This window comes from Sphingomonas sp. 77B (assembly GCF_056497825.1).
Window position 1 is genome coordinate 223,425 of the sequence record NZ_JBWMBY010000001.1, and the last position, 227,752, is coordinate 451,176.

General features: G+C 65.6%; 209 protein-coding genes, 2 tRNA genes and 3 pseudogenes (2 of these 214 only partly in view). 122 read left to right on the plus strand and 92 right to left on the minus strand.

Annotation, left to right across the window (positions count from 1 at the left end; translation table 11 throughout):
- Positions 1-795, plus strand: partial view of a hypothetical protein gene (locus AC1GI4_RS01095; protein WP_479628229.1) — the 3' portion only. The gene continues 69 nt to the left of window position 1, outside the view; only the last 795 of its 864 coding nucleotides appear in the window; its start codon lies beyond the left edge, outside the window; its stop codon occupies positions 793-795.
- A gap of 50 nt (positions 796-845) precedes the next feature.
- Here the strand turns inward: AC1GI4_RS01095 and AC1GI4_RS01100 are convergent, their stop codons facing one another.
- Complete coding sequence (locus tag AC1GI4_RS01100; RefSeq protein WP_479628230.1) at positions 846-1,961, minus strand: glycoside hydrolase family 43 protein; 1,116 nt, start codon at positions 1,959-1,961, stop codon at positions 846-848.
- A gap of 290 nt (positions 1,962-2,251) precedes the next feature.
- On the opposite strand from AC1GI4_RS01100, the gene AC1GI4_RS01105 reads away from it, so the two are divergent.
- Complete coding sequence (locus tag AC1GI4_RS01105; protein ID WP_479628231.1) at positions 2,252-3,397, plus strand: glycosyltransferase; 1,146 nt, start codon at positions 2,252-2,254, stop codon at positions 3,395-3,397.
- A 13-nt stretch (positions 3,398-3,410) separates the two neighbouring features.
- On the opposite strand, the gene AC1GI4_RS01110 is transcribed toward AC1GI4_RS01105, so the two are convergent.
- The 4 genes from AC1GI4_RS01110 to AC1GI4_RS01125 form a co-directional block, all read right to left on the minus strand.
- Positions 3,411-4,781, minus strand: a complete 1,371-nt coding sequence (locus AC1GI4_RS01110) for an O-antigen ligase family protein (RefSeq protein WP_479628232.1) — start codon at positions 4,779-4,781, stop codon at positions 3,411-3,413.
- On the minus strand, positions 4,778-6,814 hold the full coding sequence (locus tag AC1GI4_RS01115; protein ID WP_479628233.1) for an acyltransferase family protein: 2,037 nt from the start codon (positions 6,812-6,814) through the stop codon (positions 4,778-4,780). The genes AC1GI4_RS01110 and AC1GI4_RS01115 overlap by 4 nt, the downstream gene beginning before the upstream one ends.
- A gap of 488 nt (positions 6,815-7,302) precedes the next feature.
- The gene (mgrA, locus tag AC1GI4_RS01120) at positions 7,303-8,385 is read right to left on the minus strand and encodes an L-glyceraldehyde 3-phosphate reductase (RefSeq protein WP_479628234.1); all 1,083 of its coding nucleotides are present in this window, start codon (positions 8,383-8,385) and stop codon (positions 7,303-7,305) included.
- A gap of 66 nt (positions 8,386-8,451) precedes the next feature.
- The gene (locus AC1GI4_RS01125; RefSeq protein ID WP_479628235.1) at positions 8,452-11,631 is read right to left on the minus strand and encodes a helicase-related protein; all 3,180 of its coding nucleotides are present in this window, start codon (positions 11,629-11,631) and stop codon (positions 8,452-8,454) included.
- A 202-nt stretch (positions 11,632-11,833) separates the two neighbouring features.
- On the opposite strand from AC1GI4_RS01125, the gene AC1GI4_RS01130 reads away from it, so the two are divergent.
- Entirely contained in the window at positions 11,834-12,637 is an 804-nt protein-coding gene (locus AC1GI4_RS01130; RefSeq protein ID WP_479628236.1) for an SDR family NAD(P)-dependent oxidoreductase, read from the plus strand.
- A 97-nt stretch (positions 12,638-12,734) separates the two neighbouring features.
- Positions 12,735-13,559 (plus strand): glycoside hydrolase family 16 protein, encoded by an 825-nt coding sequence (locus tag AC1GI4_RS01135; RefSeq protein ID WP_479628237.1) that lies wholly within the window; start codon positions 12,735-12,737, stop codon positions 13,557-13,559.
- A gap of 127 nt (positions 13,560-13,686) precedes the next feature.
- Here the strand turns inward: AC1GI4_RS01135 and mgtE are convergent, their stop codons facing one another.
- Complete coding sequence (gene mgtE, locus AC1GI4_RS01140; RefSeq protein ID WP_479628238.1) at positions 13,687-15,045, minus strand: magnesium transporter; 1,359 nt, start codon at positions 15,043-15,045, stop codon at positions 13,687-13,689.
- A 277-nt stretch (positions 15,046-15,322) separates the two neighbouring features.
- Between mgtE and AC1GI4_RS01145 the strand changes: the two genes are divergently transcribed.
- The 4 genes from AC1GI4_RS01145 to AC1GI4_RS01160 all read left to right on the plus strand — a co-directional run bounded on the left by AC1GI4_RS01145 (position 15,323) and on the right by AC1GI4_RS01160 (position 22,432).
- A complete protein-coding gene (locus AC1GI4_RS01145) occupies positions 15,323-18,472 on the plus strand; it encodes an autotransporter outer membrane beta-barrel domain-containing protein (protein WP_479628239.1) in 3,150 nt (1,049 codons plus the stop codon).
- Positions 18,473-18,612: 140 nt separating this feature from the next.
- A complete protein-coding gene (locus AC1GI4_RS01150) occupies positions 18,613-19,107 on the plus strand; it encodes an RNA polymerase sigma factor (RefSeq protein WP_479628240.1) in 495 nt (164 codons plus the stop codon).
- On the plus strand, positions 19,104-20,039 hold the full coding sequence (locus AC1GI4_RS01155) for a FecR family protein (RefSeq protein ID WP_479628241.1): 936 nt from the start codon (positions 19,104-19,106) through the stop codon (positions 20,037-20,039). The genes AC1GI4_RS01150 and AC1GI4_RS01155 overlap by 4 nt, the downstream gene beginning before the upstream one ends.
- Entirely contained in the window at positions 20,036-22,432 is a 2,397-nt protein-coding gene (locus AC1GI4_RS01160) for a TonB-dependent receptor (RefSeq protein ID WP_479628242.1), read from the plus strand. Before AC1GI4_RS01155 ends, AC1GI4_RS01160 begins: the two co-directional genes overlap by 4 nt.
- On the opposite strand, the gene AC1GI4_RS01165 is transcribed toward AC1GI4_RS01160, so the two are convergent.
- Positions 22,433-23,671: an SGNH/GDSL hydrolase family protein gene (locus tag AC1GI4_RS01165; protein ID WP_479628243.1), complete on the minus strand. Its 1,239-nt coding sequence runs from the start codon at positions 23,669-23,671 to the stop codon at positions 22,433-22,435.
- Positions 23,672-23,787: 116 nt separating this feature from the next.
- Between AC1GI4_RS01165 and AC1GI4_RS01170 the strand changes: the two genes are divergently transcribed.
- Positions 23,788-26,247, plus strand: coding sequence for a glycosyl hydrolase 115 family protein (locus AC1GI4_RS01170; protein WP_479628244.1), 2,460 nt, complete (start codon positions 23,788-23,790; stop codon positions 26,245-26,247).
- On the opposite strand, the gene AC1GI4_RS01175 is transcribed toward AC1GI4_RS01170, so the two are convergent.
- Both AC1GI4_RS01175 and AC1GI4_RS01180 read right to left on the minus strand, forming a co-directional pair.
- Positions 26,244-27,245 (minus strand): cupin-like domain-containing protein, encoded by a 1,002-nt coding sequence (locus AC1GI4_RS01175; RefSeq protein WP_479628245.1) that lies wholly within the window; start codon positions 27,243-27,245, stop codon positions 26,244-26,246. The genes AC1GI4_RS01170 and AC1GI4_RS01175 overlap by 4 nt on opposite strands.
- The gene (locus AC1GI4_RS01180) at positions 27,242-27,931 is read right to left on the minus strand and encodes a SapC family protein (RefSeq protein ID WP_479628246.1); all 690 of its coding nucleotides are present in this window, start codon (positions 27,929-27,931) and stop codon (positions 27,242-27,244) included. The genes AC1GI4_RS01175 and AC1GI4_RS01180 overlap by 4 nt, the downstream gene beginning before the upstream one ends.
- A 239-nt stretch (positions 27,932-28,170) precedes the next feature.
- Here AC1GI4_RS01180 and AC1GI4_RS01185 point away from each other — a divergent pair, with 239 nt between their 5' ends.
- Positions 28,171-31,146 (plus strand): TonB-dependent receptor, encoded by a 2,976-nt coding sequence (locus tag AC1GI4_RS01185; RefSeq protein WP_479628247.1) that lies wholly within the window; start codon positions 28,171-28,173, stop codon positions 31,144-31,146.
- A 71-nt stretch (positions 31,147-31,217) separates the two neighbouring features.
- Positions 31,218-32,765, plus strand: coding sequence for a tryptophan halogenase family protein (locus AC1GI4_RS01190; RefSeq protein ID WP_479628248.1), 1,548 nt, complete (start codon positions 31,218-31,220; stop codon positions 32,763-32,765).
- 105 nt (positions 32,766-32,870) lie between these two features.
- Here AC1GI4_RS01190 and AC1GI4_RS01195 read toward each other — a convergent pair whose 3' ends face one another.
- From AC1GI4_RS01195 to AC1GI4_RS01210, 4 genes are all read right to left on the minus strand, one after another.
- A complete protein-coding gene (locus AC1GI4_RS01195) occupies positions 32,871-34,421 on the minus strand; it encodes a glycoside hydrolase family 43 protein (protein WP_479628249.1) in 1,551 nt (516 codons plus the stop codon).
- Positions 34,418-36,085 carry a glycoside hydrolase family 43 protein gene (locus tag AC1GI4_RS01200; protein ID WP_479628250.1) on the minus strand — a complete coding sequence of 556 codons (1,668 nt, stop codon included), beginning with the start codon at positions 36,083-36,085 and terminating at the stop codon, positions 34,418-34,420. Before AC1GI4_RS01200 ends, AC1GI4_RS01195 begins: the two co-directional genes overlap by 4 nt.
- Positions 36,082-37,143 carry an endo-1,4-beta-xylanase gene (locus AC1GI4_RS01205; protein WP_479628251.1) on the minus strand — a complete coding sequence of 354 codons (1,062 nt, stop codon included), beginning with the start codon at positions 37,141-37,143 and terminating at the stop codon, positions 36,082-36,084. Before AC1GI4_RS01205 ends, AC1GI4_RS01200 begins: the two co-directional genes overlap by 4 nt.
- Positions 37,144-37,295: 152 nt before the next feature.
- Positions 37,296-39,155, minus strand: a complete 1,860-nt coding sequence (locus AC1GI4_RS01210; protein WP_479628252.1) for an NPCBM/NEW2 domain-containing protein — start codon at positions 39,153-39,155, stop codon at positions 37,296-37,298.
- Between the two features lie 210 nt (positions 39,156-39,365).
- Here AC1GI4_RS01210 and AC1GI4_RS01215 point away from each other — a divergent pair, with 210 nt between their 5' ends.
- Positions 39,366-42,026 carry a glycoside hydrolase family 3 C-terminal domain-containing protein gene (locus tag AC1GI4_RS01215; RefSeq protein WP_479628253.1) on the plus strand — a complete coding sequence of 887 codons (2,661 nt, stop codon included), beginning with the start codon at positions 39,366-39,368 and terminating at the stop codon, positions 42,024-42,026.
- A gap of 41 nt (positions 42,027-42,067) precedes the next feature.
- On the opposite strand, the gene AC1GI4_RS01220 is transcribed toward AC1GI4_RS01215, so the two are convergent.
- Positions 42,068-43,147: an alpha/beta hydrolase gene (locus tag AC1GI4_RS01220; protein ID WP_479628254.1), complete on the minus strand. Its 1,080-nt coding sequence runs from the start codon at positions 43,145-43,147 to the stop codon at positions 42,068-42,070.
- A 417-nt stretch (positions 43,148-43,564) separates the two neighbouring features.
- On the opposite strand from AC1GI4_RS01220, the gene AC1GI4_RS01225 reads away from it, so the two are divergent.
- The 3 genes from AC1GI4_RS01225 to xylA are packed head-to-tail and all read left to right on the plus strand — an operon-like array spanning position 43,565 to position 47,392.
- Entirely contained in the window at positions 43,565-44,611 is a 1,047-nt protein-coding gene (locus AC1GI4_RS01225) for a glycoside hydrolase family 43 protein (RefSeq protein ID WP_479630322.1), read from the plus strand.
- A gap of 9 nt (positions 44,612-44,620) precedes the next feature.
- Positions 44,621-46,069, plus strand: coding sequence for a xylulokinase (xylB, locus tag AC1GI4_RS01230; protein WP_479628255.1), 1,449 nt, complete (start codon positions 44,621-44,623; stop codon positions 46,067-46,069).
- Complete coding sequence (gene xylA / locus AC1GI4_RS01235) at positions 46,070-47,392, plus strand: xylose isomerase (protein ID WP_479628256.1); 1,323 nt, start codon at positions 46,070-46,072, stop codon at positions 47,390-47,392.
- 206 nt (positions 47,393-47,598) lie between these two features.
- On the opposite strand, the gene AC1GI4_RS01240 is transcribed toward xylA, so the two are convergent.
- Positions 47,599-48,789, minus strand: coding sequence for an amino acid aminotransferase (locus AC1GI4_RS01240; RefSeq protein WP_479628257.1), 1,191 nt, complete (start codon positions 48,787-48,789; stop codon positions 47,599-47,601).
- A 550-nt stretch (positions 48,790-49,339) separates the two neighbouring features.
- Here AC1GI4_RS01240 and AC1GI4_RS01245 point away from each other — a divergent pair.
- The 5 genes from AC1GI4_RS01245 (at position 49,340) to AC1GI4_RS01265 (ending at position 53,212) form a co-directional block, all read left to right on the plus strand.
- The gene (locus AC1GI4_RS01245; protein WP_479628258.1) at positions 49,340-50,005 is read left to right on the plus strand and encodes a Crp/Fnr family transcriptional regulator; all 666 of its coding nucleotides are present in this window, start codon (positions 49,340-49,342) and stop codon (positions 50,003-50,005) included.
- A 117-nt stretch (positions 50,006-50,122) separates the two neighbouring features.
- Positions 50,123-50,704 (plus strand): SRPBCC family protein, encoded by a 582-nt coding sequence (locus AC1GI4_RS01250; protein ID WP_479628259.1) that lies wholly within the window; start codon positions 50,123-50,125, stop codon positions 50,702-50,704.
- The gene (locus AC1GI4_RS01255) at positions 50,701-51,876 is read left to right on the plus strand and encodes a zinc-dependent alcohol dehydrogenase (RefSeq protein WP_479628260.1); all 1,176 of its coding nucleotides are present in this window, start codon (positions 50,701-50,703) and stop codon (positions 51,874-51,876) included. The genes AC1GI4_RS01250 and AC1GI4_RS01255 overlap by 4 nt, the downstream gene beginning before the upstream one ends.
- 11 nt (positions 51,877-51,887) lie before the next feature.
- Positions 51,888-52,670, plus strand: a complete 783-nt coding sequence (locus AC1GI4_RS01260) for an SDR family NAD(P)-dependent oxidoreductase (protein WP_479628261.1) — start codon at positions 51,888-51,890, stop codon at positions 52,668-52,670.
- A 23-nt stretch (positions 52,671-52,693) separates the two neighbouring features.
- Positions 52,694-53,212, plus strand: coding sequence for a YciE/YciF ferroxidase family protein (locus AC1GI4_RS01265; RefSeq protein ID WP_479628262.1), 519 nt, complete (start codon positions 52,694-52,696; stop codon positions 53,210-53,212).
- 54 nt (positions 53,213-53,266) lie between these two features.
- Here the strand turns inward: AC1GI4_RS01265 and AC1GI4_RS01270 are convergent, their stop codons facing one another.
- The 11 genes from AC1GI4_RS01270 to AC1GI4_RS01320 all read right to left on the minus strand — a co-directional run bounded on the left by AC1GI4_RS01270 (position 53,267) and on the right by AC1GI4_RS01320 (position 63,882).
- Positions 53,267-53,977, minus strand: a complete 711-nt coding sequence (locus tag AC1GI4_RS01270; RefSeq protein WP_479628263.1) for a ZIP family metal transporter — start codon at positions 53,975-53,977, stop codon at positions 53,267-53,269.
- Between the two features lie 111 nt (positions 53,978-54,088).
- Complete coding sequence (locus tag AC1GI4_RS01275) at positions 54,089-54,820, minus strand: 3'(2'),5'-bisphosphate nucleotidase CysQ (protein WP_479628264.1); 732 nt, start codon at positions 54,818-54,820, stop codon at positions 54,089-54,091.
- Complete coding sequence (gene cysN, locus AC1GI4_RS01280) at positions 54,817-56,730, minus strand: sulfate adenylyltransferase subunit CysN (protein WP_479628265.1); 1,914 nt, start codon at positions 56,728-56,730, stop codon at positions 54,817-54,819. The genes AC1GI4_RS01275 and cysN overlap by 4 nt, the downstream gene beginning before the upstream one ends.
- Before the next feature lies 1 nt (position 56,731).
- Positions 56,732-57,631, minus strand: coding sequence for a sulfate adenylyltransferase subunit CysD (gene cysD / locus AC1GI4_RS01285; protein ID WP_479628266.1), 900 nt, complete (start codon positions 57,629-57,631; stop codon positions 56,732-56,734).
- Positions 57,632-57,680: 49 nt separating this feature from the next.
- A complete protein-coding gene (locus AC1GI4_RS01290) occupies positions 57,681-57,899 on the minus strand; it encodes a hypothetical protein (protein WP_042482538.1) in 219 nt (72 codons plus the stop codon).
- Positions 57,900-57,937: 38 nt separating this feature from the next.
- Positions 57,938-59,191 carry an N-succinylarginine dihydrolase gene (locus tag AC1GI4_RS01295; RefSeq protein WP_479628267.1) on the minus strand — a complete coding sequence of 418 codons (1,254 nt, stop codon included), beginning with the start codon at positions 59,189-59,191 and terminating at the stop codon, positions 57,938-57,940.
- 5 nt (positions 59,192-59,196) lie between these two features.
- Positions 59,197-60,216 (minus strand): arginine N-succinyltransferase, encoded by a 1,020-nt coding sequence (locus AC1GI4_RS01300; protein ID WP_479628268.1) that lies wholly within the window; start codon positions 60,214-60,216, stop codon positions 59,197-59,199.
- The gene (locus tag AC1GI4_RS01305; protein ID WP_479628269.1) at positions 60,213-61,415 is read right to left on the minus strand and encodes a hydrolase; all 1,203 of its coding nucleotides are present in this window, start codon (positions 61,413-61,415) and stop codon (positions 60,213-60,215) included. The genes AC1GI4_RS01300 and AC1GI4_RS01305 overlap by 4 nt, the downstream gene beginning before the upstream one ends.
- A gap of 51 nt (positions 61,416-61,466) precedes the next feature.
- A complete protein-coding gene (locus AC1GI4_RS01310) occupies positions 61,467-62,378 on the minus strand; it encodes a DUF481 domain-containing protein (protein WP_433910516.1) in 912 nt (303 codons plus the stop codon).
- Between the two features lie 11 nt (positions 62,379-62,389).
- Entirely contained in the window at positions 62,390-62,905 is a 516-nt protein-coding gene (locus AC1GI4_RS01315) for an RNA pyrophosphohydrolase (protein ID WP_479628270.1), read from the minus strand.
- 2 nt (positions 62,906-62,907) lie between these two features.
- Entirely contained in the window at positions 62,908-63,882 is a 975-nt protein-coding gene (locus AC1GI4_RS01320; protein WP_479628271.1) for an alpha/beta hydrolase, read from the minus strand.
- A gap of 19 nt (positions 63,883-63,901) precedes the next feature.
- Between AC1GI4_RS01320 and AC1GI4_RS01325 the strand changes: the two genes are divergently transcribed.
- Both AC1GI4_RS01325 and AC1GI4_RS01330 read left to right on the plus strand, forming a co-directional pair.
- Complete coding sequence (locus AC1GI4_RS01325; protein WP_479630323.1) at positions 63,902-64,825, plus strand: histone deacetylase family protein; 924 nt, start codon at positions 63,902-63,904, stop codon at positions 64,823-64,825.
- Positions 64,826-64,832: 7 nt separating this feature from the next.
- Complete coding sequence (locus tag AC1GI4_RS01330; protein ID WP_479628272.1) at positions 64,833-66,203, plus strand: cryptochrome/photolyase family protein; 1,371 nt, start codon at positions 64,833-64,835, stop codon at positions 66,201-66,203.
- Between the two features lie 98 nt (positions 66,204-66,301).
- On the opposite strand, the gene AC1GI4_RS01335 is transcribed toward AC1GI4_RS01330, so the two are convergent.
- Genes AC1GI4_RS01335 through AC1GI4_RS01345 form a run of 3 tightly spaced genes read right to left on the minus strand, consistent with a single transcriptional unit; the run spans position 66,302 to position 68,081 of the window.
- Positions 66,302-66,442, minus strand: coding sequence for a DUF2256 domain-containing protein (locus AC1GI4_RS01335; RefSeq protein WP_294274887.1), 141 nt, complete (start codon positions 66,440-66,442; stop codon positions 66,302-66,304).
- On the minus strand, positions 66,442-67,542 hold the full coding sequence (gene aroB / locus AC1GI4_RS01340) for a 3-dehydroquinate synthase (RefSeq protein ID WP_479628273.1): 1,101 nt from the start codon (positions 67,540-67,542) through the stop codon (positions 66,442-66,444). The genes AC1GI4_RS01335 and aroB overlap by 1 nt, the downstream gene beginning before the upstream one ends.
- Complete coding sequence (locus AC1GI4_RS01345; RefSeq protein ID WP_056437338.1) at positions 67,539-68,081, minus strand: shikimate kinase; 543 nt, start codon at positions 68,079-68,081, stop codon at positions 67,539-67,541. Before AC1GI4_RS01345 ends, aroB begins: the two co-directional genes overlap by 4 nt.
- An 81-nt stretch (positions 68,082-68,162) precedes the next feature.
- Here AC1GI4_RS01345 and AC1GI4_RS01350 point away from each other — a divergent pair, with 81 nt between their 5' ends.
- Genes AC1GI4_RS01350 through AC1GI4_RS01365 form a run of 4 tightly spaced genes read left to right on the plus strand, consistent with a single transcriptional unit; the run spans position 68,163 to position 71,977 of the window.
- Positions 68,163-68,297 carry a hypothetical protein gene (locus AC1GI4_RS01350; RefSeq protein WP_294274889.1) on the plus strand — a complete coding sequence of 45 codons (135 nt, stop codon included), beginning with the start codon at positions 68,163-68,165 and terminating at the stop codon, positions 68,295-68,297.
- Complete coding sequence (locus AC1GI4_RS01355) at positions 68,281-70,119, plus strand: hypothetical protein (protein ID WP_479628274.1); 1,839 nt, start codon at positions 68,281-68,283, stop codon at positions 70,117-70,119. The genes AC1GI4_RS01350 and AC1GI4_RS01355 overlap by 17 nt, the downstream gene beginning before the upstream one ends.
- Positions 70,116-71,015: a tyrosine-type recombinase/integrase gene (locus AC1GI4_RS01360; protein ID WP_479628275.1), complete on the plus strand. Its 900-nt coding sequence runs from the start codon at positions 70,116-70,118 to the stop codon at positions 71,013-71,015. The genes AC1GI4_RS01355 and AC1GI4_RS01360 overlap by 4 nt, the downstream gene beginning before the upstream one ends.
- Before the next feature lie 11 nt (positions 71,016-71,026).
- Entirely contained in the window at positions 71,027-71,977 is a 951-nt protein-coding gene (locus tag AC1GI4_RS01365; RefSeq protein ID WP_479628276.1) for an acetyl-CoA carboxylase carboxyltransferase subunit alpha, read from the plus strand.
- A gap of 115 nt (positions 71,978-72,092) precedes the next feature.
- On the opposite strand, the gene AC1GI4_RS01370 is transcribed toward AC1GI4_RS01365, so the two are convergent.
- A complete protein-coding gene (locus AC1GI4_RS01370) occupies positions 72,093-72,263 on the minus strand; it encodes a Flp family type IVb pilin (RefSeq protein WP_294275286.1) in 171 nt (56 codons plus the stop codon).
- Positions 72,264-72,424: 161 nt separating this feature from the next.
- Positions 72,425-72,580, minus strand: a complete 156-nt coding sequence (locus AC1GI4_RS01375) for a Flp family type IVb pilin (protein WP_479628277.1) — start codon at positions 72,578-72,580, stop codon at positions 72,425-72,427.
- Positions 72,581-72,621: 41 nt separating this feature from the next.
- On the opposite strand from AC1GI4_RS01375, the gene AC1GI4_RS01380 reads away from it, so the two are divergent.
- On the plus strand, positions 72,622-73,077 hold the full coding sequence (locus tag AC1GI4_RS01380) for a (deoxy)nucleoside triphosphate pyrophosphohydrolase (RefSeq protein WP_479630324.1): 456 nt from the start codon (positions 72,622-72,624) through the stop codon (positions 73,075-73,077).
- On the opposite strand, the gene AC1GI4_RS01385 is transcribed toward AC1GI4_RS01380, so the two are convergent.
- Positions 73,023-75,773, minus strand: a complete 2,751-nt coding sequence (locus AC1GI4_RS01385; protein ID WP_479628278.1) for a DUF5695 domain-containing protein — start codon at positions 75,771-75,773, stop codon at positions 73,023-73,025. The genes AC1GI4_RS01380 and AC1GI4_RS01385 overlap by 55 nt on opposite strands.
- Positions 75,774-75,875: 102 nt before the next feature.
- On the opposite strand from AC1GI4_RS01385, the gene AC1GI4_RS01390 reads away from it, so the two are divergent.
- The 6 genes from AC1GI4_RS01390 (at position 75,876) to AC1GI4_RS01415 (ending at position 84,194) form a co-directional block, all read left to right on the plus strand.
- Positions 75,876-78,251, plus strand: a complete 2,376-nt coding sequence (locus AC1GI4_RS01390) for a beta-L-arabinofuranosidase domain-containing protein (protein WP_479628279.1) — start codon at positions 75,876-75,878, stop codon at positions 78,249-78,251.
- On the plus strand, positions 78,248-79,258 hold the full coding sequence (locus AC1GI4_RS01395; RefSeq protein ID WP_479628280.1) for an Ldh family oxidoreductase: 1,011 nt from the start codon (positions 78,248-78,250) through the stop codon (positions 79,256-79,258). Before AC1GI4_RS01390 ends, AC1GI4_RS01395 begins: the two co-directional genes overlap by 4 nt.
- 76 nt (positions 79,259-79,334) lie before the next feature.
- Positions 79,335-81,059 (plus strand): DUF885 domain-containing protein, encoded by a 1,725-nt coding sequence (locus AC1GI4_RS01400; protein WP_479630325.1) that lies wholly within the window; start codon positions 79,335-79,337, stop codon positions 81,057-81,059.
- 70 nt (positions 81,060-81,129) lie between these two features.
- Positions 81,130-82,044 (plus strand): dihydrodipicolinate synthase family protein, encoded by a 915-nt coding sequence (locus AC1GI4_RS01405; protein WP_433910529.1) that lies wholly within the window; start codon positions 81,130-81,132, stop codon positions 82,042-82,044.
- Entirely contained in the window at positions 82,044-82,754 is a 711-nt protein-coding gene (locus AC1GI4_RS01410) for a GntR family transcriptional regulator (protein ID WP_294275279.1), read from the plus strand. The genes AC1GI4_RS01405 and AC1GI4_RS01410 overlap by 1 nt, the downstream gene beginning before the upstream one ends.
- A gap of 36 nt (positions 82,755-82,790) precedes the next feature.
- A complete protein-coding gene (locus AC1GI4_RS01415; RefSeq protein WP_294275278.1) occupies positions 82,791-84,194 on the plus strand; it encodes an amino acid permease in 1,404 nt (467 codons plus the stop codon).
- An 81-nt stretch (positions 84,195-84,275) separates the two neighbouring features.
- Here the strand turns inward: AC1GI4_RS01415 and AC1GI4_RS01420 are convergent.
- The 3 genes and pseudogenes from AC1GI4_RS01420 to AC1GI4_RS01430 all read right to left on the minus strand — a co-directional run.
- Positions 84,276-84,611 (minus strand): annotated as a pseudogene (locus tag AC1GI4_RS01420) (EAL domain-containing protein); the annotation flags it as partial.
- The gene (locus AC1GI4_RS01425; RefSeq protein ID WP_479628281.1) at positions 84,596-84,964 is read right to left on the minus strand and encodes an MHYT domain-containing protein; all 369 of its coding nucleotides are present in this window, start codon (positions 84,962-84,964) and stop codon (positions 84,596-84,598) included. The gene AC1GI4_RS01425 and the pseudogene AC1GI4_RS01420, both read right to left, overlap by 16 nt.
- Positions 84,965-85,000: 36 nt before the next feature.
- Positions 85,001-85,961, minus strand: a pseudogene (locus AC1GI4_RS01430) (IS630 family transposase).
- Between the two features lie 286 nt (positions 85,962-86,247).
- Between AC1GI4_RS01430 and AC1GI4_RS01435 the strand changes: the two are divergent.
- The 3 genes from AC1GI4_RS01435 to AC1GI4_RS01445 all read left to right on the plus strand — a co-directional run bounded on the left by AC1GI4_RS01435 (position 86,248) and on the right by AC1GI4_RS01445 (position 88,145).
- Entirely contained in the window at positions 86,248-86,856 is a 609-nt protein-coding gene (locus AC1GI4_RS01435; RefSeq protein WP_294275276.1) for a TetR/AcrR family transcriptional regulator, read from the plus strand.
- Positions 86,857-87,056: 200 nt separating this feature from the next.
- Entirely contained in the window at positions 87,057-87,476 is a 420-nt protein-coding gene (locus AC1GI4_RS01440) for a hypothetical protein (protein WP_294275275.1), read from the plus strand.
- Between the two features lie 78 nt (positions 87,477-87,554).
- Positions 87,555-88,145 (plus strand): alpha/beta hydrolase, encoded by a 591-nt coding sequence (locus AC1GI4_RS01445; protein WP_479628282.1) that lies wholly within the window; start codon positions 87,555-87,557, stop codon positions 88,143-88,145.
- A gap of 116 nt (positions 88,146-88,261) precedes the next feature.
- Here the strand turns inward: AC1GI4_RS01445 and AC1GI4_RS01450 are convergent, their stop codons facing one another.
- Positions 88,262-88,486, minus strand: a complete 225-nt coding sequence (locus AC1GI4_RS01450) for a hypothetical protein (protein WP_479628283.1) — start codon at positions 88,484-88,486, stop codon at positions 88,262-88,264.
- A gap of 135 nt (positions 88,487-88,621) precedes the next feature.
- Here AC1GI4_RS01450 and AC1GI4_RS01455 point away from each other — a divergent pair, with 135 nt between their 5' ends.
- The 3 genes from AC1GI4_RS01455 (at position 88,622) to AC1GI4_RS01465 (ending at position 92,166) form a co-directional block, all read left to right on the plus strand.
- On the plus strand, positions 88,622-89,800 hold the full coding sequence (locus AC1GI4_RS01455) for a chymotrypsin family serine protease (RefSeq protein WP_479628284.1): 1,179 nt from the start codon (positions 88,622-88,624) through the stop codon (positions 89,798-89,800).
- A gap of 63 nt (positions 89,801-89,863) precedes the next feature.
- Positions 89,864-90,868: a zinc-dependent alcohol dehydrogenase family protein gene (locus AC1GI4_RS01460; protein WP_479628285.1), complete on the plus strand. Its 1,005-nt coding sequence runs from the start codon at positions 89,864-89,866 to the stop codon at positions 90,866-90,868.
- Positions 90,868-92,166, plus strand: a complete 1,299-nt coding sequence (locus AC1GI4_RS01465) for an NAD(P)/FAD-dependent oxidoreductase (RefSeq protein ID WP_479628286.1) — start codon at positions 90,868-90,870, stop codon at positions 92,164-92,166. Before AC1GI4_RS01460 ends, AC1GI4_RS01465 begins: the two co-directional genes overlap by 1 nt.
- A 6-nt stretch (positions 92,167-92,172) precedes the next feature.
- Here the strand turns inward: AC1GI4_RS01465 and AC1GI4_RS01470 are convergent, their stop codons facing one another.
- The 3 genes from AC1GI4_RS01470 to AC1GI4_RS01480 all read right to left on the minus strand — a co-directional run bounded on the left by AC1GI4_RS01470 (position 92,173) and on the right by AC1GI4_RS01480 (position 95,404).
- Positions 92,173-92,817, minus strand: a complete 645-nt coding sequence (locus tag AC1GI4_RS01470; RefSeq protein ID WP_294275269.1) for a GntR family transcriptional regulator — start codon at positions 92,815-92,817, stop codon at positions 92,173-92,175.
- Between the two features lie 105 nt (positions 92,818-92,922).
- Positions 92,923-94,977, minus strand: a complete 2,055-nt coding sequence (locus tag AC1GI4_RS01475) for an NAD(+) synthase (RefSeq protein WP_479630326.1) — start codon at positions 94,975-94,977, stop codon at positions 92,923-92,925.
- Between the two features lie 64 nt (positions 94,978-95,041).
- A complete protein-coding gene (locus AC1GI4_RS01480; RefSeq protein WP_479628287.1) occupies positions 95,042-95,404 on the minus strand; it encodes an excalibur calcium-binding domain-containing protein in 363 nt (120 codons plus the stop codon).
- A 55-nt stretch (positions 95,405-95,459) separates the two neighbouring features.
- Here AC1GI4_RS01480 and AC1GI4_RS01485 point away from each other — a divergent pair, with 55 nt between their 5' ends.
- The 5 genes from AC1GI4_RS01485 (at position 95,460) to der (ending at position 100,290) form a co-directional block, all read left to right on the plus strand.
- A complete protein-coding gene (locus tag AC1GI4_RS01485) occupies positions 95,460-95,804 on the plus strand; it encodes an ArsC family reductase (RefSeq protein WP_479628288.1) in 345 nt (114 codons plus the stop codon).
- A gap of 49 nt (positions 95,805-95,853) precedes the next feature.
- Positions 95,854-96,720 carry a 3-methyl-2-oxobutanoate hydroxymethyltransferase gene (gene panB, locus AC1GI4_RS01490; RefSeq protein ID WP_479628289.1) on the plus strand — a complete coding sequence of 289 codons (867 nt, stop codon included), beginning with the start codon at positions 95,854-95,856 and terminating at the stop codon, positions 96,718-96,720.
- Positions 96,721-96,804: 84 nt separating this feature from the next.
- The gene (locus AC1GI4_RS01495; RefSeq protein WP_479628290.1) at positions 96,805-97,506 is read left to right on the plus strand and encodes a tetratricopeptide repeat protein; all 702 of its coding nucleotides are present in this window, start codon (positions 96,805-96,807) and stop codon (positions 97,504-97,506) included.
- Entirely contained in the window at positions 97,503-98,825 is a 1,323-nt protein-coding gene (locus AC1GI4_RS01500) for an outer membrane protein assembly factor BamB family protein (protein WP_433910542.1), read from the plus strand. The genes AC1GI4_RS01495 and AC1GI4_RS01500 overlap by 4 nt, the downstream gene beginning before the upstream one ends.
- A gap of 94 nt (positions 98,826-98,919) precedes the next feature.
- Positions 98,920-100,290, plus strand: a complete 1,371-nt coding sequence (gene der / locus AC1GI4_RS01505; protein ID WP_294275263.1) for a ribosome biogenesis GTPase Der — start codon at positions 98,920-98,922, stop codon at positions 100,288-100,290.
- Positions 100,291-100,487: 197 nt separating this feature from the next.
- On the opposite strand, the gene bfr is transcribed toward der, so the two are convergent.
- On the minus strand, positions 100,488-101,009 hold the full coding sequence (bfr, locus tag AC1GI4_RS01510; RefSeq protein WP_479628291.1) for a bacterioferritin: 522 nt from the start codon (positions 101,007-101,009) through the stop codon (positions 100,488-100,490).
- 160 nt (positions 101,010-101,169) lie between these two features.
- Here bfr and AC1GI4_RS01515 point away from each other — a divergent pair, with 160 nt between their 5' ends.
- Together AC1GI4_RS01515 and AC1GI4_RS01520 are read left to right on the plus strand one after the other, a co-directional pair.
- Positions 101,170-101,784, plus strand: coding sequence for a PAS-domain containing protein (locus AC1GI4_RS01515; protein ID WP_433911314.1), 615 nt, complete (start codon positions 101,170-101,172; stop codon positions 101,782-101,784).
- Between the two features lie 871 nt (positions 101,785-102,655).
- Positions 102,656-102,748: pseudogene (locus tag AC1GI4_RS01520) on the plus strand (IS5 family transposase); the annotation flags it as partial.
- A 66-nt stretch (positions 102,749-102,814) separates the two neighbouring features.
- Here AC1GI4_RS01520 and AC1GI4_RS01525 read toward each other — a convergent pair.
- Positions 102,815-103,228 carry a hypothetical protein gene (locus AC1GI4_RS01525; RefSeq protein ID WP_479628292.1) on the minus strand — a complete coding sequence of 138 codons (414 nt, stop codon included), beginning with the start codon at positions 103,226-103,228 and terminating at the stop codon, positions 102,815-102,817.
- 171 nt (positions 103,229-103,399) lie between these two features.
- On the opposite strand from AC1GI4_RS01525, the gene AC1GI4_RS01530 reads away from it, so the two are divergent.
- A complete protein-coding gene (locus AC1GI4_RS01530; RefSeq protein ID WP_479628293.1) occupies positions 103,400-104,326 on the plus strand; it encodes an IS110 family transposase in 927 nt (308 codons plus the stop codon).
- Positions 104,327-104,508: 182 nt separating this feature from the next.
- Here the strand turns inward: AC1GI4_RS01530 and AC1GI4_RS01535 are convergent, their stop codons facing one another.
- The 4 genes from AC1GI4_RS01535 to AC1GI4_RS01550 form a co-directional block, all read right to left on the minus strand.
- A complete protein-coding gene (locus AC1GI4_RS01535) occupies positions 104,509-104,913 on the minus strand; it encodes a hypothetical protein (RefSeq protein ID WP_479628294.1) in 405 nt (134 codons plus the stop codon).
- Positions 104,914-105,051: 138 nt separating this feature from the next.
- A tRNA-Ile gene (locus AC1GI4_RS01540) sits at positions 105,052-105,127 on the minus strand.
- 160 nt (positions 105,128-105,287) lie between these two features.
- On the minus strand, positions 105,288-105,554 hold the full coding sequence (locus AC1GI4_RS01545) for a hypothetical protein (RefSeq protein ID WP_294275257.1): 267 nt from the start codon (positions 105,552-105,554) through the stop codon (positions 105,288-105,290).
- A 192-nt stretch (positions 105,555-105,746) separates the two neighbouring features.
- Positions 105,747-107,144 carry a M20/M25/M40 family metallo-hydrolase gene (locus AC1GI4_RS01550; protein WP_479628295.1) on the minus strand — a complete coding sequence of 466 codons (1,398 nt, stop codon included), beginning with the start codon at positions 107,142-107,144 and terminating at the stop codon, positions 105,747-105,749.
- Positions 107,145-107,250: 106 nt separating this feature from the next.
- Here AC1GI4_RS01550 and ettA point away from each other — a divergent pair, with 106 nt between their 5' ends.
- Positions 107,251-108,930: an energy-dependent translational throttle protein EttA gene (ettA, locus tag AC1GI4_RS01555; RefSeq protein WP_267432626.1), complete on the plus strand. Its 1,680-nt coding sequence runs from the start codon at positions 107,251-107,253 to the stop codon at positions 108,928-108,930.
- 149 nt (positions 108,931-109,079) lie between these two features.
- Positions 109,080-110,264, plus strand: a complete 1,185-nt coding sequence (locus AC1GI4_RS01560) for a sensor histidine kinase (RefSeq protein ID WP_479628296.1) — start codon at positions 109,080-109,082, stop codon at positions 110,262-110,264.
- Between the two features lie 3 nt (positions 110,265-110,267).
- On the opposite strand, the gene AC1GI4_RS01565 is transcribed toward AC1GI4_RS01560, so the two are convergent.
- The 4 genes from AC1GI4_RS01565 to AC1GI4_RS01580 form a co-directional block, all read right to left on the minus strand.
- Positions 110,268-111,044, minus strand: coding sequence for an NYN domain-containing protein (locus AC1GI4_RS01565; protein ID WP_433910545.1), 777 nt, complete (start codon positions 111,042-111,044; stop codon positions 110,268-110,270).
- Positions 111,045-111,069: 25 nt separating this feature from the next.
- Positions 111,070-111,450, minus strand: a complete 381-nt coding sequence (locus tag AC1GI4_RS01570) for a DoxX family protein (RefSeq protein ID WP_479628297.1) — start codon at positions 111,448-111,450, stop codon at positions 111,070-111,072.
- Between the two features lie 112 nt (positions 111,451-111,562).
- Positions 111,563-112,045: a transcription elongation factor GreB gene (gene greB / locus AC1GI4_RS01575; RefSeq protein WP_479628298.1), complete on the minus strand. Its 483-nt coding sequence runs from the start codon at positions 112,043-112,045 to the stop codon at positions 111,563-111,565.
- A 30-nt stretch (positions 112,046-112,075) separates the two neighbouring features.
- The gene (locus tag AC1GI4_RS01580) at positions 112,076-114,085 is read right to left on the minus strand and encodes a lytic transglycosylase domain-containing protein (protein WP_479628299.1); all 2,010 of its coding nucleotides are present in this window, start codon (positions 114,083-114,085) and stop codon (positions 112,076-112,078) included.
- A gap of 80 nt (positions 114,086-114,165) precedes the next feature.
- Between AC1GI4_RS01580 and dapA the strand changes: the two genes are divergently transcribed.
- The 12 genes from dapA (at position 114,166) to AC1GI4_RS01640 (ending at position 128,496) form a co-directional block, all read left to right on the plus strand.
- Positions 114,166-115,065: a 4-hydroxy-tetrahydrodipicolinate synthase gene (gene dapA, locus AC1GI4_RS01585; RefSeq protein WP_479628300.1), complete on the plus strand. Its 900-nt coding sequence runs from the start codon at positions 114,166-114,168 to the stop codon at positions 115,063-115,065.
- Between the two features lie 87 nt (positions 115,066-115,152).
- Entirely contained in the window at positions 115,153-115,479 is a 327-nt protein-coding gene (locus tag AC1GI4_RS01590) for a hypothetical protein (protein ID WP_479628301.1), read from the plus strand.
- A gap of 79 nt (positions 115,480-115,558) precedes the next feature.
- Entirely contained in the window at positions 115,559-116,038 is a 480-nt protein-coding gene (gene smpB, locus AC1GI4_RS01595; protein ID WP_007403364.1) for an SsrA-binding protein SmpB, read from the plus strand.
- Positions 116,038-116,613, plus strand: a complete 576-nt coding sequence (locus AC1GI4_RS01600; RefSeq protein WP_479628302.1) for a DUF2062 domain-containing protein — start codon at positions 116,038-116,040, stop codon at positions 116,611-116,613. Before smpB ends, AC1GI4_RS01600 begins: the two co-directional genes overlap by 1 nt.
- A gap of 95 nt (positions 116,614-116,708) precedes the next feature.
- On the plus strand, positions 116,709-118,766 hold the full coding sequence (locus AC1GI4_RS01605) for a M13 family metallopeptidase (protein ID WP_479628303.1): 2,058 nt from the start codon (positions 116,709-116,711) through the stop codon (positions 118,764-118,766).
- A gap of 61 nt (positions 118,767-118,827) precedes the next feature.
- Positions 118,828-120,855 carry a M13 family metallopeptidase gene (locus tag AC1GI4_RS01610; RefSeq protein ID WP_479628304.1) on the plus strand — a complete coding sequence of 676 codons (2,028 nt, stop codon included), beginning with the start codon at positions 118,828-118,830 and terminating at the stop codon, positions 120,853-120,855.
- Between the two features lie 67 nt (positions 120,856-120,922).
- A complete protein-coding gene (locus AC1GI4_RS01615) occupies positions 120,923-123,343 on the plus strand; it encodes a hybrid sensor histidine kinase/response regulator (protein WP_479628305.1) in 2,421 nt (806 codons plus the stop codon).
- Between the two features lie 39 nt (positions 123,344-123,382).
- Positions 123,383-123,733 (plus strand): response regulator, encoded by a 351-nt coding sequence (locus AC1GI4_RS01620; RefSeq protein ID WP_479628306.1) that lies wholly within the window; start codon positions 123,383-123,385, stop codon positions 123,731-123,733.
- Positions 123,734-123,821: 88 nt separating this feature from the next.
- On the plus strand, positions 123,822-125,543 hold the full coding sequence (gene ilvD / locus AC1GI4_RS01625) for a dihydroxy-acid dehydratase (RefSeq protein ID WP_479628307.1): 1,722 nt from the start codon (positions 123,822-123,824) through the stop codon (positions 125,541-125,543).
- Entirely contained in the window at positions 125,530-125,916 is a 387-nt protein-coding gene (locus AC1GI4_RS01630) for a hypothetical protein (RefSeq protein ID WP_479628308.1), read from the plus strand. The genes ilvD and AC1GI4_RS01630 overlap by 14 nt, the downstream gene beginning before the upstream one ends.
- On the plus strand, positions 125,913-127,295 hold the full coding sequence (locus AC1GI4_RS01635) for an NAD(P)H-hydrate dehydratase (RefSeq protein ID WP_479628309.1): 1,383 nt from the start codon (positions 125,913-125,915) through the stop codon (positions 127,293-127,295). Before AC1GI4_RS01630 ends, AC1GI4_RS01635 begins: the two co-directional genes overlap by 4 nt.
- Positions 127,296-127,299: 4 nt before the next feature.
- Positions 127,300-128,496, plus strand: coding sequence for a class I SAM-dependent RNA methyltransferase (locus AC1GI4_RS01640; RefSeq protein WP_479628310.1), 1,197 nt, complete (start codon positions 127,300-127,302; stop codon positions 128,494-128,496).
- Here the strand turns inward: AC1GI4_RS01640 and truA are convergent.
- Both truA and fmt read right to left on the minus strand, forming a co-directional pair.
- Positions 128,478-129,227 (minus strand): tRNA pseudouridine(38-40) synthase TruA, encoded by a 750-nt coding sequence (truA, locus tag AC1GI4_RS01645; protein ID WP_479628311.1) that lies wholly within the window; start codon positions 129,225-129,227, stop codon positions 128,478-128,480. The genes AC1GI4_RS01640 and truA overlap by 19 nt on opposite strands.
- Positions 129,224-130,129 carry a methionyl-tRNA formyltransferase gene (gene fmt / locus AC1GI4_RS01650; protein WP_479628312.1) on the minus strand — a complete coding sequence of 302 codons (906 nt, stop codon included), beginning with the start codon at positions 130,127-130,129 and terminating at the stop codon, positions 129,224-129,226. The genes truA and fmt overlap by 4 nt, the downstream gene beginning before the upstream one ends.
- A 54-nt stretch (positions 130,130-130,183) precedes the next feature.
- Here fmt and recR point away from each other — a divergent pair, with 54 nt between their 5' ends.
- The 3 genes from recR (at position 130,184) to AC1GI4_RS01665 (ending at position 132,900) form a co-directional block, all read left to right on the plus strand.
- The gene (recR, locus tag AC1GI4_RS01655) at positions 130,184-130,780 is read left to right on the plus strand and encodes a recombination mediator RecR (protein ID WP_058744229.1); all 597 of its coding nucleotides are present in this window, start codon (positions 130,184-130,186) and stop codon (positions 130,778-130,780) included.
- A 45-nt stretch (positions 130,781-130,825) separates the two neighbouring features.
- The gene (gene def, locus AC1GI4_RS01660; RefSeq protein ID WP_479628313.1) at positions 130,826-131,347 is read left to right on the plus strand and encodes a peptide deformylase; all 522 of its coding nucleotides are present in this window, start codon (positions 130,826-130,828) and stop codon (positions 131,345-131,347) included.
- Between the two features lie 92 nt (positions 131,348-131,439).
- Complete coding sequence (locus AC1GI4_RS01665; RefSeq protein WP_479628314.1) at positions 131,440-132,900, plus strand: DNA recombination protein RmuC; 1,461 nt, start codon at positions 131,440-131,442, stop codon at positions 132,898-132,900.
- 187 nt (positions 132,901-133,087) lie between these two features.
- Here AC1GI4_RS01665 and AC1GI4_RS01670 read toward each other — a convergent pair whose 3' ends face one another.
- Positions 133,088-134,695, minus strand: a complete 1,608-nt coding sequence (locus tag AC1GI4_RS01670; RefSeq protein ID WP_479628315.1) for a phosphoenolpyruvate carboxykinase — start codon at positions 134,693-134,695, stop codon at positions 133,088-133,090.
- A 222-nt stretch (positions 134,696-134,917) separates the two neighbouring features.
- Here AC1GI4_RS01670 and AC1GI4_RS01675 point away from each other — a divergent pair, with 222 nt between their 5' ends.
- From AC1GI4_RS01675 to AC1GI4_RS01705, 7 genes are read left to right on the plus strand one after another with little or no spacing between them, the layout of a single operon-like run.
- Entirely contained in the window at positions 134,918-135,625 is a 708-nt protein-coding gene (locus AC1GI4_RS01675; protein ID WP_058744233.1) for a response regulator transcription factor, read from the plus strand.
- Positions 135,594-137,159 (plus strand): sensor histidine kinase, encoded by a 1,566-nt coding sequence (locus AC1GI4_RS01680; protein WP_479628316.1) that lies wholly within the window; start codon positions 135,594-135,596, stop codon positions 137,157-137,159. Before AC1GI4_RS01675 ends, AC1GI4_RS01680 begins: the two co-directional genes overlap by 32 nt.
- A complete protein-coding gene (locus AC1GI4_RS01685) occupies positions 137,156-137,587 on the plus strand; it encodes an HPr kinase/phosphorylase (RefSeq protein ID WP_294271398.1) in 432 nt (143 codons plus the stop codon). Before AC1GI4_RS01680 ends, AC1GI4_RS01685 begins: the two co-directional genes overlap by 4 nt.
- Positions 137,587-138,498, plus strand: coding sequence for an RNase adapter RapZ (gene rapZ, locus AC1GI4_RS01690; protein WP_294271396.1), 912 nt, complete (start codon positions 137,587-137,589; stop codon positions 138,496-138,498). The genes AC1GI4_RS01685 and rapZ overlap by 1 nt, the downstream gene beginning before the upstream one ends.
- Before the next feature lie 18 nt (positions 138,499-138,516).
- Positions 138,517-138,924, plus strand: coding sequence for a PTS sugar transporter subunit IIA (locus AC1GI4_RS01695; RefSeq protein ID WP_479630327.1), 408 nt, complete (start codon positions 138,517-138,519; stop codon positions 138,922-138,924).
- Positions 138,921-139,193 carry an HPr family phosphocarrier protein gene (locus AC1GI4_RS01700; protein WP_479628317.1) on the plus strand — a complete coding sequence of 91 codons (273 nt, stop codon included), beginning with the start codon at positions 138,921-138,923 and terminating at the stop codon, positions 139,191-139,193. Before AC1GI4_RS01695 ends, AC1GI4_RS01700 begins: the two co-directional genes overlap by 4 nt.
- Positions 139,193-139,993 carry a TrmH family RNA methyltransferase gene (locus AC1GI4_RS01705; RefSeq protein ID WP_479628318.1) on the plus strand — a complete coding sequence of 267 codons (801 nt, stop codon included), beginning with the start codon at positions 139,193-139,195 and terminating at the stop codon, positions 139,991-139,993. The genes AC1GI4_RS01700 and AC1GI4_RS01705 overlap by 1 nt, the downstream gene beginning before the upstream one ends.
- Here the strand turns inward: AC1GI4_RS01705 and AC1GI4_RS01710 are convergent.
- Complete coding sequence (locus tag AC1GI4_RS01710) at positions 139,990-140,451, minus strand: NfeD family protein (RefSeq protein WP_479628319.1); 462 nt, start codon at positions 140,449-140,451, stop codon at positions 139,990-139,992. The two genes, AC1GI4_RS01705 and AC1GI4_RS01710, sit on opposite strands and share 4 nt — an antisense overlap.
- Entirely contained in the window at positions 140,448-141,422 is a 975-nt protein-coding gene (locus tag AC1GI4_RS01715) for an SPFH domain-containing protein (RefSeq protein WP_294272609.1), read from the minus strand. The genes AC1GI4_RS01710 and AC1GI4_RS01715 overlap by 4 nt, the downstream gene beginning before the upstream one ends.
- A 125-nt stretch (positions 141,423-141,547) precedes the next feature.
- Here AC1GI4_RS01715 and guaB point away from each other — a divergent pair, with 125 nt between their 5' ends.
- The 3 genes from guaB to AC1GI4_RS01730 are packed head-to-tail and all read left to right on the plus strand — an operon-like array spanning position 141,548 to position 144,747.
- The gene (guaB, locus tag AC1GI4_RS01720; protein WP_479628320.1) at positions 141,548-143,005 is read left to right on the plus strand and encodes an IMP dehydrogenase; all 1,458 of its coding nucleotides are present in this window, start codon (positions 141,548-141,550) and stop codon (positions 143,003-143,005) included.
- Positions 143,006-143,023: 18 nt separating this feature from the next.
- Complete coding sequence (locus AC1GI4_RS01725) at positions 143,024-144,211, plus strand: RsmB/NOP family class I SAM-dependent RNA methyltransferase (protein WP_433910568.1); 1,188 nt, start codon at positions 143,024-143,026, stop codon at positions 144,209-144,211.
- A gap of 32 nt (positions 144,212-144,243) precedes the next feature.
- The gene (locus tag AC1GI4_RS01730; RefSeq protein ID WP_294272283.1) at positions 144,244-144,747 is read left to right on the plus strand and encodes a tetratricopeptide repeat protein; all 504 of its coding nucleotides are present in this window, start codon (positions 144,244-144,246) and stop codon (positions 144,745-144,747) included.
- 135 nt (positions 144,748-144,882) lie between these two features.
- On the opposite strand, the gene rsmA is transcribed toward AC1GI4_RS01730, so the two are convergent.
- From rsmA to AC1GI4_RS01750, 4 genes are read right to left on the minus strand one after another with little or no spacing between them, the layout of a single operon-like run.
- Complete coding sequence (gene rsmA / locus AC1GI4_RS01735) at positions 144,883-145,707, minus strand: 16S rRNA (adenine(1518)-N(6)/adenine(1519)-N(6))-dimethyltransferase RsmA (RefSeq protein WP_294272287.1); 825 nt, start codon at positions 145,705-145,707, stop codon at positions 144,883-144,885.
- 1 nt (position 145,708) lies between these two features.
- Positions 145,709-146,704, minus strand: a complete 996-nt coding sequence (pdxA, locus tag AC1GI4_RS01740) for a 4-hydroxythreonine-4-phosphate dehydrogenase PdxA (protein ID WP_479628321.1) — start codon at positions 146,702-146,704, stop codon at positions 145,709-145,711.
- A gap of 1 nt (position 146,705) precedes the next feature.
- Positions 146,706-148,088 (minus strand): peptidylprolyl isomerase, encoded by a 1,383-nt coding sequence (locus tag AC1GI4_RS01745; RefSeq protein ID WP_433910571.1) that lies wholly within the window; start codon positions 148,086-148,088, stop codon positions 146,706-146,708.
- Positions 148,089-148,145: 57 nt separating this feature from the next.
- Complete coding sequence (locus AC1GI4_RS01750) at positions 148,146-150,374, minus strand: LPS-assembly protein LptD (RefSeq protein ID WP_479628322.1); 2,229 nt, start codon at positions 150,372-150,374, stop codon at positions 148,146-148,148.
- A gap of 181 nt (positions 150,375-150,555) precedes the next feature.
- Between AC1GI4_RS01750 and AC1GI4_RS01755 the strand changes: the two genes are divergently transcribed.
- The 4 genes from AC1GI4_RS01755 (at position 150,556) to AC1GI4_RS01770 (ending at position 153,644) form a co-directional block, all read left to right on the plus strand.
- A complete protein-coding gene (locus AC1GI4_RS01755) occupies positions 150,556-152,022 on the plus strand; it encodes a leucyl aminopeptidase (RefSeq protein ID WP_479628323.1) in 1,467 nt (488 codons plus the stop codon).
- Between the two features lie 16 nt (positions 152,023-152,038).
- Positions 152,039-152,479, plus strand: a complete 441-nt coding sequence (locus AC1GI4_RS01760; protein WP_479628324.1) for a DNA polymerase III subunit chi — start codon at positions 152,039-152,041, stop codon at positions 152,477-152,479.
- 224 nt (positions 152,480-152,703) lie between these two features.
- Entirely contained in the window at positions 152,704-153,126 is a 423-nt protein-coding gene (gene ndk / locus AC1GI4_RS01765) for a nucleoside-diphosphate kinase (protein WP_007403624.1), read from the plus strand.
- Positions 153,126-153,644 carry a GNAT family N-acetyltransferase gene (locus AC1GI4_RS01770; RefSeq protein ID WP_479628325.1) on the plus strand — a complete coding sequence of 173 codons (519 nt, stop codon included), beginning with the start codon at positions 153,126-153,128 and terminating at the stop codon, positions 153,642-153,644. The genes ndk and AC1GI4_RS01770 overlap by 1 nt, the downstream gene beginning before the upstream one ends.
- Here the strand turns inward: AC1GI4_RS01770 and AC1GI4_RS01775 are convergent.
- From AC1GI4_RS01775 to purM, 4 genes are read right to left on the minus strand one after another with little or no spacing between them, the layout of a single operon-like run.
- On the minus strand, positions 153,641-154,240 hold the full coding sequence (locus AC1GI4_RS01775) for a hypothetical protein (protein ID WP_479628326.1): 600 nt from the start codon (positions 154,238-154,240) through the stop codon (positions 153,641-153,643). The two genes, AC1GI4_RS01770 and AC1GI4_RS01775, sit on opposite strands and share 4 nt — an antisense overlap.
- Entirely contained in the window at positions 154,237-154,524 is a 288-nt protein-coding gene (locus AC1GI4_RS01780; protein ID WP_479628327.1) for an MmcQ/YjbR family DNA-binding protein, read from the minus strand. The genes AC1GI4_RS01775 and AC1GI4_RS01780 overlap by 4 nt, the downstream gene beginning before the upstream one ends.
- Positions 154,521-155,099, minus strand: coding sequence for a phosphoribosylglycinamide formyltransferase (purN, locus tag AC1GI4_RS01785; protein ID WP_479628328.1), 579 nt, complete (start codon positions 155,097-155,099; stop codon positions 154,521-154,523). The genes AC1GI4_RS01780 and purN overlap by 4 nt, the downstream gene beginning before the upstream one ends.
- Positions 155,089-156,222 carry a phosphoribosylformylglycinamidine cyclo-ligase gene (purM, locus tag AC1GI4_RS01790; RefSeq protein ID WP_479628329.1) on the minus strand — a complete coding sequence of 378 codons (1,134 nt, stop codon included), beginning with the start codon at positions 156,220-156,222 and terminating at the stop codon, positions 155,089-155,091. The genes purN and purM overlap by 11 nt, the downstream gene beginning before the upstream one ends.
- Positions 156,223-156,281: 59 nt before the next feature.
- Between purM and AC1GI4_RS01795 the strand changes: the two genes are divergently transcribed.
- Genes AC1GI4_RS01795 through AC1GI4_RS01810 form a run of 4 tightly spaced genes read left to right on the plus strand, consistent with a single transcriptional unit; the run spans position 156,282 to position 161,819 of the window.
- On the plus strand, positions 156,282-157,541 hold the full coding sequence (locus AC1GI4_RS01795) for a heavy-metal-associated domain-containing protein (protein WP_479628330.1): 1,260 nt from the start codon (positions 156,282-156,284) through the stop codon (positions 157,539-157,541).
- The gene (locus AC1GI4_RS01800) at positions 157,538-158,146 is read left to right on the plus strand and encodes an HdaA/DnaA family protein (RefSeq protein WP_042482335.1); all 609 of its coding nucleotides are present in this window, start codon (positions 157,538-157,540) and stop codon (positions 158,144-158,146) included. Before AC1GI4_RS01795 ends, AC1GI4_RS01800 begins: the two co-directional genes overlap by 4 nt.
- A gap of 17 nt (positions 158,147-158,163) precedes the next feature.
- Positions 158,164-160,329, plus strand: coding sequence for an RNA degradosome polyphosphate kinase (locus AC1GI4_RS01805; protein ID WP_433910580.1), 2,166 nt, complete (start codon positions 158,164-158,166; stop codon positions 160,327-160,329).
- Between the two features lie 17 nt (positions 160,330-160,346).
- The gene (locus AC1GI4_RS01810; RefSeq protein WP_479628331.1) at positions 160,347-161,819 is read left to right on the plus strand and encodes a Ppx/GppA phosphatase family protein; all 1,473 of its coding nucleotides are present in this window, start codon (positions 160,347-160,349) and stop codon (positions 161,817-161,819) included.
- On the opposite strand, the gene AC1GI4_RS01815 is transcribed toward AC1GI4_RS01810, so the two are convergent.
- Both AC1GI4_RS01815 and rnd read right to left on the minus strand, forming a co-directional pair.
- Complete coding sequence (locus AC1GI4_RS01815) at positions 161,806-162,093, minus strand: I78 family peptidase inhibitor (RefSeq protein WP_479628332.1); 288 nt, start codon at positions 162,091-162,093, stop codon at positions 161,806-161,808. The two genes, AC1GI4_RS01810 and AC1GI4_RS01815, sit on opposite strands and share 14 nt — an antisense overlap.
- Positions 162,090-163,268 carry a ribonuclease D gene (gene rnd, locus AC1GI4_RS01820; protein ID WP_479628333.1) on the minus strand — a complete coding sequence of 393 codons (1,179 nt, stop codon included), beginning with the start codon at positions 163,266-163,268 and terminating at the stop codon, positions 162,090-162,092. Before rnd ends, AC1GI4_RS01815 begins: the two co-directional genes overlap by 4 nt.
- Before the next feature lie 149 nt (positions 163,269-163,417).
- Between rnd and aspS the strand changes: the two genes are divergently transcribed.
- Positions 163,418-165,232 (plus strand): aspartate--tRNA ligase, encoded by a 1,815-nt coding sequence (gene aspS, locus AC1GI4_RS01825; protein ID WP_479628334.1) that lies wholly within the window; start codon positions 163,418-163,420, stop codon positions 165,230-165,232.
- Positions 165,233-165,325: 93 nt separating this feature from the next.
- Here aspS and AC1GI4_RS01830 read toward each other — a convergent pair whose 3' ends face one another.
- A complete protein-coding gene (locus AC1GI4_RS01830; protein WP_294272589.1) occupies positions 165,326-165,982 on the minus strand; it encodes a carbonic anhydrase in 657 nt (218 codons plus the stop codon).
- A gap of 165 nt (positions 165,983-166,147) precedes the next feature.
- On the opposite strand from AC1GI4_RS01830, the gene lipA reads away from it, so the two are divergent.
- Both lipA and AC1GI4_RS01840 read left to right on the plus strand, forming a co-directional pair.
- Positions 166,148-167,071 (plus strand): lipoyl synthase, encoded by a 924-nt coding sequence (lipA, locus tag AC1GI4_RS01835; protein WP_294272585.1) that lies wholly within the window; start codon positions 166,148-166,150, stop codon positions 167,069-167,071.
- A complete protein-coding gene (locus AC1GI4_RS01840; RefSeq protein ID WP_479628335.1) occupies positions 167,071-167,529 on the plus strand; it encodes a type II toxin-antitoxin system RatA family toxin in 459 nt (152 codons plus the stop codon). Before lipA ends, AC1GI4_RS01840 begins: the two co-directional genes overlap by 1 nt.
- On the opposite strand, the gene AC1GI4_RS01845 is transcribed toward AC1GI4_RS01840, so the two are convergent.
- The 3 genes from AC1GI4_RS01845 to AC1GI4_RS01855 are packed head-to-tail and all read right to left on the minus strand — an operon-like array spanning position 167,490 to position 169,673.
- On the minus strand, positions 167,490-167,990 hold the full coding sequence (locus AC1GI4_RS01845) for a CinA family protein (protein ID WP_294272579.1): 501 nt from the start codon (positions 167,988-167,990) through the stop codon (positions 167,490-167,492). The two genes, AC1GI4_RS01840 and AC1GI4_RS01845, sit on opposite strands and share 40 nt — an antisense overlap.
- Position 167,991: 1 nt before the next feature.
- Positions 167,992-168,516, minus strand: coding sequence for a hypothetical protein (locus AC1GI4_RS01850; RefSeq protein ID WP_294272576.1), 525 nt, complete (start codon positions 168,514-168,516; stop codon positions 167,992-167,994).
- Positions 168,513-169,673 (minus strand): bifunctional 2-C-methyl-D-erythritol 4-phosphate cytidylyltransferase/2-C-methyl-D-erythritol 2,4-cyclodiphosphate synthase, encoded by a 1,161-nt coding sequence (locus tag AC1GI4_RS01855; protein ID WP_479628336.1) that lies wholly within the window; start codon positions 169,671-169,673, stop codon positions 168,513-168,515. The genes AC1GI4_RS01850 and AC1GI4_RS01855 overlap by 4 nt, the downstream gene beginning before the upstream one ends.
- A 92-nt stretch (positions 169,674-169,765) precedes the next feature.
- Between AC1GI4_RS01855 and dusB the strand changes: the two genes are divergently transcribed.
- From dusB to hflX, 7 genes are read left to right on the plus strand one after another with little or no spacing between them, the layout of a single operon-like run.
- Entirely contained in the window at positions 169,766-170,767 is a 1,002-nt protein-coding gene (dusB, locus tag AC1GI4_RS01860; protein WP_479628337.1) for a tRNA dihydrouridine synthase DusB, read from the plus strand.
- Positions 170,751-171,818 carry a two-component system sensor histidine kinase NtrB gene (locus AC1GI4_RS01865; RefSeq protein WP_294272567.1) on the plus strand — a complete coding sequence of 356 codons (1,068 nt, stop codon included), beginning with the start codon at positions 170,751-170,753 and terminating at the stop codon, positions 171,816-171,818. Before dusB ends, AC1GI4_RS01865 begins: the two co-directional genes overlap by 17 nt.
- Entirely contained in the window at positions 171,815-173,269 is a 1,455-nt protein-coding gene (gene ntrC, locus AC1GI4_RS01870) for a nitrogen regulation protein NR(I) (protein WP_479628338.1), read from the plus strand. The genes AC1GI4_RS01865 and ntrC overlap by 4 nt, the downstream gene beginning before the upstream one ends.
- A 52-nt stretch (positions 173,270-173,321) precedes the next feature.
- Positions 173,322-175,568 (plus strand): sensor histidine kinase NtrY-like, encoded by a 2,247-nt coding sequence (locus AC1GI4_RS01875; protein WP_479628339.1) that lies wholly within the window; start codon positions 173,322-173,324, stop codon positions 175,566-175,568.
- 7 nt (positions 175,569-175,575) lie between these two features.
- The gene (gene ntrX / locus AC1GI4_RS01880) at positions 175,576-176,952 is read left to right on the plus strand and encodes a nitrogen assimilation response regulator NtrX (RefSeq protein ID WP_294272559.1); all 1,377 of its coding nucleotides are present in this window, start codon (positions 175,576-175,578) and stop codon (positions 176,950-176,952) included.
- A gap of 28 nt (positions 176,953-176,980) precedes the next feature.
- Complete coding sequence (gene hfq, locus AC1GI4_RS01885) at positions 176,981-177,583, plus strand: RNA chaperone Hfq (RefSeq protein ID WP_479630328.1); 603 nt, start codon at positions 176,981-176,983, stop codon at positions 177,581-177,583.
- A complete protein-coding gene (hflX, locus tag AC1GI4_RS01890) occupies positions 177,580-178,872 on the plus strand; it encodes a GTPase HflX (protein WP_479628340.1) in 1,293 nt (430 codons plus the stop codon). The genes hfq and hflX overlap by 4 nt, the downstream gene beginning before the upstream one ends.
- Here hflX and mazG read toward each other — a convergent pair.
- Positions 178,853-179,590, minus strand: a complete 738-nt coding sequence (gene mazG, locus AC1GI4_RS01895) for a nucleoside triphosphate pyrophosphohydrolase (RefSeq protein WP_479628341.1) — start codon at positions 179,588-179,590, stop codon at positions 178,853-178,855. The two genes, hflX and mazG, sit on opposite strands and share 20 nt — an antisense overlap.
- Positions 179,591-180,012: 422 nt before the next feature.
- On the opposite strand from mazG, the gene AC1GI4_RS01900 reads away from it, so the two are divergent.
- Entirely contained in the window at positions 180,013-180,474 is a 462-nt protein-coding gene (locus AC1GI4_RS01900) for a YkgB family protein (RefSeq protein ID WP_066760141.1), read from the plus strand.
- Between the two features lie 9 nt (positions 180,475-180,483).
- Here AC1GI4_RS01900 and AC1GI4_RS01905 read toward each other — a convergent pair whose 3' ends face one another.
- Together AC1GI4_RS01905 and AC1GI4_RS01910 are read right to left on the minus strand one after the other, a co-directional pair.
- A complete protein-coding gene (locus AC1GI4_RS01905) occupies positions 180,484-181,134 on the minus strand; it encodes a DUF1109 domain-containing protein (RefSeq protein ID WP_066760187.1) in 651 nt (216 codons plus the stop codon).
- Between the two features lie 5 nt (positions 181,135-181,139).
- Positions 181,140-181,667: a sigma-70 family RNA polymerase sigma factor gene (locus AC1GI4_RS01910; protein WP_066760140.1), complete on the minus strand. Its 528-nt coding sequence runs from the start codon at positions 181,665-181,667 to the stop codon at positions 181,140-181,142.
- A gap of 265 nt (positions 181,668-181,932) precedes the next feature.
- Between AC1GI4_RS01910 and AC1GI4_RS01915 the strand changes: the two genes are divergently transcribed.
- From AC1GI4_RS01915 to AC1GI4_RS01935, 5 genes are all read left to right on the plus strand, one after another.
- Positions 181,933-182,328, plus strand: a complete 396-nt coding sequence (locus tag AC1GI4_RS01915) for a thioredoxin family protein (protein ID WP_082731213.1) — start codon at positions 181,933-181,935, stop codon at positions 182,326-182,328.
- A 7-nt stretch (positions 182,329-182,335) separates the two neighbouring features.
- Positions 182,336-183,064 (plus strand): cytochrome c biogenesis CcdA family protein, encoded by a 729-nt coding sequence (locus AC1GI4_RS01920; RefSeq protein WP_066760139.1) that lies wholly within the window; start codon positions 182,336-182,338, stop codon positions 183,062-183,064.
- 30 nt (positions 183,065-183,094) lie between these two features.
- A complete protein-coding gene (locus AC1GI4_RS01925; protein WP_066760138.1) occupies positions 183,095-183,826 on the plus strand; it encodes a DUF1223 domain-containing protein in 732 nt (243 codons plus the stop codon).
- Positions 183,827-184,085: 259 nt separating this feature from the next.
- Positions 184,086-184,877, plus strand: coding sequence for a cytochrome b/b6 domain-containing protein (locus tag AC1GI4_RS01930; protein WP_066760136.1), 792 nt, complete (start codon positions 184,086-184,088; stop codon positions 184,875-184,877).
- Positions 184,874-185,638 (plus strand): molybdopterin-dependent oxidoreductase, encoded by a 765-nt coding sequence (locus AC1GI4_RS01935; protein ID WP_066760134.1) that lies wholly within the window; start codon positions 184,874-184,876, stop codon positions 185,636-185,638. The genes AC1GI4_RS01930 and AC1GI4_RS01935 overlap by 4 nt, the downstream gene beginning before the upstream one ends.
- 133 nt (positions 185,639-185,771) lie before the next feature.
- Here AC1GI4_RS01935 and AC1GI4_RS01940 read toward each other — a convergent pair whose 3' ends face one another.
- From AC1GI4_RS01940 to radA, 10 genes are all read right to left on the minus strand, one after another.
- On the minus strand, positions 185,772-187,202 hold the full coding sequence (locus tag AC1GI4_RS01940) for an ISNCY family transposase (protein WP_066760133.1): 1,431 nt from the start codon (positions 187,200-187,202) through the stop codon (positions 185,772-185,774).
- Positions 187,203-187,352: 150 nt separating this feature from the next.
- Entirely contained in the window at positions 187,353-187,910 is a 558-nt protein-coding gene (locus tag AC1GI4_RS01945; protein WP_479628343.1) for a retropepsin-like aspartic protease family protein, read from the minus strand.
- Positions 187,911-187,924: 14 nt separating this feature from the next.
- Positions 187,925-188,689: an MBL fold metallo-hydrolase gene (locus AC1GI4_RS01950; protein ID WP_479628344.1), complete on the minus strand. Its 765-nt coding sequence runs from the start codon at positions 188,687-188,689 to the stop codon at positions 187,925-187,927.
- Entirely contained in the window at positions 188,686-189,462 is a 777-nt protein-coding gene (locus AC1GI4_RS01955; protein WP_479628345.1) for a TatD family hydrolase, read from the minus strand. Before AC1GI4_RS01955 ends, AC1GI4_RS01950 begins: the two co-directional genes overlap by 4 nt.
- Entirely contained in the window at positions 189,462-191,018 is a 1,557-nt protein-coding gene (gene metG, locus AC1GI4_RS01960) for a methionine--tRNA ligase (protein WP_479628346.1), read from the minus strand. The genes AC1GI4_RS01955 and metG overlap by 1 nt, the downstream gene beginning before the upstream one ends.
- Positions 191,019-191,068: 50 nt before the next feature.
- Positions 191,069-191,398 carry a DUF423 domain-containing protein gene (locus AC1GI4_RS01965; protein WP_294272535.1) on the minus strand — a complete coding sequence of 110 codons (330 nt, stop codon included), beginning with the start codon at positions 191,396-191,398 and terminating at the stop codon, positions 191,069-191,071.
- A gap of 4 nt (positions 191,399-191,402) precedes the next feature.
- Positions 191,403-193,151 carry a cation:proton antiporter domain-containing protein gene (locus AC1GI4_RS01970; RefSeq protein ID WP_479628347.1) on the minus strand — a complete coding sequence of 583 codons (1,749 nt, stop codon included), beginning with the start codon at positions 193,149-193,151 and terminating at the stop codon, positions 191,403-191,405.
- Positions 193,151-193,588, minus strand: a complete 438-nt coding sequence (locus tag AC1GI4_RS01975; RefSeq protein ID WP_479630329.1) for an iron-sulfur cluster assembly scaffold protein — start codon at positions 193,586-193,588, stop codon at positions 193,151-193,153. The genes AC1GI4_RS01970 and AC1GI4_RS01975 overlap by 1 nt, the downstream gene beginning before the upstream one ends.
- Complete coding sequence (locus AC1GI4_RS01980) at positions 193,588-194,091, minus strand: CvpA family protein (RefSeq protein ID WP_479630330.1); 504 nt, start codon at positions 194,089-194,091, stop codon at positions 193,588-193,590. The genes AC1GI4_RS01975 and AC1GI4_RS01980 overlap by 1 nt, the downstream gene beginning before the upstream one ends.
- A gap of 132 nt (positions 194,092-194,223) precedes the next feature.
- Positions 194,224-195,597: a DNA repair protein RadA gene (gene radA / locus AC1GI4_RS01985; RefSeq protein ID WP_433910593.1), complete on the minus strand. Its 1,374-nt coding sequence runs from the start codon at positions 195,595-195,597 to the stop codon at positions 194,224-194,226.
- 96 nt (positions 195,598-195,693) lie between these two features.
- On the opposite strand from radA, the gene AC1GI4_RS01990 reads away from it, so the two are divergent.
- A complete protein-coding gene (locus AC1GI4_RS01990; protein WP_479628348.1) occupies positions 195,694-196,830 on the plus strand; it encodes a glycosyltransferase family 4 protein in 1,137 nt (378 codons plus the stop codon).
- Here AC1GI4_RS01990 and AC1GI4_RS01995 read toward each other — a convergent pair.
- Both AC1GI4_RS01995 and AC1GI4_RS02000 read right to left on the minus strand, forming a co-directional pair.
- The gene (locus AC1GI4_RS01995) at positions 196,827-197,117 is read right to left on the minus strand and encodes a DUF2218 domain-containing protein (RefSeq protein WP_479628349.1); all 291 of its coding nucleotides are present in this window, start codon (positions 197,115-197,117) and stop codon (positions 196,827-196,829) included. The genes AC1GI4_RS01990 and AC1GI4_RS01995 overlap by 4 nt on opposite strands.
- Positions 197,114-197,731 (minus strand): PadR family transcriptional regulator, encoded by a 618-nt coding sequence (locus AC1GI4_RS02000; RefSeq protein WP_479628350.1) that lies wholly within the window; start codon positions 197,729-197,731, stop codon positions 197,114-197,116. The genes AC1GI4_RS01995 and AC1GI4_RS02000 overlap by 4 nt, the downstream gene beginning before the upstream one ends.
- A 125-nt stretch (positions 197,732-197,856) precedes the next feature.
- Between AC1GI4_RS02000 and AC1GI4_RS02005 the strand changes: the two genes are divergently transcribed.
- The 13 genes from AC1GI4_RS02005 to AC1GI4_RS02065 all read left to right on the plus strand — a co-directional run bounded on the left by AC1GI4_RS02005 (position 197,857) and on the right by AC1GI4_RS02065 (position 209,779).
- Positions 197,857-199,197, plus strand: a complete 1,341-nt coding sequence (locus AC1GI4_RS02005) for a replication-associated recombination protein A (protein ID WP_479628351.1) — start codon at positions 197,857-197,859, stop codon at positions 199,195-199,197.
- Positions 199,178-200,041 (plus strand): hypothetical protein, encoded by an 864-nt coding sequence (locus AC1GI4_RS02010; RefSeq protein WP_479628352.1) that lies wholly within the window; start codon positions 199,178-199,180, stop codon positions 200,039-200,041. Before AC1GI4_RS02005 ends, AC1GI4_RS02010 begins: the two co-directional genes overlap by 20 nt.
- 18 nt (positions 200,042-200,059) lie before the next feature.
- Positions 200,060-200,134 (plus strand) — tRNA-Thr (locus tag AC1GI4_RS02015).
- A gap of 56 nt (positions 200,135-200,190) precedes the next feature.
- Complete coding sequence (locus tag AC1GI4_RS02020; RefSeq protein ID WP_294272508.1) at positions 200,191-200,886, plus strand: endonuclease/exonuclease/phosphatase family protein; 696 nt, start codon at positions 200,191-200,193, stop codon at positions 200,884-200,886.
- Positions 200,886-203,168: a patatin-like protein gene (locus AC1GI4_RS02025; RefSeq protein WP_479628353.1), complete on the plus strand. Its 2,283-nt coding sequence runs from the start codon at positions 200,886-200,888 to the stop codon at positions 203,166-203,168. The genes AC1GI4_RS02020 and AC1GI4_RS02025 overlap by 1 nt, the downstream gene beginning before the upstream one ends.
- Positions 203,169-203,234: 66 nt before the next feature.
- The gene (locus tag AC1GI4_RS02030) at positions 203,235-203,549 is read left to right on the plus strand and encodes a hypothetical protein (RefSeq protein ID WP_479628354.1); all 315 of its coding nucleotides are present in this window, start codon (positions 203,235-203,237) and stop codon (positions 203,547-203,549) included.
- 7 nt (positions 203,550-203,556) lie between these two features.
- Complete coding sequence (gene pyrF, locus AC1GI4_RS02035) at positions 203,557-204,231, plus strand: orotidine-5'-phosphate decarboxylase (protein WP_433910600.1); 675 nt, start codon at positions 203,557-203,559, stop codon at positions 204,229-204,231.
- Positions 204,232-204,267: 36 nt separating this feature from the next.
- Positions 204,268-204,909, plus strand: a complete 642-nt coding sequence (locus tag AC1GI4_RS02040) for a phosphoribosylanthranilate isomerase (protein WP_294272503.1) — start codon at positions 204,268-204,270, stop codon at positions 204,907-204,909.
- A gap of 47 nt (positions 204,910-204,956) precedes the next feature.
- On the plus strand, positions 204,957-206,189 hold the full coding sequence (trpB, locus tag AC1GI4_RS02045; protein ID WP_479628355.1) for a tryptophan synthase subunit beta: 1,233 nt from the start codon (positions 204,957-204,959) through the stop codon (positions 206,187-206,189).
- Complete coding sequence (gene trpA, locus AC1GI4_RS02050; protein WP_479628356.1) at positions 206,186-206,998, plus strand: tryptophan synthase subunit alpha; 813 nt, start codon at positions 206,186-206,188, stop codon at positions 206,996-206,998. The genes trpB and trpA overlap by 4 nt, the downstream gene beginning before the upstream one ends.
- Positions 206,995-207,849, plus strand: a complete 855-nt coding sequence (accD, locus tag AC1GI4_RS02055; protein ID WP_294273707.1) for an acetyl-CoA carboxylase, carboxyltransferase subunit beta — start codon at positions 206,995-206,997, stop codon at positions 207,847-207,849. The genes trpA and accD overlap by 4 nt, the downstream gene beginning before the upstream one ends.
- 88 nt (positions 207,850-207,937) lie before the next feature.
- The gene (locus tag AC1GI4_RS02060) at positions 207,938-209,257 is read left to right on the plus strand and encodes a bifunctional folylpolyglutamate synthase/dihydrofolate synthase (protein ID WP_294273710.1); all 1,320 of its coding nucleotides are present in this window, start codon (positions 207,938-207,940) and stop codon (positions 209,255-209,257) included.
- A gap of 93 nt (positions 209,258-209,350) precedes the next feature.
- Entirely contained in the window at positions 209,351-209,779 is a 429-nt protein-coding gene (locus AC1GI4_RS02065) for a DUF6628 family protein (RefSeq protein ID WP_294273713.1), read from the plus strand.
- Here AC1GI4_RS02065 and AC1GI4_RS02070 read toward each other — a convergent pair.
- Together AC1GI4_RS02070 and AC1GI4_RS02075 are read right to left on the minus strand one after the other, a co-directional pair.
- A complete protein-coding gene (locus AC1GI4_RS02070; protein ID WP_479630331.1) occupies positions 209,769-211,097 on the minus strand; it encodes an AmpG family muropeptide MFS transporter in 1,329 nt (442 codons plus the stop codon). The genes AC1GI4_RS02065 and AC1GI4_RS02070 overlap by 11 nt on opposite strands.
- A gap of 74 nt (positions 211,098-211,171) precedes the next feature.
- A complete protein-coding gene (locus AC1GI4_RS02075) occupies positions 211,172-211,603 on the minus strand; it encodes a response regulator (RefSeq protein ID WP_294273718.1) in 432 nt (143 codons plus the stop codon).
- Positions 211,604-211,711: 108 nt separating this feature from the next.
- On the opposite strand from AC1GI4_RS02075, the gene AC1GI4_RS02080 reads away from it, so the two are divergent.
- Together AC1GI4_RS02080 and rsmD are read left to right on the plus strand one after the other, a co-directional pair.
- Positions 211,712-213,226 (plus strand): pseudouridine synthase, encoded by a 1,515-nt coding sequence (locus AC1GI4_RS02080; protein WP_479628357.1) that lies wholly within the window; start codon positions 211,712-211,714, stop codon positions 213,224-213,226.
- Positions 213,226-213,762: a 16S rRNA (guanine(966)-N(2))-methyltransferase RsmD gene (gene rsmD / locus AC1GI4_RS02085; protein WP_479628358.1), complete on the plus strand. Its 537-nt coding sequence runs from the start codon at positions 213,226-213,228 to the stop codon at positions 213,760-213,762. Before AC1GI4_RS02080 ends, rsmD begins: the two co-directional genes overlap by 1 nt.
- Here the strand turns inward: rsmD and AC1GI4_RS02090 are convergent.
- The 3 genes from AC1GI4_RS02090 to AC1GI4_RS02100 form a co-directional block, all read right to left on the minus strand.
- Positions 213,753-215,027, minus strand: a complete 1,275-nt coding sequence (locus tag AC1GI4_RS02090; RefSeq protein ID WP_479628359.1) for an MFS transporter — start codon at positions 215,025-215,027, stop codon at positions 213,753-213,755. The two genes, rsmD and AC1GI4_RS02090, sit on opposite strands and share 10 nt — an antisense overlap.
- A gap of 46 nt (positions 215,028-215,073) precedes the next feature.
- Positions 215,074-216,714: an inorganic phosphate transporter gene (locus AC1GI4_RS02095; RefSeq protein WP_479628360.1), complete on the minus strand. Its 1,641-nt coding sequence runs from the start codon at positions 216,712-216,714 to the stop codon at positions 215,074-215,076.
- Between the two features lie 119 nt (positions 216,715-216,833).
- Positions 216,834-217,139 carry a UrcA family protein gene (locus AC1GI4_RS02100; protein WP_479628361.1) on the minus strand — a complete coding sequence of 102 codons (306 nt, stop codon included), beginning with the start codon at positions 217,137-217,139 and terminating at the stop codon, positions 216,834-216,836.
- A 213-nt stretch (positions 217,140-217,352) separates the two neighbouring features.
- Between AC1GI4_RS02100 and AC1GI4_RS02105 the strand changes: the two genes are divergently transcribed.
- Complete coding sequence (locus tag AC1GI4_RS02105) at positions 217,353-219,644, plus strand: ATP-dependent helicase (protein WP_479628362.1); 2,292 nt, start codon at positions 217,353-217,355, stop codon at positions 219,642-219,644.
- Positions 219,645-219,728: 84 nt separating this feature from the next.
- Positions 219,729-220,301 carry a glycine zipper 2TM domain-containing protein gene (locus AC1GI4_RS02110; RefSeq protein WP_479628363.1) on the plus strand — a complete coding sequence of 191 codons (573 nt, stop codon included), beginning with the start codon at positions 219,729-219,731 and terminating at the stop codon, positions 220,299-220,301.
- Between the two features lie 57 nt (positions 220,302-220,358).
- Here the strand turns inward: AC1GI4_RS02110 and AC1GI4_RS02115 are convergent, their stop codons facing one another.
- A complete protein-coding gene (locus AC1GI4_RS02115) occupies positions 220,359-220,718 on the minus strand; it encodes a hypothetical protein (protein WP_479628364.1) in 360 nt (119 codons plus the stop codon).
- A gap of 89 nt (positions 220,719-220,807) precedes the next feature.
- Entirely contained in the window at positions 220,808-222,925 is a 2,118-nt protein-coding gene (locus AC1GI4_RS02120; RefSeq protein ID WP_479628365.1) for a prolyl oligopeptidase family serine peptidase, read from the minus strand.
- Positions 222,926-223,144: 219 nt separating this feature from the next.
- Here AC1GI4_RS02120 and AC1GI4_RS02125 point away from each other — a divergent pair, with 219 nt between their 5' ends.
- Positions 223,145-223,969 carry an alpha/beta fold hydrolase gene (locus tag AC1GI4_RS02125; RefSeq protein WP_479628366.1) on the plus strand — a complete coding sequence of 275 codons (825 nt, stop codon included), beginning with the start codon at positions 223,145-223,147 and terminating at the stop codon, positions 223,967-223,969.
- A gap of 34 nt (positions 223,970-224,003) precedes the next feature.
- On the opposite strand, the gene AC1GI4_RS02130 is transcribed toward AC1GI4_RS02125, so the two are convergent.
- Entirely contained in the window at positions 224,004-224,285 is a 282-nt protein-coding gene (locus tag AC1GI4_RS02130; RefSeq protein WP_089413591.1) for an FtsB family cell division protein, read from the minus strand.
- Positions 224,286-224,350: 65 nt separating this feature from the next.
- A complete protein-coding gene (eno, locus tag AC1GI4_RS02135) occupies positions 224,351-225,631 on the minus strand; it encodes a phosphopyruvate hydratase (protein ID WP_058750979.1) in 1,281 nt (426 codons plus the stop codon).
- Between the two features lie 158 nt (positions 225,632-225,789).
- Between eno and AC1GI4_RS02140 the strand changes: the two genes are divergently transcribed.
- The 5 genes from AC1GI4_RS02140 to AC1GI4_RS02160 all read left to right on the plus strand — a co-directional run.
- Positions 225,790-226,323 carry a hypothetical protein gene (locus AC1GI4_RS02140; protein ID WP_294273750.1) on the plus strand — a complete coding sequence of 178 codons (534 nt, stop codon included), beginning with the start codon at positions 225,790-225,792 and terminating at the stop codon, positions 226,321-226,323.
- Positions 226,320-226,676, plus strand: a complete 357-nt coding sequence (locus AC1GI4_RS02145) for a phage holin family protein (protein ID WP_479628367.1) — start codon at positions 226,320-226,322, stop codon at positions 226,674-226,676. The genes AC1GI4_RS02140 and AC1GI4_RS02145 overlap by 4 nt, the downstream gene beginning before the upstream one ends.
- Positions 226,673-226,924 carry a DUF3618 domain-containing protein gene (locus tag AC1GI4_RS02150; protein WP_479628368.1) on the plus strand — a complete coding sequence of 84 codons (252 nt, stop codon included), beginning with the start codon at positions 226,673-226,675 and terminating at the stop codon, positions 226,922-226,924. The genes AC1GI4_RS02145 and AC1GI4_RS02150 overlap by 4 nt, the downstream gene beginning before the upstream one ends.
- Before the next feature lie 52 nt (positions 226,925-226,976).
- A complete protein-coding gene (locus AC1GI4_RS02155; protein ID WP_479628369.1) occupies positions 226,977-227,450 on the plus strand; it encodes a hypothetical protein in 474 nt (157 codons plus the stop codon).
- 85 nt (positions 227,451-227,535) lie between these two features.
- Positions 227,536-227,752 carry the 5' portion of a DUF885 domain-containing protein gene (locus tag AC1GI4_RS02160; protein ID WP_479628370.1) on the plus strand. It continues 1,673 nt past the right edge of the window, so the window shows 217 of its 1,890 coding nt (coding positions 1-217); the start codon lies at positions 227,536-227,538; the stop codon falls past the right edge of the window.

Sequence of the window (227,752 nt, forward strand, 5' to 3'; positions counted from 1 at the left end):
CTGCTTGGCGGTGGTGGCCTGGTCGGTGGTGGTGGCCTGGGCGGTCAGCTCGGCGGTGTCACCGGCGGCCTGACCGGCGGTGCGAATGGAGCGTTTAACGGCGCGACCCAGAGCGGACGTGCTGCCACGGAAGCCACCGCGCGGACCCGTGGCTTGGTGCGCGGCGACCGGGCTGTCGACCTGCGCCGTGGACGGGTGGCGGCTTCGGGCGAAGCCTCCGGCGGCTCCATGCTGGACAGCGCGACGCGTGCGGGCAGCCAGTCGGGCGGCGCTAATGGTTCGGCCTCCGGTACGGTCGGCGGTGGCGTGGATGCCCAGCTGGTCGGCACCGATGCGGTACGCGACGTGGCGGGCCGAGGCGTGAACACGGTCGGGAACGTCGCCGGGCGGGTTCGCGATACGGCCGGAGCAGCTGGCAACCGGGTACGGGGCGCGGCCTCGAACCTGACCGAACGGGCCGCCAATGCGGGTGGCAATGTCGCTGGCTCGGGTTCGGGCACCGCATTGGCGGCGGGCGGCAACGGTTCGCTCACGGGCAATCTGGCGCTGGCCGGTAGCGGCGCGGCGCAGGGCGGCGCCTTCCCGGTCGATACCGGCATGGTCGTCCGCGACGTGCAGGGCCGGGCGATCGGCGCGGTGCAGTCGGTTCGCACCAATGCCCGGGGCGCCGTCGAGCGGGTCCTCGTGAAGGTGGGGGACAAGGTCGCCAACCTGCCTGCCGCCAACTTCTCCGGCAAGGGCAACGTCCTGGTCTCGGCCATGGGGCAGGGCGATGTGAGCAGCGCCGCGAAATAAGCGCACTGCGGGATGCGCCCGCCCTGGGAGAGGCGGGCGCATCTTTTCGTTCATCGACTGGCGAAATACCGTTCCAGCCGGGTGGCTTCCGCCGGGCTGATCGCGACGACCGCGCCGTGCTTCGGCCGGGTGAAGTTCGTCGCCTTCATTGGCGATCCGGCCTCGTTGAACCGCCCGATATTCCGATAGGTCACGAAGTCGGTGGTCTCAGCAAAACCCATATTGTTCGGTTTGATGCCGAACACATCGTACATCAGGACATAGGTATTGGTGCCGTTCCGCCGCCACAGGGTCGGCGCCTCCGACGAAGCGGTTTCGGGATCGACCTTGCGCAGATCCTTCGTCCAGCCGCTATTGATCCGCGACGATTCCGAATGGCGGATATTGCCCGGCGCCTGGTGCGCGACATAGAACATGTGGTATTTGTCGCCGACCTTGGTGATGTCGGCATCGATCACGTTCACTTTCGGATCGGGATATTCGAACAGCTTCTTGGGCTCTTCGGTCAGCGTGCTGAAGTCCTTGTCCGCATAAGAATAGACCAGATAATTCGGCCCGTTGCCGTCGCGAGTGGTGAAATAGACCATCAGCGCCTTTCGCTGAGGATCATAGATCGTCTCGGGCGCCCACATATTGCCAGCGTCCCGGTAGCGCGGGAACAGCGCCGAGGGCGTAACCCGCGCCTGCGTCCAGTGGATCAGGTCGTAGGACTTCATGAATATCATGTTGCGGTTGTTGCCCCAGCCATATTGGGCATCGGGCCGCTCCCACTGGGTATCGCGCAGCCCCTCGCGCTGGGCGAAGATGTGCAGGTCGGTCATCGACATATAGAAGCCGCCATCGGGGCCGCGCATGATGTGGGGATCGCGAATGCCCTTTTGCTCGGCCACGTCCCGCCCGGCCATGACCGGCTGCCCGCCGTTGACGTCGGTAAAGCTGTAGCCGTCGCGCGAGGTCGCGAAGTGCAGCGAATGATCCTCATCGGTGAAGAAGGTCATGAGATAGGCCGTCCGCGCATCGCGCGGGGCGGGCGGCTTGGGCAGGCTGCCCTTCGCCACGATCGCCAGGCGGCGCGGTGCGGTGGCGGGTGCCTGTCCGCTGGCGTGGATCGCGGTGGTCGCCAGCAGCGCGCTGATGGCGGCACATGTACGGATCAATGTCTTCACGAGCTTCTCCCCTTTTTCGGGAGAGGCTATATCAACTGTCTGACAAATGCCAGCCGGACAGGCATGCTGCCTCGCAAACCGGGTAGCTTCATGATTGGTAGTGGTGGCTTCGCCGCTTAGCACGCAGTCCAACGGTATCCTGGAGGGCTTCCGATACGGCTACCCCTTCGGAGCATCGTTCAAGGACTGCCCCATTCGTTCGCCCGCTTGGCGATGTCTGGCGAGGCGGCGGCGGATCAGGTGGATGTGAACCATAAGGGGACAGGTAATGCTGCGATAGGGCAATCTCCGTGCTCCTCGTGTTGAGCGCATGCTTTCCGATGGATAGACGTTTTCCCATGACGGCGCGTGTCGCGCGCCTGGACGAGCATTCCGGGGGGCTTTGCATGACGGCGACGGATCAGGGGCGTGTGGCGTCCTCGCTATGGAGCGATGAAGCGGTTTGGCGTGACGTCCATCTGATCGATCGTCGCGGCATCGGTCTGCTGGCCTATCTGCGCGCCGTCCATGGGCAGAGCCGTGACCAGGACGTGGTCATTCTCAACGGGGCGCTGGGTTTTGCGCACCGCTATTGCGATATCCTGGCCGCACTGGTTCTCAAATGGGGGCGTCGGCCCTGGGTGGTGCTGGTGGACTGTACGTGGGAGCAGAAGAGCCGTTCGCTGGAGAAGCGGGCGCGGTGGCTGTCCTGGGTGATGCCAGCCGTGTCCAAGGCGATGGTGCGCATGATCGATCACGACAAGCTGGTCTATTGCGTGCTTTCGTCTTCCGAGCGGGAAGAATTCGCCGATCGGTGGAAGGTCGATGCCGATCGCGTGGTCTTCACGCCGTTCTGCCATACGATGTACGAGAATCGACACCCCAATTCCCATGGGAACTACGTCTTCGCAGGTGGAAATTCGCTGCGTGACTATCCCCTGGTCACGAAGGCGTTTCGCGATCTCGACATCGATCTGCGGATGGCCACGTCCTATCGCGAGGACAATCTTCCGGCCCATATCCAATGCCGGTCGCTCCCGCACGAAGCCTATATGGACGAGCTGCGCGGGGCGCGCCATGTCGTCGTGCCGCTCGAACAGTCCACCCGGAGTGCGGGGCAACAGACCTACTTGAATGCCATGCTCCTCGAGAAGCTGGTCATCGTCAACGACGTGCGCGGCGTGCGGGACTATATTGATGATGGCGAGACGGGTTTGATCGTCGACAGCACGCCCGATGCCTTTGCCGCCGCGATCCGCTGGGCGGAGGCTCCTGAGAACAGTGGGGCGGTGGATATCATTCGCCAGCGGGCGGCCGCATTGGTCGGGCGCCGCCACAGCCTGGCGGCCTATCTTTCGCAAGTGCGGGCCGTGGCGTCGCATTTGATACGCCGTGGCACGACGGACTTGCGTGCGCTGGACGGTTATCCGGCCGAGGTGCACGGCCACTCTGCCTGAGGGGCCGTGACGTTCAACGGCCGATCCGGAGCCCGTGAACAGCAGCCCTCGGGGCCGGTGCCTTCATCAGGAGGCCCAGCGTTATGCCCAGCGCGAACCAGATGTAAATCTGGTCGATAAGATAGTAGAGCATGTTATCGCTCAGTCCCGCCACGTTGAAGCTGAGATTGAGCATGATGATGAATGTGGCAAGACCGGGATCATGCCGGAATCGCACGATAGCGAGAACGCAGATTCCGAAGATCAGCCACAGATAAGCGGCCAGGCCGACAAAACCCTGTTCAAAGGTGATCTGCACGAAAATATTGTGCGCACCCGAACCGGCAGAAGCATTCAGCGGAAAGAACTGCTGCGAGCTTGGCAGGAAGGAGTAGGCGCCGTGACCCAGCACGGGTGCCTCCTTTATGATCGGCCATGACGCTTTCCAAAGAAAGACACGCCACGTCCCCGAGTCCGCTTCGACCGGCCCTTCGGCATCGGTGTCGCCGCGGGCCGTCGCGATGAAATACTCATAGCTGACGGTCGGCTTGGAATGGAAGACCTCCGTGACGCGCTCGTTCACGCTCGGGATGGCGAGCGCAAGGAACGGGGCGGGAAGGATCATCAGCAGCCAGATCGGGCGGCGCAGCGTCGATACGAGAAGAAAAGAGAACATCGCGACGAAGGCCGAGCGGGTGCCGGTCAGCAACAATTCGAGCGTCGCCAGGGCGCAAAAGACGATGGCGACGTTACGCAGGGCTTTGCTCTTGATCCAGCCCCAGACCAGGCCGTGATAGCAGAAGCTGATATAAAAGAAGAGGAAGAAGGCCAGCATATTGGGGTGGCCGGCCGCGCCTCTCAGGCGTTCGTGGAAACCATCAATGGCGTAATAGAGAATGGAAATGAGGATCGGGAAGATACCCGCCAGGATGATGATCGCGGATATGCGGACGATCGAAAAATAGCGACTATAATGATAGCCGATCGCAAAAAGGCAGAAGAACGTCAGGACGTTCCAGAAGAACTTGACCCCGTCCACCGGGTAGGCGGTGTAGAGGACAGATCCGAACAGCGAGATCAGGAACGGCAGCCAGAGCGCGAGGGGAACCGCAGCGTCGGATTGCATCGCACGATGGGAAAACAGCGTGTAGCCGAGGAGGCAGAACGCGATGAACACGAACGCGAAGTTGAACAGGATGCCAAGCGTGAAGTTTGCGGAGCCCATCGAAATGGTGGTGTCCATCAGCACGCGATCCAGCCCGAAGCGGATCGTCAGCAATAGGAAGACTATACCCGAAAAGGGTGCGGCCATCCAACCGTTGCCACCCTTTGGCGAAGGTGCCCGCCCGCTTTGCCGCGCGCCGGGATGACCGATGCCGGTCAGGGGCGGAGCAGGGAAGGTCATCGCGTCACCCGCGCAGGGCGAAGCGCCGTGTCGAAGGTCGGTCCCATGGCATCGGCGAACGCAATCGTGACATGGCCGTGATCCGCAAACACGCTATTCCCGCCCTGAATAAACTGGCAACTGTCCTGGCGGCAGATGAATTTCCGCACGTCGATCAGTGAGAGCTTTCCTTGCTGGGACAGGGCGTTCTCCGTGTTGAGGACATTGGCGAAATCCTCATCAAATGCGGCAGTGCTCACGCCGATCGGATGCCGAGGTCTACCGTGGAAGGCGAGATCGCGGGATACCACGCTTGGCAGCTCATATTCGGGATTGGGGATAGCCGTGACGGCATAGACGGTCTTGCCCGCGGCCCGAAGGGCATCGACGGTTTCGGCAAAGCGGCGGGCCGCAGGCAGGAAACGTCGGTTCGCCGATTTGGCACCACCCGCGCTAGCGCCAGCCTCCTTGCGATATTGCGGCCAGTTTTGGGCCAGGATCACGATCTTGGCCGGAAGCTTTGCTATCAGGCGAAAGTTTTCGTTCTGGATTCGCGCGCAATCCGCGTCCTGCCCGCCGCGCACCGTCGGCGCGCAGCCATAGGCGTTGACCAGCACGGCCGAACGGCCATGCAAAGCGCGCTTCAACGCAGGCACGTACATCTGGGCATGGCTGTCGCCCCACAGGATGATATCCGCCTTGCGAGGGTCGCGTGAGGGAAGGTCTATGCCGCAGGCATAATAGGAGCCCAACGGGACGAAGGACGACGGGCCACACCGCCAGCTGTCGTCCTGATCGGCGTTCAGCGCGACGATCGATGGTGAAAAGCGCTGCGGAAAGCCGCCGCTGAGGATAAGCGCCAGGCTGAGCAAGGCCATGACGGCACCGGCGACGGCCGACCATCCCCAGATCTTCGACCGCGAACTCACATGGCGGAACGGGCGTTCGACATAACGCCAGGACAGATAGGCCGCAGCGACCGATGCCACGACCGCCAAGGTCGCCAGCGCAGGGGTGATGGGGTCGATATGCACATAGCGGACAAAGGCCAAGATGGGCCAATGCCACAGGTATAGCGAATAGGAGATCAGCCCGATGAACCGCAGCGGCGCCGACCCCAGAATTGGCGACAGGCTGTGCTCGCCCTTTTGTCCCGCCCAGATGATTAATGCGGACCCCAGCACCGGCGGAATCGCGCTGACGCCTGGAAAGGGTGTCGCTGCGCTATAGGTCAGGACCGAAAACACGATCATGGCGACGCCCGCGGCGGCGGCGACAGCGCCGACCATGCGGTGGCGCACACCCGGTATCAACCCCGTCGCCAGCAGCGACCCCGTCAGCAATTCCCAGGCGCGCGACGGCATGAGGTAGAAGGCCATCACCCCCTTCATATTCCCGACGAGAAACTGGGCTGCCCAGAAGGACACCGCCATCATCGACACGATGGCGACCGGCAAAATTCGGCGCCGCCAGCGCCCCAGCACGAGGATGCACAGGGGAAAGAAGATATAGAACTGCTCTTCGACACCCAGCGACCAGGTGTGGAGCAGGGGCCATGTCTCGGTAATGGTGGCGAAATAGCCCGATTGACGCCAGAAATAGACATTGGAGCCAAACAGAAGGGCCGAGCCCATGCTTTTACCGAAGGCCAACAGGTCGCCGGGCAGCAGGATGAAGAAGGCCGCGATGGCCGACGTCACCATCATCGCCGTGAGCGCAGGCAAAATGCGGCGGAGGCGTCGTTCATAGAAGCGGGTGATCGACGAGTCCTGAAGCAGTCCCGTCGTGATGAGGAAGCCAGAGATGACGAAGAACACGTCGACGCCGACGAAGCCACCGAGGAAAATCTCGACCCCGGCATGGAAGAGCACGACTGGCACGACCGCCAGCGCGCGGAGACCATCAATGTCGGCGCGATAGGCGATCTTGCTGGGCTGAAGCGTCTCGGCAGGCTTATCCTCCGCAGCGGCCGAGCGCTGGTTGCTGCCCTCCGGCATCGACGGTCGAACAAAGGGATCGGCTATGCCGCCGGCGTGAGAGGTGACGGGCATCATGATCGGCCGCCCATCTTACGCCCGTGGCGGCGCGGTGTGCGCCTGCGCTGCATCATACGCGTCGTCCGATCGCGCGGTGTCAAAACCCATGATTATGCCAGCCCCCTTTGATCGGTTGGCTTAGATGGGCGGTTTGTACCACGCAACGCGGATGGCGTGGCGCAAGGGCGAGGGGCGGTTCATGCCGGATCACACGTCTTCCGGGACCTTCGTCAAAGAAAAGCGCTGCGCGATCCGGTGTTCGAAATCATCAGGTGGAAAGAAAAATGGAGCATTATCAAGACGTAATATGCGTCTTCGGTGAAATGCCCGGGCGCCATCCCGACCGGGTCGCTTCGCCGGTCAGGATGAACATGGCCCCGTGGAACGAAATGACGCCGCGCGAGTTGTGCGTCTTTGGGACGAATCTGTCACATCCAGTGCAAATCGACCGTCGCCCATCGCGCCTCTATGAATGTCGCGCAGATCGACGGTCGTTCGTCGCCACGTCAACTTGCGTTCGATACGCCTTGCGCCTTGGGCAGCTCTGCAATGTCGGAGGATTCGGCCCATAGATTGATCCCGCCATCCTGTGTCGCCTGATCGATGGCGGCGAGTTCCTCGGCTGCGAAGTCCAGCCGCGCGACGGCATCCAGGGAATCGTCCAGTTGCTCCACTGTCCGCGCACCGATCAACGCAGAGGTGATGCGGGGATCGCGCAAGACCCAGGCAATCGCCATCTGCGCCAGGGTCTGTCCGCGTGCCTGGGCAATCTCGTTCAGCCGCCCGATCGCCGTCAGATTTTGCTTGGTCAGCAGCGACTGCGACAGAGATCCGCCCCGGCTGGCCCGTGCTTCCTGCGGCACCCCGTTCAGATATTTGCTGGTCAGCATACCCTGGGCCAGTGGCGAAAAGGCGATGCATCCCGTGCCCAGGTCCTCCAATGTTGCGAGGAGATCGCGCTCGATCCAGCGGTTGAGGATCGAATAGCTCGGCTGATGGATGAACAGAGGCACCTTTTCCGCGGCCAGGATCGCCGCTGCGCGCCGGGTCAGCCCCGCGTCATAGGAGGAAATCCCGACGTAAAGCGCCTTGCCCTGTCGGTGCAGCTGGACCAGCGCGCCCATCGTCTCCTCCAGCGGCGTTTCCGGATCGACGCGGTGCGAATAGAAGATATCGACATAATCGATACCCATCCGCTTCAGGCTCTGGTCGCAGCTCGCGATGAGATATTTCCTGGACGATCCGATATCGCCATAGGGCCCCGGCCACATGTCCCAGCCCGCCTTGGTCGACAGGATCAGCTCGTCGCGGTGGCCAGCGAAGTCGGTCGCCATCACCCGCCCGAAATTTTCCTCGGCCGAGCCATAGGGCGGGCCGTAATTGTTCGCGAGGTCGAAATGGGTGACGCCCCGGTCGAAGGCGCGGCGCAGGATCGCCCGGCCCGTCTCGAACACATCGGACCCACCGAAATTCTGCCACAGCCCCAGGCTGATCGCGGGCAGCTTCAGCCCGCTGCGCCCCGTGCGGCGATAGGGCATCCGGCCGTCATAGCGCGCCGGGTCGGCGGTATAAGGATCGGGAAAAGCCATGACAAAATCCTCTATAGTCGATGCGCGGACCCAGCGCCGGGCGGGCGTCGCCGTCAATCACCTGGCTCAGGCCAGCACCTCGTTCAGCCTTGCCAGCCGATCGGCGGGGCTGTCGAGCCGTTCCTTCAGCAGATAGCGGCCGTCCTTCTGCTCCATCCCCTCGATCGCGCCAAGGGGGGAGTCGCGGCCATGCGGCGTCAGCGCGATGGCGGCAGGCCCCGCATCGATCCGGGCGATCCCCATGGCGCGCATCCGTTCCCGCACGCGGGCAAGGGTCAGCAGCGTGGCGACGTCTTCGGGCAATTCGCCGAACCGATCCTCCAGTTCCGCCTCGAACGCATCGATCGCGGCATCGTCGCGCAGTCGTCCCAGCCGGGCATAGAGCGAGATGCGCAGGTCTTCGTCGGGAATCCAGGCTTCGGGCAGGCGCCCCTCGACACCGATGCGCAGCTCGGGCGTCCAGCGCTCGACCGTCTCGCCCCGCGCGGTGCGTAGCGCGTCTTCCAGCAATTGCTGGTACAGCTCTACCCCGATCAACCGCATGTGCCCGGCCTGGGTATCGCCCAGCAGGTCGCCCGCGCCGCGCATGTCCAGATCGCGCGCGCTGATCGCGAACCCCGCACCCAGCCGGTCGAATGCCTCCAGCGTGCGCAGCCGTTTCAGGGTGCGCGGCGCGATGGCGTCCTCGCCCTTGGCGAACAGCAGCACCTGTCCACGCCGATGTCCGCGCCCGACGCGTCCGCGCAACTGGTGAAGCTGCGCCAGGCCGAAGCGGTCGGCGTGGACGATCGCCATGGTGTTGGCGCGCGGCACGTCCAGCCCCGCCTCGATGATGTTGGTCGCCAGAAGGACATCGCCTTCGCCCCGGCCGAAGCGGACCATGACGTCGTCGATTTCGGCGGCGGGCAGCTTGCCATGCGCCTGCATCACCTCCAGTTCGGGCACGACCCGGGCGAGCTTTTCGGCGAGCGGCGCCATGTCGGCGATGCGCGGGACGACGACGAAACTCTGCCCCCCGCGCGACCGCTCGCGCAGCAGGGCGGCACGCAGCGTTTCAGGTGAGAAGGTGGACACGGCGGTGCGGATCGGCTGGCGCCGGGCGGGCGGGGTGGCGATGATCGACAATTGGCGCAAGCCCACCAGCGCGGCCTGCAGCGTGCGCGGGATGGGCGTGGCGGATAGGGTCAGGACATGGCCCGACGATAGCGCCTGAAGCCGGGCCTTGTCGGCGGCACCGAAACGCTGTTCCTCGTCGACGATGACCAGCGCCAGATCGTTATAGGTCACGCCCTTGGCCGCCACCGCGCCGGTGCCGATCACGATGCGGATGCTGCCATCGGCGAGCCCGGCCTTGACCTTGCGCTTCTCGGCGGCGGTGGACAGGCGGGATAGCCCTGCAACCGCGATGCCCGCTTCCTCGAACCGCGCGGCAAAGCTGTCGAGATGCTGGCGGGCCAGCACGGTGGTCGGCGCGGCCACCACCACCTGTTTTCCGGCAAGCGCCGCGATGGCGGCGGCACGCAGCGCGACCTCGGTCTTGCCGAAGCCGACATCGCCGACGACCAGCCGGTCCATTGGGCGCCCCGAAGCCAGGTCGGCGCGCACCGCCTCGATCGCGGTCAACTGGTCGGGGGTCTCGCTATAGGGGAAGCCTGCGGCGAACCGCTCATATTCGGCGACCGGGGGATCGAGAACGGGAGCGTGCCGCTCGGCGCGTTCGGCGGCCATCTCGGTCAACTGGCGTGCGGTCTGGGCAATCGCCTCATCGATGCCGCGTCGCCGCTCATGCCAGCTCTTGCCGTCCAACGTATCGAGGCGAACCGCGTCGTCCTCGCCGCCATAGCGCCACAATCGGTCGGCCTCGGCTACCGGAACCAGCCGGGTGGCGTCGCGGGCATATTCCAGCTTGATCGCGTCGCCGGAGATGCCGTCCTGTCCATCGATCGTCTCCAGCCCGATGACCGTGGCGATACCGTGATCTTCGTGGATGACGGTGTCGCCGACTCGGATTTCAGCGGTCTGCATCAGCGACAGGTCGATATGCGGCGCTCCCCCGTCCTCGCGTTCGGCCCGGCTGCCGAGCAGGTCGGCGGCGCTGATCGCCAGGATGCCGTCACGCGCAAAACCGCGTTCGGCGGGGGCCACTAGCGTCAGGAGCGCTCCAGATTTGGCCGTCGCGACTTCGTGCCAGCTTGTCCCACGTTTGGCGGTCTTGCGAAGGACGTTGTCGACGCGTTTGCCCAGGAATCGCAGGTCGCGCTCGCTGCCCATCAGCACAACTCGGATGCCGTTCTTCATCGCGGCACGCGCGGTGGCGGCGAAGTCGCGCAAGGGCGAGCGGCTTTCCACGAAGCGCGGCGGCGGCTCTGCGATGCGGAAGATGGCGGCCGTTTCGCGCTTGTCGAACGCTTTCCGCCAGGCGCTGTCGGCGATCATGTCGCGTACCGCCCGCTTCGACCCGCGCTTGGCGACATCGGCGCTCAGCAGCAACAGGCGGCGGCGACGCTCGTCGGCGGCGGGTTCGATGATGACGCAGGCATCCGGTAGATGGTCGAGCAGGCTTGTCCGTGTCTCGCCGAGCGGTGGTTCGGCCACCCGGCCAAGCTCGCGGCGCTGGATTTCGCCGATGCTGCGCTGGTCGGCGGGATCATAGGACCGGATCGCGATGATCCGGCCTTCCGCCACTTCGATACGCAACGGCTGTTCGGCGTCGGCGGGGAATATGTCGAGGACATGGCCGCGAAGCGCCACCTCGCCCGGCTCATCCACGCGTTCGTCGGCGACATAGCCCAGGTCGAGCAGCATCGCGTGAAGCTGGCCCAGATCGCACGCGTCATCGATCGCGACGCAGGGCGGCTCGGCAGCATAGGTTTCGGGCGGCGGAAGGGCGCGAGCGAGCGCTTCGCCCGAGGTGACGAGGGCGATACGACTCCGATCCTTTGCCGCCAATGCCATTTGGGCACGGTGCAGCGCCGATACGCGCTGCCCGACATTGGCGGGTGAGGCAGGCGCGTCGTCGCCCGGCAGGGCGTCGGAACCGGGGCAGAACAATATGGTCGCATCGGGCGCCATCGCCTCCAGCATCCGCGCAACGCCAGCTGCGCGGGTCTCATCCGTGACGGCGAGGATGATGTCCGACCGGCCGAGGATTTCCGCAGCACCCGCCGCCAGCTCGGCAATACCCGGCAGCGGCACGGGACCGTCTCCTGCGGGGGGCATGGTGGCAATCTCGGCTTCGGACAACATGCGCAACGACCGGCACTCCAGCAGACATGGCAAGGCTTTTCGAACGGGTGGGCACGTCGGCCGTTCCGCCGAAGATCAAAGACTTATCCCCGGCGGTTGGTGGAACCCTTTCGGACCTTGGCACTTCAACGCCGGGACGGGTCGATCCGTACGATGATCGCCATCAAGGCGCCGCAGGCCGCACTGTCCAAGGAGAATGACGATGGATCTGGGTATCAAGGGGCGCATCGCGCTCATCAGCGGCGCGGACTCCGGCATGGGTAAGGAAACCGCGCGCCTGTTGCTGGAGGCGGGTGTGCGTGTCGCGCTAACCGACAAGCCGGACGGCACGTTGGACGACGCCATTGAGGAACTGTCGCCACTGGGCGAGGTGATCGCGGTCACCGGCGACGTCACCCGGGTCGAAGAGGTGCGGTCCATCTGGGCAGAGGTTCGCGAACGGCTGGGCGATCCCGATATCTATGTGAACGCAGCGGGCGTCACCGGGGCGACGGGCGACTTTCTAGAGATCGACGACAAGGGCTGGCAGGAGACGATCGACATCGACCTGATGGGCGCGGTTCGCATGTGCCGCGAGGCGATTCCAGCGATGCGCCAGCAGAACTGGGGGCGGATCGTCCTGTTCGCGTCCGAGGATGCGGTGCAGCCCTATATCGATGAACTGCCCTATTGCGCGGCGAAAGCCGGTATCCTCAGCCTCGCCAAGGGGCTGTCCAAGGCGTACGGCCCCGACAATGTGCTGGTGAACACCGTCTCGCCCGCCTTCATCGCGACCCCGATGACCGACAAGATGATGAAGAAGCGCGCCGAGGAGAAAGGTGTCAGCTTCGACGAGGCGATCGAGACATTCCTGGATGAGGAACGCCCCGGCATGGTGCTGAAGCGGCGCGGTCGCCCCGAAGAGGTCGCTGCCGCCGTCGCCTTTCTGGTGTCGGAGCGGGCGAGCTTTATCAACGGCGCTGGCATCCGGGTCGACTCCGGGTCGGTCTTTACCATCGCGGGTTGACCCGGCGCGGCTTGGCGTCAGCTCGTCGATCGGCCTATACCCTCTCAGAAGCGGAGAGAGGATGGCAATGAAAAGAACGGCTTGGTGGCTGGCTGGCATGACCTTGCTGGCCACCGGGGCTGACGCCCAACAGGTCGAGGCTCCGTCGCTCGGTGCGACCAACTATGCCTATGACGGCGCGATGGCGGCACCGGCCAAGCGGCCGAGTTTCGGCGACGAGTTCAACGGGGCGATCGACACGCGGCGCTGGCGTTGGGACACGGGCCAGAACAAGACGGGCTGGCCCAATCACGAACTGCAATATTATGCGGGGCCCGACCGGACCAACGCCCGCATCGAGAAGGGCGCGCTGGTGATCGAGGCGCGGGCGGAGTCGCTGCGCAACGAGCCCGATTGGGGCGGCCAGCGCTACAGCTCGGCCAAGTTGGTGACCAAGCAGACGCTGGGCTACGGCTTCTATGAAGTGCGTGCGCAACTGCCGTGCGGGCGGGGCATGTGGCCCGCCATCTGGCTGTTGCCGATGGACGGATCGCGCTGGCCCGATGGCGGCGAGATCGACATCATGGAGATGGTCGGCTTCGACGCGGACGTGATCCACGCGACCGTCCACTCCGCCGCCTTCAACCACCGCCTGAAGACCCAGCGTGGTGCCCAGCTGCGCGTGGCGGGGGCGTGCACGGATTATCACCGCTATCAGCTGAATTGGACGCCGGAGACGATCACGATCGGCGTCGACGGGCGCGCCTATATGCGGGTGAAGAACGACCAGCCGGGCGGCGCGGCGGCCTGGCCGTTCACGCGGCCCTATTCGCTGATCCTGAACCTGGCGGTCGGGGGTGACTGGGGCGGGCAGAAGGGCGTGGATGATGCCGCGTTGCCCCAGGTGATGAGGGTCGATTACGTACGCTATTGGAAGCGCTGAACCTATTCCTCCCCTGTAAGGGGAGGGGGACCGCCGCGAAGCGGTGGTGGAGGGGTGTCCCGCTATCGAGAGGGTGACACCTCTCCGTCAGGCCTTCGGCCTGCCACCTCCCCTTACAGGGGAGGATTTAGAGCAATGTCCCCGACAGGATCGCCAGCGCGATGGAGAAATAGATCACAAGCCCGGTCACATCGACCAGCGTCGCGACGAACGGCGCGGAGGCGCTGGCCGGATCGAAGCCCATGCGTTGCAGGACGAAGGGCAGCATCGACCCCGCCAGCGAGCCGAAGGTCACGATGCCGACAAGCCCGGTGCCGACCGTGGTCGCGACCAGCACCCAGTGCGGCCCGTAATCGTAAAAGCCGAGTGTCTGCCACAGCGCGATCCGCGCCATGCCGAGCAGACCCAGGATCGCCCCAAGCGCCATCCCCGCCGGAAGTTCGCGCAGAGCCACCCGCCACCAGTCGCGCAGGCGGACCTGCCCCAGGGCGAGGGCGCGGATGATGAGCGAGGTCGCCTGGCTGCCGCTATTGCCGCCCGAGCTCATGATGAGCGGGATGAATAGCGTCAGCACGACAGCGCGCTCCAGCTCGCTCTCGAAATGCTGCATCGCGCTGGCGGTCAGCATTTCCGAGAAGAACAGGATGCTCAGCCACCCGGCGCGCTTGCGGATCATCGCGAGGAAGCCCGTCTCCAGATAGGGGCCGTCCAGCGCCTCAACGCCGCCGAATTTCTGCGTGTCCTCGGTATGCGCGGCGACCAGCGCGTCGAGCACGTCGTCGACCGTCACGATGCCCATCGGGCGGCCCTGTTCGTCGACGACGGGCAGCGCCAGCAGGTCGTGGCGGCGGATCAGATGCGCGACTTCCTCGCGGTCGGTGCTCGGCGCGACGGTGATCGGATCATGCCCGCGCGCCAGGTCGATCGCGCGCGAGTCCGGCTCGGCGGCGATCAGCTGGCGGAGCGAGACGGTGGCGACCAGCCGTCCCTGCGGCTCCAGCAGGAAGACCGAATAGACGGTTTCACGGCTGCGCTCGACGGTGCGGATATGCGCCAGCACGTCGCCGACCGACGCTTCGGCCGGGCAGGCGACATATTCCGTCGTCATCATGCCGCCCGCGCTGTCGGGCGGCCAGCGCAGCAGCGTCTCGATCGAGGCCCGGATGGTGGCGGGGAGCCCGGCGCGCAGGGCGGCGGCGTCCTCTTCCTCCATGTCGGACAACACGTCGGCGGCGCGGTCCTCGGACATCTGGGCAAGGAGCGCGACCGCGCGGGCGGGCGCCAGCCGCGACAGGATATCGGCGGCCGAGCGCAGTTCGGGGCTGTCCAGCACGGCGACGGCACGGGCGTCGGGCATCTGGGTCAGCGCGTCGGCGGCTTCCTCGACGGGAAGCGACTGCAACGTATCGACGAGATCGGCGATGGACAGGCCGCGCCGGGAAGAACGGAAACCGGCGGCGACACCGGCAATCAGATCGTTGACCATTTCAAACCTTTCGTCCGCACGACCCGGGGCGGACGAAAGCCAGTTACGAAAACTAGCGGACGACCCCGAGGCGTGCGGCGCTACTGGAACTGTCGCTGGACATGTTCTCGCTTTCTGGAACGGCGCGGGGGCTCCCACGCCTGAGCCGCCCTCTGATCTCGCGCGCTGCAATCGTCAACACCCGTAGGCCACCTGACAAATTTTTAATGTGGGGATCAAGGTTTTTGCCGGTCGGCTCCGTCTGGAGAGGCAAAGGCACATAAAGGGGACCTTATTCGTGCATCGCCTGCTCTTCGCCTCGACCGCCACGCTCGCGCTGGCGGCAGGGACGGCCGCCTCGGCCCAGACCGTCATCGACACCAAGCGGACCACGCCCGTCCGTTCCGCGACCGTCAATAACGGCGCGGCCGCCGATATCGGCATCGTCGCGGCGGGCAGCGTGGTGACGACCGGCAGTGGCACCGCCGTCACGCTCGACAGCAACAACAAGCTGAGCAACGCCGGGACGATCCAGACGACCGACGCCAATGATGCGGTCGGCATCGGTGCGGCGGCGGGCGTGACGGGTGAGATCACGAACACCGGCAAGATCATCATCGATGAGACCTATACCCCGGTCGATATCGACAAGGACGGCGATCTGGACGGGCCCTTCGCGCAAGGGGCACGCCGTACCGGCATCCGCACGGCGGGCGCCTTCACCGGCACCATCACCAACAGCGGCGAGATCACCGTTGAGGGCAACGACTCCGCCGCGATCTATCTGAACGGGCCGCTGACCGGCAATCTGGTCCAGTCGGGCAAGATCAACGTGCTGGGCGATCGGTCGGTCGGCGTGCGGACTGGCGCGGTGACGGGCAATGTCACGATCGGCGGATCGATCGTCGCGATCGGCGAAGGCGCGGTCGGCGCGCGGGTTGATGGCGATATCGGCGGGGCGCTGAACATCGAGGGGGGGATCGGCTCGACCGGCTATCGCTACACCACGTCGCCCGCCGACGTGTCGAAGCTCGATCCCGACGATCTGCTCCAGGGTGGATCGGCTCTGGTCGTCGGCGGCAATGTCGCGGGCGGGATCACGCTGGGCAATGCGACCGGCAAGGCGGCGGACCTCGTCACCAATGGCGCGGCCCCGACGATGCAGATCGGATCGGCCACCCGCGCCGTCGTGATCGGCGCGACCGGCGGCGCGACGCCCGCGCCGGGGCTGGTCGTCAACGGCCGGATCACCTCGGCCGGGGTCTATAGCGGCGTGCGCGCGACCGCGCTGGCGATCGGCGGGCTGGGCGGAAACGTCCAGATTGCGCAAGGCGTCGCGATCGGCGGTACCGTGCAGGCGACCGCCAATGGCGCCGAGGCGACCGCGATTCGCTTCGGAGCGGGCGCCTCGACACCCGAGCTGCGCAACGGCGGCACCATCGCGGCGATCGGCGGCGGCGCGCCCGGCGTGCTGACCACCGCCGTGTTGGTCGAGACGGGCGCTTCGGTGCCGACCATCCGCAATACCGGATCGATCCGGGCGGCGTCCGCGTCGGCCAATGCGACCGCGATCCTAGACCGCACCGGCGGCCTGACGCTGGTCGAGAATGCCGGCATTATCGCGGGCGCGGGCGCGGACAGCTCACGCAGCGTCGCGATCGACCTGTCGGCCAACACCAGCGGCGCGGTCGTGCGCCAGATCGCCCCTGCTACCGGCGCCGCCGCGCCCAGCATCACCGGCGCGATCCGCTTCGGCAGCGGCGACGACCGGCTTCAGATCGGCGCGGGCGCGGTCAGCGGCGATGTCAGCTTCGGCACCGGCACCAACCGGCTGGAGATGAGCGGCACGGGCACCTATGCGGGCACCGCGACCTTCGGGACCGGCGCGGATACGCTGACCATCGGCGACACCGCGCGCTTCGACGGCGTGGCGGATTTCGCGGGGCAGGGGCAGGACCTGCTGGCGATCACCGGCAAGGGCATCTTCGCCGGGCGGCTCGCCAACGCATCGCACGTCGCGGTGACGGTCGCCAATGGCGGCGGGACGTTCGCGGCCAATGGCGTGACCAACATCGCCTCGCTCAGCCTGGGCGATCAGTCGATCTTGAGCGTCGCGCTCGACAAGGCGAACCCGACCGGCAATCTGATCCAGGTCGGCGGCGCGACGACGATCGGCGCGAACAGCCAACTGGCGCTCCGTGTCTCGGGCGGGACCGACGTGACCGGGCGTTATGTCGTCCTGCGCTCAGGCAGCTTGACCGGCGCGAACAACCTGACGCTCGCCCCCTCGGCCATGCCCTTCCTCTACAAGGGGGCGATCGTCGCGGCCCAGCCCAACGAGATCGCGGTCGAGGTCAGCCGCAAGGCCAAGACCGAGCTGGGCCTGAGCAATGCCGGGGTCAGCGCCTTCGACGCGATCGACGCGGCGATCGGCCGCGTCGCCAAGCTGTCCGACGCGATCCGGGGTATCTATGACGGCGCGGCCTTCCGGGGCGCGGTGGAGCAGATGCTGCCGAACTATACCGGCAGCGTGTTCGAGGGCGTGACCCTGGCCTCGCGCGCAGCGGCGGCGCAGCTTCGCGAACCGGCGGGTGAGTTCAGCGAGGAAGGCAAATGGGGCTATTGGCTGACCCCGCTCGGCTGGGATGCGTCCAAGGGAACGCGTTCGACCCGCAGCTATGACGTGCGCGGCTGGGGTGTCAGCGGCGGTATCGAGCACAAGACCGATGCTGGCAATTTCGGCGCCTCGCTGTCGTACATGAATGGTCGCGACAATGAAGGATCGGCGGTCAACCGCGTCAACCACAGCCAATATGAACTGGCTGGCTTCTGGCGTGCCCGCTGGGGCGCGTTGGCGGCGCAGGCGCGCGGCTCGGCGGCGTTTCTGTCCTTCGACTCGCAGCGCCAGTTCGACGGCGTGGTAGGCACCGAGGCGGTGCAGCGGCGCGCGACCGCAGACTGGAAGGGTATGCTCTATTCCGGCTCGGGCTCGGTATCCTGGGAGCATTGGGTCGGCCAGTTCAACGTGCGGCCGATTCTGGCGGTCGACTATTACCGGCTGAACGAGGACGGTTATCGCGAGGCGGGTGGCGGCACCGGCTATGACCTGACGGTGCGCAAACGAACCAGCGACGAACTGGCGCTGACCGCCAGCGTCGCGGCGGGCATCAATTTCGGTGGCAATGACCGCTATTCGCAGTGGAGCCGGTTGGAGGTCGAGGGCGGTCGGCGCGAGCGGATCGCCGGAACCTTGGGTAACACGGTCGCCAGCTTCGGCGACGGCACGCCCTTCATCCTTCGTCCCGAGGCCCGCGACGGCGGCTGGGTCGGGCGGGTGCGCGCGATCACCGGGACGAGCGAAATCCGCCTGAGCGGTGAGGTCAACGCCGAACAGCGGCTGGGCAATGTCGCCTTGTCGGCACGCGCTGCGCTGCAATTCGCCTTTTGACGGGGTTCGTCCGCGTGCATCCCCCCTGTAGCGTGCGCGGGCGACGGGAGCCCCACCTTGCGTCCCGGTGGGGCTCCTTTTCACGGGAGCCTGCTTCGTCTACACGACGGCACTCCCATTTCAGCTTGCCGGTTTCCACCATGCCGCCCACCGGGCTCGAGGCCGTTTTCCTTGCCAATCGCGACAAGCTCGTCCGTTTCCTCACGGCGCGTGGGGCGGGCGATGCGGCAGAGGATCTGGTGCAGGATCTGTGGGTGAAAGTGGCAGGCCGGATGGACGGGCCGATCGCCAATCCACTGGCCTATCTCTACCGCGCGGCCGACATGTTGATGATCGATCGTTATCGATCGCGGCGGCAGGCGGCGTTGCGCGAACAGGATTGGGTGGACGGTCAGGGAGCCGATCCGCCGCCGGGCACCGAACGCGCCGTGGAGGCACGCCAGACCGCCGAGCAGGTTGCGGCGACCTTGGCGAGCCTGGGCGAACGACCCGCCACTGTCTTTCGCCGCGTCCGGGTCGACGGCATCGCCCAACGCCAGGTGGCGGCCGAATTTGGGGTCAGTATCAGCACCGTCGAGAGCGATCTCCGTATGGCGGCCTATGCGCTTGCCGCGCTGAAGGAACGGATCGGATGAGCCAGGACCGTATTTCCCCCATGCATGGCATCGATACGGTCGCGCTAGACTGGGCGTTGCGCATGGCCGATCCGGCGCGGGCCGACTGGGACGCGTTTACCGACTGGCTGGAGGCCGATCCTGGTCATGCCGAGCGGTACGACCGGGCGGCTGCGACTTTGCTGGATGCCGAAGAGGCGCTGGCGGCGCATCCCGAGGTCGAGACCCCGGTGGAGCCGGAGCCCGTCCGGCGGTCGCCCCTGCGCTGGATCGGCGGCGCGGTGGCCGCCGCCCTGGTCGGGGTGATCGGCGTGACGGCCTGGCAGGATCGACCCCAGCCTTATGCGGTCGAGACGGCGGCGGGGGAAACCCGCCAAGTCCCGCTGTCGGATGGCAGCACCGTCACGCTGGCGGGGCTGAGCCGGATCGAGCTGGACCGCGCCGAACCGCGCCGGGCGGTGCTGTCCCGTGGCGAGGCGCTGTTCCAGGTTCGGCATGACGCCGAATACCCCTTTACCGTGCAGGCGGGATCGCTGGCGTTGGTCGATCTGGGCACTGTGTTCGATGTGCGCCTGGGCCAGCAGACCCATGTCGCGGTCGCCGAAGGCGCGGTGATGGTCGATCCCAAGGGCGCCGCTCTTCGCCTCGAAGCGGGGCAGGCGGTGACGGTGGACGGCCACCGGCTGCTCCGCGCCGACGTGCCGCCTGACGAGGTCGGCGGCTGGCGCGAGGGCAGGCTGGCCTTTGACGGCGCGCCGCTGGGCATGGTGGCGCAGGACATGTCGCGATTCCTGCCCCAGCCGGTGACGGTTGCCCCCGCCATCGCGGCGCGTCCCTTCCGGGGGACGATCGATCTGGACGCGGTTCGGCGCGATCCGGCCGTCCTGGGGCCGCTGATGGATGTCAGGGTACGGCGGGCGGCGTCCGGCTGGATGCTGGAACCGCGCGAGTGAGATCCATCGGGGGCGGGATCGGATGTCTGGTGGCGGTGGCGGCGGCGATACCCGCGACCGCCGCCGATCGTGTTTCATTCGACCTTCCCGCCGGAACCGTGGGGGCGCAGGTGATGGCGCTCGGCCGCATGGCCCGCGCCAATATCGTGGTCCCCGATGCCGGGCTGTGGCGGCGGCCGGTGCCGCGCCTGCGGGGCGTCCTGTCGGTCGAGCAGGCGTTGGCCGCCATCGCGCGGGGCAGCGGGGCAAGGGTCGAGGCGTTGGGGCCGGGCAGCTGGCGGCTGACACCGCGCCTTCGCCCATCCGTGCCGAAGTCGAAGCCGTACGCGCGGCCCCCGGCGGACGTCCGGGGCGGGGAGGTCGTCGTCACCGCCAGCAAGCGCGAGACGACCCGCGATCATTTTGCGGGGCAGGTGGTACAGGTGGCGGGTACCGATCTGGAACTGGGCGGCGCGGGCGGCACCTCGAAGCTGGCCGACCGGATGACCGCGATCGCCTCCACCTATCTGGGTGCGGGGCGCAACAAGCTGTTCATTCGGGGCATTGCCGATTCCAGCTTCACCGGCCCGACCCAGGCGACGGTCGGGCAGTATTTCGGCGATTTGCGCCTCAGCTACAATGCGCCCGATCCCGATCTGCGGCTCGCCGATCTGGCGGCGGTCGAGGTGCTGGAGGGGCCGCAGGGTACGCTCTATGGCGCGGGTTCGCTGGGTGGGTTGATCCGGCTGGTGCCCAACGCCCCCGACCCGACGCGCTTCGGGGGCTCGGCGATGCTCGGTGGCTCGGCCACCACCAGCGGCGCGCCGGGCGCGGATGCGCAGGCGGTGCTCAACCTGCCGGTGATCGCCGACCGGCTGGCGATCCGGCTGGTCGCCGACAGCGCCAGTGAGGGCGGCTATATCGACAAGCCGCTGCTCGGGCGTACCGACGTCAATCGCACCCGGATAGCGGGTGGCCGTGCGGCGATGAAGGCCGATCTGGGCGGCGGCTGGAGCGTCGAGGCGGTCGGCATCGGCCAGCGCATTCGCGGCGCCGACAGCCAATATGCGGATCGCGACGGCCCGCCGCTGACCCGCTCCGCGCCCGTGACCGAAGGCTTCTCCGCCGATTTCGGACAGGCCCAGCTAATCCTGTCCGGCGGGGTCGGGCAGGTCCGTTTCCGCTCCAGCAGCGGGATCACCGCGCACGACCTGATGGAGCGCTATGACGCCACCCCGCCGGGCGGCCCGGTCCAGCTCTTCGCCCAGGCCAATGCGACGCGGATGCAGGCCAACGAAACCCGCGCCTGGCACAGCGCGTCGGACGGATCGGGCTGGCTGGCGGGGTTCAGCTATGTCCATAATCGCACCCGCCTGACCCGGTTGTTCGGTGAGCCGGGCGAATTGCGGCCGCGCACCGGCGTCGTCAACACGGTGGAGGAAGCGACGCTGTACGGGGAGGCGAGCCTGAGGCTGCTGCCGGGCCTTCTGACCACCGGGGGGCTGCGCGTGACCCGGTCGGTCCTGGACGGGGCGGGCGAGGACCTGCCGCTCGCCTTGTCGGTTCAGGCGCTGGCGCGACTGCAGGAAGTGACGGCGCGGCGGGCCCAGACGATTTTGCTGCCTTCCGCATCCGCGCTGATCGACCTGACGCCCGGCGCACAATTGTTCCTGCGCTATCAACAGGGATTCCGGCCTGGCGGGCTGACCATCGAGGGGCCGTTGGTGCGACGTTTCCGCAACGACCGGGTCGCGACGATCGAGGCGGGTTTGCGAACCGGACGACCGGGCCGCGACCGCTTCGACGGATCGCTGACGCTGGCGCATACCTCTTGGCGCGACATCCAGGCCGACTTCATCGACGCGACCGGCTTGCCCAGCACCGCCAATATCGGCGACGGCCAGCTCTGGACGATCGAGGCGCTGGCGGGGTTCCGCTTGGCCGATGGGCTGAGGGTAGAGGGCGCGGTGTCCTATAATGACAGCCGCATCGACGAACCGTCGAGCGCGCAGGCCTTCGCGCTGATGGACGGGCAGGCGGCTGACCGGGCGACGATCCTCGCGAGGCTCAGCCAGATACCCAATATCGCGCGCTTCACCGGCCGGGTGGGCGCGGCCTATCGCCGCGTGCTGGCGGGCGGGCGGGACCTGCGCCTCGATGGCTGGCTGCGCTATGTCGGTTCGTCGCGGCTCGGCGTCGGGCCGATCCTGGGCGAGCGGCAAGGCAGTTATCTCAACAGCGGCGTTACCGCGCGACTGGGGCTGGGCCGATATGGCGTGACGGCGGGGATCACCAATTTGGCCGATGTGCGCGGCAACCGCTTCGCCTTGGGCACGCCCTTCACGACGGGACGTGACCAGGTGACGCCGCTGCGGCCGCGCACCCTTCGCATCGGGCTTGATGCCGCCTTCTGATTATCGGCTCTTGAACAGCGCCAAGGGAATGGCATCCGCCATGATGCGATAGCCCGCCATGCTGGGATGCAGGTGATCGCCCGAGTCATAAGCGGGCAGCAGATGATCGGGCTTCGCCGGATCGCGCACCGCCTGGTCGAAATCGACTACCCCGTCGAATATGCCCGCGGTGCGGATGAAGCGGTTGATCGCCTGTCGATCCGCTTCGGTCTCTGGGCCAGGATGGTAATAGTCATTGCCCTGGAACGGCGTGATCGTGCCGACGATCAGCTTGATGCCATGTTCATGCGCGCGTTCGGCCAGCTGGCGATAGGCCTGGGTTATGCGGCATACCATCGCCTGATGCGTCGCGGCGTCGACCGGCTGCTCGCGGGTCAGCACCCCCAGATCGTTGACGCCCTCCAGCAGGATCGCATGGGTCACGCCAGGCCGTGCGATCACGTCGCGGTCGAAGCGCGCCATCAGGTTGGGACCCAGCCCGTCAAGCAGTATACGGTTGCCGCCGATCCCGGCGTTGACGACCGAGAAGTTACGCGTGGCGGGCGAGGCCGCCAGCCGTCGCGCCAGATCGTCGGGCCAGCGGGTGTTGCTGTCGTCGGTGATACCATAGCCATCGGTGATCGAGTCGCCGATCGTCACGACCGTCTGCTTTTGGGTGGCGTCGCGCACCTCGATATCCGACAGGGTCCACCAGCCGCCGATCACCTGCGCGTCGGGCAATGCGGTCTGCGCGGTGGCGTCGCCTGCCGTCAGGAAGGTCTTGGAGCGCGCACCCGAATGGCCGGTCGGGGTGGTGACGGTTTTGGGGAAATAGAGGCTGACCGCGACGTCGCGCCCGGCCTCGACCGGCAGGGGGATAGGATCGGAATAGAGTTCGGCCCCCGGCGGCAGGATCACGTCCGGAGTGCCGTCGAAGCGCACCGGCAGGATCGCGGCCACGTCCGAGCGGCCCGGCGTCGCCAGGCCGATGGTGGCCGCGCCGATCTTCAGCGGGGTGGTGCCCGCGACATTGGACAGGCGCAGGCGCAGCGTCTTGCCGCTGGCGGTCAGGTGGACGATCTGGCGGATGGTGGCAGGACCAGCTTTGGCGAGCTTGTCGGCATTGGGGCCGTCGATTCGCATCTGCGACGATCCCCAGGCCGGGGTCCAGCGGGCGCCTTGCATCGGCGCGGCCGCGGTCATCGCGGTGGCGATCGCGATCAGTCCTGCGGCCCGGTAAAACTGGCTGAACGGCGTCATGCCTATCCTCTTCCCTCGTCTATCCGCGCTTGCGGCTTGAAAGAATGGTAGCGATAACGGACGGCAAATCCAATGAAGAACACCCCGCTTCTGCACGACGGGGCCGGAGAGAGATGATGCGCGACCTGTTCCTGCCCGCTGCGCTGACGGCGCTGATCCCCGGCATCGCCTGGGCCTCGCCGGATTGCAGCGGTCCTGTGGCGGCTTGCGAGCGCGCGACCCCGGGCGCGCTGCCGCTGCTGGCGCCGGGCCGGGTGGCGACCGTCGTGATCGATGCGGGCGACGCGCCGGGCGTCGCGCGGGCGGCTGGCGATCTGGTCGCGGACCTGAAGGCGGTCGGCGGTGGGGATGTCCGGCTCGGTCATGACATCTCGGGCGGCGCGACGGTGATCGCGGGGACGCTGGGCCATAGCACGGTCATCGATGCGCTGGTGAAGGCGGGCAAGCTCGACGTGGCGGGGCTGGCCGGTCAGTGGGAAGGCTATGTCGAGCAGGTCGTCGACAACCCTGCGCCGGGTGTCGCCCGTGCGCTCGTCATCGCGGGATCGGATCGGCGCGGCACGATCTTCGGCCTGTACGATATCAGCGCCAAGGCAGGCGTCAGCCCCTGGACCTGGTGGGCCGACGTACCGGCACAGGTGCACCGAACCCTTTTCCTGACGGCGGGGCGTGTCGCGGATCATCCGGTCGTCAAATATCGCGGCATCTTCATCAATGATGAGGAGCCGAGTTTTGGCGGCTGGGCGCGGGCCAGGTTCGGCGGGGTCAATCACCTGGCCTATGAGAAGGTGTTCAACCTGCTGCTGCGGTCCAAGGCCAATTTCCTCTGGCCCGCGATGTGGGGCAAGTCGCTGTGGGAGGACGATCCCGCCTCGGCGCCGCTCGCGCAGGAGATGGGGGTGCTGCTCGGCACCTCGCACCACGAACCCATGCAGCGCGCGCAGGCCGACTGGAAGCGCGAGGGTAGCGGGCCGTGGGACTATACGAAGAACGCCGCCACGCTCCAGGCATTCTGGCGCAAGGGCATCGAGCGGCGCGGCAAGGCCGAGGACCCGGTGACGATCGGCATGCGTGGCGACGGCGACGAACCGATGACGGAGGGCACCGCGACCGACCTGCTGGAGCGGATCGTCCGCGACCAGCGCCGGATCATCGGCGACGTGACCAAGCGTCCGGCGGCCGAGACGCCGCAGGTCTGGGCGCTCTACAAGGAGGTGCAGGATTATTACGACAAGGGGATGCAGGTTCCCGACGACGTGACCCTGCTGTTCGCCGACGACAATTGGGGCAATATCCGCCGCCTGCCCCCGATCGGCGAGCATCGCACGGGCGGGGCGGGGGTCTATTACCACTTCGATTATGTCGGTGGCCCGCGCAACTATAAGTGGCTCGACACGAATGCGATCCCGCGCGTGTGGCAGCAGATGCGGATGGCCGACGACTATGGCGCGGATCGGCTGTGGATCGTCAATGTCGGCGATCTGAAGCCGATGGAATATCCGATCAGCTTCTTCCTCGACATGGCGTGGAACCCCAAACGCATGAATCTCGCCGCGATGCAGGCCTATCCGGCGAAATGGGCGGCGGGGCAGTTCGGTGCGGCGCATGGGGCAGCGATCGGTGCGCTCCTGACCCGCTATGGTCAGCTGGCCAGCCGTCGCAAGCCCGAGCTGATCGATGCGACGACTTACGGCTTTGCCGATGGCGAATGGGCGCGGGTGCTGGGGGAGTGGACTGCGCTCGATGCGCAAGCACGCCGGGTCGGGGCGATGATCCCCGCCGATCTGCGCGATGCCTATTACGAGCTGGTTCTTCACCGGATCGAGGCGATGACCAATCTCCATCGGTTGTACGAGGCGGTCGCGGCCAACCGTGCGGCGGCGCAGGCGGGGGATGCGGGGAAGGCCAAGCGGTTCGCCGATGCGGCGCGCGGCTATTTCGCGCAGGACGCGGCGATCCGCCACCGCTACGAAGTCGACACGGCGGGCGGCAAATGGACCAGCATGATGGCCCAGACCCATATCGGCTATACCGGCTGGCAACAGCCCGACACGGACGTGATGCCCGCGCTGGCGACGGTCGAAAAGCCGTTGCCCCTACCGCCGCTCACGCCCAAACCATCGCTGCTGATCGCGGCCGACACCGGTCGAGCCGTTGACGGTCGCGGCATCCGCTGGCAGCGCGTGGCGGGCTTCACCGCCGAGGGCGCGGCGATGGTCGCGACGCCGACCACCGCGCGCGTCATCGAGCAGCCGGGGGGCGATAGCCCGCATATCGTCTATGACGTGAACCGGACGAAGGGCGGCCCGGTCACGCTAGGCATTGTCGCAGCACCGGGACTTGACGTGCGCGGCGGCGGCCAGCACCGGATCGCCGTGTCGGTCGACGACGGCGCGCCGGTCATCCTAAACCTGATGGCAGGCGAGACGGAAGAAAGCTGGGGCCGCTCGGTGATCGAGAACCGGCGCGTCGGCTCGACCACGCTGCCCAACCTCTTGGCCGGCAGGCACCGCATCACCCTATGGCTGGTCGATCCCGAGGTGGTGGTCGAAGGCGTGACGCTCAGCCCGCGCTAACCACCCCGCAGCATCCGCATCGCGTGAGCCCGGACCATCCTGGCATGGTCCGGGCCGTCGCTCAGAACGCCGTGGCGCTCCTTGGGGAGATGGGCGAGCGGATGGCCGTCGGGGCGGAAGACATAATGGTCGAACCAGGCTCGCCACGCCGCCCGCTCGGCAGGGGGGCGGCCTGCGATGGCGCTCATCGCCAGCAGCATGGTGGGGAAGGGCTGGTCCGGGCCGACGGGGAAGGCATCCCACCAGTAATTGACCAGGATGTTGAGCGCGCCCGTCGCCTCGACCCGGTGCCACCAGAGCTTGGGCATGTAGAGTGCATCGCCCGCCGCAAGCTCGACGATGATCGCCCGGTCGCGCGCCTGCTCGAACCGGGGATAGCGCGGGTCGCCGGGTTCGGCACCGGCGGCCAGCGCGACCGGCTGGCCCGCCATGGTATGGTCGATCGGCCCGACATAGAGGTCGCCGATCGCGTCGGGCGGATAGAGGGTGAAGGTCCGCCGCCCGGCCACGACGCACGCGATATTGTCCATCATGTCGTAGTGGCAGGCGATGGTCGACGCATGGCCGATCCAGATCAGGGGCGAAACGCCTGGCGGTGCGAAGGGCAGGCGGTTCTCCTCGGCCAGCCCCGGCAGGGCCTGGGCCATCGGCAGTGAGCCGACATAGAGGGTTTCGGTCTCGCTGCCCGCCGTAATCCTGCACACCGCCTCGCCAAGCGGCATTGCCTGTCGCCGGAAGTTGAAGCCTGACAGATCGTCGCTGTAATGATAGCGCCCGGCGATCGCGGCATCGCCGACGAACGCCTCGACCTGCGCCCCGGCATCGAAGCGCGAAAGATATGCGGCAAGCGTACCGTCCTCCGCTGCGATCCTCGCCAGTGGCCAGTCCGCCACCGCGCCGCGAATGACGACCGGGCGGCAGGGTTCGACCGCCAGCCGCCGGAAGGCGTCATGCCCGTCCAGCGCCGCGCGGTCGATCTCGGCCGCCGCCTGGGTCATCGGTCGAGACCGCTCAGCCGCTCGTTGCGCCGTCGCGCCAGTGTCGGGATATGCCGGATCGACCCTGTGAGTGCATAGATGAGTTGCAGGTCCCCCGAGCGGAACAATGCCAGCGCCACGTCATCGGACAGCGCATGCAGCGCGTCGAGGCTGACCGTGTAGAGCGAGTCGAGGCGCAGGCTCTCGCCATTGTCGAACTGGAAGTTCAGGTCGATGGGCTCGACCAGCTTGTGCTCCTCCAGCCGCCGGAGAAATCGTTCGGTTTCGGGCAGGCCGACATGCAGTCGCCGCAATGCCGCCTGAACCCGGCGCAGCGCCGGGGCCGGGCCGCCGTCCGTATCGAACACCGGCGCGCCGTCGATTGCGGCCAGGGCAGGGTGGTGCGCATCGATCGCGATATTCTCGCCGGAGACATAGAAGCCCTGGCGCTCCAGATCGGCAGGGCGATACCCGACCAACGTGCCGTCGCGGCCCAGGCAGAGATTTTCATCCGGCACCAGGCCCATTAGGGCGCCGGGATACAGGTCGCCCGTTTCGGGATGGCGGGCGAGCAGGATCGGATAGTGCAGCGCGGCGGCCAGAAACTCGTCGGCCACCAGCTGGACGAAGTGACGCCCCGCATCGGGGGCGGCGGAGACACGAAGGGTGGTATGCCGCGCGCTGTCGAGCAATTCCATTTCGGCCATGCTGATCCCTTCCTCCATCCCCTCCGGCTCCGCCGCGCATGACGCGAAACGGGCTGATCGTGCCGGAACTGTGATCGCCCCGTGCACCTGTCGTCAAGCCACGGGATAGCCATTTGATAGCGCTATGACAAATGGCTTGTGAGGCATTGATTATAACGCTAACATCAAATCATCGAATGGGTGGTACGGCGGCATAACGCCGGCTGCGCAGGAATATGATAAACAAAGGAGAGGGGAAGATGGTGGCTCGCACAGCTTTTGTGGCCGCATTCGTTTCGCGCCGGACCCTGATGGCGGGCGTCTCGCCGCTGATGGCACTGGCCATGGTGTCGCCGGGAACGGCCTTCGCCCAGACGGCAACCACCGCCCAGCAGGCTGGCACCCCGCAGGATCAGGCAACCGCCCCCAGCGAAGCGAACAACAGCCCTTCCCCGTCCGGTGAAGCGACGACCGCCGACATCGTCGTCACCGGCCTGCGCAGTTCGCTGCAGCGCAACCTTGACATCAAGCGCACCGCGACCGGGGTGGTCGACGCGATCTCTGCCGAAGACATTGGTAAGTTTCCCGATTCCAACGTCGCGGCCTCGCTTCAGCGACTGCCCGGCGTCTCGATCCAGCGCAACGGTTCGCGCGGCGAGCCGACCGGCATCACCGTTCGCGGCTTTGGCGGCGACTTCAACACCACCCTGTATGACGGTCGCCGCATCTCGACCGCGGCGGGTGGTCGCCAGATCGACTTCAGCACCGTCGGATCGGATTTCATCGGCGGCATCAGCGTCCTGAAGACGCCCGACGTCGCGCTGGCGTCCAGCTCGATCGGTGCGACCGTCGACATCCAGTTCCCCAAGCCGTTCGACCATCCGGGCTTCCGCGCCGCGGTCAGCGCTTCGGGGTCGTATCAGGATCATGCCGGTCACGTCGTGCCGACGCTCGGCGCGCTGGTCAGCGATACTTTCGCCGATGACACATTGGGTATCCTGTCGAGCTTTATCTATACCCGGCGTGATACCGATACCAACCGCGTCTTCGTGTCGGGTTGGCCGGGCGGCAACTTCGCTCCTTGCCAGTTGCAGGGCAGCACGGCCGCAACCTGCAACCCGACGACCAACACCACGGCCCCGGCCTCGGATCAGCGCACCCTGACCGGCTGGTTCCCGCAGCAATATGGCGCCGAGCAGCAGCGGACGAAGGACGAGCGCGTCGACGGCCGCGTCGCGCTGCAATGGCATCCGTCCGACGAGCTGATGGTCACGCTGGACAACAATTTCTCGCGCCAGACCATCACCACCAACGTCTTCGGCTTCGGCGTCTGGTTCAACCAGGGCGACCTGCGCAACGTGACGCAGGACGCCAACGGCACGGCGGTCAGCTTCACCCAGTCGGGCACCCCGACCGACTTCACCGCCGCGCTGAACAAGCAGGTGCTGCAGACCAACCAGACCGGCCTGAACGTCAAGTGGGACGTCAGCGACAAGCTGACCGTCGAGGCGGACGGAGCCTATGCCAAGAGCTGGTTGAACCCCGGCGGCGTCGTGGGCAGCAGCAACGGCGATATCGGCTATGGCGGTGCGCTCGGGACCAATCTGGGCTTCAACATCACGGGCGACAGCAACAAGTCGTTCCCGACGATCAGCAATTTCGGTCCCGCCGGGAATGGCGGTCGCTGGGCCGATCCGGCGCTGATCGGGTCGCACGTCACCGTGCTCCAGACCCAGAAGAATACCGACGACCTGAAGCAATTCCGTGCGGTGGCGACCTGGAAGGAAGACAATCTGACGCTGAAGGCGGGCGGTCAGTATGTCGACGACAAATTCTACCAGCAGAATGCCAGCACCTTCACCAACAATTACTGGCAGGCCTATGCCGGTTATGGTTCGCCGTCGGGTCGCAACACCGGCATCGCGCCGCTGCCCTCTAACCTGTATCAGGGGGCGATCAGCCTCAACAACTTCATTCCCGGTTTCCAGGGCAGCCTGCCGCCATCGGTCCTGATCTACAGCCCGCAAGCCTATCAGAATTACCTGACCGGCCTGGGCAATCCGCAGGCGCAGAATGTGCCGGGCTTCAACTATGGCGGCGGGGTCAACGGCTTCACCGGCGCCTTCGATCAGGCGATCGACCCGAACTCGGTTCGTACCATCCAGGAAAAGACCTGGTCGCTGTTCTTCAGCGCGCAGATCGAGGCGCAGGTCGCCAATATGCCGCTGCATATCGCGGTGGGCCTGCGGAACGAGAATACGCACCTGACTTCGGCAGGGCAGGGCCGTCAGCCCATTAGCATTGCCCAAAGCGCAGCGGACCCGACCCTGTTGTCGATCCTGTTCCCCGTCGACACCCAGCAGGTGATCGGCAAGAAAAACTATTCCTACATGCTTCCGACGCTCGACCTGCGTCTGGAAGTGACGGACAAGCTGCAGTTGCGCTTCGACGCCTCGCGCACGCTGACCCGTCCGGGCCTCACCCTGCTCAGCCCGGTGCTGAGCATCGGCAACGGCCAGCGTGTCGGCGCGCTCTCGGGCAGCGGCGGCAATCCGCAGCTGAAGCCCTATCTGGCGGACAATTACGATCTGGCCGCCGAATGGTATTACCAGCGTAACTCGTACCTTTCGGTCGACTTCTTCCTGAAGAATGTCAGCAACTTCATCGTCAACGGCGTGACCCGCCAGACGGTGAACGGCGTGGTCGACCCGACCACCGGCCAGCCTGCCATCTTCTCGATCTCGCAGTCGATCAACGGCCCGGACGCGACGGTGCGCGGCGTCGAAATCGCCTGGCAGCAGGTATTCGGCGACAGTGGCTTCGGCTTCCAGGCCAATGCGACGCTGGTCGATACCAACAAGCCGTATAACGCGCAGGACGTCTCGCAGAGCGGCTTCGCGGTCACGGGCCTGGCGAACTCGGCGAACTTCGTCGGCTTCTATGACAAGAACGGCTTCCAGTTCCGTACGGCGCTCAACTGGCGCGATGCGTATCTGCTGGCGTTCAGCCAGAACCAGAATACGGGTTCCTACGGCGCCGAGCCGACCTTCGTGAACCAGAGCTTCCAGGTCGATTTGACCAGCAGCTATGACGTCACGAAGAACTTCTCGGTCTTTGGCGAGGTGCTGAACCTCAACAACAACAAGCAGAGCACGCATGGCCGGTTCAAGAACCAGCTGCTCGACGTGTTCGATTATGGCCGCCGGGTGACGGTCGGCGCGCGCTACCGCTTCTGATGATGGCGTGACGGCGGGGATGGCGGGCTTCGGCTTGACATCCCCGTCCCTTATCGGACCTTCTTTCGCTTATGGTTCAGCCTGTTCAGAATATCGTGATCGTCGGTGGTGGTACGGCTGGCTGGTTGACGGCTGGCGTCATCGCCGCGCGGCATCAGGGGCGGCGGCCGCACGGCTTTGCGGTTACCTTGGTCGAGTCGCCCAACGTCCCCATCATCGGCGTCGGGGAAGGGACCTGGCCGACGCTGCGCACGACGCTGAAGCGGATGGGGGTGTCGGAGACGGCGTTCTTCCGCGAATGCGATGCGTCGTTCAAACAGGGTGCCCGGTTCAATCGCTGGACGACGGGCGCGGCCGATGACGGCTATTACCATCCGCTGATGCTGCCGCAGAGCTTCGCACAGGTGAACCTCGCCCCGCACTGGCTGACGGCGGAAGGTGACGAGGTCAGCTTCTGTGACGCGGTCACGCCGCAGGGGCGGATCTGTGACGCGGGGCTGGCGCCCAAGACGATCGCGACGCCCGAATATGAGGCGATCGCCAATTACGCCTATCACCTCGACGCGGGAAAATTCGCCGATTTCCTACGTCGCCATTGTTGCGAGCAGTTGGGCGTCCGGCATGTGCTGGCCGATGTCGAAGAGGTCCTGCTGACTGAGAATGGCGACATTCGCAGCGTTCGGACGGCGCAGGCGGGTGAAGTGGCGGGCGACCTGTTCATCGACTGCACCGGCTTTCGCTCGCTGCTGCTTGGCGAGGCCATGGGGGTGCCGTTCAAGCCGCTGAACGACGTGCTGTTCTGCGACACCGCGCTCGCCATCCAGGTGCCCTATGACGATCCCGAGGCGCCGATCGCCTCGCATACCATTTCCACGGCACAGTCGTCGGGCTGGATCTGGGACATCGGCCTGCCGACCCGGCGTGGCGTGGGGCATGTCTTTTCGAGCAGCCATATCGACCGCGACGACGCCGAGCGCGAGCTGCGCGCCTATCTGGGCGAGGCGGGGCAGGATTTGCCGGTGCGCGAATTGAAGATCCGCGCGGGGCATCGCGCCCGTTTCTGGGAGCGCAACTGCGTCGGCGTGGGGCTGGCGGCGGGGTTCCTCGAGCCGCTGGAGGCCTCGGCCATCGTGCTGATCGAGCTGTCGGCCAAGCTGATCGCCGAGCAGATGCCTGCCTGTCGCGAGGTGATGGATACCGTCGCCAAGCGGTTCAATGAGACGACCTTGTACCGCTGGGGGCGGATTGTCGACTTCCTGAAGCTGCACTATTCCCTGACCAAACGAACCGACAGCGACTTCTGGCGGGACAATTGCCGACCGGAGACGATGCCGGATCGATTGCAGGAGCTGATGGAACTGTGGCGCTATCAGGCGCCGTGGATGCATGACGAATTTGACCGGGTGGAGGAGGTCTTTCCCTCCGCCAGCTATCAATATGTGCTCTACGGCATGGGCCAGCGCACCGCCATCGCGCCGGGGAGCCTGATCGCCGAGACGGTCGCGGCCGAACGGGCGCGGCGGGAGAATGACGTGCAGACCGGGCGGTTGCTGTCAGGGTTGCCGAAGCACCGGGATCTGATCCGCAGGATCGTCGAGCGGGGGTTGCCTGCGATTTGAGGGGCGGGGCGTGGCCTTCGACTTCGCTCAGGCTGAACGGAGCGAAGAGTGAAGGCTACCCGTTCCAACATCCGTTCAGCCTGAGCGAAGTCGAAGGCCAAGGGATTACCGCCCCGACAATGTGAAGCTGTCCACGTCCATCCACCCGCCTTTCGTGCCCGGATTGTAGCAGAACAGCGCATATTGCTGCCCCTGGAACGTGCCCGTCCGCCAGTCGAAGGCGAGCGGAAAATCACCGCCCAATGTCTGCCAGTCTCGCCCGTCCATACTATAGGCGACGCTGGCCCGGTCGCTCTTGAAGTCCATGTCCGTGCGCAGGAACAGCCGGTTCGCTGACACCGGCTTGGCATCGACGCGAACGTCGGTCTTTTGCGTCGTGCCCTTGTCCGCCGCGACATCCTCGATCACCCGCATGGTCAGGGTCAGCCGTCCGCCGTCATCCCGGCCGACCGCGATATGGCCGCTATATTTGCCGAAGGTGCCGAAGCCGCACTGGTCGCCGCTGCGGATATGCGTCGTATCGATCGCCACCGTGCCCCGGCTGAACGGCCCTTGCGCCTTTTGCAGAAGCGTGTTGCGCGCGCTCCACAAGGCCGGGGCCCGACCAGCGCGCAGTCGCATCCAACCCGGCCGCTCGGTCAGCGACCAGTCGCTGGCAACGGGATTGTGGTTCCATTGCCATTGCAGCCCCAGCTTGCGCCCCGAAAAATCATCCGAGGCGGGAAGGACGCCGATGGGCTGGCCCTGGATCGGCTTGGTCGCGGTGGCGGGCACGCGCCCGGGGGCATCGGGCGTGCCCCAGACCGGCCAGCCGTCCTTCCAGAACACGGGGCTGATATTGGTCATCCTGCCGACCGCGCCCGCATCGACCATGACGAAGCCGTAATCGCGGCCGTCGGGTAGATCGACGATCGCGCCCTGGTGGCCGCCGGTCTTGTCGTCGATCTGGTCGTGCGTTTCCCACGGCCCAAACAGGCTTTTCGCGCGCGACACGGTCATGCCCAGCCGCCGGGGAATGGCATTGAACATGTAATAATATTCGCCGCGCTTGACGATCTTCGAGCCCTCCGCGCCCTTGTTATAATAGACGACGCGCTTGTCGGTCACGGTGCGCAGGTCGCGGTCCAGGCTGAGCAGCGTGTTGGTGCCGTCCGACCCGACCGAGGTCATGATATAGGCGCGGCCGTCGGTGTCGAAGAACAGGCCCGGATCGAAGGCGGCTTCGCTGATCCGGTTCATTTCCCAGGGCCCGCGAATGTCCTTCGAGCGATAGATGCGCGTCTTCTCGCCGACCGGCGTCACCGCGATATAGAAGACGCCGTCGCGGTAACGCAGGCTGGGCGCGAAGATGCCCTTACGATACGCGCCGCCGTCCGTCAGGTCATATTGCGGTAGCCCCTCCAGCCGGTCGATGACATGGCCGACGAAGCGCCAGTTTACCAGATCGCGCGAGGTCATGATGGTCAGGCCGGGGACGTTCGCGAAGGTCGTGGTGATGAAGTAGAAGTCGCGACCGACCCGGATGATGTCGGGATCGGGATAATCGGCATAGAGCGGCGGATTGGCGTAGGTGCCGTCACCGCGATCCGACTGCCAGACCTGCGCTCCGGCCAAAGCGGGCAAGGCGGCCAGCAGCGCGAGGGGAAGCCACCTCATTTCGGGTTGTACACATAGGGGCCGACCACCGTGCCGACGAACCCGCCTGCCCGCGCGGTGCTCAGGAAACGGGTGTCGAGATCGCTTGTCAGTGTCGCGCGCTTGCCGCCGCTCTCATAGTCGAAACCCATCGTCCCGCCCTTGGCATGAAGCGTCAGCGTCACCGGCCCCTCGGGCGTGAAGGGCGCGGAGGCGATCAGCGTTTCGGGCGCCGTCTCGTCGCGAGTGTTCTTGCCCTCGCGCTTGTAGAGCGCGATGCGGGGCTGGCCGTCGATGCGGGTCAGGCCGAAGAACAGATAGGCATAGTCGTTCTGCATCGCGACCAGACCGGCGCGGGCACCGTCCCTGGTCGGAGTGAAGCGCAGCGTGGTCGAGACATCGGCGATCGCATGCTGCTGCCGCCGTCCAACAAAGCCCGGCACGCCCTGCCGGTCGCCCAGTGGATCGCCACCCTTCATCGTGAGCGTGCCATTCGCGACCGAATAGAATGGTGTCTTCGGCGTCCGCACGCCGATCCATAGCATCGCCAGCCGGTTGCCGTCGAACTCGTCGGTATAGCCGAAATCGCCGCTGTTCGGCAGCTTGGGCGCAGGCGAGGCGGGCAGGTTCGGCACCCTATGGGTCCAGGGCACGGTCTTGCCGTGCTCGAGAATGATCGGCCAGCCGTCCTTCCACGTCACGGGCAGCAGGAAGGTCTCGCGCCCGATATTGTAGAAGTCGTCGGCATAGGGCCGCGTCGCCAGGAAAGTGGCCCACCAGTCGCCATTCTGCGTCTGGACCAGCTCGGCATGGCCTGCCGCGCTGATCGGATGCGGGCGCTTCGGATCGAGGTCGCGTTGGGTCAGGATCGGATTGTTGGCAAAGGGCACATAGGGGCCGCGAAGCTCTTTCGAGCGCAAGACGACCTGCGAATGGTTGACGCTCGTTCCCCCTTCGGCGGCGGTCAGGTAATACCAGCCGTCCTTCTTCAAGATATGCGGCCCCTCGATCCAGACGGGCTTTTTCGACAGGTCGACGCCGCCATTGACCAGCTGCGTGCTCTCGCCGACCATCTTGCCCGCCCGCCAGTCATATTCCTGGATCCAGATGGCGCGGTGGCCGTCGTAACGCGGCGTTTCATCGGGGGCGCGGTTGTTGACGATATAGGCGCGGTCGCCTTCCCAATAGATGGACGGATCGATGCCCTCGAAGGGAAGCCAGATCGGGTCGGACCAGGGCCCCTCCGGCTTCTTCGCGGTGATGACGAAATTGCCCCGGCACTGGACGCAGGTGTTGACGATGTAAAAGGTGCCGTCGTGATAGCTGATGTCGGGCGCGAACACCGCCTCCGACACCGAACGGCCGGTGAAGTCCAGCTGGCCCGGCCGGTCGATCGCATTGCCGATCTGCGTCCAGTGAACGAGGTCGGTCGAGTGGAAGATCGGCAGGCCGGGGAAATGCGCAAAGGACGAGTTGACGAGGTAATAGTCCTTGCCGACCCGCGTCACCGACGGATCGGGATAATAGCCCGAAATGATCGGGTTCAGATACTCGCCCGCCTTGGGCTTCACCTGCTCGATCGAGCGGCCCTGATAGGTGAAGCGGTCGAACGTTGCGGTCTGGGCGGACGCCCCGCCCGCCATGACGAACGACAGGGCAAGGGCAGCGAAGGGCAGGCGGATCATGCGATCGACTTTCGAACGGGGGCGGCGCTGAGCGCGGCGGCGATGGCGGCACGCATCGGCTTGGGCTTGAGCGCCTCGTCATAGGGCAGGGGACGCTGCGGCAGGCCGTCTGCGCGCGGGGCGAAGCCGTTGAGCCAGCTATGCTTGTCCCACAGGCCCCAGCACAGCAGCTGGTCAAGTTGCGGATAGGCCAGCATCATTTCGAGATAGCTCTTGGCGACCGAGGCGACCTGCGCATCGCGCTGGGCGATGTCCTTGGGCATTTCGCGGTCGTTGATGTCGAACTCGGTGATGAGCAGGCGATAACCCATCGCCGTGACCTCATCCAGAAAGTGCTTCCACTCGGCACGCTGGACCTTCGAATGGCTGCCGTCATTGCCCAGATGGCTCTGGATGCCGAGCGCGTCGACGGGGACATTCTCCTTGCGGAACCGCTCGAGCAGGCGAAGCACGCCCGCGCGGTGCGTCTCGTTGCCGACCTCCCACGACATATAGTCGTTATAGACGCGCTGGGCGTGCGGCGCGTGTTCGCGGGCGGCCTCATAGGCGATCTTGAACACGTCGAAGCCCAATGCCTTGTCGAACACCGTGCCCCGGACCTCGCCGGTCTTGGGGTCGATCGTCTCGTTGACCACGTCCCAGCTGTAAATCTGGTCGCCGAAATGCCCCGCGACGGCCGCGATATAGCGGCGCAGCCATGTCTCCGCGCCGGTCTTCGTCACCGTCTCGGCCAATGCGGGCGAGATATATTTCTCGTAATTCCACAAAAGCGTATGCCCGCGCTGCTTCATGCGGTTGTCGCGGGCGAACCCGGCGATCCGGTCGGCGGGAGCGAAGTTCAGGTGGGCCGGGTCGTTGCCTAGCACATAGACCTTCATCTCGTTTTCGGGGACCAGCACGTCGCATTCGCGGGCGACGATCGCGCCGTAACCCGGATCGTTGATCGGCGAACCCCGGCCCGCATTGATCGCGGTGCCGAACAGGATGCCCTTCTGCGCCGCCAGATCACGCAGCGATGGTGCGCCCTGTGCCCGTAACGACGCAGGTAGCGCTCCCATCGCGAGCCCACCTGCGATCCCGGCCAATTGCTGACGCCGTGTCAGCATTGGCCCCTGCCAATTGGGTTTCATCACCCTCTCCCTTGTCCTTTACCCGAACTTTGCATGACCCGCGTCAAACGGCAAGGCCATGAAAGTCGGGGGGAAGTCCGTCACCCCGTCAGGCGAGCATCGACCCAAACGACGGGCAGGGCGGCGTCGGGAGCGCTATCGGCGCGGGCGACCAGCTCGATCAGCTTGCGGCCCCGCACATCCGCCTCGACGGCAACCGGAGCCTCATTGAGCGCGACGGCAGGCGAGCGGGTGAGGAGCTTGCCGTCGCCATAGACCTCGAACACCACCCGCCGTCCGCGTGCCGTCGCGGAGTCGTCGATGCCGACCAGGGCGTTGAAGCGCGCCTGACCGGGATTGCGTACCTCCAGGCGCGAATTGGCGAGCACGCCGATGCCGGTGTCGTACACCTTGCCGCTCAGCCTTAGCGGTCGGCCGAAGGGCGTGCGATCGGCCTGCGCGCCGCCCCAACCGGCATATTGCGGGAAGTCGCCCGGCCCCTTGCTACCGCCCCAGGGGCTGAGTTCGTGATGGATGGTCGGATCGCCCTCCGGCGTGGCGATGCCGTCCTCGGCGGGGTTCACATCGCTGGGGGCCTCGGACAGATAATGGCCATCTGCCAGACGATGCGCGCCGGTCACGCGGTAGATCAGCGTCTGGTGCGGGGCGAGGGTCAGCTTGGTTTCGCCCGAGAAGCTGCTCTTCGCCCCGGTCCACAGATCAGTCATCGCGACATCGCCGCGCAGCTTCAGGTGGTCGGCAGTCAGCACCGGCTGCACCGGTGCGGCAGTGCGGTTCAGGATCGCCACCGCCTTGTCGCCGTTTGCGAGGCTCTTCACGAAAATCTGCACATCGTCGGACAGATAGGCGGGGACCGCCTGGTTGGCGCCCGGATCCTGATTGAGCGCGATAATCGCCCGGTTGCCCAGCAGGGCCAGTTGCTCCGCATTGGCCTTGCGCAGGTCGAACCCGATCAGCAGCGGCGCGTTCATCATCGCCCACATCGCGAAGTGCGAGCGCGCCTCGGTCATGTGGTTCGCGTCGAACTCACCCGAGCCGACGAACAGCATGTCGGGGTCGTTCCACGTATGCGGATGCGCATAGAGCGCACGGCTGGCGCTGGTATCGAGGTTGGTCAGCATCCGTGACCAGTGGGCAGTGATGTCGTCGCTGGTCCGCGAGACATTGCCGATCTGCTTGCCCCAGCTTCGCACATCCGCCGAACCCCATAGGCACAGCGAAAAGAGATAGTCGCCATCGGGATTCTCGCGCTTCAAGGCGGTCGCCACCTGATCGTAAAGCGTGCGCACCGCCGGAATGTTCGTGCGCGCGAGCGAGTTCATGTCGATCAGCGGTGTCAGCTCGCGATAATCGCCCTTGCGGACATGGTCGCTGTCCTTGCCCAGCCCGCGAATGCCGCAGCCGTCGACCTTGATATAATCGAAGCCCCATTCGCGGAAATACAGCGCGATATCCTGATCGATATGGCCGTACAGCCCGACCTCGCGCTCGGCGATCGTGCCTTCGGGCTGGTTGGCGAAATTGGGGGTGTAGACCTGGCCGCAACTGTTGCGGCCGATGTCCGAATAGATCCCCGCCTTGAACCCCATGGCGTGAAGTCGGTCGGTCAGCGGCCGAAAGCTGGTCTGCTGGTTGGGACCAGCGGCGGCGGAGGGAAATTTGTCGGCGCGGATGACCATGCGGCCATCGGGCTGGCGGCGGCGTAGCCACCAGCCGTCATCGATGTTGATATAGCGATAGCCCGCCTCGCGCAGCCCCTTGTCGACGATCAGCTGGGCCGAGGCCATGACCTTTTCCTCGTCGACATCGCTGTTGAACGCGTTCCAGCTGTTCCAGCCCATCGGCGGCAAAGCGGCTTGGCCGTCCTGATTGGCGCTCCATCGCCCTGTCGGCGCCAGCGGGTCGGCCTTGTCCGCTGCGGAGGCCGGGCTGGAGGACATCCAGGCGATAGAGATAGCGCTCGCGAAAACCCTGGCGATGATGGGCCGCATGATGATCCTCCCCGTGATGGTGTTTGCATGATCTTGTCCGACTAAACAGGCGCTGTCCACCGACGGAGCGTTGAAAAGACCCATGAAAATCGAATGCTGGACGAAGTCGGCTTTCGTGATACCGTTACCAAAAATAAGGTTTCAGGGGAGAGAGTTGGCATGAAGGCATGGCGTGCGGCGATCCTTTCGGCTCTGTCGCTATCGACCTCCGGCATGGTCCTGGCGCAGCAGCAGGCGGCGGCCGGGCCCGAACAGGCCGAGGCCCTGGCGGCTCGGCTGGTCGGGCGGATGACCACCGACGAAAAGCTCGGCCAATTGCTCAACACCGCACCCGCCATCCCCCGGCTGGCGGTGCCCGCCTATAACTGGTGGACGGAATCGCTGCATGGCGCGCTGGGCCCGGTGCCGACGACCAACTTCCCCGAGCCGGTCGGGCTGGCGGCGACCTTCGACGATGCGCTGGTCGGGCGCGCGGCGCAGGCGATCAGCGCCGAGGTGCGCGGGCTCCATGCGCTGGCGCGGACGACCGGGCGGATGGGGCGGATCGGCACCGGGCTCGACACCTGGTCGCCCAATATCAACATCTTCCGCGACCCGCGTTGGGGGCGGGGGCAGGAGACCTATGGCGAGGATCCGTTCCTGACCGCCAGGATGGGCGTCGCGTTCGTGCGCGGGATACAGGGCGACGATCCAACCCGGATCGATGTCGTCGCCACACCCAAACATTATGCGGTGCACAGTGGCCCGGAATCGACCCGGCACGAAGCCAATGTCTATGTTTCGCAGCATGATCTGGTCGATACCTATCTGCCCGCCTTTCGCGCCGCGATCGTCGAGGGCGGGGCCGGATCGATTATGTGCGCCTATAACCGGATCGACGGCCAGCCCGCCTGCGCCAGCGACCTGCTGCTGAAGGATTATCTGCGCGGACGCTGGGGTTTTCGCGGCTATGTCGTGTCAGATTGCGATGCGGTGAAGGACATCGCGGCCAACCATCATTATGCCCCCGATGCGGCAAGCGCGGTGGCGGCGGCGATGCGGGCAGGCGTCGATAACGAGTGCAACAACGCCACGCTGACCGACACGGACGGGCTGACCAATCCGTATCGCGAGGCGCTGTCGCGCGGGTTGATCTCGGTCGCGGATATCGACCGTTCGCTGACCCGGCTGTTCGCCGCGCGCTATCGAACCGGCGATCTGCCGGGCCTGCGCCCGCTATCGAGCCAGTCCAACTCGCCTCGCGACATCGACACGCCCGCCCACCGCGCGCTGGCGCTGGAGGTCGCGGAAAAGAGCCTGGTGCTGCTCAAGAACAGGGGCACCCTGCCATTGAAGCCCCATGCCCGGATCGCGGTGATCGGCCCGCTGGGCGACGCGACGCGGGTGTTACGCGGCAACTACTCCTCCTCGCTGTCGGGGCCGCAGGTATCAGTGGTCGAGGGGCTGCGGCAGGCCATGCCGGGCGCGCAGGTGCGCTATGTGCCGTTCGCCGAGACCTATACCGATGGCGATCCGATCCCGACGACCGCGCTCCAGGCTGAGGACGGCAAGCCGGGATTGACCGCGCGCTATTACAATGTCGTCGGCCGCATTCCCGACCGCTTCGCCCCCGGCGCGCTGAACGACTGGTTGAAAACGGCCAGGTTCGAGAATCGGCCGGTCGTCACCCGTGTCGAGGCCAATGCCGCCTCTCGCAGCCTGGACCTGTCATCCGTTCGCGACGTGCATCGCGCGATATGGACAGGCTATCTCATGCCGCCGGAAACCGGGCGTTACCGGCTCGGCATCGCGGGTTTCAACGGCGCGATGACCTTTGACGAACAGCCCTTCGTCGACCTCACCAAGGCATCGTGGAACAGCCTGCCCACGATGCGCACCGTCACACTGGAAAAAGGGCGTCGCTACTCGATCACCGTCACGACTGAGGCGCGTATCCTGACCGGCATCAATCTGGTCTGGAAGCGCGTGTCCGACGATCCAGCGGCCGAACTGCGCGCGGCGGCCAAGGCCAGCGACGCGCTGGTCGCGGTCGTGGGCCTGACCTCCGATCTGGAGGCCGAGGAAGCGCCGATTGCGGTCCCCGGCTTCAAGGGCGGCGACAAGACGACGCTCGACCTGCCCGCCGACCAGCAGGCGCTGCTCGAAGAGGCCAAGGCGACTGGCCGCCCGCTGATCGTCGTACTGATGAACGGCAGCCCGGTGAACCTGGCCTGGGCCAAGGCGAATGCGGACGCCATTGTCGAGGCCTGGTATCCGGGGCAGGCGGGTGGGCTTGCGGTCGGCCATGTCCTGTCGGGCAAGACGAACCCGGCGGGGCGCCTGCCGCTGACCTTCTATCGTTCGGTCGAGGATCTGCCGCCGTTCGGCGACTATGCGATGAAGGGGCGGACCTATCGCTACTTCACCGGCAGGCCCGTGTATCCGTTCGGTTATGGGCTCAGCTACACCAGCTTCGCCTATGCGCCGGTGTCGGTAAAGCCGGGGGCGAACGGCAGCATGACCGTCACGACCGAGGTGCGCAATACCGGCCGTCGCGAGGGCGACGAGGTGGCGCAGCTCTATCTCAATTTTCCAAATCTGGAAGGCACGCCGCGCGTCGCGCTACGCGGCTTCCGGCGATTGCATCTGGCCCCCGGCGAGCGAAAGAGTCTGACCTTCATGCTCAGCCCGCGCGACCTGAGCGCAGTGGATGCCGATGGTCAGCGGCTGGTGATGAAAGGCGACTATCGCGTGTCGGTCGGATCGGGGCAGCCGGAAACCGGCGTGCCGGCGCGCAGCGCGTCCTTCCGGATCGATCAGGCGACGCCGATCGAAGATTGATTGGTAATTTTTTCCTCCCCTGGAAGGGGAGGAAAGGAGACTTACTTCGTCACGAGCACCCGCCCGAAGAAGGGTAGCACCTGTTCTTGAAACCGCACTCCGATCCGGTTCACATGGTCGCCGTCGTAAATCTCGAACTTATGGGCAATGCCATAACGATCGAGCGCTTCGTGCAGGGCTTGTGCATCGGCTTTCAGCCCGTCCTGCGAACCGACATCCAGCCCGATCGCGCGGTAGCTGCGCAGGGGCGTGACATATTGGTCGACAAAGGCGAGCGGCGTGTTGGCCAGCCATTTGGCGACGATGTCGTCGCGGGCCTTGCCGTCCTTGATAGGCAGATCGAGATAGAGCGGCGGGTTCTTCGGATTGGGCGACCAGGCGGCCGAGGCGGCGAGCATGGCGCGCTGGCCCCAGTTGAGCTTGGCTGACTCTGCGGGCGAGGTGAGGCCGGTCAGCAGCTTTTCGTCCGTCCCCTCGGGCCGTGCCATCGTGCGCGGCGACAGGCAGCAGGGGCTCATCATGTAGATCGCCCCGTACATGTCCGCATGCTTCATCCCGATGCGCGCAGTGCCATAGCCGCCCATCGAATGACCGGCCAGGCCTCGCGCGTCGCGACGCGGGATGGTGCGATAGCGCGCGTCGACCGCGGCGATCAGGTCATGGCTGATGAACCGCTCGAAATCACCCACCGTCTGTGACGAGGAATACATCGAGCCGTTGTGCATCGTCTTGCTGTCGGGGAAGACCAGGATCATCGGCGGGACTCCGCGCGCGAACGCACCCTCGACCGAAGCGGGGACGTGGATTTCCTTCGTCCATTGCTCCGCGCCGATCGAATAGCCGTGTAGCGCATAGACCACCGGATAGCGGCGGGTGCGGTTCCTGGCATAGTCGGGCGGCAGGACGACGACGACGTCGCGATCGGCGCTGTTGCCCTCCAGGTTGCCCTCGATCGCGGTGGAATGAAGCTTGATCCGCTCGACCGTGACCGGCTTGGCGCCCGGCACGACGGTGGGTTGCTGGGTCGTCACTTGAGCGGGTGCCGCCGCGATCGGCAGGAGCACGACACCGACGGCGAGCAGCCAGTGAGCGGGCGATAAGCGAAGGGCCAAGCGGGTCATCCTCTGTCCTGAAAGCGCGCCGACCTGAACGTGTCGGTCTTTGTAAGGGCGACCCGCGATGGGAGCGGCGGGGCCGGATATCTTTACCAACTATGCGGGCGTCTATCTTGTCAAGCGGAGGAATCCCTTGGCCTTCGACTTCGCTCAGGCTGACCGAAAGCGAAAAATGTCTCGTGCACCAAACTCCCTTCAGCCCGAGCGAAGTCGAAGGCCACGCCCCAAACCGTCCCATTGCAAAATACCGAACCGGCCTTGCATCCCGTATCCTGATAGCGCTATCGTTCAATCAAAGCTCCAAAGATGGGGCGCTTGGAGAGGAAAGCGATGAAGCGCTTGATGATGGCCAGCCTGGTGCTGGGTCTCGGCACCGCCGCCTGCGGGACGCAGCACACGGCCGATAATGCCGTGGCGGAAAACATGACGACGGCCTCGAACGATGCCAACCCGACGTCGCCCGATGGCCGCCATTACCTGTCTCAGCCGCTGGTGCGCGAGATTTTCACCGCCGACCCTTCCGCGCACGTCTGGCCGGACGGCAAGCTGTACATCTACCCCAGCCATGACGTACCGACCGACACGCCCAACGACGATCTGGGTAACCAGTATGCGATGCGCGACTACCGCGTGCTGCGCATGGATGAACCGGGTGGCAAGGTCACGGTCGGCCCCGTCGCGCTCGACGTGAAGGACGTGCCCTGGGCCTCGCAACAGATGTGGGCACCCGACGCCGCCTATAAGGACGGCACCTATTATCTCTACTTCCCGGCGCGCGATAAGACCAAGGACAAGAACGGTCTGGGCGCCTTCCGCATCGGCGTGGCCACCTCGAAGAACCCGATGGGCCCGTTCAAAGCCGAGCCGGAGGCGATCCCCGGCAGCTTCTCGATGGACCCGGCGGTGTTCCAGGATGCGGACGGAACCGCCTATATGTATTTCGGCGGCATCTGGGGCGGCCAGCTTCAGCGCTGGAAGGACGGCAAGTACGATCCGAACGGCAGCGACACCGATCTGAAGCAGGACGACCGGCCCGCTATCTCGGGCAAGATCGCCAAGATGAACCCGGACATGAAGACCTTCGCGGAGACCCCGCGCGACGTCGTGATCCTCGACGAAAAGGGCAAGCCGGTGCTGGGCGGCGACCATGACAAGCGCTTCTTCGAGGCGTCTTGGGTCTTCAAGCGCGACGGCAAATATTATTACACCTATTCGACCGGCGACACGCATTTCCTGAACTACGCGATCGGCACCAGCCCCTATGGTCCGTTCACCTATAAGGGCCATATCCTGAAGCCGGTGCAGGGCTGGACCACCCACCACTCGATCGTCGAGTGGAAGGGCAAGTGGTGGCTTTTCTACGCGGATACGCAATTGTCGGATAAGAACCACCTGCGTAACGTCAAGATGACCGAGTTGAAGTTCAACCCGGACGGGACGATCCCGACCATCGACCCGTTCGTGAAGTAAGGACGCGGGATGTTCCTTGGCATCGATATCGGCACGTCGGGCGTGAAGGCCGTCGTGCTGGACGAACATGGCGCGGTCGTGGGGCAGGGGACGGCGGCGCTGACCGTGCAGCGTCCCCAACCGCTCTGGTCCGAACAGGACCCGGAGGCCTGGTGGCAGGCGACGACTTCGGCCGTCCGTGCGATCGATCCGGCGGTGCGCCGGGCGGTGCGCGGTATTGGTCTCGCCGGGCAGATGCACGGCGCCACGCTGCTGGGTGCGGACGATCAGGTCCTGCGTCCCGGCATCTTGTGGAATGACGGGCGCAGCCATGCCGAGTGCGCGGAACTGGAGGCCAAGGCCCCCGATCTCCACCGGATCGCGGGCAACCTGGCGATGCCGGGCTTCACGGCACCCAAGCTGCTCTGGATGCAGCATCATGAGCCGGAAACGTTCTCGAAAATCCGTACGGTGTTGCTGCCCAAGGATTATGTCCGGCTGCGCATGACCGGCGAGAAGGCGTCGGACGTGTCGGACGCCGCCGGTACGCTGTGGCTGGACGTTGAGCGCCGCGAATGGAGCGACGACATCCTCGCCGCCACCGGCCTGACCCGCGATCAGATGCCGCAGGCGGTCGAGGGCACGGCACAGACCGGCCGTTTGCGCGCCGACGTCGCAGAGGCCTGGGGTATCGACGAAGTGCCGGTCGCGGGTGGCGGTGGCGACAATGCGGCCGGAGCCGCGGGCGTGGGCGTGGTCAAGGACGGCGACGCGCTATTGTCGCTGGGCACGTCGGGCGTGATCTTCGCCGCGACCAAGGAGTTCCGCCCCAATCCGGCGGGCGCGGTTCATGCCTTCTGCCACTGTCTGCCGAATATGTGGCACCAGATGTCGGTGCATCTGTCGGCGGCCGCCTGCATCGACTGGGTCGCGCGGTTGACGGGTACGCCCGGTGCGGCCGAGCTGTTCGCCCGCGCCGAAAGCGTCGGCCCGGCGAGTGGTCCGGAAATCTTCCTGCCCTATCTGTCCGGCGAGCGCACGCCGCACAACGATGCCGAGGTGCGCGGGGCGTTCCTGGGCCTCGACCATGACACCACGCCCGAGCGTCTGGCGCAGGCGGTGCTGGAGGGCGTGGCCTTCGCGCTGGCCGACGGCCTGTCGGTTCTGCGCGACGCCGGGACCGAGCTGTCGCAGCTGTCGGTCATCGGCGGCGGTGCGCGTTCCTCCTATTGGGGACAGACGCTGGCCGCCGCGCTGAACGTCGAGCTTGTCTATCTCAAGGGCGGCGAGGTCGGCCCGGCGCTGGGGGCGGCCCGTCTCGCCCAGCTGGCGGTCGATGGCGGCTCGCCGGAGCAGGTCTGCGCGCCGCCGCCCGTCAGCCATACCATCGCCCCCGACGCCGCGCTTGCCGAGCGTTTCGCCCCCAAGATCGCGCGCTTCCGCGACAGCTATTCCCGCATCACTCCGAGGAACCGTTAAATGGCTACCGACTTTTTCGCCGACATCCCGACGATCCGTTACGAGGGTCCGGACAGCGACAACGAACTCGCCTACCGCTTCTATGACAAGAACCGCGTCGTGCTGGGCAAGACGATGGAGGAGCATCTCCGCTTCGCCGCCTGCTTCTGGCACACCTTCTGCTGGCCGGGTTCGGACGTGTTCGGCGGCGGCACCTTCAATCGCCCCTGGCACGCAGGCGCAAACGACAGCGCGGCCGCCGCGCAAAAGCGGGAAGTGGCGTTCGACTTCTTCTCGAAGCTCGATGTTCCCTATTACTGCTTCCACGATGTCGACGTGATGGCCGATGCGCAGGGTGTCGCCGAACATCGCCGTTACTTCGCCGAAGCGGTCGATCACCTCGAAAAGCTGCAGGCCTCGTCGGGGCGCAGGCTGCTTTGGGGTACCGCCAATCTATTCAGCCACCCGCGTTTCGCCGCCGGTGGTGCGACCAACCCCGACCCCGAAGTCTATGCCTTTGGCGCAATGCAGGTCCGCGACGCGCTGGAAGCGACGCATCGCCTGGGCGGCGCGAACTATGTGCTGTGGGGTGGTCGCGAGGGTTACGAGACGCTGCTCAACACCAACATGAAGCGCGAGCTGGACAATCTCGGCCGCTTCCTGACCCTGGTCGTCGAGCACAAGCACAAGATCGGCTTCACCGGCACCATCCTGATCGAGCCGAAGCCGCACGAGCCGACCAAGCACCAGTACGACTTTGACACGGCGACGGTGTACGGCTTCCTCAAGGCGTACGGCCTCGAGAACGAAGTGAAGGTTAATATCGAGGCGAACCACGCCACGCTGGCGGGCCACACCTTCGAGCATGAGATCGCGACGGCGGGCGCACTCGGCATCTTCGGGTCGATCGACGCCAATCGCGGCGATCACCAGAATGGCTGGGACACCGATCAATTCCCGAACTCGGTCGAGGAACTGACGCTGGCGGTGCTGGAGATCATCCGGGCGGGCGGCTTCACCACCGGCGGCTTCAACTTCGACGCCAAGGTGCGTCGCCAGTCGATGGACGCGGTCGACCTGTTCCACGGCCATGTCGGCGGGATCGACGTCGTCGCCAAGGGCCTGCTGAACGCCGCCGCGCTGATCGAGGACGGCCGCCTGGATGCGATCAAGTCCGAGCGCTATGCCGGTTGGGATGGTGATTTCGGCCAGCAGATCGGTGGCCTCGACCTCGCGGGGATCGCCGACCTCGCCGAACAAAAGGCGATCGACCCGAAGCCCCGTTCGGGTCGTCAGGAGCGGATCGAGAACCTCGTCAACCGCATCGTCCACTCGGGCAAGTAAGGCGGGGCGGGCCGGGATTTTTCCGGCCCGTTTTCCGTGACGAAAGGGGCGCATCCGTTCGGTCGGATGCGCCCCTTTTTGTTGCTCGGGTACCAACGCTCCGTTCAGTCTGAGCGTAGTCGAAGGCAACGGGAACAGCCTCGCACACTGGCGACTGGATTCCCTTGGCCTTCGACTTCGCTCAGGCCGAACAGGGTTAAGGTTGCTTAGATAACTCCGTGCGCCACCATATCCCGCAACGCCTCATGGAACGTCGCGATCGCCGCCAGATTGAACCCGGCGATGTTGATGCGTCCCGACCCGGCCATGTAGATCGCATGACGATCGCGCAGCCATTCCACTTGGCTGGGCGAAAGCGGCAGCGTGGCGAACATGCCCTTGCCATGCGCCACTGCACCCAGATCGATGGTCCCGATCCGGCCCCCCGCGGCCAGGGCGGCGCGCAGGCTTTCCAGCCGCTGGCGCATCGTCTCCAACTCGTCGCGCCACTCGGCGGTCAGGCCTTCATCCTCCAGGATGATACGGACGATCGCGGCACCATGATCCGGCGGCATCGACCAGTTGGCGCGCGCCAGGGCGAGGAGGTTGGAGAACACCGTCGCACCGCTTTCCCGATCCGGCGCAAGGGCGAACAGCGCGCCCGTGCGCTCGCGATACAGCCCAAAATTCTTGTCGCAGGAATAGGCGAGCAGAGCCTCGGGTACCGCCGCCAGGATCGTGCGGGCACCCTCGGCATCGATATCGAAGCCATCGCCAAGTCCCTGATAGGCGAGGTCGACGACCGGCAACAGACCTCCCTCGGCGACGCGCGACGCAATGGCCTTCCAGCCCGCCGTGTCGGGATCAATCCCGATCGGGTTGTGGCAGCATCCGTGCAAAAGCACAGCATCACCCACCGCCGACTGGTCCAGCCCGGCCAGGAAGCCGTCGAGGTTGAAGCTCTGGCTGTCCAGATCGTAACAGGGGATCATCGCCGGTTCGACGCCAGCCTGACGGAACAGTGGGGCGTGGTTCGCCCAGCTCGGGCTGCCGATCCAGATACGCGGGACACCCGCCCGCGCCAGCAGCTCGGCGGACAGGCGCAGCGCGCCGGTCCCCCCCGGCGTCTGGAGGCCGACGACCCGGTCGGCGGTGACGGCATCATCTAGCACCAACCTGGCCAGCGCCCGGACGAAGCCGATATCACCCTCCGGCCCGAGATAGGATTTGCTCGACTGTTCGGCCAGCAATCGTGTCTCGGCCGCCTTGACCGCGGTCATGACGGGGGTCCGTCCGTCTTCGTCGCGAAACACGCCGACGCCCAGGTCGATCTTTTGGGCGCGCGGGTCGGCGGCGTGTTGGCCGATGATCCGCAGCAAGGGGTCGTCGGGCTGACGGGTGAGAGTGGCGAAACGCATGGCAGGGCCTCTTGGACAGAAAGGCGCGCACCATAGGGTTTCGCACTGAAAAGGGAATGACGGATGCCCTTTGTTCGCATGGGCTGTTCTGTGATGCGGCGATCCATGCCGAACAAGCCTGAACGACCGGGCAAATCGATGGTGACGTAACGCCTATTCGCCACGCCCCGGCTTATTTTTTCGTCCAGCGCACGAAAATCGCCCGATATTGATATGCATTATGGAGCGTGCCGGACGGTTGTTCGTAGACCTTCGGTACGGAACCGTTTCGGCATTGCCCGATCCGTCCGCCATGACCGTGATGGCGGATCGACTCTTCTCTGCATGACCCCGGTGGCGTTCCTCGCGTCATCGACCTTGTCGCGTGGCCAAAGCCGATGCGTGGCAAACTGAGGATATTTGCGATGAACTTATCCCGATCCCTGCCGTACAGCCCGTCGCACGATGACGGCCTTATCGATCATCGATCCGCACGGCTGTCGGCGGAAGGCAAGCCGTGACTATGACGCTTAATCGCGACCCGGCGTCGGTTTCGCCAGCTTTGATCCGTATGTCACGCCTGACCGCGTCGGATGGCGCATCGGTACAGGCCGTAAAGGAAGCGATTGCGCGCCCGCAGCAATTCCGGCCGCGTCGCGACCTGATGGTCGAGGGACGCGACATTGGCGGCCCGCAGCTGATCCTGTCGGGTTGGGCGGCGCGGGTCCGTCTCCTTCTCGACGGGCGACGGCAGTTCCTGAATTTCCTGCTGCCGGGTGATTTCGTCGGACTCTACCATCACCGGCGGCCGATCGCGCCGACGAGCATCATCACCCTGACCGACGTGACGACGTGCGTACCGCCGGAGCTTGGTACGCTGCCCGCGCTCGACGAAGCCTATGCCGTCGCCCAGGCGATGGACGAGGCCTATCTGCTCGCCCAGATCGCGCGGCTGGGCCGGATGAACGCGATGGAGCGGATCGCGGACCTGATGCTCGAGCTGTACGAGCGGCTCGCGATGAGCGACCTGACCCATGGCCGCAGTTTCGACCTGCCGATCACCCAAGAGACGCTGGCCGACGCGCTGGGACTGACGGCGGTGCATGTGAACCGCATGCTCCAAGCGGCAAGGCGTGCCGGCGACCTCATCTGGTCGTCGCGTTCGATGACGATTCCCGATCCTAAGTCGCTGGCCCGCAAGGTCGGCCGTGCGCAGATCCGGGTGACCGGCAATTGACCGGAAAAGTTGGTTGATGTGTATCAAGATGCTGTAAAAACATGACAAAATGAGGAACATCGCGCCTCATCCAAACGCTGTCCGGGCAGGGAATGAGGAGAATGGCTTATGCCGGACATGGCCGACAGACCCCATGACGACGCGCCTGTGTCGACGTCCAAGGATAGCGACGCGGCCGTCAGGATCGCCACTGCCGAGGCGGTGGAGGCGCGCGGCGACAGCTTTGCCGGATGGGCGGTGACGATCAATCGCCCGTCCGCTGAACTCTATGCTTGGTGGCGTGACTTCTCCAACCTGGCGAGGGTGATGGAGAATGTCGAGCGGGTCGATATGCTCGACGACAAGCGATCGCACTGGGTGGTCAAGGCCCCCGGCGGTACCCATGTCGAATGGGATGCGATCGTCACCGAAGAGCGTGAGGGTGCGCTGATCGCCTGGGCCTCGGCGGAAGGGGCGGACATCGCCAATTCGGGCTATGTGACGTTCCAGGACGCAGGAGCGCGCGGGACCGTGGTGACCGCGACCATCCTTTACGATCCGCCCGCAGGCATGATCGGCAAGCTGGTCGCCAAGCTGTTCCAGCGCGAACCCAATATCCAGGTCCGCCGTGACCTCGCCCGCTTCAAGCAGCTGATGGAGACCGGCGAGGTCGCCACCAATGCGATGAACCCCAAACAGCGTGAGGAGCAGGACGCATGAAAGCGCTGACTTGGCATGGCAAGCATGACGTCCGCATCGACAATGTTGACGACCCGGAAATCGTCAATCCCCGCGACGCGATCATCAAGGTGACGGCGACCGCCATCTGCGGCTCCGATCTTCACCTCTATGACGGCTATATCCCGACGATGCAGTCTGGCGACATACTCGGTCATGAGTTCATGGGCGAGGTGGTCGAGACCGGATCGGGCTCCACGCTGAAGAAGGGGCAGAAGGTCGTGGTGCCGTTCACCATCGCCTGTGGTTCCTGCTATCATTGCGGCAAGCATCAATATTCGGGGTGCGAGAATGGCAACCCGGCCGACAATCAGGATATCGCGCGCGAACTGTACGGCCACCCGATGGCGGCGCTGTTCGGCTATAGCCACATGACCGGCGGCTATGCGGGTGGGCAGGCGGAATATGTGCGCGTTCCGTTCAGCGATACCGGGCCGATCGTCATCCCAGACGGGGTTGAGGACGAGAAGGTACTTTTCCTGTCCGACATCCTGCCCACCGGCTGGATGGCGGCGGAGAATGCCGAGATCGAGCCGGGCGACACGGTCGCCGTCTGGGGCTGCGGCCCGGTCGGGCTGTTCGCGGTCCAATCGGCGTTTCTGATGGGGGCCGAGCGGGTGATCGCGATCGATCATTTCCCGCACCGGCTGGAACTGGCGCGCAAGTTCGGCGCAGAGACGATCAATTACGAGCAGACCGCGACCTATGACGCGTTGATGCAGATGACCGGCGGGATCGGTCCCGATGCGGTGATCGACTCGGTCGGGCTGGAAGCGCACGGGCTGTTCGTCGACAACGCGATCGACCAGATCAAGGCGTCGACCTTCCTCGGGACCGATCGCATCCATGCCATCCGACAGGCCATCATCGCCTGTCGCAAGGGCGGCCGCGTGTCGATGCCCGCCGTCTATGGCGGCTTCGTCGACAAGTTCCCGCTGGGCGCGGTGATGCAGAAGGGGCTGACGCTTAAGACCGGGCAGACCCATGTCCAGCATTATCTGCCTGGCCTGCTCGACGCGATCATGGAGGGGAAGATCGATACGACCTTCCTGATCTCGCACCGGATGCCGCTCGAACAGGCGCCCGAGGGCTATCGCATGTTCCACGGCCAGCAGAACGACGTGACCAAGATCGTGCTGAAGCCCGGTCAATAAGGAGCCACGCCATGGCCAATAAATTCGCAATCGTGACGGGTGCCTCGACCGGCATCGGCTATCATCTGGCGGCTTGCGCGGCGCGCGACGGCTATGACCTGCTGATCGTCGCCGACGAACCCGCCATCCACACCGCCGCCAGCAAACTGTCCGCCGAGGGCGCCCAGGTGCGGGCGGTCGAGGCCGACCTGTCGACGTTGGAAGGTGTCGATACGCTGCTCGCCGCCGCCGATGGTCGAACCATCAATGTATTGTGTGCCAATGCGGGCAACAGCAAGGGCGGGGCGTTCCTCGACCAGTCGGTCGACGACTGGCGGCGCTCGGTCGACACCAACGTCACCGGCACCGTCTATCTGCTCCAGCGGGTGCTGACGGCGATGGTCCAGCGCGGTGAAGGCAAGGTGCTGGTGACGGGGTCGATCGTCGGCTTTATCCCCGGCCCGTTCAACGCGATCTATAACGCGACCAAAGCCTTCATCGACAATTTCACCGAGGCGCTGCGCAACGAGCTGAAGGACGAGAAGGGCGTGACCCTGACCACCCTGATGCCGGGCCCGACCGAGACCGAGTTTTTCGCCCGTGCCGACATGCTCGACACCGATGTCGGGCAAAGCGAGAAAGACGATCCCGCCGAGGTCGCCCAAAAGGGCTGGGACGCGATGAAGGCGGGCGAGGGCCACATCACCACCGGCCTGAAGAACAAGCTGCAGGTCGCGGGCTCCGGCATCGTGCCCCAGTCGGTGCTGGCCGAAGCACACCGCAAGATCGCCGAGCCCGGCTCGGCCGACCGCTGAAACCCCAAACGAGGAGACGGATCATGGGCCTGTTTACCAAGGACATCGCGACGCTGAACGACCTGTTCGTCCATCAGCTTCAGGACATCTACTATGCCGAACACCAGATCACCAAGGCGCTGCCCAAGATGATCGAGAAGGCGACCGACCCGCAGCTGAAGGCCGGGTTCGAGCAGCATCTTCGCGAAACCGAGGGACAGATCCGGCGGCTGGAACAGGTGTTCGAGATGCACGGGCAGACACCTAAGGCGGTCACCTGCCCGGCGATCGACGGCATCATCAAGGAAGCGAACGAAGTTGCGGGTGAAGTGGCCGACAAGCGCGTGCTGGACGCAGCCCTGATCGCGGCGGCGCAGGCTGTCGAACATTATGAGATCGCCCGCTACGGCACGCTCGTCGCCTGGGCGCGGCAGCTCGGGCGCAGCGACTGCGCGGCGATCCTCGACGAGACGTTGGCCGAGGAAAAGGCGACCAACGAAAAGCTCACCGGCATGGCCGAAGGCGGAGCGAATGCGGCGGCGGAAGCCGCCCAGCCCGTTTGAGGTCACGGGCATCGTCGTCGGCGCCCTTCCCGACGGCGATGCCCCATTGGGCGGTCAGTGGGCGATATGTGTGACGCCCAGCATCAGTGCGATGCCCGCCAGCGTCGCCAGACTGGTCCGAAGGCGCGGGTCGAGCGACTGGCTGCGCGGCACCAGTTCGCAGGCGCCGATATAGAGGAAGATTCCGGCGAACAGCGCCATCAGCGGCGCCAGCATGCTCGCCGGGATCGACAGGCCGAGGCCGATCAGCACGCCCAGCATCGGCGCGATGCCGTTCAGCACTAGCCAGCGCCGCGCCGCCGCTTCCGTCCGCGCCGCCAGGCTGAGGCTGACCGTATTGACCCCATCCGCGACATCATGGGTCAGCACGGCCAGCGCGATCATCCACCCCGCCGCCGTATCGATCTGAAAGGCGATACCGATGCCGAGCCCGTCCATCAGGCTGTGCAGGCAGAGCATGGCGGGCCCCAGATCGCCACGCCAGGAAGCGGCCGCCGCGCGTGGTATCCGGGCAAGCACCCGGTCGAGCAGCATATAGCCGCCCAGTCCCATGGCACTGAAGGCCATCATCGCGCGGATCGTCCAGCGATCCCCCGCCAGATCCAATGCCTCGGGCAACAGATCGAACAAAGCCACGCCGACCACGATTCCGGCGGTCACGCCCAGCACCAGACCGATGCGATGACGCAGCCGCAGCGCCAGCAACCCGCCCGCCAGCGTGGCGAGCATGGCGGCAAAGCCGAAGGCGAGGGGAACGAGGGTCATGGAAGTGTCCGCACGACAAGAGCGACGGGAAATGGGTGCGGCATCATCGACCCATGAACCAAGCCATGAGACGTTACAAGGTCACATTTATACAACCTGTATCGATCCGCCTCAACCCCGCGCGATCGCCTCCAACACGATCGCCGCCACTTCCTTTCGGCAGATCAGGAGGTCGGGCAGTAGCGGGTTGCGGCAATTATAGACTAGCGGACTGCCGTCGATGCGTGAGGCATGGAGCCCGGCCGCGAGCGCGACGGCGGCGGGGGCGCAATTGTCCCACTCATATTGCCCGCCGTCATGCAGATAGACGTCCGCACGGCCCTCGACCACCGCCATCGCCTTGGCGCCGGCCGAACCCATGGGGATCATGATCGCGCCCAGCCGGTCGCCGACGCAATGTGCGATATCAGGCGCGCGGCTGCGGCTGACGACGACGCGCAATCCCGCCGGGCAGGGGGGATGTGCGGGAGGCAAGTCGTCGGTCGCGAAGACCTGATCGCGATCGGGCACCGACACCGCGCCTAGCGCGGGGCGGCCGTCAACGGCCAGGCCGATATGCACCGCCCACTCGGTCGACCCGCTGGCATATTCGCGAGTGCCGTCCAAAGGATCGACGATCCAGACGCGGCTGGCCGCACAACGAGCGCGATCGTCGACCGACTCCTCCGACAGGATGAAGTCGTTGGGCCGCGCGGCGCGCAGCCGATCGAGGATCAGCGTATTCGCATCCCGATCGCCCATCGCACCCAGGGCCTTGCCCTCCAGCCCGCTCGAGGCGCGGAGGGACTTGAGCAGTTCGCCCGCCTCGATGGCGACCGAGCGAGCCAGTTCGGCGTCGGTCACAGGTCGTAACTCCAGATGCCCAGCACATGCTCGACGATCCGGGAAGCGGCCTGTTCCGCCGTCTCCTTCGTCGTGTCGATCCGAAGCTCGGGCCGCTCAGACGCTTCATAGGGGCTGGAGATGCCGGTGAACTCGGCGATCTCGCCGGCACGCGCCTTGGCGTAGAGGCCCTTCACATCCCGATCCTCGGCGACATCCAGAGGCGTGTCGACGAAGATCTCGACAAATTCGTCTTGCGGAAGCAGCGCGCGGACCATGTCGCGCTCGGCCTTAAAAGGCGAGATGAAGGCGGTCAGCACGATCAGCCCGGCATCGGCCATCAGCTTGGCGACCTCGCCCACGCGGCGGATATTCTCGACGCGGCCCGCCTCCGAGAAGTCGAGATCGCGGTTCAGACCGTGGCGGATATTGTCGCCGTCCAGCAGGAAGCTGTGGCGGCCCATGGCGTGCAGCTTCTGCTCGACCATGTTGGCGATGGTCGACTTGCCCGAACCCGACAGGCCGGTGAACCACAGGACCTTGGGGGACTGGCCCTTTTGCCGGGCATGGGCTTCGCGCGTCACCACGGCGGACTGCCAATGGACGTTCTGGGTGCGACGCAGCGCATGGTCGATCATGCCCGCCGCGACCGTTGCATTCGTCGCGCGGTCGATCAGGATAAAGCCGCCCAGGGCGCTGCCCTTGTCGTAAGCCTCGAACACGATCGGGCGGTCGGCATAGACTTCGGCCAGTCCGATATCGTTGAGCGCCAGCGTTTCGGCCGGGCGTTCCTCCTGGCTGTTGACGTCGATGACATGGCGGGGCGGCTGCACGGTCGCGCCGACCAGTTGCGTGCCCAGCTTCAGCGAATAGCTTCGTCCCTGCACCAGCGGCGCATCGGCCATCCAGACGATCTTGGCGACGAACTGGTCGGCTATCTCGGGCGGGTCCTCTGCTGCCGCAATGACGTCGCCGCGCGAGCAGTCGACCTCTTCGGCCAGCACCAGCGTCACCGCCTCGCCCGCGATCGCCTGGTCCCGGTCGCCGTCATAGGTGACGATCCGCGCGATGCTGGTCGTCTTGCCCGATGGTGCGATCCGCACCCGGTCACCAACCGAGACGCGGCCGCTGGCGATCAGTCCGGTAAAGCCTCGGAAGTCGAGGTCGGGCCGGTTGACCCACTGCACCGGCATGCGGAACGACGCCGCCGCCGCCCGGTCGCCGTCGATCGCGACCGTCTCCAGATGAGGCAGGAGCGCCGGGCCCTCATACCAAGGCATGTCGGGCGAGCGGGTGGTGATGTTCGCGCCGGTCAGACCCGACAGCGGAATGGGTGTGAACCGATCGATCCCGATGGTCTTCGCAAAGGCCGCATAGTCGGCGACGATCGCGTCGAAGACCGACTGGTCATGGCCGACCAGATCCATCTTGTTGACCGCCAGCACGATCTCCTTGATCCCGACCAGATGCGCCAGATAGCTGTGCCGCCGCGTCTGGGTCAGCACGCCTTTTCGCGCGTCGATCAGGATCACCGCCAGATCGGCGGTCGAGGCGCCGGTCACCATGTTGCGGGTGTACTGTTCGTGGCCCGGCGTATCGGCGACGATGAACTTGCGCTTCTCGGTTGCGAAGAAGCGATAGGCGACGTCGATCGTGATGCCCTGCTCGCGTTCGGCGGCAAGGCCATCGACCAGCAGCGCGAAGTCGATATTCTGCCCCTGCGTGCCGACGCGGCGACTGTCTGCCTCCAGCTGGCTCAGCTGGTCCTCGAAGATCGTCTTCGAGTCATACAGCAGCCGTCCGATCAGCGTCGACTTGCCGTCATCGACCGAGCCACAGGTGATGAAGCGCAGCATCGACTTGGCGGCGTGGGTGGCGAGGTAGGCGTCGATATCGGCGGCGATCAGCGCATCGGGTTGATAGGCGGTCATTTCAGAAATACCCCTCGCGCTTCTTCTTCTCCATGCTGGCCGCCTGATCGTGGTCGATCGCGCGTCCCTGCCGCTCGGACGTGGTGGTCAGCAGCATTTCCTGGATCACTTCGGACAGGGTGGCCGCCTCGCTCTCGACCGCGCCCGTCAGCGGGTAGCAGCCGAGCGTGCGGAACCGGATCGAGCGTTCGACCGGCACCTCGCCGGGCTTCAGGCGGAAACGGTCGTCGTCGACCATCAGCAGCATCCCGTCGCGCTCCACCGTCGGGCGGGGGGCGGCGAAATAGAGGGGCACGATCTCGATGCCCTCTTGCAGGATATACTGCCAGATATCGAGTTCGGTCCAGTTGGATAGCGGGAAGACGCGGATGCTCTCCCCCTTGTGGATTCGGCTGTTGTACAGGTTCCACAGCTCGGGCCGCTGTGCCTTGGGGTCCCAGCCATGCGCGGCCGAGCGGAAGGAGAAGACGCGTTCCTTGGCGCGACTCTTCTCCTCGTCACGTCGCGCGCCGCCGAACGCCGCGTCGTATCCGCCTGCGGTCAGCGCCTGTTTCAGCCCCTCGGTCTTCCACATGTCCGTATGACGGCTGCCATGGTCGAACGGGTTGATGCCCAGCCCCTCGGCCTCCGGATTGCGGTGGACGATCAACTCCATCCCCGCCGCCTCGGCCGCACGGTTGCGCAGCTCGTACATGGCCTGGAATTTCCAGGTCGTATCGACATGCAACAGCGGGAAGGGCGGGCGCGCCGGAAAAAACGCCTTCTTGGCCAGATGCAGCATCACGGCCGAATCCTTGCCGACCGAATAGAGCATCACCGGACGCTCGGTCTCGGCGACGACTTCGCGCAGGATATGGATGCTCTCGGCTTCGAGGCGTTGCAGGTGGGTAAGGCCAGTCATCGGATTGTCAGATAATGTCGCCAGCGAACCGTGCGACCAACTTATCCTGTCAATCGCGATAGTCCCGCTCCAGCGAGTCCAGGATGCGCGCGCCCGCCATGAATACCGCGATGGGGCAGGCCGCGAACAGGATCTTGCCCGGAAGTCCTGGATAAGCGGTCAGATAATGCATGCCGCGCTCGACCGCGCCCAGGCCCAGGCCATAGATGACCAGAAATGCCTCGAACTTCGACTTGATCGTGAACAGGGCGACCAGGCGGGACCACATGGGGGCGTTACACCACCGGATGGCCCCGCCGCCAAGGGTCAACCGCTTGCCAAATTGAGACAGTCCAGCTCGCTCAGCAGGGCAGTGCGCGCGGCCTCGATCTTTGCGACCAGGGCAGGATCGCCGATCTCGGTCGGATCGATTGCCTCGGACCAATGCGCCTCGATTACGGCGGCGATGCGGTCGAGCCGGGCATGGTCGATCAGAAAGCGCTGGTCGACGGTCGCGGGATCGGCGACGACGCGCAGGCGCAGGCAGGCGGGGCCGCCGCCATTGGCCATCGATTCGCGGACGTTCACGACCTCCAGCCGCCGGATCGGCCCGTTGCCTGCGACATGCTCCTGAAGCCAGGACCAGACGGCCGCATTGTCGCGCGCCTCCTGCGGCAGGATCAACGTCGACTGGCCGTCGGGCGGTGTCACCAGCTGGGCGTTGAACAGATAGGAGGCGATCGCATCCTCCAGGCTGACCCGGTCGGCGGGCACCTCGACGATCTCGACACCGGGCATGACGCTGTGCAGATCGGCATGGAAGCTGTCGCGGTCGGCAAAGGCCTGCTCATGCGCGAACAGCACACGCTCGTTCGCGACGGCGACGACATCGTTGTGGAATGCACCGGCGGCGATCGCTTCGTCCGACTGGCGGGCGAAGAGCACGCGGTCGGGTGACAGGCGGTGGCTGCGCGCCACCGCCTCGCAGGCTTCGCGATGCTGACGCGCCGGGAAGGGGCCGCCGCCCTCGCCATAGACGAAGACTTCGACGCCGGGATGGTCGTGGCCGCTGCACAGTCGCATGTGATTGGCCGCCCCTTCGTCGCCAAACGGGGCGGGCACCGGCGGGTGCACGACGAAAGCGGGATCGGCGAAAATCGTCCGCAGCTGCACCAGCGTTGCGGGCCACTCATGGCTGCGATGGGGCATGGTCAACAGATTGGCGACGGTCAGGTGGCAGCGTCCGTCGCGTGCATCGGGCGCGGGCGAAACGGTTGCGGCGTTTGCCGCCCACATGGCCGAGGCCGACAGGCTTCGCGCCTTCAGAACCGGCGAGGCGCTCTGATAGTCGGTCGCCAATTGCTTCAGCCAGGGGTGATCCGGTCGGGGATGCGGCAGCAATATGCCCTGCACCAGCCCCAGGTCGAGGTTCGCGCGCATCTTCGCGATCCCTTGAAGCGCGGCGGCGCGGGGGTGCGACGTCTTTCCCGCATTGCGCGTGGCGGCAAGGTTGCCGTGACTGAGCCCGGCATAATTGTGGCTCGGCCCGATGATGCCGTCAAAGTTGATTTCTCTTAGCATGATACTCACCGATCGATGTGCAGGACGGTGTCGTCGATCATCAGGTCGAGCGTCCGTGCCGTTTCCTCGGAAACGATGATCCCGTCATCGCTCTCCCGTATCTCGCCCAGCGCACAGCGGAAGTCGGTCAGCTTCCCTACCGCGACCAAAGCCTCGCGTCCCGGCTGGGCCTCGATGCCCACGACGCGGCTCTCGCGCGCGTCGCGGATGGTGCGGACCTGGTCGGTTCGCGCCGTCATGGTCGGGCCACCGTCGAAGATGTCGATATAATGCTCGAAGGCGAAGCCCTCATTCTCCAGCATCCGCATCGCCGCCCGGCCGGAGGGGTGAGGCAGGCCGATCGCCGCCCGCGCGCCTTCGGTCAGCATGGCGGTGTAGATGGGATGCTTGGGCATCAGGTCGGCGATGAACTGATGGCCGTGGATCGCATTGAACTCGTCGGCTTCCTGGAACGTCATCCCGAAGAAGCGGCCCGCAAGGCCATCCCAGAAAGGTGATCCCCCCGCTTCGTCGATGACACCGCGCAATTCGGCCAGCACGCGGTCGGCGAAGCGCGGGCGGTTGGCGCGCATGAACAGATAGCGGCTGCGGGCGAGCAACAGGCCAAGACCGCCCGCCCGCTCGCCGGGATGCAGGAACAGCCCACCGACCTCGCTCGCGCCCTCCAGGTCGGTCGCCAGCGACAGCATCTCGGCGCGGAAGGTCCGGTCCAGCTCACGACTATGCTGGGTCAGCGTGCCGATGCGATAGCTGTAGAAGGGATGCTTCTGCCCGACATGGGTGAAGATCTGACAGGTGCCACGCACCTCGCCGGTCGCCCCGTTCTCGAGCATCAGGACGAACAGTTCGTCCCTGACCTTGCCGTCGCCTTCGCCCGCAAATGCCGCATGGCTGCGCGCGAGCTTGGCGGTCAGCGCCTTGCGGTCGGGGGGCAGGTTGGTGAAGCCGCCGCCGGTCAGCTTGGCCATTTCATAGAGGTGGCGCAGGTCACTATCGACGGCGGGGCGGATGCGAAAGCTGCTCATGCGGCGCCTATGATGCGCAGGATGGTCAATGCCGACAAGCCCGCGCGCTCGGCCAGACTGTCGATCAGCATATATTCCTCGGCCGAGTGGATCGCGCCGCCTCGCACGCCCATGGTGTCGACGACGGGCACCCCCGCCGCCGCGATGTTGTTGCCGTCGCACACGCCGCCGGTCGCGCGCCAGCCGATGGTGAGGCCCAGATCGGCACCCGCGCACCGCACCGTCTCGAACAGCGCGGCCGCGCCATCGTCGATCGGTTTGGGCGGGCGATTGAAGCTGCCATGGACCTCGACGCTGACGTCATGGTCGGCGGCGATCCGCTCGGCGATGGCCTTCATCGCGGCGCCGGTACGATCAATGGCGGCGAGGGCGCGGGGGCGGAAGTTGACGTGCAGGATCGCCAGGTCGGGGACGACGTTGTTGGGTCCGCCGCCATCGATCCGCGCCGGATTGACGGTGATGTCATCGGCGGCCAACTGCGACAGCTCGAGCGTGATCCGGGCGGCGGCGACGATGGCGTTGCGGCCTTCCTCCGGGTTGCGGCCCGCATGGGCGCTTCGCCCGCGCACGACGATGGTGAAATTGCCCGTGCCGCCTCGTGCGCCTGCCATCGTACCGTCGGGCAATGCGGGTTCATAGGTCAGCGCCGCGACCTTGCCGCTGGCGCATTTCGCGATCAGCGCGGCGGACGAGGCGGAACCCGTTTCCTCGTCCGAGTTGATGAGGACGTCATATCCGAACCCTCCGGCCGCAGGACTGGCCTCGACCGCCTTCAACGCGGCGAGCAGCACCGCCAGCCCGCCCTTCATGTCGGCGACGCCCGGCCCGCCGAGCCGGTTGTCGTCGATCCGCGTCACCGCCTGGAAGGGATGATCGATGGGATAGACGGTATCCATGTGGCCGGTGAACAGCATCCGCCGGGGCGCGTCCGGACGGACGGACAACAGCAGGTGGCGGCCATGGGGCAGCGGGGCGGGCTGGCCATCGCTGCCGATCCGCTCGACCGATTCGGGCTCGACCATGGTCAGGTCACCCGGCAGCGTCCCGAAATGGTCGGCCAGCCGGTCGGCCATCGTCGCCAGTCCGGCGATGTTGCGCGTTCCGCTGTTGATCGCCGCCCAGTCCTCGACCAGCGGCAGCATGGGGTAGGCGGCGGCGGACTCTACGGCGTCTCGCTCGATCGTGTTCAGTCTCTCCATGGCCGACAACCTAGGCCAAGGAAGCGGCAAAGGTGAACCCCGTCGCCGAAATTAGAAGCTGTATACCACCGAGGCGCGGGTGATCGTGTCGGTCGTCCGGCGGCCGATCGGCGGCTCGCTTTCATATTGGACATTGTAGGACAAGGCGGCCGAGAGCGGCCCGAACAGCTTGGCATTCAGCGCCGAGTTGGTGCTGACCGTGCTGTTGAATTTCTGGACATAGGCCGAGGCGTTCTGATTGAACGTCATGGCCGGGGTCAGCTTCCATACGAAGTTCAGATTGCCACGAGCCGCCAACGCGCTTTCGATCCGGCCGTCGGTGAACTCGGTATGCCGGAACGCCGGGCCCAGTTCGACGTCCAGTGTCATGCGTGGCTTGCGGATGGCGCTGTAACCAGCACCGCTCGATGCGGAGAAGCGGTTGAAATAGCCCAGGAACCGATCGCTCTCATACTGGGCCGCGCCGTAGACGTAGTTGTTCGCGTTCAGTTTGAAATTCGGCTCGTAGGACGCGACATAATGTTCGCGGCTGACGACATTTGCGCTTTCCTGATAATCGCCCTGCAGGTGCACCTTGTGCCGCCAGCGCAGCCCCTCGCGCGTGAGGTCGACGATCCCCGTCAGGCCAATATTCTGGCTGTTGCCGGTGGTCGCAAAGCCACCCAGTTCGATCCGGCCATGCCACAGGTCGAAGAAGGTCGCCTCGCGCAGCGTCCGGCTGCGGCTGGCGGTCTTTTCGTCGCGCCAGACATCGGCCATCGCGTCGATCGCGTCGGCGGCCTCGGGCACCGCGTTGCGGGCATAGCGGACGACCGTGGTGATGTCGTTCTCGTTCCCGCTGGCGATCGCGGCCTCCAGCATCGCGCGGATCTGGGGCGGGATCAGTGCGGGGTCGGGATCATTCGGCTCGGCATTGGCAAGCAGGCCCAACGCCATCGGGATCAGGAGCAGCCGCGTCTTCATGGCCCCGAGCCTTAGCCCTTCGCCCCGTCAGCGGAAATGGCACGGTCGCCATGCGGTGCGGCGAAATGCTCCGCGAAGACGACCAGCAGTTCCTCGTACAACGCCTTTTTGAACGGTACGATCATCGCGGGCAGCGTCACCGGCTCGGCCCAGCGCCAGGCGCGGAATTCGGGATGCTCGGTGTCGATGCGGATGTCGCCGTCCCCGCCCAAAAAGCGGTAGAGGAACCAGATCTGTCGCTGGCCGCGCCACTTGCCCTTCCACACCTTGCCGATCATGTCCTCGGGCAGATCGTAGGTGAGTTCGCGCGGTGCACGGGCTATCAGCTCGACCTTGTCGGCGGTGACGCCGGTTTCCTCGAACAGCTCGCGCAGGCCCGCCGCATCGGCGTCCTCGCCGGGATCGATACCGCCCTGGGGCAGCTGCCACGCCTCCAGCGTCGAATCGATCCGCTGGCCGACAAAGACGCGGCCGTCGCGGTTCATCAGGATGACGCCCGCGCAGGGGCGATAGGGAAGGTCGGTCATCATCATTGTCCCATCGGGCTGATGCCCTGCGCCTCCACGATCATGGCCTTCAACGCAAGCAGGAAAGCGGAAAGATCGGCCACGCCGGACGGGATCGCTTTGCGCAGCGTCGCAAAGCCGTGGATCGTGCCGCGCGCTTCGCGGAAGGTCACGGCGACGCCCGCCTTGGCCAGCGCGGCGGCATAGGCACGCCCTTGGTCGCGGATCGGGTCGCATTCGGCGGTCATGATGACGGCGGGCGGCATTCCGGCCAGTTCTCCGCGCATGGGTGCCGCGCGCACATCGCCCAGATCGGCGGCGTAGCAGGCAACGAACCAGTCGAGCATCGCGCGGGTCAGGAAATACCCCTCGGCAAAGTCCCGGAGCGACGGATGCGCGCGCGCCATGTCGGCGGCGGGATAGAGCAGCCCTTGCGCGATCACCGGCACGGCGGCGGGCCGGTCGCGAAGCGCCATGGCGGTGACGGTGGCAAGTGTCCCGCCCGCGCTGTCGCCGGCGACGATCAGTCCGGTGGTGCCCGGTTGCCCGGCCAGCCAGCGTGCCGCCGCTTCGCAATCCTCCGGCGCGGCGGGCCAGGGATGTTCGGGGGCGAGGCGATAGCCGACGGATACGACCGGCAGGTCGAGTGCGCGCGCCATTTCGGCAGCGAGCGGCGCATGGGTGTCGATATCCCCGATCACGAACCCGCCGCCATGAAAGAACAGCATCACCGGTCCGGGCTCGCGCTGCTCCCGTGCGTCGAACCGCCGTGCGGGGATCGGCTCTGCCGGGCCCGCTATCATGAAGCTGTCGTCCGTTCGGAGTGGGCCGATCGGCGGATCGGTCAGGTCGCGGGCGGCGCGCATCATCTGGCGGGCGGCCTGAGGCCCCAATTCCTCCTGAGGCGGGCCGGGAAGGCGATTATAATAGCCGAGGAAGCGCGCGACATCGTCGCGCAAGTGGGGCAGCGGGGCCGTGGCCCTCCTATCGCGGGTCATGGCTTCCTACCTAGGGGCGATGATCCATGTCGTCCATCATCCCGCCTATGTCACCGAGGCATCGGCGCGTTCCACCTATCGCTGGGGCAAGAATGGGGCGATCCGCGATCTGCTGCGGGCAAAGGGCGATGCGGTGGCCTGGACCGAACCGGACTTGGTCCCGCCGCTCTGGCTGGAGGCGGTGCACGACCCGGATTATGTCGCCGAAGTGCTGGAGGCGCGGGTGCCGCCCGACAAGACGCGGCGGATCGGCTTTCCGATCACCGCGCAGGTCGCGCACCGTGCGCGGGCGGTGCCGGGCGGGACATGGACAGCCGCGCTGCTGGCGCTCCGCCACGGCTTTGCCGCCAACACCGCCGGGGGCAGCCATCATGCCTTGGCGACCACGGGCGCAGGCTATTGCGTGTTCAACGATCTGGCGGTGGCGGCGGTGCGGCTGGTCGAGCAGGGCGTCGTCGGACGTGTGGCGATCGTCGATTGCGACGTGCATCAGGGCGACGGAACCGCCGCACTGACCGCCGGGCGGCCTGATATCGTCACCTACTCCATCCATGCCGACAAAAATTTCCCGGCGCGCAAAGCCCGGTCGACGCTGGACGTCGGCTTGCCCGACGGGGTCGACGATACGGGCTATCTGGCCGAGTTGGAGGCGACGCTGGTGCCGTTCCTGGACGAGCATCGCCCGGACCTCATTCTGTATCAGGCGGGCGTCGACCCATTCGTCGAGGATCGGCTGGGAAGGCTGGCGCTGACCCAGGCGGGGCTGGTCGCGCGTGAGACGCTGATCGCTGACCTGGCGCTGACGCGGAGCCTGCCGCTCGCGAGCACGGTCGGTGGCGGCTATGGCGATGACGTGATGGCGATCGCCGAGCGCCATGTGACGGCGATCCTGACTTTGGGTGAAAAACTGTCCCATCGGAACCCCGCGGGGGCCGAAGCGTAGCGGCTGGATGACAGCATCTCCCACGATCCTGTGGTTTCGCCAGGATCTCCGCCTTCACGATCAACCGGCTCTCCTCGCGGCGGCGGAGTCGGGGCCGGTCATTCCGGTCTATATCCTCGATGACGAGACGCCGGGCGACTGGCGCATGGGGGCGGCGCAACGCTGGTGGCTGCATCACAGCCTGACCTCGCTGACGAAAGATCTGAAGGACCTAGGCGGTCGCCTGATCCTGCGGCGCGGCAGGGCGGTCGATACCCTGCGCGCGCTGATGAAGGAGACGGGGGCAACCGAAATTCACGCCATCCGCCATTACGAACCCTGGTGGCGCGAGGCAGAGGAATCGCTCGATGATTGCCTGACCCTGCATGACGGCAATCATCTGGCGCGGCCGGACCTGGTGACGACGGGCAGCGGCAAGCCGTTCCGTATCTATTCCGCATTCTGGAAGGGTTTGCAGGGCCATTTGCCCCCCGAGCACCCGCTCGATCCGCCTGAGACGCTCGATGCACCCGCGCATTGGCCGAAGAGCGAGAAGCTCGCCGACTGGTCGCTGCTGCCGACCAAGCCTGACTGGTCGACGGGCTTCGACCAAGACTGGACGCCCGGCGAGGCGGGGGCGCGTGAGCGGATGGCGAATTTCGGCGCCAAGGCAGTTGCCTACGACACCGCGCGCAACATGCCGTCCGAGGAGGGCAGTTCGCGCCTGTCGCCGCATCTCCATTTCGGCGAGGTGTCGGTGCGCGCCGTATGGCACTCGCTGAACCGGCGGGGCGATACCGAGACGTTTCGCAAGGAACTGGCCTGGCGGGACTTCACCGACGGCGTCGTCATGGCCATGCCTCAATACGCGGATCGCAACGGGCGCGATACGTTCGACTCGATGCCATGGCGCGGCGGTGCGGAGGCCAGGAAGGACCTGACGGCGTGGCAGACGGGCCGCACCGGCTATCCGATCGTCGACGCCGGAATGCGTCAGCTCTGGGCCACGGGATGGATGCACAACCGGGTGCGGATGATCGCCGCCTCCTTCCTTATCAAGCATCTCCTGATCGACTGGCGTGAGGGGGAGCGCTGGTTCTGGGACTGCTTGATCGACGCCGATTACGGAAACAACGCGGTCAACTGGCAATGGGTCGCGGGGACGGGCATCGATTCGAATATGTTCGGCCGGATCATGGCGCCGCTCAGCCAGTCCGAGAAATTCGATGCCGGGGACTATATCCGCCAGTGGGTGCCGGAGTTGAATGACGTCTCCGACGCCGCGATCCATGATCCGGAAGAGGCAGGGTGTCGGCCGAAGAGTTATCCGGCCAAGATCATCGGCCACCGCGAGGGCCGGGAGCGGGCCTTGGCTGCGGCGAAGAAGATGCGGGGATAGCGTATGGCGTACGCTTCGACTTCGCTCGGCGTGAACGGCTGTTTGAATAAATCCCGCCGCCGTTCAGCCTGAGCGAAGTCGAAGGCCACGGGATTCGTTCAACGCTTTTTCCGGCAAGCATCCGAACAGTAAACCACCTGTTCCCAATCCCGCGCCCATTTCTTGCGCCAGCTGAACGGGCGTCCGCAGGCCGGGCAGGTCTTGCTCGGCAGGTTCTCCTTGCGGACGCCGTTGGGCATCAGCGCGGCTCGGCGTCGAGGAAGGCGGCGACGTCCGCCAGGTCGACCGTCTTGTCGAGATAGGTCTGCCCGATCCCGCGCGCGAGCAGGAAGGGCAGGGTGCCCGCCGCCATTTTCTTGTCGTGCTTCATGTGTTCGACCAACGTCGCGGAGGCTGCATCGATCCCGGCGGCGGCGAGGCCATCGGGCAGGCCGATCGCCCGAAGATGCGCGGCGACCCGTTCGGCATCCTGTCGCTCGCAAAGCCCCTTGCGCACCGAATAGCGGAAGGCGAGCGCACAGCCCGCCGCGACGCCCTCACCATGGAGCAGCCGGTCGGAGAAGCCAGCTTCCGCCTCCAGGGCATGGCCGAAGGTGTGGCCCAGATTGAGCAACGCCCGGATGCCGTTCGTCTCATGCTCGTCCGCCGCCACGATCCGCGCCTTGGCCGCCACCGAATGCGCGATGGCATAAACCCGCGCGTCCGCATCGCCCGCCAGCAGGGCCGGCGCATTCGCCTCGCACCATTCGAAAAAGGAGAAGTCGTCGATCAGGCCGTATTTGACCACCTCGGCATAGCCCGCCCGCACCTGGCGCGCAGGCAAAGTGTCGAGCACATCCGGATCGATCAGCACCATGGCGGGCTGATGGAACGCGCCGATCAGGTTCTTGCCTGCCGAGGTGTTGATCGCGGTCTTGCCGCCGACCGACGAATCGACCTGCGACAACAGGGTCGTCGGAATCTGCACGAAGCGGCAGCCGCGCTTGACGATCGAGCAGGCGAAGCCAACCAGATCGCCGATCACCCCGCCGCCGAGCGCAATGACATGATCCGCCCGCTCGACACCGAGTTCGAGCAGTCGGTCGCAGACATGCTCCAGCATCGCCCAGCTCTTGGTCTTCTCACCCGGCGGCAGGATGATCGCCTCGCTGGCGACCCCGGCGGCCTCCAGCGACGCCCGCAGCACCGCCAGATGCTGCCGGACATTCTCGTCCGTGACGATCGCCATACGCCGCCCGCGCGACAGGGGGGCGAGATATTCGGCAGCGCGGGGAAGCAGCCCCGCCTCGATATGGATGGGATAGCTGCGGTCGCCGAGCGACACGGTGACGGTCTTCATCGTCCGATGGCTTTCAGGATGGCGTTGACGGTGGCCTCGTGCGGACCCCGCTTGCTGGAGACATGGATCGGCGCGAGCGCGTAGATCGGGTTGCGCACCGCCGACAGCTCGCGCAGCACCTTCAGCGGATCCTTGCCACGCAGCAGCGGCCGGGTGTCCCGCCGCTTGACTCGCTCGGCCAGCACCTCGGGGCTGGCATTCAGCCAGATGGCGGTCGCCTGTTCCAGGATCAGTGCGCGCGTCTCGTCATTGATGAATGCGCCGCCGCCGGTCGCGATCACCTTGGGGCGGCCATCGACCAGCCGCGCGATCACGCGCCGCTCGCCGTCGCGGAAATAGGGTTCACCATAATGTTCGAAGATTTCGGGGATGCTCATACCGGCGGCCTGCTCGATCGCGGTGTCGGCATCGACGAAGGGCACGCGCAACCGATTCGCCAGACGGCGGCCCACGGTCGACTTGCCCACGCCCATCAGACCGACGAGCACGATGGGCGACCCGTTCCAGCTTGCATCTACAGGGTTGTGGCTTTGCAACATTGCGCTCTGCGCTATACAGCGGGCGGGCGCCCGGCAACACCGGCCGGGCTTTCACGGGTCCATTATAAGGTTTTGCGTTTCATGTCCCGTACGGTCGTTTCGCTCATCGTCCTCCTCGTCATCGTCGTCGGAGGGCTGTTCCTGCTCTCGGGCCGGGCGACCGAACGGCCGACCACCCAGGTCGAAAAGGCGGTCTCGCTTGGCAACCTGCAATAAGCGGGGGGGCGTCTTTCGCCACCTGCCCAGGGCCGTCGCCCTGCTGATGGTCGGGGCCGCAGCCATTGCGGCGGCCCAGGACCGTCCCGAATCACTGCTGCCCCCCGGCTTCGGCCAGCCCGCCGCGCAACCCAGCGTCCGGCCGGGCCCCCGGTCGACGCCGCGTGCCGCGCCCGGTGCCGCTGTCGGCGCTGTGCCCGCCGCGACGCCGACGCCCGCGTCGACCCCGGTGCGTGCCGATCCGGTCGGCGCGCTTATCGAATCGCTGAGCACGCCGATCCCGACGCCTACCCCGTCGCCGACCCCCACCATGGATGCCGCCACGCTGGCCGAATATGAGCTGCCCTCCTCGGCGCGGCGCTCGCTGGCGGTGGTCGGTCCCTCCGGCCCCCGCGAAGGGGCGCTGGACCAGAGCATCTTCGCCGGTGCCGATGGCCGTGTCGCCGAGATACTGATGCGGCGATTGTCGGCACCGCTGCCGTCGCGCTGGACCTCGATCCTGTTACGCCGCGCGCTTGCCACGCACATGATGACGCCGCGCGGGGTGAACGGCGCGGATTTCGCCGCCGAGCGCGCCTGGCTGTTGCTGCGCATGGGCGAGGCGGAGGTGGCGCGCGCCGTCGTCCAGTCGGTCGATCCGCGCAATTATACGCCCAAGCTCTATCAGGTCGCGATGAACGCGCTGCTCGCGTCCAGCGACCCGGCGGGGCTTTGCCCGCTGGCCGATCGCGGCAGCGCGGTGACGGGACTGAACGGCTATCGACTGGCGCAACGCTGGTGTGCGGCGCTGACCGGCGATGGCGCGCGGGCCACGGCGACCGTCCGCCAGATACGTCGCCAAGGGGGCGCCGAGGATTTCGACCTGAAGCTCGCCGAAAAGCTGATGGGAGCAGGCTCCGCGCGCAAGGCGGTGAGCGTCGATTGGAGTGGGGCCGACCGGCTGACCGTCTGGCGTTTCGGTCTCGCCACCGCGACGGGTGTGACGGTGCCGCCGGACTATCTCTCCTATGTCGGGCCGCAGGTGCGTGGATGGCTGGCGACCTCGGCATCCGTACCCGCGACCGAGCGGGCCGGGGTGATCGATCAGGCCGCGAGCATGGGCGTGCTGTCCAACGCCGCGCTGGTCGATTTCTATTCGGCCCTAGCCGACGACGATCAGGCCAGCCGCGCGCAGTCCGCGATCGGCAACGACCTGCGTAACGCCTATGCCGCGGCGGACGAGGGCCAGCGGCTGTCGGCGATCCGTTCGCTTTGGGGCGACGAGGCGCGTACCCCTTATGGGCGACTGATCCTTACCGCTCGTGCAGCGGCGCGGTTGCCGGTGATGAGCGACGGTCGCGAGGCTGACGGGCTGATCGCGTCGATGCTGTCCGCCGGGCTGGACCGCAGTGCGGCGCGCTGGCGTGAGGCGGTGAAGCGGGACAGCGATGCCTGGGCGATGATCGTGCTGAGCGACCCCGACCAGCAGGGCCAGCTGGGTTACGACCAGGTGACGGGCTATAGCGCCGATGCCTTGAAGCAGCGCATGTTCTTCGCCGGACTGGCGGGGCTGGGGCGGCTTTCCCGCGCGGATATCGAAAAGGGTGCCGAAGCCCTCGACGTGCGGGTCGGCCAGCGCAATGCCTGGACCGAAGCGCTGGATCAGGCCGTGGCGGACGAACAGACCGGCATGGTTGTCTTGCTGTGTGCGGTCGGGATGCAGACCGGCGACTGGCGCGGGGTGCCGCCCCAGGCGCTCTATCGCATCGTCGAGGCGCTTCGCTCGGTCGGGCTGGATACCGATGCGCGGATGATCGCGGCGGAGGCGATCGCCCGGACATGAACATGCGCGACGCCGCGCTGGTCGACCGCTTTCTGGAGATGATGGCGGCGGAGGCTGGCGCGGCGGGGAATACGCTGGCCGCCTATCGATCGGACCTGCGCCTCGCCGCCGAGGCGATGGACGGGCTGGCCGATGCCGATGAGGCGGCGCTGCGGGGACTGGCGGAGGGCTGGACGTCGCTCGCCAATGCCACGGTCGCCCGCAAGGCGGCGGCGTTGCGACGTTTCTATGCCTTTCTACTGGAGGAAGGGTTGCGCCGGGATGATCCGGCGTCCGTCCTGCCGCGTCCCGGCCAGCGGCGGGCATTGCCCAAGATCCTCAGCCATGCCGATATCGATCGGCTGTTTGCCGCCATTACCGATCGGACGGGCGCGGCGCAGCCCAGTGCGAACGACCTGCGGCTCGCAGCGCTGGTCGAGCTGCTCTATGGTTCGGGCCTGCGGGCCAGCGAACTGGTCGCGCTACCCCGCAACGCCGTCCATCCCGATCGGCCCTTCCTGATCCTGAAAGGCAAGGGTGGCGTCGAGCGGATGGTGCCGATCTCCGATCGGGCGCGGGTGGCGGTGGCGGCGTGGCGGGTGCACGTCCCGGCCGACAAGATTTGGCTTTTCCCCGGCGGCAAGCGGCATCTGACCCGCATCCGCCTCTATCAGCTTATCAAGGCGCTGGCGGCGGAGGCGGGTATTCCGCCCGACCGGGTCAGTCCGCATGTGTTGCGCCATGCCTTTGCCACGCATCTGCTCGGCGGCGGCGCCGATCTGCGCGCCGTGCAGGCGATGCTCGGCCATGCCGATATCGCCACGACCGAAATTTATACCCATGTCGAGGCCTCCCAGCTGGTCGAACTCGTCAATGCCAAGCACCCGCTCGTTGATTTTCGGGACAAGCGCCCTTAGGCGCTAGGCCCATGTCAACGACCTTCCTCGATTTCGAGAAACCGATCGCCGAGCTTCAGAGCCGGATCGACGAGCTGCGCGACACGACCGCCGAAGGGACTGTCGATATCGGCGCGGAGATCGCCAAGCTCCAGGCCAAGTCCGACAAGCTGCTGCGCGATACCTTCGCCAAGCTGACCCCGTGGCAGAAGACGCAGGTCGCTCGCCATCCGCAGCGGCCGCACTTCAAGCATTATGTCGCGGGGCTGTTCGACGAGTTCTTGCCACTGGCGGGTGACCGCGCATTCGGCGACGATCAGGCGATCATGGGCGGCTTTGCGCAGTTCCGCGGCCAGCGCGTCATGGTGCTGGGCCACGAAAAGGGCGAGGATACCGCTAGCCGCCTTCGCCACAATTTCGGCATGGGCAAACCCGAAGGCTATCGCAAGGCGATCCGCCTGGTCGAGCTGGCCGATCGCTTCGGCCTGCCGATCGTGACGCTGGTCGATACCTCGGGCGCATTCCCCGGCATTCAAGCCGAAGAACGCGGCCAGGCAGAGGCCATCGCGCGGTCGACCGAAGCCTGTCTGGCGGCGGGCGTGCCGGTCGTCTCTGCGATCGTCGGCGAGGGTGGCTCGGGCGGTGCGGTGGCGCTGGCGGCGGGCAACCGGGTGCTGATGTTCGAGCATGCGGTCTATTCGGTCATCAGTCCCGAAGGCTGCGCCTCGATCCTGTGGCGTACCGCCGATAAGGCGGCCGAAGCGGCCGAGGCGATGCGCGTTACGGCGCATGACCTGAAGAGCTTCGGGGTGATTGACACGATCGTGCCCGAGCCGGTCGGTGGTGCTCATCGCGATCCCACGGGCGCGATCGTCAATCTGGGCGATGCGGTCGCGAAGGCGCTCGGCGAGTTGAGCGGCGTTGGCCGGGACGAATTGAAGCGCGGCCGCGCCGCCAAATTCCTGGCGATGGGACGGCTTTAAAACTTAGATTGCTTTGGCTCACGGTGTTACGGGCCGGCCATTCAAGGACCGGCCCGTAGGTCGAAGTATCATTGTCGGCGTTATTCGATGGCGCAGCGGCCAACGCCGAGACTTTTTACTTCGCCGTACCCATCTTCGTGCTGACGCTGGTGAAGGTGGTGTTCAGGTTGGTGCCGAGGGTCTTCATCGCGCCGATGGCTGCGACGGCGATCAGGGCGGCGATCAGGCCGTATTCGATGGCGGTCGCGCCCTTGGTGGTCTTGAGAATCTTGCGGATGGTGGTCATTCCGGTCTCCGTTGCGTCTTGTTTCATTCAATCACCCGGCTGCCCCGGAGTGCCGGTACAGCTTGCGGCTGTTTAGCCGTGTAGTGGTTGAAGAAGGCTTAAAGCGCGGTGGCGGAGCCGTAATTCTAACGGTTTACCGAAATCAGTCGGTCGGCAGCCAGCTAGGTCAGCTTTTGCAGGTTCAGGCCCATTTGAGAAAGACTGGCCAATATGGCCATTATGACGATGGCGACGATCAATCCATATTCCACTGCCGATGCGCCGCGCCTGTCGGCAAGCAAGCGTAGCAGGTCGTTCAGGATCGTCTGCGCTTTCATGACATCCTGATATGGTCGAGTAAGGTTAAGAAAGCATGGATATGTCGCCCTCGCTTCCCCTGTTCCCCGTCGTCGCGGCCGCTCTGATCGACGTAGAAGGGCGCGTGCTGTTGCAGCAGCGGCCGGCGGGCAAGGCGCTGGCGGGGTTGTGGGAGTTCCCGGGCGGCAAGCTGGAAACCGGGGAGACCCCCGAGGCAGCACTTATTCGCGAGTTGCATGAGGAACTTGCCATCACGGTGGCGCCCGATGCGCTGGAACCGGCGGGGTTCGCGACCGAGCCGTTGCCCGGTCGCCACTTGCTTCTGTTGCTCTACGTCGTTCGGTCCTGGTCGGGCACGCCGGTCGCGCTGGAGGCGAACGGGCTGATTTGGTGTCCGCCCAACCGGATGGGCGCGTGGCCCATGCCGCCCGCCGATGAGCCTCTCGTGCGCCAGCTTGTCGCCTATTTGGCGGACAGCACGAGTTCGGAGGTCGCGCCCGACAGCGGCACGGTGTAGCCGCCCCGCTCGAACGTACCGCGCGCGGGGCGATAGGCACGGCCGCCCGCTATCGTCGTCTCGACGAACAGCCGCGCAGCGGGGGTGTCGGCGGTCGCCGGATCCAGGGTCAGGCGCACCGCGCCGGTCGCGGGATCGTAATCGACCCCCTTGATCTTGCCCGCCTCCATCGTCAGCCACAGGCCGACGGGCGCAACGAAGACGCGTGCGCGCGCCCCGTCATGCGGTTCGACATGAACCCGCCCGCCGCTCTGCGACAGATTGCCGCCATAGGACAGCCAGCCCAGCGTCGGATCGTTCACCACATAGGTCGCGGCGGCATAGGCATGACCGAAAAAGCCCATGCCGTAATCGCCGCTATACGGATCCCACCCCATCCGGTCGGGCCAGCTATGGAAGGCGGCGGAGGACGCGCCATTCTGGTCGATGTTGGTGATGCCCCCCAACAGCCCGCCATAGGCGACTCGCAGCAGGTGCATGTCGGAGGGATTGCGGCGGAAGGAATCGAACAGCGGGACAGCGTTCAGTGTCGATCCATAGTGATGGATCTGCCGTTCCAGCCGAGGATATTTGCCGCCGTACAGGAAGTCCCAATAGCGCCGGGCATTGCCGTTATAGCCCCAGTGCGGGATCGATGGGTCATAGCCCAATATGACCTCACGCGTGACATCGGCCTGCGGGCCGTAGCCGAAATAGCGCATCCAGGCATAGACCTCGGCCTGGCCGGTCGAGTCCCATGCCATTTCGCTGCCGAATGGATATTGCAGGGTGCGCCAATGGTCGGCGCGGCCCTTCATCAGCCGCTCGACCTCCGCGGCCTTGGTGCTCCAGCCCTCGCGCTTCAGGTCGGTCAGGATGTCGACGAAGACATCGCCCTCCATCAATCCGAACTGCGCATAATGCGGCGCGTCGCGCATCATTGCGACGATCGTCTGGTACGCATGGTCGAGATACCAGTCCCAGCCATGCACCTTCGTCAGGCCGGGATGGTTGCGGGCAATCCGGTAGAGCGCCCAATGCCCGGCTGCGACATGCGGATAATTGTACGCACGGCCCAGATCGTCGGCCTGGCTCTTCTTCCACGAGGTCCAGCTCTGCCAATCCTTGGCGGGTTTGTAGAGGTGGGGGAAGGCGACCGGGTCGTAATAGAACAGGCTCTTCTTCACGCCGCCCGCATGAGGCCCGTCGGCCACCTGGAGGCGCCCGACGACAGTCTTGTCGACCAGTTCCTCGATGCGAGCGATCTCTGCCGCATTTTGATTGTCGAGTTGTTTCATCACCGCCGCGACCCAGCTTCCTGCGCCGCCCTCGTCGCTCATGCCGGAAATCCAGACGCGGGGATCGGCGGTGACGATCCGGTTAGCCTCGCGGTCATAGGTGAGGATGGCGGGCGTGCGGCCGAACGGATCGCCCTTGCCCTCGAACCACTGTTTCGTCGTCGAGAAGCGACCGAGATCGGCCATGGTCTGCTCCAGCGGCTTGGTGACAAAATACTGGACCGTCTGGACCTGACCATCGGCATAGGTGAGGGTCAGGCGCGCCCGGCCCCATTGCCGCCCGCGCACCGACAGGCGGGTCCAGCCCGGTTTACCCGGCGCTCGGGTGACGTCGAGCGCCCCGGCGGGATAGCTGGCGATGCCGGTGATCGCGGATGGCGAGCGGACGAACAGCGTCGCGTCGAGATCGGTCGGCACGACATAGCCGGGCACGCCGACCACGACGGGTCGCCCCTGCTCGCTCAGCGTTGGCTCGATCGCGCGGATCGTTGGCGCGGTGACGAGGCGCAGGCCGATCGTGCGGCTCTGGCCGGGCGTGAGCGTAAAGCTGGTCGGCTCGTTCCATTGGGCCCCCGCCTTCTTCCAGTCCATCTGGGCATAGGCGGCGCTGGCGATGGTCCAGTCGTAAAAGCCCTCCGAGGTCTGCTCGCGCGGGCTCGCCTCGGCGATCACCGCCTTGCCGCTCGTTTCGCTGACCGTGGGGATCGGGACATAGGCCTCCAGCGGCGTCTTACCTTCGGGCAGGACGAGAAGCGCGGGACCGGCACCGTTCAGCCGCGTGACCTGCACATAGCCCGCATCGCGGCCGATATAGGGATCGGCGAAGCTCGCCTGCGCATGGGCCTGCTCCAGCGTGCGGTCGGTGATGATGTTGTCGAACACCATTGGCAGCCCCAGACCACCGACCTCGATCGGCGTGTTGGAGGTGTTGGTCAGCGTGAAGCGCAGGGCGGGGGTGCCCTTCTCATTCACCCATTCGCGGACGATGCGAAGCGGTAGGCCCGTGCCCATCGAAGCACTGATGTCCGCCGCCGCAAGGATGGAACCCCGCACGGGGAGGGGGCGCACCGGCTGTCGCTCATGCGATGACGAATAGTCCTGCCATGCGCCACCGACTTGGCGCAGCCGCAAATGGATGTCGCCCAGATGGTTGTAACCATTGCCCGCACGTTCCTTGGCGCGACCGATCGGCAGGAAGTCGAAATTCGGCGTGGCGACCGGGGAAAGGCCGCGGGCGGTCTGACTGGCGGGATCGAGGATCAGCCGGAACGCGCCTACCCGAAAGCGCGCGGATGACGCGCCTTTTTGCGAGTCATTGGCGGTCTTCCGCGCGGTCGGACGATCCGCGCAGTGCGCACTGGCCGCGATCGAGAGAAGAGCCAGCGTGACGGGCAAAAGACGGGTAAGGCGTTGGCGCATGACGATAGAATTCCTGACCTTGGGGAGCTCTTCGGTGGACCATCGCAATTGACCCCCTCCCGTTCGGCTTATATTGGTATACAGTATTAGCGGGAGAGCAAGATGCTGCGGTCGAGCAGGCGGGAATGGATGCAGGGAGCGGCCGGTGTCGCATTGATGGGAATGGCGACGCGGGCGGTGGGGGCCGCGCCGTCGATGCTTCCGGCCAAGGCCGAGCCGCTGACGCTCTCGGCGGTACGGCTGCACCCTTCGGTATATGCGACGGCGGTCGAGACGAACCGGCGCTATCTCTATCGCCTCAGTCCCGATCGGCTGCTGCACAATTTCCGGAAATATGCCGGGCTGGAGCCCAGGGCGCCCATCTATGGCGGATGGGAAAGCGACACGATCGCGGGCCATACCCTGGGGCACTATATGTCGGCGCTGGTGCTGACCTGGCAACAGACCGGCGATCCCGAGATGCGCCGCCGCGCCGACTATATCGTGGCCGAACTGGCCGAGGCGCAGGCCAAGCGCGGCACCGGCTATGTCGGCGCGGTGGGCCGCAAGCGGGCCGATGGCAAGGTGGTCGATGGCGAGGAGATCTTTCCCGAGATCATGGCGGGTAAGATCAAGTCCGGCGGGTTCGACCTCAACGGGTCCTGGTCGCCGCTCTACACGGTCCACAAGCTGTTCGCCGGATTGCTCGACATCCATGGCGGCTGGGGCAATGCCCAGGCGCTGGACGTCGCGGTCAAGCTGGGCGGCTATTTCGCCCGCGTCTTCGCCGCGCTCGACGATGCACAGATGCAGACGGTGCTTGGCTGCGAATATGGCGGGCTGAACGAGAGCTTCGCCGAACTGTACCAGCGGACGAACGACCGCCAGTGGCTGGCACTGGCCGAGCGGATCTATGACCGCAAGGTGCTCGATCCCCTGGTGGCGGGCGAGGACAAGCTGGCCAATTTCCACGCCAATACTCAGGTGCCCAAGCTGATCGGGCTGGCGCGCATCCATGAAATCACCGGCAAGCCCGAATTTGCCAGGGGCGCGAGCTTCTTCTGGGAAACCGTCACCGGGTATCACAGCTACGTTATCGGCGGGAACGCCGACCGGGAATATTTCTCCGAGCCCGACACGATCGCGCGGCACATCACCGACCAGACGTGCGAGCATTGCAACACCTACAATATGATGAAGCTGACCCGGCATCTTTACGGGTGGCAACCGGACGGGCGCTATTTCGACTATTATGAGCGTGCCCACCTGAACCATGCGATGGCCGCGCAACATCCGCAAAATGGCGGCTTCACCTATATGACGCCATTGATGAGCGGCGTGGTGCGCGAGTTTTCGAGCGATAAGGACGACGCCTTCTGGTGCTGTGTCGGCTCGGGGATGGAGGCGCATGCCAAGCATGGCGAGTCCATCTTCTGGCAGGGGGGCGACACCTTCTTCGTCAATCTCTACATCCCGGCCGAGGCCCGGTGGGAGAAGCGCGGCGCGATCGTGACGCTCGACACCGCCTATCCGATGGCCGGGCAGGCGACGCTGAGCTTCACGCGCCTCGATCGCGCGGGGCGCTTCCCGCTGGCGCTGCGCGTGCCCGGCTGGGCGAACGGCCAGGCACAGGTCGAGGTCAATGGCCAGGCGGTGACGCCGCGTTTTGAGCGGGGCTATGCGGTCGTCGATCGCCGGTGGAGGGCGGGGGACAAGGTGACGATCCGCCTGCCGCTCGACCTGCGGATCGAAACGACGCCGGGCGACGACACGGTCGTGGCCGTCCTGCGCGGGCCAATGGTGATGGCCGCCGATCTGGGCGGTCGTGACGACAAGTGGGACTCGCCGGACCCGGTGCTGGTGGGCGCCAACCCGCTGGCGGGCTTCGCCGCCGCCGATCCGGCGCGCGCCCGCTACACCACGGCGGGCGTTTTCCGTCCGACGAACCTGGGCTTCGTGCCCTTTTTCAGCCAGTATGACCGGCGCAGCGCCGTCTATTTCAAGCGTTTCACCGATGCGGGATGGAAGGCACAGGAGGCGGCGTTCCTGGCCGATCAGGCCAGGGCGCGCGACATCGCCGCCCGGTCGGTCGATATCATGCACCTGGGCGAGATGCAGCCCGAGCGTGACCATGGCCTGACTTCCGATATTTCCTACCCCGTCTCCTATCGCGGGCGGCAGGGTCGCGACGCGCGCTCGGGTGGCTATTTCGAGTTCACCATGGCGGTGCGCCCCGGCCCGATGATCCTGCAGGGCACCTATTGGGGCGAGGAGCGTGCTCGCGACTTCGACATCCTGGTCGACAATGTGAAGGTCGCGACCCAGCATTTGGAGAATGACAAGCCGGGCGCCTTCTTCGATGTCGAATACCCGCTGCCGACCGCGCTGACGGCGGGCAAGAAGAGTGTGCGCGTGCGGATCGTGCCGCATGACCGCAGCACGGCGGGGCCGATCTTCGGTATGCGGGTGTTCGCGGCCAAGCCGGTGGCGACGGCGTGACCGGGGTGCGGATGACGCTGGACGAGCTGCGGAAGCTGGCGCGTACCAAGCTGCTGGGGGCGGGGCTTGCCCCCGCTCATGCCGAGGCGGTTGCGGAGACGATGGTGGCGGGCGAGCGCGACGGATGTACCTCGCACGGCATCTACCGTCTGCTGGTCGCGGTCTCCAGTATCGAGAAGGGCGTCGTCGTGCCCGACGCTGAGCCGGTGCTGTCCGAACCGGCGCGTGCGCTGGTCCGTGTGGACGGCGGCGGCGGCTTTGCACAGCTGGCGTTCCAGACCGGCAAGCCGATGCTGATCGACAAGGCCAGGGCGAACGGCATCGCCGCGCTGGCGCTCAACAATGTCGTGCATTTCGCAGCGCTCTGGCCCGAGGTGGAGGAACTGGCAGAGGCCGGGTTGGTGGCGCTGGCCTTCACCCCCAGCCACGCCTGGGTCGCGCCGTCGGGCGGAGCGGAGCCGGTGTTCGGCACCAATCCCATCGCCTTTGGCTGGCCGCGTGTCGATGGGCCGCCCTTCGTCTTCGACTTCGCCACCTCGATGGTCGCGCGCGGGGAGATCGAACTCCACCGGCGTAGCGGCAGGAGCGTGCCGGACGACTGGGGTGTCGATGCGACAGGCAAGCCGACCACCGATCCAGCGGCAATCCTGTCGGGCGCGATGCGGACGTTCGGCGGCCATAAGGGATCGGCGCTGGCCGCGATGGTCGAGCTCCTCGCCGGGCCGCTGATCGGCGACATGACCAGCCGCGAATCGATCGACTGGGACGCCGCGCGCGGCGGGTCTCCGCTGGGCGGGGAACTGATCATGGCGATCGATCCCAAGGGGTTCCTGGGCGATCTTCTGCCCGAGCATCAGGAGCGGGCCGAGGCGATGTTCGCGGCCATCACGGGGCAGGGGGCACGGCTGCCCTCCGCCCGGCGCTACGCCGCGCGGACGGTGTCACTGGTCGAGGGGGTCGAGATTTCGGCCGATCTCTACCGCGACGTCATCGCGCTGAAGGGTTGAGCACGGGGGTATGAGCATGACGAACCGGATCGGATGGTTGCTGGCCGGGGCGGCCGTCATGGCAATGCCGCTTGGCATGCCTGAGGCCAAGGGCCGCCCTCAGGTCACCCGCCAAGCCACGACGCCGGACGCCCGGTTCCGCGCGCTGTCGGACGCCGAATATCGGTGGCGGATCAGCCAAAGCGCCGCCGATGAGGACAGCGGCAGTGCGGGCTCGCGGCAACTGCCCGATGTGGGGGCGGCCGCGCAGGCCGCGCGACTGGCGCGCTGGCAAGCGACCGCCCGGGCATTGGATGCGATCGATCCCGCGACGCTCTCGCCCGCTACGCGGACGGACTATATGGTCTATCGCGGACAGATCGATGCGCTGATCGCCGCGCAGCGCTTCCGGGAATATGAAAAGCCGCTCAATTCTGACACCAGCTTCTGGGGCAATCTGGCGGGTTGGGCGCGGGGCAGCTTCACCAAGGAAAGCCAGTATCGCGACTACATAGCGATGTTGCGCCAGATGCCGCGCTATTACGACCAGCAGATCGCGAATATGCGCGCCGGTCTGGCACGTGGGTTCACCGTGCCGCGCGTCACGTTGAAGGGGCGTGACATCGGCGTGGCGCAGGTGGTGGATGCGGGGACCAGTGACGCCCAGCCCTTTTACGAGCCGTTCAAGACCATGCCCGCCGTCATGGCGCCTGCCACCGCGGCTGCGTTGCGTGCCGAGGCGAAGGCGGCGATCCGTGACGACGTGGTGCCCGCGCACCAGCGGCTGCTGAGCTTCCTGCGCAACGACTATATCCCCCATGCGCAGGCCAGCACGGCCGCCTATGACCTGCCCGACGGCAAGGCCTTCTATCGCGCCAAGATCCGGGAATTCGTGACGGCCGACATGACGCCCGAGCAGGTTCACGCGATCGGCCTGTCGGAGATGCAGCGCATCCGCGCGCGAATGGATCAGGTGATGAAGGAGGTGAAGTTCAAGGGAGATTTCCCTGCCTTCCTGACCTTCCTGCGCACCGATCCGCGCTTCTACGCCAAGACGCCGCAGGAGCTGCTCGATAAGGCGGCGTGGATCGCCAAGACGTTCGACGGCGTCGCCTCGGACTGGTTCGGCCACTTGCCGCGCAGCCGCTTCGGGATCAAGCCGGTGCCGGCCGACCAGGCGCCCTTCTATACCTCCGGGCGTGGCGGACCAGGCATCTATCTGGTCAACACCTATGACCTGCCGTCACGACCGCTCTATGCGATGTCTGCGCTGACCCTGCATGAAAGCGCACCCGGACACGCCTTTCAGATGCCGTTGGCGGCCGAGAACCAGACGCTGCCAGCCTTTCGTCGCGATAGCTATCTGTCGGCCTATGGCGAGGGTTGGGCGCTCTATTGCGAGGCGCTGGGCGAGGAAATGGGGTTCTACAAGGACCCCTATGATCGGTTCGGTATGCTGTCCTATCAGGCGTGGCGCGCGGCGCGTCTGGTTGTCGATACCGGAATCCATGCCATGGGGTGGAGCCGTGAAAAGGCGCAGGCCTATCTCCACGACAACACGGCCTTGTCCGATCACGAGATCGAGACGGAAGTAGACCGCTATATCGCATGGCCGGGGCAAGCCTTATCCTACTATATGGGGCAGCTTGCCTTCCAGCGTGCGCGCGCCAAGGCCGAAAAGGCGCTCGGGCCGAAGTTCAACATCCGCGCCTGGCATGATGCGATGCTCCAGCTGGGATATGTTCCACTGCCCGTCATCGATCAACGTACCGATCGTTTCATCGCAGAGGGCGGAAAAGGGCCCTATCCGGATGAGGAATGACATTGACCACACCCTATTTAAACGCTAACAACGGTATACGATATCTAAAACAGTAGCAGGAAGACAGATTGTGAGCATCGGCTGGCGCGGCGTATTTCCCGCAGTGACGACCCAGGTCCGGGAAGATCTTTCGATCGACCTCGCCGATACGCAGCGTGTCGTCGACGATCTGGTCAATGACGGCGTGACCGGCGTCATCGCGCTGGGCACGGTCGGCGAGAACAACTCGCTCGACTATGACGAGAAAGTCACGGTCCTGACCGCGATCGTCGAGGCGGTGGCGGGCCGCGTGCCGGTCATCACCGGCGTGTCGGAATATGACACCCGCCGTGCAGTGCGCTATGCGCAGGCCGCCGAAAAGGCCGGAGCCGATGGTCTGATGCTGCTGCCGCCGATGGTCTATGTGCCCAAGGCGCATGAGCTGGTGAACCACTTCAAGGGCGTGGCGGACCAGACCGGCCTGCCGATCATGCTCTACAACAACCCGCCTGCGTATCGCACGGTCATCGACCAGACGGTGCTGGAAGCGCTGGTCGATGTGAAGAACATCGTGGCGGTCAAGGAATCGGCCCCCGACACGCGCCGCTTCACCGATTTCCGCAATGCGTTCGGCGATCGCTATACCCTGTTCGCGGGGCTCGACGACGTGGCACTCGAAGGTCTGTATCTGGGCGCCCAGGGCTGGGTCTCGGGCCTGACCAACGCTTTCCCCAAGGAGTCGGTCGAGCTGGTTGCGGCATTCGACCGTGGCGATCACGCCAAGGCGATGGAAATCTATCGCTGGTTCATGCCGCTCCTCCATCTCGACGCCGAGCATGACCTCGTCCAGTCGATCAAGCTGGCCGAGCAGGTCATGGGCCGTGGTTCGGAACGCGTGCTGCCGCCGCGCTACGTGCTGGAAGGCGAACGCCGTGCCGAGGTGATCGCGATGGTCGAAAAGGCCGCCGCGACCCGCCCGACGCTGGGCCTGGCCAAGGCCGCCTGATGGCGACGACGCTCTCGCAATTCGACCACGTCCTCAGCGAGGGGCGTCATCGGGGCGAGGGCGTCATCGTCGTTCAGACGCTGGCGGATCGCATCTTCGCGATCGTGCGCGAACGGATCATTGCCGGGGCGATCCCCGCCGATCGACCGATCCGCCAGGATGCGCTGGCCGCCGAACTGGGCGTCAGCAAGATACCGCTGCGCGAAGCGATGGCGCGGCTGGAGCAGGAGGGGCTGCTCCACGGTGTCGCCAACCGCGGCTATATGATCGGTGCGCTGTCCGCCGCGCAGGCCGAGGATATTTACGGCCTGCGCCTGAAGCTGGAGCCGGTGGCGGCGGCGCGGGCCGCCGTCATCGCCGATGACGCGGATCGCGCGGCCCTGATTGCGGCGTTCGAGGCGCTCGACCAGGCGGCGGCCAGCGATCTGGCGCGTGTGGCGATCTGCAATCGGCAATTCCACATGGCGATGGTCCGCCCGACCCGACAGGCGTTGACGATCCAACTGATCCGTCAGCTCGCACTGCTCGCCGAACGCTATGTCGTCGCGCATCTGCAGCCCGCCGGGCGCGATGCGCGGGCGCATCTCGAACATCGTGAACAGCTCGACGCCTTCCTCGCGCGCGACGCCGACCGGGTTAAGGCATTGCTTGATACGCATATCCGGTCCACCCTGATGGACCTGAAAGGCGGGTTCGCACCCGTCGAGTGACAATGAAAAGCCAATAAGGCGGGGGATTTTTCGAGGATGTTCGGACCAAGAAAGTCGCTGGGCAGCGTGACCCAGCATGCGGAGGGGCAGGCGCTGGCCAAGACGCTCAGCTGGCCGCACCTGATCGCACTGGGGGTCGGCGCGATCGTCGGCACCGGCATCTACACGCTGACCGGCGTGGGCGCGGAGCGCGCCGGGCCCGCCGTTATCCTGGCATTCGCGATCGCCGGTGCGGTCTGTGCCTGCGCGGCGCTTGCCTATGCCGAATTGGCCACGCTGATCCCGGCGGCGGGCAGCGCCTATACCTTCAGCTATACCGCGCTGGGTGAGACGCTCGCCTGGATTGTCGGGTGGAGCCTGATCCTCGAATATTCGCTGGCTTGCTCGACCGTGGCGGTCGGCTGGTCGGGCTATCTGGTCGGGTGGATCCAGGCGGCGGGCGTGCATCTGCCGCCCGAGCTTCTGTCCGGCCCGCATGGCGGCGGCATCATCAACCTGCCCGCCGTGCTGGTCGCGCTGTCGGTGATGGGGATGCTGGTCGCCGGTACGCGGGAGAGCGCCACGCTGAACATCATCCTCGTGGTCGTTAAGCTGGTGGCGCTGGGCGTGTTCGTCGCCTTCGCATTACCCGCCTTTAACAACGCGAACCTGCATCCCTTCATGCCCTATGGCTTTGGGGCGACCGAGGTGGATGGGGCCAAGCGCGGCGTCATGGCGGCGGCGGCGATCGTGTTCTTCGCCTTTTACGGGTTCGATGCGGTGGCGACCTCTGCCGAGGAGGCCAAGAATCCCGGCCGCGACCTGACCATCGGCATCGTCGGATCGATGCTGGTCTGCACGCTGATCTATATGGCCGTGGCAGTGACGGCGGTCGGCGCGCTGCCCTTTCAACAGCTCGCCAATTCCCCCGAGCCGCTGGCGCTCGTTCTGCGCTCGCTTGGCCAGCCGACCGCCGCGCATCTGATCGCACTGGCGGCGGTCATCGCGCTGCCGTCGGTCATTCTGGTGATGATGTACGGCCAGAGCCGCATCTTCTTCACCATGGCACGCGACGGCCTCTTGCCGCAGGCGCTGGCCGTGGTCAGCAAGCGGAGCGGCGCGCCGACCCGCATCACGCTCGTCACCGGCGTGTCGATCGCGATCGTCGCGGGTATCTTCCGCCTCGACGAGATTGCTGAGTTGGCGAATGCGGGGACGCTGCTCGCCTTCATCGCGGTCGGTGCCTGCCTGATGGTATTGCGTCGCCGGGCGCCCGAGGCGAAGCGCCTGTTCCGCTGCCCCCAACCCTATCTGGTGGGGACGCTCGCTATCCTGGGCTGCGTCTATTTGTTGTTCAGCCTGCCGAGCGCGACGATCGTGCGCTTCATCATCTGGAATCTGGCGGGCCTGGCCTTCTACTTCGCCTATGGGCGTCGCCGGAGCGCGCTGGCCGCGGGCTGAACCCCCGGCCAGCGGTGGGGCGGGGCGACCGAACAGATAACCTTGGGCCTGGGGGCATCCTTCCTCCAGCACCATGCAATGCTGTTCGGGCGTCTCGACACCCTCGGCGACGACGGGCAGGTTCAGGCTCCGCCCCAGTCCGACAATGGCCCGGACGATCGATCGCGCGGTGGCATCGTCGGTCACGCCCGATATGAAGCTCTTGTCGATCTTGATCTTGTCGAACGGGAAGCATTGCAGGTTGCTGAGCGAGCTATAGCCGGTGCCGAAATCGTCCATGACGATGCGGATACCCATCGCCGTCAACTGGTGAAGCGTCCTGAGCGTCGACTCGCGATCGTGCAGCAGGACATTCTCCGTGATCTCCAGCTCGAGCCGATGCGCGGGGAAGCCGCTCTCGGTCAGCGCCCGCGCCACGATCTCGGGCAGGTTCGGATCTGGGCCGGAACGATCAGCGCGCTCATGCCGATCAGATGCATGGCGCCAACGCCGATCGTGGTCAGGCCCCCGGCGGCCAGACAGCCGAGCAAACCATGCCGCCGCCGGATATTGCGGTGAGCCACCCAGATGGCCAGACAGGGTGCGGCGGCCGAGACCATGGTCAAGGGAAGGTTGAATCCCAGCGGCAACGGGCCGCGATAGGCCAGCATGGCCAGGAAATGGGTGCACCAGATGCTGACGGCACCCGTCAGGGCCGCGAGCACCACCCAGTTACGCCGTCGGGCCTCGGCGCATTCCTGGGACCTGTCATCCAACAGGAACAGCGCCACCAGTCCCAGGACGCAAACGCCTAGAGTCTGATCCATCTAAGCTGAAGCGTAACCGCTATTGCGGAGGTAGTTGGCACATTCGTGAGGTGGGAAGGCGTCGAGTAGCGAGCCGATCTGCTTCCATGTAGCCTCGACCGACCGGGTGTTTGCCTTGCGAAGCAGCGTCTTGAGCTTGGCAAAGACCTGCTCGATGGGATTGAGGTCGGGGGAGTAGGGCGGCAGGAAGAGGAGCCTGGCGCCGACGGAGCGGATGAGCTGGCGAACGGCCTTGCTCTTGTGACTGCCCAGATTGTCCATGACGACGATGTCGCCGCTCGAGAGGGTGGGCAGCAGGAACTGCTCGACATAAGCGGTGAAACTCTCGCCGTTGATGGGGCCATCGAGCACGAGCGGCGCGTCGATACGATCATGCCGGAGCGCGGCCAGAAAGGTGAGCGTGCGCCAATGGCCGTGCGGCACCTTGTCGACCAGCGGCTGACCACGGGCACACCAGCCGCGCAACCGCGTCATGTTGGTCTTGGCCCAGGTTTCGTCGATGAAGACGAGGCGCCGCGGATCGATCCGGCCCTGATACTTGCGCCATTGCGTGCGGCGCCTGGCGATCGCTGGCCGATCCTGCTCGCGGGCCGATCCTGCTCGCGGGCGATCAGCGTCTTTTTTTGAACGTGATCCCCGCCTCGCGCACGATCCGCCACACCGACCCGTAGCTCGTCACCACGCCCCGTTCACCCAACTCCGCCACCAAGCCGCGTAACGTCACGTCCGGCTTGGTCGCCAGTCGCTCCAGCAACCACTCACGCTCGGCGGCCAGCGAACGGGGCTGCTTGCGTCCCAGCGGCCGGGCCGCGGCGCTGCCCGTCGCCCGATGGCGTTGCGACCATTTCACCGCACTCGCCACGCTGACGCCGAACAGTTCCGCGGTTGCCCGGCACGACCGGCCACCCAGAACCGATGCTGCTACTCGCTCACGCAGATCATCCGAATAGGCTCGACCCATAGCTGCCGACCTCCAAACGGCAGACAGCTTGAATCAGAAGCGCACCGCTTTGGGAATCCTCAATCGATTCCGCTCAGATGACTCAGACTCTAGTGCCGAAAGCGTGAGCCCGGGGTCGTGCTGGCCGAGGATGCAACCGACGATATCGAGGATGGCAAGTGCTGTCCCCCCGGCAACAGAAATGGCACGGGGGCGTTGCGAAACGTTTAATGCGAATCACGATGGCGTGTGGAGCAGGTCGCGGGGGGGCTTTTCAAAAGGCCCGCAAAATTATATACCGACCGTTATGGAAAATGCTCCGCCCGCGTGCAAGGGCCGCCCGCGCGAATTTTGCACTGATCAGGCGCTTGCCTCCGCGCTCCGCGTATTCTGGAGCAAGGGCTATGAAGGCGCGTCGATGGCCGACCTGACCGAGGCGATGGGCATCACCAAGCCCAGCCTCTATGCGGCGTTCGGCAACAAGGAAGCGCTGTTTCATAAGGCTCTCGACCTCTACGAGGCAGAGAAGCTCGCCTATATCCGCGATGCGCTTGACCAACCGACGGCCCGCGGCGTGGCCGAGCATCTGCTTCGCGGCGCCCTGAAGGCCATGACGTGCCAGTGGGAGCCCAAGGGATGTCTTGGCGTGATCCACTCGGTGGCGTGCGGCGCGGAAGCCGAGTCGATCAAGGCGGCGGTGGTCGCGCGGCGAAGCTCGTCGCAGGCCGCGATCGTCGCACGGTTCCAGCGTGCCGTGGATGAGGGGGATCTGCCGCCCGGTGTCGATCCGGCGGGTCTGGCCAATCTCATCTTCGCGCTGTTGCAGGGCATGGGGGTCCAGGCGGGCTCGGGTGTTACTTCGGAACAGCTGCAGTCGATGATCGATGCAGCCTTGGCGCTATGGCCATCGCAATAGGCTATATTTTTTCATACCGGCCGGTATGAAAGTCGTTGACGACTGAACCGACTATTAATATACCGGACGGTATGGAAGGTGATCGTCACCTTCGACACGCAAATGGCGAGACAACAGGATGGGCGGCCGGGTGCCGCTTCCTCGGGCGGGCATGTGCTGACCGGGGCGGGATGTCGCGCGTCGGAAAAGGGGTTCGCAGCATGGCCTATGTCGCATTTCAGGAAATCGGTGCCGCACGGATTGCGGTCGGTGCCGCCGTCGCACAACAGGGTGCGGCCGCTATCCGTCCCGACGCGCGCCTGTCCGCGCTAGAGTGGCAGGTGGTGGCATTGGCCCGGCGGGATCGCCTGTCCAGCCTGCGCGAGCCGACCAAGCTGACCCGGGCGATCGGCAGCATATTCGGCGACGCGCGCAACCCGCGCCTGGCCGATCCTTCGCTGGAGTCGCTGCGTCGCATGGCGGTGCTGAGCTGGCACCATGGCTATAGCGTGCCGTCGCACGAGGTCCGGGCATTCCTGGCTGCGGGTTATTCCCCCGACCAGTATGAGCTGATGGTCGACAGCATCTCCACCGCACTCGGCGATTCGCGCCGATCCGCCCGCCCCGTCGCGGCAGAGTGAGGCGAGGGCGCGTCCGTGCCCTATTGCCCTTCTCCCAAACTGACGTACCTTGGACGTCGATAGTGACGGAGAAGATCCATGGCGGCTGGACTGCGTCTGAACGATCCCTTCTCGATCATCACCCTGCCCATGGCGGGCAGGCCGGGCGGCGAACGGGCTACGCCATGGGAAAATCTGTTCGCCTGGCCCCGACAGGGCGATATCCAAGTCCCGTTTGACGCGGCCTCGCGTGAGGCGAGGGATATATGGGCGACCCGGTTGGACCATGCGGTGGCACATGCCGACAAGGCCGTGCTGCTGGTCGCGGAGGGCGCGGCCTGCCTCGCCAGCATCTGGTGGGCCCGGCTGTCGCCCAGCGATTATGTGTCCAAAGTGGCGGGCGCCCTGTTCTTCCAGCCATCGTCGGTCGACGCACTGCACCGACAGAGCGGCGAGCTTTTTGCTTCGCCCGAGGCGCTCTTGCCCTTTCCATCGCTGGTCGTCGACGGTGCCGTGCACGGGCCTGCTTTGGCGACGATCTGCGGCGGGCGCCTAGTGTCCCCGCCGCGCGCTACGCCTCAACCGACGGGGATGTGGCGCCAGGCCCAACGGCTGATCGAGCGTCTTTCGGCCGGGGTCGTCGAGCAGGATCTGCGTGTCCTGCGTACGCTGGGTATCCCCGAGCGGTGACGCAAAAAGGCCCGGCGGAGGTGTGCCGCCGGGCCAGTTGATCGCCACAGGGAGCTTCCTTAGGCGAGGCAGGAGCGGTGACCGGGCCCGAAGGCCCAGCGCCACCGGAGAAAAGTCTAGCTGGCGTTCGTACCCGCCGACGCGGTCTCATTGTCGAGCAGCACGTCATTGCCGAGCGCCACATTGCCGTCAGCGGGCCCTTCGTCATTGGCGAGAATTTCGTCATTCGCCACGCCGCCATTGTCGATGGCTGCGCTGTTTGCAGGCTCCGACTTGGAACAGGCGGCCAGCGGGAGCGCGGATGCGATCAGAAGCAGCGGAAGGGCATGGCGTCGCAACATCAATTCGGTCCCCTTGGTGGTTTTTCCGGTGTATCGCCGCTAATCGGCTCCACATGAGTAATACACACCAAATCGATGGGATATAATCAACGCAAATCTTGTCGACGGGATAGATGGGCTTTCCTGTCACTGGTGATGACCGCGCTGATGCTGATGGCTGGCGGTGCATCGGCGCAGGACAGGCCGCCGCTGTATGGTGGCGCGGCGTTGGCACTGGATGCCGCGCAATATGCGGCGATCTCCGGCCAGACCCCGGTGGCAGCGGGGCGCGAACTGGCGTTGCAGGACGCGTCGGTGCCACTGACCGATGCGCTCAAGGTCGAATTTTCCGGTCGCCTTGCGGGCGTGTCGGTGGGGCACGCGCCCTTCCATATCGATGTCTTGTTGACCGGCGACGAACCTGTCGCCGACCGGGTGGTACAGCTTGCCGGAAGTCCGGTGCTGGTTCGCTTCCGTACCGGGGCCTATGCCACGCACGAGCAACTCGTCACCGCGCTCGCGCTTCACCAGACCGAAATCCGCGCGAGCCTGATCCAGCCGCCGGGTATGGGCGTCGATCCCCGGATCGGGGCGCTCGTCGTCATGGTGGGCCAAGCCGATGCCGCAGCGGAGCCGGGCGATGCCCTGCGCGATCGGATCGCGCGGATCGCGGGTGTGCCGGTGCGGATCGCGACGCTGGACGCGCCCGACATCGATCTGGCCGACCTTCAGGGCGGCGCGCGGCTGACCGGCATCGATCCCGCCAACGGCCGTCGCTATGCCTGCACCAGCGGGTTCGTGGTCCGCCGAAGCGCTGCCAGCGCCGTCGTGACCGCCGCCCATTGCCCGGATAACCTGGTCTGGACCGATCCCGAGCGCCGCGAGCATCCGTTGCCGTTCCTCGGGCAATGGGGATGGGGCTATCAGGATGTGCAGGTGAACGGCAGCCCGGTGACGCTGCCGCCTGCCTTCTGGAGCGATACGGCCAAGACGATCAGCCGAACCGTCACGGGTGCGCGATCCCGCGATCAGACTCGCGCGGGCGACATCGTCTGTCATCGGGGCGAACGCACGGGCTATAGCTGCGCAGAGGTCTGGATACCCGATTTCGCGCCTGCCGGGGATTTGTGCGGCGGCGCCTGTACCCCGACCTGGGTCGCGGTGCGCGGGCCGACCTGTCGCAGCGGCGACAGCGGCGGCCCGGTCTTTCTGGGCGGCACCGCCTACGGCATCGTCAAGGGCGGCAGCTATCGCGGCGGAGACGGCAGTTGTGCCTTTTACTACTATATGTCGCTCGATTTCCTGCCCGACGGGTGGTTGCTGGCGACCGGCTGAGGGATCGCATTGCGCCGCAGCAGCGTTGGTTTTTCATTGGCAGACAGCGATGAAGGCGACGGCATGAAGGCGATGATCCTCGATGCACCCGGCGGGCTGGACCGTTTGAGGATGATCGAACGACCCGATCCCGGTGCGCCGGGACCGGGCATGATCCGGGTCCGGCTCCATGCCACCTCGCTCAACTATCATGACTATGGCGTGGTATCGGGCAGGATGCCGACCGAGGATGGCCGCATCCCCATGGCGGACGGTGCAGGCATCGTCGAGGCGGTGGGCGAAGGCGTGAGCGACTTCGTTGCGGGCGATGCGGTCGCCTCCTGCTTCTTTCCCGACTGGCAGGAAGGTCCGCCGCGCATCGGCGATTTCCTGCGTGTTCCTGGGGACGGGATCGATGGCTATGCCTGCGAACTGGTGATGGCGCCCGCCACCGCCTTCACCCGGGCTCCCAAGGGCTATGACCACGCGGAAGCGGCAACGATCACCACCGCCGGGCTGACAGCCTGGCGAAGCCTGGTCGTCGATGGCGGGTTGAAGGCCGGGGACCGGGTGCTCGTCCTCGGCACGGGTGGCGTGTCGATCTGGGCGCTTCAGATCGCTCGCATGATGGGCGCGCAGGTCATCGTCACCTCTTCCTCCGACGAAAAGCTGGAACGGGCGCGATCGCTGGGGGCCGCGCATACGATGAACTATCGCACCCATTCGGAATGGGGAAAGCTGGTCCATGACTGGGCCGGTGAAGGCGTCGACCATGTGGTGGAGGTCGGTGGGCCGGGAACGCTGGCCCAGTCGATCGACGCGGTTCGCATCGGCGGGCATATCCACCTGATCGGGGTGCTGACCGGCTTTGCGGGCGACGTTCCCACGGCGACCCTCATGAGCAAGCAGGCTCGGTTGCAGGGCCTGATCGTCGGCAGCCGCCGGATGCAGATGGAATTCGTCCGCGCGCTGGATGAGGCGGCGTTCCGACCCGTGATCGACCGCTGCTTTGCGCTGGATCAACTGGCCGATGCCTTTCGCCTTCAGGAAAGGGGCGGGCATTTCGGCAAGATTGCCGTAACCTTCTGATGGCGGGGGAGCGGGATATGGCGGGCGCCGGTATCGACCCCAACTGGCCGCATGTCGTGATCGTTGGCGCTGGCTTTGGCGGGCTGGCGACGGCGCAGCGGCTGGCGCGCGCCCCGGTGCGGGTCACGGTGATCGATCGCAACAACTACCACCTGTTCGTGCCGCTCCTCTATCAGGTGGCGACCGCTGCCCTGTCCCCCGCCGATGTCGCGGAGCCGATCCGTCATGTGCTGGGCCGCTACCCCAATATCCGGGTCGTGTTGGGCGAGGTGGCGCGGGTCGATCCCGAATCGCGGGAACTCGCCTTGGCCACGGGCGAAACGCTTCGCTATGATCGGCTGGTTGTCGCGACGGGCTCGACCAGCAGCTATTTCGGGCATGACGAATGGCGCCGCCATGCCCCTGCCTGCAAGTCGATCGAAGAGGCGCGGGTCATCCGATCGCGCGTGCTGGGGGCGTTCGAGGAAGCGGAGCGCGACGGGGCCGCGGATCGCGAGGCGTTGATGACCTTCATCATCGTCGGCGGCGGCCCGACCGGCGTCGAACTGGCGGGGTCGGTCGCCGAACTCGGACGCCATGCGTTGACCTCCGATTTTCGCAGGATCAGGCCGGAAACCGCAAAGATCATACTGGTCGAGGGCGGGCCCCGTATCCTGTCGGCCTTTCCCGATTCGCTCGCCACCTATGCCGAACGCGCGCTCAAACGGCTGGGCGTCCAAGTGATGACCGATATGCCGGTCGAGTCGATTACCGAGCAAGGATTGACCGCCGGAGGACGGTTCATCCCGGCACGTACCGTGCTCTGGGGCGCGGGCGTCGCGCCGACCGGGGCGGCCAAGCTGCTAGGCGTGCCGCCGGGGCAGGGTGGCCGGGTGGCCGTACGATCCGACCTCAGTGTGGAAGGGCTGGAAAATGTCTATGCACTGGGTGACGTCGCCGCCTGCCTGGACGAAGAGGGCAAGCCTCTGCCCGGTTTGGCGCAGGTCGCCCAGCAACAGGGCAATTATCTGGGCAAGGCACTACGGGCGCAGCTGACCGGCGGTACGGCTACCAAGCCGTTTCGCTTCCGTAATCGCGGCAATGCCGCGATCATCGGGCGTCACGCTGCCATCTTCGATTTCGAGCGTTTCCGGATGAGGGGCTATCCGGCCTGGATGCTATGGGCGATCGTCCACGTCGTGCTGCTGGTCAATTTCGCGCAGCGTATCCGGGTCAGCCTGCAATGGCTGTGGCGCTATCTGACCTATCGGCGGGGTGCCCGGATCATCACCACGCCCCATTCTCGCCCGTCGAGCTGAGCGAGATCAGCGACTGAGTTGCGCGCGAAGATCGATCAGCGTCGCGCCGATATGCTCGCGCAGAAAGCCTGCCACCTGCGCCTCGTCCCGCGCGAGCCAGGCCTCGAGCAGGGCGTGGTGCTCCTCATGCGCACGGTCCTCGCGACCGGCGGGCTTCAGATGCTGGACGACATAGCGTTCGGCCAGAACCTGTAGCCGCTCGATCAGCTGGAAGGTCAGAGCCGCCCCGAGCGGACGGACCAGCGCCAGGTGGAAGGCGCGATTGCGATGGGCGACCTCGTGCAGTGCATCCCGCGCGGCGACATCCAGCGCACTCAGTGCCTCGCGCGCGGCGGCCTGATCGTCGGGCGTGGCGACCCGCGAGGCACGGGCTGCGGCATCGGGCTCCAGGGCCAGGCGGAGTTCATAAATCTCCTCGGCCTCTCCCGCACCTAGCGAGCGGACGAAAAAGCCGCGATTGGCCTGGCTGGTCAGCAGTCCTTCCTGCTCCAGCCGGGCGAGCGCCTCGCGCAAGGGGATCTTGCTAACGCCCAGTTCATTGGCCAGCGCGTCCTGCCGGATCGGCTGCTCTTCGGGCAGATCGCCGCTGATGATCCGCTCGCGAATGATCGTGAAGATCTGCTCCGACAGGGTGCGAACGACAAGGCTCATGATTTCTCTCGTGCCGACAGGCCGGGAGGAGCCTGTATTTAGCGGTAAATGTGACGGTTTAGCGCGGCAACATAGACCCGATCATCGCGGCGTGCCAAGTGTGTATTACATGGGCGGAACAGCTTCGCTAAGTTCTTGCAACCAGGCCGAAGCGGTGCCGTCCGACGGTGCCCGCCAGTCCCCGCGTGGGGAAAGCGCGCCGCCCGCCGATACCTTGGGGCCGTTGGGCAGGGCGGATCGCTTGAACTGGCTGGTCTGAAAGAAGCGGGTCAGGAAACGCTCCAGCCAGTGTCGGATCGTCGGCAGGTCATAGGCGACCCGCGCGTCCTGCGGCAGATCCTCGGGCCAGCCGCCCGCTCCGGCATCATGCCAAGCGTGCCAGGCCAGGAATGCGATCTTCGACGGCTTCAGGCCATAGCGGATGACGTAATGCGCGAAGAAATCGTTGAGCGCGTAGGGGCCGATCATCGCTTCGGTCGACTGCATCGCGCCGCTGGCATCGGCGGGAACCAGTTCGGGCGAGATTTCCTGCGCCAGGATCGCGGCGAGCACCTGATTGGTCGCGTCGTCATATTGGCCGGTGCGGATGCACCAGCGGATCAGGAACTGGATCAGGGTCTTGGGCACGCCCGCATTGACCGCATAATGGCTCATCTGGTCGCCCACGCCATAGGTGCACCAGCCCAGCGCCAGTTCCGACAGGTCGCCCGTACCCAGCACGATGCCGCCGCGCTGGTTGGCCAGGCGGAATAGATAGTCCGTGCGCAGGCCCGCCTGCACATTCTCGAACGTCACGTCATGAACCGGCTCCCCCCGTGCGAAGGGATGCCCCATATCCTCCAGCAACTGGTGCGCGGCGGGCCGGATGTCGATCTCCTCCGCCGAGACGCCCAGCGAGCGCATCAGCGCCCAGGCATGGGCCTTCGTGCCTTCGCTTGTCGCGAAGCCCGGCATGGTGAAGGCCAGGATACGCTCGCGCGGCCAGCCCAGCCGGTCGGTCGCCTTCGCCGCGACGATCAGCGCATGGGTGGAATCGAGCCCGCCCGATACGCCGATGACCAAAGTCTCCGCGCGGCTGGCCTCGAGCCGCTTCGCCAGCGCCTCGACCTGGATGTTATAGGCTTCGTAGCAGTCCGCATCGCGCCGGGCGGGATCATCGGGCACGAAGGGGAAGCGGTGGACGGGGCGGCGCAGGCCATGGTCGCTGACCTCGGCGCCGTGCACGAAGCCGATCCGGCGGAAACGTTGTTCGGGATGGCCCGAAAGGGTGGCGGCATCGTTGAAGGTGCCGAAGCGCATCCGTTCCTGCATGATACGCTCGACATCGATATCGGCGGTGGTGAGCGCGGGTTCGCGCAGGAAGCGGCCGGATTCGGCGATCGTCTCGCCCAGCTCATGGATCAGGCCCTGGCCGTCCCAGGACAGGTCGGTCGTGCTCTCGCCGATCCCGGCGGCCGAATATACATAGGCGCAAGTCGCACGCGCCGATTGAGCGCCGGCCAGCATCGCCCGGTCGCGCGCCTTGCCGATGACGATGTTCGATGCCGACAGATTGCAGCAGATCGTCGCCCCGGCGAGCGCGCCTAGCGTCGAGGGCGGGGTGGGCGCCCAGTAATCCTCGCAAATCTCGGCGTGGATGACGAAGCCCGGCACATCCTCGGCGGCGAAGATCAGGTCGGTGCCGAAGGGCACGCTTTGCCCGTCCAGTTCGATGGTCAGGCCCGTCAGGCCCGCGCCGCTCGCGAACCAGCGCTTTTCGTAATATTCGCGGTAATTGGGCAGGAAGGTCTTGGGCACCACGCCCAGGATCCGCCCCCGCGCGATGACCACCGCGCAATTGTATAGCCGTCCGTTGCGGGGCAGCGCCGCGCCGACCAGCAGGACCGGCGACAGCGCCGCGCTGGCATCCACCATCTCACCCAGCGCCGCCAGCGTGGCCGCGTGCATCGCCCCCTGCAAATGCAGATCGTCGATCGCGTAGGAGGTCAGCGACAATTCGGGAAAGACGATCAGGTCGACTCCGTCATCATCCGCCTTGCGCGCCAGATCGAGCATGGCCTGCGCATTGGCCTGGGCATCCCCCACCGAAGCGGTGGGCGTCGCAGCGGCGACGCGGATCAGGCCATGGGTGTGGAGCGCGTAGAAGGGGTGGTCCTGCATCCTGCCGAAATAGCGGGGCAGGAAGGGAGGCGCTACCCCGCGTGGCCCGCCAGCGGTCGGTATGTCACGCGTCGGGGCGCGGTTCGCAGGCAATTCCGTCGCCATCGCCGTCCATCGTCTCGTCGTAACCAGGCTCGCCCCGGTAGATCGGGGCCGTGCCGACGGCGCGGGCATCGTTACATCCCGCCCAATGGTCTCCGGCCTGCGGTTCGCGGCGGCGCTTGATATGGGCTGCAACGGCCGCATCGGCCAGCATGGCTTGAGATGCGTCGACGACCGCCGCGGTCGTATCTCCAGGCCCTCCATGCTGGGTGGGCGCTGTTCCGAAGCCCACGACCGCGCCGACCATGATCGCCCCGGTGATGGTAAGAATTGTGGACGTCCGCATGGATTGGAGATGCGCGAGATAGATAAACAATTGGTTCACCGTATCCGAACTTCTATCGAAGCGTCGTATGGCAATCGACATCGGAGAATGGCCCATGGCCACCACAATCTACGGCATCCCCAATTGCGACACGATGAAGAAGGCCCGTGTCTGGCTGGACCAGCACGGCGTCGAGTATCGTTTCCACAACTACAAGGCCGACGGCATCGACGAAGCAACGCTTCGCCGCTGGGTCGATCAGGTTGGCTGGGAAAAGCTGCTCAACCGGGCGGGTACGACCTTTCGGAAACTCGATGAGGCTGATCGGCAGGATATCGATGCCGACAAGGCGATCCGCCTGATGCAGGCGCAGCCCTCGCTCATCAAGCGGCCCGTTCTCGACCGCGACGGCACGCTGACGGTCGGGTTCAAGCCCGAGGCTTACGCCGAAATCTTCTGACGGCTCAAAGGGGTGGAGCGTGTAGCTTTGGCGGAGTAGAGGGATGGGCATGTCCACGACCTACACGCTCGACACCGCGACCAGCCGCGCCAATCCCACGCCAGCGCCGATGAAGCGGCTGACCGTGCCCGCCGTCCGTCGCGCCAAGGGCGGGACGCCGCTGGTGATGCTGACCGCCTATACCGTGCGGTCGGCGCAGCTGCTCGACCCGCATTGCGACATGCTGCTGGTCGGCGACAGCCTGGGGCAGGTGATCTATGGCCTGCCCTCAACCGTGCCGGTCACGTTGCAGATGATGGCGGCGCATGGTGCTGCGGTCGTCCGGGGCAGCTATCATGCGGTCGTCGTGATCGACCTGCCCTTCGGCAGCTATGAGGCGAGCCCCGAAAAGGCGTTCGAGAATGCCGCCTGGCTGCTCAAGGAAACCGGCGCGGCGGCGGTCAAGCTGGAGGGTGGCGTCGCGATGGCGCCGACCGTGCGCTTCCTGGTGGAGCGCGGCATCCCCGTCATGGGTCATGTCGGTTTGACGCCGCAGGCCGTGAACGTGCTCGGCGGCTATGGCGCGCGCGGCCGTACGCCCGAAGAGGCGGAGAAGATCATCGCCGATGCGGTCGCTATCGCCGAGGCGGGCGCCTTCTCGGTGGTGATCGAGGGCGTGGTCGAGCCGATCGCTATCGAGATCACCAAGCGGATCGCCTGCCCCACCATCGGGATCGGCGCCTCGGCGGAGTGCGACGGACAGGTGCTGGTGGGCGAAGATATGCTCGGCCTGTTCGACCGCACCGCGCGCTTCGTACGCCGTTACGAGACGATGGGCGATCGGATCGGCGAGGCGGCGCGCACCTATGCCGAGGATGTCCGTACTCGGCGCTTTCCGGGACCGGAGCAGGTCTATGCGCCGCGCGATGGGGGATAAGCCAAGCCCGCTTCCCACGGGGGCCGCTCCTCGCTAAAGGTCGCGGCTTCTATCTTGCCCTGATCCAGAATAGCGGAGCCCGTCTTGGCCCTAACGCCCCAATCCAGCCAGGCCTTTTTGAGCGAGGTCGACGACGAACTGCGTCGCGAAAGGCTGACGACCTTCTGGACCCGCTGGGGCCTTATCGTCGGCGCGGCGGTCGTGATCGCGCTCGCCGTGTTCGGCGGCTATCTTTATTGGCAGCACCGCCAGCATCAGGCGGCGGGCGTCGATGGCGAGCAGTTGCAGGCGGCCTATGACGCGCTGGGTCAGAACGACACCAAGACGGCGGGCGAAAAGCTGAAGGCGCTGTCGACCACCGATGTCGACGCTTACCGCGCGCTCGCCGAGTTCACCCAGGCGGATATCCTGCTCCAGCGCGACGACATGAAGGGCGCCGCGGCGCGCTTTGCCGCCATCGCCAACGACACGTCGCTGGCCCAGCCGTTCCGCGATCTGGCGGTGATCCGCCAGACCATGGCCGAATATGACACGCTGAAGCCTGAGGCGGTCGTCTCGCGATTGAGCGGCATGGCGGTGCCCGGCAACGCCTATTTCGGCAGCGCGGGCGAGATGGTCGCGGTGGCCTATCTGCGGATGAACAAGCGCGATCAGGCAGGCCGTCTGTTCGGCCAGATTGCCAGCGACAAGGATGTGCCCGATACGTTGCGGCAACGTGCGGTTCAGATGGCCGGCGTATTGGGGGTCGACGCGGTCGGCCAGAGTGAGGACACCAAGACCCAATGACGAAGCATTTCCGCACCTCGGCAGCGCTCGCCGCGCTGATGGCGCTGGGCGCCTGCGGGGTATTCAAGAGCGCGCCCAAGAAGACGCCGACCGTCGGTAACCGCGTGCCGATCCTGGTTTCGGAAACGGGGGTCGAGGCGGACAAGACGATCGCCGACGTCCAGGTCCTTCTCCCCGCGCCCGAGACGAACCCGGAATGGTCGCAGCCGGGCGGCAATGCCTCCAAGTCGATGGGGCAGCTCGCTCTGGGTGAGCAGCCCAAGCGGATTTGGGAAGCGTCGATCAACGGCGGCTCGGCCCGCGATCCGCTGGGTGCTCCGCCGGTCGTCGCCGAGGGCAAGCTGTTCGTCGTCGATGTCGAGGGTAATCTCGTCGCGATGAACGCCGACACGGGCGCGCGCCTGTGGTCGACGGCGGTCACCGAGGGCGACCAGAACCGTCTTGCCCGCTTCGGTGGCGGCGCCAGCTATGACAGCGGCACGGTCTTCGCATCCGACGGTCTGGGCGACGTGATCGCGGCCAACGCCGCCGACGGCAAGGTTCTGTGGCGCGCCAAGCCCAGCGGCCCGCTGCGTGGGTCGCCGACCATCGCCAATGGCAATGTCTATGTCCTGACTCAGGACAATCAGCTTTACGCGATCAACCAGGCCGATGGTAAGATCGTCTGGGCCGGGCAGGGAACGCTCGAGACGCAGGGCGTGTACGGCGTTGCGGCTCCGGCCGCCAGCCAGGGCACCGTCGTCGCCGGTTTCTCGAGCGGTGAGCTGAACGCCTATCGCTACGAAAACGGGCGTCTGCTGTGGCAGGACGCGCTGTCGCGGACCAGCATCTCGACCTCGGTGTCGACGCTGTCGGACATCGATGCCGCGCCGGTGATCGACCAGGGCCGCGTCTATGCGCTGGGTCAGGGCGGGCGCATGGTGGCGCTCGAACTGTCGACCGGCCAGCGTCTGTGGGAACAGAATTTCGCCGGTCTCTCGACGCCTTGGATTGCGGGCGAGTGGATTTTCCTGGTCACCGACGACGCGCGTCTGGTCGCGCTGGCCCGCTCGAGCGGCAAGGCGCGCTGGATCGCCCAGCTTCAGCGTTTCCACAAGGAAAAGAAGAAGACCGGCGCGATCACCTGGTTCGGCCCGGTGCTGGCGGGCAATCGCTTGATCCTGACCAATTCCGAAGGCCAGATCGTCTATGCCAATCCGGGGGACGGATCGATCCAGGCGACGGTCGACGGCAAGACGCCGTTCGCGCTGCCTCCGATCGTGGCCAACGGGACGCTCTACGTCCTGGACCAACGGGGGCGGATCGCCGCCTATCGGTAAGCCATTTCGCCCCGTGGGACATTTGTTCCACGGGGCGGCACATTTGTACCGCTATACGCGTGACGAAAGGCTCGCCTTTCGCTAACGGACGGCGATGGCTAATCTCCCTATCGTCGCGATCGTCGGCCGTCCCAATGTCGGCAAGTCGACGCTGTTCAATCGTCTGGTCGGAAAGAAGTTGGCGCTGGTCGACGACCGGCCCGGCGTGACGCGTGACCGGCGCGAAGGCGACGCGCACTTGCTCGGCCTTGATTTCCGTATCATCGATACCGCCGGTTACGAGGATGAAGATCCCGACACGCTCCCCGGCCGCATGCGTCGCCAGACCGAGGCGGCGGTCAGCGAGGCCGATGTCGCGCTGTTCCTAGTCGATGCCCGTGCGGGCGTCATGCCGCTGGACGAGGAAATCGCCCGCTGGCTGCGCAGTTCGGACACCCCGATCGTGCTCGCCGCCAACAAGGCGGAAGGGCGCGCCGCCGAACAGGGCATCCTGGAGGCGCTGGCGCTGGGCTTTGGCGATCCGGTCCAATTGTCCGCCGAACATGGCGAAGGCGTGGGCGACCTGTTCGAGGCGCTGCTCCCCTTCATCGACCGGGAGGTCGAGGAAGAAGAGGAGGTCGATCTCGAAAATCCCTTCGCGCCGTTGAAGCTGGCGATCGTCGGCCGTCCAAATGCGGGCAAGTCGACGCTCATCAACCGTTTCTTGGGGCAGGACCGCCTCATCACCGGGCCGGAAGCCGGGATCACGCGCGATTCGATCGCGATCGACTGGGAATGGCATGACCGCGACGGCGAAGTGCGGCAGGTGCGCCTGATCGACACTGCCGGGATGCGCAAAAAGGCCAAGGTGCAGGATAAGCTGGAAAAGCTGTCGGTGGCCGACGCCCTGCGCGCGGTCGATTTCGCCGAGGTCGTCGTGCTGTTGCTCGATGCGACTCTAGGGCTGGAGTCACAGGATCTGCGCATCGCCGACCGCGTGTTGGAAGAGGGCCGCGCCCTGCTGATCGCGCTCAACAAATGGGACGTGGCGGAAAATCCGTCGTCACTGTTCAACGGCGTGCGCAAGGCGCTGGAAGACGGGCTCAGCCAGGTCAAGGGCGTGCCCTTGCTTGCCGTGTCGGCCGCGACCGGCAAGGGGCTGGATACGTTGATCGAGGCGGCGTTCGAAACCCGGGCTGCCTGGTCGAAGCGCGTGCCCACCGGCGAACTCAATCGCTGGTTCGAGCGGGCGGTCGAGGCCAACCCGCCACCCGCGCCGGGCGGCAAGCGGATCAAGCTGCGCTATGTCACCCAGGTAAAGTCGCGTCCGCCGAGCTTCGTGATCTTCGGGACCCGGGTCGATCAGCTGCCCGCCAGCTATGAACGCTATCTGGTCAATTCGATGCGGCGGGAGCTGGGCTTCGGCGCGGTGCCGGTGCGCCTGACGTTGCGCGCGCCCAAGAATCCGTTCGGCAAGAAGGACTGAGCGGGGCGACCTTACTCCCACGCTCCGTTCAGCCTGAGCGAATTCGAAGGCCAAGGGCAGACAGATTTCAATAGCCTTGATCTGGTTTTAGTCCGTGGCCTTCGACTTCGCTCAGGCTGAACGGGCGTGGGGGCAGACAATGGCACGGGGTCTCCAAAAGGATAGGGGCGGGCCGTCAGACCCGCCCCCCACAAACCTCATCCCTGAAGATGCGGTGCCGCGCCCGACTTCGGCGCATCGTTCTCCGCCATGGCGTTCAGCTGGATATAGTTCTGGATGCCCATGCGCGCGATCATCTCGAACTGGCGTTCCAGCGTGTCGACATGCTCTTCCTCGCTGGCGAGGATGCGCTGGAACAGGTCGCGGCTGACATAGTCGCGGACCTGCTCGCAATAGGCGATGGCTTCCTTGAGTTGCGCGACGGCCTCGACCTCGATGGCGAGATCGCCCTTGAGCACTTCCTCGACCGTCTCGCCGATGCGCAGGCGACCCAGCAGCTGGAAATTGGGCAGGCCGTCCAGGAACAGGATGCGCTCAGCCAGCCAGTCGGCATGGCGCATCTCGTCGATCGACTCGTGATACTCGAACTGGGCCAGCTTGTAGACGCCCCAGTGATCGAGCAGCCGATAGTGCAGGAAATACTGGTTGATGGCGGTCAGCTCGTTCTTGAGCGCCTCATTCAAAAACTCGATGACCTTCGAATCGCCTTTAACTGCCATTATTCTCGTCCTTCATGCACGAATTTTTCGTATCACTTTAGAAGAGCGGAAACAGGCCCGGCAAGGCCGATTTCATAAGTAAAAATGCGAAGCGCTTTCATTTCCGGTAGGTCATGCTATCGGTAACATAGATTATGAGGTTCGGGGGCGATCATTGTCGGTGAATGCAGCGGAGCAGCTGGCGCTGGTCATGGAATATCTGCGTCACGGCATCGTGATCTATGACCGGGATGAGGAAATCGTCCTGATAAACCCGTATGTCAGTCGCATGTTCGGCTTGGCCGATAACGCCGTGATCGTCGGCTGCACGTTGACGGATTATATCGATCGTATCGGTAATATCGTCGGCTGGCCGCAGGACCGCAAAGCGGGCATTCTGCAAAACCATCGGGAATGGGCACGCGAAGGCGTACGGCGGCAATTCGATCATCAGTTCGATGATGGGAAGGTCCTCGAAATCACCTACCATCCGCAGGCCGATCGCGGCGCCGTGCTGACCTTCGTTGACGTGACCCACGAACGAAACCTGAAGCGTGTCAACGAACGGCGTGATGACCTGACCCGTCAGACAGCGGCCATGCTGGAACGCGTCGGTCGTATATCCGCGAACACGCGGCTCGTCGCACTGAATGCCAGTATCGAGGCGGCGAGGCTGGGCGACGAAGGACGCGGATTCGCCGTGGTGGCGGCGGAGGTTCGCGACCTCTCGATCGAAACGTCCGATGTGCTGGTCGAAATCAGCCGGATCAACCACGCTTCGCTACACATCGCGTAAGCGGATCGAACGGTTGGTGGGCCCGGCAGGTGTGAAATAGCTCAATATTTACAGTTATTTAAGTTGTCTAACCCGCCAATCTCACAATGACAGGCCCCTTAGTGCCGGGTAAACGATGTCTAACCTTTTTCGAGTGATAGTCGGCGTCCGGTTCTGGGCGTCAGCGGACTAAGACCCAAATCATCAGTACGATTAAAATGGGGGGAAATAGGAATGCGACACCTCCGCCGAGCCACCCCCATTTCCGATAGGCTACCTCGACAGCGCCTTCCCAAAAACCTTGGAGAATTAGTTCTGCGAGCCAGCCCATATCTCGGGATCGCATAACCGACAGATGTCTGCAATTGGTGGAAAGCGGACCTCAGTTGCCACGCCGAGAAAGGCAGGGCACATTTGATGGTGATGCCGTTCTATCGCTTCATGGTTCATGGGCGCGACCCTGACGCCGCCCCAGACAGTCGCGGCTTTTACACCACTCGCCACGCATTCGCCGCTACAGAAAGCCGAGCAGCTGCCAAGGTGCTGGAACGGCTCCGACGCGAGTTTACTGTCGGAGCTTCCGCGCCTTTCTGGCGAAGCCGCGCTCCGACAATGTCCGTGGAAAGCGCGTGTCGAATTAGCCTTCGAGAGCTTCGATCACTGCCGAATACAGGCAGCACATTCTACGAAGACAACGAAGGCTGAATGCCCGCTATTGGGCGAGAGCGGCCCTAGGAATTTCATCCGATTCACGCCGCATTCGGCGCTGCCACGTGCCAGCCGCTCCTTTTCAGCAGCGCCACCGGCGCCTTCGCCCCCGCCTTTACTTCCAGCGTGATCTCGCGGCCCATCCGTGGACCAACGGGCAGAGCCTGCCCCGGCGAAGGCCGGGAACTGGCGCCGGGTCGCCACCCGCTACGATTGCTGCCCCACTGCCTTCTTCGCCGCCATCGCCCTCGCTGCCACCGTCATCTTCTGGCTCTGATCAACGAGCCCTGACCCTAATCAATCATGAAATCGCAGCAAAGTTTCTAGCTATTCAAATTTCATGTCATTTATGTATTAGGTCTAAGACATCACGCTTACACTCTAAAAGTTTCGGACGTTTCACCACCTTTCCAATTTCTATCGTGCCCAGTGGCTGCGGGAAAATCTTGTCCTGGGGCAATGTTCGCGGAAAAAATACGCCGGATACGGTCATGATATAACTACACCTATATGGTGCTCCTCCATCCTCAAGCAACACATCACGGTAAGCCTTTTCACAATCCCGACACCCTATTTTCCAATCAAGACCCATAAGATCATGAGGGTTCTCTGCGAAATATGCGCTTGTAGGGCCCTCGTCGAATTTTATTGCAATAACTGTCGCATTCTCAAATTTCTCTGGTCCTTTATGGCAGGAGACAAGAGCCACAAATCCAAAAATTAGAGATATTCGCAAAATTGCCAACACGTGATGCATGCCCCCCCCCTGTCTGATGCGACGGTGGTATGAAGATGTTGCGGAAGGGAGCCCGTCCCCCCCGAGGGTCTGGAGCCCGATAGGGAGCAAGGGTCCCTTCCGCGTTGGTCACAACCCTGAACAGTTGCTTGGGACTGCTGATCCCGCACGACATGGACAGGAGCCTATACCATGCCACAAGCCGTTATCGGCTGCGACCTTTCGCGTGCCGTCATCGACATCTGCGAGCTGCCATCGGGCCGGATCGGGCGGATCGCCAATACACCGGATGCCATCGCCGTCTGGCTCGACACGCTCGACCACGACATCCGCCTTGTCTTCGAGGCGACCAGTGGTTGCGACGGTGACCTGATCGCCGCGCTGGCGACACGCGGCCATCCCTTCTCGCGCGTCAATCCGCGTCAGGCCCGCGAGTTCGCCAGAGCCACCGGCACGCTGGCCAAGACTGACCGCGTCGATGCCCGCGTGCTCGCGCAGATGGGCGCAGCGCTGAACCTGCCCGCTACCATCCCGCTCAGCCCTGCCCGTTCACGCCTGGCCGATTTCCTGCGTCGCCGCAGACAGTTGGTCGACATGCGCAAAGCCGAAAAGCTGCATCGCCACAGCGCAGGCCAACCCGAAATCGCACAAGCCATCGAAGCCATGATCGACCTGCTCAGCCAGCAGATCGCCCAGCTCGACCGCCAGATCGCAGGCTTCATCGCCCAGGATCGGGCCCTGTCCGAACAGGCCCAGCTGCTGACGGCTGTTCCCGGCATCGGGCCCACCGTCCTGGCAACCCTGCTCGGTGAACTTCCCGAACTCGGCACGCTGTGCCGTCGAAAGATCGCCTCGCTCGCCGGCCTCGCTCCCCACGCCCGCGAAAGTGGCACATGGCGCGGCGCCAGGCGCATTTGGGGCGGGCGGCGCAAGGTCCGCGAAGCCCTCTACATCGCCGCCCTCAATGCCTCACGGCGCATCCCCGTCCTCACCGCTATGCGCGACAGGATGCGAGCCAAAGGCAAGGCGCCAAAGACCATCCTTATCGCCGTCGCACGCCAACTCCTCGTCATCCTCAACGCCATGATCCGAAAGCGACAGCCTATCGCTCTCTCATGAGCATCACAGTTGCCCCCTTTATGATGAATGCCATTTCTCAATTACACCCGAGGGCCGATTACATCTTTGTTCTGTACCCTCCACTCATTGAACGCGATGTTGCTGCAATGGCGGATGTCCGCAAGTGGGCGGAAGCGGAACATTCGATCCTAAAGGGATAGCAGAGATTCAGTAGTCGGGCATCAAGCGGTTCGATTATTGATTACCTGGATATCGGAAGCGCCAATCGGCTGACGATCACGAGGTTCCCACGTCCAGCCTTGATACACCAACCCCGATGTCTTCGCGGCCTTTAGAATCGCTGGAACGCGGCTGTGAAGCCACGCGATTTGCGGCCTGACTGTCTCCCACGCTTCGAGCCGATCAGGCAAAAAGCCTAACCCCAACGAAGCGAACAGTGGCACAAGATGGCGGTAGGTTGCCTCTTGGCTGACCGCCCTCGGATCGACGGGGTCAACTTCGTAGAAGTGATGGCAGACAGGCTCTGGAGCCTTATGCAGAAGATCAGCTTCGATTTGCATGATCGCGGTTGAGCCAGCGGCGAGGTGTTGAGCCAGCGTCCAGGGCGGAGATTCTACGTCGTCCATCACCCATCCTACCCACTGCATCGAGCGTCCGCTATTGGGCGATAGCTGCCTCAGGCCCACCAGCGCAGTACATCGCGGTCCGGGTTAGACAAATAATTTACAAAAACCTATTAACTGCAATCACTTAACGTGTATTTTTGGTGGGCCCGGCAGGACTCGAACCCGCAACCTAGCCGTTATGAGCGGCCAGCTCTAACCGTTGAGCTACAGGCCCCACCGACATTGTCGTTAGCGTGATGCGGGCGGCCTTCGCAAGCGCCGCCGAGCATGTTTTGCACAGGAAATCGGACAAAGAAAAAGGGCGCTTCCGCGAGGGAGGCGCCCTTTTCCGACATAGCAGTCGGCGCTTCGGACCCGAAGGTCCGAGGCGGCTATTACTGCATGTTGTCCGCCTTGGCGTCGGCAGCGTCACGGACGTTGTCGGCAGCGGCGTTCATGTTGTCGGCAGCGTTCTCGAGGGTCGCGGCAGCAGCGGCGTTCGAGGTGTTGTCGGCAACGGCTTCCATGTTGTCAGCCTGCATTTCCATGTTGTCGGCCAGCATGTCCGCGTTGTTCTCAACAGCGGCAGCTTCAGGCGACTTGTTGCAGGCAGCGACGGACATCAGGCCGGCGGCAGCGAGAACGAAAGCGATCTTCTTCATTCGAATGCTCCCAAGCAAAGCAAAAATCGCGGCCGGCCCGAATGCCGTCGCGAAGCGGCTCAAATAACGTGCGGTTCATCGCGGTCAATCCGCAAAATTCATCGGATCGCAAGGTTCGCGACGAACCGATGGCACGGATCAGGCATTTTCAAGGCGTTGGCGTTACCAAACCGTGAACGGAAAACTGACATCTCAACGCGGTGTGACCGGGCCGATGGCCTCCGGCGCGTTGGCGACGACCGCGAGCATGGTCGTCCATGCCGCGACATTCTGGCGCAAGGCCGCCGGATCGACGCGGTCCAATACGTCGTCGGGCGTGTGATGGGTATCGAAATAATCCCATCCCGACTGGTTCAGATCGATCGCGGCCGTGCCCAGCTTCAGCGTCGGGCCGATATCGGTGCCGTCGCCACCCAGGCCGCTGCCCCGCGTAATGCCCAACGGCGCCAGCGCCGTCTGGAGCCGGTCGGCAACCGGCTTTGCGGTGGCGGGCAGATTGACCTCGAACCGCCAGACGCGATCCGCGCCGAAGTCGCTTTCCGATGCACTGGCATGGCGTTCACCGGCATGCGCCTTGGCATAGGCTTCCCCGCCCATGCCGCCGACTTCCTCGGCCCCGAACCACACGACGCGGATCGTACGGCGCGGCTGGCCCGCATCCATGATCCGCTTGGCGGCCGCGGCGGTGATGGCGATACCGCTGGCGTCGTCGATCGCGCCCGTGCCCAGGTCCCAGCTGTCCAAATGCCCGCCGACCAGTACGATCCCGGCGGAAGGATCGCTGCCCGGCACTTCGGCAATGACGTTGCCCGATTCGCGGGTGCCGACCATGCGCGGGGTCAGGACCAGCTTCATGCGAACCGGCTGGCCACGGCTCGCGATTCGCTCCAACTGCTCGGCATCGGGCACGGAAAGGGCCGCGGCGGGGATGGGCTTCACGCCTTCGGGAAAATTGGTCGTGCCTGTATGGGGAAAACGATGATGGTCGGTGCCGATCGATCGGATGACAATCGCGATCGCCCCGCGCTTCGCCGCAAGGGCAGGGCCGGTAAAACGCGCGGTGCCATAGGCGCCATAGCCCGATCCGTCCTGCGTGCGGGGCATCGCATTGCCGATATAGACGATCTTGCCGCTGATCGCGCTGTCGGGGGCGGACTGGAACGCCGCCATGCTGGGAAACACGGCGACCTCGCCGGTCAGGCCGGTTGCGGGCGTCGCGCCCGAATTGCCGAGCGCGGCCAGTGTCAGCTTCTGCGGGAAAGGCGCGAGGATCTCGGCGCTTTCGGCGCCCCGCTCCCAGACGGGCGTCCGGTACGGCTCGATGCGGACATTCTTGAAGCCCAGCGCGGTCAGCTTGGCCACCGACCAGGCCCGCGCGCGCGCCTCCGCCTCGGTGCCCGCCAACCGCTGGCCGACTTCGGTGGTCAGTCCCTCGACGATGTCCCAGGCCACGGTGTCGTTCAACGCGGCATCGCGCAGGCGATCGACCTCGGGCGCGACCATCGCGGCCGGGGGCGGCGGGGTCCGCTGTGCCAGGGTGGGCGAGGACAGGGCGGAGGCGGTCAAGGCCGCGAGAAGAAAGCGCTTCATGGGGCCAAGTGTTGCGCAGCCGGTCCCGTTTGCCAACCGCCCGCGCACCCACTACATGGGCGGGCAAATATCCCACAGTCGCAAAAGCACGGAGCCCCGCGCCGCCATGGCCGTCCAATATACCTATGTGATGAAGGGTCTGACCAAGACCTTCCCCGGCGCCAACAAGCCTGTCCTGAACAACATCCACCTTCAGTTCCTGCCGAGCGCGAAGATCGCGATCATCGGCCCGAACGGCGCGGGCAAGTCCACGCTGATGAAGGTGATGGCGGGCATGGACACCGACTTCACCGGCGAGGCCTGGGCCGCCGATGGCGTGCGCGTCGGCTATCTGGCGCAGGAGCCGCAGCTCGATCCGTCGAAGGACGTGATGGGCAACGTCAAGGACGGCGTTCGCCCGATCGCCGATCTGGTCGATCGTTTCAACGCCATCTCGGCCGAAATGGGCGACCCGAAGGACGACACCGATTTCGACGCCCTGATGGAAGAGATGGGCGAGCTTCAGGCCAAGATCGACGCGGTCGACGGCTGGTCGCTCGACAGCCAGCTGGAACAGGCGATGGAAGCGCTGCGCTGCCCGCCCGGCGATGCCGACGTCACCCGCCTGTCGGGTGGTGAGAAGCGCCGCGTCGCGCTGTGCAAGCTGCTGCTCGAAAAGCCCGACATCCTGCTGCTCGACGAACCGACCAACCACCTCGACGCCGAGAGCGTGTCGTGGCTTGAGAATTACCTCAAGGAATATACCGGCAACGTCATCCTCGTGACCCACGACCGGTACTTCCTGGATAACGTCGTGAACTGGGTGCTCGAGCTCGATCGCGGTCGTTACTACACCTACGAATCCAACTATTCCGGCTATCTGGAAAAGAAGGCCAAGCGGCTGGAGCAGGAAGAGCGCGACGAGGCGGGCAAGCAGAAGGCGATCGCCGACGAGCTGGCCTGGATGCGTCAGACGCCCAAGGCCCGCCAGACCAAGTCGAAGGCGCGTATCCGTGCGTTCGAGGAGCTGATGGAGAAGCAGGAGAACCGCGTCGCGGGCAAGGCGCAGATCCTGATCCAGATCCCGGAACGTTTGGGCGGCAAGGTGATCGAGGCCAAGGGACTCACCAAGTCCTATGGCGACAAGCTGTTGTTCGAAAATCTCGACTTCATGCTGCCGCCGGGCGGCATCGTCGGCGTGATCGGGCCGAACGGCGCGGGCAAGTCGACGCTGTTCAAGCTCATCACCGGCCAGGAACAGCCCGATGCGGGTACGATCGAGATCGGCTCGACCGTCAAGCTGGGCTATGTCGACCAGAGCCGCGACGAGCTCGATCCCAACAAGAATGTCTGGCAGGAAATCTCCGACGAGCTTGAGGTCTTCCGCTTCGGCAAGCAGGAGCTGGGCACGCGCGCCTATGTAGGTGCGTTCAACTTCCGCGGCCCCGACCAGCAGAAGAAGGTCGGCCAGCTGTCGGGCGGTGAGCGCAACCGCGTTCACATGGCCAAGATGCTGAAGGAGGGCGGCAACGTCCTGCTGCTCGACGAACCGACCAACGACCTCGACGTGGAAACGCTGCGCGCGCTCGAAGAGGCGCTGGAGACGTTCGCGGGCTGCGCCGTGGTCATCAGCCACGATCGCTTCTTCCTCGATCGCCTCTGCACGCATATCCTGGCGTTCGAAGGCGACAGCCATGTCGAGTGGTTCGAGGGCAATTACGAATCCTACGAAGAGGACAAGCGTCGCCGCATGGGTGATGCGGCCGACCGTCCGACCCGTCTGGCCTATAAGAAGCTGACGCGCTGATCCGAGCGTTCCGGCTTCCATGCGACGCCCTTCCCGAGCGATCGGGGAGGGCGTTGTCGTATCCGGTTCGGGCAACGGGTTTAAACCGATGCGGCCAATTCCCATCTTGGTCGTTATAACGACAGGGTAACAAAAGGGCGCGGTTGGGAATGGCGGTAGTGGAGCAGGCGCCGGGCGAGGATCGGGAAGTCGCCAGCGCAGGGCAGTTACATTATCGGCTCCGCCAGCAATCGGTCCTCGCCGCCTTCGGGATCGAGGCGTTGCGCGCCCGCGACCTGGATCCGATGTTGCAGCGCGCGACGGAGCTGTGTGCAGAAGGTATGCGATCTTCCTTCTGTAAGTTCTTAGAATACAAGGCGGATCAGGAAACGCTTCTCGTCCGCACCGGGGTCGGCTGGGGGCCGGGCGTCGTGGGGTCGACCGAGATGCGAACCGATATGGGGTCGCCTGCCGGCTTTGCGCTGCACACCGGACAGCCCGTCATCTCCAACCATCTGGATCAGGAAGAGCGGTTCCGCACGCCACAGTTCATGGCCGATCACAAGATCCGTCGTGCGATCAACGTGCTCGTGGAGGCATCCGGCCAGCGCTATGGCGTGCTCGAGGTCGACAGCCCTGACGAAGGCCGGTTCGAGGAAGCCGATCTGGCGTTCATGCAGGGTTTTGCCAACCTGATCGGCGTGGCGATCGAACGGCAGGAGGCCGAGCGCCGACTGGCCGAGGCGGTCGAGCATCAGCAGCTGCTGACGCGCGAGGCGAGCCATCGGGTGAAGAACAGCCTGGCGCTCGTGTCTGCCATGCTCAATCTCCAGAAGCAGGAGGATGACGATCCCCGCGTCCTCAGGATGCTGAACGATGCCCAGGCGCGGATCGCCGCCATAGCCCAGACCCATGACCGGCTCTGGCGGAACGAACGGGTTGGCATGGTGTCGCTCGACGACCTGGCTTGCGGCATCGCCGACCAGCTGGCCCAGCAGGCCAAGGACCACGAGGTTCACTGCGATATCGAGGCGATCGAAATGAACGCCGATATCGCGATTCCGATCGGGCTGATGCTGACCGAGTTGCTGACCAACGCGATCAAATATGCTTATGGCGAAGAGGGCGGCGTAATCGACGTCGGACTTCGCGCGCGCGACGGTCAGATCATATTGTCGGTGCGCGACCGGGGCAGGGGTTTGCCCGACGATTTCGATATGAAGGTCGCCTCGCGCCGCAGTCTGGGAATGCGGATGATTACCAGCCTTGCACGGCAGCTGCGGGGTGAGGTGCGCTTCGAGGGTGCCGGGCCGGGCACCTGTGCGACGCTAACCATGCCGGACCCAAGGGAATAGTCCCTATCGGACGCGTTTGACGAAGGTTCGTCCATCCTCGCGTCGCTCGGTCTGGAAATTGGGCACCGCTTCGATCAGGTCGGACAGGCGTTTGAACCCGTAATTGCGCGTATCGAAACTCGATCGGTTGCCTGCCAGTTGGCCCATGGCCGACAGGCTGGCAAAGCCGCGTTCGTCGCGCTTGACCGAATTATAGGCGTCGACCAGCAGCTTCAGCAGTTCGTCATCGATGGGGCGGGGGGTACCCGCCGTCCGCTTGGACTGTTCGATCGACGGGGGCAGCGAGTCGGCGAGGGGGACATCGGCGGGTGTCGGCTTGGCGCTGGCAGGTCGCGGCGCTTCGCCGATCAAGGCGCCGACATCGATGAAGCGGCTGCACGCCTGCTTGAAGGCTTCGGGCGTGCGACTGTTCCCGAAGCCGTAGACCGGAAAACCGTCCTGACGGATGCGGGTCGCCAGCGGCATGAAGTCGCTGTCCGAGGACATGATCCCGAACCCGTCGATTCGACCGCGAAACAGAAGGTCCATCGCATCGATGGTCATCTTCATGTCGGTGGCGTTCTTGCCCTTGGTCAGGTCGAACTGCTGCTGCGGTTCGATCCCGTGCTTGACCATGACATCGCGCCAACCCTTGAGGCCGGGCTTGGACCAGTTGCCATAGGCGCGGCGGACATTGACCGTACCCAGCTCGGCCAGGACGGTCAGTACGGGGTCGATGGCCGCCGACTGGGCGTTGTCGGCATCGATGAGCAGCGCGATGTTGCGGGTCAGGGCGTTCATGCCCCCGGTTTAGCAAAGCGGCGGGTCAGCCGCCACGCCGCATTGCATCGACCCCGATCGATCCCCCACCGGCCGCGGCGAGGTATAGGAAGGCAAAGCAATAGAGGATCGCCGCTTCGCCGCCATTGGCCAGTGGCAGGAACCCTTGCGGCGCATGGGCCATGAAATAGGCGACGGCCATCTGCCCCGACAGCACGAAGGCCACCGGCCGGGTGAACAGCCCGATCAGGAGCAGCGCGCCGCCGACCAGCTCCAGCACGCCCGCCGCCGTCAGCAAAGGGTTGAGGGGCATCGGGAAAGGCGGAAGGCCGAAGAACTTCGACACGCCATGCGCCGCGAACATGAGGCCGAACACCACCCGGAACAGCGACAGGAGCGGGGCGGCGAAACGGGCAGGAATGGGCATGGCGGAAACTCGTTGACAGAGGACCGCGACGATCGCCATCCCTCCGCCCTATCCTGCCATCAGGGCGATCCACGGCAAGAACAGGTTCCGAAACGAACCGTTGCGAATGCGATTACGGATTGGGATAGGTGATGGCCATCACCTCATATTCCCGTTCGCCCGCTGGCAGCGTTACACGCCGCAGATCGCCGACTGAGGCCCCGCGCAGCGCCCGGACGAGCGGCGCGTTCCAGCCGACCCGACCCTGACCCGCGTCCGCTTCGTCATCACCGACCAGCGTTAAGACGCGTTCATTGTCGTCTTCGTCGGCAATGGTGACGGTGGCACCGAACCATACTTTGCTGCGGTCTTCCTGACGGGCGGGGTCGATGACCTTGGCGGCCTTCATCCGCTTGGATAGCCAACCCAGCCGCCGGTCGATCTCGCGCAACCGCTTGCGGCCATAGATATAGTCGCCATTCTCCGAGCGATCGCCATTGCCCGCCGCCCAGGCGATGGTGTCGACCAGCTTAGGCCGCTCGACCGCGAACAGCGCCTCATATTCCTGACGAAGCGCGGCATAACCCGCCGGGGTGATATAGTTGGGACGATCCATCGCCCCCCTCTATTCCCTATGCTGCGGCGATCAACCCGGCCGCGACGACTTGCCCAGATACCAGCTGAGCGGCGTCGGTCCCCGGCTGGTCGCGCGCGCTGGGTTCATCAGGTCATAGACGACCGCATTCTCCAGCACCCGCTGCACGTAATTGCGTGTCTCGGAATAGGGGATGGCCTCGATCCAGTCCACGATATCGACCGAGCCGGTACGCGGGTCACCATTGGCGCGCAACCACTTGTTCACATTGCCGCCGCCCGCATTATAGGCGGCAATCGCAAGCGGATAGCTGCCATAATTGTTGCGGATCCTCTCGAAATAGCTGGCACCCAGCTGGATCGAAAGGTTGGGATCGGTGGTCAGTGCGGCGGGCGAATAAGACAGGCCGATCTTGCCCGACTGCTCGGCGGCGGTGGCGGGCATCAACTGCATCAGGCCGCGCGCGCCCGCATGGCTGACGGCGGCACGGTCGAATTGGCTTTCCTGGCGCGCGATGGCGTGGATGATCGTCCAGCTCTGTTCATAGCCCGTAGGCACCGGAACGGTGGGGAAACCGGCGGCCGAATAATCGGTCAGCCCGTTCTGCATCGCGCTGCGTCCGACCATCACGGCCAGGTCGGGGCGGTTGATGCTGCGCGAAAGGTCGGCGGCGAGCAGATGATCGTTCTCGGTCTCCGCATCCGCCGCGATCTGGCGGACGAAGGCGGTCTGGTCCTGCCACTGGCCGATCTGACCCAGGAACTTGGCCGCACGCACCGTTTCGCGCGCGTCGAAGGCGGCACGGACGGTGGGGGCCACGTTGGTCGCGGCGATCGCCGGTGGTGCGACAAGCGGGCGGCCGGTTCGCTCCAACGCCAGTTGGCCGTAGAACTGGTCGCGATATTGCGCGGCCCGGCCATAGAAAGCCGCCGCATCGCTCGAGCGACCCGCCGCCTCCGCCGCGCGGCCCGCCCAGTAAAAGCCCTTGGCGCGCGTCTGCGGCGACTGGCTGCCCCGGCCATAGCGGTCGAACAGCGTCATTGCATCGGCCGGTCGGGCGAGCTTCATCGCGGTCTGCCCGGCCAGCCAGACCAGGCTGGTATAGTCGTCGCGCTCGCCATAAGGCTTGGTCGAGACGTCGGTGCCGACCGGATAGGCGTCGTCGACCTGTCGGGCGATGTCATAGGCGGTCTGAAGCTGGCCATCATTCGCCGCCGCGCGGGCATTGACTAGCAGCGCCTCGTAGAATTTCTCGACATTGCCTGGCCGGGTGGTCAGCTGTCGTGAACGCGCGAGCCAGGACCGCGCGGTCAGGCTGTCGCCGGTATCGCGCAGCCAGCTGGCGCGGTCGGCGACATAGCCCGCATCATTGGCATAGAGCTCGGCGGTCGAGGCTGACAGGCTGGGCGCGTCCGCCGATCTGGTGCGGAAGGCCAGCCGCGCCGCGAAGATCGGCCGCCGTGCGGGGCTGGTATAATTCAGCTGCCGTGCGGCAGCGCTCGTTTGCCCCGACCAAAGCAGCGCATCCATCCGCGCGTCCTGGTCCTCGGGCGTCAGCGCGGAGCCGAAGGTGGACATGACCAGGGCTTCGTCGTTCGGGGAAAGCGCACCGCGCCGCCAGGCGGTTCGCGCCGCCTGCGCGGCGTCCGCCGGTGCCCCGGTCGCCAGCAAGGCGCGGGCATAGGCGACGCCACCTGCCGCCGACTGGGGCGGGAAGCGACGGAAATAGGCGACGATGCTCGACGGCGCGGCGGTGAAGTTGGCGGCCTGCTTCTCGGCGGCGCGACGATTGCCCGTTTCGCCCGGCCAGCCGGGATGCGCCATCAGGAACCCGGCATAGCTTTCGAAGGGCAGCGAATCGGTCTGCTGCAAAGCGCGCCACTGCGCCAGAGCCGCGGCGATCGCGCCATCGGCGGGCGCGGGCATGCCCTGCGTCGCCTGGTTGGGGCTCATATTCGCCATCTGTGTGCGATATCGGTCGAGCTGGTCCTGCCCGCCGGGGGCGACCATCGATCCCGCCAATGTCGCGAGGAGCGCCCCCGCCTTCGTCAATGCCATCATGGTGGACAGAATAGGGACTCTACCCGTACATGTCCTGAACAAATTGTCCCATTCGGCGCAGCAGGAGCGCATTTCCTCTCATGTTTTCAGGGTCCATACCGGCGCTCGTGACGCCGTTCGACGATCAGGGCGGTCATGTCGGCGGAGCGTTCGACGAGGCGAAGTTCCGGGATTTCGTCGAATGGCAAATTTCCGAAGGCTCCACGGCGCTGGTCGCATGCGGCACGACCGGCGAAGCGGCGACCATGCCGAAGGACGAGCATTTCCATGTCGTGCGCGTCTGCGTCGACCAGGCGCGCGGCCGGGTGCCGGTGATCGCGGGCGCGGGGTCGAACGACACGATCGTTGCGATCGAAAACCTGAAGGCGGCGCAGGAAGCGGGCGCCGACGCCGCGCTGATGGTGCCGCCCTATTACAACCGGCCGAGCCAGGAGGGTATCGCACTCCATTTCGCCGAGTTGGCGAAGAACGCGCCGCTGCCGATCGTCCTCTATAACGTACCCGGTCGAACCGTCACCGACATCCAGCCTGCGACGCTGATCCGCGTCGTCAAGGCGGCACCCGAGGTCTTCGTCGGCGTGAAGGATGCCAGCGGCGTGCTCGCCCGCGTGTCGCATCATCGCGGCGCGCTGGGTGCGGACTTCTGTCAGCTGTCGGGCAATGACGACCTTGCGCTCGCCTTCAACGCGATGGGCGGGGTGGGCTGCATCTCGGTGACGGCCAATGTCGCGCCGCGCCTGTGCGCCGAGTTCCAGGCGGCCTGCGCGGCCGGGGACATGGCCCGCGCGCTGGAACTGCACGACCGTCTTTTCCCGCTGCACGAGGCAATGTTCACCGACGCCTCGCCCGGCCCGGTCAAATACGCGCTCAGCCGTATCATGCCGCACTTCCCGCAGGGCGTGCGCCTGCCCATGACCTGGCCGTCCGAGGCTTCCCGTGCGCAGGTCGACGCCGCGCTGGCTCATGCCGGATTGATCTGACCCCGCCATTCTTTTCCGCGCCTTCCTTCGGCCGCAATCCCCGACCACCATCCGCCTTGACGATGGGCGGCATAGGGAGCGCGGCCGATGTGGGCACTGGTGATGATCGCCTTGCAGACGGGTGCAGTGGCCGGGCCCGTCTTGCCGTTGCCCCGGAAAGCGCCCACCGCGCGCCGCTGCCCACCCGACGATAGCGGGGGTGACGTGGTCGTCTGTGGCCGCTCGTCCGACGCAGATCGGATCGGTACCGTTCCCGACTATTCCAGGCCCATGACCCTGCCCAAGGCGCGCACGGAAATAGCCGGCGTCGGCACGCTGTCGGCCGAAACCGAACAGGCCGATGTCGGTGGTAGCCCCAGCAAGCGCGGCATGATCCGGCTGACCATCCCGCTGGGCGGTCGCCGCAAGCCCTGAACGCCTCGTTCCAGAAACAGAACGGCGCGGTCATCTGCGGCTTTTCATGGCGGCCTTCAGCGCCTACATCGGCCCGTCCATGCGCCCGAAACCCCAAACCTTCGACAAGAAGAAGATCGTCGCCGAGAACCGGCGCGCCCGCTTCGATTATGCCATCGAGACGACCTATGAGGCCGGTATCGCCCTGACCGGAACCGAGGTGAAGTCGCTTCGCTTCGGCGAGGGATCGATTGCGGAGTCCTATGCCGAGGTCCGCGGCGAGGAGGTGTGGCTGGTCAATTCAAACGTCCCCGAATTCAGCCACGGCAACCGATTTAACCACGAAGCCAAGCGCCCGCGTAAATTGCTCCTTCATGAGCGCGAAATAAACAAGCTCCACGGCGCGGTGGCGCGCGAAGGTATGACCCTGGTGCCACTGATGATCTATTTCAACTCGCGCGGTCGCGCGAAGGTGGAGCTGGCATTGGCGAAGGGCAAAAAGGCGCACGACAAGCGCGATTCGATCAAGGAACGCGATTGGAAGCGCGAGCAGGGCCGTATCCTGCGCGATCGCGGCTGATGGCCGCGGCCGTGCCCACCATGTGGGGCCGCACGCTGCGATGGGTCCGGCGCAACATGCCGACCCGCGATTCGATGGAAAGCAACCGGCTGCTCCGGCCGGTCGCACACCGGGTGCTCGCGCCCGAGCTATGGCGTTTCACCCGTCGATCGGTGCCGCGCGGCGTCGCGCTGGGCGTGGTGGCCGGGTTCCTGTTCCCGGTCGCCCAGATCGCGATCGCCGCCGTCTTCGCGCTGCCCTTCCGCGCTAATGTGCCAGTCGCGGCGTTGACGACCTTCATCACCAATCCGCTGACCACGCCGATCATCTGGGTCATCGCCTATCGCATCGGCACCTTCCTGCTGCGCAGTGAAACGCCGATCAACACCCAGCCGGTCGCCGAGGCCGCGACGGGTTGGCTGCAATGGGCGTTGAGCGCGTTTCACTGGCTTTGGGAGCAGGGGCCTGCTTTCGGTCTTGGCCTGTGCGTGCTGACTGGCGGATGTGCCGTATTCGGTTACGCCGCCTCGGCGCTTGGGTGGCGCGTCTGGATCGCGCGGAAATGGCGCAACCGGCGGAAAAGCGTGGCAATCTGATAGCGGTATCGCGCTTTGACGTGACTTTCTAACGGTTTGACTGGGCGTATCGGCTCGCTACAACAGCGGCATCCATCTCCTTTTCAGGAATTCAGATGCGCTCTCTGCTGATCGCCGCTCTTCTCACGACCGCCATTTCGCCCGTCATGGCTCAGAACACCAACCCCGTCGACAAGGCCGCCGTCGGCCCGGTCAAGCCCAATGCCAAGAACGGTCCCGAGATCGGCGATTTCGGTTTCGACATGGCGGGTCGCGACACGGCAGTGAAGCCGGGCGACGATTTCTTCGATTATTCCAACGGCACCTGGTACAAGAACACGACGATCCCCGCCGATCGTTCGTCCTATGGCATGTTCCACGTCCTGCAGGACCGCTCGCTGGAACAGACGCGCACCATCCTAGACGAGGCGACCAAGCAGCCGGGTAACAAGGCGGGCGACTTCTACGCCAGCTTCATGGACGAGGCCGCCGTCAACGCCAAGGGTGTGGCCCCGGTCAAGCCGTGGCTGAGCGCCATCAAGGGAACCCAGAGCCGCGACGCGCTGGCCATCGAAATGGCCAAGCTCCAGCGTCAGGGCGTCGGCGCGCCCTTCGGCGTCTATATCGGTCAGGACGACAAGGCGCCCGACACCTATATCCCGAACTTCGGCCAGAGCGGCCTGGGTCTGCCCGACCGCGACTATTATCTGAAGGACGACGCCAAGCTGGCGACGATCCGCACCGCGTACCAGGCCTATCTCGCCCGGATGCTGACCCTGGCGGGCGAGCCCAATGCAGAGGCGCGGGCGGCGGCCGTGTTCAACTTCGAAAAGGGGCTGGCGGGCGTCCATTGGACCCGCATCGAGAGCCGCGACGCGGACAAGACCTATAACAAGTGGATGGCCGCCGACTTTGCCGCCAAGGCACCGGGTTTCCCCTGGGCACAATATATGCAGACGCTGGGCGTCGCAGGCCGTCCCGCCTATCTGGTCGCACAGCCCAGCGCGATCACCGGCGAAGCCAAGCTGTATAGCGAAGCGCCGCTGAACGTCCTTCAGGACTATGCGATGCTGAAGGTCCTGCGCAGCTATGCGGGCTATCTGTCGAGCGACTTCGACAAGACCAACTTCGCCTTCTACGGCACGACCCTGTCGGGCACGCCGCAGCAGCAGGCGCGGTGGAAGCGAGGCGTCGGCCTGGTCTCCGAGGGTCTGGGTGAAGAGGTCGGCAAGCAATATGTCGCCAAATATTTCCCGCCCGAATCGAAGGCCGCCGCCGACGCGCTGGTCAAGAACCTGATCTCGGCGATGGGCGACCGGCTGCGCAACCTGGAATGGATGGCGCCCGAGACCAAGCAGAAGGCGCTGGCCAAGCTCGCCGCGTTCACGCCCAAGATCGGCTATCCCGACAAGTGGAAGGATTACTCCGCGCTGCAGATCCAGCGCGGCGATCTGGTCGGTAACGTCGCACGCGCCAATGCCTTCGAGTTCCAGCGCGACCTCAACAAGCTGGGCCAGCCGATCGATCGCGGCGAATGGTTCATGACGCCGATGACGATCAACGCCTATGCCAACCCGCCGATGAACGAGATCGTGTTCCCGGCGGCGATCCTTCAGCCGCCCTTCTTCGATCCGAAGGCGGACCCGGCGGTGAATTATGGCGGCATCGGCGCGGTGATCGGGCATGAGATCAGCCATCACTTCGACGATCAAGGCCGCAAGTATGACGCCACTGGCAAGCTGACCGACTGGTGGACGCCGCAGGACGTGGCCCGGTTCAAGACCTTCACCGACGCGCTGGTGAAGCAGTATGACGGCTATGAGCCGCTGCCCGGCCAGCATATTCAGGGCGGCCTGACGCTGGGCGAGAATATCGCCGATCTGGCGGGTCTGACCGTCGCGCTCGATGCCTATCACAAGTCGCTGGGCGGCAAGCCCGCGCCGATCATCGACGGCACGACCGGCGATCAGCGTTTCTATTATGGCTGGGCTCAGGTGTGGCGGACCAAGTGGCGTGAACCGGCGCTGCGTCAGGCGCTGTTGTCCGATCCGCACTCGCCGGGTCATGAGCGCGTGCTGACCGTGCGCAACCTCGACCCCTGGTATGCGGCGTTCGGCGTCAAGCCGACCGACAAGATGGCGCTGACGCCGCAGCAGCGCGTCCGCATCTGGTAATCGACCGAATGACAGGCCCTCCGGCACCGACCGGGGGGCCTTTTTTGCTTTGGAGAGAATGATGAAGAGCTTGGCCATCGCCGCGCTGCTCGGCGCGACCGCGATCACGGGAACCGTGGCGCTGAACGCGCAGGATCGCCCCGCCGCCGCCAACGGCCCGACCTATGGGCGTTTCGGCTTCGACGAAAAGGGCATGGACAAGTCCGTGCGCCCCGGCGACGACTTCTATGGCTTTGCCAATGGCGAATGGGCAAAGACCACCGCCATCCCTGCGGACAAGTCCAGCTATGGCGCGTTCGACAAACTCGCCGATCTGTCGCGGGATCGCACCCACACCATCCTGGAACAGGCCAAGGGCCAGGGGAACCAGATCGGTACCGCCTATGCGACCTATCTCGACACCGCCACGATCGAGGCCAAGGGGCTGGCGCCGATCCAGCCCTGGCTGAACCGGATCAAGGGGCTGAACGACAAGTCGGGCTACGCCGCCTTGTTGGCCGAGGCGGATCGCAACGGCGTGGGCATCCCCTTCGGCTCGGGTGTCGGTCAGGATGCGCGCCAGCCCAATCTCTACACCGTCGGCTTGCGTCAGTCCGGCCTGGGGATGCCCGACCGCGACTATTATCTGAGCGACGATCCCAAGCTAGCGGCCGCGCGCGCCGCCTATCAGGCGCATCTGGCCAAGATGCTGACCATGGCAGGCGAAGCGGATGCCGAGGCGCGCGCGCAAGCTGTCGTCGCATTCGAGACGCAGATCGCCAAGGTCCACTGGACCCGGATCGACAGCCGCGACCGGACCAAGACCTATAACAAGATGAGCGTCGCCGATCTGGCGAAGACCGCACCCGGCTTCGACTTCGCGACCTATCTGAAGGGCGTCGGCACGCCGGTCGACACGCTGGTCGTGGCGCAACCGACGGCCGTGACGGGCATCGCCGCGCTGATCCAGTCGACGCCGATCGCGGTACTTAAGGACCAGCTGCTCGCCCGCTCGCTCGACGAGTTCGCCGATGTGCTGCCCGCCAAGTTCGACCAGGAACAGTTCGCCTTTTACGGCACCGTCCTGTCGGGCACGCCGCAGCAGCAGGATCGCTGGAAGCGTGCGGTCGACTTCACCAGCAGCGCGCTCGCCGATGAGGTGAGCAAGGTCTATGTCGCACGCTATTTCCCTCCCGCGACCAAGCTGGCGGCCGACGCGCTGGTGAAGAACGTGCTGGCCGCGATGGGCAAGCGCATCGACCAGCTCGACTGGATGGCGCCCGAAACCAAGGCGAAGGCGCATGTGAAGCTGGCCGCCTTCACCCCAAAGATCGGCTATCCCGATCGCTGGAAGGATTATTCGGGCCTGAAGATCGTCAGCGGCGACGCCTTCGGCAACGCACTGCGTGCCGCGCAGTGGCGGCATGAGGACAATATCGGCCATCTCGGCAAGCCGATCCAGCGCTGGGAATGGGGCATGACGCCGATGACGGTCAACGCCTATGCCAATTTCGGCATGGTCGAGATCGTCTTCCCCGCCGCGATCCTGCAACCGCCGTTCTTCGATCCCAAGGCCGATCCGGCGGTCAATTATGGTGGTATCGGTGCGGTGATCGGTCACGAGCTGAGCCATCATTTCGACGACCAGGGGTCGAAGTTCGACGCCAAGGGCCAGCTGACCGACTGGTGGACGGACGGCGACGTCAAGGCGTTCAAGGAGCGGACGGCGGCCCTGGTGAAGCAGTATGACGCCTATGAGCCGCTACCCGGCCTGCATGTGAAGGGCGCGCTGACCCTGGGTGAGAATGTCGCCGATCTGGCGGGCCTGTCCGTCGCTTATGACGCCTATCACGCGTCTCTGAAGGGCAAGACCGCGCCGGTGATCGACGGTTTCACCGGCGACCAGCGCTTTTATCTGGGTTGGGCACAGGTGTGGCGGCGCAATTACCGCGAGGCGAACCTGCGTAACCGCCTGCTGACCGATCCGCATTCCCCGTCGCAGCAGCGGGCCTGGGTCGTGCGCAACCTAGACCCCTGGTATGCGGCATATAAGCCCAAGCCGGACGAAAAGCTGTATCTGACGCCGGAACAGCGTGTCCGGATCTGGTAAATCTCATTCGTCGCCCGGCACGGATCGCGCTTGACCCGTGCCGGGTGGCCGGATGATGAGTTTTTTCATGGCGACCGCGTCCTTCGAAAGATTTCATCCCACCCGCGTGGCGGCCGCCGTATCGATTGCCAGCGGGGTGGGCGCGGGCGCTCTGCTATTCTTCGCGATCCGTAGCTGGATCGTCGCGGCGGGTTTTCTTGCCACCGCGCTGCTGGCTTTTGGCGTGATCCTGGTCTGGCGGATCTTGACGCCCAAGGCCGAGCAGACCCGGCGAAGCGTCGACTGGGATTTCGCGCGCGTCGTCGCGGACGCCAGCCTGGACGCGATCGCGGTGACGGACAGGGCAGGGCGTCTGGTCTGCGCGAACGACGCCTATGCTTCGCTATTCCCGATGATGCCGACCCCGCCGGGGGTTCCGCTTGACGCGACCTCGGTCGAGGCACTGGCGCAGGCCGGTCGCAATGCCTGGCGCGACGGCCTCGGCCGGGCGGATCGGATCGCGGTGATGGGGACCGAGTTGTCGGTGCTCGTCACGCGCGCCGGTGACGAGGCGGACCTGCTGGTCTGGCGCTTCGCGATCGCCGAGGAACAGGATCTGGCCGAGACGGTCGAGCGGTTGATCGGCGGTATCCATGGCGACCGGCTGGGGGCGGCGGGTATCATGGCTGCCCTGATCGCCCCCGATGGCCGGGTCCGTGCCGCCAACCGCGTGCTGTGTGCCCGCGCGATGGGCGGCGAGATGATCTCGATCGTCGGGCGAGAGTTCGCGACGTTCCTGGCGCATGATCCGGGCGGGCAGGTCCGCTTTTCCTCCGAACTGGCCAAGGGTGACGGCAAGCCGCTGCGTATCCTGCAAATCCCGTTCGTCGAGGGTGAGGGCGCGCCGATGCTGGTCGCCCTGCTCGACGAGGAGGAACAACTGGTCGCGCCCGCAGGCACGAGTGCAGGCAGCCATGTACGCGGCCTCGTATCGCTGATGCCCTTCGGCATTGCGCTGGTCGATCGCGACGGACGCTTTATCCAGATGAACTCGGCCTTCATGCGCGCCGCCGGGGTCAGCGGCACCGCACCGCCGCTCTATCCAGGCGATCTGGTGGTGCGCGAGGACAAGGCGGCGGTCGCCGACGCGATCCGGCGCTTTGCCAGCGGGGCGACCCATTCGGCCGACATGGCGGTGCGGCTGAAGGATCACCCGGAAGAGCCGGTCGCGCTGACCATCGCAGGTGCGCGCGGGCTGGGCGAGGCAGCGGTGCTGCTCAGCCTGAAGGACAATTCCGAGGAGAGCCGCCTGAAGCGCGAAGTCGCGCAGGCGACCAAGATGCAGGCGGTGGGCCAGCTCGCGGGCGGTGTCGCGCACGATTTCAATAACATCCTGACTGCAATCATCGGTCACTGCGACCTGATGCTGATGCGCCACTCGCCCGGCGACAGCGATTATGACGATATCCAGCAGATTCGCACCAACTCCAACCGGGCGGCCAGCCTGACGCGTCAACTGCTCGCCTTTTCCCGCCAGCAGACGCTTCGCCCCCAAATCCTGCAACTGCCCGATGTCGTGTCGGAGGTGTCGAACCTCCTCAAGCGGCTGCTCGGCGAGCGGGTACGACTGGACGTCAGCCATGGCCGCAATCTCGGCCCGGTTCGCGCCGATCCGGGGCAGCTGGAACAGGTGGTCGTCAACTTGGCGGTCAATGCGCGCGATGCGATCCTGGAGAACGAACCGGCGGGCGGCGGCATCCTGACCATTCAGACGCGTGCCGTCTCGATGGCCGATGCGCGCGCGCTCAACAACGATATCCTGCCTGCCGCCGATTACACCGCGCTCATCATGAGCGATAACGGCACCGGCATCCCGCCCGAAATCCTGGGCAAAATCTTCGAGCCCTTCTTCACGACCAAGGAGCTGGGCAAAGGCACGGGGCTGGGCCTGTCGACCGTCTATGGCATCATCAAACAGTCGGGCGGCTATATCTTCGCCGACTCGGCCCCGGGCGGCGGCGCCAAATTCTCCATCTATCTGCCGGTCCATGCCGCGCCCGCTGTGTCCCCCGCCAAGGCGAGCCCGACCAAGCCAGCGGCCAAGGTCTCGACCCCCTGGGGTTCCGGTACGATCTTGCTGGTGGAGGACGAGGATATGGTCCGCGCCGTGGCCGAGCGCGCGCTGTCGCGGCAGGGCTATACCGTGATCTCGGCGGAGAATGGCGAGGCCGCGCTCGAAATGCTGGACAAACATGGCAAGCCCGACCTCCTGATCTCCGACGTGGTCATGCCGACGATGGACGGGCCGACGATGGTCGGACTAGTCCGCAAGCGTTATCCCGACCTCGCCGTGCTGTTCATGTCGGGCTATGCCGAGGAGCAGCTGCGCAAGTCGATCACTTTGCCCAATGTCGGCTTCCTGCCCAAGCCCTTCTCCGTCCAGCAATTGGCCGAGGCGACCCAGGCCGCGCTGACCCAGGGGGGCGGGGCGGCGTCCGATAACAACTAGCGGCTGGCGCGAGGCGCAAAGCATGTTATGGCGATGGGGATGACAGAGCCCGTGCAGATCCTCATCGTCGAGGACGAACCCCTGATCGCCATGATGCTCGAGGACTTCCTGGACGTTCTCGACAAACAGGTCGCGGGCACCGTGGACAGCGTGGACGACGCGCTGGCGCGGGTGGCCGAGGGCGGTATCGATGCCGCCATTCTCGACGTCAACCTGCGTGGCGGCCAGAAGAGCACCCCCGTCGCCGAAGCGTTGGCGGAGCGCGGTGTACCCTTCGTCTTCGCCACTGGCGGCGGGGACGACGCGGTGGATGAGCGGTTCCGCGATCGGCCGCGTCTGCAAAAGCCGTTCACGATGGACGGTGTGGCGAAAGCCTTGGGTTCGCTCTGACCCGCTGACGCTTGATCGGGCTCGGAATTTGGGCCTCTTGCGAAATTTGCTTGCGTCTGGGGCGGGTCTGGCGACATAGGCCTGCGCCATGACACGCCAATTCGATAAGTCTCGCCTGCCGTCCCGCCACGTTTCCGTTGGCCCGGAGCGCGCACCCCATCGCAGCTATTATTACGCGATGGGCATTCAGGAAGAAGATATCGCCAAGCCCTTCGTCGCGCTGGCGAGCGCGGGCAACAACTCGGCGCCTTGCAACACGACGCTCGATGCGCAGGCCGATGCCGCGCAGGCGGGCGTCATTCGCGGCGGTGGCATGCCGCGCCGGTTCAACACCATCACCGTGACCGACGGCATCGCGATGGGCCATCAGGGTATGAAGTCCTCATTGGTGAGCCGCGAGGTCATCGCCGATTCCGTCGAGCTGTCGGTACGTGGCCACTGCTATGACGCGCTGGTCGGCTTTGCCGGTTGCGACAAGTCGCTGCCCGGCATGATGATGTCGATGCTGCGCCTGAATGTGCCGTCGATCTTCGTCTATGGCGGCTCGATCCTGCCCGGCCGTCATCAGGACCGCGACGTGACCGTGGTCGACGTGTTCGAGGCGGTGGGCCAGCATGCGGCGGGCAACTGCCCGCTCCATGATCTGATCGCGCTCGAAAAGGTCGCCTGTCCCGGACACGGCGCGTGCGGCGGCCAGTTCACCGCCAACACGATGGCCTGCGTCGGCGAGGCGATCGGCCTGTCGCTGCCCAACAGCAACATGATGCCCGCCCCCTTCCTCGACCGTCACGGCATCGCCGAGGCGGCGGGCGAGCAGGTCATGGAGCTGATTGCCCGCAACATCCGTCCGCGCGACATCTGCACGCGCGAAGCGTTCGAGAATGCCGCGCGCGTCGTGGCCGCGACCGGCGGCTCGACCAATGCCGGGCTTCACTTGCCCGCCATGGCGAACGAGGCGGGGATCGACTTCGACCTGTTCGACGTGGCCGAAATCTTCAAGACCACGCCCTATATTGCCGATCTCAAGCCCGGCGGTCGTTATGTCGCCAAGGACATGTACGAGTCGGGCGGCGTCTATATGCTGATGAAGACGCTGCTGGCGGGCGGGTTCCTACACGGCGACTGCATCACCGTGACCGGCAAGACGCTGGCCGAGAATATCGACGAGGTCACCTGGAACCCGGACCAGAAGGTCATCTACGACGTGAAGACCCCGCTCAGCCCGACCGGCGGCGTGGTCGGCCTGCGCGGTTCGCTGGCGCCGGAGGGCGCGATCGTGAAGGTCGCGGGCATGAAGCGCCTTCAGTTCGAGGGGGCCGCCAAGGTCTTCGACTGCGAGGAAGAGGCGTTCGCGGCCGTGGAGGCACGCGCCATCACCGAGGGCACGGTCGTCGTCATCCGCTATGAAGGGCCGAAGGGTGGTCCGGGCATGCGCGAGATGTTGTCGACCACGGCGGCGCTTTACGGCCAGGGGTTGGGCGAGAAGGTGGCACTCATCACCGATGGCCGTTTCTCGGGCGGTACGCGCGGCTTCTGCATCGGTCATGTCGGCCCCGAGGCGGCCGATGGTGGCCCGATCGCGCTGGTCGAGAATGGCGACACGATCCGCATCGATGCCGAAGCAGGGACGATCGACCTGCTGGTCGAACCCGCCGTACTGGAAGAGCGCCGTGCTCGTTGGACGCCGCGCGTGAACGATTATCAGGCCGGTGTGTTGTGGCGCTATGCCCAGAATGTCGGCCCCGCGCATCAGGGCGCGGTCACGCACCCCGGCGCCAAGTCCGAGCGCCATGTCTATGCGGATATCTGATCCGTGGTGGCTGGCCGGTGCCTTGGCGCTGGCCGGCTGCTCGGGCGGGCCGGAAGAACGGCAGGCGGCGGCGCAGAACAGTCCCGCCGCTGAGCAGAAGCCCGGCCTGGCGATCGACTGTGCGCTGGCGGAGGCGTCGGCCTTTGCGCGCGACTGTACGGTGGAACAGTCGGGGGCTGGCGATGCGGTGATTCTGACCGTGCGGCATCCTGACGGCGGTTTCCGGCGGCTTCAGGTGACGCAAGACGGACATGGTGTGGCAGCGGCCGACGGGGCCCAGCCTGCTTCGGTAACGATCTCGGGAGACCGGCAGATCGAGGTGGCGATTGATGGCGACCGCTACCGACTACCTGCCACGGTGGGAACGCCGTGATCCCGATCGATGGACTTCCTGTCCTTACCGCTGCCGAGATGCGGGCGGCGGAACGGGCGGCGATGGTCGGGGACGTGAGCGAGGCGACGTTGATGGACTGCGCCGGGGCCGCCATTGCGCAAGCGGTGGCCCGGCTGGCGGCTGGTCGCGAGATACTGGTCTTGTGCGGGCCGGGGAATAATGGCGGAGACGGTTACATCGCGGCGGCGCTCCTCAAGCGGCGCGGCCTGCCCGTGCGGGTGGCGGCCAGCGAAGCCCCGCGCAGCGACGGCGCCCGACGGGCCGCCGCGCTCTGGGGCGGACCTGTCGAAACATTGGATCAGGTCGGCCCGGCGCCAGTCGTGGTCGATGCCATCTTCGGCACCGGCCTTTCACGGCCGCCCGCCACTATGGTGCAGGAAGCGCTGAGCCGACTTAAATCGGCCGCATGGTTGACGGTCGCGGTCGATTTTCCAACGGGCGTAGCGACCGATACGGGTCAGGCGCTGGGCGAGGTGCCGCGATTCGACGTCACCTTGGCCCTGGGTGCGGTGAAACCGTCCCATCTGCTGCAACCGGCGGCCAGCCTGATGGGACAGGTCCGCCTGTTGGACATTGGCGTGGCCGTCGGATCGCAGGTGCAGGTTCTGCAACGACCGAGCCTGCCCGAGCCCGATGCGACATCGCACAAATATAGCCGGGGTATGGTCGCGGTCGTCGCTGGCAGTATGTCCGGGGCATCCGAACTGGCTGCGCTGGCAGCGTTGCGGGCGGGGGCAGGCTATGTGCTCCACCTCGCATCGGGTGGGGCGAACGGCCCCGCCGCGCCGCATGCGATCGTTCGCCGGGACTATACCGCCGAGGCGCTTGCCGAGGATCGCATCGGCGCGGTCGTGATCGGCCCTGGGCTGGGGCGGGATGACGATGCGTTGGCACGGCTCGAAGCGGCGCTCGGCAGCGGACGGCCGCTAGTCATCGATGGTGACGCGCTCCGGCTGGTGAAGGTCGAGGCGCTGGCCGCGCATGACGGTCCCAAGATCCTGACCCCGCATGGCGGGGAGTTTACCCATTTGTTCGGTGAAGTGACGGACGACAAGCTCACCGCCACCCGCCGCGCCGCCGATCGGAGCGGCGCGATTGTCGTGCACAAGGGGGCCGATACCGTCATCGCCGCGCCCGATGGCCGTGCGATCCTCTGCCCGGAAGCCAGCCCGTGGCTCTCCACGGCGGGCACCGGCGATGTGCTGGCCGGAGCGATCGGCGCCATGCTGGCGGCGGGGCTTGAACCGCTGGCGGCTGCGGAGGCGGGTGTCTGGCTTCATGCGCAGGCCGCGCGGGCTTGTGGCAAGGCTTTCATCGCGGACGACTTGGCAGACGCGCTTTCCGCCGTCAGAGGCTGATCGCATGAGTGATACCATCATCCGCGTCGCCGCCCGAGGCGACGGCGTGACCGCGACCGGCCGCCACGCCGCCTTTGCCGCACCCGGCGATACCCTGTCGGCCGACGGCACCGTCACGCCGGGCCCGCACCACCAGAATCCCCCTTGCGGCCACTTCCCGCGCTGCGGCGGATGCCAGCTCCAGCATCTGGACGACGAGAGCTATGCCGGATTCGTTACCGACCGCATCGCCTCCGCACTCGATGCGCAGGGCCTGACCGCGCCGCTGCGCGCCCCGCACTGTTCGCCTTCGCATAGCCGCCGCCGCGCCACGTTGCACGCCGAGGCGAAGGGCGGACGGGTCATGATCGGCTTTTCCGAGGAAAAGAGCCACGCCATCGTCGACATGGCGGAATGCCATATCCTTCATCCGACACTCTTCGCACTGGTCGCGCCGCTTCGTGCGCTGCTCCAGCGGCTTGGGTTCAAGCGGCGTGGCGATGTGCATCTGGCGCTGGCGGATCAGGGGGCGGACGTCCTCGTCACCAGCTTTTCGCCCGACGGGTTGGAAGCGGCCGAAACGATCATCGCATTTTGCCAGCGGCACGGCGTTGCGCGCTTTTCGGTCGATGACGGCTTGGGCGCGGAAACGCGCTGGGAGCCTGAACCCGTGACGATCACCCTGGGCGATGTTGGCGTGCCCCTGCCGCCCGGTGCCTTCCTACAGGCGACGGCGGATGGTGAGGCTGCATTGGTCGCCGCCGTGCGCGAGGCAGTCGGCAATCCCCGCACCACCGCTGACCTCTTCGCCGGGCTCGGCACCTTCGCGCTGGCGCTGCCGGGCAAGGTCTATGCCGCCGAGGGCGCGCGCGACGCGATATTGTCGCTCAAGGGCGCAGCGAATGGCGCAGGGCGCATGGTCTTCGCCGAGCACCGCGACCTCTATCGCCGTCCGCTGACCAAGGCGGAACTGGATCGGTTCGACGCCATCGTCCTCGATCCGCCGCGCGCCGGCGCGCGGGATCAGGCGGATGCGCTGGCCAGCGCCGAAGTGGCGGCCGTGGCCTATGTCTCGTGCAACCCATCCAGCTTTGCACGCGATGCCAAAGCGATGGTCGATCAGGGGTGGCAACTCGATTGGGTGCAGCCGGTCGGCCAGTTCCGCTGGTCGACCCATGTCGAGCTGGCCGCGCGCTTCTCGCGTCAGCCTTCGTCCGGGTAATCCGCCCGGACAAAGAACAGCCCGTCCGACGGCGCGTTCAGCCCCAGCTGCGCGCGGTCGCGGGCATTGAGCGCCGCCTCGACATCGTCGGGCGACCAGCGACCCATGCCGACCAGGGCGAGGCAACCGACCATCGAGCGTACCTGATGATGCAGGAACGAGCGTGCTGCGGCCCGGATGAACAGTCTATCCCCGCTCCGCTCGACCGATAGCAGGTCCAGCGTCCGCACCGGACTGTCGGCCTGGCAATGGACCGAACGGAAGGTCGTAAAGTCGTGCCGCCCGACCAGCCGTGCGGCCGCGTCGGCCATGGCGACATCGTCGAGCATCTGCGGCACCTGCCACGCCAGTCCGGCTTCCTGAGTCAGCGGCGCGCGGCGATTGACGATGCGATACTCATAGGATCGCCGGATGCACGAAAAGCGTGCATGCCAGTCCGGTGCGACCTCGACGCAATCCAGCACCGCGACGGGGGCCGGGCGTACCCGCGCATTGAGCGCCTCCATCAGGCGAAAGGGCGCGATAGGCTTTTCGATATCGACATGGGCGCGCATCGCCAGCCCGTGCACCCCCGCATCGGTTCGGCCCGCCGCATGCACGGCGGTTCGTTCGCCGGTGACGGCGTGGACGGCATCCTCCAGTGCCTGTTGAACGCTGGGGCCGTGCGATTGTCGCTGCCAGCCCATGAAGGGCCGCCCATCGAACTCGACGGTCAGCGCAAATCGCGTCAAAGCCGCGTCCCCACCGGAATGGCGAAGCCGCGCAACAGATCTTCGGCGCTCGATACGCCGCGCCCGGCGCGCTGGACCGTCATCGGGCGCAGCGCGCCTTCACCGCACGCGATCGTCAATTGGTCGTCCAGCACCTCGCCGGGCGAACCCCGACCGTCGGCCAGCGTGGCGGAGAGCAGCTTGATCCGCTCGCCTTGATATTCGAACCACGCACCCGGGGCGGGGTAAAAGGCGCGGACCTGCCGCTCCAGCTCGATAGCGCTTTTGGTGAAATCGAGCCGCGTTTCGGCCTTGTCGATCTTGGCCGCGTAAGTGACACCGTCGGCAGGCTGCGACCGCGCCGGATAGCGTTCCGGGTCGGCCAAGACCTTCACCATCAGCTTGGCGCCCATCGCCGCCAGCTCCTCGGTCAACTCACCCGTCGTCTTGCGGCCGATCGGCGTCGAACCCTCCAGCCGGACGGGCCCGGTATCCAGCCCGGCCTCCATCTGCATGATGCCGACGCCCGTCACGACATCGCCCGCCAGGATCGCGCGCTGGATCGGCGCCGCCCCTCGCCAGCGCGGCAGCAGTGAGCCGTGCACGTTCAGGCATCCGAGACGCGGCGCATCCAGGATCGCCTGCGGCAGGATCAGGCCATAGGCGGCCACGACCGCGACATCGGCGTCGAACCCGGCGAACCGCGCCTGCTCCTCGACCGAGCGCAGCGACACCGGCGTCATCACCGCGATGCCCATTTCTTCCGCCTTCTGCTGCACCGGCGATGGCACCAGTTGCCGTCCCCGCCGCCCGCCGGGACGCGGCGGCTGGCTATAGCTGGCGACAACCTGGTGCCCGGCCTCGACCAGTGCTTGCAGAACCGGGACGGCAAAGTCCGGCGTACCCATGAAGATGATCCGCATGGCAACGCCTCTCTGCGCTGGCGGGACGCCGCGCAACCCCCTATCTGTTCATATATGGCATCCCCCGAGATTGAGGCGCTGACCCAGGCGCTGGCGCGTATTCCTGGCCTTGGCCCCCGTTCGGCGCGCCGCGCGGTCCTGCACCTGCTCAAGAAGCGCGAGGCGGCGCTGGTGCCGTTGCTCACCGCGCTGGGGGCCGTCGAGGAGCGGCTGGAGACCTGCTCTACCTGTGGCAACATCGATACAGCCAACCCTTGCGCCATCTGCGCCGATCCGCGGCGGGATGCGGGCGCGTTGTGCGTCGTGGAGGAGGTTGCCGACCTCTGGGCCCTGGAGCGGTCGCGATTGTTTCCGGGGCGCTTCCATGTGCTGGGCGGGCGGCTCTCGGCGCTGGAGGGGGTGCGGCCCGAGGACCTGACCATCGACGCGCTGGTCCGCCGGATCGAGGGCGGCGGCGTCGACGAGGTCGTCCTCGCCATGAACGCAACGCTGGAGGGGCAGACCACCGCCCATTATATCGCCGAGCGGATCGAGCGGTTTCCGGTACGCGTAACCCAGCTCGCCCATGGCCTGCCGGTCGGGGGCGAGTTGGACTATCTCGACGAAGGCACGCTGGCCCAGGCGCTGCGCGCAAGGCGTCCAGTGGTCTGATCCGCTGTCTTGACGGTTTTCGCTGCTGACCGTAGCGAAAACGCCATGGCCATTCTTCCGATCGTCGAAATTCCCGACCCCCGCCTGCGTCTCGTCTCCAAGCCCGTCGAGACGGTGGACGACAATGTCCGCCAGCTCGTCTCCGACATGATCGAGACGATGTACGATGCGCACGGTATCGGCCTGGCCGCGATCCAGGTCGGCGTCGACCAGCGCATTCTCGTCATCGACCTTCAGGAGGAAGAGGATGAGGAAGGCAAGCCGGTCAAGAACCCGAAGGCCTATATCAACCCCGAAGTCCTGTCGGTCAGCGACGAACTGTCGACCTATAACGAGGGCTGCCTTTCGATCCCCGAGCAATATGCCGAGGTGAAGCGGCCAGCGACCTGCCGCGTGAAGTGGCTGGACGAAAAGGGCGAGGCGCATGACGCCGAACTCGATGGCTTGCTCGCGACCTGTATGCAGCATGAGATCGATCATCTGAACGGCGTGCTGTTCATCGATCATGTCAGCCGGTTGAAGCGTGACATGCTGATGCGCAAGCTGAACAAGATGCGCAAGGGCTGACCTTTCCTGTCGCGGCCGGTCGAATGGCCTTGTTCGACCGGCTTCGTTCGTTCTATGTTCCAACCTGTCCCATTGTTTGACAGGTTGCCCAAATGCCCGAATTGATCGCCGTCGCGCTGCTCGCCCTTCTGTTGGGGGGCGTGGTCGGCTGGATGGTTGCGCGGCGAAAGGCTGATGGCATGGCGGCCGAACTGGCGAGCGCGAAGGCGCGCGCCGTAGAGGTCGAAGCGCTGCGCGCCGCGCGAGACGCCGCCGAACGTGAGCGGAGCGAAGCGCTTCAGGCCCTGGCCGAATTGCGCGGACGCGCCGCCGACCTCGATGTCATTCGCGCGGCACGCGATGCCGTCGAGGCTGAACGCAATGCGGCGCACCGCGAACTGGCCGAGCTGCGGGCACGCGCCCAGGAGCGTGAGACGGCCTATGCCCAGACGCTGGAGGCACTGGGGCAGGCCCGCGAGCAGATCAATGCGCAGTTCGGCGAAGCCGCCGCCCGCGCGCTCGAAGTCGCCCAGCGCCAGTTCCTCGAACGCGCGGAGGCGCGCTTCCGCCAGTCAGAGGAAGCCTCCGGCCAGACGCTCAAGGCGTTGCTCGACCCGGTCCACCAGCGCCTCCAGCGCTACGAGGAAGGGGTCCGCAAGGTCGAGGACGAGCGCCGCGATGCCTTTGGTGAGCTAAAAGGCCAGATCGAGGCGATGCGCATCGGACAGGAACGCGTCTCGGGCGAGGCTGCCAAGCTGGTCAACGCGCTTCGCAATGCGCCCAAGGCGCGCGGCCGCTGGGGCGAGCAGCAGCTTCGCAACGTGCTGGAGAGTTGCGGCCTGTCCGAACATGCCGATTTCCAGACCGAAGTCAGCGTCGATGACGGCGAGGGCGGTCGCCTGCGTCCCGACGCGATCGTGCGCGTGCCGGGCGGCAAGGCGCTGGTGATCGACGCCAAGGTGTCGCTCAACGATTATCAGGATGCCTTCGGCGCGGTCGATGAATCCGAGCGGCAGCTGGGTCTGGCGCGTCACGCCGCTGCGATGCGCGCCCACGTCAATGGCCTGGGCAACAAGAGCTATTGGAACCAGTTCGACGACGCGCCCGACTATGTCATCATGTTCGTGCCCGGCGAGCATTTCCTGTCGGCAGCGCTGGAGAATGACCCGACGCTTTGGGATTTCGCGTTCGACAAGCGCGTCCTCCTCGCGACCCCGACGAACCTGATCGCGATCGCGCGGACGGTCGCGGCGGTCTGGCGGCAGGAAAAGCTGGCGCAGGAAGCGCGGCAGATCGGGATGCTGGGTAAGGAACTCTATGCACGCCTTGCGGTGATGGGGGGGCATGTGTCGAAGCTGGGCAAGAACCTTGATACCGCGATGACGGCCTATAACGCCTTTGTCGGCAGCCTGGAGAGCCAGGTGCTTACCAGTGCCCGGCGTTTCGAGGCGCTCAACATCGACACGGGCGGCAAGAGCATCGATTCACCGCCGATCGGCGAACAGGCGGTGCGCCCGTTGACGAAGTTGATGCCGGTTGTGGATGTAGCAGAGGCCAACGCTAACGCGGAATAGGGGTGGTTTCTCGTGGTCCGGCACCGCTGAGGTCGACTTTGTTCCTACCCTTTAAGCAGGCCGAAAGCCTGACGGAGGGGTGTTGCGCTATCAAGAGCGGTACACCCCTCCATCATGCTGCGCATGGTCCTCCTCCCGTTGCAGGGCAGGAAGTGGGGAGGCGCGTGTCGCTGCGCCCCCCATATCATCAAGCCGCGATCGTGACCTTCGGCGCGGCGGCCCGGACGCCTTCGTCGACATGGTCGGCGAACTGCTTGAAGTTCTCGTTGAACAGATCGACGAGCTTGGTTGCTGTCGCATCATAGGCCGCCTTGTCCGCCCAAGTGTCGCGCGGGGTCAGGATCGCCGCATCGACGCCCGGCACCGAAACCGGAACCTGGAAGCCGAAATTCGGGTCGGTGCGGAACTCGACCTGGTTCAGGCTGCCGTCCAGCGCGGCGTTGAGCAGAGCCCGGGTCGCCTTGATCGGCATACGGTTGCCGACGCCATATTTGCCGCCGGTCCAGCCGGTATTGACCAGCCAGCAGTCGACGCCGCCCTTGGCGATCCGCTCCTTCAGCAAATTGCCATAGATCGAAGGGTGACGCGGCATGAACGGCGCGCCGAAGCAGGTCGAGAAGGTCGCATCCGGCTCGGTCACGCCGATCTCGGTACCCGCCACGCGGGCCGTATAGCCCGACAGGAAATGATACATCGCCTGTTCGGGCGTCAGCTTGGCGATCGGGGGCAGGATACCATAGGCGTCCGCCGTCAGCATCACGATGTTGCGGGGGACGCCCCCCATATTATCCTTCGACGCATTGGGGATGAAGTCGATGGGATAGGCGCCCCGGCTGTTCTCGGCCAGACTGTTGTCATGCAGGTCGAGCTGGCGCGTGACAGGGTCCATGACGACATTCTCCAGCACGGTGCCGAAGCGCTTCGTCGTCGCAAAGATTTCCGGTTCGGCATCGGCCGACAGGCGGATCATCTTGGCGTAGCAGCCGCCTTCGAAATTAAAGACCGCCGTGTCTGACCAGCCATGCTCGTCATCGCCGATCAACGTGCGGCTGGCATCAGCCGACAGCGTCGTCTTGCCGGTGCCCGACAGGCCGAAGAACACGGCTGTCGATCCGTCCGCCCCCATGTTCGCCGAGCAGTGCATCGGCATGACGCCGGTCGTCGGCAGCAGATAGTTGAGCAGGCCGAAGACCGACTTCTTCATCTCACCCGCATAGCGCGTGCCGCCGATCAGGATCAGCTTCTCGGTCATGTTGACCGCGATCACGGTGGAGGAGCGGCAGCCGTGACGCGCCGGGTCGGCGCGGAAGCTGGGCAGGTCGATGATCGTGTATTCAGCGGCGAACTTGCGCAGTTCATGCTCCTCGGGGCGGACGAGCATCGTGCGGATGAACAGATTGTGCCACGCCAGCTCGGTCACGACGCGGACGCGGACGCGGTGTTCGGGCTGGGATCCGCCGTAAAGGTCTTGGACGAACAGGTCTTCCTTCTGGCCGAGAGCGGCGAAGAAATCGGCCTTGAGCGCGGCGAAGTCGTCCGGGCTCATCGGCTTGTTGGTCTTGCCCCACCAGACGGTGTCGCGGGTTTCGTTATCGCGGACCATGAACTTGTCCTGCGCCGAACGGCCGGTGTGCTCGCCCGTCTCGACGACCAACGGACCATCGGCCGACAGCTTGCCTTCGCCGCGCGCGACGGCGGTTTCGATCAGCCGTGCGGTGACGAGGTTCCAATGCAGGGTGGCGCGGGTCTCGATCCCCTGGGCCTGCAGACCGATCTCCGGAATCCGTTCGTTCATAAGAGCTTCCTCGTTCCCCAAGGCGGCGAGTCCCGATGGCCCGCCGCTGTTTCACCGCACGCGAATACGTATGCGTTGGATCGCTCCATACGCGTTTTGTTTAACACGTCAAACACGCTGTTTGGCGAAGATGGTTGAGCCGTGTCTCACTTTGGCCTAACCGAGGGGTATGGCGGTTCCTTCGCATGATTTTCCGCGTGGCTGGGGTCAGGTGGCGGTCGCATGACGGCGACGATCGCGCTGGTCGATGACGACCGGAACATCCTCACCTCGGTATCAATCGCACTCCAGGCAGAAGGCTTCGTCACGCGCGTCTATGCGGATGGCGAGGCGGCGCTGAAGGCGCTGATCGACAATCCGCCCGACCTGGCGATCTTCGACATCAAGATGCCGCGCATGGACGGATTGGAGCTGCTGCGTCGCCTGCGCGAGAAGAGCCAGATCCCGGTCATCTTCCTGACCAGCAAGGATGACGAGCTGGACGAGGCGCTGGGTCTGGCGATGGGCGCGGACGATTACATTGCCAAGCCCTTCTCGCAACGCCTGCTGATCGCCCGTATCCGTGCGATACTTCGGCGGTCGGAATATGTCGGCACGCCGCAGGGTGCGCCCGCCGCCGATGTGCAGGGCCCGCTGACCCGTGGGCAGCTTGCCATGGACCCGGCGCGGCACCGTGTGACGTGGAAGGGTGAGGCGGTCACGCTGACCGTCACGGAGTTCCTGATCCTGGAGACGCTGGCGCAGCGGCCGGGCATCGTGCGCACACGCAACCAGTTGATGGACGCGGCCTATCAAGACGATATCTATGTCGATGACCGCACGATCGACAGCCATATCAAGCGCCTGCGCCGCAAATTTCGTCAGGTAGACCCCGAGTTCGACGCCATCGAGACGCTCTATGGCGCCGGTTACCGATTCTCCGAGGAGTGAAGCCCCCGACCTGGCGTTGCGCTGGTCGGGCCAGATTTCGCTGACCCAGCGGATTCTGGCGCTCAACATCTTTGCGCTGCTGCTGCTGGCGGGTGGGTTCTTCTATCTTGATTCCTACCGCACGCGGCTGCTCGACAATCGCGTCGCGCAGTCTCTGCGGGAGGTGCGGCTGATGGGGGAGGCACTGACCTCGGTACGAAGCGAGGAGCGGGACCCGCTGGTCGTACGGCTGGCGCGTGATACGGGTGCCCGCATCCGGTTGTTCGATGCCCAGGGGCGGGGCGTGGCCGACAGCCGCGACCTCGGTGTCCGCAACGTCGTGCTGCGCGATCCCGACAAGCAGGACTGGGGGCAGGCGATCGCCCGCTTCCTGGATGCCGGGATCGACACCGTCGTCGGTGCCGCCCGTCCGCCGCTTTATCGGGAGCGCCGGGGAGGTGCCGAATGGCCCGATGTCCGCGCGGCCCGCGACGGGCGGGTTTCCGCCTCGGTCTGGCGTGCCCCGGATCGCACGCCGGTCATTACCGCCGCTGCGCCGCTGCCCAGTGGCGGGGCGATCATGGCCACGGAAAATGCGCGCTTCATCACCGAGACGGTGCGTATCGAACGATTCCGACTGAGCGTGCTGCTGGCGCTCGTCGCGCTGATTTCGGTGCTCTTGTCGCTGTTTCTGGCGCGGACCATCGTGCGCCCGTTGCGACGCCTGGCGCGAGCGGCGGTGCGGGTCCGGCTGGGACGCGCGCGGGAAGTGGTGGTGCCGCGCCTTCCCGATCGTCGAGACGAACTGGGGATGCTGGCCCGTGCGCTGTCCGACATGAGCCTGGCACTCCGGGCCAGGATCGACGCGACCGAGGCGTTCGCCGCAGACGTGACGCACGAATTGAAAAACCCGCTCGCCTCGCTTCGTTCCGCCGTCGATACGCTGGAGACGGTTCATGACCCGGACCTGCAGGCGCAATTGCTGGCGATCGTCCGGGACGATGTGCGGCGCCTCGACCGGCTCATCACCGATATCTCGGATGCATCGCGCCTGGATGCGCAGTTGAGCCGCGCGAAGTTCGACCCGGTCGATCTCAATATGCTTCTCAGCGGGCTGATCGCCCAAAGGGAGGCTCGCGGGGTCGAGCGGGGCATCCGCCTCCGTTTCGATTCGACCGAGCCGGGCCCGTCGATGGTGTCCGGCGAAGGTGCGCGGCTGGAGCGTGTGTTTGAGAATTTGATCGATAACGCGCTGTCCTTCTCCCCCGACGAGGCGGTCGTCGCCATCAGCCTGGCGTGCGAACCTTATGATTGGGTGATACGGGTCGAGGATGAGGGGCCGGGTGTACCGGAAGAAGCGCGCGAGGCGATCTTCCGGCGTTTCCATTCGATCCGGCCGAGTTCGGAGAATTTCGGCCGCCATTCGGGGCTGGGTCTGGCTATCGCCCGCACCATTGTCGAGGCGCATCAGGGGCGCATCCATGTCGAGTCGCGCGAGGACCGGATGAGCGGGGCGCGCTTCGTCGTCCGCCTGCCACTGGCAGCGATCGCATGACCGGCGAACTCATCCATGCCACCTGTGTCCTGATCGGCGATGTCGGCGTGATGCTGCGTGGGGCCTCCGGGGCGGGTAAGTCCGATCTGGCGCTTCGGCTGATCGACCGGGGCGCCGTCTTGATCGCGGACGATTATGTCGAAGCGCGGCCGATCGACGACACCCTGCATGTCGCGGTGCCGGAACGGATCGCGGGTCTGATCGAAGTTCGCGGTGTGGGTATCCTGCCTTTTCCGCATCGGTCGGAGGCGATCGTCCGCCTGGTCGTCGACCTTGCCGCCGATCCGGATGTCGAGGAACGCCTGCCTGAACCGCATCAAACGGTGATCGCAGGCGTCACACTTCCTATCTATAGGCTCAACCCCCGTCCGGCATCGGCCCCGATCAAGGTCGAACTGCTGGCGTCGCGCCTTAAGGAATGCCCGTGATGGACCGAAAACGCATATTGCTGGTGACCGGCATGTCGGGAGCCGGGACGTCGACGGCGTTGAAGACGCTGGAGGATTTGGGCTGGGAGGTTGTCGACAACCTGCCGCTATTCCTGCTGAACGGCTTGCTGGAAGCTGCCCCACCCAAGGGCATGGAGGGCAAGAACCGGCCACTGGCGATCAGCATCGGCGTCCGCACCCGCGACTTTGCCCCGGACCAGATCACCCAGAGCATCCGGCGGCTGAACGAGAGCCCCAATCTCGCCATCGAGACGCTGTTCCTGAACTGCGGCGGGGCGGAGCTGAAGCGGCGCTATGCCGAAACGCGCCATCGCCATCCCCTGGCGATGGACCGGGCCGCTGATGACGGCATCGCGCATGAACGCGCGTTGCTGGCGCCGGTTCGGGACATGGCGGATCGGCTGCTCGACACGACCAACATGACCAGCAACGATCTGGGCCATTGGTTGCGTGCCAATTATGCGGTCGATGGTCTGAGCGAGCCGGTGCTGACCGTCATGTCCTTCGGCTTTTCCAAGGGGTTGCCGCGTAACGCCGACCTCGTCTTCGACATGCGCTTCCTGCGCAATCCACACTGGTCGGCCGAGTTGCGCCCCGGCACCGGGCTCGACAAGGGTGTCATCGACTATATCCGGCACGACCCGGCCTATGAGACGGCGGTGAGCCAGATCGAGACGCTGCTCGAGACGCTGGTTCCTCGCTATATCGCCAGCGGGAAATCCTATATCACCATCGCGATCGGCTGTACCGGCGGGAGACATCGGTCGGTCCATGTCGCCGAACGGATCGCGGGACGGTTGCGCCAGAGCGGTTTTTCCCCCACGGTGGTACATCGTGATTTGGGTGCCGTGCCAAAAGACTCACTTGAAGCCAGGCCGGCCAAACAATGATGGATATGCGTGTCTGACATGATCGGTCTGGTTCTGGTGACGCACGGGCGGCTCGCCGATGAGTTCGTGACCGCGATGATACATGTGGTCGGCCCGCAGGAGCGGATCGCGACCATCGCGATCGGACCTGAGGATGACATGGAGGAGCGGCGTGCCGACATCGCTTGCGCCATCGCCACGGTCGATGCCGGGCGCGGTGTCATCGTGCTGACCGACCTGTTCGGCGGCACGCCTTCCAATCTTGCCATCTCGCTGATGGAGCGTGGACGGGTCGAGGTGATCGCGGGTATGAACCTGCCGATGCTGATCCGCCTGGGCTCGGCGCGCAAGTCGATGCAGGTCGTGGACGCCGTCGCCGCCGCGCGAGAGGCGGGACGGAAATATATTTCGGTCGCGTCCGAAGTGCTGGGCGAGGCCGCGGCATGACGGAGCAGGCGCGCACCGTCCTCATCACCAACCGCCGTGGCCTGCATGCGCGCGCCAGTGCCAAGTTCGTGACGCTCGCTTCGACCCAGCCTTGCGAGGTGCGGGTCGCCAAGGACGGCAGCACGGTAACGGGCACCTCGATCATGGGCCTGATGATGCTGGGTGCCGCGATGGGTGATACGATCACGATCAGCGCCGCCGGTGACGGTGCGGGTGAGACCGTCGAGGCCCTGGTCGCGCTGGTGGAAGCGAAGTTCGGCGAAGACTGATGCCCCGCGAAATTACCGCTTATTCCAACCCGCTCATCAAGTGGGCCCGCGATCTGCGCGACAAGCGCCATCGCAAGCAGTCGCGCCAGTTCCTGGCCGAGGGGCTGCGCATCCTGACCGAAGCGCGTGAGACGGGACGGCTGCCGACCCTGCTATTCTATGCCAAGCCCTCGGCGGGCCATCCGCTGGTCCGCGACCTGATCGCGGCGGTCGAGGCGTTCGAAGGCGAGGCGATCGAGACGACACCCGACATTCTTTCGAAGCTGTCGGGCAAGGACAATCCGCAGGCCGTGGTCGGCGTGTTCGAGGAACTGGGCGTCACGCTCGATGAACTCGATCGCAGCACCTCCGGCATCTGGCTGGTCGCCGAGCGTCTTCGCGATCCGGGCAATCTGGGCACCATCCTGCGCACCGCCGACGCGGTCGGGGCAGGGGGGCTGATCCTGGTCGGCGAATGTGTCGATCCCTTCTCGGTCGAGGCGGTGCGCGCGAGCATGGGTGCACTGTTCACGGTGCCGATCGTCCGAACCGAGTGGCAGCCCTTCCTCGACTGGCTGCGGCAGGGGCCCGGCCAGCTGGTCGGGCTCAGCCTCGATACCGATTCGGACTATCGCGCCGCCCGCTATGCCGCGCCGACCTTCCTGCTGACCGGCAACGAGGCGCAAGGCATGCCCGCCGAATATGCGGCGGCCTGCGATACGCTGGTCAAGATCCCGATGCTGGGCAAGGCGGACAGCCTGAACGCGGCGGTGGCGACGGCCGTCATGGCCTATGAGGTGTTGGCGCAGCAGCGCGGCTAAAGGGCCGCGTCGGGTGCGATCGGCTCGACCAACAGCGTCCCGCCATCGACATGCGCGACGCGCAGGCGTGTTCCACCCTCCGCATCAGGCCCGCGCACCGGCCACTCGCCATCGCCCAGCCGGGCGCGGCCTTCGCCCCCGATGATCGGGGTGGTGACGGTAACGATCTGGCCGCGCAGCCGCTTGGCGGGTTCGTTAAGGACAGGAGCGTCGCTCTCGACCGGAAAGTCGCGATACCATCGCCGCCCGATCATCACGCACACCACGCTCCAGACCGCGAAATCGGCCAGTTGCAGTCCGATGGGCAGGTCCGGCAGCGCCCATGTCGTGAGCGCGGTCACACCCGCGGCGATCGCGAGGAAGATCAGGAAGACGCCGGGCACCAGCAACTCGGCGATGCCGAGCGCCAATGCCGCCGCCAGCCAAAGCGCGGCGGGGTCGAGGTCGCCGATCGTCACGACGACGACTGGTCGAACGGCCCCGGCTTGGTGGTGACGCGCGGGGTGGTGGGCTCGCCCTTCTGCGGTGACAGTGCTTCCTTGGCCAGCTCACCGATGCCGCCCAGCGTGCCGATCAACTGGGTCGCCTCAACCGGGAACAGGATCGTCTTGGCATTGGGGCTGGTCGCGAACTTGCCGACCGCTTCGACATATTTCTGCGCGATGAAATAGTTGATCGCCTGCGTGCCGCCCGACTCGATGGCCTCGGACACGACGCGGGTTGCCTTGGCCTCCGCCTCGGCCGCGCGCTCACGGGCTTCGGAGTCGCGATAGGCCGACTCGCGGCGGCCTTCGGCTTCCAGGATACGGGCCTGCTTCTGCCCCTCGGCGCGCAGGATTTCGGACGCGCGCGAACCTTCGGCCTCCAGGATATTGGCGCGCTTCTCGCGCTCCGCCTTCATCTGGCGGGCCATGGCGTTGACGATATCGACCGGCGGGCGGATGTCCTTGATCTCGACACGGGTGATCTTCACACCCCAGGGCGTCGTCGCGTGATCGACCACGTTGAGCAGGCGGGCGTTGATCTCGTCGCGCTTGGACAGGGTTTCGTCGAGATCCATCGAGCCCATGACGGTACGCAAATTGGTCGTCACGAGGTTCAGCAACGCGACATAGAGGTCCGACACCTCATAGGCCGCCTTGGGCGCATCCAGCACCTGAAAGAAGACGACCCCGTCGGTCGAGATCATCGCATTGTCCTTGGTGATGATCTCCTGCCCTGGAATGTCGATCACCTGCTCCATCATGTTCACCTTGCGGCCGACACGATAGAAAAAGGCGGGGTAGAAGTTGAAACCGGGGATGGCCGTGCCGGTGTAGCGGCCGAAATGCTCGATCGTATATTGATAGCCCTGACGGACGATCTTGATCGACATCATCAGATACATCAGCACCAGCAGGACGGCTAGCGCGGCGATAATCAGGCCCATGGATGGCTTCCCCCAAATCGATCCGCCGGTGTTCTAGCATGGCGATGCACCAAGGGCCTAGCGGGAACGGCTTGCTTTGGTTACATGGCCCGCCACTTGTTCCCTCCGCAGGATTTGGCAGCCCCATGGATATCCGCCTCGGCCTCACCTTCGACGACGTGCTCCTCGTGCCCCAGGAGTCCGACGTTCTGCCGAGCACCGCAGACACGCGGACGCAGCTGACCCGCTCGATCGCGCTCAACATTCCCGTCCTGTCGGCGGCGATGGACACCGTGACCGAGGCCGACATGGCGATCGTCATGGCGCAGCTGGGCGGCATGGGCGTGCTCCACCGCAACCTGACCGTCGAGCAGCAGGTCGCGGCCGTGCGCCAGGTCAAGCGGTTCGAGAGCGGCATGGTCGTCAATCCGATCACCATCTCGCCCACCGCCACGCTGGCCGAGGCGCAGGCGCTGATGGCGCGCCACCGGATCAGCGGCATTCCCGTCGTCGAGTTCGACGGTCGCCTGGTCGGCATCCTGACCAACCGCGACGTGCGCTTCGCCGAGAACCCGCAGCAGCCCGTTTCCGAGCTGATGACCCATGAGGATCTGGCGACCGTGAAGGTCGGCGTCGGCCAGGACGAGGCGCGTCGTCTGCTCCATGCCCGTCGGATCGAGAAGCTGCTGGTCGTCGACGACAGCTATCGTTGCGTCGGCCTCATCACGGTCAAGGACATCGAGAAGGCCGTCACCTATCCGTCGGCCACCAAGGATGGCTCGGGTCGCCTGCGTGTCGCGGCTGCTTCGACCGTTGGTGAAAAGGGCTTCGAGCGCACGCGCGCCTTGATCGAGGCCGAAGTCGACTGCGTCATCATCGACACCGCGCACGGCCATAACCGCGACGTCGCGCGCGCGGTCGAGGCGGCGAAGAAGCTGTCCGATACGGTGCAGGTGATCGCGGGCAACGTCGCGACCGCCGCTGCCACCCGTGCGCTGATCGATGCGGGGGCGGATGCGGTGAAGGTCGGTATCGGGCCGGGCTCGATCTGCACCACCCGCGTGGTCGCGGGCGTGGGCGTGCCGCAGCTGACCGCCGTCATGGACTGCGCCGAGGAAGGCTGGAAGTCGGGCGTGCCGGTCATCGCCGATGGTGGCCTGCGCACGTCGGGCGACCTCGCCAAAGCGCTGGCGGCGGGGGCGGGTGCCTGCATGGTCGGCTCGCTGCTCGCGGGAACCGAGGAAGCCCCGGGCGAAACCTTCCTGTATCAGGGGCGCGCCTATAAATCGTATCGCGGCATGGGCTCGGTCGGCGCGATGGGACGCGGTTCGGCGGATCGCTATTTCCAGGGCGACATCAAGGATCAAATGAAGCTGGTGCCCGAGGGTATCGAGGGTCAGGTCGCCTACAAGGGCCCGGCGCGCGACGTCATCCACCAGCTGGTCGGCGGCATCAAGGCTGCGATGGGCTATACCGGCTCGGCCACGCTCGAGGCGCTGCGCGAGCGGGCGCAGTTCGTCCAGATCACCGGCGCGGGGCTGAAGGAAAGCCATGTCCACGACGTGACGATCACGCGGGAGGCTCCCAATTACCCGACTCGCTAAGCTGGTGGAGCGCTTCGCGTGACCCCCGGTGCCCGCACGCAGGCGGCGATCGAGTTGCTGGACCAGATCGTCGCCGCGGCCGCCAGTGCCGGTGCGGCGGCTGACACGCTGATCGCCCGCTATTTCGCCACGCGCCGTTACGCCGGGTCCAAGGACCGGCGCGCGGTGCGGGAGCTGGTCTACGCTGCCATCCGGCATGCGGGGCCGGTCCCCTCGTCCGGGCGGGCGGCGATGCTGGCCGTGGCGGACCAAGACCCGGCCATCGCGGCGACCTTCGACGGATCGGCCCATGGTCCGGCGCCGATCGCCACCGACGAACCGCGCGCCGAGGCAGGCGTTGCGCCGGCGTGGCTGGCCGAGGCGCTGACCGCCTCGGGGTTGGACACGGCCCAGCAGTCGGCACTGGTCGAGCGCGCACCGCTCGATGTCCGGATCAACAGCCTTGCGACGACGCGGGCAGCGGTGTTGGAGCAGTGGCCGAACGCCGATCCCGCGCCCCACGCACCATTGGGCATACGCCTGCCCAACGGCACGCCGGTCGAGCAGTCCGAGCTGTACCGCGCGGGACTGGTCGAGGTGCAGGATGAGGGCAGCCAACTGGTCGGCGACGCCCTGGCGGCCAAACCCGGCGAATGGCTGGTCGATCTCTGCGCCGGGGCAGGCGGCAAGACGCTTCAGCTTGCGGCGGCGATGGAAAATCAGGGCGCGCTGCTTGCTTGCGATATCGATCGGGCGCGGCTGCAACGTCTTGCCCCGCGCGCGGAGCGGGCCGGTGCTACGATCATCGAGAGCCGGTTGCTCAATCCCGGTCAGGAAACCGAAATGCTTTCCGACTGGGCAGCGAAGGCGGACGGAGTCCTCATCGACGCGCCGTGTTCGGGCACCGGCACCTGGCGACGCAATCCCGAGGCGCGCTGGCGTCTGACCCCGGAGCGGCTGACCCGGCTGACCGCGATGCAGGTGCAGGTGCTGGAGATCGGGGCGAGGTTGGTCAAACCCGGCGGTCGGCTGGTCTATATCGTCTGTTCGCTGCTTGATGCGGAAGGGGCGGAGCAGGTGGCAGCTTTCCTGTCACGGCATTCGGGTTGGTCGGTCGAGCCAAGCGGGCCGGCGATCGCTACGCCACACGGCTCGGGCCGCCGACTCGATCCGGCGACCCACGGCACCGACGGCTTTTTTGTCGCCTGCCTCCGGGCGCCATGCTAGCATCGGCCCCAGTGCCACGTCCGGAGTATCTCATGCGTTTGTCGTCCCTGGCCGCCGCCGCCGCACTGGCGGTGGTTTCGCTTTCCACTTCGCTCAGCGGCCAGCGTCCGGACAGCCAGATCGATGCCCGCTCGATGCAGTTGCTGGAACAGGCGCGGGGGCTGAAGGCCGCCGGTAATCTCGACGGCGCAACGGACGTCCTGGAAACCTCGGTCGCGGTCGACCCACGCAACCGGGCGGCCTTTATCCTGCTCGCCGAAGTGGCCGACGCGCGGGGCCTGCCGGGCAAGGCGATCCGCCTGTACCGTGAGGCGCTGTTGCTAGACCCCAATGACACCCGCGCGTTGCGTGGTCAGGGCGAGGCGCTGGTCCAGCGTGGGGCGGTGGCCCGTGCCAAGGACAATCTGGCCAAGATCAAGACGCTCTGCAAAAGCGACTGCGCCGATGCGACCGCACTGGCGGCGCAGATCGCCAAGGGGCCACCCGCGACGGTGACGACGGCGCAGGTCGACAGCAAGGCGGCAGCGAAGCCGTAAAGCTCCTCCCCGGTATGGGGAGGTGGCAGGCCGTAAGGCCTGACGGAGGGGGGCTTCCAAACAGGACTCCCGCATGGGGAAAGCCCCCTCCACCATGCTTCGCATGGTCCCCCTCCCCGTGCCGGGAAGGATTAATCACCCCAATGCGCGGGCGAGCGCGACGAACTCGTCCACCGACAGCGTTTCGGCCCGACGGGCGGGATCGATGCCGATCGCTTCCATCGCCTCGACTGCGCCAGCCACCGGCTTCAGGCTCTGGCGCAGCATCTTGCGACGCTGGCCGAACGCGGCGGCCGTCAGGCGCTCCAGCGTCCGGAAGCTGACCCCTTCGGGGGCGGGCTTGGGCGTGATGTGGACGACCGCCGACATGACCTTTGGCGGCGGGGTGAAGGCTGAGCGATGGACCGGCATCGCGATCCGCGATTCGCTGCGCCACTGGGTCAGCACGGCCAGGCGTCCATAGGAGGACTGATCGGGCGCCGCGACGATCCGTTCCGCCACTTCCTTCTGGAACATCAGCGTGCAGGATTGCCACCAGGGCAACCAGGCGCCGGACAGCCAGCCGACAAGCAGCGGCGTGCCGACATTATAGGGCAGGTTGGAGACGATGTGCGGCTTGGTATCGAACAGCTCGGGCGCGTTGATGCGCAGGGCGTCACCCTCGATGACCTTCAATCGGCCGGGAAAGGCTTCGGCCAGTTCGGCGAGTGCCGGGATACAGCGCCGGTCGCGCTCAATCGCGGTCACGCGCGCCCCCGCCATCAGAAGGGCACGGGTCAGGCCGCCGGGGCCGGGGCCGATTTCCAAAACTTCTTGATCGGTCAGATCGCCGGGGATGGCGGCGATGCGTGCCAGCAGCTGGCCGTCGAACAGGAAATTCTGCCCGAGCGACTTGGCGGCGGACAGGCCGTGGCGCGCAATGACATCGCGCAACGGCGGAAGCGGCGTGACGGGATCCATGTCAGGCGACGGCTTCGGCACGGCGCCGCGCGGCATCGCCCGCCATCGCGATGGCCGCGATCATCGCGCCCGGATGTGCGCAATCCTGCCCCGCCAGACCGAAGGCGGTGCCGTGATCGGGAGAGGTCCGCACGATGGGCAAGCCCAATGTGATGTTCACGCCCTCATCGAAATGCAGCGTCTTGATCGGCACGAGCGCCTGGTCGTGATAGCAGCACAGCGCCGCGTCATAGCGGGCACGCGCGCGCGGGTGGAACAGCGTGTCGGCTGCGAAAGGACCAGACGCGTCGATCCCTTCGGCACGAAGTTGCGCGATAGCGGGCTCGATAAAGTCGATCTCTTCCCGTCCGATCGCGCCGCTTTCGCCTGCATGGGGGTTCAGCCCGGCAAAGACGAGCCGGGGTTCGCGGATGCCGAAATTCTTGCACAGACCGCGCGCAGTGGCTCGGCCCTTGGCGACGATCAGCTCGACCGAAAGCAGGCTCGACACGGCCGCCAGCGGGACATGGGTGGTGATCGGCACGACCCGTAGGGACGGCCCCGCCAGCATCATCACTGCATTCTCGCCCGCCACGCCGCAGCGTTCCGCCACGAACTCAGTCTGGCCGGGATGGGTGAAGCCGATATCGTAGAGCTGGGCCTTGCTGACCGGCCCCGTCACGAGCGCGCTTGCAGCATCCGATCGGACGAGCCCGACGGCCAGCTCCAGTGCGTGGAGCGCGCACCGCGCGCCCTCGACATCGGGCTGGCCGGGGCGGATTTCGCCCGCATCATCGACCGACAGGATCGGCAGCGCCTCGTCGAACGACGCCACGGCCGCCGCCATATCCGATACGCGGACGGTCGGCCCATTCCACACCCGCGCGATCGCACGGGAGTCGCCCACCGCGAGGAAGGGCGGAAGCCCCGCCTCATGGCGAGCGGCCCAGGCCTTGGCGATGATCTCCGGCCCGATCCCGGCCGGGTCGCCCATCGAGATCGCGAGCGGCCGGATCATCTTAACGATATTCGATGACCGCATCGCGACGAAGGTCGCGCATCTTCTGGTTGGCGCGCAGGTTGACCCGCTGCTGTTCGACCTGGTTCTGAATCTGGTCGTTGGTCGGCAGATTGCCCGAACGCGGTTCCTCGCGGTCGCACAGCACCAGCGAGCGGACGCCCTGTTCGGGCGAGCCGAAGGGCGGGGTCGCCTGACCGATCTGCAGCTTCAGCAGGATTTCCTGCAGCGGGGCGGGCAGCTGGCGGATCGTCACCTGATCGTTGTCGACGACATCGGCCTTCATCGCCGTGGCAACACGCTGTACGTCGCCGCAGCCGCGAATGGTCTGGATCTGTTTGGCGAACTCCGCGGCACGGGTGCTGGCCTGCGCCTGCGTCGTGCCCGCCGGGAACTTCACCGTCAGCTGCTTGAGCGATAGCCGCGAGTCGCGCGGATCGGCGGTCAGTACCTGGCGCTTGTCGGTCAGGTACAGGATCGAGAAGCCACCCGGAATCTGGATCGGCCCGGCAACCTGGCCGACCTGCATCTGGCCCACGGCGGCTTGAAGCTCGGGCGGCAGCTGCGCGGCACGCACCCAGCCCAGATCGCCGTTCACCGCGCGGGTCGAGGCCTCTGAGAAGCTGCGGGCGAAATATTCGAAGGGCTGCTGGCCTTTCTGGATTTCGCCGATGATCTGGCGGGCGTTGTTGAATACCTGCTGCCCGGTCGCCTCGTTCGCCGAGAGGAAAATCTCCTTGAGATTATATTCCTCAGTGCCCTTGGCGGCTTCCAGACGAGCGCGGATCGCGTTCACTTCCTCGTCGCCGACATTGACGAAGGGCTCAACCCGCTTGCGCAGATAGCGGCTCCAGGCGATTTCGCCCTCGATCTGGCGACGCATCGACTTTTCGGACGAGCCGACCTGCCGCAGGAAGGTGTTCATCTCGGCGGGCGTCTTGCCGAACTGCTTGGAGAAGCGGGCATAGGCCTGGTTGATCTCGTCCGGCGTGACGGTGACCTCGGCGGTCTTCGCCTCCTGGATCTGCAACGTCTCGTCGATCAGCTGACGCAGGATCTGCATGCGCAGACGGTCGCGATCCTCGGCCGACAGGTTGGTGACGTTGTTCAGCGCCATGGCCAGCGCCATGCGCTGATCGATGTCGGTCTGGGTCAGCACCGTGTCGTTGACGATGGCGGTCGGCTTGCGGACATTGGGGTCCAGCTTGCCGAACAGCTGCATGTTGGACGGGATATTCAGCCCGCCCGTGTCCGGCACGGCCTGATCCGGAACGGTCTGCGCCAGCGCGCCGGTCGCGACTGCGACCAGCATCAGCGTTGCGCCCGCGCGGATGCCGCGGCCCTTGGTACGAATGTCGTGCTTCACCGTGTCTGTGATCCTCATCGCGCCTGATGGGGCGCGTAACCGTCGCGATATGGGTCGACCATGCTGAATACCGGCTTAGCGACCGAGATTGGTGAACGCCAGAGTCAACAGGAAGCTGTTGCCCGCCCGCGCGTCGCCGGTGTTCACATAGTCGCGCCGCCAGGTGAAGCCGAGCCGGAGGCAGTCGTCTTCATATTGCACGCCAAGCCGGTGCCGAATCGGATCGAACCCGTTCGACAGTGACAAGGCGTCCTCCGATCGGTCGGTCAGATCGATGACGGTCGATCCGAATGCGGACCAGAAGCGCGCGAATTGGACGCGGCCCGCCAACCGCACTTCCTCGCGGTCCTGCAAATCCTCGATCGAGGTGAAGATGTTACGCTTCAGGCGCAGATAGCCGATCTGGGCATAGGTGGTGCGCGAACCGACCGTCGCATCGATCTCGTTCCGACGCACCGCGAAGCTGTCCTTGTCCAGTCGGAAGCGATGGGTCAGCGAGACGAAATCGCGGAAGCGCAACTCGCTGCGCCCGACGATATCCGACCAGCGATCGGACAGGCCGGTGCCGGGATAGAGGATCGTCGGCCGATCGTTCAGGCGGAAACTCTGCCCCACGAGCGTGTCGAAGGTGAAGCCCGGCAAGGTCAGCGCCCATTGCGCACCATAGGTGATACGCGTCGAATCCTCGAATCGGTCGTAACCGGGGAAGCGGTTCAGCGCGAAGAGGTTGGAATCCTCCAGATCGACCGAGCGGGCATCCTCATTGGGGATTTCGATGTTGCGGATCTTGGGGCTGGCGACGATCTGTACGCGCGGCGTGAACCGCTGGCTGCCGCCCCAGAGTTCGCCGACGAACGGCCATTTCACGTCGACCGCCAACGCACCGATCCCGCGTCCCTGGAAACCGGCCAGGCCCTGATACACCAGCGGCGTGGTCGCGATGTTGTTCGCGTTATAGGCGTCGGCACGGCCATAGGCGGTAAAGGTCACTTCCTGACCCCAGTTGGTCAGGCGACGCAGATCCCAGCGCAGGCTGGCGAAGGCGCGCTGCGTGTCCTGTCCCGCCGTGCGACTGATCGCCAGCGTGTTCAGCTGCATCTCGAACTTGCCGCCGAGCAGCCCGTCGTCGAACCGGCGACGATAATCGAGTTCCGGCAGCGCGATCGGCTGCTGCCCCTGCGGATCGTTGACGCGCAGCGTCTCGACATACCAGCCGGTCAGCGAGAAATAGCTGTTGGCGTCGATATGCTCCAGGCTGGCGGTCGTCCGCAGCCGGTCGTCGCGCGAAATGTCGTAGCGACGCAGGAAGGTGCGGTCGGTGGTGATCCGCATCGAGCCGGAGAGGCTCCATTCTGGCGACAGCTGATAGCGGCCGACCGCATCCAGATAGCCGCGAAACGCCTGGCTGGTATCGGTTGGGTTCAGCGTGTTGAGGTCGTCGCTGCGGCGGCTGGCGGTGCCGTATCCGGTGATGCGGAACGCGCCGAGCGTGTTCAGCTCCTCATATTGCGCTTCCATCATTGGCAGCACGGCGGTGAAGACGTGCGGCGTGACGGTCAGGCCCTTATTGGGGGCCAGGCGCCAATAATAGGGTACGGCGACCTCGACCCCGTTCACCCGGTCGAGCCGGATATCGGGCGTCAGGAAACCACTATCGCCGCCGGGCCCGACCGGCGCGGACAGGCGCGGGAGCGGAATGGTCGGCAGGCCGAACAGGTTGAGCTTGGCGCCGGTGAAATAGACGCGCTCCCGGTCGGGGCGATAGGTGACGCGGACGGCGGTGATCTTCCAGGAGGGCTCCTTCGGGCAGCCCTCGGACGTCTCGACCGCGCACGGCGTATAGGCGGCACGATCGAGATTGATCGTCCCATCCGCCTCCCGCATGCCCTTCACGGCGGCGAGCCGTCCGCCCTGTTCCAGCACGACCAGCATATCGTTGACCACGCCGTCCTTCAGCGAATCGGTCAATTCGATCTGATCGCCATAGGCGATGTCGCCCTGCGGATTGGTGATCGCGATGTTGCCGGTCGCCAGAACCTTGCCCGTCTTGCGGTTCCAGGTCACCTTGTCGGCCCGCAGCCTTTCGCCCTCGCGGAACATCCGCACCTCGCCGGTCGCGGTCACGATATCGGCGTTGATATCATATTCCAGCTGATCGGCGCTGAAACGCACCTGATTGGGATCGGTCGGGGCCGCACCTTCACTGGGCGGAGGCGCGACGGGGCGATCCTGAAGGTCCTGCGCGGCGGCAGGCACGGCCATGAACAGGGCGAAGGGCAGGGCGCTGCCGGTCAGAAGCGTCATTCTGCGCACGATGATACCTGGTCCGTCCTTGCCGACATGATGATGCAGCCTCCCCCGGCAGGGCGACGCCTTGAAAGGCCTGCCTATCGCATCACCTGCGGCTTGCTGCAATCGCGCGCTTGCCACGACGGTCCAACACCCTAGATGATAGCAACTGTTACCAGTTCAGCAGAGGGTTTCCATGCAGATCGCCTTTACCTCCACCGTCGAAGCCGATGACGTGCTCGTCCTTCCCTTCCAGAAGGATGCGGTCGATACCGGCCGGATCGAAGGGGAGGGTGCGGCCGCACTCGCCAAGGCGGCGGTCGACGCCGCCCGCTTCAAGGGAGAGGCCGGTTCGATCGTCGAGCTGTTCGCCACGGTCGGCGGCACGGCCCGTCGCGTCCTGCTGCTGGGTGTCGGCGAAGGCAAGGAAGCGGACTGGCGCAAGGCCGGTGGGGCGCTGACCGCCAAGCTGCTGACCAACGCTACCTCGGCCTCGGTCGATCTGACCGGCCTGTCGACCAAGCCCGCCGCCGAGGCGGTCGCGAGCTTTGCCGGTGCGGCGGTCCAGCGCGGCTGGCGTCATGACGTCTATCGCACCAAGCTGCCCGAAACCTCCAAGCCGACGCTGACCAAGATCGCGATCGTCGATGCAGGGGCCGATGCGGAATCCGCCTATGCGCGCGTCCATGCGGTGAATGGCGGGCTGGAGCTGACCCGCACGCTCGTCTCGGAGCCGCCCAACAAGCTCTATCCGGAGACCTTTGTCGAGCGTGTGCTTGCCGATGTCGAGGGGCTCGGCCTGGAAGTCACGGTGCTCGACGAAGCTCAGATGCGCGACCTGGGTATGGGCGCGCTGCTCGGCGTCAGCCAGGGTTCGGTGCGCGAAGGGCGCCTGCTGGTTCTGAAGTGGAACGGCGGCGCGGCGGATGCCGAGACGCTGGCGCTAGTCGGCAAGGGCGTGACCTTCGACACCGGCGGCATTTCGATCAAGCCCGCAGCGGGCATGGAAGACATGAAGTGGGACATGGGCGGCGCCGGTGCGGTTGCCGGTGCCATGAAGGCGATCGCGGCGCGCAAGGCCAAGGCCAACGTCGTCGGCGTCATGGGTCTGGTTGAGAACATGCCGGACGGCAATGCACAGCGCCCCGGCGACGTCGTCACTTCGATGTCGGGTCAGACGATCGAAGTCATCAACACCGACGCGGAAGGTCGTCTGGTCCTGTGCGACGCGCTGACCTGGGTTCAGAAGACCCATTCACCCTCGACCATCGTCGATCTCGCCACGCTGACCGGGGCGATGATTATCAGCCTGGGCAGCGAACATGGCGGCCTGTTCGCCAATGACGACACGCTGGCCGAATCGCTGCTGGCGGCGGGCACCGCGACGGGCGAGAAGCTCTGGCGCTTCCCCTTGGCCGATGCCTATGACAAGCTGATCGACAGCCAGATCGCCGACATGAAGAATGTCGGCCCGCGCGGTGCGGGTTCGATCACGGCGGCGCAGTTCCTGAAGCGTTACATCAACGAAGGTGTCGCCTGGGCGCACCTCGATATCGCGGGCATGGTCTGGTCGGACAAGCCGGGCGTCAACCACGATAAGGGCGCGACCGGCTACGGCGTGCGCCTGCTCGACCAGTTCGTCGCGGATCAGTTCGACGCATAAGGGGCAGGGCGGCGCGATGCAGGTCGATTTCTATCATCTGACGATCGCGCCGCTCGACCGTCTGCTGCCCGTCATCGCCGAACGGGTGATGACGGGGGGCGGGCGCTTGCTGATCGTTAGCGGCGATGCCGACCAGCGAGCCGCGCTCGACCGGCAGCTGTGGATGATCCCGGCGGACGGCTTCCTGCCCCATGCCCAGGCGGGTGAAGGCGATGACACCGCCCAGCCCGTGCTGATCGCGGGCGACGTTCAGCCGGCCAACGGCGCGCGGCATGTCGCGCTGGCGGACGGGGTCTGGCGCGACGAGGCGTTGGCGTTCGACCGGGCGTTTCACTTCTTCGACGGCGACCGTATCGGCGAGGCACGCGCCGCCTGGAAGGGGCTGGCCGACCGGGATGGCGTCGAGCGCCGATACTGGAAACAGAACGACCAGGGGCGCTGGGAACAGGCGGCTTGATGCATTCCTCCCCTGCAAGGGGAGGTGGCAGTCCGCAGGACTGACGGAGGGGTGTCACCATCAGCGGGGACACCCCTCCACCAGCTTCGCTGGTCCCCCCCCCTTGCAGGGGGGGAAAGGAGCAGGGAGCGCCGCTTCACCATAAGACATTGCATTGCACCCCCGCCCCGACTAGGGCGGCGCCACTTCCAGCCACTCACTTATTCAGGAGCTGCGTGACCATCATGGCCGCGAACCGTACCTTTTCGATCATCAAGCCCGACGCAACCCGCCGCAACCTGACCGGCGCCGTCACCAAGATGCTGGAGGAAGCCGGCCTGCGCGTCGTCGCCTCGAAGCGCATTCAAATGACCCGCGAGCAGGCCGAAGGCTTCTATGCGGTCCACAAGGAGCGTCCCTTCTTCAACGATCTGGTCGAGTTCATGATCTCGGGTCCGGTCGTCGTGCAGGTGCTCGAGGGCGAGAACGCGATGCAGCGTAACCGCGACATCATGGGCGCGACCAACCCGGCGAATGCCGAGCCGGGCACGATCCGCAAGGAACTGGCCGAGTCGATCGAAGCCAACACGGTCCACGGTTCGGACTCGGACGAGAATGCCGAGATCGAGATCGCGTACTTCTTCAAGCCGGAAGAAATCGTCGGCTGATGGAATGGCGGCTGCGACGGGCCGGGCCGGGCGATGCGCCCGCGCTGTCGCTCGTCGCGGCCGCCACTTTCCTCGAGACGTTTGCCGGGACCATCGCCGGTCCCGACATGGTGCGCCACTGCGCACTGAATAGCTCGCCCGCCAAGTTCGACGCCTGGATCAGCGATCCGGCCTGCGTGGCGACTCTGGCGGAGCATCCCGACGGCGCGGCGCCGGTCGGCTATACGTTGCTCACGCCTCCCGATCTGCCGATTGAGACGGATGCGCGGGATATCGAGCTTCGCCGCATTTATACCCTGTCCCTGACGAACGGCACCGGCCTGGGGCACAGGCTGATGGCCAAGGCGATCGATGACGCGCGCGCCATGGGCCGCCGGCGTATGTTGCTGGGCGTGCTCGGCATCAACGAACGCGCCCGCAGTTTTTACGAGCGGGAAGGCTTTGCCCTGGCAGGGACCCGGCAGTTCCGGGTCGGCGACACCGTCTTTGACGATGTCGTTTACGCTCGAGACCTTTAACCCCGCCGGGCCGCCCAAGCCGCGTCGAGCTTGGCGGTGGTGCCGTTCCGGTCGCGCAGCCGCAATCCCTCCAGCCGCAGCGTACGTCCGCGAAGCAGGCGGCCATGGGTGCTCCAGATGATGTCGTAGAGGCCGGTCACGGTACGTGACGTATCGCCGTCCCAGTACCGAACCGTGATGAGCGCGGGCAGGCGTCCTTCCCGCATATCCGCCTTGCCGTCGGTCAGGGCCAGGATCGGCCCGGCGATCGGCTCGGCTTCGATGGCTGGATCGCCGACCGGGGCTTGGCGCCCGATGCCCGACGCCTTGGGGAAGTCGATCGAGACATCCTGCAGATCATGGTTCGGATCGCGCAGCAGCAGGCGGCGGCCGTCGCCATCGACCGTTCCGGTCAGGTCCAAACGGGCGCGCTCCTGCCGCTGGGCGCTCGCGGTAGCGGCCTTGTCCTGGGCGTCGCTGCGCCGCTGCGACCAGTTTAGGTACAGCGTCAGCGCCGCGACCATCAGCCCGGCCACCGCCACGAACTCCGCCAGCGTCAGCAGCCTTCGCCGTGACTTGGCGCGTTCGGCGGCCTCGTTCCCCGCCGGTTCGCTCATCGCCCGCCCGCCTCCAGCAATTCGGTCGGGGCGACCAGTTCCCAGCTGCGTGCGATCCGGTCCTCGACCAGCGTCCAGTCGCTGTCCGCACCCAGCGCGACTTCGCTCCAATGTGGTTCGCGTCCTTCATCGGCAACGCACAGATGGATCGTCGATGCGGTGCCGCTCACCCGCAGGAAGGGGGCGCCCTCGACCAGGAAGCGTGTTTCGCCGTCGCCAGCCTGCTCGGCCGTACCGGGCAGCAGCATGGCGATGTCGCGGATACGGGTCAGGAAATCGGTCATCGACGCACGAACTCCGTGAGTATTTGCGGGTACAAACCATGCTCCTCAACGAGCACGCGCGCCGCAAGTGCCGCCGCGTCGTCGCCAGGCAGGATCGGGACCTCGGCCTGACCCAGCACTTCGCCGTCATCCAGTTCCTCGGTCACGACATGGACCGAACAGCCCGCCTTGGCATCGCCCGCGGCAATGGCGCGCTGATGCGTGTCGAGCCCCTTGTAAAGCGGCAGCAGTGAGGGGTGGATATTGACGATACGACCCTGCCAACGCGAGACGAAATCACCCGACAGCAGCCGCATATAGCCCGCCAGCGCGATCACCTGAACGCCCGCATCGCGCAGCGCCTGATCGATCGCCGCTTCATAAGCGGGCTTGCCGATGCCCTTGGGCGACAGGGCAAAGGTCGCAATTCCCTGTTCCTGCGCCCAGGCCAGTCCAGCGGCGTCCGGCTTATCAGAGGCGACGAGCGCGACCTGATAGGCCGCGCCCGCTTCCCGCGACGCCGACACCAGCGACTGCATGTTGGAGCCCCGGCCGGAAATCAGGATGCCGACCTTGACCGGCGTGTCAGCCGACATGGGTCGCGGTCCAGTCCGCCCTGGCGCTCCAGGTGCCAGCCGAACCCTTGACGGTGCAGCCACGCTCGCCCGCTTCGACACGGCCGATGGTGACGACCGTCTCGCCAGCGGTGCGCAGGGTTTCGGCCACGGCGTCCGCCTGGTCGGCCGCGACGATGACTGCCATGCCGATGCCGCAGTTGAAGGTCCGCGCCATTTCCTCGGGCTCGATCCCGCCCTGCGCCTGCAGGAAGGCCATCAGGCGCGACTGCTCCCAGCCCTCCGCATCGACCACCGCATGCGCGCCCTTGGGAAGCACGCGCGGAATATTTTCGAGCAGGCCGCCGCCGGTGATATGCGCAAGGCCCTTGATTGTCCCCGCCTTGAGCGAGGGGAGCAGCGAGCGGACATAAATCCGAGTCGGGGCCATCAGCGCCTCGATCAGCAGCACGTCCTGATCGAACAGCGCCGGGCGGTCGAGCTTCCAGCCCTTGTCGGCGGCCAGGCGGCGAACCAGCGAGAAGCCGTTGGAATGGACACCGGAGGAGGCCAGACCCAGGATCACGTCGCCGTCGCCGATGGTCGCGCCGGTCAGGACCTGATCGCGCTCGACCGCGCCGACGCAGAAGCCCGCGAGATCATAGTCGCCCGGCGCATACATGCCCGGCATCTCGGCCGTTTCGCCGCCGATCAGCGCGCATCCGGCGATGCGGCATCCTTCGGCGATCGAGGCGATCACGCGTTCCGGTACATCGCCTTCCAGCTTGGCGGTCGCATAGTAATCGAGGAAAAACAGCGGCTCGGCGCCCTGCACCACGAGGTCGTTGGCGCACATGGCGACGAGGTCGATGCCCACGCCGTCATGGCGGTCATGCTCGATCGCAAGCTTCAGCTTGGTGCCGACGCCGTCATTGGCCGCGACCAGAAGCGGATCGGTGAAACCGGCGGCCTTCAAGTCGAAGAAACCGCCGAAGCCGCCCAGGTCGGCATCCGCGCCCGGCCGTCGCGTCGCCTTGGCGAGCGGGCCGATCGCGCGGACCAGCGCGTTACCGGCGGCGATCGAAACGCCAGCATCGGCATAGGTGTAAGACGCGCCCTTTTCGGCGGGCGAGGGGCTGGCGGACGGCGTGCTGTTGTCGGTCATGTTTGCCCGTTAGCTATATCGCGCTTGGATTTCCACGTCTGCTTCGCCAAAAGGCCGCGATGCGTTTGCGATTGCCCTCCCTCATGGCCGGTCTGGCCGCCCTTGCCGGGCTCGGCATAGGGGGCGGCGCGGTGCTCGCCCAGATCGAGGGGCAGACGCGCGGCGTCGCGCCGGTCGATAATGGCGGTTCCTATGAAGTGACGGGCGTCGCCGTCGACGTATCGGGCAAGACGGCGGAGGCCGCCCGGCTCGGCGGTTGGCGTATCGCGCAGCGCAAGGCCTGGGCCATGCTGGCTCAGCGTCTGGGGCGCAGCGGCACCGGCGCGTCGGACGGGCTGCTCGACTCGCTGGTCAGCGGTATCGTCATCGAAAATGAACAGATCGGCCCGACGCGCTACGTCGCCAAGCTCGGCGTGTTGTTCGACCGGGTTCGTGCCGCGTCCGTGCTGGGCGTGTCGGCCTATGCCGATCGCTCGCCGCCGATGCTGGTGATGCCGCTCCAGATTTCGGGTGGCGTGTCGCAGATGTTCGAGGCGCGCACGCCGTGGCAGCAGGCATGGGCACGCTTCCGTACCGGCAACAGTACGATCGACTATATCCGTCCCTCGGGCACCGGCGCGGAGCCGCTGCTGATGAATGCGGGGCAGATCGGGCGGCGGTCGCGCGGCTGGTGGCGCTCGATCCTCGATCAATATGGTGCGTCGGATATCCTCATCCCGGTCGTACACCTCTATCGCCAATGGCCGGGCGGGCCAGTGATCGGCGTGTTCGAGGCGCGGCATGGGCCGGACAATAGGCTGCTGGGCACAATTACCTTGCGCGTCGGGAATACGGACGGGTTGCCGCAATTGCTCGATACCGGCGTCGCACGGCTCGACGCCTTGTACCAGAAGGCGCTGGCAAGCGGGGCGCTGCATCCTGACGCCTCACTTCGCCCGCCGCCCAAGCCCGAAGCGGCGATCGTCGACGATACCGCGCCCGGTGAGGAGCCGATCGCCGGACTGGATGCCGCGATCACCGCGTCGGGGGCTGGGATCGCCGTCACGCTGCAATATGATGCGCCGACCGCCAGCGCCGTCGCCAACGCCGAAAGTCTCGTTCGGGGCATACCCGGCGTGGTCCGCGCAGGCACGACCAGCTTGGCGCTCGGCGGCGTGTCGATCATGGCTGTCACCTATGACGGCGATCCCGATCAGCTTCGCCGCGCGCTCGAGCAGCGCGGTCTTCAGGTGTCCGGATCGGGCACCACCCTTCGCATCCGGCGCGCACCGCAAGTGCCCGCGCCGGTGCCTCCATCGGATAGCGTGATTACCGGATGAACCAGATGGCGTTGCCGCTGCAATGGCCGGCCGACCCCCGATCCGATGCGTTCCTGCTGACCGATTCCAACCGGATGGCGGCACGGATGCTGGAACAATGGGAAGCGTGGCCGACCATGGCCGCGATCCTGACCGGCCCGCGCAAGTCGGGCCGCTCGCTGCTCGCGCGCATCTTCGCGGCCAAGAGCGGGGGCACGATCATCGACGATGCCGAGCGTGTGCCCGAGGTACAGATCTTCCACGCCTGGAACAGGGCGCAGGCCGATCGACTGCCGCTGTTGATCGTCGCCGACTCGCCGCCGCCGCGCTGGCAGGTGAAGCTGCCCGACCTGCGCTCGCGGCTGGCGAACAGCAGCCTGGCGGAGATCGGCGCGCCCGATGACGAGCTGGTCGCCGGGCTGTTCGAGCATCTGTTCGAGCGTCGTGGCCTGGATGCACGGCCCGACCTGATCGAGTGGCTGACCCTTCGGATCGAGCGTAGTCACCTTTCTGTCATCCGAGCGGTGGATATGCTCGACCAAGGGGCGATGGAACGGCGCGCGCGCTTGTCCATTCCCCTTGCACGATCCACTCTGATCGCGGCCGGTCTGATCGCCGAGCCGTAAGCCTTAAGCGAGACACGATGACCCGTCCTGCCCATATCGCGCAAATGTCAGAGCCTGACGACGACCATTTCGCAACGGAGCCGAACGGACGCTATTTCAATCGCGAACTCTCCTGGCTGGCCTTCAACCGCCGGGTGCTGGAAGAGGCGTGCAACACAGCGCATCCACTGTTGGAGCGGCTGCGGTTCCTGTCGATCTCGGGATCGAACCTCGACGAATTCTTCATGGTCCGCGTGGCGGGGCTGAAGGGGCAGCAGGCGCAGGATGTCGAACAGCGCTCGGTCGATGGCCTGACGCCGGGGCAGCAGCTGAGCGGTATCGTCGCCGAGGCGGATCGCCTGATGGCCAGCCAGCAGGAGGTCTGGGGCGACCTGCGCAACCTGCTGGATGAGGCGGGTATCTTTGTCCTGCGCCGCGACGCGATCGACCAGGAAGCGAACGCCTGGCTGGAAACCCATGTCCGCGAGCAGATCTTTCCGATCCTGACCCCCCAGGCGCTCGATCCGGCGCACCCGTTCCCGTTCATCCCGAACAAGGGCCTGTCGATGATCTTCGACCTGACCCGTGTTTCGGACAAGGAACCGATTCGCGAACTGGTGATGATCCCCGCCACCATGCCGCGCTTCGTCCGCCTGCCGGGCGAGGGCGCGCGCTATGTGTCGATCGAGACGATCCTGCGCCGTTTCTCGGGGCTGCTCTTCCCCGGCTATGTCGTCAACGGCGCCGCGACCTTCCGCGTGCTGCGCGACAGCGATATCGAGATCGAGGAAGAGGCGGAGGATCTGGTCCGCTATTTCGCCAACGCCATCAAGCGGCGGCGGCGCGGACGGGTGATCCGGCTGGAACTGGAAACCGGAATGCCCGACGAGCTGGCCGATGTGCTGCGCGGCGAACTGGGCGGGGCCGATGCGATCATTACCGAGAGCGGGAACCTGCTCGGTATCGGCGACCTCACCATGTTGGTCGATGAGGATCGCCCCGATCTGAAATTCCCGCCTTATTCCCCGCGTTTCCCGGAACGTATCCGGGAGTTTGCGGGCGACTGCTTCGCCGCGATCAAGGCCAAGGATATCGTCGTCCACCATCCGTACGAGACGTTCGAGGTCGTCATCGCCTTCCTGAAACAGGCGGCGGCGGACCCCGATGTCGTGGCGATCAAGCAGACGCTATACCGTGCGGGCAAACAGTCGGCGATCATCAACGCGCTGATCGCGGCGGCCGAGGCGGGCAAGTCGGTGACTGCGATCGTCGAATTGAAGGCGCGGTTTGACGAGGAGCAGAATCTCTATTGGGCCTCTGCTCTCGAACGGGCGGGCGTGCAGGTCGTGTACGGCTTCATCGATTGGAAGACCCACGCCAAGGTGTCGATGGTCGTCCGCCGCGAGGGCAGCGATTTCCGCACTTACTGCCATTTCGGCACGGGCAATTATCACCCCATCACCGCGCGCATCTATACCGATCTCAGCTTCTTCACCGCCGATCCGCTGCTCGGGCGCGATGCGGCGCAGATGTTCAACTATATCACCGGCTATGTCGAACCCGTGGCGATGAACCGGGTGAGCCTGTCGCCGCGCGACCTGCGCCACAATCTGATGGCGCTGATCGATGCCGAGATCGCCCATGCCCGCGCCGGGCGGACGGGCAGCCTGTGGGCCAAGGTCAACTCGCTGGTCGACCCCCTCATCATCGAAAAGCTCTATGAAGCGAGCGGGGCCGGGGTCGAGATCGACCTGATCGTGCGTGGCATCTGCTGCCTGCGACCGGGCGTCGAGGGGCTTTCGGACAATATCCGGGTCAAGTCGGTCGTCGGCCGCTTCCTCGAGCATAGCCGGATCTGGGCGTTCGGAGACGGCAAGGCGCTGCCCCATGACGCGGCTAAGTTGTTCATATCCTCGGCGGACTGGATGCCCCGGAACTTCGACCGCCGGGTTGAATATATGCTGCCCATCCTGAACCCGACCGTGCATGACCAGATTCTGGATCAGGTGATGGTCGCCAACCTGCTCGACAATGAACAGAGCTGGGAATTGGAGCCGGACGGCAGCTATGTCCGCGACACGCCGGGCGATCGCCCTTTCAACCTGCATCGGTATTTCATGACCAATCCCTCGCTTTCGGGGCGCGGTGCCGCGCTCGACACCAGCAAGGCGGTGCCCACCCTGTCGCTGCGGCGGCAGCGTTGACGGGCGCGCGATAAGCCATGCCAGGCTCCCGCGCGCCGCGTACGGCAATCATCGATATAGGCTCCAACTCGGTTCGCCTGGTCGTCTACCAGGGGCCACCGCGCCTGCCCGCCATTCTGTTCAACGAAAAGGTGATGGCCGGGCTGGGACGCGGACTGGCGGCGACCGGCGCGATCGATGCTGCGGCGCTTGGCAAGGCGCAGGTCGCGCTGGCGCGTTTCGCCAGCCTGGCGCGAGAGATGGGCGTCTCGACCCTGCGCACCGTGGCGACGGCGGCGGTGCGCGATGCTGCCAATGGCGGCGAACTGATCGCCTGCGCCGAGTCGCTGGGGCTGGAGGTCGAACTTCTGTCCGGCGAACAGGAGGCGATGGCGGCGGGCGAGGGGGTTCTCTCGGCCATTCCCGACGCCGACGGGATCGTCGGCGATCTGGGCGGAGGCAGCCTGGAACTGGTCCGTGTTCGAGACGGCGGCGTCGAGGATCGTGTTTCCTTCCCGCTCGGCGTCCTGCGCATCCCGGCCCTGCGCGAGAAGGGCGGCAAGGCATTCGAGCGGCATATCGGCCGCCTGATCGAGGATGCCGGTTGGGAAGGGCGCGGGCGCGGGCTGCCCTTCTATATGGTCGGCGGGTCGTGGCGCGCGCTGGCGCGGCTGGACATGACCCTGGCCGATTATCCGCTGCCGATCATCCATCACTACGAGCTGACGCCGCTCGACATATTGCGTCTGTCGCGGACGATCCCGCATCTCAGCAAGGCGCGCCTGCGCGAGGTGAAGGGGCTGTCGTCCAGCCGGGCCGCGACGCTCGCCGACGCGACCGCCCTGCTCGGCGTCCTGCTCAAGCATCTGGGTAGCAGCACGACCGTGGTGTCCGCCTTTGGTTTGCGGGAGGGGCTTCTCTATGGCGGACTGGATGCGAAGACCCGCGCGCTCGATCCGCTGATCGTCGCGGCGCGCGAGGAAGGACGTTTGCTGGGTCGTTTCCCCGAGCATGGCGATTTGCTGGAAAGCTGGATCGCGCCGCTGTTCGCGGGCGAAGCGGCGGCGGAGGCCAGGCTGCGCCACGCCGCCTGCCTGCTCGCCGATGTGGGCTGGCGCGCGAACCCCGAATTTCGCGCCGAGCGCGGCGTCGAAATTGCCTTGCATGGCAATTGGGTCGGTATCGACGCGGAGGCGCGGGCCATGCTGGCGCAGGCGCTGCATACCAGTCTGGGCGGCGGGTTGGACGTCCCTTCGCCGCTCGCCGAACTCGCCAGCCCCGCGCAATTGAAGCTGGCGACCAGCTGGGGCCTGGCGATCCGGCTGGGACAGCGGCTGAGCGGCGGACTGGCCGGTCCATTGGAGCGGACAGGGCTCGTCCTGAACGACAGCCAGCTCGGCCTGGCGATGCTGGAGGCCGATCGGGGCTTTTACGGCGAGGCGGTGGAGCGTCGCCATGCGACGCTGGCGACCGCTCTGGGCAAGACCCCGGTTCGGCTTACCCGCACTTGAGGCGAACGACCCGACCCTCGGCATCGGTTTCGATGTTGAGCCGGTCGGGTCGGTAATCCATCGTCACCGCATCGCCCGGCGCGATGACCCGCAATTCTCGAACACCGGCGCGCTTCTGCGTCGGCGCACGTAGCGCTTCGGTCCAGCGCTTGCCGATCAGATCGGCCACCTTGGCGTCACCGCAACCCGATACATCGGCGAGCCCCTGGGCTTTTGGCGTCGTCACGCAGGCTGCGAGCGGCAGGACAGCGAGGAGGACGGGAAAGCGGATCATGCCGCGTCCTCGGCGGTGCGCACCATCTTCAGCTTGCCGCCCTTCACGACGAAGCCCGTTCGCCCTTCGACCAGATCGAGTGCATCGCGACCGAATTGCTCGAACCGCCAGCCGTCGAGGACCGACAGGCCAGAGCGGACGCCCGCTGCCAGCATTTCCAGATCGTCGGCACGCGCCAGCAGGCGGGGGGCCACGTCGATGTCACGCGCACGAATCTTCAACAGCAGCTTGAGCAGATCGGCGACCAGCGCGCCCTCTCGCCCCAGCCCCGGCTTGCGGTCGTCACGAACGGGCAGTTCGTCGGCGCTGAGCGGCTCGGCACCCTCCAGCGCATCCATCAGGCGCGCGCCGATGTCGTTCCCTGCCCAGGTGGCCGACAGGCCGCGGACCTTGGCAAGGTCGGCCTGCTTGCGCGGCGGATGCCCGGCGAGGTCGGCCAGCGTCTCGTCCTTGATGATGCGGCCCCGCGGCAGGTCCTTGGCCTGCGCCTCCAGCTCGCGCCAGCGGGCCAGCGCCTTCAGGCGGCCGAGCATGTCCGGCTTGCGGCCCGAAACGCGGACGCGCTTCCAGGCGACATCGGGGTCGTTCGCATAATGCGCGGGATCCGCCAACCGCTCCATTTCCTGGTCCAGCCACGCCCCGCGCCCGGTCTTCCGGAGCCGCTCCAGCATCTTCGGGAAGATGGCGGCCAGATGGGTCACGTCGCCGATCGCGTAATCGACCTGGCGCTGGTCGAGCGGACGCCGCGACCAGTCGGTGAAGCGCGCACCCTTGTCGACCGAAATGCCCAGCCAGCTGTCGACCAGATTGGAATATCCGATCTGCTCACCCTGTCCCAAGGCCATGGCCGCGATCTGGGTGTCGAACAGAGGATGCGGGGTCTTGCCGGTCAGGTTGTAGATGATCTCGATATCCTGGCCTCCCGCGTGGAAGACCTTCAGCACCTGATCGTTGTTGACCAACAGGTCGAGCAGGGGGGTCATGTCCAGCCCCGGCGCCTTGGGATCGATTGCGGCGGCTTCTTGCGTGTCGGCGATCTGGATCAGGCAAAGCTCCGGCCAATAGGTGCTTTCCCGCATGAACTCGGTATCGACCATCACATAGTCGGCCTGCGAGAGACGGGCGCAGAGATTGGCGAGCGTGGCGCTGTCGGTAATCAACGGATGAACGTGCATCGCATGCACATAGCCCGGCTCACGCGGGTTGACAAAGAGGAACGCGCGAGAGGCGCATTCGGGCACACGGGCGGGCCTGGGGGATTGACAAAAAGGGGGCGGGCGGGGAAGCGGCAGCACTTTCCCCCGACGTACAGAGAATGTCCGCCATGCACGCCTATCGTACCCACACCTGCGCCGCGCTGACTGCTGAGGCGGTCGGCGAGACGGTTCGCCTGTCCGGCTGGGTCCATCGCAAGCGCGATCATGGCGGCGTGCTGTTCGTCGATCTGCGCGACCATTACGGCATCACCCAGATCGTCGCCGACAGCGACACGCCCGCGCTCGCCATCCTGGAAAGCGTCCGGGTCGAGTCGGTCGTGACGATCGACGGCGTGGTGAAGGCGCGCTCGGCTGGCACCGTGAACGCCAATCTGGCGACCGGCGAGATTGAGGTGTTCGCACGAGGCGCCACCGTGCTGTCGGCGGCCGAGGAACTGCCGATGCCGGTGGCGGGCGAGCAGGAGTATCCCGAGGATATCCGCCTGCGCTACCGCTTCCTCGACCTGCGTCGCGACACGCTCCATGCCAACATCGTGCGCCGGACCCAGGTGATCTCGGACATGCGGCGTCGCATGGAGACGGCGGGCTTCACCGAATATTCGACCCCGATCCTGACCGCGTCGTCGCCCGAGGGCGCGCGCGACTTCCTGGTGCCCAGCCGCATCCATCCGGGCAAGTTCTACGCGCTGCCCCAGGCGCCGCAGCAGTATAAGCAGCTGCTGATGGTCGCGGGCTTCGACCGCTATTTCCAGATCGCCCCGTGCTTCCGCGACGAGGACCCGCGCGCCGATCGCCTGCCGGGCGAGTTCTATCAGCTCGACCTGGAGATGAGCTTCGTCACCCAGGAAGAGGTGTGGGAGACGATGGAGCCGGTGATCGGCGGCATCTTCGAAAAATTCGCCGACGGCCGCACCGTGACCCCGACGGGTGAGTTCCCGCGTATCCCTTACTCGGAGTCGATGCTGAAGTACGGCAACGACAAGCCCGACCTGCGCAACCCGCTCATCATCACCGATGTGTCGGAGCATTTCACGACCTCGGGTTTCGGCCTGTTTGAGAAGATCGTCGGCTCGGGCGGCGTCGTCCGTGCGATCCCGGCGCCGAAGACTGCCGAGAAGAGCCGCAAGTTCTTCGACGAGATGAACGAATGGGCGCGCGCCGAGGGCCATGCGGGCTTGGGCTATGTCACCCGCAAGGGCGGCGAGTTTGGCGGGCCGATCGCCAAGAACCATGGCACCGAAGGCATGGAAGCGATCTACGCAGCACTCGGCCTCGGCCCCGATGACGGCCTGTTCTTTGCTGCGGGCAAGGTCGAGGCTGCGGCCAAGCTGGCTGGTCTCGCTCGCACCCGCGTCGCCGAGCAGCTCGGTCTGATCGAGGAGGGCGCGTTCCGTCTGTGCTGGATCGTCGACTTCCCCTTCTATGAGTGGGACGAGGACGAGAAGAAGGTCGAGTTCGCGCACAACCCCTTCTCGATGCCGCAGGGCGGTATGGAGGCGCTGAATTCCGCCGATCCGCTGTCGCTCAAGGCCTATCAATATGACCTGGTCTGCAACGGCTTCGAGATCGCGTCGGGTTCGATCCGCAACCAGAGCCCCGAGCTGATGGTCGCCGCGTTCGAGAAGGTCGGCCTGTCCAAGGCGGATGTCGAGGAGCGGTTCGGCGGCCTCTATCGCGCGTTCCAGTACGGCGCGCCGCCGCATGGTGGCATGGCCGCCGGTGTCGACCGGATCGTCATGCTGATCTGCGGCGCGCAGAACCTGCGCGAAATCTCGCTGTTCCCGATGAACCAGCGTGCCGAGGACCTGCTGATGGGCGCGCCCAGCCTGCCCAGCAACAAGCAAATGCGCGAGCTGTCGCTGCGCTCGACGGCAGAGCCGAAGAAGGATGTGGATCAGGTCGTCGCCGCCTCGGCGGGCTGACCCGGGTCTAAGGGATAAGTAAAAAGGGCGGGCGCCGGATGCGGCGTCCGCCCTTTTCCTATGGGTCCGGGCACGGGGCCCGGACCAACAACATTATGCGGTGGCCAGCGCCGGGGTGGCGGGCTGGAACTCGCCACTATCGTCCATCAGGTGCAGCACGCCATCGGCGATCGCGAAATAGGCACCGCGCAGCGTCAGCTTGCCCGCATCCTCACGCTTGGTGACGAAGGGGAAGGTTCGCAGGTTCGCGATCGAGGTGCGAACCGACTCCAGCTCCATCTCGCGCATCGCATTGGCGTCTGCCGCGTCGCCATGCTTCGCGATGACCTTTTCTCGCGCATCGTCGAGCAGGCTCACCCAGTCGGAGACGAAACCGCCTTCACCCTGCGGCGCATGGGCAAACCCTTGCGTCAGTGCCGCCTTGCAGCCGCCGCAGGCGCCATGGCCCATGACGACGACGTCGGTCACTTCCAGCTGCGTCACCGCGAATTCCAGCGCGGCCGATACGCCGTGATGTCCACCGCCGGTCTCAAACGGGGGAACCAGATTGGCGACGTTGCGCACGACGAAGATCTCGCCGGGCAGCGTGTCGAAGATCTGGGCCGGATCGACGCGGCTGTCCGAGCAGGCGATGACCATCACCTTGGGGCTCTGGCCTTCCTTCAATTCGGCCCAGCGGTCGCGCTGGCGACGCCAATCGGAGGTCCGAAAGCGCTGATAGCCATCCACGAGGTCGTTAAAGTCGGTCATTGATCTCTCTTATCCAGTTCAGGAAACCGTACTGTATCGAGCGAACCCGAGCAGGGCCGTTTCGGTTCCATATCAAAGTATGTCTGACACCACCATGTCCCCCGCATGTCGCGTCCGACGCGCGAGGCATTGTGTCCGGCCCTGACCATCGCTATTTCGCGAGCCATGAACGAGTTGACACCGTTGGTCGCGCCGGTGCGCGCGCGCAAGCCGGACTGGATCCGCGTCAAGGCCCCGACGAGCGCCGGTTTCGCCGCCACCCGCGAGCTGATGCGGGCCAAGAGCCTGACGACCGTTTGCGAAGAGGCTGCCTGCCCGAACATCGGCGAATGCTGGTCGAAGAAGCATGCGACCGTCATGATCCTGGGCGATACCTGCACCCGCGCCTGCGCCTTCTGCAACGTGAAGACCGGCATGCCGCGCAAGGTCGACGCGATGGAGCCGCAGAATGTCGCCGATGCCGCCGCGCAGATGGGGTTGAAGCACATTGTCGTCACCTCCGTCGACCGCGACGACCTGCCCGATGGCGGCGCGTCGCAGTTCGTGAAGGTGATCCAGGCGCTGCGTCGCACGACGCCCGATACGACGATCGAAATCCTGACGCCCGACTTCCGCAACAAGGCGCAGGCCGCGATCGAGTCGATCGTCGAAGCGCGGCCTGACGTGTACAACCATAATCTGGAGACGGTCCCCAGGCTGTACCCGACGATCCGACCGGGCGCGCGCTATTATGCGTCGCTGCGCCTGCTGGAGAGCGTGAAGCGCCACGATCCGTCGATCTTCACCAAGTCCGGCGTCATGCTCGGCCTCGGCGAGGAGCGGCTGGAGGTCCATCAGGTGATGGATGACATGCGCTCGGCCGATATCGATTTCCTGACCATGGGCCAGTATCTCCAGCCGACGCCGCGCCATGCCAAGGTCGCCGAGTTCGTGACGCCGAAGGCATTCGACGCCTATGCCGCAATCGCGCGGGCGAAGGGGTTCCTGCTGGTCGCCAGTTCGCCGCTGACCCGCTCAAGCTATCACGCGGGCGACGATTTCGAGCGGCTGCGGTCGGCCCGCGAGGCGAAGCTCGCAAGCGCGCGCTGATGCCCAAGCATAGCGAGACGCGGCATCTGCCCTATACGCCGGAGCAGATGTTCGATCTGGTCGCCGACGTGGCCCGCTATCCGGAGTTCCTGCCCTGGGTATCGGCGATGCGCGTCCGCTCGGACACGCCGACAGAAACGGTGGCCGACATGATCGTGGGCTTCAAGGGGTTGCGCGAGACGTTCACCAGCCGGGTCACCAAGGACCGGCCGGGATCGATCGACGTCGAATATCTCGACGGGCCGCTAAAGTATCTGCGCAACAACTGGCGCTTCCGCCCCGAGGAACAGGGCTGCGCGGTCGACTTCACGGTCGACTTCGCGTTCAAGAACCGGGTGTTCGAGATGCTGGCGGGGCAGGTGTTCGGCACTGCCCTTCGCCGCATGATCGGCGCGTTCGAGGATCGCGCCGCCAGGCTTTACGGCAGCAACAACTCCAGCGCCAACAGCGCGGCCTGAAGCCGGATACCGCCGCGACCGATATCGCCGAACTCGTGCCGTTCGGCCTTCACGTCTTCGGGATCGCCGCCGCGTAGCGCCTGGGCGAAGACGACGGTGCCAACCGGCTTCTTCGCCGTGCCGCCGCCGGGGCCCGCCACGCCGGTGATCGCGACGGCCACGTCCGCATCGCTGGCGGCCAGCACGCCTTGCGCCATGCCCCAGGCGGTGGCGGTCGACACGGCGCCGAAGGTGTCAATCACTTCCGGATTGACCTTCAACAGATTGATCTTCGCCTGATTTGAATAGGTAACGAACCCAGCCTCGACGACGTCGGACGATCCGGGAATTTCGGTCAGGGCCGCCGCCACCAAGCCGCCGGTGCAGCTTTCGGCCAAGGCCACGCGACGCCCCGCCGCGCGGTTGGCGACGACCACGCGTTCGGCCAGCTCGATCAGCTCGCGGGGGAGAATGAAGTCCATATCAGTTTCCGTTGGTGCATAGCGGCAGGTCGGGCACGGCCACTTGCCGTCCGCGTGCCTTTTCCGTCTTGAGATATTGCAGCGCGGTCACGACCACTCCGGCCATATTGCGCGGGGGCAGGGGGGCCAGCTGGGTCACCAGCCGGTCGATCGTCCCGCAATCGTCCAGTCCGATCCGGCCGACGATGAAAGGCACGAGCAAGGAGGTCAACAGCGGCCGGGCATAGTCCGATTGAAGCAGCGTATTGATCGCGGGATCGGACAGCTTGACGATTGCGGCCTTCGCGGCGGGCCAGGCCTGATCGGCCGCGCTTTCATATTTGGAGATCAGCGAGCCGCCGCCGCGGATCAGGCTGTTGGCGGGCAGCCGCGCGCCGCAGACCCGGCCGGTCTCACGCAAGATATCCGGCATGGCGACCAGCGTCATCGCCTCCGCCTCGGGCGCGGTGATGCAGGCCCGCTGCGCGGTCGCCATTTCGGGGGCGACCAGCGCCGAAAGCGCGAGGATCAGGCCCAGCCGCTTCATGCAGCAGCTCCGCCGGGCAAGCGGATGGTCGCCACCGCCTGGGTCGCGATGCCTTCGCCGCGTCCGGTGAAACCCAGCCGCTCGGTGGTGGTGGCCTTCAGGCTGACCCGGCTCTGATCGATGTTCAGAAGTCCTGCGATCCGCTCGACCATGGCGGCACGGTGCGGGCCGATCTTGGGAGCCTCGCAGATGATGGTCAGGTCGACGAAATCGATCCGCCCGCCCCTGTCCGCGATCAGCTTGGCCGCATGCTGCAGGAACTGGCCCGATTCGGCCCCCTTCCACTGCGGATCGCTGGGGGGGAAGTGCGTGCCGATATCGCCCGCCGCGATGGTGCCGAGCAGCGCGTCGGTCAACGCGTGGAGCGCGACATCGGCATCGCTATGCCCCGACAGGCCTTGGTGATGCGGGATGAGCACGCCGCCCAGCCACAATTCCTCGCCATCCTCAAGCCGATGGACGTCATAGCCCATCGCAGTCCGGGTTTCCCAGGTCAGGCGCATATCGGCTCCAGTCATGTCGTCGGGATAGGTAATTTTCTCGAGCATGGCATCGCCCTGCACCAAAGCGACGCGCCCGCCAAGCCGTCGCACCATCTGCGCATCGTCCGTCGCTTCCGCATTGGCGGGCCATGCCGCATGGGCGGCGATCACGGCTTGCAGGTGGAAACCCTGCGGGGTCTGGACGCGGACCACACCGTCGCGGGGGACGGTTTCGCCGAGCATATCAGCGAGGGAGCGGGCAAGAGTGTCGGCAACGGGCAGGACCGGCATCGCCCCGTCCGCCGAGGCGAGCCCCGCCAGCACGCGGTCGATGACCTCTACGGATAGGAATGGTCGCGCGGCGTCATGGATCAGCACCTGTGTGACACCGGCGAGCGCCAGATGACGCAGCCCGCGTGCCACCGACTCACGCCGACTGGCACCGCCCGTTTCGACCCATGCGTTCGACAGGATCGAGCGGGCATGATCGATCTGTTCCTCCGCGATCATCGTGAGGACGAGGTCGACGGCCGGGTGAGAGGCGAAGGCGTCGTGGCTCCAGCGAAGCATCGGCCGTCCACCGAGGTCCCGAAACTGCTTCGGCATGCCGCTACCCATGCGGGAACCCCCGCCCGCCGCGACGATCAGGGCTGCGATCTTTCCATTCTGGCTCATCGACTTCGCCTAGCGGCTTTTGGGGCTCCTCGCCAATCTTGCCAATATGGCCCTATTGGCCTATGGCGAGTGCTTAATTTTCAGGCAGTATGATGCGTAATCTCGCTCCCATCCAGGTCGGTTCGGTAACGATCGACAGCCCCGTCGTGCTGGCACCGATGACCGGCGTCACCGACATGCCGTTCCGCACGTTAGTCCGCCGCTATGGCTCGGGTCTGAACGTTACCGAGATGATCGCCAGCCAGGCCGCGATCCGGGAAACTCGCCAGTCGATCCAGAAGGCCGCCTGGCATCCGCTCGAGGAGCCGGTGTCGATGCAACTGGTCGGCTGCACCCCCTATGAAATGGGCGAGGCGGCCAAGCTGAACGCCGATCGCGGGGCCGCGATCATCGACATCAATATGGGCTGTCCGGTGCGCAAGGTCGTCAACGGTGACGCAGGCTCGGCGCTGATGCGCGATCTGAAGCTGGCGTCGGCTCTCATCAAAGCCACGGTTGAGGCCGTCGATGTGCCGGTGACACTGAAGATGCGGATGGGCTGGTGCCATGACAGCCTGAACGCCCCCGAGCTTTCGCGTATCGCCGAAGATCTCGGGGTGAAGATGATTACAGTGCACGGCCGCACCCGCAACCAGATGTACAAGGGCAGCGCCGATTGGGCGTTCATCCGCAACGTAAAGGATGCGGTGTCGATCCCGGTGATCGCGAATGGCGATATCTGCTCGATCGACGATGCCGATGCGGCGCTCGACCAATCGGGGGCGGACGGCATCATGATCGGGCGCGGGGCCTATGGCCGTCCCTGGCTGCTCGGTCAGGTGATGCACTGGTTCGCCACCGGCGAACGCCGCCCGGACCCTGCGTTGGACGAGCAATATCGCGCAGTTGCAGAGCATTACGACGCGATGCTGGAACATTATGGCACCGAAACCGGCGTCAACATGGCCCGCAAGCATATTGGCTGGTACACGCGCGGCTTGCACGGTTCGGCCGAGTTCCGCAACACCGTGAACCACGAGCCCAGTGCCGAGCGGGTCAAGGCAATGCTGTACGATTTCTACATGCCGCAGATCGAGCTTGCAGCGGCTGCCTGACACTGCCGGTCACGGCCGTCCGGGCTTCGCCGCGCTGTTCGGCGCTTTGCCGGTCGCCGTGGTCGTCGTCGATCCCGATGATCGGATCGCCCATGCCAATGGATTGGCCGAGCAGTTGCTCAACCTGTCCGAGCGGCTAATGACAGGACAGCCGCTCGCCGCGATCCTGCCGCCGCCGGACGAACCGCGGAGCCGCGACGGGCACGGCTTTGCCGTATATGACACGGTGATCGCGACGCCGCACGGCCCCAAGATCAGGGTCGATTTCGTCGAGGCCCAGATCCCGGATCATCCCGGGTGGCGGGCGATTACGTTGCATAGCGCGGGACCCTCACGGCGGCTGGCCCATGCGTCGGATCGCAGCGCTGGCGCTCGGGCGGCCGTCGGCGCCGCGGCGATGCTGGCGCATGAGATCAAGAACCCGCTTTCCGGTATCCGGGGGGCGGCGCAGCTGCTGAACGGTGGCGAACTGACCACCCTCATCACCACGGAGGTCGATCGCATTGCCGCGCTGATCGACCGGATGCAGGATTTCAGCGATACCCGGCCGCTGCCGCTGGCATCGGAGAATATCTATCCGCTGCTGGGCCATGCCCGCGGTGTCGCGCTGGCCGGTTTTGCGCGTGGCATCCCGATCGAGGAGCGCTTCGACCCGTCGCTGCCCCCCGCCCGGATCAATCGCGACGCACTGCTCCAGATCGTCATAAATCTTCTGAAGAATGCCCGCGAAGCGGTTCGTGCGGTTCGCAATCCGCACATCATACTGACCACCGCCTATCGCCACGGCATGTCGGTCAGCGCGGGCGAGGGGCGCCCCCGGCTGCCGCTGCCGATCGAAATCTGCGTGATCGATAACGGCCCCGGAGCCCCCGCCGACATTGCGGACCATCTGTTCGATCCGTTCGTATCGGGACGCCGCGAGGGGCAGGGTCTGGGCCTCGCACTCGTCGACAAGCTCGTCCGCGACATGAACGGGATCATCCAATATGCCAGGGAGGGCGCGCCGGAAATGACGGTCCTCCGCCTGCTTTTGCCGAGAGCCCTTCCATGAGCCATGTCCTCGTCGTCGATGACGACGCCGCGATCCGTACCGTCGTCGGCCAGGCGCTGCGGCGGGCCGGGCATGAGGTGACGGTGGTCGAGACGCTGGCACGGCTGGATCGCATCCTGTCGGGCGGTGCGCCCGATGTGCTGGTCACCGACGTCATCCTGCCTGACGGCGATGGGATCGATCATATCCGGGGCGTGGCAGAGCGGTTTCCCGCGTTGCCCATCATCGTTCTGTCGGCGCAGAACACGCTGACCACCGCCGTTCGCGCCGCGGAAGTCGGGGCGTATGAGTATCTGCCCAAGCCGTTCGATCTCGACGCGCTGACCCATGCGGTGGCGGGCGCGCTCGCTCGACGCGGTGTTCTGGTCGAGGATGGTCTGGGCGAAGACGACCGGGCGCTGCCGCTGATCGGGCGGTCGCAGGCGATGCAGGGCGTGTACCGCGTGATCGCTCGTGTCGTGTCGACCGACCTCACCGTCCTTGTCTCGGGCGAGTCGGGTACGGGCAAGGAACTGGTGGCGCGTGCGATCCACGATCTCGGCCCCCGCCGCGCCGCACCCTTCGTCGCGCTTAACATGGCCGCGATCCCGCGCGAGCTGATCGAGGCCGAACTGTTCGGCCATGAACGCGGCGCTTTTACCGGCGCGGCCCAGCGCAATGCGGGCCGATTCGAGCAGGCTTCGGGCGGCACGCTGTTCCTGGATGAGATCGGCGATATGCCGATGGAGGCGCAGACGCGGTTGCTGCGCGTTCTGCAATCCGGTGAATTCACCACCGTCGGCGGTGCGCGGACGATCCGCACCGATGTGCGCATCGTCGCCGCCACCAATCGCGACCTCACTCAGCAGGTCGCGTCCGGCCAGTTTCGCGAAGACCTGTTCTACCGCCTGAACGTCGTGCCGATCGCCTTGCCCGCGCTGCGGGAACGGCGGCAGGATATCCCACTGCTTGCCAGGCACTTCCTGGAGAATGCCGCGCTGCAAGGTTTGCCGAAGCGTCGGATCGACAGCCACGCGCTCGACGTGCTGGTCACCCATGAATGGCCGGGCAATGTCCGCGAGCTGGAGAATATGATGCGGCGCCTGGCCGTGCTGGCCCGCGACGAGGTGATCGATGCCGAGGCGGTGCGGACGATGCTGGGCGAGGCGCGTTCCGCTTCGGGGGCGTTTGGCGCCGCTGCGGCCGATGGCGATCTTACCGCCGCCGTGCGTGCCTATATCGCCCGTCTTGCCATGGCCCACCCGGCAGCATTGGACGACGGTACCTTGTATGATCGTATGATCGGTGAGGTCGAACGCCCCTTGATCGAGGCGATGCTCGCGCGTCACGGCGGCAACCAGCTGCGCGCCGCCCGCGCGATGGGGATCAACCGCAATACGCTGCGAAAACGACTCGATACGCTCAACATTCCGGTCAACGGCGATGATGAGGGCGGAGAGCCCCTGACGTAATTTTCACGAATTGTGGCTTGCAGGACACGCTTCACGTTGTACGGTTGCAACGATGTTGGCGTCCGTGAAGACCGCTGAACCTGCCGAAGGGCCGCGCTCTCGCTTCGCGGTCACTCCGCTCGTGGAGCTTGCGGTCGTCCTGGGGGCGGTGGCGATCGCGGTCGGCACCTATGTTTATATCGCCAGCCGCAACGAAGCGCAGGGCCTGATCGCGCCGCCCGTCATGGCAGCACTGCTCGCGCTCAATCTCGTCCCGGGCGTGCTATTGCTTATGCTGCTCGGGCGGCGGGTGGCGATGCGCCGTGCGGCGAAATCCGCGGTCGGGGGCGGCGGGCGCCTCCATGTCCGGCTGGTTGCGCTATTCTCGCTGACGGCGAGCGTACCGATCCTGTTGACCGTCGTCACCGCGTCGGTGCTGTTCCAATCGTCGGCCGAGTTCTGGATTTCAGACCGCGCGCGCAAGGCGTTTGACGATGCGATGGACATCGCGCGCCAGTCGCAGCAGCAGATCATCAAGCGTTGGGTCGATACGGGTCGCGCAATGTCGCAGGACCTCGGACGCAACCTGCCCGGGCTGCGTGAGAACCAGCGTGATTTCCATGCTTATCTCGTGCAGCAGACCGTCGTCCGTGACACGGTGGAGTCGGTTCTTTTCTCCTACGACCCCAAGCAGGGGTTCAAATTCTACGACTTCTTCAACCAGCCATCGGACACGACCTTCCGGGAGCTGGTGACGCCGGAAATGATCCAGCAGGCGAGCAAACTGAACCGCCCCGAGGTCGGTATCAACGAGCAGCGCGTTTGGGTTGTCACGCCCTTGCCCGAGGGTAAGGGCCTGATGTTGTATATCGGCACGCCGGTGAACGCTGAGTTCCTCAGTAAACAGCATTTTGCGGCCGAAGATGTCTTCGACGACTATCGCGCGCTGCAAGGCCGGGCGCGATCGCTCCAGCTGAAATTCAATCTCGTCCTGTTCGCGATCGCCTTGTTGATCGTCGGTATCGCGGTGTGGATCGCCTTGGCGGTTGCGGATCGGCTCGTCCGCCCGGTGGGCGAACTTGTCGACGCCGCGCGCCGGATCGCGGGTGGTGATCTGACGGCGCGCGTGCCCGATCCCAAAACCCGCGATGAGGTCGGCACGCTCGCCAACGCCTTCAACCAGATGACGGGGCAGTTGGAGCGCCAGAATACCGAATTGGTCACCGCCAATGCGCAGCTGAACAATCGCCGCGCGCTGATCGAGGCGGTGATGGCGGGCGTCTCGGCGGGTGTCATGGCAGTTGATCGTGATCGACGGGTCCGCATCGCGAACAATTCCGCCGACCTTCTGCTCGGCGCCGATCAGGAGGGGCTGGTCGGCCGCAAGCTGGGCGAGATCGCCCCCGAGCTGGACGAACTGCTCGACCAGGGGCGCCGCGAAGCGACGGTGCAGGTGGCGCTCCACGGCGATATGCGGACGCTGGCGGTTCGGATCGCGCAGACGGGTGACGGGCCCATCCTGACCTTCGACGACATCACGCAGCAATTGCTCGACCAGCGCCGCGCCGCCTGGTCGGATGTCGCCCGCCGCATCGCGCATGAGATCAAGAACCCGCTGACCCCGATCCAGCTTGCCGCCGAACGCCTTCAGCGCCGTTACGGCAAGGTCGTCGGGCCCGAAGACCCTACCTTCGGCCGCCTGACCGAGACGATCGTCCGCCAGGTCGGCGATCTGCGCCGCATGGTCGACGAGTTTTCCTCCTTTGCGCGGATGCCGAAACCCGTGTTCCGCGAAGAGGCGATCGCCGATATCTGTGCACAGGCGATGTTCCTGCACGAGGTCGCGCACCCCGAAATCCGCTTCCAGCTCGATCAGGAAGAGCCCGCGCCCACACTGGTTTGCGACCGCCGCCAGATGAGCCAGGCCTTGACCAACATCGTCAAGAATGCGGTTGAAGCCATTGATGCGAGGCCCGACGGTGTGAAGGGCGGGGAGGTCGTGATGACCGTGGGCCAGCAGGGGGGCATGGTCATCATCACGGTTACCGACAACGGCACCGGCCTGCCGCCCGAGCGCGATCGCATCATCGAGCCCTATATGACGACGCGCGCACGCGGCACTGGCCTGGGCCTCGCCATCGTCAACAAGATTATCGAGGAACATGCCGGCACGATCGGCTTTTCCGACAATCCCACCGGCGGCACCATCGTTACGATGATGTTCGACGCTGGTGCCCTGGCGGCGCTGGACCATGGGGGCGCCGAACCCGAACTGGCTGATGAGGGCCAGCTCACTGCTCTGACTCGTACCCGGACGTAAAAAGATCATGGCTTTGGACATCCTCATCGTCGACGACGAACTCGATATCCGCGAACTCGTCGCGGGCGTGCTGGAGGACGAGGGTTATGGAGCCCGCGTCGCAGCCGACAGCGATTCCGCACTGGAAGCGGTGGCGGCGCGGCGGCCATCCCTCGTCCTGCTCGACGTCTGGCTCCAGGGATCCAAGCTCGACGGGCTCGAACTGCTCGACGAGATCAAGCGGCGAGATCCGTCGATTCCGGTGCTGGTGATCTCCGGCCATGGCAATCTGGACACGGCCGTCGCAGCGATCCGCAAAGGTGCCGCCGATTTCATCGAAAAGCCGTTCGAGGCCGAACGTCTTCTGCTGATGGTGGCGCGTGCGACCGAGACGGAGCGGCTGCGGCGCGAAAATGCCTCGCTCCGCGCGTCGGCGGGACGAGAGACGGACCTGACCGGATCGTCGAGTGCCATCAACGGCATCCGGGCGACGCTGAAGCGCGTCGCCGCCACAGGCAGTCGGGTACTCATCATGGGCGCGGCGGGCGTGGGCAAGGAAGTCGCCGCTCGCCTGCTGCACGGCTGGAGCAACCGTGCCGACGCGCCGTTCGTAGTGGTCAGCGCAGCGCGGATGACGCCCGAGCGCGTCGAGGAAGAGCTGTTCGGTGTGGAGGAGGGGGGAGACCTCGTTCGCACTGGCTTGCTCGAACAGGCGCATGGCGGGACGCTGTTCCTCGACGAGATCGCGGACATGCCGATCGCCACCCAGGCCCGCATCCTGCGCGTCCTTACGGATCAGAGCTTCACCCGCGTCGGCGGCACGCGCGTCGTCAAGGTGGATGTCCGTGTCGTATCCGCTACCGCGCGTGACCTGACGCAGGAGATTGCAGAGGGCCGGTTCCGAGAGGATCTCTATTACCGCCTCAACGTCGTGCCCGTAACCATCCCCTCGCTGGCCGAGCGGCGCGAGGACATCCCTCCGCTGGTCGAGCACTTCATGGCGCATTACGCTGGCGAGCGCCGCGTCCGTACGCCCGAGATCGCGCCGGATGCGATGGTCGCCATGCAATCCTATGACTGGCCGGGCAATGTCCGTCAGCTGCGCAATGTCGTCGAGCGGACGATCATTCTGGCGCCCGGCGACCGGGTGGGACGTATCGACCTGGACCTGCTGCCAGCCGAGGTGCTGGGTGAGGGGGCCGATATGGGCGGCGGCGGAGCGACCGCGATCATGGGGGCGCCGTTGCGAGAGGCGCGCGAAAGCTGGGAGCGGGAGTATCTCCGCGTCCAGATCCGCCGCTTCTCCGGCAATATCTCGCGTACCGCCAGCTTCATCGGCATGGAGCGCTCGGCGCTGCACCGGAAATTGAAGCTGCTCGGCATCAGCGAGACACGTGAGGATTGATGAGCAAACGGGCGCGCCCTCTGGACGAATGCCCGTCGAGACCATAGATATTGCATGCGCCCGGCACACGGGCGCAATTCCGACGCCGGGAAACGGCGCTACTCGTGGGCACGGACCCGCCAAGAACAAGGGCTCGACCATGGCCGACAAATCGGGTTCGCTTCAGGACCTGTTTCTGAATGCACTGCGCCGTTCCAAGGCGCCGGTGACCATGTTCCTCGTCAAGGGCGTGAAACTCCAGGGCATCGTCACCTGGTTCGACAATTTCTCGGTACTGCTCCGCCGCGACGGCCAGTCGCAGCTGATCTACAAGCACGCCATCTCTACCATCATGCCGTCCGGGCCACTGGATGTCGCGGCGATCGTCGACGGCGTGAACGAACAGCAGCGCAAGAACCCGCTTTTGCAGGAAATCTTCCTGAACGCGGTGCGCAAATCCGAAGACCCCGTCACGATGTTCCTCATCAACGGCGTCATGTTGCAGGGCCAGATCGCAGGCTTCGATCTGTTCTGCATGTTGTTGCAGCGTGAAGGCATGGCGCAGCTCGTCTACAAGCACGCCGTTTCGACCATTCAGCCCGCACGGCCGCTCAATCTGGCCGAAGAGCAGGCGGGATCGGCCGAGGATTGAGCACGGGTTTCGACCGCGATCGCGGTGAATTCACTCGCGGCGCCCGCACGGTCATCGTCCTGCCCGACCAGGGCGATGCCGTACGTGACGCCGAGGCGCGGCTCGAGGAAACCGCCGGACTCGCCATGGCTATCGGCCTGGACGTGGTTGAGCGCGTGGCAGTCCGCGTCCGCGCGCCCAAGCCCGCTACGCTGATCGGCAGCGGTCAGGTCGAGCAGATCGCCCAGCAGGTGCGGATGGAAGAGGCGCAACTGGTCGTCTTCGACGCCTCGCTGACGCCGGTGCAGCAGCGCAATCTCGAAACCGCGCTGGAGGCCAAGGTCATCGACCGCACCGGCCTGATCCTCGAAATCTTCGGTGAGCGCGCGGCGACGGCCGAAGGGCGGTTGCAGGTCGAACTCGCCCATCTCGACTATCAGGCGGGCCGTCTGGTGCGCAGTTGGACCCACTTGGAACGCCAGCGCGGTGGCTTTGGCTTCCTGGGTGGTCCGGGCGAGACGCAGATCGAGGCGGATCGACGCATGATCCGCGACCGCATGGCGCGGTTGCGGCGCGAACTGGACCAGGTGAGCCGGACTCGGGGGCTCCACCGTGAACGCCGCCAGCGTGCACCATGGCCGGTCATCGCGCTGGTCGGTTACACCAACGCCGGAAAGTCGACCCTTTTCAATCGTCTGACCGGCGCTCATGTCATGGCGAAGGATCTTCTCTTTGCCACGCTTGACCCGACGTTACGCCAGATTTCGTTGCCCGGCATCGACAAGGCGATCCTGTCGGACACGGTGGGCTTCGTTTCCGATCTGCCCACGCAGTTGGTAGCCGCCTTCAAGGCGACGCTCGAAGAGGTGGTTTCCGCCGACCTGTTGATCCATGTCCGTGACATTGCGCATTCCGACACGGAGGCACAGCGCGCCGATGTCGAGGCGGTGCTGACCGAGATCGGCGTGGACCCGGAAACTCCGCGGTTCGAGGCTTGGAACAAGATCGATTTGCTCGAGGGCGATGCGCGGGAGGATGTGCTGGTCGAAGCCGCGCGTCGCCCTAACATCGTCGCCGTGTCGGCGATGACCGGCGACGGCATTGACGATCTGATCGAGCAGGTTGCGGCCGCTTTGACCTCCGGGCATCGGCGTTACCGGGTCACGCTGGACGCCGGGGACGGGGCGGGGGCCGCGTGGCTCCACGCCCATGGCGAAGTGCTTCACCAGATGATCGAGGGCGAGCAGGCGGTCTATGATGTCCGCCTGGCCGAATCCGATTATGATCGCTTCACCCGTCGCGACGCTTGACGCTTTGCCAGAGGGCTTCCTTGGCTTCCAGATCGAGAGCAGGGAAGGCATCGCCCGCTTCGGCCTCCATCGCGCGAAAGCGGCGCTCGAACTTGCTATTGGCATAGCGGAGCGCCGCTTCGCCATCGACGCCGCAATGGCGGGCCCAGTTGACCACTGAGAATAGCAGATCGCCGAACTCCTCCGCCAGCATTTCGGGCGGGGCTTCGGCGATTTCCTGGATTTCTTCGTCGACCTTCGCACGCGACCCTTGCGCATTGGGCCAATCGAACCCGACGCGAGCAGCACGCTTTTGCAGTTTCTCCGCACGCATCAAGGCGGGCAGACCGAGCGCCACGCCGTCCAGCGCGCCACCGGCCGATTTGGCACGGCGCTCGTTGGCCTTGATATGTTCCCATAGATGGTGACCGCCTTCGGCCTGATCGCCGAAGATATGCGGATGGCGCCGCTCCATCTTGTCACTGATCGCCGCAACGACATCGGCAAAGGCGAAATGGCCAAGATCCTCGGCAATCTGCGCATGAAAGACCACTTGCAACAGCAGGTCGCCCAGTTCGTCCTTCAGATCCGCCATGTCATGCCGTTCGATGGCGTCGGCGACCTCATGCGCTTCCTCGATGGTATAGGGCGCGATGCTCTCGAAGCTCTGCGCCACGTCCCATTCGCACCCGGTCTCCGGATCGCGGAGGCGCTTCATGATGGTCAGCAGGCGATCCATAACGGCCAGTCCTCTGTTCCCGCGATTTAGAGAAGACATAATCGTCACCAGATAGAAATGACACCGTCTGGTAGCAGCGGGGGCAGCGTGGAGCCATCCAAACAGCGCAGCGCTGCCCCCGCTGATGCCATTACCTCACGGCTCCTGACCCCGGACCCGCTGCGCCAGCAGCGGGCTTGGTTACCCTGGTTTTCACGCGGCTGACCTTTCCCGAAACTCCATGTCCGATGCCGCATTCCGGGAAAATACAATCGGGAACATATTTCGGGAAAATCAGCCCCGGAGCCGCGAGGCGTAGCCGGTTTGCGGCCCAGGATCTCGATCGACCTTCCCAATCGGGAATGTCGGGGGCGAGCCTTGGCTGGGGAGGCGTTGTAACCCATCTCCGTCCCGCTTCGTAAGCGCTCCCAAAGGGGAGATTTATGACGACTAGCTACGTTCCGAACGACGCCACCACCATCGCTGCGTTGCGATGGTCGATCGTCATCGTTTTCGCATTATTCGGCATCGCCAAGTTCGCGGCATATGAGGCCGAGGGCGTGGCAAAGATCGCAAGCCACTATCCGCTCTTTAGCTGGATGTATCCGATCTGGGGCGAGCGTGGCGCAAGCAACGTCATCGGTACTATCGAGTTGCTGACAGGAGCAATGATCGCGCTCGGCGCTCGCTATCCGTTCGCAAGCCTCGCCGGCGGTGCGATGGGCGTATTCACCTTTTGCGTCACGCTCAGCTTCTCATTGGGTGCGCCCGCGTTCTGGCAGGCGGGATACGGCGCTCCGTTTCTCGGGTCGACCGGCCAGTTCCTGATGAAGGACGCCGTGCTGCTGGCAGCCTGTTACGCACTCGCGGTCGACGGACAACGCCGAATGCCGCGCGGCGACTGACGCACGCGGTCACCAGCGCAGGAGCCTTGGACCCATCAGCGCTCCTACGCTGGCGGCGAGGGCAATTCCTAGTGTGTACCAGGTAAGCACGAAGATGGCCGATACCTCGGGGCAGTGAAGGCAGTAGATCGTCGCCGCCCATCCCCCGGCGCTCAGTCCCGCTGCAGCACCGGCGGCCCTGAAGTGTGTCGGCGCGAGACGCCGGAACGACCACAGCAATCCGGCGAAGATCGGGATCGACAGGGTCAGGACGTGCCACGGACAGCTCCGCCAGCTTTGGCCCAGCCACATCGCCAGCCAGTCGCCAGAGGGCGTCGAGGCGAGTTCGACCACCCCGACGCCTGCCAGGAGGAGCGCCGGCACCGCCAGCAGCCATAGGCCGCGCGGGACGCTCGCGTCCGGACGAGCCAGCTTCACCGCCGTGGACATCGCCACCATCGCGATCGACAGGGTGTAGGCGGCCTTGATCCAGAAGGACGATCCTTGCATCGCCGCATCCAGATCGGGGCGAACGCCGATCGTGGCGCCCATGTAGAGAGCCGCAAGGACGCATCCGGTCGCGATCCCGATGGCGATGCGCCGCGCGACGGCGTTAGGCGGCACACGCGCTACGTCGCGGCTGAGCTGTCGGATCAACTGTTCGGTGCTCTCAGTGCTCATTGCCGTCACCCTTTCAGCCGGGCGGCGAGCGCACGAAGGCCGCGATGCACGGAAATCTTGACGTCGGACTCCCCGATCCCGGCTCGGGTAGCGGCCTCCGCGATGCTTTGTCCGTCGATATGCGTGTCCCGAATGGCTCGCGACTGCTTGGGCGGCAGCGTGCCCAGCAGACGGGCGACATCGATCCGGGCATTCGCGGATGCTTCGAAACCCTCCGTCACCAGCATTGCCTCCACGTCCTCGATCGGGATGTGCCGGCGCTGTCGGCGCAGGTGATCGATCATGCGATAGCGTGCGATGGCATAGAGCCACGCCGTGAAGGGGCGGCCGCGATCCCAGGTCGCCCGGCGGCCATGCACGGCGATCAAGGTTTCCTGCACCAGGTCATCCACTTCGTTGCTGCCGGCGAGCCGCCGGCGATAAAAACGTTCCAGCAGCGGGACGAGCGCGCGCAGTAGCGCAGCGTGAGCGGCAGCGTCGCCATCCAGCCCCCCGATCATCAATGCCTTGAGCTGATCTTCGCTTTGCCCCATCTACACCCCGCAACGCCGCGTCGATCAGTATCGAGCGGGATATTGCGAATGATCAAGGGGCATAGCGTCCAAGCATAGTCCGGAACGACCAGCGTTCGTCACCGGCACCTGTTCGTCGTCCATGCAGTCCTACCCTCCAACGCGCCGGTGCACGGACTACGCGGGAGCGCGGCGTTTGGTTACAACGGCATCTTTTCATTCATGTGCCGTGTAACCGGCTTCCTGGTTGTCCCGTAGTGACAGGAACCATCAAGGGAGGTCACCGATGCGTTCCATGTTTCTGTCCGTCGCCGTCATCGCCGCGCCCATCACGATCGCGGCGCCCGCCCATGCGGCACCGACCGTCAAACCGTTCAATCAGGCCGCGTTCGATGCAGCGCAGAAGGCGGGCAAGCCGATCCTTGTCTGGGTCCATGCCCCGTGGTGCCCGGTATGCCGTCAGCAGGCAAAGACGATCGAGCGTGTCATCGCCGAACCCGCCTATCGCGACATGCAGGTCTTCCGGATCGACTATGACACGCAGAAGCCGCTTTGGCAGAAGTTCGGCGCGACGATGCAGTCGACCCTGATCGGCTTTCGCGGCAAGCGCGAAACCGGCCGCATCGCTCACGAGACCAACGATGCCAAGGTATCCGCGGTGATCCGCGGCGCGCTGGCCTGATCCTCTAATGGCCTCGGCGTTGAACCCCGCGCTCGCCTATGTGGCGGGCGCGCTCACCATCCTGTCGCCGTGCGTGCTGCCGCTGGTACCGATCGTCCTGTCGTCGGCGGCGCAGCGTCACCGCTTCGCGCCCGTGGCACTTGCGGCGGGACTGGTGCTGGCGTTCACCGCGACCGGCTTCGTCGTCGCCGCGTTCGGGCAGGCGCTCGGGATCGATACGCTTGTCGTCCGGAACGCCGGCGCGATCATCCTGTGCCTGGTGGGCATCGTCCTGCTGATACCTCGCCTTCAGGACGGGCTTTCACGGATCGCCACGCCTGCCGCAGCCTGGGCGAGCCGACAGCAAAGCGCACTCGACGACCGCGCCGGGTTGTGGGGTCAAGCGCTGATCGGGGCATTGCTCGGCATCGTCTGGGCACCCTGTGTCGGCCCCACGCTCGGCGCGGCGGTGGCGCTGGCGGCGGAAGGGAAGGATCTGGGCGAAGTAGCGCTGGTGATGGCGGCCTTCGGACTAGGTATCTCCACCGTGCTGCTGGTCATCGCCTTTGCCGCTCGCGGCGCGCTCGCCCGCTGGCGGGGGCGGATGATGGCAGCGGGCGGTCGCGGCAAGATCGTGCTTGGAGGACTGCTGTTAATCGTCGGCATTTTCATCCTGACAGGGGTGGATCGCCAACTCGAAGCCTTCCTACTCGATCATCTGCCCGACCGGGTAACCGAATGGTCGACCGCCTTTTAACATTCGTACTCTCCCACCGAGGCACTCTGCATGACGCACAACATCCTCTCCCTGCTGTCCCTGTTAGCGCTGGCCGGCTGCGGGCAGGCGCCCGCCGGAGCTGCCGCACAGCCCCGCCCGGTCAAACCACTCGTCGTCGGGACGCCCGCCGCGCCTGTGGTGGTCGAACTGTTCCAAAGCCAAGGCTGCTCGTCCTGCCCGCCTGCCAACGCCAACGTGAACGCCATTGCGGATGCGCCGGGCGTGCTCGCCTTATCCTTCGCCGTGACCTACTGGGATCGGCTCGGCTGGAAGGACACTTTCGGCTCCCCCGCCTGGACCGCGCGGCAATGGGACTATGCGCGTGCCGCTGGTCGCCCACAGGTGGCGACACCGCAGGTGATCATCAACGGCGGGCCCACTATCGTTGGCAGCAATCGTGCCCAGCTCGAAGCGGCTATACAGCGCGCCGGCCCTGCGCGTGGCGGTCCTGCCATATCGGTGCGCAATGGAGCCCTGACTCTGGCTGCCGGCAAAGACGTTCCATCGACGATCTGGCTGGTCCGCTACGATCCGCGGACGGTCGAGGTGCCGATCCGCGCCGGAGAGAATGGGGGGCGGACGCTCCCCCACCGCAATATCGTGCGGGAATTGGTAAAGCTGGGCAATTGGTCCGGCGCGGTGACGGAGTTGCCGCTGCCCAGCGCACCCCGCGGGCTGAGCTCCGCCGTTCTGGTGCAGCAGGGTACGGGCGGGCCGATCACCGCAGCGCGCAAGCTGTAAGCCGTTGGCGGTGCCGTCCGCGGCTGGGGATCGGCCGAGTTAGCGAGGCTGCACATCGGCCGACGATATTTCATCGGCCGTGTAACTCCGGCCGGTCAGCGATCGAAGTTGGGATTATGATGATGGGAATTTTCCACTCCATGCGCTCGACACGCCGGACCGGCGCTTGGGCAGACCACCCGGATGCAGGCCCCGGGTTACAAAACCCTCGCGACTATCGGCACGAAGCCGATGGTGTGCGGTACCGAGGAGGCTGCAGATGATCGAGCCGCTATCGACTTCAGCCACCGAGACCCGCGAGCGTGCAGAGCACGGCGGCGAACTGGTGTACCGGCATCGATTGCCGACAAGGCTTTGGCATTGGACCAATGCGGTGGCGATCATCGTCCTGCTAATGAGCGGGTTGATGATCTCGAACGCCCACCCGCACCTTTATTGGGGTGAGTATGGCGCGAATTTCGATCAGCCGTGGTGGTCTCCGCCGCGCTTTCCGGGCTGGGCAACAATCCCCTCAACATACAATCTGGCGCTTGCTCGCCACTGGCATCTGTTCTTCGCTTGGATTCTCGCGTTTGGCCTGCTTGCTCATCTGGTCATCAGTCTGGTCAACCGGCACATCCAGCGTGACCTGACGCTACGGCGCAGCGAACTTGCTCCTTCCCACCTCTGGCAAGACGTGAAGGATCATGCGCGCCTAAAATTCCCCACTGGTCAAGAAGCGCTCCGGTATAACGTCCTACAGAAGATCGCGTATATTTCGATCGTATTCGTCGTTATCCCGCTGCTGATCCTGACCGGGCTGAGCTTGTCTCCCGGATTCAACGCAGTCATGCACTGGCCGCTCGATCTTTTGGGCGGTCGCTCGTCGGCCCGCTCTCTGCATTTCATTTGCGCTGGTATCATAGCTGCGTTCATCGTCGTTCACCTGACTTTGGTGCTACTGGCGGGTCCGATCAACGAGGTCCGTTCGATGTTGACCGGCTGGTTCCGAGTGCCACCCGATCCCGACAAACATATCGCCAAGCTCAAGCGGACCTTGGACACGCAATGACAACGATTCTCACACGCCGCGCTCTTGTCGGCAGCCTTGCAGCCGGCGCCGGCACGATACTCTCAGGCTGCGACCGTCTAGGGCAAAATGAGCAATTTCGCGCGCTCCTCGCATCCGGCGAGCGGGGCAACTATGCCTTTCAGAGGCTATTGCAGGACCGGACGGCGCTAGCTGAGGAGTTCGCTCCTTCGCAGCGCTCGCCCGTTTTTCGAGCGAATGGCACCCGGATGCCGGGCGGAACCGATTATGCACGGCATCTTGCCGTCAACTTCAACGATTGGCGGCTGGTGGTCGACGGCGCTGTCGCTAACCCGCAAGCCTTTTCGCTCGACCAGATCAGGGCGATGCCGACCCGAACCCAGATCACACGTCATGACTGCGTGGAGGGCTGGAGCGCGATCGCGAAATGGCACGGTGTGCCCCTAAAGCTGTTGCTGGATCGCGCAGGTGTCAGTCCGCAAGCCCGTTTTATCGTGTTTCATTGTGCCGACCCACAGACCAACGGGACCATGTACTATGAATCGATCGACCGGATCGACGCCGTTCATCCGCAGACGATCCTGGCTTGGGGGATCAACGACCAGCTGCTTCCGGTCCAGAACGGCGCGCCGTTACGTCTCAGGGTAGAGCGGCAGCTCGGCTATAAACACGCGAAATATGTCCAGCGGATCGAGGCGGTCCCAAGCCTTGCCGGCATCTATGGCGGCAAGGGTGGGTATTGGGAGGATGCTGCAGGATATGAGTGGTACGCAGGACTCTGAGAGATCGCGATCACACGATAAATTTCTATGCTGGCGGTGGTTTGGACGTTGAACGTGTCCGACATTCCGCCAGCGAAAGCTGACATTCCCGTTTCACCATCCTTTGTGAGACGCTGGCAGGGGCGCCATGCAGTTATCCCGTCTGTTGGCGGACATACTCGCCCAAGCCGCGCGCGACGAGTTCGTCGTTGGAGAGGCGGGGGCCTCGCTTCAGGCGCTGATTGCCAAGTTTGCGGCGGTCCAGCTTCGGCCCGGGTGGTACGGGCGAGGGGGCCTTGAACACCCCGCCGGGCTGAGCGGTACGCGCCGGTTCGTTGTTGTTGCGCTTCGCGTGGTGCGGCTGCACCTGCTGGATGGCATGGGCGAGCGCCAGCGCCGCGTCGAGGTGCTTGTTGTCGACCACCGGTGCCTGGTTCACGCGGCGCATCTTGTCGAAGACGCGATAAGGCAGGACCTCGCCCTCGTGCTGGATCTCGAGGCGGCCGTCCGGGTATTCGCACACATCCACCTTCTTGCGCGCTAGCCCCTGAGCGACCGGGGTCGGCTCCAGGATGAACATGGCCTTGTTGTAGTGCAGGGTGAGGGCGCCGGTGACGGTGCGCTGCTCGCGCCAGACCATCTCGGCTTCAAGGTTCTCGTGGATGGCCAGCGGTCGGTGCAGATCGCGCGGGTCGAACGGCGCCTTGGCGAACCGCTGGTTGTGTTGCGCCATATAGGAGGGGAGGAAGGCGTTGGCTTCGTCGATGGTGTTGATGCGGTGGAGCCGCATCGCCTTGACGAGCCGGTCCTGCAGCGTCGCGTTGGCCCGCTCGACGCGCCCCTTCGCTTGCGGCGAGTTCGCGCAGATCAGATCGATGTTCAGCCGGTCCAGTGCCCGCCCGAGATGGGTCATCCCGTCGCCGTTCGCCGAGGCTGTGTTGTTGCGGAACGCGCTGTGCTTGTCCGTGTAGAAGGCGACCGGCTTGCCGTGCCGCTCGAGGTACGTCCGCGTCGCGCGCATGTAGGAAAAGGTGCTTTCGCTCTCGACCATCTCGAGGTGCATCAGCTCGCTCGTCGCGTCGTCGATGAACACCAGCAGCGTGCATTGCGGGCCGCGGTCCTCGAACCACCAGTGTTTCGAGCCGTCGACCTGGACCAGTTCGCCGCGACAGTCGCGCCGATAGCGGGGTTGGTAGGGGCGCGGGCGCCTGGCCGCGCGGTCTTTCCAAAGGCCCGCCTCCATCATGATCTGACGCAACGTCTCACACGAGAGGCCCAAGCCGTGCCGCTCCGCAAGGTATTCGCGCGCGAGCGTCGGCCCGAAGTCGGCATAGTTTTCCCGCACGAGAGCGACGACCTCGGCGCGAAAGGCGTCGCTGTAGCGGCGGTTGCTCGGGCGTCCGCGCTTGCGCGACACGAGTCCAGCAGCGCCTTCCTGTCGAAGGCGATCGAGCAGCCGGTAGATTTGCCGCCGCTGGAGGCCAAGAAGCTCCATCGCGTCCGGGATCCGGATCTCGCCGCGGTCGAGCCGCATCAGCGTGTCGAACCGGGTGATCTCAGCAGCACTCATCGTCAGCACCGTCATACCATGCGCGTCCTCGTTGCCGAGGAAGGCTATGACACCGGCGACCCACTGAAAGCACCGGCAGTGCCGTTTCTATCTAGCAGGACGGTGTCATTTGTATCTGGCGCCTACATCCTCTAAATCTGATAATATGTATTATGTAAAAATGTGTCAGGTGCGGGCACTGAGAATGAGTACCCCCTGCTCGATACGCCATGACCGTAATCGGCTCAGAACGTTCATGCCGATAATGTCCTGATCGCCGAAGTTCGGCGCTACGTGGGCGCCGATATTCGTTAGATGGATCGGCCCGATGGCAAGATCGGCGACGGTCGTATGTGAAGCCGCGACACGACCATTGGCGGTCTCGATCAGGCTGCCGAACGGGCTTTCGCCAAGATCGAGCCCGGCGGCCTTGGCCGTCGCTTCGGACAAGGCGGTTGTCGTGGCCCCGCTGTCGATGAGCATCCGACGCTCGACGCCATTGACCCGAACGTCGGCATAGAAATGGCCGTCATCCGCCATCGGAATGCGAACGACGCCATTGGGCGCCGCCGCGCCAGGCATAAGGCCGGTCAGACGCTCGCGTTGCGCGATCACCAAAAATACGACGCCGAAAATGCCGATCCAGATCAATGCCATCCGCACGGTCTGCCCGATGGGAATGCGTCGGGCCGCCAGTGCGCTGAGTGGCAGCAAAAGGATCAGGCCATAATAGACGATGTCCATGGCCCGATCCGCATTCACGGGATCAACTCCATGCCGTCATAAGCCGGTTCGACCCCCAACGGCAATTCGCGGCAAAGGGTCGCATAATCCATCGATTGGTCCATGTGGATCAGCACGCTATGGCGAGGTTTAAGTTCGTCGATCCAGTGCAGGACGGACGGCAGATCGGCATGCGCCGGATGCGGATGCCGACGAAGTGCATCGACCACCCACAGATCCAGGCCCGAATACAGCTCGGCCATATCCGGCGTCAGCTCATGGAAATCCGTGGCATAGCCGATGCTCTTGCCATCACATTCGAAGCGAAGCCCCGCTGACAGGATGCGGCCATGGGGCTGGTCGACCGTTCGAACCCGGATCGAACCGATCGAAAATTCATCCTCGATCCGGGTCATGGTCGCGGTCGGCGGATAGCCGGTCTTGCCCCGGAAGACATAACCGAAACGCCCCTCCAGCGATGCCGCCGTCGTCGGCCGAGCATAACCGGACACCGGCTCGCCCAACGCATGGAAGATCTGCCGGATATCGTCGATGCCGTGGCAATGATCGGCATGGTCATGGGTCCAGATGATAGCGTCGACCGTGCCGACCTCGGCGGCCAGCAACTGCTCTCGCATATCGGGGCCGGTATCGATCAGGATGCGGGTGCCCTCATGTTCGATCAGAGCCGAACAGCGCATCCGTCGGTTGCGGGGCTCGGCAGGGTCGCAGGCTCCCCAGTCATTGCCGATCCGGGGAACGCCGGAAGAGGTGCCGCAACCCAGGATACGGATTTTCACGCGCGCGTCTTCGCGAAAAGCCGGTGGAAATTCTCGGCGGTCGCCCTGGTCAGCTGTTCGACCGTCTCACCGCGCAGGTCGGCGAGGAACTTGGCGGTGTCGGCGACGAACGACGGCTCCCCCGTCTTTCCCCGATGGGGAACGGGGGCGAGGAACGGCGCGTCCGTTTCCACGAGCAGACGGTCGAGCGGCAGGCGCGCGGCGGTTTCCTGCAAATCCTTCGCGTTCTTGAAGGTCACGATACCCGAAATGGATATATAAAAGCCTAATGCCAGGGCCTTATCGGCAAAATCTCCACTGGCCGTGAAACAGTGGATGACGCCGGGATAGGCCCCCTTCCCCATCTCGTCAGCCAGGATCGCGGCCGTATCGTCCTCGGCGTCGCGGGTGTGCACAACGAGCGGCAGGCCGGTTTCGCGGCATGCGGCGATGTGTGCGCGGAAGCTCGCCTGTTGGCGTTCGCGGTCGCTATGGTCGTAATAATAGTCGAGGCCACTCTCGCCGATCCCGACGACGCGGGGATGCCGGGCCCGTTCGATTAGCTTGGCCGTATCGATATGAGGGTGCGCGTCGGCTTCGTGTGGGTGAATGCCGACCGTTGCCCAGACGTCCGGCTCGCGTTCGGCGGTGGCGATCACCGCATCCCACTCGCTTTCGCGGGTCGAGATGTTGAGCATGGCGGTGACGCCCCGGTCGCGCGCGCGGGTCAGGATCGCCGCCTGATCCTCGACCAGCCCCTTATAGTTCAGGTGGCAATGGCTGTCGGCCAGCATCAGGCTTCAGCCCCCGCCGGGATTTCCAGGCGCGGAAAGGCCGGGGTCGGGGCGGCCAGCGGCACGCCATTTCCGGCGCGGCGGGCATACCAGCCGTTATCGTCGATCGCGGCATGATCGCGTTCGTCGGCCCCCAGCGTATCGAGGACGAGGCCAGCGCCGCGCGGCGTTACCGGCAGGATGGCGATCGCCAGCATCCGGATCGCGCGGACCAGCGTGCCGAGAACGGCATGCATCCGATCGGGATCGGTCTTGCGCAGCGACCAGGGGGCCTGCACGTCGATATACTGGTTGCAGGCATAGACCCCGCGCATCCAGGTCTCGATACCCTGGCTGAGCATCAAATCACCGAACGCGGTCTTGAGCCCGGCACAGGCGACGACCACTTCCTCCAGCAGCGCCGCATCCGCCGGATCGCTGCGCCCGGCCTCAGGCAATTCGCCGCCCAGATTCTTGGCGATGAACGACAAGGTGCGCTGGGCGAGATTGCCGAAGCTGTTGGCCAGTTCCGCATTGACGCGGGTGACGATTGCCTCGGCCGAATAGGAGCCGTCCTGCCCGAAGCTTACCTCCCGAAGGAAGAAATAGCGCAGCGCATCGACGCCGAAGGCATCGGCCAGCCCCATCGGATCGACGACGTTACCGACCGACTTGGACATCTTCTCGCCCCGGTGGAGCAGGAAGCCGTGCCCGAACACCGACCGCGGCAGCGGCAGATCGGCGGACATCAGGAAGGCGGGCCAATAGACGGTGTGGAACCGAACGATGTCCTTGCCGATCAGGTGCAGATTGGCAGGCCAGAAACGCGCAAGATCACTGTCCGAATTGGGATAGCCGGTGCCGGTCAGATAGTTGGTCAGCGCATCGACCCAGACATACATGACATGGCCGGGGCTGTCGGGCACCGGCACGCCCCAGTCGAAGCTGGTCCGCGACACCGAAAGGTCGGACAGCCCACCCTCGACGAAGCGCATGACCTCGTTGCGGCGGCTTTCCGGGCGGATGAAGTCGGGATTGTCGCGGTACAGGTCGAGCAATGGCTGCTGGTATTTGGACAGGCGGAAGAACCAGGTTTCCTCGGCGGTCCATTCAACCGGCGTGCCCTGCGGAGACAACTTGGTGCCGTCCTCGCCGACCGTCAGTTCGCCCTCGTCGTAAAAGGCCTCGTCACGCACCGAGTACCAGCCCTCGTAACGGTCGAGATACAGGTCGCCCTTGGACTGCATCGCCTTCCAGATCGCCTGGCTGGCGGCATAGTGGTCGGTGTCGACTGTACGGATGAAACGGTCGTATGAAATATCAAGACGATCGGCCATGACATGGAAATGGCTGGACATTTCATCGGCGAACTCGCGCGTCGAGATTCCCCTCGCCCGTGCCGCCTGGGCCATTTTCAGGCCATGCTCGTCGGTGCCGGTCTGGAACAGGACATCACGGCCCGCCTGACGCTGGAACCGGGCGATGACGTCGGCCCCCACCATCTCATAGGCATGGCCGATATGCGGACGGCCATTGGGATAGTGGATGGCGGTGGTGATGTAGAATGGATCGGCCATGGCCGGTCCCTAGAACATCCCCAGGCGCAGGTGAAGCCCGGCGTGCGTCCTCAGCCGCGAACCGTCCAGGCCAGCCAGAGCCAGCCGATGATAAGAAGCGTGCCGCCGATCGGGGTGATCGCCCCGAACCAGCGCGGCGCGCCAAAGGCCATGGCATAGAGGGTGCCCGCGAAGATCGCCGCCCCGATGACGAAGGTCCAGGCGACCCCCCTCGCCTCCATGCGCAATGCGACGAACGCGGCCACGGCGTGGATCAGCTGATATTGGCCGCCGGTACGCAACCATTCGACCGCGACGCCTTCGGCACGGTGGGCACCGAAGGCTCCGGCGGCGATGGCGATCGCGCCGGAAAGTGCCGCCAAGATCGCAACCAATCCCATGGGTTCAGCCCTTTCGCTCGTCCTGCGTGATGATCCGATCGACCGCCGCGTGCAAGCTTCCGGCCTCGGCCTGCGCGGCAAGCCGCTCCTTGTCGCGCGAACGGTACATGGTTTCGATCCGGTCGATCTCCCCCGCCTCGACCTTCAGGCTGCCCAGTGCCAGCCGGGCCATCTTGACGGCCGACTCCAGAACCTCGCGCACGACATAGGATGCCGGGCCGCCCTTCAGCCGCAGGACGGCGCGCCGGTCATAGGCGCGGACGAAGATCGAGGCATTGGGGAAGGCCGCGTGGACGCTTTCCAGCAATTCCAGCGTGATCTGATCGTCGTCCAGGCAGAACAGGATGAGTTCGGCCTCCGCCGCGCCAGCCTGGCGCAGCAGATCCAGCCGGGTGCCGTCGCCATAATAGACCTTGGCACCGAAGGAGGCGGCGATGTCGATCATTTCGATATCGCGGTCGATCAGGGTCACGGGAACGTCGCTGGCGATCAGCATCTGCGCGACCGTCTGGCCGAAGCGACCATAGCCGACGATCAGGGCGTTGGCGCCGTCCGTCATCGGCCCTTCGCGATGGCCGCCGCGGGTAATGACCGGCTCTTCGCGGATGCGGCGAGTCGCCCCCATCAGAAAGGGGGTCGTCGCCATCGACAGGGTGATGATCGCCCCGAACAGGCTCGCGGCCTCGGGCGCGATCAGATAGCCCTGCTGCGCCTGCGCGAAGAGCACGAACCCGAACTCACCGCCCTGACTCATCAGCAGCCCGAGCGCGAGCGCGGAGCGCCAGTTCATCTTGAACGCAAGGCCGATCAGCGAGATGACCAGCGCCTTGGTCGCTATCAGCGCCATCGCCATGATCGCGACGAAGGCGGGTCGCTCGGCAATCGCGGGAAGGTCGAGCATCATGCCGACCGCCAGGAAGAACAGGCCCAGCAGGATCGAGCGAAACGGCTCGACATCTGCCTCCAATTCGTGCCGGTACGGACTGTCGGCCAGCATCACGCCCGCTATGAATGCGCCGAGCGCCGTCGATAGGCCGAGCAATTCCATCACGGCCGCGCTGGCGACCACCGTGAACAGCCCGGCGAATACGAACATCTCGCGCTCGCCCATATTGCCGATCAAACGGAACAGCGGCCGCAGCAGGAAGCGCCCCGCCAGGATCAGGCCGATGACGGCTCCCACCGTCTCCAGCGCCAGGATCCATCCCGGCGGGCCGGTATGGTCGGCGGGATTGCGCGACATGGCCGCGACGATGGTGATGAGCGGGACGATCGACAGATCCTGGAACAACAGGATCGAAAAAGCCCGCTCCCCAAAGGGTGTGCGCAGCCGCCCCGAGGATTGCAGCATCGGCAACACCTGCGCGGTCGAGGACAGCGCGAGCGGCAGGCCGAGTGCCAGCGCCGCCTCCAGCGAGAAGTGCGCCAGCATGACGATGCCAGTGATCGCCAACCCGCAGACCGCGACCTGGAGTAAGCCCAGCCCGAAAATCTCATGCTTCATGCGCCAGAGCCGGGCGGGGTTCAGCTCCAACCCGACGATGAAGAGCAGGAGCGTGATGCCGATCTCGGCAATCCCCAGCTTGGACTCGGCATCGCCGACCAGGCCCAGGACATGCGGCCCGACGACCGCGCCCGCGACCAGATATCCCAACGTCGCGCCAAGGCCCAGACGGCGAAAGATCAGGACGAAGGCCAGTCCGAAGCCGAAGAGTATCGCACCATCGCGAATCAGGGACACCTCTGCATGCATCAGCTTTTGGCTCCGGTCGTGGCATCCTCGGCCGCCTGCGCCGCCGCCTCGAACGCCAGCCGGATCGACGGGTGGCGGGCGGTATAGGACAGCGCCGGGGTGAAGATGTCGAGGCCGGGCCAGTCGGGGGCAGCCCCCTGCCCCGCCGCCAGCCACGCGGTCAGTTCGTCCCGCGCGGTAGCGAGCTCGGTAACGCTGCGCCCGATGACATGCGCTGACAACAGGGCCGCCGATGCCTGCCCCAGAGCACAGGCGCGGACGAGCATCCCGACTTCCGCCACCCGGCCCGCTTCGTCCAGATTGACGTCGACCGTCACACGACTGCCGCAGATCGGGGAGCGCCGCTCGACGCTGGCCATGGGATCGATCAGGCGTTGGTCATGCGGGATCGCCGTGGTCAGGCGCAATATCTCCGCATTGTAGAGGGGCGCGTTCATCACGGGGTCTCACTGCTGTTGGTCGTGCCGGAGGTGGCAGAGGGCGTTGGGGCGCCGAAGACGGGCAGGCCGCGACGACGCCGATCAACAAAATCGGCGATCCCCGCGCTGGTTGCATTCAACAGCTTGTACGTACGGCTCTTCACCATCCATTCGGGCCGCCGTGCCGGCCCGCCGCTGACCGTATCGACCATCAGGGCGACGACCAGGAAGACGAGGCTGGCGAGGATCAGGCCTTTCAACGCGCCGAAGCCGAAACCCAGCGCCCGGTCGACCGGCCCCAGGACGGAAGTGCGGGCACGCTGTCCGATGGCGCGCGCGATCATGCGCCCGCCCAGATACGTCACGCCGACGATGAGCGCGAAAGCCAGCACGGCGGCACCCGACACGGTGCCGACCACCCCGGTCAGCGCCTGCGCCAGCGCGATATGGAACATCTTGAGCGCGGCGACGATCGCGACCCACGCGAACAGGGCCAGCACCTCGGTGACAAAGCCCCGCATGAACCCCTGGATCGCCGCACCGAACACCGCGATCAGGACAAGAATATCTAGGGCCGTCAACGCCTGCTATCCCATATCTCGGCCAGCCCATGAACCACGATGACCGGGCCCTGGCGCCATCAGGCTTCTTCGCTACCCGCGCCCCAACATATAATCAACGAACTCGGCCAGGGTGCGAAAGCCGGTCATGCGCAAGCCGCCTTCGTCATTCGCCATCGCGCGCGGTACGATCGCCTTCTCGAAGCCGAGCTTGCCCGCCTCTTTCAAACGTAGCGGGCCATGCGCTACCGAGCGGATTTCACCCGACAGCGCGATCTCGCCGAACACGATGGCATCGGTCGGAACCGGCCGTTCGGACAGCGCCGAGATCAGTGCCGCCGCCACCGCCAGATCCGCGGCCGGGTCCTGAACACGGTAGCCACCGGCGATGTTGAGATAGACTTCGGCAGACGAAAAACTCAGCCCGCACCGCGCCTCCAGCACCGCCAGGATCATCGCGAGGCGTCCGGTATCCCAACCGACGACGGCACGTCGTGGCGTCGCGCCGGAGGCGAGGCGCACGGTCAGCGCCTGTATCTCGACCAGTACCGGCCGCGTCCCCTCCAGCGCGGGGAAGACGGTTGCGCCGGTAATCCCTTCCTCGCGATTGGTCAGGAACAGCGATGACGGATTGCCAACCTCGGTCAGTCCCTCGGTCTGCATGGCGAAGACGCCGATCTCGTCGGTTCCGCCGAAGCGGTTCTTGATCGCACGCAGGATGCGATATTGGTGACTGCGTTCCCCCTCGAAGGCGAGGACGGTGTCGACCATGTGCTCCAGCACGCGGGGGCCCGCGATCGAGCCGTCCTTGGTGACATGGCCGACCAGAACGACGGCGGTGCCGCGCTCCTTGGCGAAACGGATTAGCTCCTGCCCCGACGCGCGAACCTGGCTGACCGTCCCCGGCGCGCCCTCGATCAGGTCGGAGTGCATCGTCTGGATCGAGTCGATGATGAGAAGTGCTGGCGGCGTGCCGATCGACAGGGTGGTCAGGATGTCGCGAACCGAGGTCGCCGCCGCCAGCCGGACGGGGGCCTGCCCCAGTCCCAGTCGCCGCGCGCGCAGACGCACCTGGTCGGCGGCCTCCTCGCCCGACACATAGGCGACCGGCTTGCCCGCCATGGCCAGCTTCGCTGCCGCCTGGAGCAGCAGGGTCGACTTGCCGATCCCCGGATCGCCACCGATGAGCGTGGCCGATCCTTCGACGAACCCTCCGCCCAGCGCGCGGTCGAGTTCGGCGATGCCGGTCGCCATCCGGTCGGGCAGCGGAATATCGGCATCCAGTCCGACAAGCTGGATCGCTCGGCCCCCGCCCTGCAGATTATGCTTGGCGGCAAAGGGCGTCAGCTGGACCGGCGCTTCCTCCAGCATCGTGTTCCATTCGGAACAATCGGGGCATTGCCCTTGCCAGCGGGAGGACACCGAACCACAGGATTGGCAGACATAGCGCTTCTGGATCTTGGCCATGCCGATGCTCTAGCCAAGGCGGAACGAAAATGGAACGGATTTGATCGGGCAGCGGGAGTGGCCTTTACCGGCCCTTCCGTCTATGGGGCGGGCTCCATGATCCCAGAACGATTTCGTGTCGCGCTGTTCAGCGGCAATTACAATTATACGCGCGACGGCGCGAACCAGAGCCTGAACCTGCTGGTCGGCCATCTGCTGGCGCGGGGCGTTGCCGTGCGGGTCTATTCGCCGACTTCCTCGACGCCCGCCTTTCCGCCGGTCGGCGATCTGGTCGACGTGCCCGCCATCCCGATGCCGTTCCGCGCCGATTACAAGCTGGCGCGCGGGCTTCCCGCCAAGGTGCGCGCCGATCTGGAGGCGTTCGCACCCAATATCGTCCATGTCTCCGCGCCCGAATTTCTGGGCCACGCCGCCGTACGCTGGGCACGCGAAAAGGGCGTCGCGTCGATCGCATCGGTCCACACCCGATTCGAGACCTATCCGGCCTATTACCATCTGGGCTTTCTGGAACCGGCGATCATCAAGCTGCTGACCCGGTTCTACAACAAGTTCGACCGGATCGTCGCGCCGAGCCCCAGCATGATCGCGCTGCTACGCGGTTGGGGCGTGACGCCGCCGATGGGCATCTGGTCGCGCGGCATCGATCACGACCGTTTCCAGCCCTCCCGCCGCAGTCTGGAGTGGCGGCGCTCGCTCGGCATCGCCGATCATGAGGTGGCGATCGGGTTCCTGGGGCGGCTCGTCAAGGAAAAGGGGCTCGACGTCTTTGCCGAGGCGCTGGCCGAGTTGCGGCGGCGGGGCGTACCGCACAAGGTTCTGGTCGTCGGCAAGGGCCCGGCCCAGGACTGGTTCGCCAGGGCGACGCCCGATGCCATCTTTGCGGGATATCAGACCGGCGATGACCTGGGCCGTGCGGTCGCGTCGATGGACATCTTCTTCAACCCCAGCGTAACCGAGACGTTCGGTAACGTCACGACGGAGGCGATGGCGGCGGGCGTGCCCGTCGTGGCGGCCAACGCGACCGGCGCCATGGACCTGGTGGCCGATGGCGAGACCGGCTATCTGGTCGGCGCGCGAGATATTAGCGGCTACGCCGACGCGCTGGAGCGGATCTCCACCGACGAAGCGTTGCGCCGCCGATTCAGCGAGGCGGGGCAAGCCCGCGTCGCCGATTATCGATGGGACAAGGTCAACGACGCGGTGCTGGACGCCTATCGCGCCCTGTTCGCCTAACCCTCGCGCCAGTCGAAGGTCAGGGGTGCTTCGTGGAAGGCGAAGCGGTCGAGATGGCTGGCCACGACTTCCCGCATCCGGGCGACGTCGCCGTCCTCGGGCACGGTCAGGACGATATCCAGCGTCTCACTGGCGGCGCGCATCTCCAGCTTCGAGCCGTTGGGGAACAGGATCGTGCCTTCCTCTGGGGTGAAAGACACCTCCATCTTGTGGCTCCAATGCTTGGCCATCTGCTGGAGATAGCGGCTGGCCGACAGGGTCGGCACGCGGGCGACGGACAGGCTCATTTCAGGCGCTCCACTTTCTGCGCGAGTTCATCGATCATGGCCGCCACTTGATGCACCAGGTCCGGCGGGGCATCACCGCTGGCGAACCGTTCCATGACCGCCATCTTCAGGCCACCCATGGCACGCCGGATGGGTGCGGCATCGACCCGCTGGCGATGCTCCCCCAGCGCCCGGAGCCGGGCAAGCAACGCCTCGACCTGCTCAGCATTTTCGGACAGATGCGTGCGGCCGGGGTCGGTGGCGGCGAAACGCTTCTTGGCCCCTTCCGAGCGTTGCTCCTCGATAAAGCCCATCTCGTCCAGCAACGTGATCGTCGGATAGATGACGCCCGGGCTGGGCGCATAGGTGCCGCCCGTCATCGCCTCGATCTCGCGGATCAGGTCATAGCCGTGGCGCGGCGCGTCGGCGATCAGTTTGAGCAGCACGAGGCGCAGTTCGCCGCCATCGAACATCCGCCTGCTGCGTCCGCTGCCACCGCCGCGACGGCGATGCTCGCCGTCATTCAGTCGCTCGACCCAGTGCAAGAAGCGTTCGATGTCCAGCTCCGGGCCAGGACCATGGCCGCCGAAACGGTGATGATGGCGACCGCCGCCGCCATGCGAAAAACGAAACATTCCGTATTCCCGAACATAATTCTGATACACTCAAGATATATCGCGATGTGCCTCGGTCAAGATGTTTTGAGATATATCTTTCGAAGCAGGATGACGGCGGGGGAGGCACGCCCTACATGACGGACATGGCCGATCTCTTTGCGGGTATGGACCCCGCCCCAGCCCAGCCTTCCCTCTCGGCCAACGCGCCGCTGGCCGACCGTTTGCGCCCGATGAAGCTGGCCGAGGTCGTGGGGCAGGACCACCTGACCGGGGCGGAGGGGGCGATCGGTCGGATGGTGGCGGCCGGGCGCTTGTCCTCGATGATCCTCTGGGGGCCGCCGGGTACTGGCAAGACGACGATCGCCCGTCTGCTCGCCGCCGAAGTGGGGCTGCGCTATGCCGCGATTTCGGCGGTCTTTTCCGGCGTCGCGGACCTGAAGAAGGTTTTTGCCGAAGCGCGCGATCACGCCCGGCTGGGCCAGCGAACGCTGTTGTTCGTGGACGAGATCCACCGCTTCAACCGCGCTCAGCAGGACGGCTTCCTGCCTTTCGTCGAGGATGGCACAGTCACGCTGGTCGGTGCGACGACGGAGAACCCCTCGTTCGAACTCAACGCCGCGTTGCTCAGCCGGGCACAGGTTCTGATCCTCCACCGGCTCGGGCAGCCCGCGCTGGAGCAATTGCTGAAGCGGGCGGAGGCGTTGATGGAACGCCCCCTGCCCTTGCAGCCGCCCGCCCGTGATGCGCTCCTCGCCAGTGCCGACGGGGATGGCCGGTTCCTCCTCAACCAGGCCGAGACGCTGTTCGCGGTGGACCTGCCGGAACCACTCGACGCCGCGGAACTATCGGCATTCCTGCAGCGCCGGGTGGCGGTCTATGACAAGGACCGCGAAGGGCATTACAACCTGATCTCGGCGCTGCATAAGTCGATCCGCGGATCGGACCCGCAGGCCGCGCTCTACTATCTTGCGCGGATGCTGACGGCGGGCGAGGAACCCCTCTACGTCCTGCGTCGCCTGACCCGGACGGCGATCGAGGATATCGGGCTGGCCGACCCGCAGGCCCTGACGCAGTGTCTCGCAGCCAAGGATGCCTATGAATTCCTCGGTTCGCCCGAGGGGGAGTTGGCGATCGTGCAGGCCTGCCTGTACCTCGCGACCGCGCCCAAATCGAATGCAGCCTATAAGGCGCAGAAGCAGGCCTGGCGCACCGCCAAGGAAACCGGGTCGCTGATGCCGCCCGCCAATATCCTGAACGCGCCGACCAAGCTGATGAAGCAGATCGGTTACGGTGCGGGCTATCAGTACGACCATGACGCCGATGGCGGTTTTTCGGGCGCGAACTACTGGCCCGACGAACTGCCGCCCCAGAGCTTCTACGAGCCGTCCGGGCGCGGGCTGGAGAAGCGGATCGCCGAGCGGATGGCGTGGTGGGACGAGCGTCGTCGCGTGTTGCAGGACGGCGATGATGACCGTCGCGCCTGACCGTTTTACCGGGTTTGTCGCGATCGACTGGTCCGGTGCGCACGGGACGACCCATCCCGGTATCCAGGTTGCGCTCTGCCACTTAGGTAACGCCGCCCCCATCATCGTCACGCCGCCGGGCCGGGCCTGGTCGCGCGAAGCCGTGGCCGAGTGGTTGCTGGCCCGTGCGGACGAGCCATGGCTGATCGGCTTCGACTTCAGCTTCTCGGCACCGTTCGTCACGCGTGGCGCGCACCTTCCCGGGGATCGGCCGACCGTGGATGCGCGCGCGCTTTGGGCCTATGTCGACGACAGCAGCGACGATCCCGATCTGGGCGCGCGCAGCTTTCTGGAAGCGCGGCGCGGTACGCATTTCTACTTCGGAGCAGCGGACGGCCGGAAGGCGGACTTCCTCCATTGGCGGACATGCGAGATCGCCACCGATGGCGCGCGAAAGCCTTCGACCGTCTACGACGCCATCGGGGCGTCACAGGTCGCCAAGGCAAGCTTTGCCGGAATGCGGCTACTGCGACGACTGGACGGGCGCATGGCGATCTGGCCGTTCGACCCGGTGCCGCCCTACGGCGCGGTGGTCGTCGAAATCTACACCGCCATCGCCGCACGCGATGCCGGGCGACCGAAAGGCCGAAGCAAGATGCGCAGTGCCGATGCACTGGACGAGGCCCTGAAGGTGTTGGGCAGCGAGCCGCATGATCCGCTCGGCCGCTATGACGACCATAGCACCGACGCGATCCTGACCTCGGCTTGGCTGCGCACCACGGCGACGCGTGCCGATCTCTGGCACCCCTCGGGCCTTACGCGTCACGTCGCGCAAACGGAGGGCTGGACGTTCGGCGTGTCTTGACGCTAGAGGGACGACAACGCCGGATTAGCACAGCGGTAGTGCAGCGGTTTTGTAAACCGAAGGTCGGGGGTTCGATCCCCTCATCCGGCACCATTTCCCCTCATTCCGAAACGGGCACCAAAAGCCCGGCGCTGCGTTACAGTGGCGGAATGATTAAGGTCGCCAGCTACAATATCCGAAAAGGCATCGGCGCGGATCGGCGACGCAGTCCCGATCGCATTCTGGACGTATTGCGAGAGATCGACGCCGATGTGATCGCGCTGCAGGAGGCCGATCGTCGCTTCGGCGACCGCGAAGGGGTGATACCGCTTCATCTGCTCGACGATCATAGCGATTGGAAGCCGATCGTTTACGGCATGAAGGCCCGTTCGATGGGTTGGCATGGCAATACGATCCTGGTGCGCAAGACCACCCAGGTGCTGGATTTCGAAGCGATCCACCTTCCCTCGCTGGAACCGCGCGGCGCAGTGATGGCCGATCTGCGAACCAAGGCCGGCGTGATCCGGGTGGTGGGCATGCATCTCGACCTGTCGGGCCTGTGGCGGCGGCGGCAGGCGGCGGCGATCCTGGCGCATCTGTCGAGCTGCGTGCACCGGCATCCGACCGTCATGATGGGCGATCTGAACGAGTGGACCCGCGCGGCGGGCTGCCTGAAGGACTTCACTCGCGATTTTGCGGTGGCCGAGACCGGGCCCAGCTTTCACGCACGGCGACCGATCGGGCGGCTCGACCGGATCATGGTATCGCCCGAGCTGAAGATCGGCGAGTGCGGTGTGCACGCTACGCCGACATCGCGGCGCGCGTCTGACCACCTGCCCATCTGGGCCATGATCGGTCCCCGCTGATGCGCGAGAAGGAGCTTCGGCTGGCGCTGGTCTGCTATGGCGGGATCAGTCTGGCCGTCTACATGCACGGCATCACCAAGGAAATCTGGCGCGTCGTGCGCGCCAGCCGTGCGTCGCATGAGGGCGATCCGCCCGCCTCTGCGGTCGATGCGGTCTATCATGATCTGCTCGACGAGATGGCGGAGCGCGGCGGCGTGCGGGTGCGTATCCTGGCCGACATCATCGCAGGCGCCAGTGCGGGCGGGATCAACGGCATCTTCCTGGGCCACGCCATGTCGACGGGACAGTCGCTCGACCCGCTGACCGATCTCTGGCTGGAGGCGGCCGACATTGAGTCGCTGATTGCGCCGGAGGCCGCGCCGACCTCGCGCTTTTCCAAGATGTGGGCGCTGCCCATCGCCTGGATGGCGGCGGGGCGCAGCGGCGAGAAGGTCGCGGCACTGGATGAGGATACGCGAGAAGAGGTCCGTTCCAAGCTCGGCCATCTGATCCGATCGCGCTGGTTCGAGCCGCCCTTCTCCGCCGATGACTTTACCGGGCGTCTGATCGAGGCGTTCGATCGCATGGCGCAGGCCCCGGCGGGCAAGAGGCTGCTGCCGCCGGGCCAGCCGCTCGACCTGTTCGTCACCGTCACCGACTTTACCGGACAGCCCCAACGATTGCGGCTGCATTCACCGGGTGAGGTGGTGGAGACCGAGCATCGTATGGTGGTCGATTTCACCGATAGCGGCGACGGCACGCTGGCGGCGATCCCCGAACTGGTCTTTGCCGCGCGGGCGACGTCGAGCTTTCCCGGCGCCTTCCCACCCTTCACCGTCGGGGAACTGGACCGCGTCCTTGAGGCGCGTGGGCAGGGCTGGCCCGAACGTGATGATTTCCTGCGCCGCGTCCTGCCCCGCCATCATGCGGCGGGCGCCGCAGACAAGGCGGTGCTGATCGACGGATCGGTGCTGGTCAACGCGCCTTTCCGCCCCGCGATCGACGCGCTGGGCCGTCGCCCGGCGCGGCGGCAGGTCGACCGGCGCTTCGTCTATATCGATCCGTTCCCGGGAATGCATTTCCGCCTACCCGGCGGCGGCGGCCATCCCGGCTTTTTCCAGACGATCGTCGGCGCGATCAGCGAACTGCCCCGCCAGCAGCCAATTCGCGACAATCTGGAGGCGATCGCCGCACGCTCGGGGAGGATCGACCGGATGCAGGCGATCCTCGCCGCCATCCGCGAGGAGGTGGAGCAGGAGATCGAGCAGCTCTTCGGCGGCACCTTCTTCCTCGACCGTCCGACCGCCGCACGTTTGGCCTCGTGGCGGGTCCGCGCACAGGCCGCCGCCGCCGCGAAGGCGGGGTTCAGCTATGCGGCCTATGGGCATCTGAAGCTCGCCAATGTCATCGATGGCATGGCGACGATCCTGGCGGAAGCGATGGGCGATGATGGCCAGCAGCGTCGTCACCGCCTGCGCGCGATGATCGAGCGGACGATCGCCGACCGCCATGTCGGGGGCGAGGCGATCAACTTCGCCGGTGGCTCCAGCACCGGCGCGCGAACATTCCTGCGCGCCTTCGACCTGGGCTATCGCATCCGTCGTCTGCGGCTCCTCGCCCGGCGGCTCACCGAACTGGAGGCGGACCACAGCGAAGCGGAACTGTCGCCCGTTCGTGATGCGATTTATGAGTCGCTCGCCGAATTCCTGGAGCGGCAGAGCGGCATGGCGCTGGCCGACTGGGCCGACGACATTCGTGCGATCCGGGACGATGGCGGCCCCTTGCTGGATCGACTGGAGGCGCGGCTCGACCTTATCCGGCTCGACGGCGAAACCGATGCACGACTGGCTGCGGCTTTTTCCGGCCTGCCACGCGCGGCGCGGCGAACCCTGCTGCTGACCTATCTGGGCTTTCCCTATTTCGACGTAGCGACGCTGCCGCTGCTCCAGGGCGAGGGGCTGGACGAGTTCGACCCGATCAAGGTCGACCGTATCTCACCCGACGACGCGACCGCCATTCGTGCCGGGGGCGCGGAGGCGACGTTGAAGGGTATCCAGTTCCTGACTTTCGGCGCGTTCTTCAGTCGTAGCTACCGCGAGAACGACTATCTCTGGGGACGGTTGCACGGGGCGGAGCGGATGATCGACATCGCCGTCTCCACCCTGCCTTCGACCATCCGGCTGAAGCCCGGCGCGGTCGCGGCGTTCAAGCGGCGGGCGTTCCTGGCAATTCTGGATGAGGAGGAAGCGCGGCTGACCGCGATCGCCCCGCTGATAGCTTCGCTTCGCCGCGAGATCGGCTGAAGGCTGGTCATGCCCGACCAACGCCGCTAGACCGCATCGCCGAACCCCGGTGATGCGGAGAAACCCATGCAGTTCCTGAAAATGCTCTTCTGGTGCCTGCTGGCCTTTCTGGCCGCGGCCTTCACGCTGGGGAACTGGACGACCGTTCCGATCCGGCTGGTCGGCGGGCTGGTGGCGGACGTGAACTTGCCGCTGCTGCTGTTCCTGACCTTCCTGCTCGGCCTCGTCCCGACGCTGGTCTGGCAGCATGCGGCGCGCTGGAAGCTGCGCCAGCGGCTGAGCGCGGCCGAGCGTTCGCTGGCCGCCGTGTCGGCCGAGACGAGCGCCTATGTGGCGCCTGTCGCCCCCGTGACCACCACCACCACACAACCGACGGTCTGATCCCTTCATGAGCAATCGCATCTTCGTCGCCATCGACACCCCCGATCTGGCTCGCGCCCAGGCGCTGGCGCAGAAGGTCCGCCATCATGTCGGCGGCCTGAAGCTGGGTCTGGAATTCTTCTGCGCGCATGGAGCGACCGGCGTGCGTGAGATGGCGCATATCGGCCTGCCCATCTTCCTCGACCTGAAGCTGCACGATATTCCCAATACGGTGGCCAAGGCGGTTCAGTCGCTCGGGCCCCTCGCCCCGGCGATCCTGACCGTCCATGCCAGCGGCGGTCGCGCCATGCTGGAGGATGCCAAGGCCGCCGCTCCGATCGGGACCAAGGTGGTCGCCGTCACCATGCTCACCAGCCTGGATGCCAGCGACCTGTCCGACACCGGCGTCCTCGGATCCCCGGCCGATCATGTCCGCCGACTGGCCGATCTGGCCGCCGAAGCGGGTGTCGATGGCATCGTCTGCTCGGGCGAAGAGGTGGCGGCGGCGAAGAAGGCCTGGCCGAAAGGCTTTTTCGTCGTCCCCGGCGTGCGGCCGGCGGATGGCGTCCTGGGCGACCAGAAGCGTGTCGTCACGCCGCGCGCGGCGGTCGACGCCGGTGCTTCGATCCTGGTCATCGGCCGTCCGATCACCCAGGCCGATGACCCTGACGCGGCGGCCCGCGCCATTGCAGGCACGCTCTAAGCCCGTTTTTCGGACCCTCCCATTCGGGAAACGATCATGCCGACCACTGCCAAGATCTGCGGATTGACGACGCCCGCCACGCTCGACGCCGCCCTGGGCGGTGGCGCGAGCCATGTCGGCTTCGTCTTCTTCCCGGCCTCGCCCCGCCACCTGACCTTCGATGTCGCGGCGGGACTGGCGGGGCGGGTACCCGATCATGTCCAGCGCGTCGGCGTGTTCGTCGACCCCGACGACCAGCTGCTGGAAGCGGCAGTCCGCGCCGGGCATCTCGACGCGATCCAGCTTCACCGCACCGCCCCCGCCCGCGTGGCGGCGATCCGCTCGAAATTCGACCGGGAGGTCTGGGCCGCGGTCGCGATCAAGCTGCGCGGCGATGTCGAGAAGGCGCGCGACTTTGCGGGCGCGGCCAGCCTGATCCTTTACGACGCCAAGACGCCGGACGACGCGTCGCTGCCCGGCGGCATGGGCCTGCGCTTCGACTGGAGCCTGCTCGACGGAGTGCGCCATCCGTTGCGCTGGGCTTTGTCCGGTGGCCTGGATGCTGGTAATGTTGCCGAGGCCATCCGCCGCACCGGCGCACCGTTGGTCGACGTGTCGTCAGGCGTCGAGAGCGCGCCGGGCGTCAAGGATATGGACAAGATCGCAGGCTTCCTTAAAGCCGTTGCGACAAATCAGTGACAGGAACGTTTGCAGGGGTCGCCCCGGCAACGCTCAAGGACAAGATTATGAACGCCCCCAATTCCTTCCGCGCCCAGCCCGACGAGCGTGGCCATTTCGGCGACTATGGCGGCCGCTATGTCGCCGAGACGCTGATGCCTTTGATCCTCGACCTGGAGCGCGAATATCGCGCGTCGCAGGTCGATCCGGCCTTCAAGGCCGAGTTCGACAATCTGATGACGCATTATGTCGGTCGTCCCAGCCCGATGTATTATGCCGAGCGCCTGACCGAGACGCTGCGCGAGAGCGCGCCCGAGGGCAAGGGGCCGAAAATCTATTTCAAGCGCGAAGAGCTGAACCACACCGGCGCGCACAAGATCAACAACTGCATCGGCCAGATCCTGCTCGCCAAGCGGATGGGCAAGACGCGGATCATCGCCGAGACGGGCGCGGGCCAGCACGGCGTGGCGACCGCGACCGTGGCGGCGCGCTTCGGCCTGCCCTGCACCATCTTCATGGGCGCGCGCGATATCGAGCGTCAGGCCCCCAACGTTTTCCGCATGAAGCTGCTCGGTGCCGAGGTTCGCGCCGTCACTTCGGGCGCGCAGACGCTGAAGGACGCGATGAACGAGGCGCTGCGCGACTGGGTCGCCAACGTTCACGACACCTTCTACATCATCGGCACGGCGGCGGGCCCGCACCCCTATCCCGAGATGGTGCGCGATTTCCAATCGGTGATCGGCACCGAGTCCAAGGCGCAGATCATGGAGGCCGAGGGTCGCCTGCCCGACCTGCTGATCGCCTCGGTCGGCGGCGGGTCGAACGCGATCGGTCTGTTTCACCCCTTCCTTGACGATGCCGATGTCGCGATGCTGGGTATCGAGGCGGCGGGTCATGGCCTGAGCACCCCGCAGCACGCAGCCAGCCTGACGGGGGGCAAGCCGGGCATCCTGCACGGCAACAAGACGTACCTGCTCCAGGACGAGGACGGCCAGATCGCCGAGGCGCATTCGATCTCGGCTGGGCTCGACTATCCGGGCATCGGGCCCGAGCATAGCTGGCTGAACGATACCGGCCGTGTCGCCTATGAAGGCATCACCGATGCCGAAGCGCTGGAGGCGTTCCAGCTGTGCTGCAAGGTCGAGGGGATCATTCCCGCGTTGGAATGCGCCCATGCGCTGGCCGGGCTGCTGAAGCGCGCGCCGACGATGGACCGTGAGCAGATCATCCTCATCAATATCTCGGGTCGCGGTGACAAGGACATCTTCACCGTCGCCGATGCGATGGGAGTGAAGATGTGAGCCGGATCGCCGACACCTTCGCCGCCTGCGCCCAGGCGGGTCGCGCCGCCCTTGTCACCTTCGTGACGGCGGGCGATCCGACCCCGGGTGACACCGGCGCGATCCTCGACGCGCTGGTCGAGGGCGGCGCGGATGTGATCGAACTGGGCATGCCCTTCACCGATCCGATGGCCGATGGCCCCGCGATCCAGAAGGCCAATATCCGCAGTCTGGAGGCAGGCACCCGAACCAAGGATGTCCTGGCGATCGCCAGTGCCTTCCGGGGGCGCCATCCGGGCGTGCCGCTGGTCCTGATGGGCTATGCCAATCCGATGACCGTGCGCGGCCCCGAATGGTTTGCCGATGCGGCGGCCGAAGCGGGCGTCGATGGCGTCATTTGCGTCGACGTGCCCGCGGAGGAAGACGATGCACTGGGCGTCGCGTTGCGGACAAAGGGCGTCGCCTCGATCCGCCTCGCCACGCCGACCAGCGATGCCGCGCGCCTGCCGACCATTTTGACGGGTGCCGACGGCTTCCTCTATTATGTCTCGGTCGCAGGCATCACCGGGCAGCAGCAGGCCGCGCAATCCTCGATCGAGGATGCGGTTGCCCGGTTGAAGGGGGCGACTCATCTGCCCGTCGCGGTGGGCTTCGGCGTCCGCACCCCCGAACAGGCGGCGGCGATCGGTCGCGTGGCGGACGGCGTCGTCGTCGGCTCGGCGATCGTCGACCTGGTGGGCGAGCACGGGGCCGCCGCTCCCGCCCCGGTTCGCGCCTATATTCAAACCCTGTCGTCGGCACTGGCCGATGCACGCAAGGAACTCGCATGAGCTGGCTCAACAGCGTCCGCAACGTCATCCCCTTCGTCGTCAAGAAGGAGACGCCCGATCATCTCTGGCACAAATGCAAGGGATGCGGGCAGATGGTCTTCACCAAGGAGCTGGAAGACAATCTGAACGTATGCCCGAAATGCGATCACCATGATCGCATCGGGCCGAAGGTACGCTTCCGACATCTGCTCGACGAGGGTAGCTGCAACGAACTGCCCGCACCCAAGGTGCCGGAAGATCCGCTCAAGTTTCGCGATTCCAAGCGCTATGCCGATCGTCTGAAGGCGGCCCGGACGAGTGCCGCCGAAAGCGACGCGCTGGTGAATGCGCGCGGCACCATCATGGGCCATAAGGTCGTGGTCGGCGTGCAGGACTTCGCCTTCATGGGCGGCTCGATGGGGCTGGCGGTCGGCGAAGCCTTCGTGCGCGGCGTCGAGGCGGCGATCGCGGACCACTGCCCCTATGTCATCTTCACCGCCTCGGGCGGCGCGCGCATGCAGGAAGGCATTCTCAGCCTGATGCAGATGCCGCGTACCACGGTGGCGATCCAGATGCTGCACGATGCTGGCCTGCCCTATATCGTCGTACTGACCGATCCCACCTCGGGCGGCGTAATGGCGGCCTATGCCATGCTGGGCGATGTGCAGATCGCCGAGCCCAAGGCGATGCTCGCCTTCACGGGTCGCCGCGTGATCGAGAGCACGATCCGTGAAAAGCTGCCCGACGATTTCCAGACCTCCGAATATTATCTGAACCATGGAATGCTCGACATGGTCGTCCATCGTCACGACCTGCGCGAACGACTGGCAACCGTGATCGGCTATCTGACCGGATCGCGCCAGGCGGCCTGAGCCGTCGCCTTTTCCGAATGATCGCATTAGAGGGGCGGGCCGAGAGGTCCGCCTCTCTTTTCATATCCGCTTGCCAAGAGACCGGCCGATGCCCGACCATGCCCGTTCCGACCATCCGGCCGTTCAGGCGCAGCTCGATCGGCTATGGAGCCTGTCGCCTGGTGCGGATGTCTTGGGTCTGGAGCGGATCACCACCCTGCTCGGACGGCTAGGCAATCCGCAGCATCACCTGCCGCCGGTGTTCCATGTCGCGGGCACGAACGGCAAGGGTTCGACCTGCGCCTTTTTGCGCGCGGCGATCGAAGCGTCGGGGCAAAGCGTCCATGTCTATTCCAGTCCTCATCTCGTCCGCTTCAACGAGCGTATTCGGCTGAACGGCCGGTTGATCGAGGATGATGCGCTGGCCGCAGTGCTGAACGAAGTGCTGGGCCATGCCGAGGGGATCGGCGCGAGCTTCTTCGAGGTCACGACAGCGGCGGCGTTTCTGTCCTTCGCGCGAAATCCGGCCTCAGCCGCGATCATCGAAGTAGGCTTGGGCGGGCGTCTCGACGCGACCAATATCCTGCCGCCACCTGCCGTCTGCGGCATAGCGGCACTTGGTATCGACCATGAAGCGTTTCTGGGCCGTAAGTTGACCGGCATCGCCCGCGAAAAGGCGGGGATCGCCAAGCGCGGAACGCCGCTGGTCACTATGGATTATGCACGCCCCTTGCGCGATGTCATTGCCGAGGTTGCGGCGGCGGCCGGAGCGCCCGTCTTGGCGCGCGGACAGGCTTGGTCCAGTGCGTCGACACGCAGCGCCATATCCTACCGGGACGAACGCGGGCAGCTCACCCTGCCCCGCCCGAACCTGCCGGGCGGGCACCAGTCGCACAATCTGGCGCTGGCGGCGGCGATGCTGCGGCATCAGCAGGCGATCGACGTGACGCAAGAGGCGCTGGAGCAAGCCGCAACCGGCGCCCGGTGGCCTGCACGCATGCAGCGCCTGGGCCGGGGGCCGCTCACGGCGATCCTGCCCGCCGCGACGCAGTGCTGGCTCGACGGTGCCCACAACCCCTCCGCCGCAACGCCCGTGGCTCGGGCCATGGCGGGGTGGCGCTCTGCAGGGGCTACCGCGCTTGTTCTGGGCATGCTGGCGAACAAGGAAGCCAAGCCGGTTTTGGAGAAGCTCGGTGCTATGGTCGACCTGATCGTGACCGTGCCTGTGCCCGACCATGCTTGCCATGCCCCGGAAGCCCTTGCCGAACAGGCCCGTATTCTGGGGATGACGGCGATATCGGCAAATGATCCAACCGAGGCGCTGAAGGTCATCGATGCCCGGCTGGATGGTCCGGCGCATGTCCTGATCGCCGGATCGCTCTATCTCGCCGGACAGGTTCTGGCTGCGAATGACGAGGCGCCGCAATGATGCGACGGGCCGATTGCACCAGTGGCTTTATTTGCGATTGACTATCAATAGCGTAGGTATAGCATGGGGACCGTAAACACGGAGTCCCCGCCGATGGCCGAAACCACGACCCTTGCCGCCGCCTTGCCTCACATGCTCCCGGCCTGCCCACATGCCCGGATCGCATTGTTTGCGATACGTCGGATGGGGGCGCACGGGTTGGCGGACGCCCGAGCATCGCATACGCTGTTCACCATGTTCGGGCAGGATTTCCGGCGACCGCTGATCCTGATGCGGACCTTCATGGCCGATCTTGCCGCCCATGCGTCGGGACAAATCGCCATCGCGCCCTGCTGCTGCGCACGGATGACGGCGGCCGAGGCCGCGCTGATGACGATATTGTCGCAGATGGAAACTGCGCCGCAAAAGGCCCATTTCCTGATGACCGATCTGCTGGGCATCCGACGGGTCGACAGCGTCCTGACGAGTGCCGCTGCCGTTGCCGCCGCCTTCGCCGATGAGGGGCGGCCGATCAGTTACTGACCGGCGCGTCGCGACGGGCGTCGCCCTCCCCCTCGACGCCCGCGCTGCCGATCGAACGGTCGACCAGGCCCGACCGCGCCATCCACCAGAACAGGACGACGCCCGGTACCGCCACGATAGTCGTCAGCAGATAGAAATCGACATAGCCGAACCGCTCGACCAGTGCGCCCGCCGTCGTGCCGCTGAGGATACGCCCGACCACGCTCGCCGCCGCCGAGATCAGCGCATATTGGGCGGCGGTGAACCGCAAATCGGTCAGCGCCGAGAAATAGGCGACCACGGTGACGCCGCCGATCCCGCTCGAGAAATTCTCGAACCCGATCGCGCCCGCCATGCCCCAATTGGAGTGGCCGAGCCCCGCCAGCCCGGCGAAGGACAGATTGGACACCGCCATCAGCACGAGACTGATGAGCACGGAACGCTTCATCCCCAACCGGGCATAGAGCACGCCGCCAACGAACACGCCGACCAGCAGCGCCCAGAAACCGACGCCCACATCATAGAGTGCAATCTCGTCCTTGCTGAACCCCAGGTCGTTGAACAGCAGCCGGAAGGTCAGGTTCGCCAACGTGTCGCCGATCTTATGGACCAGGATGAACGCAAGGATGATGAGGGCACCCTGTCGGCGGAAGAACTCGGCAAAAGGTCCCACGACCGCGCGGACGATGCCTTCGCCCGGGCGCTTGGCGGTGATCTCGTTATGGCGTGCGGGCTCGCCCATTAGGAATGCGATCAGCACGGCGGGTAAGGCGAAGGCGCAACTGACCATATAGGCGACGCTCCACCCCGCCCGCGTCGCGATGACCAGTGAGAGGGACGCGACCAGCGCCGAGCCGATGCGCCAGCCATATTGGCCCATGCCCGCGCCCACGCCGAGCTGACGCGGCTCGAGCAATTCGATGCGATAGGCGTCGATGACGATATCGAAGGTCGCCCCCGCGATGCCCAGCGCGATGGCCGCCATCGCCGTCTGCGCCAGCGAAACCTGCGGATCGGCCCGGCCGAGCCCGACCGCCGCCGCGCAGACCAGCGCCGCCACGACCAGCAGCCACGACACACGCTGTCCAAGGCGGTGCAGGACGGGGATCTTCACGCCCTCGACGATCCAGGCCCAGAGCCATTTCAGATTATAGGCCAGGATCACCAGGGCAAAGGCGGTGACGCTCTTCTTCTCGATCCCCGCCTCCGCCAATCGACTGGCCAGCGTGGCGTTAATCATGGTCAGCGGAAAGGCGGAGGATATGCCGAGTGCCAGCGAGGCCAGCGGTGCGGGTTCGACATAGGGCCGCACTCCATCCAACCAACGCGCACTCGCCATAGGAAAATCGTCCACCCTATCGGAAAGCGCGGACCCTATAAGGCTTGGCGATCAGGGGCAACGGGGCCCGGCGATCAGGCGCGGGCGAACAGACGTAGGCCCGATGGCAGGCGACTCGGCGATTTGCCTGCCCGACGTTCCTCGATCGCATCGATCGCGCCGAGCAGCTCACGCGAGCCATAAGGCTTCATCAGGATACCCTCGGCCAGTTGCTCGACACCATCGGGCGGTGTGCCGGTCAGGAAGAGGACAGGGATGTCGCGGGCATGGGCCGCACGGGCGACATCCACGCCGCTGCCGTCTGCCAACCGCACATCGGCCAGGACCAGATCGATCGCGGCACCGCCATCGATCAGGGTGACGGCCTTGCTCACGCGGTCGACGGTCGCGACCACCTCATAGTCGGCGTCGGTCAGGACGTGTTCGGTGTCGAACGCCACCAGCGGCTCGTCCTCGACGACGAGCAGCCTGACCAGCTGCCGTTTCTTTCGCCCGAAGAATTTCATCCCTCTATCGGCCTGTCCTGCTGCCCCACTCACTCGCGTAACGCTTTGTCCGAAGGAAACGACGCAATTAATTTCCTTTGGTCGACACCCTCTGTATCAGCGTCGATCATGACATCAGATCAACGTATAGCAAAGCTCCTGGCACGGGCGGGCGTCGCGTCGCGTCGCGAGGTCGAACGGATGATCGCGGAGGGGCGTATCGCGCTGAACGGCGTGACCGTCGACACGCCCGCGACGCTCCTGTCGACGCTGGACGGCGTGACCGTGGACGGTGACCCCGTCGCCCCGCCCGAGCCGACGCGCCTGTTCCTCTACCACAAGCCCACGGGCCTGCTCGTCACCGAGCATGACCCCGCCGGGCGGCCGACCATCTACGACCGCCTGCCCGATGGCTTGCCGCGCCTGGTGCCGGTGGGGCGACTCGACCTCAATACGGAGGGCCTGTTGCTCATGACCACCGATGGCGGGTTCAAGCGTCAGCTGGAACTCCCCGCCACAGGTGTAGAGCGGACCTATCGCGTCCGCGCCTATGGCGACATTACCCAGGCTCAGCTGGAGGACCTGATCCACGGTATCGAGATCGACGGTATCCGCTATGGCCAGATCGACGCCAATCTCGAGCGGAGAACCGGCGCCAATGTCTGGATCGAAATGACGCTGCGCGAGGGCAAGAACCGCGAAGTTCGCCGCGTGCTCGAACATCTAGGGCTGCAGGTCAGCCGGTTGATCCGGCTTCGCTATGGCCCGTTCGTGCTCGACGAGCTTCCGGTCGGCGAGATCGGTGAGGTGCGGGGCTCGGACATTGTCGAGTTTCGCCGCTCGCTGGAGGGGGGCATCCCCGCCGACGCGATCAAGCCCGCGAAAATCAAACCCGGCTTCCGCACTCCGCCGACGCGGCCTACCGGGGAGCGTCCGGCTCGCAGCAGTTCAGCAGTTGCGCACACCGGGACAAGTCACCGTCCCCGGCCGCAGGATCGTGCAGGGGCGGGCGAACGCACCCGCCGCGAGGAAAGTCGCCCCCCGTCGAGCTATGCCAAGGGTGACCGTCCGGTTCGCGCCGGGGCTCGTTCCGATCGTCCGCGTGATGGCGCGAAGCCTTATGACAGGTCGTCGACGAACGAACGATCCGGTTTCGGCGCGCGTCCGTCCCGCTTCGACGCTCGGGCGGAAAGGCCCCAGCGGGACGGCATTCCAACCGATCGTCCGCGTTCCGGCGCTGGCGGGCAACGGCCGTCGCGATCCGAGGACCGTGCCGAACGCCCTGTGCGTGAGGGCGGTCGTTCCGATCGGCCGCGCCGGGATGCCAAGCCTTTCGGCAATGCATCGGGCGAGCGCCATGGCTCGGGCGGGCCGCGAGCATCCCGCTTCGACGATCGCGCCGAACGGCCCGCGCGGGACGCTGTCCGCTCCGACCGTCCGCATCGGGGGGCGAAACCCTTCGGCAAACCCGGCAAAGGAGATCGCCAGCCGCGCATCGACGATCGTGGTGATCGTCCCGCCCGCCCGTCCCGCGGCCCGCAAGGTTCGCCCGGTCGTTCCGGCGGCCCGTCGCGCCCCGACAACCGTGGCGGTCGTCCCGGTGGGGGCGGTTCGCGTCCCGGTCGGCCCGGAGAAAACCGCTGATGCGTGTGATCGCTGGACAATGGCGCGGGCGGCCGCTCGTGGCGCCGAAGGGCGACGTGACCCGGCCGACCGCCGATCGCACGCGCGAGGCGCTATTCTCGATGCTGACGGCGCGGTTAGGTGACTTCGAGGGGCTTTCGGTCGGCGATTTCTTCGCCGGTTCGGGCGCGCTCGGCATCGAGGCGCTGTCGCGAGGGGCGGCATCCTGCCTGTTCGTCGAGCAGGATCGCGCTGCCCTCGACGCGCTGCGGGCGAACCTTGCCAAGCTGGAAGCCAAGGGCGATGTCCGCGCGTCATCGGTGATGGCGCTGGGGCCTGCCCGCGCGCCGCTCGACCTGATCCTGATGGACCCGCCCTATGGCACGGGGGCGGGCAGTGTCGCGCTCGACAAGCTGGCCCGGCTTGGTTGGGTTGGCGCTGGCACCTGGATCAGTATCGAGACGGCGAAGCAGGAAGAGGTCGAACTCGCGGGCTTCACCGTCGACGCCTCGCGCGTGCACGGCAAGGCGCGCCTGACCCTGCTTCGTCAGGCCTGATCGCCGCTCCTACCCCGCATCAGGGTGAGCCCGGCGAGGCTGAGCAGACCGGCGGCGACCAGATACCCGCCGACGAAGTTCAGCCCGCCGCGCTCGGCCAGCGCCTGCGCGGCGATGGGGGCGAGCGCCCCGCCGATGATCCCGCCCAGATTGAAGGTCATCGACACGCCGGTATAGCGAACGCCCGCCGGAAACAGCCCGGGCAGCCAGCCGCCCAACGGCCCATAGGCAAAACCCATCACGAACAGGGCGGCCGCCAGCCAGACGAAGACGATGGCCAGCGCTCCCGATCCGAGCATCGGCCCCATCGCGACCCCGATCAGTACGCAACCCGCAAACCCCAGCCGGAGCATGAAGGGCGCACCGTGCCGGTCGGCGGACACGCTGGAGACGACCACGCCGAGCGCCAGGAACAGGATCGCGACCAGTTGGATCCCCAGAAAGGCCTCGCGGGGATAGCCGAGAACCGTCGTTCCGTGGCCCAATGCAAAAGCGGTCGCCAGATAGAAGATCGCAAAGCATGCGACCACCCCGCCCGTCCCCGCCAGCAGTGCGCGGCCATGGCCCTGGAGCAGGGTCGCGATCGGCACGCGGGGCAGCGCCTCGGCCTTCTTCGCCTCGGCGAAGTCGGGCGTCTCGGTCAGGCGCAGCCGCACCCACAGGCCGAGGAGCACCAGTACCGCACTCGCCAGGAACGGAAGGCGCCAGCCCCAGGCGCGGAACTGTTCGTCGGTCAGGATCAGGCCGAGGATCAGAAAAAAGCCATTGGCGAGGATGAACCCGACCGGCGCACCGAGTGGCGGGAACATGCCCCAGGTGTTACGCCTGCCGGGCGGGGCATTCTCGACGGCAAGCAGCGCGGCACCGCCCCATTCTCCGCCGAGGCCCAGCCCCTGCCCCAGCCGCGCAATACACAGCAGCAGCGGCGCGATCCATCCGGCCTGCGCATAGGTCGGCAGGAATGCGATGGCGACCGTCGAACCACCCATCAGCATCAGGCTAACTACCAGGGTCGATTTCCGCCCCACCCGGTCGCCGAAATGCCCGAAGGCGATCGCACCCACCGGCCGCGCGACAAAGGCCAAGCCGAAGCTGGCATAGGACAATAGCAACTGCGCCGTCGCCGAGGAGGCCGGGAAGAACAGCGGCCCGAACACCAGGGCCGCCGCCGTCGCATAGATATAGAAATCGTAGAACTCGACCGCGGTGCCGGTCAGGCTGGCCAGCAGGATATGGCGGTGCGACGGGGGCGAGGCATGGGTCATACCTCGCTCGTGCAGAAGCGGACGCGCGTCGTAAACCCCTATCCGCTCATGCCGCCAGTATGCGGGCCACTTGCAGCAGCAACCAGTAGAGCGTGCCCGACAGCAGCATCGCGGCAGGCAGCGTCAGCACCCAGGCGAGCAGCATGTTGCGGATCGTCCGGAATTGAAGCCCCGCGCCATTGGCGACCGACGCACCCGCCACGCCGGACGTGAGGATGTGCGTGGTCGACACCGGACGGCCGATATATTCCGCGCCGAAGATCGTCGCTGCCGTCATCAACTCGGCCGCCGCGCCCATGCCGTAGGTCAGATGCGTCTTGCCGATCCGCTCGCCCACCGTCACGACGATCCGTCGCCAGCCGACCATGGTCCCAAGGCCCAAAGCCAGTGCGACCGTCACCTTTACCCATAGCGGGATGTAGCGGGTGCCGCGCTCCAACGCCCCGGCATAGCCCTTGAGCGAGTCGATTTCGGCGGCGGTGAAGCGCTGCTTGGCGGCATCGCTCTTCGTCACCATCCGCGTGGTGTCGAGGACCAGATACATGTCGTTGCGCAGATTGGGCACGATGGCGGCCGGGACCCGGCTGAACGTGCCGTAATCGGCGATCCGTGCGCCGATGTCGCGCGACAGGACAGACAGCCCCGCATAGACTTCGGGCGTATTGATCGCCTTTTTGCGAACGCCGTCGACCACCACTTCACGCGCCCGATCGACCGTGACCGAACCGGAAGCGCCATGCGCGGCATAGGCCGTCGCCGCAACCTGCGCGCTCTGTACGAAGGCGGGCATCGCACTTTCGGGCAGCGTGCGGTTCAACGCATAGGCGGTGGGCGCGCAACCGATCAGGATCAGCATGATGAGGCCCATGCCCTTTTGCCCGTCATTGCCGCCATGCGCGAAGCTCACCGCCGTGCAGGTGAAGATCAGCAGCGCCCGGATACCCCGCGGCGGCGGCGTGTCGCCTTCCGGTTCGCGATAGAGCCGCTTGTCGCGCAGAAAACGCTTCATCACGAGCATCAGCATGAGCGCGCCGACGAAACCGATCAGCGGGCTGAACAGCAGGGCCGAAAGCACCTTCTGGACCTGCGCCATATCGACGCCCGAGGTTCCGGGGATGTTCGACAGCAGCTGGTTGGCAAGCCCCACGCCCAAAATCGAACCGATCAGCGCATGGCTCGACGAGTTGGGCAGGCCGACGGCCCAGGTCGCCAGGTTCCACAGAACCGCCGCCAGCAACAGCGCGAAGATCATCGCGAACCCGCCCGCCGAGCCGACATGCAGCATCAGGTCGATCGGCAATAACGTGATGATCGAATAGGCGACGGCACCTGTCGAGGTGACGACGCCCAGGAAGTTGAAAAAGCCCGACCAGACGACCGCCAACGGCGCGGGCATGGAATGGGTGTAGATGACCGTCGCGACCGCGTTGGCCGTATCGTGAAACCCGTTCACGAACTCGAAGCCCAACGCGATCAGCAATGCCAATCCCAAAAAGGCAAAGACCCCGATCGCCATCGGCTCCCCGACACGCGCGGTATCTGTCGCGACGCTATATCCCGCATAGGCAAGCCCACCGACCAGCAGGGCGGCAAAGGCCCAACGTCCCATGGGATGCAGGCCGGCGTCGAGACGCGGTCCACGAACGCGGGATTCGGATTGGCCACCGGCGAGCGCATAGGATGTCATGACCAAATCGCGTTGCGCCTTTCCGGTGACATTTTCATGACGACAACCGAATGCCCATTCCCGCGCTGGAACGCGGCCAGACGGTGATGGAGCCGTCCGGCCGCGCAATTTTGAGATCTTCAATTCTTGCTGGCGAGCGCGACCGGGATGGTCGACAAGGCCGCGACCTTGATCGCGGCGTCCGCCATCATCTCGCGACGGCAGCGCGTGATGTCGTTGTCGCGACGAAGATCGGTCGTCACCGCGCCGCAGGCCATCATCGCAGCGCGGCGGATGCGGGCGTCGAGCTTCGCCCGGTGGTCGGCGCGAAGAAGATCCAGATCGGCATGACGAACGGTGACGGTGACCGGCTCGCGGATGTCTGCCTGGGCCGCGACGGGCGCAAAAAGAGAAGCCGCGATGGCGGCTGCCGTGAACATCTTCATCGGGTGGTGCTCCTGCATCGGGACGTGCCCGTCACGGCGGCATGGGCGGAGATGCGCCCCGCCGCTCGTCGGCACGGCTGGCCCTTTAGGAAGCCGACATGTCGCTTTTGCGTCGGGCAAAAGACGCCGGGATGACGAGTCCCGCGATGAAACGAGATCGGACCATCCCCGCGAGTGGTTGCCCCGGTTGCAAACGTTCCCTAACTGTTCGCGATGACCGTTGCTTCCTCCGATCCCACCGCTTCGCTGACCGATTATCCGTATCTGCGCACGCTGAACCCGGCGCAGCGGGAGGCGGTGCTGACCACCGACGGCCCGGTCCTGGTGCTCGCCGGTGCCGGGACGGGCAAGACGGCGGCGCTGACCGCGCGGCTGGCGCATCTGCTGTACACCCGCAAGGCCTGGCCCTCGGAAATCCTGTCGGTGACCTTCACCAACAAGGCCGCACGCGAAATGCGCGAGCGAGTCGGACGGCTGGTCGGCGATGCGGTGGAGGGGATGCCATGGCTGGGCACGTTCCACGCGATCGGTGCGAAGATGCTGCGGCGTCATGCCGAGCTGGTCGGGTTGCAGTCGAACTTCACCATCCTGGATATCGACGACCAGTTGCGCTTGCTGAAGCAGCTGATCGTCGCGGCCGACATCGACGAGAAGCGTTTTCCCGCACGCGCACTGGGCGGCCTGATCGACGAGTGGAAGAACAAGGGGCTGGTGCCCGGCGACATCGATGCGGCCGAGGCGGAGCGTTACGCTAACGGCCAGGGGGCCGAGCTGTATCGCCAGTATCAGGACCGGCTGCGCAGCGTGAACGCCTGCGACTTCGGCGATCTGCTGCTCCACATGCTCACCATCCTGAAGACGCATCGCGACGTCCTGGAGCATTATCAGCAGCGCTTCCGCTACATCATGGTCGACGAGTATCAGGATACCAACAGCGTCCAGTATCTCTGGCTGCGACTGCTGGCCCAGGCGCGCAAGAACATCGCCTGTGTCGGTGATGACGACCAGTCCATCTATTCATGGCGCGGTGCGCAGGTCGAGAATATCCTGCGTTTCGAGCGGGACTTCCCGGGTGCGAAGGTCATCCGGCTGGAACAGAATTACCGCTCGACCCCGCATATTCTGGGCGCTGCGTCGGGGGTCATCGCCCATAATGGCGGGCGGCTCGGCAAGACGCTGTGGACCGAGCTGGACGTCGGCGAGAAGGTCCGGGTGCTCGGCGTGTGGGACGGCCCGGAGGAAGCGCGGCGGGTCGGCGAGGAGATCGAGGGCGCGAAACGATCGGGCACCTCCTATGGCGACATCGCAATTCTGGTCCGTGCCTCGCACCAGACCCGCGAGTTCGAGGATCGCTTCATCGCGATCGGCCTGCCCTATCGGATCGTCGGTGGTTTCCGTTTCTACGAGCGCGCAGAAATTCGCGACGCGCTCGCCTATCTTCGCATCGTCAATCAGCCATCGGACGATCTGGCGTTCGAACGGATCGTCAATGTTCCCAAGCGCGGGTTGGGCGACAAGGCGCTGGCGAAGATCCATCAGCTCGCGCGGGCCGAAGGACTGCCGCTGACCATTGCGTCTGCGCGTATTCTCGACACCGACGAACTGACCCCGCAGGCTCGGCGGAGCTTGGGCAACCTGATCGGCGATATCGCCCGCTGGCGCGACATGGCGGGCGACCTGGCGCACCCCGAACTGGCGCGACAGTTGCTGGACGAGAGCGGCTACACCGCGATGTACCAGAATGAGAAGTCGGCAGAGGCGGCTGGCCGGCTGGAGAACCTGTCCGAACTCGTGCGCGCGATGGAGGATTACGAGTCGCTCGGCGCGTTCCTGGAGCATGTGTCGCTGGTCATGGACCGTGACGGCGACCAGCGGGAACCCGAGGTGACGATCATGACGATCCACGCCGCCAAGGGGTTGGAATTCGACACCGTCTTCCTCGCGGGCTGGGAGGAGGGGCTGTTCCCCTCGCAACGCGCAATCGACGAGGGCGGTACCCGCAGCCTGGAGGAGGAACGCCGCCTCGCCTATGTCGCGATTACCCGCGCCCGGCGAAAGGCGGTCATCCTGCATGCGGCCAACCGGCGGATCTACGGCCAGTGGACATCGAGCCTGCCGAGTCGCTTCGTCGGCGAATTGCCGCCCGAACATATCGACAGCGAGACCAGCATGACCGGCGGCGAGAGCCTGTGGCGCGCCAACTGGTCCGAACATGCCGATCCCTTCGCCAATGTCGGACGCGGCACGGGACGAGGGCCGGGCTGGCAGCGCGCGGCGACCGGGCAGAACAGCACCCCCGCCCGCCCTGCACGGATCGTGGAATCCCGTTCTTCCTCGGTCGGGATGGGGCAGAAGGGGCGTGACGACCTGACGGTCGGCGAGCGTGTGTTCCACCAGAAATTCGGTTACGGTGCGATCGCGGCGATCGAAGGCAACAAGCTGGAGATCGATTTCGAGCAGGCCGGGCGCAAGCGGGTAATGGACAGCTTCGTCACAAAGGGGTGACATGGATCTCGTTCAGGAACCATATTCTTTCGCAACCGTATCGCTCGCCTCCCCCGGCTGTCGGGGTATGAAGGGATAGGAACGATGGGCTTTCGTCGTCTGACCATCTTGGCGATCACCACCGCCGTCACGGCAACGGCCATTCCGGCGATGGCGCAGACCGCCGCGCAGGATGCGCGGTTCCGGGCGGCGCAGGCGCGCTTCGATCGGGAATATCAGATCTATCGGCAGGAAGTGGAGCTGTATCAGTCGGAGCGCAGCCAAGGCGACTATGACGATGGCGGCTATCGCCCCGCTCCGCCACCGCCCGGGTCTGGCCCCGGCGGTTACCGGGTCGCACCGCCGCGTCCGGCCGATGGCTATGACCGCAATGCCGAGCCTTATTACGATCCGGTCGGCGACTATCGCGACGGCTCGCAATATCGCGAGCGCGTGTTGCAACCGCAGGACCGGGTCTATGCGGGTACCGATGGGCGCTATTACTGCCGCCGCCCGGACGGCACGACGGGCCTGATTATCGGCGGTGCCGCCGGTGGCATCCTGGGAAATCTGGTCGGCGGACGCAGCAGCACCATCGCGACCCTGCTTGGTGCGGCTGGCGGTGCACTGGCCGGTCGATCCATCGAGCAGAACCAGAACCAGTTCCGCTGCCGATGACGAGGAAAACGGGCATCGCGTCTCTACCCTGAGCGCGGTGCCCGTTCTTTTGGGGGATCAGCCCGGCTCGACCATCATCAAGGCGGCACCCTGATACTTCTCGGTATCACGTTCGAACAGGGCGCTCGCCGCGAACCGCCGGGGCGTCAGGCGCAGGGCGCCAAGGCCAGCGAGCTTGAACGTGCCCATCTTCTCTTCGCGCGGCGGCTTGCCGTCCCGCTCGATCGTCGTCGCATCGACGTACAGTTCGTCGTGGCGCGTGTAGATCACATGGGGCGCGAGCACCACTTCGCCGCGATTATACAGGGCGGACACCGCCTGCATCTTGACGATCGCTTCGAAGATGATGGCGGGAGCGCCTGCCGCCGGTTCAGCCGGACGGCGCTCGGTCGTCGTCATATCGGTCATTCCCTGCATTTGCCGATCCTGTCGCAACGCAGCAAGAGCCTTATTGCCGCATAGGGCAAGAGAAAAAGCCGGGCGCGCGACACGCCCGGCTCCTTCCGCTATGGCTTGGGTGCGTCCATCAGCTTCTGGGCGAAATAAACCATCTGCTGGGCACTCAGACGCGCACCTTGCGCGATGTCGGCGTCCCCCGAATGGCCGCCCGCCGTATCCTCGTAAAAAAGATAGGGAATGCCATATTCGGACAGGCGTGCGGCGAACTTGCGCGCATGCTGCGGCCCGACCCGATCGTCCTTGGTCGTCGTCCAGATATAGGGCTCCGGGTAAGCTACGCCCTTGCGGATATTGGCATAGGGCGAAATCTTGCGCAGGAACGCGGCCTCCTCGGGCACGTCGATCGAGCCATATTCGTCCTTCCAGGAATCGCCCGCCGCGATCTTCTGGTATCGCACCATGTCGAGCAGCGGGACCTGGATCGTCACCGCTTTCCACAGTTCGGGGTGCTGGGTCAGCTCGACCCCCATCAACAGGCCGCCGTTCGACCCGCCATAGATGCCCAGCTTTTGCGGATTGGTGATCTTTCGCGTGAACAGGTCCTTCGCCACGGCGGCGAAATCGTCATAGATGATCTGCCGCTTGGTCTTGCGGCCCGCATCATGCCATTTCGGCCCGAACTCGCCGCCGCCCCGGATGTTGGCGAGCACGAACGCCCCGCCCCGCTCGGTCCAGATCTTGCCTGTCGAACCCAGATAATAGGGCAGCCGGGCGATCTCGAACCCGCCATAGGCGGTCATCAGCGTCGGCGTCGTCCCGTCGAGCTTCGCGCCCTTGGGCAGCACGACGAAATAGGGGATCTTGGTCCCGTCGGTCGAGACCGCCTCATATTGATGGACCGTCGTGCCCGCCGCATTGAAGCGGGCGGGCAGCGTCTTCAGCACCTGCGGCGCACCCGGACGGCTGGCGTCGAAGCGCGACAGGACGGTCGGGGTGGTGAAGCCTGAGGTCGACAGATAGACGATGTCGGAACGATCGCTGGTGCTGACCACATCGACCGCCATATTGTCCGGCACCTGCACCGCGCTCGCCGACCAGCCATTGGCGCTCGGAGCAAAGACGCTCGCCCGGCCGCGGACATTGTCGATATAGGTGACGACGACGCGGTCCTTGGTGGTCGAAACGCCCTCCACCGCCTGTCGATTGGTCGGCGTGAACAGCGCGCGCGGCGTGATCTGGCCCGCCTCCAATTCCGACAGCGGCGCCCACACGACCGATCCCGCCGGATGCTGGCCCCAGGCGTCGCTCGTCTGGAAGATCACCCGGCCATCGACCAGCCCGGCCGGAAAGGCGCGCGCAGGCATGGCGATCGGCTTGGCGCCGCCCTTGGGCGTCCAGAACAGCTTGGTGCCACCGAAGAATGTCTGCCGCCGCTCAATCACGACGGCGCGGTTACCCTTCGCATCGGTCAGCACGCTGGCATAGGTGCCCAGCTCATCGGTCGGCGCGCCCCGGAAAATCTCGGTCGCCTGGTCGAGCGGCTGGCCCCTCTTCACCATCTTCACGACGAAGGGGTAGCTGGACTTGGTGAGCGTCCCTTGGCCCCAGTCGCGGCTGACCAGCAGCGTATCCTTGTCGAGCCAGGCCGCGCCCTGCTTCGAGGTAGAGAGGCGGAAGCCGTTCGGCACGAATTGCCCGGTTTGAAGATCGAACTCACGATATTCGATTGCGTCCTCGCCACCCTCCGACAGCGCGATCAGGCATAGCCGGTCCTCGGGACTGAGGCAGGTCAGCCCCTTCCAGACCCACTTCTTGCCCTCCGCCTTGCTCAGCGCATCGAGGTCGAGCAGCGTGGTCCATTTCGGACTGGCGGAGGCATAGTCGGCCTCGGTCGTCCAGCGCCACAGGCCCTGCGGATGATCGGCGTCTCGCCAGAAATTGACGATCCGGCCGTAAAGCTGGCCCGGCATCGGAATGCGGTCCTTGGCCGACGCGATGGCCAGCGCTTCGGAATAGAAGGCCTGGTAGCGCGGATCGTTCTGGAGGCGCGGCAGGGTCTTGGCATTCTCCGCCTCAACCCAGCCGAGCGCCTTGGGACCTTCCTTGTCCTCCAGCCAGATATAGGGATCATTCTCGGTCATCGGAGCGGTCTGCGCCATCGCGCTCCCCGCCACAAGCTGTCCGGCCAGCATCGTGCCTGCCAGCAATCCACGCCATCCCCGCATTCCGCCACGCTCCGTCTCAATCGCGAATAGGTGGAATGTGACTTCATCACGTAGCGCTGGCAATGCATGGACGCCGCTTTATTGCGGCCATGATCGGCCCCATCCGAAGTCGATGGAATCGCTTGTCTTCGATGGTCTGCTGTCGTCGGAGATACGGAACGGCCGTCCCTCCGACCCGTTCAGGCTGCGTGTGATCGCCCCCAAAAGCAGGAGCAGACGATGCCTTATGTGAAGACCCGCGACGGGACCGACATTTACGTCAAGGACTGGGGCGAGGGTCGTCCCGTTGTCCTGCTCCACGGATGGCCGTTGTCGGCCGATATGTGGGATCCGCAGATGATGGCTCTGGCCGAGGCGGGCTTCCGCGCCATCGCCTATGATCGGCGCGGTTTTGGACGGTCGGGCCAGCCGTGGTCTGGCTATGACTATGATACGCTGTCCGACGATCTGGCGGATGTGCTGGAAGCGACCGGCGCCCAGGATGCGGCGATCATCGGCTTTTCCATGGGCGGCGGAGAGGTCGCCCGCTATATGAGCCGCCATGACGGCAAGAGCGTGATCGCCGCCGGGCTAATCGCCTCGGTCGTGCCCTATATGCTCAAGACCGACGACAATCCTCATGGCACCGACCAGTCGGTCTTCGACCAGATCGGCCAGGGACTGCGCGACGACCGCGCCAACTTCCTGCGCCATACCTTCTTCAAGCAGTTCTTCGGCGTGGGCTTTATCAGCAGCCCGGTCAGCGACGACATGCTCGACTGGGCAACCAGCGTAGCGATGCAGGCAGGGCTCAAGCCCACGCTCGCTTGCGCCGAGGCTTTCAGCCAGACCGACTTCCGCCCCGACCTATCCGCGTTCCGCGTCCCGACGTTGATCGTCCATGGAACCGGCGATCAGACCGTGCCGATCGACGCGGCGGGCCGCGCGGCGGCCGCGGGCATCGCGCATTCGCAGCTGGTCGAATATGACGGCGCGCCGCATGGGCTGAACGTCACGCATGGCGATCGCCTGACCAGCGACCTGCTGACCTTCCTGGGTCGATGACACGAAAAGGGCGGCCTCGCGGGGCCGCCCTTCTTCATTTCAGCGGGACGATGACCTCGTCCGGGTGGGCGACGTTGAGTTCCTTGCGGACCATCTCGTCGACCATGTCCGGGTTGGCATGATCCGGATCGAGCAGCGCCACCCGGTTCTTCAGCACCGTCCGCCGCTTGTCGAGCGCGGCATAGTCATGCTCACGCTTTACCAACTGACGCTGATACTCGCCATAGGCGAGCAGGCCGTTGCGCCCCAGCACCGCATAGGCACCGAAAAACGCAACGATCGTCAGGCCAAGGGCGGGCAAAGCGGCCCGCCGCATGGTTCGGATGAAAGGCGACGGTTTCTTGGTCACAGCGGCCATAATCGTACCGACGCCCTTCGATTTCAAGCGCGGATGAGAATATCGCGACCGGCATAACGCGCCGAGTCGCCCAGCTCTTCCTCGATGCGGATCAGCTGATTGTACTTGGCGAGCCGATCCGAGCGCGCGAGGCTGCCCGTCTTGATCTGACCGCAGTTGGTCGCGACCGCCAGATCGGCGATCGTCGCGTCCTCGGTCTCGCCCGAGCGGTGCGACATGACGGCGGTATAGCGCGAACGCTGCGCCAGCGACACGGCCTCCAGCGTCTCGGTCAGCGTGCCGATCTGGTTGACCTTGACCAGCAGCGAGTTGGCATAGCCGCCCTCGATGCCCTTCTTCAGGCGCTTCGGATTGGTGACGAACAGATCGTCGCCGACCAGCTGCACCTTGTCGCCGATCATGTCGGTCAGCGCCTTCCAGCCTTCCCAATCGTCCTCGGCCATACCGTCCTCGATCGACAGGATGGGGTACTGGCGGGTCAGGTTGGCGAGATATTCGGCCATCTCATGGCTCGACAGGATCTTGCCCTCGCCCGAGATATTATACTTGCCGTCCTTGAAGAACTCGGTGGCGGCGCAGTCGAGCGCGATCATCACGTCGTCGCCCGGCTTGTACCCAGCCTTCTCGACCGAGGCCATGATGAAGTCGAGCGCTTCGTTGGTCGAGGCGATGTTGGGGGCGAAACCGCCCTCGTCGCCCACGCCGGTCGCCAGGCCCTTCTCGTGCAGCGCCTTCTTCAGCGTATGGAAGATCTCCGAACCGCAACGGACGGCTTCCATGATGTTCGCCGCGCCGACCGGCATAATCATGAATTCCTGGAAATCGATCGGATTGTCGGCATGCTCGCCGCCATTGATGATGTTCATCATCGGCACCGGCAGCAGATGCGCCGACACGCCCCCGACATACTTATAGAGCGGCAGGCCACGCGCTTCGGCTGCGGCCTTGGCGGCCGCCAGGCTGACGCCCAGGATCGCATTCGCGCCCAGACGGCCCTTGTTCTCGGTGCCGTCCAGCTCGATCATCGTGCGGTCGAGATCGGCCTGGTCCTCGGCATCCATGCCCAGGATCGCGTCGGTGATCTCGTCATTGACCGCCTCGACGGCCGCCTCGACGCCCTTGCCCATCCAGCGGCTCTTGTCGCCGTCGCGCTTCTCCACCGCCTCATGCGCGCCGGTCGACGCGCCCGAGGGCACGGCGGCGCGGCCGAAGCTGCCGTCTTCGAGCAGCACGTCGACTTCGACGGTGGGATTACCCCGGCTGTCCAGGATTTGACGCGCGTGGATGTCGATGATTGCGGTCACGTAACGATGCTCCTACATCAGCCTTGAAGGTCTCGGCGCGGCTCTACCCTGTGACCATGCGAAGGGCAATTGCGCTAAAAGCATGGAACCGTGCTTCCGGTGCCGGGGTTAAGAGGCAAACCGCCCGCTCGTCCGGGCCGAAACGAAAGGGTTTTTCGATGGCTGACAACGACAGCACATTTCCCGCCACAGACAACGCGACGCCCGGCTTCGGCGCAAATATCGCGGTGGCCCCGGAAGTCGCCGCCCCGAACGCCCCGATCGGAGCGGATGCCGACATCTCCAAGGCCAAGGCCGGGTTGGCCGATGCCAAGCAGCAGGTGAAGGACGGCGCCACCAAGTTCCAGCAGCAGGCGGTCGACAAGATCCAGTCGCTGGCCGGGGACGGCAAGGCCAAGGCCGGCTCGGCGCTCGATCAGGTTGCGCAGCTGCTGAACGATGCGGCCGGACAGGTCGATGAGAAGCTGGGCAGCCAGTACGGCCAATATGCCCGCTCGGCGGCCGACACCGTGACCTCGCTCTCCGGCGCGATCAAGGACAAGGATGTCGAGGAACTGCTCGATGACGCCCGTGCATTCGTCACGAAGAGCCCCGCGGTGGCGATAGGCGTTGCGGCGGCCGTTGGCTTCGCGCTGGCGCGGGTCATTCAGTCGGGGATCGATACCCGCCAGTCGGCCGACACTTCCGCGTGACGCGCGTCGTCGAAACCCTGCGCACGGCGGCCACGCCGGAGCCGGAGACGCTGACTTCGCTGGTATCGCAACTCGTCGACGATGGGCGCTCGTTCATTACTGCTGAGATCGATTTGGTGAAGGCACGGGCGACGGACAAGATAGGTCGCTATCGCAGCGCGGCGGTCTTTTTTGGAATCGCCGCGGTGTTGGGTCTGTCGGCGCTCATTGCTCTGCTCGTCGGTCTGATCTTCGCGCTTGCCCCGGCAACCGGGCCATTCGCTGCGACCCTGATCGTCGTCGGCGTGGTGGTCATCATCGCGGGCATTTTGGCGATGATGGGCAAGTCTCGTTTGTCGGGAGGTGGCGCATGACCGTCGCAGAGGCCGAAATCCGTGCGGCCGAGGCACGCGAGCGGCTGAACCATACCGCATCGCGTATCCAGGCCAAGCTCGAGCCGCAGGCACTGGCAGCACATGCGCGCGAGGCGAGCGTGACCGCTGCCAAATGCGGGCTTGAGTCCGCCAAGAGCAATCCCGGTGCGGTCGCTGGCGGCGTTGCCGTGCTCGGCCTGCTTCTCAACCGTCGGCGGATCGCCCGCCTATTCAAGCGCAAACGCTGATTTGGCTCGCGGGGGTGATCCCCTCGCGGCATTGCCCAGAAGGATGTTCGCAATGACCACCGAAACCCACCAGGATCAGCAGACCGCCCTTCGCGAGAAGATCGATCACACCCGCGAAACCGCGTCGCAGGCCTATCACGATGCGAAGGACAAGGCCGCCTCGGCGCTTCACATGTCGAAGGACAAGGCTGGCGAACTGGCGCAAAAGACTGCCCGTACGATTGAAAGCAATCCGCTCGGCATTCTGGTCGGCGGTCTGGTCGTCGGCGTGATCGTCGGCGCGCTGATCCCCCGGTCGGCGCGCGAGAAGGAGCTTCTCACGCCGCTCGGCAAAAAGCTCGGTGAGACGATCCGCCAGGCAACCCAGGCTGCACGCGAAACCGGCCTGCGCGAACTGGAAGATGCGGGCCTGACCAAGGACGCCGCCAAGGACCGTGCGAAGTCGTTGTTCGACGATGTCGTGAAGGCTGCCAGCAACGCCGGTTCGGCCGCTGCCAAGGCCGCGACGAACAAGACGACCGTTTAAAAAGCGCCCCGTTTGACTGGGCTTCCGGCGCCCCGCGATCTCATATCGATCGCGGGGCGCTTCTTTTGGCGAACGTGTCCCGGCAATGGCTTGCGGGTGGAGCACAGGCTTTCTACCACAAACACCTTATCGCTCTCACCGGGATATCCGCTTGCGCTCTTCCTCCCTCGCCGTCGTCCTTGCCGCTCTCGCCCTGAGCGCCCCCGTCCCAGCTCTGGCCCAGGCCACCCCCGTCGCGGCACCCCAGCCCGGCGAAGGCAAGGAGGATGCCCGGCTGAAGGCGCTGTTCCACGAGAGCGACG

Coding starts and splice junctions, on each gene's coding strand:
- AC1GI4_RS01545 (WP_294275257.1), bottom strand. CDS start 105,554: ATGAAGAAGATCGCTTTCGTTCTCGCTGCCGCCGGCCTGATGTCCGTC.
- AC1GI4_RS01335 (WP_294274887.1), bottom strand. CDS start 66,442: ATGCCCAACGGCGTCCGCAAGGAGAACCTGCCGAGCAAGACCTGCCCG.
- AC1GI4_RS01535 (WP_479628294.1), bottom strand. CDS start 104,913: ATGGACGACGTAGAATCTCCGCCCTGGACGCTGGCTCAACACCTCGCC.
- mgtE (WP_479628238.1), bottom strand. CDS start 15,045: ATGGTCAACGATCTGATTGCCGGTGTCGCCGCCGGTTTCCGTTCTTCC.
- mazG (WP_479628341.1), bottom strand. CDS start 179,590: ATGGATCGCCTGCTGACCATCATGAAGCGCCTCCGCGATCCGGAGACC.
- AC1GI4_RS01385 (WP_479628278.1), bottom strand. CDS start 75,773: ATGCGCCAACGCCTTACCCGTCTTTTGCCCGTCACGCTGGCTCTTCTC.
- xylA (WP_479628256.1), top strand. CDS start 46,070: ATGGCTACCGACTTTTTCGCCGACATCCCGACGATCCGTTACGAGGGT.
- AC1GI4_RS02140 (WP_294273750.1), top strand. CDS start 225,790: ATGGCTGACAACGACAGCACATTTCCCGCCACAGACAACGCGACGCCC.
- AC1GI4_RS02130 (WP_089413591.1), bottom strand. CDS start 224,285: ATGCGGCGGGCCGCTTTGCCCGCCCTTGGCCTGACGATCGTTGCGTTT.
- AC1GI4_RS01995 (WP_479628349.1), bottom strand. CDS start 197,117: ATGAGCCTGTCCGTCGCCCGCGTGCCGACCCTGTCGGCCAGCCGCTAT.
- AC1GI4_RS01305 (WP_479628269.1), bottom strand. CDS start 61,415: ATGGAGAGACTGAACACGATCGAGCGAGACGCCGTAGAGTCCGCCGCC.
- AC1GI4_RS01915 (WP_082731213.1), top strand. CDS start 181,933: ATGCGTTCCATGTTTCTGTCCGTCGCCGTCATCGCCGCGCCCATCACG.
- AC1GI4_RS01910 (WP_066760140.1), bottom strand. CDS start 181,667: ATGGGGCAAAGCGAAGATCAGCTCAAGGCATTGATGATCGGGGGGCTG.
- metG (WP_479628346.1), bottom strand. CDS start 191,018: ATGGCCGATCCATTCTACATCACCACCGCCATCCACTATCCCAATGGC.
- der (WP_294275263.1), top strand. CDS start 98,920: ATGGCTAATCTCCCTATCGTCGCGATCGTCGGCCGTCCCAATGTCGGC.
- rsmD (WP_479628358.1), top strand. CDS start 213,226: ATGCGTGTGATCGCTGGACAATGGCGCGGGCGGCCGCTCGTGGCGCCG.
- AC1GI4_RS02005 (WP_479628351.1), top strand. CDS start 197,857: ATGGCCGATCTCTTTGCGGGTATGGACCCCGCCCCAGCCCAGCCTTCC.
- purM (WP_479628329.1), bottom strand. CDS start 156,222: ATGACCGACAACAGCACGCCGTCCGCCAGCCCCTCGCCCGCCGAAAAG.
- AC1GI4_RS01770 (WP_479628325.1), top strand. CDS start 153,126: ATGGAATGGCGGCTGCGACGGGCCGGGCCGGGCGATGCGCCCGCGCTG.
- AC1GI4_RS01260 (WP_479628261.1), top strand. CDS start 51,888: ATGGCCAATAAATTCGCAATCGTGACGGGTGCCTCGACCGGCATCGGC.
- AC1GI4_RS01800 (WP_042482335.1), top strand. CDS start 157,538: ATGAACCAGATGGCGTTGCCGCTGCAATGGCCGGCCGACCCCCGATCC.
- AC1GI4_RS01175 (WP_479628245.1), bottom strand. CDS start 27,245: ATGACCCAGGCGGCGGCCGAGATCGACCGCGCGGCGCTGGACGGGCAT.
- AC1GI4_RS02115 (WP_479628364.1), bottom strand. CDS start 220,718: ATGCAGGGAATGACCGATATGACGACGACCGAGCGCCGTCCGGCTGAA.
- AC1GI4_RS01315 (WP_479628270.1), bottom strand. CDS start 62,905: ATGACCGACCTTCCCTATCGCCCCTGCGCGGGCGTCATCCTGATGAAC.
- AC1GI4_RS02125 (WP_479628366.1), top strand. CDS start 223,145: ATGCCTTATGTGAAGACCCGCGACGGGACCGACATTTACGTCAAGGAC.
- AC1GI4_RS01675 (WP_058744233.1), top strand. CDS start 134,918: ATGACGGCGACGATCGCGCTGGTCGATGACGACCGGAACATCCTCACC.
- AC1GI4_RS02155 (WP_479628369.1), top strand. CDS start 226,977: ATGACCACCGAAACCCACCAGGATCAGCAGACCGCCCTTCGCGAGAAG.
- def (WP_479628313.1), top strand. CDS start 130,826: ATGGCCATTCTTCCGATCGTCGAAATTCCCGACCCCCGCCTGCGTCTC.
- ntrX (WP_294272559.1), top strand. CDS start 175,576: ATGGCTTTGGACATCCTCATCGTCGACGACGAACTCGATATCCGCGAA.
- AC1GI4_RS01310 (WP_433910516.1), bottom strand. CDS start 62,378: ATGAAGACGCGGCTGCTCCTGATCCCGATGGCGTTGGGCCTGCTTGCC.
- pdxA (WP_479628321.1), bottom strand. CDS start 146,704: ATGATCCGGCCGCTCGCGATCTCGATGGGCGACCCGGCCGGGATCGGG.
- AC1GI4_RS01570 (WP_479628297.1), bottom strand. CDS start 111,450: ATGCCCATTCCTGCCCGTTTCGCCGCCCCGCTCCTGTCGCTGTTCCGG.
- rapZ (WP_294271396.1), top strand. CDS start 137,587: ATGGACCGAAAACGCATATTGCTGGTGACCGGCATGTCGGGAGCCGGG.
- AC1GI4_RS01760 (WP_479628324.1), top strand. CDS start 152,039: ATGCAGGTCGATTTCTATCATCTGACGATCGCGCCGCTCGACCGTCTG.
- AC1GI4_RS01730 (WP_294272283.1), top strand. CDS start 144,244: ATGCGTTTGTCGTCCCTGGCCGCCGCCGCCGCACTGGCGGTGGTTTCG.
- AC1GI4_RS01975 (WP_479630329.1), bottom strand. CDS start 193,588: ATGAACGCGCCCCTCTACAATGCGGAGATATTGCGCCTGACCACGGCG.
- AC1GI4_RS01170 (WP_479628244.1), top strand. CDS start 23,788: ATGCGCGACCTGTTCCTGCCCGCTGCGCTGACGGCGCTGATCCCCGGC.
- AC1GI4_RS01180 (WP_479628246.1), bottom strand. CDS start 27,931: ATGGCCGAAATGGAATTGCTCGACAGCGCGCGGCATACCACCCTTCGT.
- AC1GI4_RS01590 (WP_479628301.1), top strand. CDS start 115,153: ATGTGGGCACTGGTGATGATCGCCTTGCAGACGGGTGCAGTGGCCGGG.
- AC1GI4_RS01905 (WP_066760187.1), bottom strand. CDS start 181,134: ATGAGCACTGAGAGCACCGAACAGTTGATCCGACAGCTCAGCCGCGAC.
- AC1GI4_RS01920 (WP_066760139.1), top strand. CDS start 182,336: ATGGCCTCGGCGTTGAACCCCGCGCTCGCCTATGTGGCGGGCGCGCTC.
- ilvD (WP_479628307.1), top strand. CDS start 123,822: ATGACACGCCAATTCGATAAGTCTCGCCTGCCGTCCCGCCACGTTTCC.
- AC1GI4_RS01165 (WP_479628243.1), bottom strand. CDS start 23,671: ATGACGCCGTTCAGCCAGTTTTACCGGGCCGCAGGACTGATCGCGATC.
- AC1GI4_RS01380 (WP_479630324.1), top strand. CDS start 72,622: ATGTCGCCCTCGCTTCCCCTGTTCCCCGTCGTCGCGGCCGCTCTGATC.
- AC1GI4_RS01110 (WP_479628232.1), bottom strand. CDS start 4,781: ATGACCTTCCCTGCTCCGCCCCTGACCGGCATCGGTCATCCCGGCGCG.
- AC1GI4_RS01830 (WP_294272589.1), bottom strand. CDS start 165,982: ATGACCGACTTTAACGACCTCGTGGATGGCTATCAGCGCTTTCGGACC.
- AC1GI4_RS01455 (WP_479628284.1), top strand. CDS start 88,622: ATGACCGCGCTGATGCTGATGGCTGGCGGTGCATCGGCGCAGGACAGG.
- AC1GI4_RS01965 (WP_294272535.1), bottom strand. CDS start 191,398: ATGGGATTGGTTGCGATCTTGGCGGCACTTTCCGGCGCGATCGCCATC.
- AC1GI4_RS01125 (WP_479628235.1), bottom strand. CDS start 11,631: ATGTTGTCCGAAGCCGAGATTGCCACCATGCCCCCCGCAGGAGACGGT.
- AC1GI4_RS01775 (WP_479628326.1), bottom strand. CDS start 154,240: ATGAGCGAACCGGCGGGGAACGAGGCCGCCGAACGCGCCAAGTCACGG.
- AC1GI4_RS01325 (WP_479630323.1), top strand. CDS start 63,902: ATGATCCATGTCGTCCATCATCCCGCCTATGTCACCGAGGCATCGGCG.
- AC1GI4_RS01945 (WP_479628343.1), bottom strand. CDS start 187,910: ATGGACATCGTCTATTATGGCCTGATCCTTTTGCTGCCACTCAGCGCA.
- AC1GI4_RS01320 (WP_479628271.1), bottom strand. CDS start 63,882: ATGACCCGCGATAGGAGGGCCACGGCCCCGCTGCCCCACTTGCGCGAC.
- dusB (WP_479628337.1), top strand. CDS start 169,766: ATGCGTAATCTCGCTCCCATCCAGGTCGGTTCGGTAACGATCGACAGC.
- AC1GI4_RS01850 (WP_294272576.1), bottom strand. CDS start 168,516: ATGAAGCGGCTGGGCCTGATCCTCGCGCTTTCGGCGCTGGTCGCCCCC.
- AC1GI4_RS01745 (WP_433910571.1), bottom strand. CDS start 148,088: ATGAGGATCACAGACACGGTGAAGCACGACATTCGTACCAAGGGCCGC.
- aspS (WP_479628334.1), top strand. CDS start 163,418: ATGCACGCCTATCGTACCCACACCTGCGCCGCGCTGACTGCTGAGGCG.
- AC1GI4_RS01410 (WP_294275279.1), top strand. CDS start 82,044: ATGGCGACGACGCTCTCGCAATTCGACCACGTCCTCAGCGAGGGGCGT.
- ntrC (WP_479628338.1), top strand. CDS start 171,815: ATGAGCCATGTCCTCGTCGTCGATGACGACGCCGCGATCCGTACCGTC.
- AC1GI4_RS01440 (WP_294275275.1), top strand. CDS start 87,057: ATGGCCTATGTCGCATTTCAGGAAATCGGTGCCGCACGGATTGCGGTC.
- AC1GI4_RS02010 (WP_479628352.1), top strand. CDS start 199,178: ATGATGACCGTCGCGCCTGACCGTTTTACCGGGTTTGTCGCGATCGAC.
- AC1GI4_RS01185 (WP_479628247.1), top strand. CDS start 28,171: ATGGTGGCTCGCACAGCTTTTGTGGCCGCATTCGTTTCGCGCCGGACC.
- AC1GI4_RS01330 (WP_479628272.1), top strand. CDS start 64,833: ATGACAGCATCTCCCACGATCCTGTGGTTTCGCCAGGATCTCCGCCTT.
- AC1GI4_RS01245 (WP_479628258.1), top strand. CDS start 49,340: ATGTCACGCCTGACCGCGTCGGATGGCGCATCGGTACAGGCCGTAAAG.
- AC1GI4_RS01600 (WP_479628302.1), top strand. CDS start 116,038: ATGGCCGCGGCCGTGCCCACCATGTGGGGCCGCACGCTGCGATGGGTC.
- AC1GI4_RS02075 (WP_294273718.1), bottom strand. CDS start 211,603: ATGAAATTCTTCGGGCGAAAGAAACGGCAGCTGGTCAGGCTGCTCGTC.
- AC1GI4_RS01360 (WP_479628275.1), top strand. CDS start 70,116: ATGAACATGCGCGACGCCGCGCTGGTCGACCGCTTTCTGGAGATGATG.
- AC1GI4_RS02070 (WP_479630331.1), bottom strand. CDS start 211,097: ATGGCGAGTGCGCGTTGGTTGGATGGAGTGCGGCCCTATGTCGAACCC.
- AC1GI4_RS01150 (WP_479628240.1), top strand. CDS start 18,613: ATGCCGCCCACCGGGCTCGAGGCCGTTTTCCTTGCCAATCGCGACAAG.
- rsmA (WP_294272287.1), bottom strand. CDS start 145,707: ATGGATCCCGTCACGCCGCTTCCGCCGTTGCGCGATGTCATTGCGCGC.
- mgrA (WP_479628234.1), bottom strand. CDS start 8,385: ATGGCTTTTCCCGATCCTTATACCGCCGACCCGGCGCGCTATGACGGC.
- ettA (WP_267432626.1), top strand. CDS start 107,251: ATGGCCGTCCAATATACCTATGTGATGAAGGGTCTGACCAAGACCTTC.
- AC1GI4_RS01930 (WP_066760136.1), top strand. CDS start 184,086: ATGATCGAGCCGCTATCGACTTCAGCCACCGAGACCCGCGAGCGTGCA.
- AC1GI4_RS01205 (WP_479628251.1), bottom strand. CDS start 37,143: ATGGGAGCGCTACCTGCGTCGTTACGGGCACAGGGCGCACCATCGCTG.
- AC1GI4_RS01400 (WP_479630325.1), top strand. CDS start 79,335: ATGCCTGAGGCCAAGGGCCGCCCTCAGGTCACCCGCCAAGCCACGACG.
- pyrF (WP_433910600.1), top strand. CDS start 203,557: ATGAGCAATCGCATCTTCGTCGCCATCGACACCCCCGATCTGGCTCGC.
- AC1GI4_RS01370 (WP_294275286.1), bottom strand. CDS start 72,263: ATGACCACCATCCGCAAGATTCTCAAGACCACCAAGGGCGCGACCGCC.
- smpB (WP_007403364.1), top strand. CDS start 115,559: ATGCGCCCGAAACCCCAAACCTTCGACAAGAAGAAGATCGTCGCCGAG.
- AC1GI4_RS01210 (WP_479628252.1), bottom strand. CDS start 39,155: ATGTCCTCCAGCCCGGCCTCCGCAGCGGACAAGGCCGACCCGCTGGCG.
- AC1GI4_RS01855 (WP_479628336.1), bottom strand. CDS start 169,673: ATGAGCCAGAATGGAAAGATCGCAGCCCTGATCGTCGCGGCGGGCGGG.
- AC1GI4_RS01715 (WP_294272609.1), bottom strand. CDS start 141,422: ATGGGCCTGATTATCGCCGCGCTAGCCGTCCTGCTGGTGCTGATGTAT.
- AC1GI4_RS01470 (WP_294275269.1), bottom strand. CDS start 92,817: ATGAGCCTTGTCGTTCGCACCCTGTCGGAGCAGATCTTCACGATCATT.
- AC1GI4_RS01290 (WP_042482538.1), bottom strand. CDS start 57,899: ATGTGGTCCCGCCTGGTCGCCCTGTTCACGATCAAGTCGAAGTTCGAG.
- AC1GI4_RS01805 (WP_433910580.1), top strand. CDS start 158,164: ATGACCCGTCCTGCCCATATCGCGCAAATGTCAGAGCCTGACGACGAC.
- AC1GI4_RS01990 (WP_479628348.1), top strand. CDS start 195,694: ATGATCCCAGAACGATTTCGTGTCGCGCTGTTCAGCGGCAATTACAAT.
- AC1GI4_RS01485 (WP_479628288.1), top strand. CDS start 95,460: ATGGCCACCACAATCTACGGCATCCCCAATTGCGACACGATGAAGAAG.
- AC1GI4_RS01875 (WP_479628339.1), top strand. CDS start 173,322: ATGTTGGCGTCCGTGAAGACCGCTGAACCTGCCGAAGGGCCGCGCTCT.
- AC1GI4_RS02030 (WP_479628354.1), top strand. CDS start 203,235: ATGCAGTTCCTGAAAATGCTCTTCTGGTGCCTGCTGGCCTTTCTGGCC.
- AC1GI4_RS01365 (WP_479628276.1), top strand. CDS start 71,027: ATGTCAACGACCTTCCTCGATTTCGAGAAACCGATCGCCGAGCTTCAG.
- AC1GI4_RS01225 (WP_479630322.1), top strand. CDS start 43,565: ATGACGACGGCCTCGAACGATGCCAACCCGACGTCGCCCGATGGCCGC.
- AC1GI4_RS02120 (WP_479628365.1), bottom strand. CDS start 222,925: ATGCGGGGATGGCGTGGATTGCTGGCAGGCACGATGCTGGCCGGACAG.
- AC1GI4_RS01270 (WP_479628263.1), bottom strand. CDS start 53,977: ATGACCCTCGTTCCCCTCGCCTTCGGCTTTGCCGCCATGCTCGCCACG.
- AC1GI4_RS01580 (WP_479628299.1), bottom strand. CDS start 114,085: ATGATGGCATTGACGAAGGCGGGGGCGCTCCTCGCGACATTGGCGGGA.
- AC1GI4_RS01640 (WP_479628310.1), top strand. CDS start 127,300: ATGAGTGATACCATCATCCGCGTCGCCGCCCGAGGCGACGGCGTGACC.
- AC1GI4_RS01665 (WP_479628314.1), top strand. CDS start 131,440: ATGCCCGAATTGATCGCCGTCGCGCTGCTCGCCCTTCTGTTGGGGGGC.
- AC1GI4_RS01620 (WP_479628306.1), top strand. CDS start 123,383: ATGACAGAGCCCGTGCAGATCCTCATCGTCGAGGACGAACCCCTGATC.
- AC1GI4_RS01450 (WP_479628283.1), bottom strand. CDS start 88,486: ATGTTGCGACGCCATGCCCTTCCGCTGCTTCTGATCGCATCCGCGCTC.
- AC1GI4_RS01135 (WP_479628237.1), top strand. CDS start 12,735: ATGACCTTGCTGGCCACCGGGGCTGACGCCCAACAGGTCGAGGCTCCG.
- AC1GI4_RS01615 (WP_479628305.1), top strand. CDS start 120,923: ATGGCGACCGCGTCCTTCGAAAGATTTCATCCCACCCGCGTGGCGGCC.
- AC1GI4_RS01680 (WP_479628316.1), top strand. CDS start 135,594: ATGGCGCCGGTTACCGATTCTCCGAGGAGTGAAGCCCCCGACCTGGCG.
- AC1GI4_RS01465 (WP_479628286.1), top strand. CDS start 90,868: ATGGCGGGGGAGCGGGATATGGCGGGCGCCGGTATCGACCCCAACTGG.
- panB (WP_479628289.1), top strand. CDS start 95,854: ATGTCCACGACCTACACGCTCGACACCGCGACCAGCCGCGCCAATCCC.
- AC1GI4_RS01940 (WP_066760133.1), bottom strand. CDS start 187,202: ATGACGGTGCTGACGATGAGTGCTGCTGAGATCACCCGGTTCGACACG.
- AC1GI4_RS01130 (WP_479628236.1), top strand. CDS start 11,834: ATGGATCTGGGTATCAAGGGGCGCATCGCGCTCATCAGCGGCGCGGAC.
- AC1GI4_RS01565 (WP_433910545.1), bottom strand. CDS start 111,044: ATGAACGCCCTGACCCGCAACATCGCGCTGCTCATCGATGCCGACAAC.
- AC1GI4_RS01810 (WP_479628331.1), top strand. CDS start 160,347: ATGCCAGGCTCCCGCGCGCCGCGTACGGCAATCATCGATATAGGCTCC.
- AC1GI4_RS01530 (WP_479628293.1), top strand. CDS start 103,400: ATGCCACAAGCCGTTATCGGCTGCGACCTTTCGCGTGCCGTCATCGAC.
- AC1GI4_RS01250 (WP_479628259.1), top strand. CDS start 50,123: ATGGCCGACAGACCCCATGACGACGCGCCTGTGTCGACGTCCAAGGAT.
- AC1GI4_RS01980 (WP_479630330.1), bottom strand. CDS start 194,091: ATGCGGGGCTTTGTCACCGAGGTGCTGGCCCTGTTCGCGTGGGTCGCG.
- trpB (WP_479628355.1), top strand. CDS start 204,957: ATGAACGCCCCCAATTCCTTCCGCGCCCAGCCCGACGAGCGTGGCCAT.
- AC1GI4_RS02150 (WP_479628368.1), top strand. CDS start 226,673: ATGACCGTCGCAGAGGCCGAAATCCGTGCGGCCGAGGCACGCGAGCGG.
- AC1GI4_RS01970 (WP_479628347.1), bottom strand. CDS start 193,151: ATGCATGCAGAGGTGTCCCTGATTCGCGATGGTGCGATACTCTTCGGC.
- guaB (WP_479628320.1), top strand. CDS start 141,548: ATGGATATCCGCCTCGGCCTCACCTTCGACGACGTGCTCCTCGTGCCC.
- AC1GI4_RS01550 (WP_479628295.1), bottom strand. CDS start 107,144: ATGAAGCGCTTTCTTCTCGCGGCCTTGACCGCCTCCGCCCTGTCCTCG.
- xylB (WP_479628255.1), top strand. CDS start 44,621: ATGTTCCTTGGCATCGATATCGGCACGTCGGGCGTGAAGGCCGTCGTG.
- AC1GI4_RS02040 (WP_294272503.1), top strand. CDS start 204,268: ATGCCGACCACTGCCAAGATCTGCGGATTGACGACGCCCGCCACGCTC.
- AC1GI4_RS01925 (WP_066760138.1), top strand. CDS start 183,095: ATGACGCACAACATCCTCTCCCTGCTGTCCCTGTTAGCGCTGGCCGGC.
- AC1GI4_RS01845 (WP_294272579.1), bottom strand. CDS start 167,990: ATGGACTTCATTCTCCCCCGCGAGCTGATCGAGCTGGCCGAACGCGTG.
- ndk (WP_007403624.1), top strand. CDS start 152,704: ATGGCCGCGAACCGTACCTTTTCGATCATCAAGCCCGACGCAACCCGC.
- AC1GI4_RS02060 (WP_294273710.1), top strand. CDS start 207,938: ATGCCCGACCATGCCCGTTCCGACCATCCGGCCGTTCAGGCGCAGCTC.
- AC1GI4_RS01220 (WP_479628254.1), bottom strand. CDS start 43,147: ATGACCCGCTTGGCCCTTCGCTTATCGCCCGCTCACTGGCTGCTCGCC.
- AC1GI4_RS01155 (WP_479628241.1), top strand. CDS start 19,104: ATGAGCCAGGACCGTATTTCCCCCATGCATGGCATCGATACGGTCGCG.
- purN (WP_479628328.1), bottom strand. CDS start 155,099: ATGTCGGCTGACACGCCGGTCAAGGTCGGCATCCTGATTTCCGGCCGG.
- hfq (WP_479630328.1), top strand. CDS start 176,981: ATGCCCGTCGAGACCATAGATATTGCATGCGCCCGGCACACGGGCGCA.
- AC1GI4_RS01475 (WP_479630326.1), bottom strand. CDS start 94,977: ATGCAGGACCACCCCTTCTACGCGCTCCACACCCATGGCCTGATCCGC.
- AC1GI4_RS01610 (WP_479628304.1), top strand. CDS start 118,828: ATGAAGAGCTTGGCCATCGCCGCGCTGCTCGGCGCGACCGCGATCACG.
- AC1GI4_RS02110 (WP_479628363.1), top strand. CDS start 219,729: ATGGGCTTTCGTCGTCTGACCATCTTGGCGATCACCACCGCCGTCACG.
- AC1GI4_RS01240 (WP_479628257.1), bottom strand. CDS start 48,789: ATGCGTTTCGCCACTCTCACCCGTCAGCCCGACGACCCCTTGCTGCGG.
- AC1GI4_RS01190 (WP_479628248.1), top strand. CDS start 31,218: ATGGTTCAGCCTGTTCAGAATATCGTGATCGTCGGTGGTGGTACGGCT.
- AC1GI4_RS02000 (WP_479628350.1), bottom strand. CDS start 197,731: ATGTTTCGTTTTTCGCATGGCGGCGGCGGTCGCCATCATCACCGTTTC.
- AC1GI4_RS01350 (WP_294274889.1), top strand. CDS start 68,163: ATGTCCCGTACGGTCGTTTCGCTCATCGTCCTCCTCGTCATCGTCGTC.
- lipA (WP_294272585.1), top strand. CDS start 166,148: ATGAACGAGTTGACACCGTTGGTCGCGCCGGTGCGCGCGCGCAAGCCG.
- AC1GI4_RS02090 (WP_479628359.1), bottom strand. CDS start 215,027: ATGACCCATGCCTCGCCCCCGTCGCACCGCCATATCCTGCTGGCCAGC.
- AC1GI4_RS01195 (WP_479628249.1), bottom strand. CDS start 34,421: ATGAGGTGGCTTCCCCTCGCGCTGCTGGCCGCCTTGCCCGCTTTGGCC.
- fmt (WP_479628312.1), bottom strand. CDS start 130,129: ATGCGGATCATCTTCATGGGTACGCCGGACTTTGCCGTCCCGGTTCTG.
- aroB (WP_479628273.1), bottom strand. CDS start 67,542: ATGAAGACCGTCACCGTGTCGCTCGGCGACCGCAGCTATCCCATCCAT.
- AC1GI4_RS01670 (WP_479628315.1), bottom strand. CDS start 134,695: ATGAACGAACGGATTCCGGAGATCGGTCTGCAGGCCCAGGGGATCGAG.
- radA (WP_433910593.1), bottom strand. CDS start 195,597: ATGGCCAAGATCCAGAAGCGCTATGTCTGCCAATCCTGTGGTTCGGTG.
- AC1GI4_RS01605 (WP_479628303.1), top strand. CDS start 116,709: ATGCGCTCTCTGCTGATCGCCGCTCTTCTCACGACCGCCATTTCGCCC.
- AC1GI4_RS01265 (WP_479628262.1), top strand. CDS start 52,694: ATGGGCCTGTTTACCAAGGACATCGCGACGCTGAACGACCTGTTCGTC.
- AC1GI4_RS01815 (WP_479628332.1), bottom strand. CDS start 162,093: ATGATCCGCTTTCCCGTCCTCCTCGCTGTCCTGCCGCTCGCAGCCTGC.
- AC1GI4_RS01840 (WP_479628335.1), top strand. CDS start 167,071: ATGCCCAAGCATAGCGAGACGCGGCATCTGCCCTATACGCCGGAGCAG.
- AC1GI4_RS01460 (WP_479628285.1), top strand. CDS start 89,864: ATGAAGGCGATGATCCTCGATGCACCCGGCGGGCTGGACCGTTTGAGG.
- AC1GI4_RS01300 (WP_479628268.1), bottom strand. CDS start 60,216: ATGAGCAGCTTTCGCATCCGCCCCGCCGTCGATAGTGACCTGCGCCAC.
- AC1GI4_RS02100 (WP_479628361.1), bottom strand. CDS start 217,139: ATGAAGATGTTCACGGCAGCCGCCATCGCGGCTTCTCTTTTTGCGCCC.
- AC1GI4_RS02020 (WP_294272508.1), top strand. CDS start 200,191: ATGATTAAGGTCGCCAGCTACAATATCCGAAAAGGCATCGGCGCGGAT.
- AC1GI4_RS02065 (WP_294273713.1), top strand. CDS start 209,351: ATGGCCGAAACCACGACCCTTGCCGCCGCCTTGCCTCACATGCTCCCG.
- AC1GI4_RS01255 (WP_479628260.1), top strand. CDS start 50,701: ATGAAAGCGCTGACTTGGCATGGCAAGCATGACGTCCGCATCGACAAT.
- AC1GI4_RS02025 (WP_479628353.1), top strand. CDS start 200,886: ATGCGCGAGAAGGAGCTTCGGCTGGCGCTGGTCTGCTATGGCGGGATC.
- AC1GI4_RS01215 (WP_479628253.1), top strand. CDS start 39,366: ATGAAGGCATGGCGTGCGGCGATCCTTTCGGCTCTGTCGCTATCGACC.
- accD (WP_294273707.1), top strand. CDS start 206,995: ATGAGCTGGCTCAACAGCGTCCGCAACGTCATCCCCTTCGTCGTCAAG.
- AC1GI4_RS01295 (WP_479628267.1), bottom strand. CDS start 59,191: ATGCTAAGAGAAATCAACTTTGACGGCATCATCGGGCCGAGCCACAAT.
- AC1GI4_RS01700 (WP_479628317.1), top strand. CDS start 138,921: ATGACGGAGCAGGCGCGCACCGTCCTCATCACCAACCGCCGTGGCCTG.
- AC1GI4_RS01415 (WP_294275278.1), top strand. CDS start 82,791: ATGTTCGGACCAAGAAAGTCGCTGGGCAGCGTGACCCAGCATGCGGAG.
- AC1GI4_RS01935 (WP_066760134.1), top strand. CDS start 184,874: ATGACAACGATTCTCACACGCCGCGCTCTTGTCGGCAGCCTTGCAGCC.
- AC1GI4_RS01200 (WP_479628250.1), bottom strand. CDS start 36,085: ATGATCCGCCTGCCCTTCGCTGCCCTTGCCCTGTCGTTCGTCATGGCG.
- dapA (WP_479628300.1), top strand. CDS start 114,166: ATGTTTTCAGGGTCCATACCGGCGCTCGTGACGCCGTTCGACGATCAG.
- cysN (WP_479628265.1), bottom strand. CDS start 56,730: ATGACCGCCTATCAACCCGATGCGCTGATCGCCGCCGATATCGACGCC.
- recR (WP_058744229.1), top strand. CDS start 130,184: ATGGCATCCCCCGAGATTGAGGCGCTGACCCAGGCGCTGGCGCGTATT.
- AC1GI4_RS01900 (WP_066760141.1), top strand. CDS start 180,013: ATGACGACTAGCTACGTTCCGAACGACGCCACCACCATCGCTGCGTTG.
- bfr (WP_479628291.1), bottom strand. CDS start 101,009: ATGGCAGTTAAAGGCGATTCGAAGGTCATCGAGTTTTTGAATGAGGCG.
- AC1GI4_RS01695 (WP_479630327.1), top strand. CDS start 138,517: ATGATCGGTCTGGTTCTGGTGACGCACGGGCGGCTCGCCGATGAGTTC.
- AC1GI4_RS01795 (WP_479628330.1), top strand. CDS start 156,282: ATGCGTTTGCGATTGCCCTCCCTCATGGCCGGTCTGGCCGCCCTTGCC.
- AC1GI4_RS01755 (WP_479628323.1), top strand. CDS start 150,556: ATGCAGATCGCCTTTACCTCCACCGTCGAAGCCGATGACGTGCTCGTC.
- cysD (WP_479628266.1), bottom strand. CDS start 57,631: ATGACTGGCCTTACCCACCTGCAACGCCTCGAAGCCGAGAGCATCCAT.
- AC1GI4_RS01705 (WP_479628318.1), top strand. CDS start 139,193: ATGCCCCGCGAAATTACCGCTTATTCCAACCCGCTCATCAAGTGGGCC.
- AC1GI4_RS02080 (WP_479628357.1), top strand. CDS start 211,712: ATGACATCAGATCAACGTATAGCAAAGCTCCTGGCACGGGCGGGCGTC.
- AC1GI4_RS01375 (WP_479628277.1), bottom strand. CDS start 72,580: ATGAAAGCGCAGACGATCCTGAACGACCTGCTACGCTTGCTTGCCGAC.
- AC1GI4_RS01445 (WP_479628282.1), top strand. CDS start 87,555: ATGGCGGCTGGACTGCGTCTGAACGATCCCTTCTCGATCATCACCCTG.
- AC1GI4_RS01435 (WP_294275276.1), top strand. CDS start 86,248: ATGGAAAATGCTCCGCCCGCGTGCAAGGGCCGCCCGCGCGAATTTTGC.
- AC1GI4_RS01630 (WP_479628308.1), top strand. CDS start 125,530: ATGCGGATATCTGATCCGTGGTGGCTGGCCGGTGCCTTGGCGCTGGCC.
- AC1GI4_RS02095 (WP_479628360.1), bottom strand. CDS start 216,714: ATGACATCCTATGCGCTCGCCGGTGGCCAATCCGAATCCCGCGTTCGT.
- AC1GI4_RS01750 (WP_479628322.1), bottom strand. CDS start 150,374: ATGACGCTTCTGACCGGCAGCGCCCTGCCCTTCGCCCTGTTCATGGCC.
- AC1GI4_RS02105 (WP_479628362.1), top strand. CDS start 217,353: ATGACCGTTGCTTCCTCCGATCCCACCGCTTCGCTGACCGATTATCCG.
- AC1GI4_RS01560 (WP_479628296.1), top strand. CDS start 109,080: ATGGCGGTAGTGGAGCAGGCGCCGGGCGAGGATCGGGAAGTCGCCAGC.
- AC1GI4_RS01500 (WP_433910542.1), top strand. CDS start 97,503: ATGACGAAGCATTTCCGCACCTCGGCAGCGCTCGCCGCGCTGATGGCG.
- AC1GI4_RS01685 (WP_294271398.1), top strand. CDS start 137,156: ATGACCGGCGAACTCATCCATGCCACCTGTGTCCTGATCGGCGATGTC.
- AC1GI4_RS01780 (WP_479628327.1), bottom strand. CDS start 154,524: ATGACCGATTTCCTGACCCGTATCCGCGACATCGCCATGCTGCTGCCC.
- AC1GI4_RS01115 (WP_479628233.1), bottom strand. CDS start 6,814: ATGATGCCCGTCACCTCTCACGCCGGCGGCATAGCCGATCCCTTTGTT.
- greB (WP_479628298.1), bottom strand. CDS start 112,045: ATGGATCGTCCCAACTATATCACCCCGGCGGGTTATGCCGCGCTTCGT.
- AC1GI4_RS01955 (WP_479628345.1), bottom strand. CDS start 189,462: ATGCTGGCCGACAGCCATTGCCACCTGAACTATAAGGGGCTGGTCGAG.
- AC1GI4_RS01345 (WP_056437338.1), bottom strand. CDS start 68,081: ATGTTGCAAAGCCACAACCCTGTAGATGCAAGCTGGAACGGGTCGCCC.
- rnd (WP_479628333.1), bottom strand. CDS start 163,268: ATGCACGTTCATCCGTTGATTACCGACAGCGCCACGCTCGCCAATCTC.
- AC1GI4_RS01525 (WP_479628292.1), bottom strand. CDS start 103,228: ATGCATCACGTGTTGGCAATTTTGCGAATATCTCTAATTTTTGGATTT.
- AC1GI4_RS01390 (WP_479628279.1), top strand. CDS start 75,876: ATGCTGCGGTCGAGCAGGCGGGAATGGATGCAGGGAGCGGCCGGTGTC.